Origin of the sequence: Psychromarinibacter halotolerans (assembly GCF_029168315.1) — a bacterium.
GTDB lineage: Bacteria > Pseudomonadota > Alphaproteobacteria > Rhodobacterales > Rhodobacteraceae > Psychromarinibacter > Psychromarinibacter halotolerans.
Genome location: NZ_JARGYD010000001.1, coordinates 733554 through 964239, shown reverse-complemented (window position 1 = coordinate 964239; position 230686 = coordinate 733554). Strand labels below are relative to the sequence as shown.

Genomic DNA, 230686 nt, shown 5'->3' with positions numbered 1-230686 from the left:
AACCGATCCTCGCATCCCGACAGGCCGAACGGCGCGAACAGGGGCGCGGTGCGGGCGCGCGCGGCGCGGCGCGACTGCCCGCGCATCTCCAGCCCAAGCCCCGCGTTCTCGGCCACGGTCAACCACGGGAACAGCGCGTCCTGCTGCGGCTGATAGGCCAGCGCGGCATCCGGCGCGTTCAGCGGGGCGCCGTCGCGGGTGGCCGTGCCGCGCGCTTCGAGCGCCGGATCAAGGATGCCCGCCAGCCATTTGATCACGGACGTTTTTCCGCAACCGGACGGGCCGATCAGGCAGGTGATCCCGTCGGGGGCGACCGTCAGCGACAGCGCGTCGATCAGGACCGCGTCGCCGGCGCGGATGGTCAGGTCGTCAATCCGCAGCATCGGCGCCTCCGCGAAACCGGCGGGCCGTCAAGCGGTCGGCCAAGTGCAACGCGCCCAGCAGGCACAGCGTCAACACCGCCGACACCACCACGCCCGCCAGCACAAGGTCGGCGCGGAAGTTGTTCTTGGCGGTCAGGATGTAGATGCCGATCCCGCGCCGCGCGCCCGCGTATTCCGCGAAGATCGTCGCGACGATGGCATAGGTTGCCGAGATACGAAGCCCCGCGAAGAACGAGGGGCGCGCGACCGGCAGGATCACCCGCCGGAACACGCGCCCCGGTCCGGCGCCCATCGAGGTCAGCAGATCCACATAGGCGCGGGGCGCACGGGCGTAGCCCGACAGCAGGCTGACGAGGATCGGGAAGAAGGTGACAAGGATCACCAGCAGCACTTTCGGCAGCAGTCCGAACCCGAACCACAGGATCATCAGCGGCGCCAGCGCCACCAGCGGCACCGTCTGGCTGGCCACCAGCAGCGGCATCAGCCCGCGCCGAAGCCACGGCACGAAGTGCAGCGCGACCGAGGCCGCGCAGGCGAAGCTCACCGAAAGCGTGAACCCCAGCGCGGCGACGGCGATGGTGCTGACCGCGTGGCGCAGGATCTCGGCCCGTTCCACGACCAATGCGCGCATCACACCGCTGGGCGGTGGCAGCACCAGCGGCGACACCTGCGCAAGGCGGCAATAGGTCTCCCACGCGGCCAGCAGAAGGACCGCGAAGACAAGGGCGGGCGGGATACGCGTAACGGCGGACATGACGGCTCCGGGCGCGCGGACACCGTGGGGCGCCGCGCGGTGCAGGGCAGGGATCAGCGCAGGCTGGGCGAGTTGGCCGAAGCGGTCAGGTCGATGGTGACGTGACCCTCTGCCGGTCCGAAGCGCAAAAAGGCTTGCCGGACCGTCTCGAACACCGCGCCGGCGTCGCCGCGCAGCCGGGTGCAGAAGTTCTTGGACCTCAGGAAGGTGCCGGACGCCTTCAGGAAGTCGATGCAGCCATAGATCTCGTCCATGTGCCGGTCCTGACCCAGCACGTACAACGAGAACTGCACGTCGATGCCCACACCCGTGACCGGCGCATCGGCCACCGCCGCGCGCGCCTCGGCCTGCCGCTGGTCAAGCGGCTGGTGCTGCGCGCGGGTCAGCGTCTCGCACCGGCAGCTGGGGTCGTCGGGCTCGCCGGGGCAACCGCGCGACAGGGTGACGTGCATCGTCACGTGCTCGGGCCGCCGGGCGGCGGCGGCAAACAGGTCGCGGATCGCGTCCAGCAGCGGACCGGGAGCGCCGACCATCAGGGTCGACATGTCGTCCGTTTCGATCCGCAGATCGTTTCTGTAGGGATCCAGACCTTTCAGCCCGGTGAGGATGACATCCACGAAATCGGACGTCATCGGATAAAGAGACACTTGCGCGCCAATGAACATAAGACCCTCGCTCCGCTGGCATGACCCAGATCAGCTGTGAAGGGTTCGCGCGTCGTCGCGCATCTCAGCCCCGCTCGGGGCACCCCTGGTGATGTGCGCGCAGGCTGTTCGATCGCACGGAGATTGTCAACGACCCCTCGTGGATCGGTCATGCCCCCCCCATTGTCCGGGCGTGGTCCGCGCCGTCCGCAACGATGTTCTTAACGTCGCAACCGGAGCTTGAGTTGTGAACGAGCGTGGGTTACAGTTTTCGAGAACCGAGGTTCATATATGAGAACTTGCCGGAAGGAGGAGTCTGGCGATGGCTCGGAACATTCTTTGGATCATGGCGGACGAGCTTCGTGCGTCATCGCTTGGCTGCTATGCGGGCGACGCTGGCAGTCCCGGCTGGGACCGTGCGGCGACCCCGCACATCGACGCATTGGCGGCGGGTGGCGTTCGGTTTTCGCGGCACTGGTGCAACTCACCGGCCTGCGTGCCGTCGCGCTGTTCCATGCTAACCGCGCAGCCGCCCGAGCGGACGGGGATCTATTCGAACGAAGGCGCGTGGAAAAGCTATCCGGTCCCGAGGATCGCGCGGACCTTTCCCGAACATTTCGCAGACATGGGTTATCGCACGGCGAACATCGGCAAGGCGCACCTGCCGTCCGGATACGCGGCGTGGCAAGACAGCGATACACGCGGCAGCGGGATGAACATTTTCGCGCAAGCCGTTGGCAGCGAAGCGTTACAGGCCATCGTGCCGCGTGGGATTCCGTCGCCGGTCGGCGGGCGGTTCCCGGATGACGTGGCCTATCCGCCCGAGGCGGTGACAGACGCGGCGCTGCGCTGGCTCAATGCGGCACCGGCAAGGGACGGGCCTTTCCTGCTGCGGGTGTCGTACCTTCAGCCGCACACCCCGGTGCTTCCCCCCGACAGTTACAGGGCCCGCTACCACGCGGCGGATTTTCCCGGACACGACCTGCCCGCGGGCACCCCAAGCCGGTACGAGACGCTGTTCGCCGAGGCGGTCGGCGGGCCAGAGCTGAGCCAGGCGCAGATGCAGCAGGCCCAGGCAGATTACGCCGCGCTGGTGACATGGCTGGACGATCAGGTCGGCCGGTTGATCGGGGCGCTGGATGAGGCGGGGCTGGGATCGGACACCGTGGTGGTGCTGAACGCGGATCACGGGGCGTCGCTGGGCGAGGGCGGCTTGCTGGCCAAGGTGGTCCACGCGCCGCAGTCTCAGCGGATACCCCTGATCGTGCGTGCGCCGGGCCTGCCTGCGGGCACGGTGCGGAATGACGCGTCCGAGGCGCTGGACCTTGCGCGCACCCTGTCCGGGCTGGCGGGGATCGCGCCGGACCCGGAGTTCGCCGGGTGCGACCTGTTCGACGATCCGCCTGAGCGCGACGTGTTCTCGGTGATCGGGCAGGGGCACGCGGGTGCCGCGGCCTCTTCGGCGGCACAGGTCGGCGGCTGGCCGGATGGCCGGGGATGGCCCCGGCGCGCCTGCATTCGCAGCGGAAGGTGGCGGTTCGATATGAACGTCCGGCAGGACGGCGGCCACGTGCTTGCGGAAAACGAGGACCCCTTTCTGTGCGACACCGCAGCCGATCCGTTCGAGCGTTACAATCTGGCGGCCGACCCGGCCCATGCGGCGCGGGTCGCTCGGTTTCGCGGGATACTGCTGGACCGCGCGGCAGGTGCGCTGGAGCCGGCCTTCGTTCCGGCCTTTTCGGCAGAGGAGGTGGGCGAGTTCGCGCCACCGAAGATGTAGGGAAACGTCATGCAAAAATTGAAGGCGGCCGTGATCGGTGCCGGGTGGTTCGCGGCCTACAGCCACATTCCCACGCTCGCGGCGCGAGCCGAGGTGGAATTGGATGGCGTGTGCAGGCTGGGCGTCGATGATCTGGAACGGGTTCGGGACGCGTTCGGTTTCGCGTTCGCATCCGAGGATTACCACGAGGTTCTGGCGCGCAGGCCGGATGTTGTGATCGTCTCGTCGCCGCACAGGTTCCACTATGAACAGGCGCGGGCGGCGCTTGAAGGTGGCGCGCATGTGATGTGCGAGAAGCCGATGACGCTGGACCCGGACGAAGCCTGGGATCTTGTCGAGATCGCGCGGCGCAACGATCGGCACCTTCTGATCGCGAACTCCCACAACTACCTGCCGCATGTCGGCGCCCTTCGCGACCGTATCGCGGACGGTCTGATCGGCGAGATCGAACACGTGTCGTGCTCCTTCATCTCGGTCACGCGCGAGGTTTTTACCGGCGCAGCGGGGTTGAAGCGGTGGGACGAGGCGTTCTTCCGGCCGGACAGATCGACATGGCAGGACCCGCAGGGGGGTGGCGGCTTCGCCTATGGCCAGCTCAGCCATTCGCTTGCGCTGATGTTCTATCTGTCGGGGCTGGTACCGGACCGGGTGGCCGCGTTGACCCGCGTTGCAGAGGGTGTCGACATCGCGGACTCCGCCGTGCTGGGCTGCAAGGGGGGCGCGACGGTGTCCGTATCCGGCTCGGTCGCGATGCCACAAGGGGAACGCGCACTGATGCGTGTCTTCCTTGCCGGAAGCCTCGGGCTTGTCACGGCAGAGTTCGATCTGGACCGGTGCGACATCAAGCTGAACGACGGCACGCGCGAGACCCTGCCTTTGTCGGCCGGGGACTGGGCCGTCAACAGCGCTGCGCCGGTGGACGCACTTGTCGATCTTGCGCTGGGACGCGGCAGGAACCAGTCGGAAGGCGCCATTGGGGCGATGACGACGGCCACGATCCACGCGATGCTGGCGTCGGCGGACAAGGGCGGCGAGATGGTCGGGGTTGTGACCCGATGAGCTGGGAGGCGTTGACCGGAACGGGCTTCGTGCTGCGCCTTCGGCCCGGCATGGCCGGGGAGTACCGACGCCGCCATGCCGAGATCTGGCCAGACATGGCCAAGGCGCTGCGGGCGTCGGGGGTCGTGGTGTACGAAATCTTTCTTGATGAAGCCGGCGGGCAGGTGTTCGGCCACATGCTGCGCGACGGGCCGCCGCCAGAGACGGAGGATCCGGTGATCCTGCGCTGGCGCGCCTACATGGCCGATGTGCTGGAGATGGACGGCGACCAACCGCTGCGGGTGCCGGTGGAAAAGGTCTTCCGGCTGACCGCTGCGGGCGGTGCTGGGGGTCAGTCCAGTTCCAGCCCGTAATGCGGCGAATGCACCAAAGCCTCGATCTGCGCGCCGGCCATGTCCGGGTCGCTCAGGGCTGCAAGCTTGGCGTTCCCGGCGGTGTTGCCGATGCGGCGCGAGATGTCGAGGCTGGTCGCCGCAAGTTGGGACAGGATGTGCGTCAACGCCTTGCGAGAGACGCGGGTCATCGGCACCGAGACCGACAGCGACACCTCGGCGCGGCCCTCGTTGCCCGGAATCGGCACGGCGAGGCAGAACACGCCAGGTGTGTACTCCTGGTTGTCTACGGCGAAGCCGCGGCGGCGTGTGCGCTCAAGCTCTTCGGCAAGCGCGGACGGGTTCGACAGGGTGGTGTCGGTGTAGACGGGCAGCGTTTCGGACGGATACAGCCGCCCGAGCGCGTCGTCGTCCAGACCGGCAAGAAGCGCCTTTCCGACGCCGGTCGCATGGGCCTGAAGCCGCACCCCCGTTTCGGACAGAAGCCGCAGCGCGTGGGTGCTGTCCACGCGGGCGAGGTAGACGTTTTCCGTCCCGGACAGCCGCGCGAGCTGGGCGGTTTCGTTCACCTGCTGCACCAGCGCTTCCATCGCCTGACGCGCGACGTTGATGATGTCGTGCGAGCGCAGATAGGCCTCACCCGCCTCGAGCGTCCGGATGCCAAGCGTATAGCGGCGGCTGTCCTCGTCCAGCTCCAGATACTGGCGGCGGACAAGGACGTCGAGCAGGGCGTGCAGCGAACTTTTGGGGAATTTCAAAGTCTTGAGGAGATCCGTGAAGGTAATGCCATGTTCGGCGGGGATCGCCTGTTCAAGAATGTCCAGCACGCGCTCTGCGCTTTTCACCGACTTGGCCGGCGCCGGGGTTTCGGGGGTCGAGGGTGGCTTCGCCATGTGCGGTCTCCCTGCGTAAGGCGGGCGGCTTGACCGAATCCCGAATCGCGTGCATAGTTTTTGTGAACCTAGGTTTGCATATGTGAACTACACCGGACTGTCAAGAGTCCGGAGTTCGAAAGACCGGGTTCATGCAAATGGGAGGATAAGATGCAAAACGGTTCTACCGCGCGGGCGCGTGCCCGACGCGCAGTCTCGATGTACGGACTTGCCGCCGTGCTGTCGGCTGCAACGACGATGGCGACGGCCCAGGGGATACCGGATGTCCCCCGCAACCGAACGTTGATTTCGCAGGGTTGGGATTTCTACAACCAGGTCCCGTCGATCGACAACTTCAACCCGTATGCCGGCGTGCTTCTGCATATGCGGAACAACCTGCACTACACGGTTTACGAGTCGCTTTTCTACACCAACCACAACACGAACGAGAGGATCCCGTGGCTGGCGACCGGGATGGAGACCAGCGACGATTTCATGACCGTCACGGTCAACCTTCGCGAGGGGGTGAAGTGGTCGGACGGCGAAGCGTTCGACGCCGACGACGTGGTCTATTCGCTGAACATGCTTAAGGCGGAATCGCCGGGAATGCTGTTCTCGTCGGCCATCGACGAATGGGTCGAAAGCGCCGAGGCGGTGGACCCGCTGACGGTGACGATCACGCTCAAGAAACCCGGACCTCGCTGGGCGCAGGACACCTTGGCGACCGGACAGGCTTCGCGCTTCGTGGTTGTCCCGGAACATATCTGGGCAGACACCGACGCCAGCGAGTTCGCGAACTTCGACCTAGAGGCCGGCTTGCCCGTCGGTACCGGACCCTACCGGTTGGTCGCGTCCAATTCGTCGGCCCTGACCTTTGACCGGCGTGAAAGCTGGTGGGCGGTCGAAACAGGCTTTGTCGAAGAGATGCCGAAGGTAGAGCGCATCGTCTACGTCCCCGGCACGCAAGAGGCGATGCCTCAGCTGTTCGCGTCCAACCAGATCGACATGGGCAGGTCGATCCAGCCCGGCGCCTACGAGGCGATCCGTTTTCAGAACCCGGCGCTGGTGTCGTGGAACGAAGAGGGGCCGGTCTGGGGCGCGCCCGACGGCTGCACCTATGCTCTGCGCTTCAACAACCAGGTGACGCCGTTCGACGACGCAAACCTTCGCCGCGCGATCAACTATGCCATCGACCGCGATCAGATCGTCAACCTTGCCTACGAAGGCAGCGTGCTGAAGGCCATGATGCCGCTCAGCTCCTACTCCGGCATGCTCGAATACGTCGACAAGATCGCCGAGTCCGTCGATCTTGAGGCACTGGACAACCCCAGCGTCGAGAAGGTGGCCGAGCACATGGAGGCCGGTGGCTACGTCAAGGGCGACAACGGCATGTGGGCGAACGCGGACGGCAGCCCGCTTCAGCTTGAGCTTGCGGTCGCGCAGGGTGACCCGATCGGGCCGGTCCTGTCGCAACAGTTCAAGCAGGCCGGGTTCGATGCCTTGTTCAAGGTGATGCAGCTGACTGCCAAGAACGAGGCCTACATCGCCGGGAACTACCAGATGGACGTCGGCCCGCATTGTGGCGCGCTGTACGATCCGTGGCAGACCCTCGAACACTTCCACTCGAAGTATTCGGCGCCGGCGGGCGAAAGCATCAAGAACAACCGTGCGCCGACCCGCTACGAGAACCCCGAACTGGACGCGCTTCTGGACCAGATGGAGGCGCTTCAGCCGTCGCCCGATGATCCCGAGTACATGGAGCTTGTGCGTCAAGCTGCCGAGATCTTCGTGTCGGAACTCCCCGAGATCAGCTTGGCCGAGGAACTGCACACGCTCGTGTTCAACTCGACCTACTGGACCGGATATCCGAACGCGGAAGATCCCTACATCGCGCCTTACCTGCCGTGGGCCGGTTTCGAGCTGGTGATCCTGAACCTCGAACCGACGCAGTAAACGCATCCGTATCGCAGACCGGGCGCCGGACACCGGCGCCCGGAGCGACAGGCAAGATTGGATAACGAATATGGAAGCTCTGGTCTGGGAAGGCCCCAGGAGCATGACGCTCCGCGAGTGGCCCGATCCCGTGCCCGCCGAGGGCGAGGTGCTGATCGACGTGGCCTATGTGGGTATCTGCGGTTCTGAACTGGGCGGATACCTTGGGCACAACGCGTTGCGGGTGCCGCCGCTGGTGATGGGACACGAATTCTCTGGAACGGTCACGGCGGTCGGGCAGGGCACGCAGACGGACCTGAAGCCGGGTGACCGGGTGACGTGCAACCCGATGGTCCCTTGCGGCGACTGCGAGTTCTGCGACGAGGGCGCGCCGCATCTGTGCGCACGACGGTCGCTGATCGGCGCGCACCGTCCCGGTGCTTTTGCGGCGCAGGTCGCGGCGCCAGCGCGGGCAACCTACCACATCGGCGAAGGCGTCTCGATGCAGGATGGCGCGATGGTCGAACCCTTCGCCGTCGGCATCCGTATCGGCCGCATTGCGGGCGATGTGGCGGGGCGCTCGGTGCTGGTGATCGGGGCAGGGCCCATCGGGCTGCTGGCGATACAGGTCCTGCGCAATCAGGGCGCCGCCAAGGTGTACTGCGCCGACCTCGACCCGGACCGGCTGGAGATGGCGCGCAGCTTCGGTGCCGAGGTGATCGACCCGAACGCCGCCGACACTGTCAAGACGGTGCGCGATGGAACCGGTGGATCCGGCGTTGCTCTGACCGTGGATGCCGTGGGTTCGGCGCAGACGCGGGCGCAGGCGGTGGCGGCCACGCGGTCCGGCGGCACGGTGCTGCTGTCCGGGCTGCACGCCGAAGCCAGCGACTTTCCCGCGTCCGAGGTCATCCGCCGCGAGATCGTGGTGAAAGGCGCCTTCTGCTACACCGCCGAGGATTTCGCCGATGCGCTGGCGGCGGTCGCGGACGGAAGCCTGTCGCTGGGCGACTGGGTGGTCGAGGCGCCGCTGGGTGACGGTGGCAAGTGGTTCGACCGTCTGGTGGATAACCCCGGCAACGTGTCCAAGGTCCTTCTTGTCCCGGGGCGGTCGGAATGAAGATCGCGCGTATCGAAGCCTTCCCGATCCAGTCGGACATGAAGGGAGCCCTGTACAAGGGCGATGGCACCGAGGGGCGGCGCCCGCCCTGGACGAAAGGGGCAGAGGTCGCTGGTCCCATGTCGGGCTATGCGCGGTTCAAGAAACTGCGGTCGACATGGCGTTATGACGGCGCGGTCGGCTGCCTTGTCACCGCCGAGGACGGCACGACCGGCTTTGGGATGACACGCTACGACCTGCCGGTCATTCACCTCGTCAACGACCACTTCGCTCCGCTTCTGGTGGGCGAGGACTGTATGGCGATCGAACGTCTGTGGGACATGATGGTGCGCATGGCATCACCCTATGGCGTCGCGGGCATCCCCAGCTATGCGATCTCGGCGGTCGACCTTGCGCTTTGGGACCTCAAGGGCAAGCTGCTGGGCCAGCCCGTCTATGCGCTGGCCGGCGGGCCGGTACGGGATGACCTGTTCGTCTACGCCACCGGAAACGATACCGACTGGCACATGGAGCTTGGCTTTCGCGGAACCAAGCTGGCCTGTCCCTATGGTCTGTTCGACGGGCTGGACGGGCTGGCCCGGAACGAGGCGCTAGTGGCCGAGCGGCGCGAGATGGTCGGGCCTGACGTCGAGCTGATGCTGGATTGCTGGATGGCTTTCGACGTCGAGTTCGCGGTCCGGCTTTCCGAGCGGCTGAAGCCCTACGGCCTGCGCTGGATCGAGGATTGCCTGCTGCCCGAGAACGCCGAGGCGCATGACGAACTCCGCCGAAGGCTGCCCGGCCAGACTCTGGCGACCGGCGAACACTGGTATGCACTGCAAAGCTTCGCGACCGCCTGCACGCGACGGATGGCCGACATCCTGCAGCCCGACATCTGCTGGGCCGGTGGATTCACCGGCTGTCGCAAGATCGCCCAACTGGCCGAGGCGCACGGATTGGAGGTCTGCCTGCACGCGGGCGCGAATACGCCCTATGGCCAGCACCTGTCGGTGACGTCTCCGGCGATCCGCTGGGCCGAGTATTTCGTCGGCGGCGCGCCGGGCGTGCCGCTGGAGGAAAACCGCGTGTTTCCCACGATGCCGGTTCCTGTCGGCGGGCGTATCGCGCCGTCGGATGCGCCGGGCTTTGGGCTGGAGATGACGGATGCCCTTTTGGAAAGCATGAGGCGCTAGCATGTACCTCGATTATGTCGCCCGACGCTTCGGCGTCATGCTTTTGGTGATCTTTCTGGCGGTCACCATCAACTTCATCCTGCCGCGCCTGATGCCGGGCGACCCGATCGAAAGCCAGCTGAGCCAGCTTCTGGCGCAGGGGGGCGGTTCGGTCGGGGATGTCGAGGCGATGGTGGCGGCCTACCGCGAAAGGTTCGGTCTCGACCAGTCGTTCCTGCATCAGTACCTCAGCTATTGGGGTGCGCTGTTCCGGCTGGATCTTGGGTTCTCGCTGGCGAACTACCCCGAACGCGTCGGGCCGGCGATCCTTGCGGGCCTACCGTGGACGCTGGGCCTGTTGGGCTTCGCCACGCTGGTGTCGTTCCTGATCGGCACGCGACTGGGCGGCCTGATCGCGTGGCCAAGGGCCAGCCGTTATTGGCAGGGCGTTGGGTCAGTGGTGCTTTTGATGTCGTCGGTGCCGTACTTCCTGATCGGAATGATCCTGCTGTACGTGTTCGCCGTTGTTCTGCGGGTGCTGCCGGCCGGGGGCGGGCTGCCCTATGGCATCAATCCGGGGCTCGACTGGGCCACGGTCAAAGGCATCGTCCTGCATGGCACGCTGCCCGCGCTGTCGATCATCCTTGCAGAGACCGGCGCGTGGGCGGTGGGAATGCGCGGAATGCTGGTGTCGGCGCTTGGCGACGACCATATCGCGCTGGCCGAGGCCAAGGGCCTGAAGGACAGCCGTATTTTCCGCCGCTACGGAATGCGCTCGGCGATGCTGCCGCAACTGACCAAGCTAGCGCTGACGATGGGGCACATCGTGTCGGGCGCCATCCTTGTCGAGGTCATCTTCTCGTATCCCGGCATCGGGTTCCGCCTGTATCAAGCCATCCAGTCCAAGGACTATTTCATGATCCAGGGGATCGTGCTTGTCCTGTCGATCTCGCTGGCCGTTGCCACCTTTATCCTCGACATGATCTATCCGCTGATCGACCCGAGGATCTCGTCCCGGAGGAATGCGTGATGAGCCTGCGGTCTTCGCTTCACTGGGGCATCGGCATTCTTGGCGCGATCCTTCTGGTCGCCCTTGTGGGGCCGCTTGTCGCCGACCGCAGCCTTTCGCAGGTCGGGGCCGTCATCCCGCGCCAGCCGCCCTCGGCCGACTATTGGCTGGGGACGGATGCGCAGGGACGCGAGATGATCTCGGTCCTGATCTACGGCCTGCCGCAGACGCTCAAGATCGGGGTTCTGGCCGGGTTGATCTCGCTGGGGGTTGGGACGTTCCTTGGGCTACTGTCGGGCTTCGTCGGGGGCTGGCTGGACGCCACGATCCGCACGGCGTCGGACGTGATGATGACGATCCCGGGCATCGCCGTGATGGTTTTGGTCGCGGCCAACGTAAGGGTGATGACGGTCGAGATCATGGCCGTGATCGTCGCCGCGCTCAGCTGGATGATCGCAACCCGCACGATACGGGCGCAAACCCTGTCGGTCCGCGAGCGCGGTTATGTCCAGATCGCCCGCCTGAACGGTCAGTCGGGTCTGAAGCTGGTGTTCGTCGAGGTCCTGCCGAACCTGTTGCCCTTCATCGCCGCTAGCTTCGTGATGACGGTCAGTCAGGCAATGATGGCCACGATCGGGCTAGAGGCGCTTGGCCTTGGTCCGCAGAACGAGCTGACGCTGGGCATGACGATCTACTGGGCCCAGTTCTACGCCGCCATCGTGCGCGGCATGTGGTGGTGGTGGCTGCCGCCGATCCTTGTGTTGTCGCTGATCTTCGTGGGGCTGATGCTGACCTCGATCGGTCTGGACAGTCGGGTGAACAAGAGACTGGCGAGGGGCTGATGCTGCTGGATATTCAAAACATGAGCGTGCGCTACGGCACCCCGAAGGGTCCGGCCTACGCGGTGAACGACCTGACCATTTCGCTTCGCGAGGGCGGACGCCTGGGGCTGGTCGGGGAAAGCGGGTCGGGGAAGTCGACCACGATCCTTGCGCTGATGCGGCTGCTGCGCGGCGGCGAGGTCAAGGCGGACGGGATCACGCTATCCGGCCGCGACCTAGTCTCGCTGGGCGAGGGGGCCTACCGATCGCTGCGCTTCGCGGACATGTCGATGGTGCCGCAGGGGGCGATGTCGTCCCTGAACCCGGTGCTTCGGATTTCCGAGCAGATGGGCGACATCTTCGATGATCACGGCATCCGGCACACCCGTCCCGAACGGCGTGCGGTGCTTGGCGACCTGTTGCAGCGCGTGGGACTGCCCGCATCGGTGCAGGACCGCTATCCGCACGAGCTGTCGGGCGGGATGAAACAGCGGGTTTGCATCGCGATGGCGATCGCGCTGGGACCGAAGCTGATCCTTGCGGACGAACCGACATCGGCGCTGGACGTCATGGTGCAAAAACAGGTTCTGGCCACGCTGGGGCGGGTTCAGCGCGAGCTGGGTGCCGGCATCGTATTGATCGGCCACGACATGGCGTTGATGGCGCATTTCGTCGAGGGTCTCGGCGTCATGTATGCCGGACGGCTGGTCGAAACGGGCCCCGTCCGCCGCCTGTTCGAGGCGCCGCGGCATCCCTACACGCGGATGCTCATCGACTCGCTACCGTCTTTCGAGCGCCGCGGTGTGTTCAAGGGCATCCCCGGCGTCGGTCCCTCGCTTCTGAGCCGGGTCGAGGGCTGCCCGTTCCACCCACGTTGCTCCATGGCGGTCGACACATGCCGCCAGTCCCTGCCGCAGCCGCGGGCGGTGGACCCGGAAGAACCGGCGCATCTGGCGGCGTGCCACCGCGCGGAGGAGGTGCGATGACGGGAACGATCGAGGCGAGAGGCGTGGATGTGGTGTTCACGTCCGGCATTGGCGGCCGGGTTCGCAAAGCGGCCCTAAGCGACGTGTCGCTTTCCGTCGGAGGCGCGCAGCCGTCGATCACCGCCGTGGTCGGCGAAAGCGGCAGCGGCAAGACGACGCTGACGCGGCTGCTGCTTGGCTTTCAGTCCGCCACCTCGGGCGAGGTGTTGTATAACGGCCAGCCCATGAATGCGCTTTCCGGAAGCGATCTCAGGACGTTCCGGCGTGACGTTCAGGCAATCTTTCAGGATCCGTTCGAGGCCTTCAATCCGTTTTATAAGGTGGAACATCCGCTTGTGACGCCGTTGCGGACGTTCGGGCTGGCGCGGTCGCGGGACGAGGCGTTGCACCTTGTCGAGCAGGCGATGGAGACCGTCGGCCTACGCCCGCAGGAAACCATCGGAAAGTACCCGCACCAGCTGTCGGGCGGACAGCGCCAGCGGATCATGATCGCGCGGTCGCTGGCGCTGCGGCCGTCGGTGATCCTTGCGGACGAGCCGGTCAGCATGGTGGATGCCTCGCTGCGGTCGACCATCCTCGAGATGCTGTGGAAGCTGAACCGAGACCAAGGCATCGCGCTGATCTACGTGACGCACGATCTGACCACCGCCTATCAGGTGGCCGAAACCATCCTTGTTCTTTACGGCGGCCAGATCATGGAGATCGGCGCGGCGGAAGAGGTCATCCACCGTCCGCGCCACCCCTATACCCGTGCGCTGATCGACGCGGTGCCATCCCCGGACCCCTCGGTCGACTGGAACCTTGGCGACGGCACCGACATCGGCGACACCCACAACCTTCCCGACGGCGGGTGCCCGTTCGCACCCCGTTGCGCCAGCGCGCACGACCGGTGCCGAGCCGAGCGGCCCCCGCTGTTCGATACCGATCCGCTTCGGGCCTCGGCCTGCTGGCTGGACGAAACGGATGCGCACACCACGGGGGCCGAGATCCAGCGCCGCGCGGCAGAGGCTCGTGCGGCGGTGGCGGCCGAATGATCGTCGATGCGCACTGCCACGTCTGGCGCCGCTGGCCCTACGAGCCGCCGGTGCCGGACCCGGACACCCGGGCGGGCGTGGATCAGCTTGTGTGGCACATGGACCGGAACGGCGTCGATCATGCGGTGGTGATCGCGGCGGCAATCGGTGACAATCTGGACAACGCCGCCGACGCCTTTGCCGCGGCGGCGGCGCATCCCGGTCGGCTGACGGTGTTTCCCGATCTCGAATGCCGCTGGTCGCCCACGTTCCGCACGCCGGGAGCGGTGGACCGCTTGCGTGCGGCGCTGGATCGTTGGGACATGCGCGGGTTTACCACCTACCTGACCGAAGAAGAGGATGGCGACTGGCTGAGGGGGGACGACGCCGGGCCGTTCTTCGCCCTTGCGGAACAGCGGGGACTGATCGCCAGCCTGTCGCTGACGCCGCATCACCTTGACGCCTGCGCGACGCTGGCACGCCGCCATCCCGGCCTGACCATCCTGTTGCACCACCACTGCCACTTCGGCCCCCGCAGCGCGACCACGCTGAAGGACCGCCCGCTGGCCCATGCGATCGCGTCGTGCGGCAACGTGTTCGTCAAGCTGTCGGGGCAGGGCAACGTGGCCGGCGCGGACGAGGAATACCCCTATCCCGACCTCGACTGGCTGCGCGCGATGATGGTCGAGCTGTTTCCCGGCCGTGTCGTCTGGGGGTCGGATTTCCCGGTGTCTTCCCGGCACACGACATACCGCCAAAGCATGAACGCCGTGCTGCGCCATACCCCGCTGACCTCGGCGGGACGCGAGGCGGCGATGGGTGGGACGATGGCGCGCCTGCTTGGGCTGTCGCAAGGCTGATCAGGGGATCTCCAACTCGCGCACCAGATCGGCGTCCAGCGCGACGCCCAGCCCCGGAGCCGAGGAAACGGGCAGGGTTCCGTCCTCGACCATCAGTCCACAGCGCACGAGCCCATCAAAATGGGGGCTTTCGTCGAACTGCACCTCGAGGGTCAGGAAATTGGCCAGCGTGGCGGACACCGCGACGCTGGCCGCGTGGCACACCGGCCCGGTCGGGTTATGGGGCGCGACGTGCTGACCGGCCGTCGCGGCAAGCTCCGCTACCGCGCGCGTCGTTCCGAGGCCGCCGATGTACTTCACGTCGGGCATCAACACGTCATAATGCCCGCCCTCGATATGGGGCCGCATCTCGGCAAGGTTCAGGCACCCCTCCAGACCCGCCATTCGCACCCCGCGTCGCGCGGCCTCTTGCTTGAGCGCGCGCAGGACGCGGTTGTGCGCGGGCGCCTCCGGCACCGGGCATTCCAGCCAGAACAGTTCCATCTCTGCGGCGGCCGCCAGCACGCGGAATGCCGTCGGCTCGTCAAACCGCCAGTGACAGTCCACCAGCACCCGCGCGCCGTCGTCCATCTCGGCGCAGACTGCCGCGATACAGTCCAGTCCAGCCGCGACCCGTCCGCCCTCGGTCATCCGGTCGCCGTCGCCCACGCCGTCGAAGGGGGCGATTTTCACATGGGTGAAACCCGCGTCGCGCGCCAGCCGGGCCGAGTCCGCAAAGCCCTCGGGGGTCCGGTCCCGCGTACGACGGTTGATGTTGGCGTAGGCCGCAACCCTGTCGCGCCGCGCGCCGCCCAGAAGGGCTGTAACGGGCTGGCCCAACCGGTGCCCCTGCGCGTCCCACAGCGCCTGCTCCGTGGCGCTGGCGACCGCGTTCTGAAGCAGTCCGCCTTGTGGCGGCTCGGACAGCACCGGGACGTTGTTCGGCAGCGCGGGCTTGCCGCGCAGACGCTCGGCAAGCGAATTGGCGTGCGCCTTCAGGACTGCCCCTCCGCCGTTGACCGAAGCCTCGCCGATCCCGGTCACGCCATCCGAGCAAACAAGTTCGATAAAGGTCCACTCCGTCTTGTCGCTGATGCGAAGGACCCGGCAACGCAGGTCCGCGATGGTGGCAACGGTCATGGATTCTCCTCCCTCATGATCTTTCGTCCCGTGCGCCAGCGTCGCTGTCCGCCAGTGCATCTTCAATGGGCTCCCGCCATTGGTCCAGACAATTTTCTAGACATTTGAAATTGGTTGGACCAGTCTCCAGCCCCAGGGAGCGAGAAATCAGGGAGGAACCAAGATGTTCACGCGCCAAATTGGCTATGCGACCCGCGCCTGCGTGGCGGCGGCACTGTTGGGAACCGTTTCGACCGGGGCGGCTGTGCTGCCAGCCGGCGCACAGGAGTTTCCGACCGAACCCATCGAGATCATCGTGCCGTTCAAGCCGGGCGGGCGCACCGACGCCGTCGCGCGGCTTCTGGCCGAGAAGATTCAGGAGAACGGCTGGCTGTCGCAACCCATGGCCATCGTGAACGCCGATGGCGGGGCGGGGGCGAACGCCGTCAACCGGATGCGTCGCGCCGAGACCGACGGGCACACGATCGTCCACTGGCACCATCAGTCGCTGATCGCGATGGCGATGGACCTTGGCGACTTCGGCCTCGACGACTTCAAGTCCATCGGCTTCACCGGCGGGGGAAGCCCCTTGTGGGCGGTGCGCGCCGATTCCGAGTTCCAGACCTTCGAGGACCTCGTGACCTACCTCAAGGACAACCCGCGCGGTTTGGTCGAGGCCGTGGGGATTGGCAGCATTCCGCATTTCGTCGGCGCCATGCTGGCGAAGGAAGCCGGGTTCGAGACCCGCTATGTCACCGCCAACAGCGGAGCCGACCGGCTGAGGATGCTGCTGGGGGGCACGGCCGACATCGCGCTGTTCGCGGCGTCGGAATACACCGCGCAGGGCGAGGGACTGCGGGCGCTGGTCTATTTCGGGCCGGAGCGTCTGCCCAGCCTGCCGGACGTGCCGACGGCGCGGGAACTGGGGTATGACGTGGCATGGGCCAACCCGAACTGGTGGCTTGCGCCCGCCGACACGCCGGATGCGGCTGTGGCCGAACTCGCCTCGGCGCTGGAGAAGGCGATCGCTGACCCCGAGATCCAGACGTGGTTCGCCGAGAACACGCTACAGCCCTACTGGACGCCGGGCGATGCGGCGATGGCCGAGTCCGAAAAGCTGCTGGAGCAGCTCGAAGCGGTGGCCGCCACCATCCAGTAGCCCAAAGGCGCGGCGCGGGGGCATAACGCCGCCGCGCCGCCGTCCGCACCAGTTCGAAAGGCCCATCTGATGACCTCTGCCCGCAAAACCGCCCTAGGCGATCTTGCGCTGTGCGCTGCGGTCGCGGCTGGCGCGGCGGTTCTGCTGATCGGGGCCGCCGGTCTGCCGCCGCCGCGCTTCGATCCGCTTGGCTCGGCCGCGCTGCCGCGTGGACTGGCGGTGATCATGCTGGCCTTCGCGGCCTGGATCGCCCTGGGCGCCGTCCGCCGGCTGGCGCGGCCCGGCATGGCCGAGACACCGCCCGCCGACCTCGACACGGCGACGACAACAGAGACCACGGCGAACCCCTTGCGCGGGGTCATCGTGTTCGCGGCCCTTGTCGCCTTCGTGGCCGCGCTGGACATCTTCCGGCTGCCGCTGGTGGTTGCCGCGACGGGGTTCATGGTGATCACCGGCCTCGTGATTGCCGGACCCAGCCTGCGCAGCGGCGTGATCTACGGCCTGTTCGGCTTTGCCCTGTCCGCGCTGCTGACGTGGGTGATGTCCTCGTTCCTTTACGTGAGTTTCGGCTGACCCATGATTGCCGCATTCGACGCCCTGTTCACCCTGTCCAACCTCGTGCTTCTGTGCGCGGGGGTCGGGCTGGGCATCGTGGTCGGGGCCATCCCCGGTCTTACCGCGACGATGTTGATCGCGCTGACCCTGCCGCTGACCTTCCACATGGAACCGGTCAGCGCCATTACGCTGCTGATCGGCGAGTACGTCGGCGGGATCTCGGGCGGGCTGATCACGTCCATTCTGCTGCGAATGCCCGGCACGCCGGCGTCCATCGTGACCACTTTCGACGGCTATCCGATGACGCTGAACAATCAGGCGGAACGCGCGCTAGCCCTTGGGATCGCCGCGTCGGTCGCCGGTGGCATCATCTCGTGGATGTTCCTTGCGGGCATGTCGCCGGCGCTGGCGCGCTTCGCCTTGCAGTTCGGGCCGTGGGAATACTTCACGCTTGTGCTGATGGCGCTGGTCATGCTGGCTGTTCTGGCGCAGGGGTCGCTGGCCAAGGGACTTTTGGGCGCGGCGTTGGGCATGGCCTTTGCGCTGCCGGGGATCGACAGTTCGACGGGGCAGTCCCGCCTGACGTTCGGACAAAGCGAGCTGTTGGGCGGGTTCGGCCTGTTGCCGGTGCTGATCGGCGCCTTCGCCATCAGCCAAGTGCTGCGTGACGTCTCGCGGCCATCCGACATGGGCCGGATGCGTCTGCCGGACCGCAGGCTACCCTTGTACCGCGGCGACGTGGCGCGTCACGGGCCGAACGCGCTGCGGTCCTCGGTGATCGGTACGTGGATCGGACTGCTGCCCGGCATCGGCGGCAATATCGCGGCCCTTGTGTCCTACAGCACCGCCAAACAGGTCTCGCACCAGCCCGAGCAGTTCGGCAAGGGGCACGAGCCCGGTGTGGTGGCCGCAGAGGCCGCCAACAACGCTTCGATCGGCGGGGCGCTTATCCCGCTGATCACGATGGGGATTCCCGGCAGCGTCACCGAGGCGATCCTGATCGGCGCGCTGACCATTCACAACCTTCAGCCCGGTCCGCTGCTGTTCCAGAACTCGCCGGAGATCGCCTATGGCATCATCGCCGCTTACCTTGTGGCGAACGTGGTCATGATGCTGGTGATGTGGGGGGCGGTCCGGTGGATCGCGCAGGTCGTGCGATTGCCGCAGGCGGGGCTTCTGGGCGCAATCCTCGTGTTCTGCGTGGTGGGATCCTATGCCATCAACTCGAACTTCACCGATGTCTGGGTGATGATCGCCTTCGGGGTCATCGGACTGGGGCTGGAGGCGGCGAAGGTGCCCTTGGGGCCGTTCGTGATCGGCTTCGTGCTAAGCCCCATCGCGGAAGAACAGCTTCGCGCGTCGCTGATGATGACGGACGGCGACGTGACGCAGATCCTGTATCGTCCGTGGGCGATGGCCTTCCTCGTCGTCTCCGTGCTGACGGTCTTCTGGCCGGCGCTTGCATCGCGTATGGGCGCACGGTCACGCGAAAAGAAGGAAGCCCGACAATGAGCCCCCTCGACCTGCCCGGCGGCGGGCGCCTGTATATGCGGATCGCCCAGAAACTGGCCGACGATATCGCTGCGGGCCGATACCGTACCGGCGAACGCCTGCCGCCCGAACGCGACCTTGCCGTCAGCCTTCAGGTCAGCCGCACCACCGTGCGCGAGGCGCTGCTGGCGCTGGAAATCATGCGCCAGATCGAGATCCGCACCGGCGCAGGCGTGTTCGTCCTGCCCGAGGCCATGCGCGAGCCCGTGCCCGCCCGGCAGGTCGCCACGGGCGAGACCGGCCCGTGGGAACAGCTCGAGGCGCGGCGCGCGATCGAGGGACAGGTCGCCTATCTTGCCGCCGAGCGCGCGGACGAGGCGCAGATCGCGGAGATGGAGCGCCTGATCGACGAGTCCGAGGCAGCGCTGGACGACGTCCCGCGGTTCGACGCGGTCGATGCGGAATTCCATGCCGCCATCGCGCGGGCCGCCGGGAACGCCCTGCTGGAAGAATACGTCGCCCACCTGTGGTCCATGCGCGGCGGCCCGATGTGGGCGCGCTGGTACGATCAGACCCGCACCATCCAGAACCGCCGCCGCAGCGTCGAGGATCACCGCGCCATCCTGCGCGCCATCATCCGACAGCGCCCCGATGCCGCGATGACCGCGATGAAGTCGCACCTCGACGTGCTGGCCGAGCGGTTCCACGCCCTGAACCTCTGACCGTGACCTACTGACGACCCGAAAGACAACCGAGGAGCCTTCCGTGACCCAGCGACCCGATATCGTCATGATCGTGACCGACCAGCAGAGATACGACACGATCCGCGCGTTGGGCGCGTCGCACATGGACACGCCCAACATCGACCGCCTTGCGGAAACCGGGGTGTCCTTCTCCGAGTGCCACGTGACAGCGCCGTCCTGCGTGCCGTGCCGGGCGAGCCTGTTCACCGGGTATTATCCCCACACCAACGGGGTGGTGGCGAACGGACAGCCTTGGAACCGTACATGGGTCTCGGATCTTGCGGCGGCGGGGTATCACTGTGTGAACATCGGGAAGATGCACACCATCCCCTACGACGCCAAGGCGGGTTTCCATGAACGCTATGTGGTCGAGAACAAGGACCGCTTCATGGAGGGGCGCTGGTTCTTCGACGAATGGGACAAGGCGCTTGCGGCGCACGGGCTGAAGAAGCAGCAGCGGGTGGAATACCGCAAGCGCGACGATTACCGCGACCGACTGGGGGCCTTTACCTGGGACCTGCCGCCGCAGCTTCAGTCAGACAATTTCGTGGGCGGTATGGCACGGTGGTGGCTTGAGACGAAGCCGGTGAAAGAGCCGCTTTTCATGGTCATCGGCTTTCCCGGGCCGCACCCGCCCTATGACCCGACGCCGGAAATCGCAGAGAAGTACATGGCCCGCGACGTGCCCTTGCCCGAGGTGACAGAGGCCGAGATGCAGGCGCTGCACCCGGTGTTCAAGGAAAAACGCAGGCACGACGTCGAGGTGGACCACGATTCCGTGGCGTGGAAGCTTGATCCGACGCGGGAAGAACTGCACCGAATGCGCGCCTACTACTATGCCAACGTCGAGATGATCGACCGCGAGGTCGGTGCGATCATGGACACGCTGGAGGCGCGGGGGAACCTGGACAACACCATCGTCATCTTCACGTCCGACCACGGCGATTGTCTGGGCGATCACGGGCTGATCCAGAAGTGGGCGCCCTACGACGAGGTAACGCGCGTGCCTCTGATCGTCAGCGCGCCAGGGTGGTTCGAGGGCGGGCGCTCCGTGGATGCGCTGGTGCAGTTCTTCGATCTGGGGCCCACGATCCTGGAATGGGCCGGGGTCACGCCGGATGCGACATTCGAGGCGCAATCGCTGAACCCGGCGCTGGAGGGCGCGCCGTTCGAGGGGCGCAGCCACGTGTTCTGCGAACAGGGCGGCGACGTGAACCTGACGGGGGCCGAGTACCTGACGATGGTGCGGTCGCGCACCCACAAGCTGGTGCACTTCAAGGGGATGGAACAGGGACAGCTGTTCGATCTGCAGGCCGACCCGCGAGAGACGGATGATCGGTGGGACGACCCCGCGTGTGCCGGGGTGCGTGCCGATCTGATGGGAGTCCTGATGAACTGGCATATCGACAGTGCGGTGCATACCAAAAACGCACGGCGACGGATCGTCTCGCACGGCGGGCCGGACAACATACAGGACGGGGGCTGACGGGTCAGTCGTAGGCGACCCGGAAGCCCACGTTACTGGCCGAGGTGTCCGCGTCTACCCCGGATCGCGCCGCGATCCTGTAGCGATAGCAATAGCTTATGTGACACAGGAACGAGCCGCCCTTCAGCACCTTCTGCGTCTGACGCCGGGCCACGAGGTTGCGCGCCTTGGCGGCCTTCGCAAGCGAACGCACCTGATAGCTGTCGGCGGTCCATTCCCACACGTTGCCAGCCATGTTGAACAACCCCGAGGGCGTCGGCGCGAAAGACTGCGCGGGTGCGGTGCCGTAATAGCCGTCGGCGCAGGTGTTGTGGGTGGGAAAGCGGCCCTGCCAGATGTTGCACAGGTCGCCGGCCTCGTCGGGCTCTGCGTCGCCCCAAGGGAACCGCTTCGGCGCGGCTCCGTCGCGGGCGGCGTGCTCCCATTCGGCCTCGGTCGGCAGGCGGCCCCCGGCCCAGCGGGCGAAGGCCTGCGCATCGGCCCAGCCGACGTGGGTGACCGGATGGTCCTCGCGCCCCGACAGGTCAGAGCCGGGGCCTTCGGGCTGTTGCCAGGTTGCGCCGTCGACCCGGATCCACCAGGGCGTCTGGTCCGAGGCGAGCATCTGCGCGGCACGATCCGGCGCCATCAGGCCGCCGAACACGGCTGACCACCCGTACCGTTCCGCATCCGTGACATGACCGGTGGCCTGCACGAAGGCGGCAAAGCGGTCGTTGGTCACCGTCAGCGGATCAAGCCGAAACGGTGCCAGCCGGACCTTTCGCACGGGGGACTCGCCATCGCCGGGGATCTCGGCGCGGTCGGTGCCGACGTGACTGCGGCCGCCCTCGAACCGGACCGGATCAGGCCGTCCCGTATCGCCTTCGCGCGTGTCGAAGGTCGTGGCTTGGCGGGGCGGGGCGGCGTCGGGGCGCCCTGAGGGACAGCAGCTCATTCGGGGTCGGCCATGCGTAGCATCCGGATCGCGGCGCAGGCGGCGCCGAACCCGTTGCCTGTGTTCACCACGGTCAGCCCGGCGGCGCAAGTCGCCAGCGCCGAGGACAGTGCCGCCGCCCCGTCGCGCGCGACCCCGTAGCCCACGGGCGAGGGCACGGCGATCACCGGCGCGCGCACCAGACCGGTCAGAACCGAGAACAGTGCCCCCTCCATCCCGGCGACCGCGATCAGGACGCGGTGCGACCGTATCTCGTCCAGTCGCTCCATAAGCCGCCACAGCCCCGCGACCCCCACGTCCGAAATCACCGGGCCCGCGTAGCCGTGGAAGGCTAGGGTGCGCGATGCCTCGCGGGCGATGCCGATGTCCGAGCTGCCGGCGGTGACGATGCAGGCGCCGGCCCGAGTGTCGGATGATGGCGGGCCAAGGATGGCCGTGCCGCTTTCGCGGTCGAGATCGACGCCCGGACGGTCCAACACGGTTAAATGGTGTTCCGAAATACGGGTCAGCAGCAGACGTCGGCCGTGGTCGAGAGCTTTGTCGACGATGGCAGCGACGATGTCGGGGGACTTGCCCTCGCAAAGCACGGCCTCGGCGGTTCCGGTGCGTGCCTCGCGGTCCCAGTCCATGACCACCCGGCTCACGCTGTCCCCCGCAGGAAGGCCGCGCCTTGGCGGTACGGTCGCGCCCCCAGAAACGCCCGGTCCGATGCATCGCACAACCGCTGCGCCAGCGTCGCGGCCCGCGTGGCCCCGGGGCCTTCGTCCCCGTCGAGTTCAAGTACGACGCCGCCGTGGGTGACGCGGCAGCGCACGACCGTTGCGGCGCCCAGCAGGCGACGAACGCCGCTTTCGACCGCATCGACAAAGGCAAGGTCAGCTGCCTCGACGCGGATGTCGGTCTCGATCCGGCTGGCAAGACAGGGTTGCGCGGGCAGGCGGTGCAGGTCGCCCAGACCCAGCGCACGGGCCAGGCCGTAGACATCGTCCTTGCCGATCCGCGCCTCGACATAGGGATGGACGACCCCTTGTTCCTTTGCCGCTGTCAGGCCGGGGCGAAAGTCACCGAGGTCGTCGAGGTTGGTGCCGGACATCACCGCGCCGTCGCACAAGTCGCGGATCGTCTTGTACAGGTTCTGCTTGCAGAAATAGCAGCGGTTCACCGGATTTTCCCGGTATCGGGGGTCGCCGAACTCTCCGGCGTCCACGATCCGCAACCGCCAGCCCGAGGCGGCCGCGTGGCGGCGGACACGGGCGGTCGCCTCGGCGGGAACCGCCGCCGAGATGGCGTGGATCATCACCGTACCGCCGATGCCGTGCGCCACATGCGCAAGCGTCATGCTGTCCACGCCGCCGCTGACGGCGACCGCTATGCGATCATGCCGCGACAGGACTGTTCGAAGCCGCGCGAGCGCGCTCATTCGCCGTCCTCCTCCTCCGTCCTTCTGGCCAGCCTACGCCGTTCGGCAAGGCTGTCCACCCCGGCAAGGTCATCGCTTTCCGCCTTGCGCGTGACCGAGCCTCCGGGGCGCGTCACGGCCTTCCGCCGCAGTCCACCAACCACGTCGCCACTGCGAGGCAACAGGATCCTGCGTTCGTCGTGCAGGCGCAGGCCAATCGTCGAGGTCAGCGTGAAACATGCCTCTGCCACCGCGTCACCAGATCCGGGCGTGACCAGCAGGCGCAGGCGGGTGGCGGTTCTGCCTTTCTTGCCGATCACGGAATGCGTGGTCAGGTCGAGGACGCCTCCGGTCCCGCGCAGGCGGTCGGTGGCAAAGGCGATTTCCTCGGCGGTCATGTCGTCGATGTCGAACTCCACGACCGTCACGCGGTCGGTGCCGGGTGTCCCGTGATTGGCGTGTTCGATGGCCAGCACGGACAGAATGTTGGGCCGGTCCGGCAAGGTCCGGCTGCCCGCGCCGCGACCGATGGCCGATAGCGTCCCCGCCGGACGTGGCGACAGGCCAAGTCGGTTGACGATGTACCGCGCGATGCAGGCGCCCGTGGGCGTGACCCTTTCTCCGGCCAGACCGTCGTCGTGCACCGGAAGTCCGGCCAGAAGCGCGGCGGTCGCGGGGGCGGGGACGGGCAGGGTTCCGTGCTGCGTAACGACGGTGCCGCCGCCCAGCGGCAGGGGGTCCATGCTCCACCCGGCGCCATCCAGCCCGGACAGGATCGCCGCCGCCGCCGTCAGGTCGGCAAGCGTGTCCCAGTCGGCGATCTCGTGAAAGTGGACGCGGTCCGTCGGGCATCCGTGCACCGAGGCTTCGGCCTCGGCCAGCAGGCGCAGAAGCGCGGCGGCGGTGTCGCGTACCGCGTCCGGCAATCCCGCCCCCGCGATCAGCGCGTCCAAGTCGGGATAATGCATCGGCGCCCGCGCCGGGTGCGCGGCGACCTCGAACCTATGCGCGGACAGGCCGCCCGATACCACCGGCATCAGCGCGGCCCCCGGATGATCCGCCGGAAGGACCGCCGCCACCGCAGCCAGCACGCCGTCCCGCATGTCCGGGAAAGCGGAGAGCATCGCGGCGGCAAACATGTCACCCGCCAGCCCGCCAAGCGGTGTCAGGTGAACGTGACGCGTCATATCGAGGGACCCAGACGGCTGATCGCCTCTGCGCATTCGTCCAGCGTTTCGGCGCAGGTCGGCGCACCCTCGGCCACGCGGATGACCAGCTCCAGCAAGGGCGCCACGAGGTCGGCGCGCGTTACTGCCCCCGCGAATGCCGCCGAGGCGTCGAAGTCGATCTGCCGTGGCACGCGTCGGGCGGTGTCGGGGTTGGCGGTCACCTTGATCGTGGGGGCGATGGCGCTTCCGTAGGGGTTGCCGTGGCCGGTGGTGAAAAAGGCGATCTGCGCCCCGGCGGCGACCATCGACGACAGGGACTCGGGCGACAGGGTCGGCGTGTCCATCAGGTACAGCCCCGGTCCCGCCTCGGGCGGTCGTCCCTGTTCCAGTGCGCCGACGATCGGGCCTGTCCCACCCTTCGATACCGCGCCCAGCGATTTTTCCTCAAGCGTGGTCAGTCCGCCCGCGTGGTTCTGCGGGCCGGGATTACCCAGCGCCACGTCGTGCCCGGCGGTCCGCGCAATGCGGTGCCGCTCCGCCACCAGCGCACGCAGGGTGTCGGCGATGCGCGGGTCGGCGCAGCGGCGGTAAAGGCTGTCCTCGGCACCCGTCCATTCCAGCGTTTCGCTGAACACCGCCCGTCCGCCCGCCTTGCCGATGGCGTCGGCCACGTCGCCGACAAGGGGGTTCGCCATGATGCCAGAGGACGCGTCCGAGTGGCCGCATTCCATCGCAAGGAACAGGTCGGTGACCGGGCAGGGGACGCGGGGTTGCCGGTCCAGCGCGGCGCCAAGGGCGCGTCCGGCCTGCGTTGCGGCGGCAAGCATCGCCTCGGCATCCTCGTCCTCTTCCTGCAACGAGAAACCGGCGCAGGGCCGGTTCGTTGCCTCGATCGCGTCCTGATACTGCGTGCGCATCGCGGCATCGGCAGCCAGCACGATCACCGCGCCCGTGTTCGGGTGTGTGCCGAACGCCGTGAGCATGCGGGCGTGAAAGGCCTTGTCCTCTCCGACTTGTCCGCGCCCGTAGTCGGTGGAGATCAGCACAGCATGGGGCAAGGCCGCGCCAAGCTTGCGGGCCTGCGGTGCGTTGAGCCCGCAGACCGACAGGATCAACAGATGATTGCGCACACCTGCGGGACCGGTAGTGCGCGCATAGCCGAGAAACTCTGCCGGAAGCCCGGTCATGAGGTTTCACCTGCCTCGAGGAATCCGCGAAGGTTGTGCAGGTGGACATGGTCGCCCTCGGCGATGTCCTTGGTCGCGCGTCCGATCGGCACGCCGTATTTCGTGACGACGTCGCCGGCGGCGATGGCGCGGCGGGCGATCTTGTGACCCAGCGGCGTGTCCGCGGTCAGCGTTGGCCCCGCGCCTGAGGCTGTCATCGGTGCCTCGCCGGCCTGGTGTGCGCGCAGCAGGCACAGCACGCTGTCGCCGGGGTCAAGGATCACGGCCCCAAGGGTCATCGAGCCACCTGGCCTTCGGTATGCGACACCATCCGGTCCGACGCACCCGCGACGTCGGGGTCGTATCCCAGCCCCGGCCGGTCCAAGACGGGAAACGCGCCATCTTCCAGCGACAGGCCGCGCCCCGAGAAATGGTCGAGCAGCGGGTTTTCCGAACTGTCGACCTCCAGAAGCCCGTCGCCGCCCACGGCGGCCAGAAGATGCGCCGAGGCGATCAGTCCGACGCCGCCGCCCAGGAAATGCGGGCAATAGGTCAGCCCGGCCGCCAGCGCCTCGCGCGCGACCGAGGCACCGCCTGACAGGCCGCCCCACTTGCAGATGTCCGGCTGGATGAAGCCGTAGGCACCCGACGCGATGCCCTCGGCGAACTGGTGGCGGGTGCCGAAGTTCTCGCCCCCTGCCAGCGGAATGCCCGAGGCCTGCGCGACGCGCGACCAGTCGGACAGGGGATCGTCGGCGGGGATCGGTTCTTCCAGCCACGTCATGCCAAGCGGGACGATCCGGTCCAGCCGCGCGATGGCGGTGTCTGCGTCCCACGCCTGATTGGCGTCGCACATCATCGTCTCGCCTTCGCGCAGCTGCGCCGCGGCAGCCTTCAGCTCGGCCAGACCGTCGTCCTTGCCGAAGCCGATGCGTTGCTTGAAGCGGCGGTATCCCTTGGCGCGCATCCGCTCGAACTGCGCTTCGAACTTGTCGGGGCTTATGCCGCTGGCATAGGCCGGCACCGGACGCGCGGTGCCGCCCAGCAGAACGGCCAGCGGCACGCCCTGACGCCGCGCCCTCAGGTCGTGCAGCGCGATATCGGCTGCCCCCGCGATCTGCGACACGGGTCCGGGCTCGCCTGCCTGGATCGCCAGCCGTCGAAGCCGGGTGGTGATCACGTCGAAGGGCGCGGGCTCTTCGCCGGTCAGGCCGCGCAGGGCAGCGGGCAGGATGTTGCCCGCAAGGCGCGCGCGGTGAAAGTCGCCGTCCGGCGGAAAGTTGCACCAGATTTCGCCCCAGCCCGCAGCCCCGTCGGCATCTTCGACCCGGATCAGCAGCGCGGGACGGGCCACCATCGGGCCCATGACGGTGGTGACCGGGGCGGCCAGCGGGTGGCGGAAATGAAAGACCTCGACCCTGGTAATCTGCGCGCTCATCGGGTTTTTCACTCCTCGTCCAGTTTGTTCATGTCGGGTGTCATCGGCCAGATGTGCGTGCTGGCGGGCCGCGTCTTCGCCGCCCACGCCGCCAGCACGTCCTTGCGGTCCCGGCGGATCTTCATCTGGCGGTCGATCTCTTCGGGGTTCCAGCCGTCCAGAAGCCGGGCGGTCATGCGGGACAGACGGTCCGCATGGGTCGGGTCAGCGGCAAGATCGGTCTGTTCGGCCGGGTCGGTTTGCAAATCGAACAACAAGGGCGGCTCGCCCCAGTAATAATGCAGCTTCCACCGTCCCTGCCGCAGCATCCTGTGCCGCACGGCACGCCCGCCGGTCCAAGCGGGCACGGTGTCGGTGCAGTATTCGCAGAACGCGGTGTCGTCCCACGCGTCGTCGTCGCCGCACAGGACCGACCACAGGCTGCGGCCATCGGCATGGGGCAGGGGCGTTCCCCCCATCGCTTCGATCATCGTCTGCGAAAGATCGATCAGACTGCACACGCGGTCGCAGGTCGTGCCGGGCGCGAGCCGCCCGGGAAGGGCCGCGATCACCGGCACCTTGGCGGAGTCGTCGAACAGCGTGTGCTTCCACCATAGTCCCCGGTCGCCCACATGGTCGCCGTGGTCCGAGGCGTAGGCAACCAGCGTATCGTCCTCGAGCCCCAGCGCACGCAGCCGGTCCAGGATACGGCCGATCATCTCGTCCATCGCCGAAACCAGCCCCCAGTAGGCGGCGCGGGCAAGGCGCGACTTCTCGTCCGGGACGGTGTCGATACCCCGATTGTGGCGCCACCACGCGATCCACGGGTGTTCCGTTCTGGCAGGCGCCGGGGGGATCTCGGGCGGCGGCAGCACGGACAGGTAGTGGTCGATCCACTTCCGCGCGACGACATAGGGCGCATGTGGCAGCATCAGTCCGACCGTCAGGCAGAACGGGCGTCCCTCGGCGGCGATCCGGTCCAGCGCGGACAGCGCCGCCTCTGTTACGTCGCGGTCCTTGAGTTCGTAGGCGGCCTGACCCGCGCCGCAGGCGTCCACGCTTTCGGGGCAGGGCTCGTTCGTGTTGTTCAGCGCGCCCATGTCGTGGCGCGGGATGCCGGCCCAGTTCGGGGAATGCTCGCCCACCTCGCGCCGGACGTAGCCGTGCATCTGGTCGGGGCCCATCGCGTGCATCCGCCCGATCAGCTCGGGCCGGTGGCCGGCGGCGCCCAGCGCGTGCAGCCATGTCGGGATGTCGGACGCAAGGTGGTCGTCGTTGGTCCAGCACTGCTGGCTGGAAGGGTAGCGCGCGGTCAGCATCGACATGCGGCTGGGCACGCAGATCGGCGAGGCGCAGTAGGCGTTGGTCAGCCGCACGCCCCGCGCTGCCAGCGCGTCCAGCGCAGGCGTCTGCACATGGGCGTCGCCGTAGCAGCCGGTGATACGCTGGGCGTGCTGGTCCGAGAACAGGAACAGCAGGTTCTTCGCGGTGGCGGTCATGGATCGAGCCTTTCGACCAGCCGCCCCTCCGCGTCGAAGGTCATCGGCGCGGGCGGATCCTCGGACAGGATTAGATCGCGGGCGCGCAGCTCTTCGGCCAGCACGTCGGTGACGGCCATCTCTTCAAGGTGCAGGGTCGACCGGATCTGGCAGATGCGTGGTTCGCCGCTGGCCCAGCACGTCGCCACAAGCGCGCGCAGCACCGCGCGTTCGTCCGGCAGCACCACGGGAATCCGCGCCTTCTCGATCACCGTGGCGGTCACGGCGTTCATGTAGATCGCTTTCAGGTCCAGCTCCTCGATCAGCGCCTTCGGGGCGAAGTCCGCCACGCCCACGCCCATGCCGTTGCCGGCGGTCTTCTCGGTCATCCCCAGCACGGCAATCTTGTGGACGAACGGGGTTTCGGGGTTGTCGACGCCCCGGATGTCGGTGCGCCCGCAGACAGCAGGATCCATCCCGGCGCCCGAGATGTCCTTGCCCACCCGTTCCACGATCAGCCCGTCGAGCTGGTCGAACGGCATCCGCGCCATCGCCCCCTTCGAGACCTGCAACAGCCGCGCGTCGGTGTCGTAAAACTCCGCCGGGGCCACAGCCTCGATCAGGGCGATCCGCTCGGCCGCGTTCTCGACGATGGCCAGCCCCGCCGACAGCGGGGCGCGCTCGACGATCCGCGCGGCCAGCCGGGGCAGGGTCCGCGCCAGCCCCTGCGGGCCGATCATGTGTACGGTGCGCGCGCCCTGCTGCTTGCCCAGCCCGACGGCAAGCATCTTGGTCAGGCCGCTTTCGACAGGGCGCGGAAAGCTGGTGTGTGCCTTGACCCTGTTGATCACCAGAACCCCATCGGCCGCGGCGGCGTTGGCGTCGAAATGACAGGTGAAGCCGCCCTCGATCTCGCCGTAGCGGGCGGTGTCCATCGTGGCGCGGACCGGGCAGCCCATGCTTGCCTCGGTGATGCCCAGCTTGGCCAGAACCGCGGCCTGACCCTCGGCGGTGCCGCCCCCGTGCGAGCCCATGCCGGGCACGATGAACGGCGCGAAGCCCCGCGACCGGAGCCATCCGACCGCCGCGCCCGCGACGACGTCGATGTCCGCGATCCCGCGACTGCCGACCGCGACCGCGACCGACGCGCCGGGCCCGAGGGCGAACAGCCCCGCCGCCCCGTCCAGCGCGGCGCGCACCGCCGCCGCCGGATCGTCCAGCGGCGGAATGTCCGGCTGGCGCACGCGCACCCGCCGCATCCGGGGAAGCTTTATCCCGTCGAGGTGCGGCAGAACGATGTCGGGGAAGCTTGGTGCATGATCAGGCATTGGACACTCTCCTGCCGCGCGGCGTCACCGTGGCGGCCCAGGCGTTCACATGACGAAGCACCAGATCGGCCTGAAGCTCTGCGACCTCGGGCTTGCCGAACAGGTTGTCGAACTCGCCGGGATCGGTCTGAAGGTCGAACAGCTCTCCGATGTCGTGGCTGTGGTACAGGACCAGCTTCCACCGTCCGTCGAAGGTCATCGTCGCCTGCGTGCGGTCCGGGACCGGGCTGTAGCCAACGGAATCGTTAAAATCGCAGATCACAAGGTCCTTGTGCCGGTCCGGGGGCGCGGCCCCGGTGGCGATGGGCAGCAGGGATTGGCCCTGCATCCGGTCGGGGACCGGAAGGTCCGCCGCCTCTAGGATCGTGGGGGCAAGATCGACCAGTTCCGCCAGCCCGTCCGCCCGAAGTCCCGCGCGCACATGGCCCGGCCAAGACAATATCAGGGGGACATGCGTCAGCCCCTCGAAGAACCTGCATCCCTTGTACAGAAGCCCGTGGTCGCCCAGCAGCTCGCCGTGATCCGAGGTGAAAATGACCAGCGTGTCCTGCGCCTGACCCGAGGCGTCCACGGCGTCGAGAATTTGGCCGACCATCGTGTCGATCAGTTCGACCATCGCATAGTACGCGGCCTTGACCTTGCGCCCGTCATAGCTGTCGGGCGGTCGGTAGCCGCGTTCCGACTGGCTTGCATAATCCTCTTGCCCGGTGTCTTCGGCCAGCGGGTTGGCGGCGGTCACGGTCTGCGACCGGACGCGCGCGAACTGGGGCTGCCGGTCAAGGTCCGAGGGGCGGAACAGGGGCGGCGGCAGGCTGGCGGGATCGTACCTGTCGAGATAGCTTTGGGGCGGATCGAAAGGCGGGTGCGGATCGTAGGGATTGACGCTCAGCAGCCACGGTTCCGTGCGCGGCTCGCGAATGAAGCGCGCGGCCATCTCAGCGCACCATGTCGTCTGGTGCAGCTCTTCGGGGACGCCCGCGCCGATGAAACCGCGCTGGGTGTCGAACAGCGCATCGGGATCGACGCCTTTCTCGTCGCGCAGCCAATGGTGATAGGCGTTGTGGGCATCCGCCTCGCCGGTCATCGGGTTGTGCGACCATTGGTAAAACCGATAGCCGTCGTCCGGGCGCACCTCGTGCCGGGTGGCGGTCGAGAGGTGCAGCTTGCCGACAAGGCCGCAGTCATAGCCTGCCTCTGCGAACAGCTTGGTCACCAGCACCTCGTCGGGAGGAAAGCTTTCGACGCCGTTGCGGTAGACCCTGTGCGCCGCCGGATAGCGTCCGGTCAGGAAGCTGGCGCGCGAGGGCGTGCAGACCGGGTTCTGCGTATAAGTCCGGCGAAAGGACGTTCCCTGCGCGACCAGCCGGTCGAGGTTGGGTGTGTTGATGTGGGGATTGCCAAGCGCATGGATGGTGTCGAACCGCATCTGATCCGCACAGATCCACAGGATGTTGGGCCGCCGGGTCACGGGGCCGTCTCCAGGCCGAAGCGCGCATACAACTCGGGCGGCGCGTCGTGGCGGCGCATCTCGGTGACGATCGCGCCGGTCAGCCGCGCCTCGGTGTCGGAGTCCGTGACCGCAGTGGTCTGGCCGGGATCGGTGGACAGGTCGTACAGCACGGTGTCCGTGTCGGCGAAACCACCGCCCTGCATCGGCGGCCGTTTGGCATCCGGCAGGGCGGGCACCTTCAGGACCGGCACGCCTGTGAAGTCGAAGCCGGGGTGCAGTTCGGCCCGCGAGAGTTCCGCGGCGGCGAAGGGCCGTGTCGAGTGTTGCGGCATCAGCGTATATTCGAACAGGGGTGCGGTCTCCATCTCGGGGGGATAGCGGAAATAGGTGTGGCGGCCGTCCGTGGCGTTGATCGCGCCGCCGAATATCCCGTACAGGGCCACCGCCCGGCCCGAAGACGCGTCCGTCGCGCAGGGCACGAGCGACCGGCCGACCATCGCGGGGGGGCGCGGCAGGCCGTGCAGGTCCAGCAGGGTCGCCGCGATGTCGATGTTCTGCGACAGTGCATCGCTGCGCCCGGCCGCCACGCCGGGCAGACAGACGACAAGCGGGATATTGGCGATCTCGTTGTAGAACGGCGCACGGTTCTTGCCCCACCAGTCGTGCTCGCCCAGCAGGAAGCCATGGTCGGTGGTCACGATCAGCGCGGTGTCGTCCCACGCACCCGTGTCGTCCATCCAGTCCAGCAGACGCCCGAGTTGATCGTCGCACAGCGCGACGAGCGCGGCATAGTTGGCGCGCATCTCCGCCATCTCGGCGTCAGAGTCGCCGTCGGTCCGGCGGTAGCGGGGCCAGTCCAGAACCGGCCCGTTGTAGCCGGTGGCGAAGCGGTCGCGGTATTCCTGCGGGGCGTGGAATGGCTCGTGCGGGTCGAAGGTCTCAAGCTGCAGGTGCCAGTCCGGCGACGCGGCGTTGCGGTCTAGGAAGGACAAGGCGCTGTCGAAGCATCTCACGCAAGGGAATTCGGGCGTCTCGCGGATCAGGTCGCGGTTCAGCGCCCCCTGCAGCCGGTAGCCCGACCGCGTGTCGTCGACCTGTTCGGCATGGTACTGCGCGCGATACTGGTCCACCGGGGGCCGGACGACCGCGTTCCACGGGTCCGCCTCTTGCCCGCGAATGAAGTCCCAGCTGGTGAATTCGGTGTGATAGGTCGCGCCGCCGGTCTCGAAATAGTGGTAATGGTCCGTGACAAGGTGGGCATGGATGCCCGCGGACTGCATGTCCCCGGTGACGGTGCGGTCGAACGGCTCCAGCGGTCCCCAGCTTCGATGCAGGAAATTCAGACGCCCCGTCTGCATGTCGCGCCGAGCGGGCATGCAGGGCATCGAGCCGACATAGTGCCGGTCGAACACCATGCCGCGCGCCGCGAGCCGGTCGAAGTTCGGCGTCGGAACCGGCCCGCCGTAACACGACAGCGCGCGCCGGTTCAGAGAGTCGAACAGGACAAGGATCGACTTCACGACGCGTTCGCCTCTGCCCGCTTGCGGCGGCGCCAGTCGCTGTAGAATGGCCAGACCAGCAGCACGACCGCCGCGATGGTGAACGCCAGCGAGAACGGCCGCGTGAACACCGGGCTGATGTCGCCCGCCGTCATCATAAGACCGCTGCGCAGTTTCTGTTCGGCCAGCGGCGCCAGCACGAAGCCGATGACGAACGGCCCCAGCGGGATCTTCGCCTTTTCCAGAAGAAAGCCCAGCCCGCCGAACATCAGCATCACCCAGACGTCGAACATGTTGTTGTTCAGCGAATAGGATCCGATGACACAGAACATCATGACCACCGGCAGCACGAAGCTGCGGGGCAGGTAGATCAGCCCGGCGATATAACGCACCGACGAGGACATCACGACGAACATCAGGATGTTGGCCAACAGGCACGCCGCGATCATGCCCCACACGATGTCGCCGTTGGTCAGGAACAGCGTCGGTCCCGGCTGGATCGAGTGGATGGTCAGCGCCCCGATCAGGATGGCGTCGATGACGCTGCCGGGAATGCCCATTGCGATCAGGGGGATCAGCGCGCCGCCGACGGTGGCGTTGTTGGCCGCCTCGGAGGCGACGATGCCCTCTTCCGATCCCTTGCCGAACTCTTCAGGCGTGTGTGACACGTTCTTCGCGGTGGTATAGGCAACCACCGATCCGATTGACGCACCAATGCCGGGAAGGATGCCGATCCATGTGCCGATGACCGACGAGCGGATCATGTTGACCCCGTGGCGGCGGTAATCCTTCAACTTTAGCCAGACGCCGTCGGTGCGCACCTCGGTCCGCTGGGGCACGCTGTGCAGGTCCAAAGCGTCCTTTATGATCTGGCTGACCGCGAAGGTCCCCACCAGCACCGGCAGCAGCTGCAGGCCCCCGTTCAACTGGTACCAGTCGAAAGTCAGCCGCGGCATCCCGATCGCCGGATCGACGCCCGGCATCGACACCAGCATTCCCAGCAGGCCAGAGATCAGACCCTTGGCCAGCGATCCCTCGCTGACCGAGGCAATCAGGACCATCGCCATCATGATCAGGGTGAAATATTCAAACGGACCGAACCGGGTGGCAAGGATCGACAGCGGTTGCGTGATCGTCACCAGCACCGCCCAGCTGATCAGCCCTCCGACGAATGACGCGGATATGCCTAGCCCCAGCGCGCGGCCGGGCCGCCCGCTTCGGGCCATGGGGTAGCCGTCGAAGGTCGTCATGACGGCGGCAGGTGTGCCGGGCATCCGCATCAGCGTCGCGGTGATCAGCCCGCCGCTGATTGCGCCGACATACATCGATACCAGCAGCACGATCGCGTTGAACGGCTCCATGTAGAACGTCAGTGGCAGGGTCAGCGCGATCAGCATCGCGCCAGTCAGGCCGGGTATGGCACCGACCGCGATGCCAAGCGTGGTGCCGATGAACAGCATCAGAAGCGGGACAGGCGACAGGATGCCGCCGATGGCCGTGAACAGAGCGCCGAGATCCATCTCAGTTCCTCATGTTGGCAGATCGACGATGAAGACCTTCGTAAACAGGTACTCGGTCCCGAAGCTCATGACCGCGGCGACGATGGCAGCGGGCAGGGCGCGTTTCAGGGACAGGTTCTCGAGGGTCCAGATCGTCAGAAACAGGAAGGCGAAGGTCACAAGGCCGAAGGGAAGGACCTTGTAGTGCAGCAGCCCCGCGTAGATCAGCGTACCGCCCGCGATGATCAGCGCACCGGCGGGTGAGCCGCCAGTGAACTCGGCCCGGAAGTCGGCGGCCAGTCCGCCGCCATTGCGTACCTTGCCGACCGCGCGCGCGATCACGAAAAGGCAGCACAGAATGATGACGATCGCGGTGTACATCGGCACGGGGCCAGAGCCGAGCGGCTCGAACGAGCCGGGGGGAAGCTGGGCGGCCTCGTACCAGAACACCGCGCAGACCGCGATGATAAGGCAGGAGACCCCGATCTCCGCGATGGGACGGTGGTCCATGGGTCTATCCCTGATGAAAGCTGTGGGGGCGGGCACAGACGCCCGGCCGTGACCGGCCGGGCGTCCGCGGTCCTATTTCTGCTTGGCCAGTTCCGCGATCGGCTCGATCGCGTCCCATGTCGTCTGCAGGTCCGCAGCGACATCCTCGCCGCGCAGGAACACGTTCGCGAAGCCTTTGTCCTCGTTGAACTTCTTGTAGGCGTCGCTGGCCGCGGCAGTCTCGAGCGCGTCGGCAAAGCTGCTGACGACCTCGTCCGGCGTGTCCTTGGGTGCGAAGATCCACGACTTGATGCAGAACTCGACGTCATAGCCCAGTTCCTTCATCGTCGGGATCTCGGCCAGCCCTTCGAACCGCTCGGCGCCGGTATAGGCCAGCGGCTTGATCTGCGAATCGGGGTTCTCGCTGCCGTCGGGCATCAGGGTAAAGTTGATCACCTCGGCGCCGGACAGCACCGTCGTGTTCGTCTGGGCGCCGGTCAGAGCCGTGAAGTTTGCGGTGCCGCCGCCGATCTGCACGAAGCGGAACTTCGCCCCCGGCTCGGCCTCTTGGATCATCAGGCCGGCAAGGTGGTTGATCGCGCCAAGGTTCGCCCCGAAGATCAGCGTGTCAGGCTCTGCCTTGGCCTTCGCCAGCAGTTCCTCCATCGAGTTGATGCCGCTGTCCTTGCGGACCATGGGCATCACGCAGAATTCGCCCGTTGCCGCCACAGGCTTGTAGTCGCGCCACCCGAAGTCCAGCGCGCCGGTGCCCTCGCCGCCCATCAGGGCGATGTGGATCAGCAGGAATTCATACCCGTCGGGCGCGGCCTCCATGACCCTCCGCGATCCGATCGAGAAATGGCCGCCGACGTTCACGATGGTCACCGGCTGCGGCAGAAGGTTGCCCTCCTGTATGGCATTGGCAAGCGTGCGCCCGACCTGGTCCGAGGTTCCCCCGGCCTGAAACGGCACCACCAGTTTGATTGGCTTGTTGGGCCACGCATCCTGCGCGCCGGCAGATCCGGTCACCGCCAGCAAGGCAGCGACGGCTAGTCCTGCAAGTGTCTTCATCAGTTCCTCCCTGAGTAACACTATAAGTTTTAGCTTATGTTATTGTATTTTTTTGTATAATCACGTTATGCTAATGTCTTTTATCAGGCAACAAGAATCTCTGGAGACGGCGCATGTCCTTTACGCACCCCAATGTCCTTCTGGTGACGGTCGACCAGTGGCCGGGCCACCTGATCAGCCTTGGCGGGCGGGCGGACATCGATACGCCGACGCTTGATCAGCTTGCGCGGAACGGGATCCTGTATCCCAACGCCTACTCGGAATGTCCGATCTGCATTCCGGCCCGCCGCAGCATGATGACAGGCACCGACCCGCGCACGCACGGCGACCGCGTGTTCCAGCCGGACTTGCCGCGGGCCGACCTTCCCTACATCGCGCAGGTCTTCCGCGATGCCGGGTATCAGACGGGCGCGGTCGGCAAGTTGCACGTCTACCCGCCGCGCGACCGGATCGGGTTCGACGAGGTCGTGTCGATGGAGGAGGGGCGCCCGCAACTTGGTGGACCGGACGACTGGGAACTCTGGCTTTCGGATCACGGGATGGCGGGGCTGGGCCACGCGCATGCCATGTCGAACAACGGCTACGAACACCGTCCGTGGCACCTTCCGGAAGAGGCGCATCCGACCGTGTGGCTGGCGCGGCAGATGTGCCGCATGATCGCCCGCCGCGATCCGACGCGCCCGGCATTCTGGCACCTGTCGTTCAATGCGCCGCATCCGCCAATCGTGCCGCTGGCTTCCTATCTGGCGATGTATGCGGACCGGGACATGCAACCGGCCCTGCGCGGCGACTGGAGCGATGCCGAGTTGCCCCCGGCGCTGCAGCGTGCGCGGACGGCGTGGCCTGAGCTTTCCGACGACAGGCTGGCGGCGATGAAGCGGGCGTTTCATGCGCAGTGCACGCTGATCGACCACCAGTTGCGCCTTGTCATCGGGATGCTGCGCGAACACCTGCTGCTGGACGATACCGCGATCCTGTTCACCAGCGATCACGGCGACATGCTGGGCGACCACGGCCTGTGGGCGAAGCGGCTGATGTACGACGGATCGGCGCGGGTGCCGATGATCCTGATGGGGCCCGCCGGGGACAACCGGCTGACGGTGGGCGGCACCGATGACCGGCTTGTCGGGATGCAGGACATCATGCCGACGCTGCTGGACCTTGCGGGCATCGACTGCCCCGGCACCGTCACGGGTCGTTCCATGCTGGCCGAGGATCGGCGCGAGGTCCTGTATTGCGAATCCGGCGAGGGAGGGGCCGCGACGCGCATGGTCACGGACGGGCGGTGGAAACTGATCTGGTATCCCGAAGGGAACGCGGTGCAGATGTTCGACTTGCGGGACGATCCGGGTGAATGCGACGACCTCGCGCAAGACGCGGACCACGCCGGGACACGCGCCCGGCTGACCAGCCAGCTTGTCCGCCACCTTTACGGTGAGGATCTGGACGCGGTCACGGACGGCGTGCTGACCGGACGCCCAGCCATGCCCGTCACGCCGCGGGCGAACCGGGGGCTGTCGGGCCAGCGTGGCGTACACCTGCCGCAGCCGCCCGCCGACGATCCGTCCAAGGTCGTCGGCGCGCCTTAAGCGGGCGGGTCGGGCGGCTTATTCGCGGGCGAGGATCTCGGCCACCACGCGCTCTGTCTCTTCGATCAGCGCCTGTGCCGACGGCAGCAGCGGCCTGTCCTTGCGCCAGGTCACGCCGCCCTCGCGGATCGGCAGTTCGTCCGCCAGAGCGACCGGCTCCATGTCGTGGTAGGCGTTGCAATGGGTCTGCGATAGGAACCCCAGGAACGGCCCGTTGCGCAGGATGTTGATCATCGCGCGGACCGAGTTCGTCTCGATGTGCGGGCGAGGGGGCTCCAGCCCGACCTGCGCGAAGATGCGGCGCATCAGCTGGCGTCCGAAGGTTTCATCGCCCGTCATGGTCCAGCGTTCGCGGCCAAGCTCGGCTAGGGTTTTGGGCGCCCCCTTGTGGATCGGGTGGTCGATATGCGCGACGACACGCATCGCGTCGCGGACCATGATCTTCGTTTCGTAGTCGCCCGAGAAATAGATGTCGCTGACCGAAGCGAAGAACATGTCGATCTCGCCGCTGTCGAGCTTGGCGCGCAACTGGTCGTTCAGGGTCACGGTCATCTCGATGCGCAGCTCGGGATTGCGGTCCTCGAGGCGGCAGACGGCGATGGGGAGGATTTCGTGAATCCAGTCCGGGCCGCATCCGAACCGCAGCATGCCGCCGGTCCCGGTCTTCATCGCCTGAAGCTTCTCGGTGAAATCGGTGGCATTGCGGTCAAGCGAGCGGGCGTAGTCCGCAACCAACTCGCCATAGGGCGTGATCCCCAGCGGGCGCGTGGATCGGTCGAGCACTTGAACGCCCAGCTGACGCTCCAGCTTTGCGATGGCCTGTGTCAGCGCGGGCTGCGAGATGCCCAAGATCTCGGCGGCGGCTGTCAGGTTGCGGGTGGCGCAGACGGCAAGGAATTGGTTCAGGCCGGTATATGTCTTCACGGGGCCCCCTAAGGCGCGTGTTGGGTGCGTGGCGGTTTCCGCGCCTGAGCGCGCCCCGATGGTATCCACATTCGCTGCCGGTTGCACGGCCAAGGCGCACAGGACCCCTTGTGCATCGTTCCGGCAATGCCGTGTTGTGTCTTCGGCGTGCGGCCCGGCCAACATGACGGGCAGGCGCGGCTTGGACGGCGGTGAAATGCCGGTTGCCAAGTCACCAAGGGTCACCTAGGGTCCGGCCCACGCAGCTTGCGCCCCATGATGGCCGAAGCCGCGTCCAACCGGTGACCGGGCCCCTCTGGCGGAAGTGGCGGCGCTTTCGTGATGTCGGCACCAGTTTTGTTCCAGCCGCCTGGATAAACCTTCGCATGACACAGGGAAATCGCCCGCAGGGCACGACCGCAGCAGGCGCTGCGGGGCAACGCTCGATGTTTTCGTACCTCAAATGGGCCTTCGTGGTCACCGTCGCCGGCCTTGCGCTTGGCGCCTTTCTTGGCTGGCAGACCACCGGCACCGTGGCCGGGATGGGCTCGATCCTTTTCATCTGCGCCGTTCTGGCGGTGCTGGAAATCTCGTTGTCCTTCGACAACGCCATCGTCAACGCCAACAAGCTGAAAACCATGCGGCCCGAGTGGCAGCGCCGGTTCCTGACATGGGGCATCCTGATCGCCGTGTTCGGGATGCGGATCATCTTCCCGCTGCTGATCGTGGTGATCGCCGCGAAGATCGGCCCGTGGCAGGCCATCGTACTGGCCGCCGGTCAGCCCGAGGAATACGCCCGCATCATGCACGAGGCGCATCTGCCTATCGCGGCCTTTGGCGGCACCTTCCTGATGATGGTCGGCCTGTCGTTCTTCTTCGACCATGAAAAGGACGTGCATTGGGTGCGCTGGCTGGAAACCCGCATGACAAAATACGCGACCATCCGGGGCGTCGAGGTGGCCATCGCGCTGCTGTTCGTGATGGGCTTTTCCAGCCTGCTGGACGGGGAGGAACGCAACGTGTTCTTCAGCGCCGCGATCTGGGGTCTGCTGACCTTCCTGCTGGTCGAGGTGCTGGGCGGCCTGCTGGACAGCACGCAAGAGGCGCAGAACACCGCGGTGCGGGGCGGGCTTGGTGCGTTTCTGTATCTCGAGGTACTGGATGCGTCGTTCAGCTTCGACGGGGTGATCGGGGCGTTCGCGCTCAGCCAGAACCTGTTCGTCATCGCCATCGGCCTTGGCATCGGCGCGATGTACGTGCGGTCGATGACCATCATGCTGGTCGAGAACGGGACGCTGGCGGAATACCGGTTCCTGGAACACGGGGCGTTCTACGCGATCTTCACGTTGTCGATCATCATGTTCGCGCAGTCGCAGGTCCACATCCCCGAAGTCATCACCGGCCTTGGCGGCGCGGCGATGATCGGCGTGGCCCTGTGGTCGTCGATCCGCTTCAACCGCAAGGAACAGGCCGAGGCGTCAGAGACGCCGTTGGCCGAGGAATCGGCGCCAGAGCCCGCGCCCGCGCACTGATCTGATCGGGACCGGCGCAGCAGTGGTGCCGGTCCCGTCTTCGCTTAGGGGCGCGTGCCGCCCAGTTCTTCCGAAACCTGCCGTGCCAGTGCGGTGATCGCGGGTGCGACCGGGCCGTCCGGCGACAGGTCCAGCCGCGCACTCAGACCCAGCGCCGTCACGGCAGCGGCCAGCGCGCCGCCGCTATCGAACACCGGCGCCGACACCCCGAAAAACCCTTCGTGCATCCGGCTTTCGGTGACAGCGTAGCCCTGTTCGCGGATGCCGGGCAGGGTTTCGCGCACGCGGTTCAGCGTGCCGGGGGCGATGTCTTCCTCGGCGGTGACGATGTCCGCCCATGCGGGTTCCGGCAGGTGCGCCAGAAAGACCCGCCCGGTCGAGGTTGTCAGCATCGGCAACACGAACCCCAGCCGGATCGAGATCGGCACCGGCTGCGCGCCGTCGTGGCGGTAGACGATGGTCGGCCCCTTGTTGGCCCAGACCGACAGGCTGATCGACGTGCCGGCCGCGGCGGCGGTGTCGTCGACGTGGCGGCGCAGGATGTCGATCACGTCGGTCTGGTTGATCGCGGCCACCCCGATCCGGATCGCGGCCGGTCCCAGCGCATAGCGCGCCGTCACCGGATCCTGCCGGACCAGCCCCAGCCGCATGTAGCTGGCAAGGTACAGATGCGCCTTGCTGGGCGGCATGTCCGCCGCTGCCGCAAGGTCTTTCAGCGGCAGGCGGCCCCGGCTGTCGGCCAGCGCCTGAAGCAGGCGGAACCCCACCTCGACCGATTGAATGCCGCGCCTTTGCGTGTCGGTGCCGTCGGGCATGGGGTCTCCTGTCCGTGTGTTGTTGCGATTGTATAATGTGCAAGCAGATTATATCAAATACGAAACCAAGGGGGGAAGCATGGTGAAAGTCCTGATTGCAGGCGCCGGGATCGGCGGTCTTGTTGCCGCGCTGGCATTGCAGCGCAAAGGCGTTGCTGTCGAGGTCTACGAGCAGGCGCCAGACCTGCTGCCGCTCGGGGCGGGTGTTCAGATCTCGGCCAACGGAACGCGCGTCTTGCAGGCGCTGGGGCTGGAGCCCGCGTTGCAGCCGACGCTGTGCGAGGCGGCGGGCAAGGAGGTCCGCATGTGGAATACCGGGCAGACGTGGCCGCTGTTCGATCTCGGAGCGGATTCGGTGCGCCGGTTTGGCGCACCCTACTGGATGATGCACCGGGGCGATTTGCACATGGCGCTGGCGCGTGCGGTCCGGGGGAACGACCCGGATTCCATCCGGCTGGACCACCGCGCCACCGGCGTTAGTCAGGACGCGGACGGCGTGACGCTGCACACGTCGAAGGGCGAGGCGCGGGGGGGCGTGCTGATCGGCGCGGATGGCGTGCACTCTGCGATCCGCGACACGCTGTTCGGCTCTCCCAAGGCGCGGTTCACCGGCCTGATGGCGTGGCGGGGTTTGGCGCCGATGGACCGTCTGCCAAAGGAGCTGCGCCGCCCGGTCGGCACCAACTGGGTCGGCCCCGGCGGCCATGTCATCACCTATCCGCTGCGGGGCGGCGAGATCCTGAACTTTGTCGGGGTCGTTGAGAACGCCGAATGGCGCAGCGAGTCGTGGACCGACGCCGGGACCGTGTCCGAGGCGCAGGCCGATTTCCCGGGCTGGCACCCGGTGATCCACGAGATGATCGCGGCGCTCGACAAGCCGATGCGTTGGGCGCTGGTTCAGCGCGATCCGCTGCCCGAGTGGACGCGCGGCCGCGTCAGCCTGCTGGGCGACGCGTGCCACCCGACGCTGCCGTTCCTTGCGCAGGGCGCGGTGATGGCGATCGAGGATGGCTATGTGCTGGCGGACTGCCTTGCCGCCGCGCCCGACGCGCCGGGGCAGGCGTTGCAGCGGTATGAAAGGCTTCGGATCGACCGGACCACCGCCATCGTGAACGGCGCGTCAGAGAACACGGGCCGGTTTCACAACGCCGCTTTGAACGATCCCGAACAGGCCGTGGCCTATGTCGAAACCCAGTGGGCGCCCGAGAAGGTCCGCCAGCGGTACGACTGGCTGTTCGACTATGACGCGACCGGCATCGCCGCGGGCGAGCCCGCAGAATAGTCGCGCGGTCGGGATTGCGCAAAATCTCATAATGTGGGACACAGGTGCATGTTAACGCTTCGCGGTGGGCATCCTACAGCCGGACCGGAGCGATGATTGGGAGGAACGACATGACATTGAAATCGACCCTTGCGGGGATTCTCGTTGCCGGTTCGCTTGCGGGCGCGCTGGCTGGCGGCGCGCAGGCGCAGACCCTCGGCATTGGCACGATGGGGCAGGGCACCAGCGGCTATTCGATGGGCTCTGCCATCGCCAAGGTGCTGGCCGACAACGGCGTGAACGCGCTGGTCCAGCCCTCTGCGGGCACCAGCGCCTATCTGCCGCTGATCGACATGGGAGAGCTGGATCTGGGCATCGCCAACGCGATCGAGGTCGCCGAGGCGATGACCGGCACCGGCGTGTTTGAGGGCAAGCAGCTGGCCAACATTGCGCCCGCCGCGCGGCTGTACCCGTTCCATGTCGGCGTGTTCGTGCGCGACGACAGCGGGATCGAGACCATCGCTGACCTTGCGGGCAAGTCGGTCACCTATGGCTACACCAGCCAGGTGACGATCAACCGCGTGGTGGATGCGATCCTTGCCTCGGCTGAACTGAGCGAAGCCGACGTGACCCCGGTCATGGTGCCGAACGTGGTGCGTGGCGCCGAGGATTTCGCCGCTGGCCGCGCCGACGGTGCGTTCTTCGCCATCGGGTCCGGCAAGGTGACCGAGACCGACGCCGCCGTGGGCGGCCTGCACTTCGTTCCGGTCCCCGACGACGAGGCGTCCGTCGCCCGCCTGCAAGAGATCGTGCCGCAGGCCTATGTCACGACCATCGAGCCCGCCGACAACCGCACCGGCGTGGACGAGGCGATGCCGGTGATGGCCTATGACTACATGCTGGTTGTCGGCGCGCATGTGCCGGACGAGACGGTCGGCGAAATCGTCACCATCCTGCGCGACAACGCCGACGTGCTGGCCGAGTCCTTCGGCGGCTTCCGGGGCATGGATCCGGACGACATGATCGTCGACATCGACGTGCCCTATCACCCGGGTGCCGTCGCCGCGCTTGGCGACAACTGATCCGCGGACATCGGGCGGGTGCTTCGGTCTCCGCCCTGTTTCGCTCGGAGCTTGCAGATGACTGATACCCCGACTTCTCCGGCGCTGCGGACGGCTGCGCATATCCTTGGCGGCGTGATGATGCTGTGCGCGGTGGCGTTCGCGCTGGACGTGCCGCGCCAGCTTGGCGTCGCGCTGTACACGGAACAGTACCTTGCCGCCGTGCTTGGCCTTGGGCTGGCGATGGCCTTCCTGATCGCGCCGCGCTTTCGGGGGGCGCTTGCGGTCCTCGACCCGCTGCTGGCGGCTGTCGCGCTGGTTGCGGCCGGATATGTCGCTTGGACCTATCCGGTTCTGGTGAACGAATTGGTCTACAAGCCGCTGGATGGCTTGGTCGTGGCGCTGGTGCTGGCGGGGCTGGCCGTCGAAGCCGTGCGGCGCATGACCGGGCCGGGGCTGACGATCATCGTCGGGGTGTTCATCCTGTACGGTTTGTTCGGGCACCTGTTGCCCTTCGGCATGTCGCGACAGATCCAGTGGGACCGGCTGGCGATCTATGTCGCGATGGACACGAACGGCATGATGGGTCTGCCGCTGATGGTGACCTCTGTCGTGGTGATGACCTTCGTGCTGATGGGGCAGGTGCTGACCCGGTCGGGCGGGGGCGAGTTTTTCAACGACCTCGCGCTGTCCTTGGTGGGCCGCACGCGCGGCGGTGCCGCGAAGATCGCCGTGGTGTCGTCTTTCCTGTTCGGCAGCGTGTCCGGCAGCGCGGTCGCGAACGTCGCGGCGTCGGGCGTGGTGACGCTGCCGCTGATGCGGCGCGCGGGCTACAAGCCGCACCTCGCAGCCTCGATCGAGGCGCTGGCCTCGACCGGCGGGCAGCTTGCGCCGCCGATCATGGGCGCGGCGGCCTTCCTGATGGCCGAGTTCTTGCAGATCCCCTATGGCACGGTGGTGCTGGCGGCGATCATCCCCTCGGCGCTGTTCTACCTTGCGATCTTTTTCTACGTCGACAACCACGCCGCCGCGACCGGCCTGCGTCTGCCCGAGGATGTCGAGATCCGGCCGCTGCTGCATGTCCTGAAAGACGGCTGGCAGTTCGTCGCGCCCTTCGTGGTGCTGATCGGCGGGCTGTTCGTGCTGAACTGGCGGCCCGAGATGGCGGCGCTGGCGGCGGCCGCGCTGCTGGCGGTGCTGGCGCTGATCCTGCCGTATCGCGGCAAGCGCGCGACGATCCCGGAACTGGCCTTCTCGCTGCCCCGCGCCGGTGTCGCGATGATCGAGATCGTAGTGATCTCGGCGGCCGCTGGCATCGTGATCGGCGTGCTGAACCTGTCGGGCCTGTCGTTCTCGCTGACGCTGTCGCTGGTGTCGATGGCCGAGGGCAGCCTGTTCCTGCTGTTGCTGCTTGCGGGCGGCGTCAGCGTGGTGCTGGGTATGGGGATGCCGACGGTGGGCGTCTATGTTCTGCTGGCCAGCCTGATCGGCCCGGCGCTGACGCAGGCGGGCATCAACCCGATCGCGGCGCACATGTTCCTGCTGTACTTCGGGATGCTGTCGATGATCACGCCGCCGGTGGCGCTGGCCAGCTTCACCGCCGCTTCAATGGCCGGGGCGGACTGGATGAAAACCGGCTTCACCGCCGTGCGGATCGGCTGGGTCGCCTACCTCATCCCGTTCGTCATGGTGTTCGAGCCGGGGCTGGTGATGCAGGCCGACACGATCACGGTCGTGTGGCAGGCCGCTGGCGCGCTGGCCGGGGTCTATTTCGCCACCGGGGCGATCTTCGGCTACCTGCGGCGTCCGTTGTCGATGCCGATGCGGATCTTCCTGATGGCGTGCGCACTGGTTGCGATTCTGCCGATCGAGATCGCCGGGCTGGGGCACGTGGTCAATGTGGTTGCAATTCTGGCCGGAGCGGCAACACTTCTGCTTCCCTTCCAGATGCGCAATTCCCAAACGGAGCCCTGATGAAACCTGCCTCCAGCCTCGAGCGTCTTTTGTCGGTCCTGCAACTGTTTACGGAAGACCGGCTGGAGTGGACGCCCGAAGCGATGATGGAGCGGCTGGGCTATGCCCGCCCGACACTGTACCGCTATCTCAAGACCCTGTCCGAGGCGGGGCTGCTGGCGTCGCACCCGCACGCGGGCTACACGCTGGGGCCGAAGATCGTCGAGATGGACTATCTTCTGCGCCTGTCCGATCCGCTGATCCTTGCGACGCACCCGGTGCTCGAGGATCTGGCCGTGACGTTTCCCGGCACCGCGCTTCTGGTGCGCTGGTACGGGGACCGGATGCTGTGCGTAGACGCGGTCAACCATCAGCCCGAACCGCTGTCGAGCTATCCGCGCGGTCGCCCGATGCCGATGGGGCGCGGCGCGATTGCCCGCGCGATCCTTGCCTTCCTTCCCAAGCCGCAGGCGCTGTCGATCATCGAGACGCACTTGCCCGAATGGCAGGCTCTGGGGCTGGGCGACACCGCCGAGACCGTACACGGCGCGATGCGGCAGGTGCGGCGCGACGGTTATTCGATGGCGTTTGGAGAAGTCACTCCCGGCGTCGTCGGCACCGCCGCCCCCGTGTTCGATCAGGCGCGCAGTCCCGTCGGGGCCCTGTGCCTGACGTTGCGCGAAACCGACACCGACGCCGACATCCGCGCGCGGCTGGCGGACCGCGTCCTTGACGGCGCCGCCGACATCAGTGCGCGGCTGGCGATGCGGACGGTGTCCGGGGACGCGGAAATCGCGAAGTGGTCAAATCTCACATTGCGAGATAACTTGTAAGTTGCGGACCCCGCAGGCATAAAGGGTGCACGGATAACGCGGGGAGGATTCCAGTGGAACGCGCAGAGCATCAGGACGTAATCGTGGTCGGCGGCGGGCCGGTCGGCATGGGGCTGGCCATCGACCTCGCGCAGCGCGGGATGCGCGTTCTGGTTCTTGAGAAATACCCCAGCCCTCAGCTGATCCCCAAGGGCCAGAACCTGACCCAGCGCACGATGGAACACTTCCGTGCGTGGAACGCCGAGGACGAACTGCGCGCCGCCAAGACGGTGCCCGCATCCTTCGGGATCGGCGGGATGACCGCCTATGGCACGCTGCTGGGCAAGTACCACTATGACTGGCTGAAGCGCGAACTCGTCCGTGATTTCTATGCCGCCGACAACGAACGCCTGCCGCAGTACCAGACCGAGGCCGTGCTGCGCGCCCGCGCGGCGGACCTGCCGAACATTCGCCTGCTGGCCGGGTACGAGGCCGAGGATGTGACCGAGGACGACAGCGGTGTCACCGTCACCGCCCGCCGCCGCGAGGACGGCGGCACCGACAGCTTCCGCGCCGCGTGGTGCGTCGGCGCCGACGGCAGCCGCTCGGTTGTCCGCGAGGCCGCGAAGCTGGGGCAGACCGTGTTCGACCACGACCGCACGATGGTGCTTTTGGTGTTCCAGTCCGACAAGCTGCATCAGCGGCTGATGGAAAAGCATCCCGGCAAGTCGTTCCTGAACGTGCTGCACCCGGACCTGAAAGGCTATTGGCTGTTCTTCGGCCGCGTCGATCTGGAGGGCGAGTTCTTCTTTCACGCGCCGATCCCGGCGGATGCCGACCCCGAGACTTTCGACTTCCACGACTACGTGCAAAAGGCGGTGGGAGAGCCCATCGACATGGAAATCCGCCATCGCGGCTTCTGGGATTGCCGCGTGGCGATCGCGGAAAGCTATGGCCGGGGCAGGGTGTTCATCGCGGGCGACGCCGCGCACAACCATCCGCCCTATGGCGGCTATGGCATCAACACCGGCTTCGAGGACGCGCGCAATCTGGGCTGGAAGCTGGCCGCCGTTCACGACGGCTGGGCGGGGCCGGAGTTGCTGGCCTCGTACGACCTTGAACGCCGTCCGGTGTTCTGGTCGACGGCCAAGGACTATATCGAGAAGGCGATCGAGACCGACCGCGACTTTCTTGCGGCCTACAACCCGGACACCGACCTTGCGGCCTTTGAAGAGGCATGGAACGGGCGGGGATCGAATGCCTCGGCGGATGTCGACGCGTTCCAGCCGAACTATCGCGGCTCGCCGGTTGTTGACGGCGCGCGGGACGGCACCGCCGACGCGGTGTTCCCGCACAGCTTCGAGGCACGGCCCGGCTTCCACCTTGCCCCCCGCGAGTTGTCGGACGGCAAGACGCTGTTCGACCTGCAAGACGGCGGGTTCAGCCTGATCGCGCTGGGGCGCGAGGCCGATGCCGACGCGTTCCGCACGGCGGCGGCACAGGCGGGCATTCCGTTGCAGGTGATGACGGCCGACCCCGAAGGGCAGGCGCGCGACTACGGTGCGGCGCTGGTGCTGGTGCGGCCCGACTGCTTTGTGTCGTGGGTGGGCGACAGCGCCGATCTTGCGACGGCCACGGATGCGCTTGCCACAAGCTGTGGCGCTGCGGCGCCAGCCGAAGCGCAGGGCCTGAGGCGCGCCGCGTCCTGACCCAGGCACCCAACGTAGCCAACCGGCCATAAAAACGGGGAGCCCGAAGGCTCCCCGTTGTCGTCTGCTCGTTTCTTGCCGTCAGTAGTCGTCGCCGTGGCCGTTTCCGTCCTGCCACGGCTTCACGAGGTTGCCAAAGCGGGTGAACTGCGCCTCGAAGCTTAGTTCCACGGTGCCGATGGGGCCGTGACGCTGTTTGCCGATGATCACCTCGGCCTTGGCGTGCAAGCGGCTCATGCGTTCCTGCCACGCGGCCATCTCTTCCAGCTTGTCGTCGGACGGCTTTTCGCGTTCGACGTAGTATTCTTCGCGGAACACGAACATCACGACGTCGGCGTCCTGCTCGATCGAGCCCGATTCCCGAAGGTCCGACAGCTGCGGGCGCTTGTCCTCGCGGCTTTCGACCTGACGCGACAGCTGCGACAGGGCGATGACCGGGACGTTCAGTTCCTTGGCGATGGCCTTGAGACCCATCGAGATTTCCGCGATCTCCTGCACCCGGTTGTCGGACTGACCGCGCACAAGCTGCAGGTAGTCGACGATGATCACGTCCAGCCCGTGCGTCCGCTTCAACCGGCGGCAGCGCGCCGCAAGCTGGCTGATCGGGATGGCGGGCGTGTCGTCGATGTACAGCGGGCAGGCTTCCAGCGACTTGGCAGCCTCGACGAAGCGGCGGAATTCGCCCTCGGTCATGTCACCCTGCCGGATCTGGTGCGACGAGATTTCCGACGCTTCGGCAAGAATACGGGCGGCCAGCTGTTCGGCCGACATTTCGAGCGAGAAGAACCCGACGACACCGCCGTCGATGGTGCCCTCGCTGCCGTCCGGCAGCAGGCCCTTCTTGTACGCCTTGGCCACGTTGAACGCGATGTTGGTCGCCAGCGAGGTTTTCCCCATCGAGGGACGACCGGCAAGGATCAGAAGGTCGGACTTGTGCAGGCCGCCCAGCTTCTTGTCCATGTCGATCAGGCCGGTCGACACACCGGCCAGCCCGCCTTCGCGTTGGTAGGCCGCGTTGGCCACGTTCACGGCGTCGGTGACGGCGCGCAGGAACGACTGGAACCCGCGTTCGGCCTGACCCTGTTCGGCAAGCGAATACAGCGACTGTTCCGCCTCGGTGATCTGTTCGCGCGGCTCGGACGCCACGTCGACCTTCTTCGCCTTGGCCGCGATGTCCTGACCCAGCCGGATCAGTTCGCGCCGGATGGCGAGGTCGTAGATCATCTGGGCATAGTCGCGCACCGCGAAGGTCGAGATCGCGGCACCGGCCAGACGCACGAGATACGCGCCGCCGCCCAGTTCCTTCAGGCCCTCGTCGTCTTCAAGAAACGCCTTCAGCGTTACCGGCGAGGCCAGCGCGTTCTTGGCGATGCGCGCGGCGGCGACCTCGAAGATGCGCTGGTGCACGGGGTCGTAGAAATGCTGCGGCTTCACGATCGAGCTGACCTTGTCGAACGATTCGTTGTTCGTCAGGATCGCGCCCAGAAGCTGCTGCTCGGCCTCGATGTTGTGCGGAAGAGCCTCGGCCTGCTCGGTGCCGTTGTCGGACTCGTTCTCCGTCTGCCGGATGGCAGTTATCTCGTTCATTCCTCACCTCTGTCCCGTCGGTTCGGCTCTCATAGCCCAGCCGGACGGTCCGTCCTATCTGGAAAAATGCGGGGATAACCCGGTTGGTAACCCGCCGCCTTGCTGCCTCAGAGGTCGCGTGATTCCAGATCTGGCAAGACCCGCCCGCGTTGTACCCACATATAGACCATCAACCCGATTCTGTGGAGGATCTTTTCACAGCCCGTCCACAGACACGCCGGCGGACGTCCGCCGGGCTGTGATTACTTGTTCGCGGCCTGCCACTTGCGGGGCTGGGTCAGGAAGGCTTCGACCTCGGACAGGGTCTCTTTGTCGAAGGCTTCGACCTGCCGGGCGTGGGCCAGCACGTCCCACCAGGTGCACAGGCTGTGCAGCGTGATGCCGTGGTCGCCCAGCGTCTGCATCGTTTCCGAGAAGATGCCATAGTAGAAGATCACCGCCGTGTGCGCGCAGGTGGCGCCGGTGTCGCGGATCGCATCGACGAAGGACAGCTTGCTGCCGCCGTCGGTGGTCAGGTCCTCGACCAGCAGCACGCGCTGGCCCTCGGTCATCACGCCTTCGATCCGCGCGTTGCGGCCGTAGCCCTTGGGCTTCTTGCGCACGTAGGTCATCGGCAGGCCAAGCCGCTCGGCGACCATCGCGCCGAAGGGGATGCCCGCCGTCTCGCCGCCCGCGACGTTGTCGAACGCCTCGAACCCGGCCTCGCGCATCACGGTGACTGCAAGAAAGTCCATCAGGGTGGCGCGCACCCGCGGGTAAGAGATGATCTTGCGGCAATCGACATAGGTCGGCCCCTTGAGGCCGGACGCATAGGTGAACGGCTCGCGCGCGTTGAAATCCACCGCGCCGATCTCCAGCAGCATTTGCGCTGACAGACGGGCGATTTCCTCCTTGGAGGGGAACGAGGTGGGGATCATCGGAGGCGGCCTTTCTTGAAGATCAGGGTATTACGCGACGGACCAGTGCAGCGGGAAACCGGGGTCGAACACGGTCACCGGCCCTGCGCCGGTTTCGATCTTGGCGGGATAGTTCACGGCATCGCCCTTGGTCAGCGTCACCGTGGCGTCGTTCACCGGCAGGCCGTAGAATGCGGGGCCGTTCAGCGAGGTGAACGCCTCTAGCTGGTCCAGCGCGTCCGCTTTCTCGAACACTTCGGCCAGCACCGACAGGGTGTTGGTCGCGGTGAAGCAGCCCGCGCAGCCGCAGGCGTGTTCCTTCAGCGCGTCGATGTGCGGCGCGCTGTCGGTGCCAAGGAAGAACGGGCCCTTGCCGCTGGTGGCCGCCTCGACCAGCGCCACGCGATGTTCTTCGCGCTTGGCCACCGGAAGGCAGTAATAGTGCGGCTTGATCCCGCCCACGAGGATGTGGTTGCGGTTGATGACAAGGTGGTGCGTCGTGATCGTCGCGCCCATGTCGTCCTGCGATTTGACGTAGTCGACGCCGTTCTTGGTGGTGATGTGCTCCATCACCACGCGCAGGCCGGGGGTGGACTTGCGGATCGGGTCCAGCACGCGGTCGATGAACACCGCCTCGCGGTCGAAGATGTCGATCTCGGGCGTCGTGACCTCGCCGTGGGTGCACAGCGGCAGACCGATCTCGGCCATCGCTTCCAGCACGCCGCGCACCTTGTCGAAGTCCGTCACGCCGCTGGCGGAATTCGTCGTGGCCCCGGCCGGGTACAGCTTGACCGCCTTGATCAGCCCGCTTTTCGCGGCCGCGACCACGTCCGCGGGATCGGTCGCCTCGGTCAGATACAGCGTCATCAACGGCTCGAACTTCATGCCGTCGGGCAGGCCGGCAAGGATGCGGTCGCGGTAGGCGGCGGCATCGTCCCCCGTGACCACCGGGGGCACGAGGTTCGGCATGATGATGGCACGGGCGAAATGACGGGCGGTTTCGGGCAGCACGCCCTCCAGCATCGCGCCATCGCGCAGGTGCAGGTGCCAGTCGTCGGGGCGGCGGATCGTCAGGCTTTCGGTCATGCGCGAGGCCATAGCGCAAAGCCACAGGTTGCGCCATCCGAAACACGCCTTCACGGCAGGGCTTCACAAACCGCTCCGGGTTTGGGCAATCTGCGTCTGAAATCAGCCCGCTCCACCGGGTGGGCCCGGCAAGGTGTCGGGGCGCGCGGGGGGCGATTGCGGGCGGTGACGCCGCCGCCTAAGCCTTCGAAGCCAAAGACAGAACGCCGGATGTACGACGAAACACTTTCCGCACCGCAGATGCAGCGCGCCAAAGGCCGGGCGACGGTGTCCTTTGTCATGGGCAAGGGCAGGGCGCGGCTGAAGGACCTGCATCAGTCCGGCTCGGCCAAGGCGATGCTGCCGCGCGTGCATTCCGAAACCCCCGAGGTGGTGTTCCTGAACACCGCGGGCGGGCTGACCGGCGGCGACGACATGCGGTTCTCGCTTGAGGTGGGGGCAGGGTGCCGGGTGACGGCGACGACCCAGACCGCCGAGCGCGCCTATGCCGCGTCGGCCGGTCACGCGACGCTGGATGTCGATATCCGCGCGGGCGCGGGGGCCCACGTCGACTGGCTGCCGCAAGAGACGATCCTTTTCGAACGCTCGGCCCTACACCGCCGGACCCGCATCGCGCTGGACCGTGACGCCGCCTGCCTGACGGTCGAAACGCTGGTGCTGGGCCGCGCGGCGATGGGCGAGACCCTGACGACGCTGGACGTGACCGACCGGCGCGAGGTGACGCGCGACGGCGTGCCGGTGCTGCTGGAACCGCTGCGCCTGACCGACGCCGCGCTGGCGCGGGGCCATGCGCCGGGCGTGCTGGGCGGTGCGCGGGCGATGGCGACGGTTGCGCTTGTCGCGCCGGGGGCCGAGGATGCGCTGGACCGGGTGCGCGCTGTGCTGGACGCCGACGGCGTCGAGGCCGCCGCCAGCGGCTGGGACGGCAAGTGCGTTGTGCGCGCGCTGGCCCATGACGGATTTCCCCTGCGCCGGTTGGTGGCGCAGGTGCTTATGACCCTGAGACCGGGGCCCTTGCCCCGCGTCTGGCAGATTTGACGGAGGACACATGAACCTGACGCCGCGGGAAAAGGACAAGCTGCTGGTATCGCTTGCAGCGATGGTGGCACGGGGCAGGCTGGAACGGGGGGTGAAGCTGAACCACCCCGAGGCCATCGCCCTGATCACCGATTACGTCGTCGAGGGCGCGCGCGATGGCCGCTCGGTGGCGGACTTGATGCAGGCGGGTGCCCACGTCATCAGCGCCGATCAGTGCATGGACGGGATCGCCGAGATGATCCACGACGTGCAGGTCGAAGCCACATTCCCGGACGGCACGAAACTGGTGACTGTCCACCACCCGATCCGCTAGGCTGCGGGCCATGATCATTACCTTCATCCTTGGGATGCTTGCGCTGGCCTTCGTGGACAAGGCCGAACCGCACGTGAAGCGCGGCTTGGAAAACGTGTTCATGGCCGAGATCCGGCTGTCGCGCGGCCAGTTGCGGCTGGCGACGGTGCTGGCGACGCTGCTGGGGGCCGCCATCGTGGCAGAGCTGCTGGCGGACGGCGAGGCCATCCCGCTGTTGCTGGGCGCCTGCGTCGGGCTGGTGCTGCCGAAGCTGACGGGCCGGTCGTGGCCCGGTCCGAAGGATTGAAGACCCGTTCAATGACGATATCCCATGCAGGAGACTTCGCATGATCCCAGGTGAAATCATGACCGCCGAGGGCGAGATCACCCTAAACGCGGGGGCCGAGGCCGTCACGCTGACGGTGTCCAACACCGGCGACCGGCCGGTTCAGGTCGGAAGCCACTATCATTTCGCCGAGACCAACAGCGCGTTGGACTTCGACCGCGACGCGGCGAAGGGGCTGCGGCTGGACATTGCCGCCGGCACCGCCGTGCGGTTCGAGCCGGGCCAGACCCGCGAGGTGAACCTTGTTCCCTTCGGCGGCAAGCGCGAGGTCTACGGCTTCAACCAGAAGGTCATGGGCAAGCTGTAATCCGCCTGCGGGGGACAGCCATGCAAGGGGCGGACTCGGCGCGCGGCGCGGTCCGCCCTATGTATCATGTTAGGGAGGCGTCCATGAGAAAAGGCGGCGCCATGTCGAGCCAGACCAAGACCACACCCATCCTTACCGGAAACAGCGTCTGATGTTTCCCGATCCCGGCCGCGTGCTTGGCCTTTGGATCAGCGTCCTTGCGATGACCGCCGAGGCGCAGTCCGTCATGACGATGCGGATGATGGGCATGGCGGGGCTGTGGCCCGTGCCGCGCTCGGAAGCGAACCGCATGGTGATCGAGAAGGTCGAGGCGTGGAACGACCTTGTCCGCGCTGGCACGGTCACCGCCTTCGGGTCGCCGCTGGACGCGATGGAGGCGGCGGTGAAGCCCTATCGCCGCCGCACCCGCGCGAATGCCCGCCGTCTTGGCAGGATGCCCGCAAAAGGGCGCTGAACGGGGCGGCGCGTTCATGGCCGTCGGGTTCGTGTTGACATTCCACCGGGTAGCCGTCTGTCTTTGCTGGGACTTTCCGGGTGTGCCTTTCTGCGCCCCGGACCCAGTGGAAGGACCCCCCGATGAGCGAACGTACTGGAATGGACCGGCAAATGTCGTTGGATGACGTGTCGGATCTCGACGCCCTGTTCGAGCGGCGCGGCAAGGCGGCGCAAGAGGGGTTGGACGCATTCGAGGTGCGGCGCGCGGTGCCTTATGGCGACGGTCCTGGCGAGACGCTGAACATCTTCCCCGCCGGCAAGGACGCGCCCGTGATGGTGTTCATCCACGGCGGGTTCTGGCGGTCGCTGGATGCCGATCTGTTCAGCTTCCTTGCGCCCGGCTTCGTGCCGTTCGGCGTCTGCCTTGTGGTGATCGACTATCCGCTGATCCCCTCGGTGCGGCTGGCGGACATCGTCGCGTCGTGCCAGCGGGCCGTGAGCTGGGTCTGCGATAACATCGCGGATCACGGTGGTGACCCGGATCGGGTCCATATTTCGGGCAACTCTGCCGGCGGGCACCTTGTGGCCGAGCTTGCCAGCCGTCCCGGCGCCGAGCGGATCCGCGGCGGCACCGCGATCAGCGGCCTGTACGACCTTGCGCCGGTGGTCCAGTCGTTCCAGAACGACGACCTGCAACTGACCGCGGACGAGGTGGCGAATTACTCTCCGCTGCTTCGGCCGCTGGATATTCGGATGCCGATGATCGTCACCGTGGGCGGGGACGAAACGCAAGAGTTCCTGCGCCAGACCGACGATTTCGCGGACCGGATCGGCGTCGTGTCGTACCATGCGCCGGGAACCAACCACATCACCGTGCTGCTTGACGCGCTGGCGTCGCCCGAAGACCGCCTGAACCGGCTGGTGCGGGCGCAGATGGGGCTTCCGGCGGACTGACGCGCGCCTCTGTAAAGCTGTAAGAGTCACCCGGAATGCGGTGGTGCTGCGGTGCGGCAATCGTCGGCCGTGGTCGCCCGTGCCCGTGTGGGTTCCGCTAAAACTACATGATTACAAGTGTCTACGCAAAGACGTTCAGGCGCCTTTTCGGAGGCACCTAAAGCTATTGACGAAGCCTTGATCACATGATCAAGTGATCCGAACAACGGGGAAATAACGAGAGATACAAGATGGCTCCTGATCGCTGGACGATCCGGACCGGCTCCAAGTACGAAGAGCTGGCGGGTTATTCGCGTGCCGTGGTGGACGGGGAATGGATTTTCGTCTCGGGGACCGCGGGGTTCGATCCGGATACCGGGCTGTTCCCGGATGATCCGGCGGAACAGGCGCGGTGTTCTCTGAGTCAGATCGAGGACGCGCTGTCCAAGGCCGGGGCCGGCCTGTCGGACATCGTGCGCGTCCGCGTGTACCTGTCCAGCGCGGACCATGTCGTTCCGGCCTCGAAAGTGCTGGGCGAGGCTTTGGCCGCCACCAAGCCGACGAACACCACGATCATCTGCGGCTTCGCCGACCCGGAAATACAGGTCGAGATCGAGGTCACGGCCATGAAGCGCAGCCTTGCGACGTCGGGCGGAGCGGTCTGATGGCGGCACCGCTTCTGACCGTCACCGATGCCGTCAAGACCTTCGGACAGATGCGCGCCGTGGATGGCGCGTCGTTCGAGGTGGCCGAAGGCTCGATCACCGGGCTGATCGGTCCCAACGGCGCTGGCAAGTCGACCCTGTTCGGCGCCGTTGCGGGCGAGACCACGCTGACCTCGGGCCGGGTGACCTTCGCGGGCGAAGAGATCGCCGAGCGGTCCGCGACCGAGATTTACGCGCGCGGCCTGAGCCGCACGTTCCAGATCCCGCGCCCGTTTCCGAAAATGACCGTGCTTGAGAACGTGATGCTGGCCGCGACGGACCAGTTGGGCGAACGGTTCTGGAACACGTGGTTCCGCCCCGGCGCCGTCGCGCGGCAGGAACGCGAAATCCGCGACCGCGCGCACGAGGTGATCGCGTTCTGCAACCTGACAGCCGTTGAACGGAACCTCGCCGGTGCGATCTCGGGCGGGCAGAAGAAGCTGCTGGAACTGGCGCGGGTGCTGATGTCGGACCCGAAGCTGATCCTGCTGGACGAACCCGCCGCAGGCGTGAACCCCGCGCTGCTGGACACGCTGGTCGAGAAGATCGTCGAGTTGAACACGCGCGGAAAGACCTTCCTGATCATCGAGCACAACATGGACATGGTGATGTCGCTGTGTGACCCGATCATCGTTCTGGCGCAGGGCAAGGTGATCTGCGCGGGCGCGCCCGAAGAGGTCGCCGGAAACCGCGCCGTGATCGACGCCTACCTTGGCGAGGTGGTGGCATGACCGCACCGATCCTGAAGGTCGAGGGTCTGACCGCCGGTTACCAGCCGGGCCTGCCGATCATCCGCGACGTCACGATGCACGTGACCACCGGCGAGCTTGTGACGATCATCGGCCCGAACGGCGCCGGAAAGTCCACGCTTATCAAAGCGGTCGCCGGGCTTCTTCATGTCGAGGGTGGGAAGGTCGAGCTTGCGGGCTCGGACATCACCCGGATCGACACGCACCGAATGGCGGATGCCGCGCTGGCCTATGTGCCGCAGACCGACAACATCTTTGCGTCGCTGACCGTGGACGAGAACCTGAGGCTGGGCGCGCAGGCGCTGTCGAAGGCCACCGCCCGCGAACGGGTGGAAGAGGCCTATCAAAAGTTCCCCGACCTGCGGCGTTTCGCGAAAAAGAAGGCGGGCGTCCTGTCGGGTGGCCAGCGGCAGATGCTGGCGGTCGGACGCGCGCTGCTGACCCATCCCGAGATCGTCATGCTGGACGAACCCAGCGCGGGCCTGTCGCCCAAGATGGTCGACGACGTGTTCGCCCAATTGGTCGCGCTGCGGGCGGCGGGCGTCTCGATCCTGATGGTCGAGCAGAACGCAAAGGCGGCGATGCGCATCTCGGACCGGACCTACGTGCTGGCCGAGGGCGAGAACCGGCTGGACGGGCCCTCGGCGGCCCTGCTGGAGGACCCCGAGGTCACCCAGATCTACCTTGGAAGAGCGGGAAGAAAACAATGATGGCGCAGGCTTTGGCCGATGGTCTGCTGACCGGGGCAATCTATGCCCTTGGTGCGATCGGGCTGACCTTGACGATGGGGATTCTGAGGTTTGCGAACTTCGCCCATGCCGAGATGATGACGTGGGGCGCCTACATGGCGCTGGGGGTTCTGACCGTATTCGGCCTGCCGTCCGCGCCGCTGGGGCCGCTGACCTTCGGTTGGCCGCTGATCGGGGCGACGGTAATCGCCATCGGTCTGACCATCGCGCTGGCGCTGCTGATCGACAAGCTGATCTTCGCGCGCCTGCGGGGCCGGGTGAACCACCTGACGCTGGTCTTCGCGTCCTTCGGCGTCGCCCTGCTGATCCGCAACCTGATCAGCCTGATCTTCGGGGGCGAGGCGACCTATTACACGAACACGCTGCAAATGGCGATCCTGCTGGCCCCGGGGCTGCGGGTGATGCCGGATCAGGTGTTCATCTTCGTGATGTCGCTGGTGCTGGTCGTCGCGGTGCAACTGTTCCTGCAGAAAACCCGGCTTGGTCTTGCGATGCGCGCGGTGTCGGAAAGCCCGACGCTGGCCGAGATCAACGGCATCGCCCTGTCGCGTGTCGTGCGCTGGGTCTGGATCCTTGGCGGCGCGCTCGCGGCCGTAGCGGGCGTCCTGTACGGTGTGTCCGTTCAGTTGCGCCCCGAGTTCGGGTTCCAACTGCTGCTGCCGCTGTTCGCCGCCGCCATCGTCGGCGGGGTCGGCAACGTGGTGGGTGCGGTTCTGGGTGGCTTCCTGATCGGCATCGTCGAGTCCTTCTCGGTCCTCGTGATCCCGGCGGGGTACAAGCTGGCGATGCCGTTCATCGTGATGCTTCTGGTGCTGTACGTGCGCCCGACCGGCCTGTTCGCCGGCACCTCGGGAGGTAAGTGATGATCGGTATCGGACTTTACATCGTCTTCTTCCTGACCGTGGTGTCGATCTACGCCATCATCGTCATGGGGCTGAACCTGCAGTGGGGCTATACCGGACTGTTCAACGCGGGCGTGGTGGGCTTCTTCGCCATCGGCGCCTACGGCACGGCAGTGCTGTCGGGGCCGGACAACGCGCGGCTGATCGGCGGGTTCGAACTGCCGTACCTGTTCGGGGTGATCGGAGGCATCCTTCTGGCCGCGCTGGCGGGGCTGATCGTGGCGCTGGCCACGCTGAAGCTGCGCGAGGAATACCTTGCCATCGCGACCTTCGGCGTCTCGATCTCGATCCAACTGGTCGCGCTGAACTTCTCGTCGCTGACCGGCGGCGCCAACGGTCTTGTCGGCCTGCCGCGCCCGTTCCGCGATCTGTTCACGGAAACAAGCGTCTACAACGTGTTCTTCCTGTGCATGGTGCTGGTGGTGGCGGCGGTGGTCTATGTCGCGCTGGAACGCGCGGTGCGGTCCCCGTGGGGCCGCGTGCTGCGTGCGATCCGCGAGGACGTGACGGCGGCCCGGTCGCTGGGCAAGAACCCGACGATGATCCGGCTTCAGTCCTTCGTGCTGGGCTCTGCCATCATGGGACTGGCCGGGGGGCTGTACGTGGGCTTCATCGGCTATGTCAGCCCGATCGACTTCCTGCCGATCCTGACGTTCCAGATCTGGGCGATGCTGATCGTCGGCGGCTCGGGCAACAACCGGGGTGCGGTGCTGGGTTGCCTGATCGTCTGGGGCCTGTGGACCGCCAGCGGCTATGTGATCTCGAACCTCGTGCCGCCGGTCTTCCAGTCGCGGGCCGGGTCGCTTCAGGCGATGCTGATCGGCACGGTCATCGTGCTGACGCTGCTGTTCCGGCCGCGCGGCCTGATCGGCGAGGAAGACGTGATTTCGGCCCATGCCGCAGAGACCGGCAGCGCGGGCCAAACGGAAGGCGCCATCGAAAAGGGCTGATGGCGCCAAAGAAGAAACCGGAAATGCCCAACTGGTCCAACAAAAGGGAAACGTTATGAAAAAGACAACATCCACGCTTGCCGCCGCTGCGCTGGCCGTGTCGGGCGGCGCTTTTGCCACCTCGGCCGCGGCGCAGGACAGCGATTGCTCGTACCCGATCGGCGCGGTTCTGTCGCTGTCGGGCTCGATGGCTGCCATCGGTGGCGCCATCGGTGACGCCGGCCAACTGGCCGTCGATCACATGAACGAAGCTGGCGGCCTGTTGGGCTGCACCGCCGAGTACCGCCTGCGCGACGACCAAGGCCAGCCGAACGTCGGCATCGACGCCGCGATGTCGCTGGTGTCGGTCGAGGGGGCCGAGGTGCTGCTGGGCGCGATCCAGTCCGGCATCACCATGCCCGTCCTGACCTCTGTCGCGGTGCCGGAAGAAGTCACCCAGATCAGCTGCTGCTCCAGCGCGCCGAACTTCACCGAACTGGCCGCCGCCGGCGACACCAACGGCTTCTGGTTCCGCACCCTGCCGACCGTGCGTCCGCAGGGCTACGTCATGGCCGACATCGCCCGCGAAAGCGGATACGAGAACGTGGCGATCATCTATGTGAACTCGGACTACGGCGTCGCCATGACCGAGGCCTTCAACGAGGCGTTCACCGCAGCGGGCGGCACCATCACCAACATGGTCGCCTATAACCAGGAACAGGCTTCGTACCGCGCCGAGGTTTCGACCGCGCTGCAAGGCGAGCCGGACGCGCTGTTCCTCGTGGCCTTCCCGGCGGACGGCGCCACCGCCATGCGCGAGTGGCTGTCCTTCGGCGGCACCCAGAACCTTCTGCTGAGCAACGCGCTGCGCGCCAGCGAGTTCGTCGAGGCAGTCGGCGCCGAGTACCTGACGAATGCCGTGGGCATCGACAACGCCCAGTTCGACGGCCCGTCGGTCGACGCGTTCAACGCCAGCTGGGAAGAAAAGTACGGCTCGGCCCCCGAAGGCCCCGGTCTGCACACCATGTACGACGCCGCTGCCGTGGCGCTGTTGGCCGCGCAAAAGGCCGGTGTCTATGAAGGCCCCGCGATCCGTGACGCGGTCCGCGAGATCACCGGCGGCGACGGCGAAGTGATCAACCCCGGCCCCGAGGGCTTTGCCCGCGCCATCGACGTGCTGGCCGAGGGCGGCGACATCACCTACGTCGGCGCGACCGGCCCGATCGAGTTCGACGAGTACGGCGACGTGTCCGGTCCCTACCTGATCTGGGGCATCTCGGAAGAGGGTGAACTGACCGAGGTCGACACCTGGAACGTCGAGCGCGTCAACGAACTGATGGCTGGCCAGTAGGCCGGTCACAGTCCGGCGCGGGGGCTGATCCCTGCGCCGGACGATCCCAAAGAATTCCCTGACATGCTGATCCTTTCTGCCGATGACGTCCGCCGCGCGGTGTCGCCCGCGCTGGCGTTCGATGCCGTGCGCGACGCGTTCCTGCGGCTGTCGCGCGACCAGATCGGCACCTTCCCGCGCCACCAGCTGTCCGCCGGTCCGAGGCGAGCGCTGATGGGTGTCATGCCGGTCGCGGACCTGTCCGAAGACGGGTCTTGGGCCATGAAGGTGGTGCTGGTCGGCCCGGACAACCGCTCACACGGGCTGGACAGCCACCAAGGGTTCGTCATGTTGGCGGACGGCCGCACTGGCCAGCCGCTTGCGATGATCGACGCCACCAGCGTCACCGCGCTGCGCACCGCCGCCGCCAGCGCCGTGGCCACGGTCGCGCTTGCCAACCCGGACCCGACCCGCATCGCGATCCTCGGCGGCGGCACGCAGGCCCGCAGCCATGTCGCCGCGCTTCGGTCGCTGTACCCGTCTGCGGTCTTCACCCTTTGGGCGCGGTCGAACGCGTCGGCGCTGGCTGCCGAACTTGCCTTGTTCAAGGCGGATACGGTCCGCGAGGCGACCCTTGGCGCGGACATCGTCTGCACCGTCACCGGCGCCTACGAGCCGATCCTTGCGGTGCGCGATATTTGCCCCGGCACCCATGTGAACGCCGTCGGCGCCAGCCGCCCGACCGCCCGCGAAATCGCGGGCGATCTTGTCGCGGCGTCCCGGCTAATCCTCGACTCGGCCGCGCAGGCGGAAACCGAGTGCGGAGAGCTGCTGCTGGCGCGATCCGAGGGCGCCGTGGCGGCGGACCATGCAGGCACCCAGTTGCAGGACGTGATCGCCGGCCACGCGCCCGGGCGCGGCGCCGCGACGGACATCACGCTGTTCAAGTCACTGGGCATCGCGGCGCAGGACCTTGCCGTGGGGCAAGCGGCGCTGGCCAGTGCGCGCGCACTTGGGCTGGGGACAGAGGTCGACCTTTAAGATCCGTCCCGCCGGTCGTCACGCGGGGCGAGACCCGGCGCCGATCCTTCTGCTAGGCTTGCCGCAAGTCGGCGGTTCGCACCGCCGGGACCGGCAGAGGGAGGAGCCTGTTCTTGGATTTCACCATTTCACCGCGCGTCGAGGATTTTCGCGCGCGTATCGCCCGCTTCGTCGAGGACGAGATCCTGCCGGTCGAGGCCGATCGCGCAAACTATGATGCCCACGACAACATCGCCGCCGGACCGCTGGAACGGCTGCGGCAGAAGGCCCGCTCGGAAGGCCTGTGGTGCCTGCAACTGAAGAAAGAGACCGGCGGGCAGGAACTGGGCCGCGTGGGCATGGCGGTCTGTTACGAAGAAATGCAACGGTCGATCTTCGGGCCGGTGGTGTTCAACTCGGCAGCGCCCGACGATGGCAACATGATGGTGCTGGAGGCGGCGGGCACGCCCGAGCAAAAGGAACGCTGGCTGGCGCCCATCGTGGCGGGACAGGTCCGGTCGTCCTTTGCGATGACGGAACCGCATCCCGGCGGCGGCTCTGACCCGTCGATGATCGGCACCACGGCGCGGCGGGACGGCGGCGGTTATGTCATCGACGGCCAGAAGTGGTTCATCACCGGCGCGGGCGATGCGCAGCATTTCATCCTTGTGGCCAAAACCTCGGACGATGCCCGCAAGGGGCTGACCGCCTTCCTGTTCGACGCGGACCAGCCCGGCTGGTCGATCCGGCGGCGGATTCCGATCATGGGGCCCGAGGAACACGGCGGCCACTGCGAACTGGACTTCGACGGGCTGGAGGTCGGCGCCGAGAATGTGCTGCTGAACGAGGGCGACGGGCTGAAGGTCACGCAGATGCGGCTGGGCGTGGCGCGGCTGACCCATTGCATGCGCTGGCTGGGCCTGTCGAAGAAATGCGTCGAGATCGCAACCGAGTACGCCCAGCGGCGCGAGGGGTTCGGGCAGAAACTGATCGAGCGGGAAAGTATCCGCATGATGTTCGGCGATCTTGCGATGCAGATCGAAATGGGGCGCCTGCTGGTGATGAAAGCGGCGTGGGCGCTGGATCAGGGCTCGTTTGCCCGCAAAGAGGTGTCGATGGCCAAGATCCACGTCGCCAACCTGCTGCACCGGGCCGCCGATACGGCGATCCAGATCAACGGCGCGCGCGGCTATTCCGCCGACACGCCGCTGGAATGGATCTACCGCTATGCCCGGCAGGCGCGGCTGGTCGACGGCGCGGACGAGGTGCACAAGATGGTGCTGGAACGCACGCTGACCGCCGAAGGCCGCGATTTCTGGTCGTGGGACGTGGCGCAGGGATGAGCGGCAGCCTTGATTTCGACAAGGCGGCGCTTGGCCGGTATCTGGACGCGGCGTTCGGGGCAGGGCGGCTAGAGGTCGAAAGGATCTCGGGCGGGCAGTCGAACCCGACCTATTTCGTCAATCACGGCACTGCGCGGATGGTCCTGCGTAAGAAACCCGTGGGCCCGATCCTGCCCGGCGCCCATGCCATCGAACGCGAATACCGGGTTCTGGGGGCGCTGCACCCCGCCGGTGTTCCCGTCGCCCGCCCGATCCTGATCGAAGAGGATGACGGGGTGCTGGGCACGCCGTTCTACCTGATGGAACGGGTCGAGGGCCGCGTGTTCGAGGATTGCGCGCTGCCGGACCTGCCTGTCGCCGAACGGCGCGGGATCTGGATGGGGCTGGCGGATGCACTGGCCCGGATGCACGCAGTCCGGCCCGCCGAGGTCGGGTTGGAGGATTACGGCAAGCCCGGCAACTATTTCGGACGCCAACTGGCCCGGTGGACCCGGCAATGGCACGAGTCCGACAGCGAACCGATCCCCCAGATCGACCGGCTGGTCGAGTGGCTGCCCGAAAACATGCCCGAGGATGACGGCATGGTCCGGCTGGCGCATGGCGATTTCCGGATGGGCAACATGCTGTTCCACCCGACCGAGCCGCGCGTCGTCGCCATCCTAGACTGGGAGCTATCCACGCTGGGGCACCCGCTAGCGGATGTCGGGTTCTGCGCGATGCCGTGGCATTCCGCGCCCGACGAATACGGCGGGCTGCTGGGGCTGGACCTTGCGGCAGAGGGCATCCCGACGCAGGCAGAGTTCGTCGCCCGCTATCGCGCCGGGGCGCCGGACGTCGCGCCGCTGCTGCCGTTCCACGAGGTCTTCGCGCTGTTCCGCTTCGCGGTCATCTTCGTGGGCATCGCCGACCGCGCCCGTGCCGGCAGCGCCGCCGGCGAGGATGCCGACCGGCTAGCGCCCTTGGCGCGGCGCTTTGCGGTGCGGGCGCTGGAGATCGTCGAGGGCGGCGGCCACCACGTCTAGCGGTCCGGTCCGCGAACCGGCGGGGCGCCATCCCGTCCGGCGGGTGCGATCCTTGTCTCTTGCCTTGAATATCGGTTTGGTATACTGCCGCATACAGAATTTTGCCGCCGCGGACCGGGCGCGTTTGCCGCCCGGTGCTCCAGCCCAGTCCAACACTGACTCGTAGGGATCGCCATGAGCTTGTACGCCGAGTACCTGAACGAAATCGAAACGCGGAAAGGCGAGGGGCTGCACCCCAAGCCCATCGACGACGGCGCGCTGGTCGCCGAGCTGATCGCGCAGATCGAGGATGCGGACAACCCGCACCGCAAGGACTCGCTGGACTTCTTCATCTACAACACGCTGCCGGGCACCACGAGTGCTGCGGGCGTGAAGGCGGCGTTCCTGAAGAAGATCATCGTCGGCGACACGACGGTCCCGGAAATCACCCCGGCCTTCGCGTTCGAACTGCTGTCGCACATGAAAGGCGGCCCGTCGGTTGGCGTGCTGCTGGACCTTGCGCTGGGGGACGACGCCGAGATCGCCAAGCAGGCGGCCGAGGTGCTGAAGACGCAGGTGTTCCTGTACGAGGCCGACACCGGCCGTCTGGCCGACGCCTACAAGGCGGGCAACCCGGTCGCCAAGGAGATCCTTGAAAGCTACGTGCAGGCCGAATTCTTCACCAAGCTGCCTGACGTCGAGGACGAGGTCGAGGTCGTGACCTACATCGCCGCCGAGGGCGATATCTCGACCGACCTGCTGTCGCCGGGCAATCAGGCGCACTCGCGGTCGGACCGTGAACTGCACGGCAAGTGCATGATCAACGAGGCGGCGCAGAAAGAGATCGAGGCGCTGAAGCTGCAGCACCCCGGCAAGCGCGTGATGCTGATCGCGGAAAAGGGCACGATGGGCGTCGGGTCCTCGCGGATGTCCGGCGTGAACAACGTGGCGCTGTGGACCGGCAAGAAGGCCAGCCCCTATGTGCCCTTCGTCAACATCGCCCCCGTCGTTGCGGGCACCAACGGCATTTCGCCGATCTTCCTGACCACCGTTGGCGTGACCGGCGGCATCGGTCTGGACCTGAAGAACTGGGTCAAGAAGGTCGACAGCGACGGCAAGCCGATCCTGAACAACGAAGGCAACCCGATCCTTGACCAGAAATACTCGGTCGAGACGGGCACCGTCCTGAAGATCGACACCAAGACCAAGACCCTGCGCAGCGAAGACGGCGAGGAACTGGCCGACGTGTCCTCTGCCTTCACGCCGCAGAAGGTCGAGTTCATGAAGGCCGGCGGGTCCTATGCCGTCGTCTTCGGCAAGATGCTGCAGACCTTCGCCGCCGAAACGCTGGGCGTCACCCCGCCTGCCGTCTTCGCGCCGTCGAAGGAAGTCAGCCACGAAGGGCAGGGCCTGACCGCGGTCGAGAAGATCTTCAACGCCAACGCCCGCGGCACCACGCCGGGCAAGACCCTGCACGCCGGTTCGGACGTGCGGGTGAAGGTGAACATCGTCGGCTCGCAGGACACCACCGGCCTGATGACCGCGCAGGAACTGGAGGCGATGGCCGCGACGATCATCTCGCCCAGCGTCGACGGGGCGTATCAGTCGGGCTGCCACACCGCGTCGGTCTGGGACAAGAAGGCGCAGGCCAACATTCCCAAGCTGATGTCCTTCATGAACACCTTCGGCCTGATCACCGCGCGGGATCCGAAGGACGGATACCACGCGATGACTGACGTCATCCACAAGGTGCTGAACGACATCACCGTCAGCGACTGGGACATCATCGTGGGTGGCGACAGCCACACCCGCATGTCCAAGGGCGTGGCCTTCGGCGCCGACTCGGGCACCGTGGCGCTGGCTCTGGCGACGGGCGAGGCGACCATGCCGATCCCGGACTCGGTAAAGGTGACGTTCAAGGGCACGATGGCGCCGCACATGGACTTCCGCGACGTGGTGCACGCCACCCAGATGCAGATGCTTCAGCAGCACGGCGACAACGTGTTCCAGGGCCGCGTGATCGAGGTGCACATCGGCACCCTGCTGGCGGACCAGGCCTTTACCTTCACCGACTGGACGGCCGAGATGAAGGCCAAGGCGTCGATCTGCATCTCGAACGACGAAACCCTGATCGGCTCGCTGGAGCTGGCCAAGGACCGCATCCAGGTGATGATCGACAAGGGCATGGACAACGCCGCCGGCACGCTGGCCGGTCTGGTCGCCAAGGCCGACAAGCGCATCGCCGAGATCAAGTCCGGCGAGAAGCCCGCGCTGATGCCCGATGACAACGCGAAGTACTTCGCCGAAGTGGTCGTCGACCTCGACCTGATCGACGAGCCGATGATCGCCGACCCGGACGTGAACAACGCCGACCCGTCGCGCCGCTATACCCATGACACCATCCGCCCCGTGTCCTTCTACGGCGGCGAGAAGAAGGTGGACCTTGGCTTCGTCGGCTCGTGCATGGTTCACAAGGGCGACATGAAGATCGTCGCGCAGATGCTCAAGAACCTTGAGAAAGCCAACGGCAAGGTCGAGTTCAACGCCCCGCTGGTCGTCGCCGCGCCGACCTACAACATCATCGACGAGCTGAAAGAGGAAGGCGACTGGGAGATCCTGCAGAAGTACTCGGGCTTCGAGTTCGACGACCTGTTCCCGAAGGCGCAGGCGCGGACCGAGTACGAGAACATCCTGTATCTGGAACGCCCCGGCTGTAACCTGTGCATGGGCAATCAGGAAAAGGCCGCGAAGGGCGACACCGTCCTTGCGACCTCGACCCGCCTGTTCCAGGGCCGCGTGGTGGAAGACAGCGCCGAGAAGAAGGGCGAGTCCCTGCTGGCCTCGACCCCGGTCGTGGTGTTGTCCGCCATCCTCGGCCGCACGCCCAGCTCGGACGAGTACAAGACCGCCGTGGAAGGCATCGACCTGACCAAGTTCGCCCCGCCCACCGCAGCCGCGGGCACCGGCCGGTCGGTGCATTTCTGACGGTCTGACGTCAGACGGTTGTTATGCGGAAGGGCCGCGCCGGAGTTCGGCGTGGCCCTTTTTGGTGGTGTGGGGGATCTGTCGTGGGTGGGGAACGGGTTTTGCTTGCGGCGCAGACGAGGCGGTTTGTCTAAAAGGGCGGAAAGCGGTCGTTCGCTGCGTTTAGTTCGAACGTCCGCTCTGCAGCGTCGAGTGGTCGTAGTCTCTCAGCGTGAGGAGGAGTCTATCACTGACCAATGAACAAGAGTTTGCCCGGTGAAAACGGCGAGGCAGGCCAAGGAAGCGTGAAAACTACTGGACCTGTCGATTGTATATCATAGAAGCTGGCATAGATTTCGCGACGCGTCGGTGGCTTGTCGTCCACTTGGTCTTAACTTGAGCTCCCCGAGCAATATGTGGTTCATCGAAGTCTAATCCTGCCGTGCAGGCATCCCCGCGTCGGCCATCGCACTGAGCCAGCGCTTGGCCATCCCTTCGGGTTTCCATGTTGACGGCGCAAACCGAATTTCAGACGTCAGGTCGTGATTGGGCCGGGCCCCCATGAATTCCGCCATTTCTTTCCTGGCCTCCTCCAATCGTCCAAGACAGATATAGAGGGCCGCCAGTGACTTGCGGGATGGGATCGGCGGGTTGGTCATCGCCTTCATTTCTTCCAGCCCCTTCTCGCAGTCGCCTTTCTGCCAATAGGCCGCTCCCAACTGCCATCGCAGCCAGTCGCCGTGCAGTGGATCGACCGCTTTGGCCGCCAGAAGCACCTCGATCGCGCGGTCGGTCTGCCCGGTGAATATCAACGGTTCGCTCATCGCGATAAGGACGATTGAATCCGACGGGTTTAGCTCGGCTGCACGTTGGTAGTGGATCAGCGCCTCGCGATTGTCGCCCTGCGCTGAAACAACCCGGGCCAACGTGTAGTGGGACATATAGTTGCCCGGCGCTATCCTGAGCGCTTTGCGGGCAAGACCTGCAGCCTCGGCGAGAGCGTCAATCTCGGGATCGGTCCAACCCTGGAAGGAGCCGTTCACAAGCATCAACGCGACCCCGATATACCCCCAAGGAGACTGCGGCTCCTCTCGCAGCGAGGTCTGTTCCAGCGCCATCGCACGTGTCCAGTTCTCGTGGTTGAACTGGGTCATGATCTGGCGGGCCTGCATTCCGCGCAGACGAGAATCTACGTCGCGGGACGCCGCCCGCCGCGGCAGGTCGTCCATGATCGCCTGCCCCAGAACAGAGGCGACCTGACGCACGATTTCGTCCTGGATCAGGAAAAGGTCCTCGATCCCTCGGTCGAATTGATCTGCATACAGGTGGTGTCCGTCATGGGCATCAATCAGCTGGATCGTCACCCGCAGGTTGTCTCCGTCGAACTGCTGACTTCCCTCCACTAGGTAATCCGCGCTCAGAACGTCGCCAATCTCGCGGATATCGCGTGCGCCGTCGCGAAACTGAAAGCTCGAGGTGCGGGCAATCACCTTGAACTGGGGAAACCGGGCCAGCTCTGTAATGATCCCCTCGCTGACCGCGTCGCTCAGATAGCCCTTGTGTGGCGCAGCGCTCAGATCGGCTAGAGGAAGAACGGCAACGACTTCGGGGCCGGGATCCTGCTTGGGCCAGGCGATCCAGACGAATGCGACGCACAGGACGACTGCAAGGCCGCTCCCCAGGATCACGAGCTGACGGAAGGGGCCGGTCTGACCTTGCGTCCTATCCTGTGATGTCTCGAAAAGGATCAGCCGATACCCTTTCCGCGGCACCGTCTGAAGGATGGCGCGGCCCTCGTCGCCAAGCGCCGCGCGGATTTCTGCGATGCACTGGACGAGGCTGTCGCTGCCGACCTGGCGGCCGCCCCAGACCTCTTGCGCGAACACCTCCTTGCCAACGGTTTGCCCCGGATTTTCCGCCAGCAGGCGCAGCACGTCGCGCGTTTGCGGACGCAGGTCCACAGCCTCACCCGAACGGTCCGACAGCGCGCCGGTCGAGACATCCAGTATAACATCTCCGTTTTTGAATTCGTAAATCTTCACGTGTCTTCGTTTGCCCTGCGCCGGTCCGGTGAGCTTCCTTTTCGACATTAAACGAATGCCGCGAACGGACCAAGCTTGCGGCATGTCCCCAACCCGGAGGTTCCCGATGAAATCCTATTTCGCACTGCCCTTGCTGGCCTTGGCGGCCACGGCCCATGCGCACGAGCCCATTGAGTGGCAGGGATCAGAGGTTCAGGTCATCCTTGAAAAGGACGACTCTAACGGAGAGATGGGCATGTTCACCGTCCGCTTTTCTGGTCCCGGCGGACCGCCGCGGCACGTCCATGCGGACGCGGGCGAGGCGCTGTTGGTGCTCGAGGGCGAGGCAGAGTTCCTGAACGACGGCGACCGTATCATCGTGAAAGAGGGAGAGGCGGCATATGTCCCGAAGGGGGCCGAACACACGTTCCGCGTTTTAGGAGAATCTGGCGGCAAATTGCTGGTCGTCGTCGCGCCTGGAGGCTTCGAAGGGTTCTTTGACGCCTCCAAGCACGTGAAGATGCCGGAAGGAATGGACGAGATGAAAAAGATTTCCGAAAGTTTTGGCCAGACGTTTACGGGCCCGCCGCTCGAGGCCGAGTAATCGGATGCCAAGGGTATTAATGGCCATAGGCCTTGTGCTGGGTGTGCATGCTTCAGGATCGGCTTCGGCTGCGCCCTGCGACGAGATCGCGATCCTCTCTATGGAAAGCCGCGCGCCCCTGCCGACGGACACCGGGTCGGACCTTGTTGTCTGCGAATGGCGAACTGTCGATGACTGGGCGCCACCCCAGGCGTGCGGCAATCAGGGGTTCGAAGTCGTCGGCTGGGGCTCGGTTCCCTCGGGAGTGACGTTCAAGCGCCTGAATACAGCATACGAGTCCAACTGGACCCCGATCCAGACCGACGGCAATGACCCGGACCAGCCGGAGTGGAGCAGCGAGACACTATTGAAGGACTCTGTTGCGAACCGTTGTTTTGCTGGCTGGTGCGAACCGAAGACTTACCGACTGCGCACGGTCGAACCTGTGCCGGAAGGTGTCTGTGCGCAACGGGTCGAATTACGGGTTCGGATGACTGCGGAAAAGGAGTAGCGCGGGAAATCCGCGACCTTCGCTCATCTAGCCGAAGGTGATTGAGAACAAACCGCAAGCAATTCGACGCGGACCCTGGCGAAGACTTAAGGTAAATAAGATCGGTCATTCGCAGGGACTGACGGGAACGGCAGCATTGGGCCGAAAGCACAGCACGCTCCCCCAACCCCACACCACATTTCGCCACCATCCACCCACGCCTCACAACATCCGCCACCTCGCACCCCAACCCGCATCGTCACGTGACTGGTACAAAACCGTCACGTCGGTGAAGTCTTCCCCGTCTACCACCCCTGCCAACGAGAAAACGAATGGGCAGAGCGGTGACGGATCGTGCAATCTTCCTGTCGGATTTCCATCTGGGCACCCGGGGGTGCCGGGCTCGGCTTCTGGTTCAGTTCCTGAAGCGGCACGACGCCGAGACGATCTATCTGGTCGGCGACATCTTCGACGGATGGCGGCTGCAGCGGGGCTGGCACTGGCCCGAAAGCCATAACGACGTGGTGCAGGCCCTGTTGCGAAAGGCGCAGCGGGGCACGCGGGTGGTGCTGATCCCCGGCAACCACGACGAGGTGATGCGCAACTATTACGGCATCCATTTCGGCGGGATCGAGGTCAAGGCGCACGACACCCATGTCACCGCCACCGGGAAACGCTATTTCGTGACCCACGGCGACCAGTTCGACGCGGTGGTGAAGAACGCCCGCTGGCTCGCCTATCTTGGGGACAGCGCCTATGCCACGCTGATCTGGCTGAACCCCAAGATCAACGCGATCCGCCGGCTGTGGTCTCCGCGCTACTGGTCGCTGTCGAAGTGGAGCAAGCAGCAGGTCAAGCAGGCGGTCAACTTCATCTGCAAGTTCGAAGAGGCGCTGGCCGAAGACGCGCGGCAGAAGGGCCATGACGGCGTGATCTGCGGCCACATCCACCACGCCTGCATCCGCGACATCGGCGACATCCACTATGTGAACACCGGCGACTGGGTCGAAAGCTGCACCGCCGTCATCGAAGGCGAGGACGGCGCCTTGCGGCTGGTCGACTGGGAAGCCCGGATCAGCCGCGACCGGATGCTGGACCGCCGCGCCCGCAGACGCGCCCGTGCGGCGGCGATCCAATCCCCCGAGCAACAGGACGCATCATGAGCGACACCACAGGCAACATCATCGGCGAGGCCGTCTATCAGAACCGGTCGTTCTCGGTCGGGACCCTGTCGGAACGCGCCTTCGCGCGCCTGTTCCGCGGGCTGGTCTATCCGCAGATCTGGGAGGACCCGGACTGCGACATGCAGGCGCTTGGGCTGACGGACAGCGACCACGTGGTCTGCATCGCGTCGGGGGGGTGCAACGTGATGTCCTACCTGACGGCGTCTCCGGCAAGCATCACGGCGGTGGACCTGTCGCCGTGGCATGTCGAACTGAACCGGCTGAAGCTGCGCGCGGCGCAGGTGCTGCCGGACCACGCCGCGTTCTACAGCCTGTTCGGCCACGCCGACCGGCCCGGCAACGTGGATCTGCTGGACCGCTACGTGCTGCCGCGCATGGACGTCGAGGCGCGGGGCTTCTGGAACGAAAGCGTCCGCTTCCGGGCGCGCAAGTCGATGTTCGCGCGGGGGTTCTATCGTTTCGGCGTGCTGGGCGCTTTCCTTGGCGCGGTGCATGTCGTCGCCCGTCTGGGCGGTGTCCGGTTCGACCGGCTGCTGGCCGCCAAGACGCTGGGCGAACAGCGCGTCTTCTTCGATGCCGAGATCGCGCCGCTGTTCCGGTCGCGGCTGGTGCGCTTCGCCGCGCGCCGGCGCGCGTCGCTGTTCGGTCTGGGCATCCCGCCGGCGCAGTACGACAAGCTGGCCGCAGATGCCGGGGGCGACATCCTGCCGGTGCTGACCGAACGGGCGCGCAAGCTGTTCTGCGACTTCCCGATCTCAGAGAATTACTTTGCATGGCAGGCCGCGACCCGTGCCTACCGCCCCGACGGCACCGGCCCGGTGCCACCCTATCTTGAGCCGCGCCATTTCCATGCCGTGCGCGAGGGGGCGGGCCGGGTCACTGTGCTGAACCGCTCTGTCACCGACGTGCTGGCCGGGGCGCCCGCCGCGTCGAAGTCGGTCTATATCCTGCTCGACGCGCAGGACTGGATGACCGATGCGCAACTGACCGCCCTGTGGGACCAGATCACCCGGACTGCCATGCCCGGCGCGCGGGTGCTGTTCCGCACCGGCGGCACCGACGACATCCTGCCGGGGCGGGTGCCGCCCGCGATCCTGAACCGCTGGCAGTACGATATCGCCGCGTCCTCCCGCGCCTTTGCCACCGACCGCTCGGCGATCTACGGCGGCGTTCACTTGTATCGCCTGCGGGGCTGACGTCATGACCGATGCTGCATCCCACGGCCAGCTGATGGACGATGTCTATCGTTACCAGCGGCTGTTCTACGACATCACGCGCAAGCATTACCTGCTGGGCCGCGACCACCTGATCGACGCGATGGACGTGCGTCCCGGCGACCGCGTGCTTGAGGTCGCGTGCGGCACCGGACGCAACCTTGCGGCCATCGGGCGACGCTATCCCGGTGCAGGTCTGTGCGGGTTGGATATCTCGGAGCAGATGCTGATCTCGGCCCGCCGCAAGCTGGACGGGCGGGCGTGGCTGGCGCAGGGCGACGCCTGCGCGTTCGATCCGTTCGAGATGTTCGGCACGCGCCGGTTCGACCACATCGTGTTCTCGTACAGCCTGTCGATGATCCCCGACTGGGAGGGCGCGCTGGCAGAGGCGCTGCGCCACCTTGCGCCCGGGGGCACGCTGCATGTCGTGGACTTCGGCGATCAGGCGGGGCTGCCGGCGTGGTTCAAGCGAATGTTGCGCGCGTGGCTGGCGCGGTTCCACGTCGCACCGCGCGATACGCTGCCAGATGTGCTGACCGATCTGGCCGGTGACAGTCGCGTGGCGCGGGTGGAACACCTTCGGCGCGGCTATGCGACGTACGCCTGCGTGCAGCGGCGTGGCTGACGGCGCATCGCCGGACATCATTGAATTTCAATCACCTGTCCGGCAGTTCGGCGATCAGGGCGGTATGCGCTTTCAGGAATTTTGGTTGATTAATGATCGTGTTAATCCATCGGAGGTAGAGATTAGACACTTCGGCAGTCACCGCTTTTCGCCCTTAGGTGATTCCCTGTCCCCGGCGTCATTCGCAATCACAGAAAGGTTAACGCAATCATAACGCGTGACCCCGCGGCGATAATTGAAAGTTTCCGCGCGTAACTTGCTGATCTGAAATGCATTTGTGATTTCGTTGACAGGTTTAAAGAACGACGCGTAAAATTTAACTGAATTGCGATCATGTCAGTCGCCTTGTGATCCTTACGACCTTCAGGTCATTGGTTCCAAAGTGGAAACGGCGACAGGCAAGTATTTTAATGACGTTAGCCGGCGTGGGGCCGTGCTTGCGATGTATCGAATGGCTCTTCTGGGGGGTAGAGGCATGAAAATCTCCGACATACCGGACGGCTGATCCGCGCACGACTACGTGCCGCGATTTCGATCCTTGTTTTTGACCTACCGCCGAAAGCTTTGACTTCGGCGAAGTATTACGGCTGCTTGCCTGGAGTGTAAAATGGCTTTCAATAATCCTTCGATCACCTTTGGTACGACTGGGCTCCAGGGAGAATCCTCGAATAACCCCACGGCGCTGGACACAAGCAAAACCGGAGCGCCGGTGCTGTATGTCACGCAGCAGGACGGCAATATCTACCGCTACGAGATCGAGCGTCAGGACGACACGAACGGGGACGGAACCGACGAGTTCGTGGTCTCGGACACCACCCTGATCGACCTGATCCCCCAGACGATCCAGAACTACAACGACGACGGCACCCTGAACACGACGCAGCAACGGCAGGTGACCGGCATCGTCGTGACCAAGGACGACGACGGCAACGACGTGCTGTACGTGTCGTCCTCGGACTGGCGCATCGCGGTCGGCAACGACTCGGGGCTCGATACGAACTCGGGGCAGATCCACAAGATCGTGGTCGACCCGGATGGGAACGTTCTGTCCAGCGTCGCGATCCTGCGCGGCCTGCCGCGGTCGGAAGAAAACCACTCGACCAACGGTCTCGACATCTCGATCGACCCGGCCACCGGGGACGAAATCCTGTGGATCGCGCAGGGCGGCAACACCAACAAGGGCGCGCCGGGCAACAACTTTGCCGGCACGGTGGATTACGCGCTGTCTGGCACGATCCTGAAGGTCAACCTGACCGAGATGGAGAACTATGACATCCGTACCGACGCCAATGGCGATCTGTACGTGCTGGACCTGCCGACGCTGGACGACCCGACGCGGGACAACGTCGATCTGGTGAACGACCTCGGGCTCGATCCGTCCGAAATTCCCGAAAACTTCTCGATCGACCAAGGCCCCCTCGGACAAGAGGGCAACCCCGATTTCGCGGGTGGCCACAACGGTCTGAACATGGCGAAGATCACCGAGCAGGTGCTGGTCAGCGTCGGCGGCGAACTGACCTTCGTCGACAACCCGCTGGCGGTGCATTCGCCCGGATTCCGCAACCAGTACGACGTGCTGGTGACCGAGGAGAACGAGGTCTTTACGTGGGACAACGGCCCCAACGGCGGCTGGGGCGGCCAGCCGCTGTCGCAGGAAGATGGCCAGATCGTCGACGACTGGACCAGCGAATTTGCGACCAACCAGTTCAACGAAGGCGGCTCTGACGGCTTCGGCGACCAGCTGCACTACCTGGGCGAAACCACCGACGCCTACGGGCCGTATGGCGGCGACGCCAACCCGATCCGCGCCGCGCACGAGGCGATACAGGCGGCGTTCAACCCCGATGGCACCTACACCGGCGCCACCAGCAGTGATCCTGTTATCGCTAATGGTGTCGAGCTGTTCGCGAACGAGGCCGAGGCGCGCGCGTATCTTGCCAGCCTGCTGATCATCTACGAAGAGCAGGGCGACGGGAACTGGGTCGACGTGACCTCGGACACCGGGCTGCCGGCCGATTTCTTCGATGTGGTCAACGGTTACCTGTGGGCGCACCCGGGCAGTTCCTTGTCCGACCCCACCGCGTATTACGACGGCAGCAGCGTCATGGACGGCACGGCCTATTCGCCGGAAAGCCAGCTGCTGAACCAGAACAACGACGGCTCGCTGAAGACGGTGAACGCGTCCACCAACGGTCTGGCCGAGTATACGGCGACCTTCTTCGGCGGCGCGCTGGACGGCGCAATCATCGCCGCGTCCTTTGACGGAAACCTGTATTTCGAAAAGCCGATCGACACCGACGGCGACGGCCGCACAGACGCCGTAGAAAGCCTTGGCACCATCGGCGGCTTCGGATCGCAGCCGCTGGGCGTCACCGCGCTTGGCGATGACGGTTTCTCGTCCGAGGTGCTGATCGACGCCGACGGCGACGGGGTCGACGACTTCGCCGGGCTGATCTTTGCCGCGACCTATGGCGCGAACGACATCACCGTGTTCCAGCCCGGCGGCACGCCCGCCGATCCCAGCACCGACCTCGATCTCGACGGCGTCAACAACACGCTCGACAGCCACGTCGGCGACCCGGACAACGGGCTTGGGGTGCGCGTCGGCGCGGATGAGACCGCGCTGTGGCACTTCGAGCTGAACAACCCCGAAACGACTCCGACCGGCGCGATCCCGGATGGCAACAGCATCGCGGGTGACATCGGCATCAACGCCGTCTGGCGCAATGGCACCGACGTGCAGGTCGCGCCTCCGGGAGAGTTCGCGCTGTACGACGCGGGCGTCTGGAACCTTGGCGGCGCCTCGACCGTGGTCAGCATCGACGCGGCCAACAGCGGGTCCGCAGAGGGCGCGGCCAACGATCAGGGCGACGTGCTGGGCATCGGCTTTGCGGTGCAGAACGACGTGGGCGCGATCTCGATCCTGTCGGAAGGCAAGAACATCTTCGGCTATTCGCTGAACGACGGAAAGACTTGGGACGGCGGCGAGAAATACGGCCTTGTGGTCGGCCCCGGCAACCAGTCGACCTTCGTGCAGGCCGCCGTTGTCGTGCGCGACGTCGATGGGACGCCGACCTTCGGGGTCGAGCTTCTGGTGGAAGAGAACGACACGAACTCCAGCGTGTTCGTGGAAATTCCTGGGATCGAGGCGCCGGTGTCGGGGCTGGGCGACCCGAACATGCAGATCGCCATCGACCTTGACCTGACGCCGGGTTCGGCCACCGCGATTGCGCGGGCCCGCTATGTCACCGACGGTGCCTATACCGAGTGGGTCGAGACGCCCGCCATCGCCATTCCGCAGGACGTGATCAGCGCGATCCGGGGCACCTATCAGAACGGCGCGCAGACCACCGGCGCCTTCGTCGGCCTGCTGGCCACTACGGAAGAGGGCGACGACAGCTTCGGCGCCGACTGGGACCTCGTCGAGATCACCGGCACGCCGCTGACCTATGCCGAGGGCGAGATCCTGTACCGCTGGAACGCGGGCGATACCGATGTCGGCGCGATCGACGATGGCCCGGATTGGGTCCAGTCCGGTGCGGTCGTCACCGGCGCCTCGGCGCCCAGCACGCAGAACGGTTCGCAGAACGGGCTTGATCCGTCGGCGCCGTCGGACTCGACCCCGCTCGACCTTTATACCAACGAATATTACGGCACCGACCCAAGCGTGCCCTTCGGGCTGGAATTCGGCGATGGCGCGCTGCCGGACGGCTACTATGCGGTTCGCCTGTTCATGGCCAACGGCTTTGACGGCACCAGCGCGATCGGCCAGCGGGTGTTCGACGTGTCGGTCGAAGAGGCGCTGTTCCTCGATGACATCGATCTGGTGGCAGAGTTCGGCCACAAGGTCGGCGGCATGTTCGAGTGGATCGGCTATGTCAGCGATGGCACCATCGACATCGACTTCTCCCACGTGACCGAAAACCCGCTGATCAACGCGGTCGAGATCGTGGCGCTGGACACCACGCCCGGCGGGCCCGGCATCTCGGTCGTGCCCACGGCGGTGGCCGAGGGCGACAGCGGCACCACCGGCGTTTCGGTGACCGTGCAATCGTCCGAGGTCGTGCCGTCCGGCGAAACGGTGTTCTTCGACCTCGAAATCCGCGGCGCCACCAACGGCGCGACGCCCGAGGTGGACTTCACTGTCCCGGGCGCGGTGTTCAATGAATCGACCGGCACCTACAGCCTGTCGGGCGAGATCGCCGGCAACTCGGCTGATTTCACCTTCGCCATCGACATTATCGGCGACACAGATGCCGAGTTCAGCGAGAACATCGAAGTCGCGCTGGTTTCGGTCAGCGGGGCAGGGTCCTACATCGCCACGCCGGTGACGCCGGTCACCATCCTGAACGACGATGGCCCGGTCGACGGCGTCATCCTGTACCGCGTCAACGCGGGCGGCCCGACCGTGGCGGCCACCGACGGCGGCCCGGACTGGACCGGCGATACCGACTCTGAGAACTCCAGCTTCCTGACCAACCCCGGTTCCAACAACGATTACCCGTCCGACGGGGTCGCCACCGGGCCGATCGACCTGACCGACGTCGCAGGCTATGGCGCGCCGGAAGCGGTCTACGGGATCGAACGGTGGGATGCCGTGGACGATCCGTCGGGCGAGATGGCGTATTCCTTCGACGTGCCCGCGGGCACAGAGGTCGAGATCCGTCTGCTGCTGGCTGAGAACTTCGCCGAACTGGCCGACACGGACGCCAGCGGCGACCCGACCGGCGACCGCGTGTTCAGCGTCAGCGTCGACGGCACCGTTCCGTCCGCCTTCCAGGACATCGACCAGTACGCGCTGGCCGGTGCGTTCAACAAGGCCGCCGTGGTGACCCATACCGTGGTCAGCGACGGCACCATCAACCTTGAATTCCTGCACGGGATCGAGAACCCGGCGATCAAGGGGATCGAGATCGTCGCCGTCGGCGGCTCGCCGTTCTCGCTTGTCAGCGTCGGCGACCCGGTTTCGGCCACGGTCGAGGAAACCGGCGACACCGGCTTTACCACGCTGGTCTTCCCGGTGACTTTTGACACCCCGCCGTCGTCCTATGTCGAGGTCGAGTATTCGGTCGACATCAACGGCACGGTCACCTCCGGCCTGACCCAGTCGCTTGCCATCGGTGACGGCGAGATCACCGTGCAGGTGCCGAACGACGCGCTGGACAACGGCGACGACGCGGTCACCGTCACGCTGACCTCGGTGGTCAGCGGCCCGGCGGTCATCGACGGCACCACCGCGTCCGCCACCGTGACCGAGGACGACATTGCGCCCATCGTGGCGGCGGTGAACGTCGGTGGTCCGGCCCTGACGCAGGACGGCATCGACTTCGAAGCGGACAGCTATGCCGACAACGGCACCGTGTTCGAGGATGGTTTGGGCGGAACCCCGGACCAGCCGGTCTTCGACGGCACCGTGTACGAGACCGAACGCTTCGGCGGCGCGCCGGGGACAGAACCCTTGTCCTTCTCGATCCCGGTCGATCCCGGCAGCTACACCATCGAGTTGTACTTCGCCGAGATCTATCAGGACGGCACCGCCATCGGCGGCCGGGTGTTCGACGTCTACGTCGAGGGCCAACTGGTCGTCGCCAACCTCGACATCCTTGCCGAGACGGGGGGCGACATCAATCAGCCGGTGGTGATCCAGCTGCCGGACACGTTCTCGCCGGACCAGTTCGACGAACTGGACAAACTGGACATCACGCTGGAGGCCAGCGCCGACAACGCCAAGCTGTCGGCCATCGTCGTCCGCGAGGCGCCGCAACCCACCGGAGGTGCGGCGACGCTGGCCGTCACGGTGGACAGCAACGACGTCCAGATTTCGAACTTCGGCGGTGACTCGTTCGTGCTGACCAACACCGGCACCAAGAAGATCGTGCAGCTGGACATCGACGTGACCGATGCCCTGTATCCCGACAGCGTGTTCGACCCCTTCGGGCTGGCCGGCGACACCATCGCCAAGCAGCTTGAGATCAACAGCGACAGCGGCACGGGCGTCAATGCGCCGACCTCGGCGGCCTACATCGGCGCCGGCGGCATCGACGGCTTCGAGGGTCTGCGCCTGACCTTCGACACTGCCACCAATGGCGGGTTCGAACCGGGCGACACGGTCGGTTTCTCGGTCGACATGGACCCGAATTCGATTGCCGGGGCCGAAAAGGGCACGCTCGACAGCGGCGCCGATCCCTCCTGGGACATCGGCGGCGTCTCGGGCGCCGAACTGATCGGATCGACCTTCACCATCACTTTCGAGGATGGCACCACCGCCACAGGTCAGCTGATGGGGGCGAACAATCAGGGCGGCAGCCTTGGCCTTGCCTCGCAGGACAGCCCGGACCTTGGCGTTACGCTGCAGGTCAACGGCCTTGATGCGGGCGATGTTGGCACCTACGCCGACGGCGGTCCCACGGTCACCATTCAGGGCGAAGCGGGTCAGACCGCGCGGATCGTCCTGACCAAGGGCATCATCCAGCCGGTCGAGAACAACTTCACCGGCACCTACGGCGACCAGCTGGACGCCCAGCTTGCCGCGCTAGAGGCGTCGGACTTCCCGGCCAACAACGCGGCCGAGTTCCAGACCGTCGACATCCTGCTGGACGGCACGGTGCAGGACATCACCACGATGTTCGACTTCACGCAGGTGCCGGGCTACGACCTTCCGTTCAACGAAGCGCAGCTTCCGCTCGGCTTCGTCGCGGCGGTCATCGACCCGGCCAACGACGACCTGCCGCTGGGTCCTGTGTCCGCTCCGGTCTACCTGACCTACAGCGAGAACGCGGCCCCGGCCATCGACGCGATCCCCGCGATCGTGATCACCGAAGGCGAGGACGCGACATTCGCCATCGTCGCGACGGATGCCGAGGGCGACACGATCACGCTGTCGGTCGAAGTGACCGACGACTCCGACGGAACGCCCGTCGATCCGGCCAGCTACAGCTTCACCGACAACGGTGACGGCACCGGCAGCTTCGCGTGGACGACGGGAGAGCCGGATGACGGCACCTATTCGATCGAAGTGACCGCAAGCGACGGCACGTCCACGACCACGCAGGTTGTGCCGCTGACCGTGAACGAGGATGTTCCGCCGCAGCCGGGCGACGTGCTGTACCGCGTCAACGCCGGCGGCGTGAACCAGGTTGCGTCGGACGGCGGGCCGGACTGGACCGCGGACACCGACGCGCAGAACTCGCCGTATCTGGTGAACCAAGGCTCGAACAACATCTACACGACCGGTGCGTCCGTCGATATCTCGGGTCTCGCGGAGTACGGGATCACCGATGCGGTGATGGGGATCGAGCGGTACGACACCACCGGCGATCTGAACGGTGAAATGTCGTATTCCTTCGACGTTCCCGAAGGCACCGAGGTCGAGCTGCGCATCTACGTGGCCGAGCTTTACACCGGGCTTTTCGACGCAGACGGCAGCGGGGATCCGACCGGCGACCGCGTGTTCGACGTCAGCGTCGATGGCTCGGTCCCGGCGGAACTGGCCAACATCGACCCCTATGGCCTTGGCGGCGGCTTCAACGTCGGCTCGGTCGTGACCTACACGCTCGTCAGCGATGGCACGGTCGACGTGTCCTTCCTGCACGACGTCGAGAACCCGGCGGTCAAGGCGATCGAACTGGTCGTCGCGGGCGAGCCGGACACGGCCGCTCCGGTGGCTGAACTGGTCGCGCCGGACGTCACGACGCCGGAAAGCACTTATCAGTTCGAGGTCACCTTCGACGACGAAACCGGCATCGACGTGTCGACGCTGGACAGCCTCGACGTCACGGTGACGGGCGCCGGAGGCAGCTTTGTCGCCGCAGCCACGCTGGTCGGGGTGGACGTCAGCGCCGATGGCGCGCCGCGCACCGCGACCTACGAAATCACGCCGCCGGGCGGGTTCTGGGTGCCCGAGGACAATGGCACCTACACCATCACCCTGAACGACGGCGAGGTCGCGGACCTGCTGGGCAACGCGATGCCCGAACAACAGCTTGGCAGCTTCACCGTGGACGTCGAGCCGCTGGATCAGGTCGAGGGCGGATCGCTTCTGGTCGAGATCACCCCGGGCACCGGGCTGGACTCGTCGACCTTCGCGGGCAGCAGCTTCATCCTGACCAACGAAAGCGCGCCGGGCGTGCAGATCGCGTCGGTGACCTTCAACCTGCAGGGCGCGATCCTGCCCGAGATCGTGTTCGACCCGACCGGGTCGGGCGGCGACGCCACCGCGTCTCCGTTCACGCCGAACTCGGGGGCTGCGGTCACGGGGCTGGTGGTGCCGTCCGATCCGTCGTCCGATCCGTTCTCGGATCCGCGCAACGGCGGGTATGACACGCTGACCATCGACTTCACCGACTTCAACCCGGGCGAACAGTTCACCTTCACGACGGACATCGACCCGAACAACATCCAAGGCGTCGAGGGGGCCGGCAACGCGGGCTCTGTCTCGGGGTACGAACTGATCGGTTCGACCGTGACCGTCACCTTCACCGACGGGGTCAGCACCGAAGTGTCGCTGGCCAGCCTGTTCGACGAAAGCGTCGTGACCGGCGGACCCGGCTCGCTGGGCGGATCGGCGGCGCGGATCACCACGGACGACCCGGTTACGACGCCGACGCTGACCATCGTCGATGCGTCGGGCGACACCGTCCCGTCGCTGTATGGCGACCAGATCGAGCTGACCTCGTCCGACTTCACCGTTCTGGTGACGGGCGAGCCCAACGGCACGGTCGAACTGCTGCAAGCCGACACGCGGTTGTATATCGCCAGCGGCGACGCGCCGTTCGGTGTGACCCAGGCCGAACTGCCGTACCATTCCAACGAGGCGATGAGCGGCAAGGTCCTGACCACCGTTCAGCTTGACGCCTCGGGGCAGGCGCAGGTGCCGCTGTCGCTGCTGAAGACGCTCAGCGGCAACGGCACGCCGGACGGCGGGGTCAACTCGATCATCGCCGTGTCGGTCGATGGCACGGGCAACATCAGCCTTGCCTCGCCGCCGCTGATGGTTCGTCAGGATACCGAACTGGTCTACGACGTTCCCGGCGTGACCGAGTTCAACGGCACCAATGGCGACGTGGAAGAGATCCCGCACAGCGACATCTACGAGATCCCGGCGGGCACCATCGCCTTCTCGTTCATCGCGGCGGACACCAACGGCCCGCAGGGCCTGTTCGTGAAGGACGCCAGCTACTTCGTGGGCGGCGGCAACCACTTTGCCCTTTACCTTGACGGCGGCACGCTGGTCGCGCGCTTCCAGGACGGGTCGACCTCGGCGATCATGGAATTCCCGGGCATCGTCGCGGGGCAGGAATACGAGGTCGCGGCCACCTTCGGTCCCGATGGCGTGGAACTGTGGGTCGACGGCAACCTTGTGGGCGACAGCCCGCTGGTGATGGATTGGACGCAGAACGTCGAATACATCCAGTGGGGCGGCCGTGGCTGGGGCAGCCAAAGCGGACAGCCGGGCTTCGACGCGCCGTTCGAAGGCATCATCGCGGACAAGCAGATCTACGCCGGCGTTCTGGACGCGGCCAAGATCGCTTCGCTTGCCGGGTCGTCCTCGGCGTCGAACACCGATCCGGTGGCGAATGACGACGCCGTCGTCACCGACGAGGATACGCCGATCACCATCGACCTTGTCGCGAATGACACCGACGCCGACGGCGACACCCTGACGGTGTCCGGTATCCTAGGCCAGCCGAGCAACGGCAGCGCCGTGCTCGAGGCGGACGGGTCGGTCACCTACACGCCGGATGCCGACTTCTCGGGCACCGACAGCTTCACGGTGACGGTCACCGACGGGCTGGGCGGGACCGATACCTCGACGGTCAATGTCACGGTGAACCCGATCAATGACGGGCCGACCGCGACGGACGATACGACGAACGCGATCGTCGGTACGCCGGTCGAGATCGACGTCCTTGCCAACGATACCGATCCGGACGGCGACACGCTGACGCTTGTGTCGGCGACGGACGGCAGCAGCGGCACCACCGTGATCCTGGATGGCAAGGTGACCTACACCCCGAACGCGGGCTTCATCGGAACCGACAGCTTCAGCTACATCGTGCAGGATCCGTCCGGCGAAACCTCGGAAGCGACGGTCGAGGTCATCGTGACGGCCGAGCCGAATGCAGAGCCGGTGGCGGTGGATGACACCATCACGGTGGCCGAAGACGGCTTCATCGCGTTCCAGCCGGGCGACAACGACACCGATGCCAACGGCGATACGGTAATCGCGTCCAGCATCGCGTCGGGACCGTCGAACGGGATTGCGCGTGTCTTGGAAGACGGCCGCGTCACCTACACGCCCGATGCCGACTTCAACGGCACCGACAGCTTCGAGGTCACGGTGACGGACGGGCAGGGCGGCTTCGACACCTCGACCGTCACGGTCGACGTGACGCCCGAGAACGATGCGCCGGTCGCCAGCGACGACAGCGCCTCGACCATCACGGGGCAGCCGGTGGTCATCGACGTGTTCGGCAACGACACGGACGTCGATGGCGACCCGCTTAGCATCGCCAGCCTGACCGATCCGTCGCAAGGCACGGTGACCGTCAACGCCAACGGCACGCTGACCTACACGCCTGATGCCGGGGCCACCGGGCAGGACACGTTCGACTACACCATCACGGACGGTGAATTCACCAGCACCGCGACGGTCACGGTCAACATCCAGTCCTTCCCGGCGCCGATCTACGAAGAGACTGGCGACCAGTCCTTCAACGGTGCGAACAACGGCGTGATCCAACTGCCCCACGACTCGATCTACGAGATCGAACAGGGCACCATCGCCTTCAGCTTCGAGGCGGCGGACACCAACGGGGCGCAGGGCCTGTTCGTGAAGGACGCATCCGGCTATGTCGGCGGCGGCAACCACTTCGCGATGTTCCTTGAGGGATCGAACCTTGTGGTTCGCTTCCAGGACGGGTCCAGCGAAAGCACCCTGACGATCCCCGGTATCGTCGCCGGACAGGAATACGACGTCGCGGTGACCTTCGGGCCGGACGGCGGCAGCGTGTTCCTTGACGGGGCCGAGGTCGCCTTCACGCCGCTGGTGATGGATTGGACGCAGAACGTCGAATACATCCAGTGGGGCGGACGCGGCTGGGCCAGCGCCAGCGGTCAGCCGGGCTTCGACGCTCCGTTCCAAGGCACCATCACGGATCGGCGCATCTTCGATGCCGAGCTGACCCAGAACCAGATCGACCAGCTGTTCACGGACGGCCCGGTCAACGGCGATCCGGTCGCGGTGGACGACACGCTGACGGTGTCCGAGGACGGAACCGCCAGCCTGTTCCCGCTGAACAACGACATCGACCCCGAAGGCGATGCGATGTTCGTCGACTCGGTCGTCGGCGGCCCGTCCAACGGCACCGTGGTCATCGGCGCCGGGGGCGAGGTGTTCTATACGCCGGATGCGGATTTCTTCGGCTCCGACAGCTTCACGCTGCGGATCGAGGACAGCTTCGGCGGGTCTGACACCTCGGTCGTCAACGTGGACGTTACGCCGGTGGCGGACGATCCGGTCGCGGTGGACGATGATGCCGCGACACTCACCGAGCAGGCGGTCGTGGTCGATGTGCTGGGCAACGACTTCGACGTCGACGGCGACAGCCTGGACGTCACGTCGGTCGGGACCGCGTCGAACGGCACCGTGGTGCTGAACGCCGACGACACGATCACCTACACGCCGGACGCCGGGTTCAACGGGGTCGACGAGTTCGTCTACACCGTGGCCGACGGCACCGGCGGAGAGGACACGGCGACGGTGTCGGTCAACGTGAGCGAAACGCCGGTGGTGCCGGACCCGATCTTTGCACAGCTCGGGACGGTCAACTACTCCGGCTCGTTCGGCGACGTCGACCAGTACGCGCACTCCACCGCGTTCTCGATCCCCGAGGGCACCATCGCCTTCTCGTTCGTGGCTGACAATCCGGGGGCCAAAGGTGGCCTCGTGGTCAAGGACGCATCGGGCTACGCGGGCGGCGGCAATCACTTTGCCTCGTACCTCGAGAACGGCGACCTCAAGCTGCGGGTTCAGGATGGCTCCAGCGAGTACATCATGACCTTCGACGACATCGTCGCGGGGCAGGAGTACGAGGTGGCGGTGACCTTCGGACCGGAAGGCATTCTTGCCTATGTCGACGGCGAGGTGATCGGGTCGAACGCCAGCTTCGAGATGGACTGGACCGCCAACCAGGAATACCTGCAGATCGGCGGTCTGGGCTGGGCCTCGGCCTCTGGTGCGCCGGGCTTCACCGATCCGTTCGATGGCCGCATCGCCGATGTCGAGATCTTCGACACGGCTCTGGACAGCGACCAGATCCAGATCCTGGCCGACACGTCGTCCTTCGACCTCGTCTGACGACGGCACATCGAAACAGGGGCAGCGGGCGGAAACGTCCGCTGCCTTTTCGTTTGGAAGGCGGGGCGGTGAACGACGGGTGCGCCGGACCTACAGCGCGGCCGCGCGAGATCTTAGGCCCGGGTCTGCCGCAACCAGCGCCACCACAGCCCGTGCCAGTTCGCTGCCATCGTCGGCGATGCGGATCGTGGTGCGGGGCAGCTTCGGCAGGCCAAGGCCGGTGGGCGCCGCGACCAGATCGCGATCCGCCAGCGACAGGGGCAGCGCTGCAACGGCAAGATCGGCCCGAACCGCCGCAACCTGACCCATCGACGTGTCGCTGGAATAAGCGACCCGGTGGGCGCGGTCCGCCGTCTGCAGGGCGGTCAGCGCCGCATCGCGCCACGCGCATCCGATCTCTGCCACCGCGATGGGAAGCGGCGTGCGCTCGGCCGCGCGTCCGCCGTCCAGCACCAGCCACTCCAGCGGCTCCGAGAACAGCGCGCGCGACGGGATGGCCGGTGGCCCGACATCGTTGAATAGGGCCAGATTGACGTCGCCATCGGTGATCCCCTTAAGCACGCTGTCGCTTGTCCCAAGCCGGACATCGACCTGAAGGTTCGGGTGCGCCTCTGCCAGACGGCGCAACAGACCCGGCACAAGCGAGACGCCAAGGTCGTGCGGGGCGGACAGGGCAAGGCGGCCAGCCAGTGCCGAGGTCTGGAACAGCGCGAAGGTCTCGTCGTTCAGGCCAAGCAGGCGGCGCGCCTGTCCCAGCAACGTCTCGCCTTGCGCCGTCAAGGCAAGGTTGCGCGCGTCGCGGTCCAGCAGCCGCGCGCCAAGAACCTCTTCCAGCTTGGCGATCTGTAGGCTCACGGCAGAGGGCGATTTGTGAACCCGCGCCGCCGCGCGCCGGAACGATCCGGTTTCACAGATCGCCACGAAGCTGCGCAGCCCGTCAAGGTTGAGGGTCCGGTTTGGCGCCTCTGGCCGGTCTGCTCCGTTCTGTGTTTCGATATCCTGTATCATTGGGTCAGATCATATCGTTTTTCTGCACATGCTCCAGCTTTTATCTAGCGGTCGTATCGGATGGAAAGGGCATGTCGATGTCGGTGCGGACAAGTTTGGCGGGGCTGGGTTGGGCGATCACGGCGATTACGATCTGGTCGGGGTCGCTGGTGATGCTGCGGCTTGGCGTGACGACCAGCCTGAACGCCTATGACCTGACCATGCTGCGGTTCGGGGTGGCGGCGGTGATTTTGGCACCCGTCGCCCTGCGGCATGGGGCCGGAACCGACAAGTTGGGCACAGCCGGGGGCGGAGCGATGGTGGTCGCGTTCGGGGCGCCCTATGTGCTGCTGATCGCCCTAGCGATGAAGACTGCCCCCGCGGCCGCAGCGGGCGCGCTGAACCCGGGGGTGATGGCCGTCGTGTCGGTCGTGCTGGGCCGGGTCGTCCTTGGCGACGCCGTCGGCGGCCCTCGAAGCGTCGGGCTTGCCGTGACGGCCTTCGGGATCGTCCTGTTCACCCATGCCGGCGGCGCCGTGACGACGGGCCACCTGATCCTGATCGCGACCGGCGTCCTTTGGGCCGGATATGCCCTGATCGTCCGTCGCGCGGCGGTTCCAGCCCTGAACGCCACAGCCATCGTCGCCGTGGGATCGGCGGTGGTCTATCTGCCCGTCTATGTCGTGGCGCTGCCCAAGCAGATTGGCGCGGCGCCCCTGACGGACATCCTTGTGCAAGCTGGGTTTCAGGGCGTTCTGGTCAGTGTCGTTGCGATCTACGCGTTCAATCGCTCTGCCGAAGTGCTGGGGCCGGTGGCGGGCGCCAGCCTGCCGGCGCTTATCCCGGTGGCGACACTGGGCCTTGGCGTCGTGGTGCTAGGCGAACCGGCCGGACGCGGCGAGGTCGCCTCGGCGATACTGCTCACCGCCGGGCTGGTGATGATCCTCGTCGGTCGGCCCGGTCGGCGGGCCGGAACACCAATGACCCAACATTTCGGAGTAAAGTAGGATGCCTAACGCAAAGAGGTTTCACCATGACGGCGCGCAAATCGGCTATCGCGACAGCGGAGAGGGCAGGCCGGTCGTCTTCGTGCATGGAACCGGCGGCGATGGAGAGGCGAATTTCGGCGGGATGGTGCCGCATCTGCCGGGAAGGCGCGTTCTGCGGCCGGACTATGCGGGGTCGGGGCTGACCCAGGATGCGACAGAGGCGCTCACGCTGGATGGGCTTGTCGCGCAGATCGTCGCCGCGGCGGACCACGCCGACATCGACACCTTCGATCTGGTTGGTTTCTCGCTGGGCGCGGCGGTTGCGACACGACTGGCCGCGCGTCATCCGGGCCGGGTCCGCAAGCTTGTCCTGATCGGCGGCTTTGTCACCGGGTCCGATCCTCGGTCGCGACTGCAATTCCAGCATTGGGCGCATCTGGCCCGCGCCGATCCCGATGCGCTGGCCCGGCTTATGATCCTGACCGGGTTTAGCCACGATTTCCTGTCCGGCTTGGGGGATCTCGACGCGATCGTCCGCGATATGGTCGACGGCAGCAATTGGCACGGGGTCGCACGGCAGGCAGAATTAGATCTGCGCGTGGACATTTCCGACGACCTTCGCTTGGTGAAGGCCCCAACGCTTGTTCTTGCCAACCGTTACGACCAGATGGTCGACCCGGCTGCGTCGGAAACCATCGCGGATGCCATCGAAGGCGCCGACCTGCGCTGGATCGAGGGGCCGCACCTCGCCTTGATGGAAAAGCCTTCCGTTATCGGGGCGCTGTTACATGACTATCTGAAGGCTTAGACCGCACGGCTAAAGCTGCCGCTGGCTGGGTCCACACCGGAACCTGACCCACTGGACCCGCCGTCGTTATCCATCTGTCACGCCGAACTCGTCGATCCCGGCCAAGGCGCCGGACCCGCGAACGGCGTCAAGGAACGCGGTCTGCACCCGTTTCGCAGGCTCGTTAGCGCGGTACAGGGCGCAGACGGAAACGCGCTGCGCTGGGTACAGGGGGCGGTATTCCAGCTTATAGCGGTGCCCGGCGTGTGCGGTCAGGGAATCCACCAGCGTCGGGCCGATCCCGGCCTCGGCGAGCAGGCAGGCCAGCGAGGTATAGCGCACCTCGGCGATCGCGTTCTCGCGCAGTGTGGCGTTCAGGAAGCTGTCCTGCAGGATCAGGTTCAGCTTGGACGCGGGCTCGAACAGGACAAGCGGATAGCTGGCAAGATCGGCGGCGGTGACGGCCAGCTTCTCGGACAGGGGATGCCCGGGCGGGAAGGCGCAGACCATCTGCGCCAGCGCCAGTTCCTCGCGCACAAGGCCGGGGCGCTGGGGCGGGTTCAGGGCAAAGCCGATGTCGGCGCGTCGGGTTTCCAGCGACTCGAACAGCCCGTCGATCCGGCGCGAGTCGAGATTGATGCGGACCTCGGGGCGGGTGCCCACGAAATCGCGGATCACCGGCGGCATCAGCGCGTTGGCGACCGGCGGGGTGCAGACGATCCGCAGCGTCCCCATCGAGTTGGTCTTACGGCTGTCCAACCGCTGCGCAAAGACGTTGTACAACTCGAAAATCGCCTCGCTGTCGCGGAAGATCTCTTCGGCGTCAGGGGTGGGGACAAGCCGCTTGCCGACCCGGTCGAACAGGTCGAAGCCGATCTGCGATTCCATCTGCCGGATTGCGTTGGACACGGCAGGCTGCGAGACGCGAAGTGCCTCGGCGGCGGCTTGCGTCGTCCGAGAGCGCATGACCTCACGGAAGGTCTCCAGTTGTCGAAATGTTAGCAATTCGTCCGGGCCTCCTGCCGAATTCTGCGGCAATATAATGTGAAGTTATCAACGGCATTCAATTATTAATCAACGGTGATATTGCCGCATGAAATCTGCCGTGCTGACCTGCGGGCACTGGTCCTCACTCGGCCGGTGCATCGCAGGTCACGCCGTATCAAGATTTCCGATTGTCCGCTGATGCCCACGCCCGAGCGTAACGTCACAAGGAGCGATCCAATGAAAATTGCTACGAATTTCACGGCCCTTGCCGTGGCCGGCCTGATGGCGGGCACCGCCTCTGCCGAGGTCCTGCGCTGGTCCTCGCAGGGGGACATCGTCACCCTCGACCCCTATGCGCACACCGAAAGCTTCACCTCCAGCGTCCTGCACCACATCTACGAGCCGCTGGTGCGGCGGTCGAAGACGCTGGCGATCGAGCCCGCGCTGGCCACCGAATGGGAAATCATCGACCCGACCCGCTGGCGGTTCACCCTGCGCGAGGGCGTGACCTTCCACAACGGCAACGACTTCACGGCCGATGACGTGGTGGCCTCGGTCGAGCGGATGCTGCACCCGGATTCGCGGGCGCGCGGCAACCTGTCGGCGGTCACCGGCATCGAGAAGGTCGACGACTATACCGTCGATTTCCTGATGGCCGGGGCCTATCCGCTGCTGCTGAACGACCTGTCCGGCATCTTCATCATGGACAAGGAATGGATGGAGGAGCACGACGCGCTCGAGCCGGGCAACATCGCCACGGGGAAGACCTCTTACGCGTCGACCAATGCCAACGGCACCGGGCCGTTCTCGCTGGACAGCTACGCCCCGGACGTCGGCACCGTCATGTCGGTCTTTGAGGGCTGGTGGGACGAGCCCGAGCATAACCTGACCGGCATCGAATTCCGTCCGATCACCTCGGACGCGACGCGTGTCGCGGCGCTGATGTCGGGCGAGTTGGACATGATCGCGCCGGTTCCGCTGCAGGACATCGACCGGCTCGAGGCCGCGCCGGGCTTCAGCGTGGAACAGGAACCCGCGCTGCGCCTGATCTTCCTTGGCCTGAACTACCGCGACGAACTGCTGGGCATGCCCGGCGAGCCGAACCCGCTGCTGGACGTGAATGTCCGCAAGGCGCTGTGGCACGCCATCAACCACGAAGGTCTGCGCGAGCGGGTGATGCGCGGCAACTCGCGCACCGTCGGCAGCATGGTTGCGCCGCCGGTTCCCGGCTATGACGAGGCAAGCGACGTGCCGCTGGAGTTCGATCCCGAACTGGCCAAGTCGATGCTGGCCGACGCTGGGTACGAGGACGGCTTCAGCGTCAAGCTGGACTGCCCGAACGACCGCTACATCAACGACGAAGCGATCTGCGTCGCGGTCAAGGCGATGTGGGAACAGGTCGGCCTGAGCGTGGACCTGAACACCGAAAGTCGCGCCACCTACTTCCCGAAAGCCACCAACGGCGAGACGGACATCTACATGCTGGGCTGGGCCACGCTTCCCGCGATGGACACCTGGAGCGTTATCCGCGCGCTGCTGGCGACGCAGGACGACACGCTGGGCGGCAACAACTACAACGGTTTGTCCGACGCCCGGATCGACGAGATCGCCGCGCAGGTGGCCGTCGAACTGGACGAGGAAACCCGTCTGTCGCTGATGGCCGAGGCGCTGCAGATCACGCATGACGAAGCCTATTACATCCCGCTGCACCAGCAGCCGGTTGCGATGGCCCTGCGGGACGGTGTGTCGGTTCCGCAGTTTGCGGACGAGTACATCCGTCTGTGGTTCTCGACGATCGAAGAGTAAGCCAAGATGGTCCGGATGCTTCTTTCCCGATTGGTGCAGGCGGTGCTTGTCATGCTCGCCGTCACCGCTCTGTCCTTCGCGATGTTCCGCTTTGTCGGGGATCCGGTGCAGATGATGTCGCGGGAGGAAGCATCCGTCGAAGAGCGCGAGGCGCTGCGAGAGCGGCTGGGGCTTAACGACGCGATCATCGTGCAATACGGCCGGTTTCTCGGCCGTGTTGCGACCGGCGACATGGGGGTCAGCTTCCGCAACCAGCGCGACGTGGGCGAACTGATCGCCGAACGCGCGCCGGCCACGCTGGAACTGGTCCTTGTCGCCACCATCCTTTCCCTATTGGTCGGCATCCCGGCGGGCGTGCTGTGTGCATTGCGCCCGAACGGCATCCTGTCGCGGCTGGTGCAGTCCGGATCACTGATCGGGATCTCGGTGCCCACCTTTGTGACCGGGACGCTGCTGATCCTTGTGTTCTCGGTCACGTTGCGATGGCTGCCCTCTTTCGGACGCGGAGAGACCGTTGACCTTGGCTGGTGGACGACCGGGTTTCTAACCTCATCCGGGCGCGCCGCGCTGGTGCTGCCCTCGGTCACGCTGGGGCTGTATTCCATGACCCTGATCATGCGGCTCATCCGGTCCGAGATGATCGACATCCTGTCGACCGACTATGTCCGCTTTGCCCGCGCGCGGGGGCTTCCCGCGCGGCACATTCATTTCCGGCTGGCGCTGAAGAACGCGCTGATGCCGGTGATCACCGTCACCGGCCTGCAGGTCGGCTCGCTGATCGCCTTCGCGATCGTGACCGAGACGATCTTCCAGTGGCCCGGGTTGGGGCTGCTGTTCATGCAGGCGGTGATCTTCGTCGATATCCCGGTGATGACCGCCTACCTGCTGCTGGTCGCCGCCGTGTTCGTCGTCATCAACACGCTGGTGGATCTGACCTATGCGGTCGTCGATCCCCGGCTTCGGACGCGGGGGGCCTAGTATGGCAAGCGCCGTGAAACGCCTGACCCGCGTGATGCCGCCCTATGTCATCGCGGCCGCGACGGTGGGCCTGCTGATCATCCTTGCCGCGGTCTTCGCGCCGTGGATCGCGCCGCAGGATCCGACCTCGACCATGAGCTTCAACCTGATGGACAGCGAACTGCCGCCCGTCTGGATCGACGGCGGCGACCCGCGCTATCTGCTGGGCACCGACAACCAAGGCCGCGACCTGCTGTCGGTGATCCTGTACGGGACCCGCATCTCGGTGATGATCGGGGCAGGGGCGGTGCTGCTGGCCGCGACCGTGGGCGTGTCGCTGGGCCTGATTGCTGGCTACTTCGGCGGCTGGATCGAAACCATCGTGATGCGCATCGCGGACGTCTTCCTGTCGCTGCCGACGATCCTTCTGGCGCTGTTGGTGGCGGGCATCGCGCGCGCGGTCATTCCCGACGCCGACAGCGTGTTCTGGGCGCCGATCATCCTGATCGTGGCCATCGGCATCAACGAGTGGGTGCAATACGCCCGCACCACCCGCGCCTCGACGATGGTCGAAGCATCGCGGGACTATGTCCGCGCGGTGCGCATCATGGGCCTGCCGAACCGCCGCATCCTGTTTCGCCATATCCTGCCCAACATCGTCGGGCCGGTGCTGGTGATCTCGACCATCAACCTTGCCGCCGCCGTGCTGACCGAGGCGACACTGTCCTTCCTCGGGGTCGGCATGCCGCCGGACTATCCGTCGCTAGGCACCCTGATCCGCATCGGCAACGAGTTCGCCTTCTCGGGCATCTGGTGGATCACGCTGTTCCCGGCGATCACGCTGGTGGTGCTGGTGCTGGCGGTAAACATCACCGGCGACTGGCTGCGCGACCGCTTCAATCCCAAGCTCGAGGGCAAATCATGACCGAGGCGCTGCAGATCGAAGGGCTGCGGGTCGAGTATCCCCGTGGCGACGACACGGTGATGGCGGCGGTCGATGGGCTGTCGCTGTCCATCGGCCCGGGCGAGATTCACGCGCTGGTCGGGGAATCCGGGGCGGGCAAGTCGACCGTCGGCAACTGCATCATGGGCCTTCTGGACCCGCCGGGGCGCATCGCCTCGGGGTCGATCCGGATCGCGGGGCGTGCGCTGAACACGGCGACGGGCCGCGTCGACGGGCTGCGGCCCGGTCGTGATATCGGCGCGATCTTCCAGGACCCGATGACCGCGCTGAACCCGTTGTTCACCATCGGGCAGCAACTGTCCGAAGGGATGCGCCACCACCTGAAGATCGGCAAGGCCGAGGCACGGGCGAAGGCGCTGGAGCTTTTGCGCTCGGTCGAGATCCCCGAGCCCGAGAAACGGCTGGACCAGTATCCGCACCAGCTGTCCGGCGGGCAGCGTCAGCGCGTGGTGATCGCCTCGGCCCTGTCGTGCGACCCGGACCTGCTGGTCGCGGACGAACCGACCACCGCGCTGGACGTCAGCGTGCAGGCGACGATCCTTGACCTGCTGCGGGATCTGGCCAGCCGCCGCAAGCTGGGCGTGCTGCTGATCACGCACAACATGGGCGTCGTGGCGCAGATCGCGGATCACGTCACCATCATGCGCCACGGCCAGACCGTCGAAAGCGGCCCGTCCCGGCAGGTGCTGGGCCGCCCTTCGGCCGACTATGCCAAGGCTCTGATCGGGGCGGTGCCCCGGCTGGACCGCAAGCTGCACCGCTTCCCGGTGATCGAGGCGCAGCACGAGGGCGAAGCCGCCGCGCAGGAACAGATCGCGGCGCGCGTGAAGCGGACCGTGCCGGAAGGGACCGAACTGCTGTCGGTCGAGAACGTCGGCATCACCTATGGCGGCGGCTTTCTTGGCGGTCCGGGGTTCAAGGCGGTCGAAGGCGCAAGCTTTGCCGTCAAACGCGGCGAGATTTTCGGCATCGTCGGCGAATCCGGCAGCGGCAAGTCCACGCTGGCCACGGCCATCGCCGGGCTGTTGCCGGTGTCCGAGGGCCGGATGCGGTTCCGGGGCGAGCCCTTGCGCGTCCGCCGGCCGATCCCGGTGCGCCGCGCGATCCAGATGATCTTTCAGGATCCGTATTCCTCGCTGAACCCCCGGATGCGCACCGGCGCCGCGATCCACGAGCCGCTGGATTTCTACGACACCGGCGACGGCACCACGCCCGAAACGCTGGTCGAGGCCGTGGGCCTGCCGCGCGACGCGGCGGCGCGGTATCCGCACGCCTTTTCGGGCGGTCAGCGGCAGCGCATCTCGATTGCGCGGGCGCTGGCGGGGCAGCCGGACCTGCTGATCTGCGACGAGCCGACCAGCGCGCTGGACGTCAGCGTGCAGGCGCGGGTGCTGAACCTGCTGAAGGATCTGCGCGACCGCACCGGGCTGACCATGCTGTTCATCAGCCACGACCTCAGCGTCGTGCGCCAGATGTGCGACCGCATCGCCGTCATGAAATCGGGCCGCATCGTCGAGCTCGAAGACGCCGAAACCCTCTTCACCCGGCCGCGCGATCCCTACACGCGCGACCTGCTTTCTCTCATCCCGACACTGGACGGCCTTGCCGCCGCGCCGCAACCTGCAGGAGCACCCCTTGGCTGACCTGATCATCACCAACACAATCGTCGTCACCGTCGATCCCGAGCGCCGCGTCCTGTTCGACGCCGCCATCGCGATCAAGGGCGACCGTATCGCCGACATCGGCCCCAGCGCCGAGATCGAGGCGAAGTATGCCGGTGTGAAAACCATCGACGGCGCCGGAAAGATGGTGCTTCCCGGTCTGGTCGACGTTCACGCCCACGCGGGCCACGGTCTGATCAAGACGCTGGCCTCGGGTGACAGCGCCAAGTGGTTCGACGCCTGCAAGGTCGCCTATACCACCGCCTCGACGCCCGAGTTCTGGCACGCCGAGGCGCAGCTTGCCGCGTTAGAGCGGGTGCGCTTCGGCGTCACCACCGGCGTGTCGCTGCTGGGCGGCGGCGATTCCATCATGCGCACCGATGATCCGGATTATGGCGACGCCCATTGCGACGGCGTGGTCGAGGTCGGCACCCGGTCCATCGTGGCCGTGGGAACCACGCGCCCGCCGCACCCGCTGACCTACGCCCGCTGGGACGGCGACAGCAAGACCGAGTTCCCGGTCGATTTCGACCGCCAGCTTGCGACCTCGGAAGACCTGATCAAACGCCGCCACGGCTCGGAAGGTCGCCGGATCAACTTTGCCCTGCTGACGCCGACGCTGCGCGCCGAACACGTCGACACGCTGGGCGAGGCCACGCTGGAAGAGGCCCGCAAGCAAGCGCAGATCGTGTCCGGCAAGGCGCGCGAGTACGGCATCGTCTTCACGCAGGACGGCCACCGCAACGGGTCGGTCGCCTATGCGCACGAGATGGGCATCCTTGGCCCCGAGGCGCTGTTGTCGCATTCCACCGACCTGACGGACGAGGAAATCGCGATCTGTGCCGAAACCGACACCAAGATCGCGCACAACCCGTCGGCCATCGCATCGGTCTTCGGACGTTGCCCGGCGCCGGAACTGATGGCGGCGGGCGTGACCGTGGGGCTGGGCTCTGACGCCACCGCGCCGGACCGGTCCGGCGACATGTTCCGCCACATGCAGCAGCTGATGCACTATCACCGCCGCCACTTCCGCGACCCGTCGTGGATCCCGCCCGGAAAGGCGCTGGAAATGTGCACCATCGACGGCGCCAAGGCGCTGGGGATGGAGGACGACATCGGCTCGCTCGAGGTGGGCAAGAAGGCCGACATGATCCTTCTCGACCTGCGCCGCCCGCACATCTACCCGGCCAACATGCACGTCAGCCACGTCATCAACTTCGCCAACGGCAACGACGTCGACACGGTGATCTGCGACGGCAAGGTGCTGATGGAAGGACGCTCGGTGTCCTCGGTCGATGAGGACAGCGTGCTGGACGCGGCGCAGCGCGAGACGGACCTGATGCTGAAGCGCGGCGGGTTCGAGCACCTGACCGAGATCCCAGACAGCTTCTGGGACAGCCTTCAGATGAACAGCAAGGCGTCCTGACGCCTGCACGCGGCCCCGGCGCCGGGGCCGCGATCCGACCCTGCCTTGGACCAAGGAAACGTGATGCGAGAGATTGTCGTCGGGGCCGCCCAGATGGGTCCGAACCAGAAATCCGACACCCGCGAGGCTGTCGTGGCGCGGATGCTGTCCCTGCTGGATCAGGCGCGGGACAGGGGCTGTACGCTGCTGGTCTATCCCGAGCTTGCCCTGACCACCTTCTTTCCGCGCTGGTACATGGAAGACCAAGCCGAGGTCGATACGTGGTTCGAGTCCGAGATGCCCAATGCCGCCACCGCGCCTCTGTTTCAGCGCGCCCGCGACTACGGCATCGCGATCAGTTTCGGCTATGCCGAGAAGACCCCGGAAGGGCAGTATTTCAACACCCAGATCCTGACCGACCGCGAGGCGAACATCATCGGCAAGTACCGCAAGGTGCATCTGCCGGGCCATTCCGAATACGACACCGAACGCGCCTTCCAGCATCTTGAGAAACGCTATTTCGAGCCCGGTGACCTTGGGTTTCCGGTCTGGCGCACGCAGGACGCGCTGGTCGGCATGGCCGTCTGCAACGACCGCCGCTGGCCCGAGACGTATCGCGTCATGGGGCTTCAGGGGGTGGAACTGATCGTGCTGGGTTACAACACGCCGTCGGTGAACAGCCAGATGAGCAAGGAAGGGCTGGCGGAACGCCTGTACCATTCCGAGCTGTCGATGACCTCGGGCGCATACCAGAACGCGACATGGGTGGTCGGCGTCGCCAAGTGCGGCGACGAGGACGGGCACCCGCTGATGGCCGGGTCGATGATCGTCGATCCCAACGGCTTCGTCGTGGCGCGGGCCGAAACGGAAGGCGACGAACTGATCACCCACGCCTGCGACATGGACCTGTCGGTGTTCGGCAAGGAAACGATCTTCGACTTCGACCGGCACCGCCGGATCGAGCATTATGGCCTGATCACCTCGCAGACCGGGGTGGTGCGGCCCGAGTAGGCCCTTGCGCCGCCGCGCATGCGTGACTGAGGAGAACACGATGGCAGACCTGATCCACCGCGAAACCAAGGGTGTCTTCGTGATCGCGGCAACCCCGTTCGCCGACGACGGGGCGCTTGACCTCGACAGCACCGACCGGCTGGTTGATTTCTACCTCGACAAGGGCGCAAGCGGCCTGACGATCCTTGGCATCATGGGCGAGGCGCCCAAGCTGTCGTCCGAGGAATCGCAGGCCTTCGTGCAGCGCGTCATGGGGCGGGTGGCAGGACGTGTGCCGGTGATTGTCGGGGTCTCGGCGGCGGGCTTGGACCCGATGCGCCGGCTGGCCCATACCTCGATGGAGGCGGGCGCGGCGGGCGTCATGGTCGCCCCGACGCAGGGGCTTGGCCCCGAGGACCGTCTGCGCGGCTACTTCGCGGCGGTCTGCGACGCGCTGGGGCCGGACATTCCGATCTGCCTGCAGGACTATCCGCAGACGTCGGGTGTGAAGTTCTCGGTCGAGATCATCGTCGGGCTGACCCGCGATCACAGCCAGATCGTCATGCTGAAACACGAAGACTGGCCCGGCCTGACCAAGCTGTCGCGCGTCCGGGCCGAGACCGGCACCGGCGCCGTGCCGCGCATGTCGATCCTGACCGGCAACAGCGCCCTGTTCCTGCCGCAAGAGATGCAGCGCGGCGCCGACGGGGCGATGACCGGCTTTGCCTACCCCGAAATGATGGTGCAGGTGGTGGACCTGTCGCTTGCGGGCGACCACGACCGGGCCGAGGACATCTTCGACGCCTACCTGCCACTGGTGCGGTATGAACAGCAGCTTGGGCTTGGCCTTGCGATCCGCAAGGAAACCCTGCTGCGGCGCGGGGCCATCGCGTCGGCGAAGGTGCGGGCGCCGGGGCCGTCGATGTCCGCGACCGACAAGGAAGAACTCACCCGGCTGGTGACCCGGCTGGAGAAACGACTGAAGGAGCTTGGCTGATGGATCTTGGCCTGAAGGGAAAACGCGCGCTTGTGATGTCCTCGTCGCGGGGGCTGGGCCTTGGCATCGCCGAGGCGCTGGCCGCCGAGGGCGCGGATGTCCTGCTGACCGGGCGCAGCGCCGAGGCGCTGGCCGTCAATGTCGACACGATCAACGCGCGCGGGGCGGGCAGGGCGCATAGCTTCGCCGCCGACCTGTCCGACCCCGACAGCGCCAGCGCGCTGTTGTCCGCCGCGGCCGAGATGCTGGGCGGCGTCGATATCCTTGTCGCCAACACCGGCGGCCCGCCTCCGGGGCGGATGGCCGATGCCGACCTGTCGGTGATGGCGGCGCAGTTCGACACGATGGTGCTGCGCGTCATGCAGATCGCCGCCGGCGTGGTGCCGGGGATGCGTGAACGGGGCTGGGGCCGGATCGTCACCGTGGCCTCGTCGGGCGTGGTACAGCCGATCCCGAATATCGGCCTGTCGAACGTCCTGCGCTCGGCGCTGGTGGGCTGGTCCAAGTCGATGTCCAACGACCTTGCCGCCGACGGCATCACCGTCAACATGGTCCTTCCGGGCCGCATCCACACGTCCCGCGTCGACGAACTGGACGGCGCCGCCGCGAAGAAATCCGGCAAGACGGTCGAGGAAGTCGCCGAAGCCTCGCGCGCGACGATCCCCGCCGGGCGCTACGGCACGGTGCAGGAATTCGCGAATGTCGCCACGTTCCTTGCCAGCGACGCGGCCAGCTATGTCACCGGCGGCATGATCCGGGTCGACGGCGGTCTTGTGAAAGGAGTCTGAGCATGGATCTTGTGATTACCGGCGGCACCGTCGCCACCGCCTCGGACACCTTCCGCGCCGACGTTGGCATCAAGGACGGCAAGATCGCCGCGCTGGGGATGGGCCTGACCGGGGACCGCACCATCGACGCCACGGGGCGGCTGGTGCTGCCCGGCGGGATCGAGGCGCACTGCCACATCGCGCAGGAAAGCGCGACCGGGGGCATGACGGCGGACGATTACCGCACCGGATCCATTTCGGCGGCGTTCGGCGGCAACTCTAGCTTCGTGCCCTTCGCCGCCCAGCATCGCGGCATGGGCGTGACCGAGACGCTGGATCTGTACGACAGCCGCGCGCAGGGCGCGTCGGTGATCGACTATGGCTATCACCTGATCATCGCCGACCCGACCGAGAAAGCGCTGACCGAGGAATTGCCGCAGGCCTTCGCGCGCGGCGTGACCTCGTTCAAGGTCTTCATGACCTACGACCTGATGAAGATCGACGACTCGCAGTTCCTCGATATCCTGTCGGTCGCACGCGAGCACGGTGCGCTGACGATGGTGCACGCCGAGAACTCTGGCATCATCAAATGGGTCAGCGACCGGCTGATGGCGGGCGGACACACGCAGCCGCGCTATCACGCGGTCAGCCACCCGGCGGTGGCCGAGGCCGAGGCGATCAACCGCGCGATCACGCTGGCGCGCTTTCTCGACGCGGCGTTGCTGATCGTGCACGTCTCGACCCCCGAGGGCGCCGAGATCGTCGCCAAGGCACGGCTGGAAGGCGCGAAGATCTTCGGCGAGACCTGCCCGCAGTACCTGTTCCTGACCCGCGACGACCTTGACCGTCCGGGCATGGAAGGCGCCAAGTTCATGTGCTCGCCCCCGGTGCGCGACGCAGCCACGCAGGATGCGCTGTGGCGGCATTTGCAGGCCGGCACGTTCAGCGTGTTCTCATCCGACCACGCGCCGTATCGCTATGACGAGACGGGCAAGCTGGCGAACGGCCCCGACGCGCCGTTCAAGAAGATCGCCAACGGGATGCCCGGCATCGCGCTGCGCCTGCCGCTGCTGTTTTCCGAGGGCGTGAACAAGGGCCGCATCACGCTGAACCAGTTCGTGGCGCTTGGCGCTGCGAACGCGGCGAAGCTGTACGGCATGGCGGGCCGCAAGGGCACCATCGCCATTGGCGCCGACGCCGACATCGCGATCTGGGACCCGGAGGAAACCCGCGCGGTGCGGGTCGAGGACATGCACGACGCGATGGACTACAACCCGTTCGAGGGCACCGAGCTGACCGGCTGGCCGGTCACCGTTCTGTCGCGCGGCGATCTGGTCATCGACGAGGGCAAGCTTGTCGCGGAACCGGGCCGGGGGCAGTTCATCAAGCGAGAAAAGCCCGACTTCACCGGCCATCCCGGCAGCGTTGCGCCGGAATTGGACCCCGCCCGCAACTTCGGCGCCGAGCTTTTGCCGTGACGGGCGCGGGGCCGGTTGTCGTCATCAACCCGAACTCGAACACGCGGGTGACAGAGCTGATCTCGGCGGAACTCGACGCGTTCCGCCACCCCGGCGGGCCAGAGGTCGAATGCCTGACGATGGCCGAAGGCCCCTTCGGGATCGAGAACCGCCTGCATGTGGAACAGGTCACGCTGCCGCTGGCGCGGTTGGTCGAAAGCCGCACGGATGCCTCGGCCTTCGTGATCGCCTGCTATTCGGACCCGGGGCTAGAGGTCTGCCGCACCATGACCGCCGCGCCGGTGTTCGGTATCCAAGAGGCGGGCATCCTGACCGCGCTGGCGCGCGCCGATATGTTCGGGGTGCTGGCGCTGTCCGAGGGGTCCGCCGGGCGGCAGCGGCCCAATCACCGGCGCATGGGCGTGGCGGTACGCTGTGCCGGGATCGCGGGGCTGAACATCTCGGTCGAGCAAAGCGCCGAAGATCCCGCGACCTTCGGCAAGCTGGTCACCCATGGCAGCGCATTGAAAGCGCAAGGCGCCGGGGCGCTGATCCTTGGCTGCGCGGGCATGGCGCGGCACCGCAAGGCGCTGGCTGCCGAGTTGGGGCTCGTGGTGATCGACCCGACGCAGGCCGCCGTTGCGATGGCGCTGGGGGCCGTGGCCAGCGACGGTTCCTGACCCGTCAGGCGCCGGTGCCCATCCCGCGCTGATACCCAAGCCCCATCGCCGCGCGCCGCAGGATGTCCAGCACCCGGTTCCGGGTCGCCGGGTCGTCCATCGCGTTGACCGATGCGGTGGTTCCAAGCGCGGCGGGCACGCCGCCGATCTGTCCCACCGGCACCGCCAGCGCACTGGCGCCCATCTCGAACTCGTTCTCGACGTGGCAATGGCCGTTCGCCGCCGTCTCGCGGATGCGCGCGCGCAGTTCGGTGGGGTCGGTTTCGGTGCGGTCGGTGTACCGTTGCAGGTCGATCCCCGCCAGCCGCGCGTCCAGCGCATCGGGGGCCAGTTGAGCCAGCAGCATCCGGCCGATGGCCGTGGGCGCAAGGGGCAGGGTGCTTCCCGCCGAGAACCCGAAGGACACCCGCGCCGAAGAGGTGGCCGAGCGGGCCACGTACAACGCGCGCGGGCCGTCCAGCACCGCCAGCGCGATCTCTCCGTCCAGTTCCTCGGCGAAGCGGTCAAGGATCGGCTGCACCGCGCGGCCATAGTCGTGGCTGGTCAGATAGCCCGCGCCGATCGCCAGCGCCTTCGCCGTCAGTTCCAGCGCGCGCCCGTTCTGTACCAGATACCCGCAGTCGATCAGCGTCAGACACAGCCGACGCGCGGTTGCCCTGTCGAAGTCGCACAGCCGCGCGACGTCGGCCATCGTCATGCCGCGCTGGCCGCTCTCGAAGCATTCAAGAACGCGAAGCCCCTTCGCGAAGGTCGAGGCGTTTTCACGGGTGCTCACGTTGACAACTCCGAAGCTGCGTTGGTATGTTTCATTAAACGACAATATGTTCGAATAACGCACGACCAACAGGAAATCAACCCGCATGACCGAGACCGCGCAGCCCCTTGTGTCTGACTATGACGGCAACCCGGAGGCCTGGGTCGAGATTGCCAGCAGTGCCGATCTCGACATTCCGCGTCCGGTCATTCCGGTGACGATCAACGGCACGCGGCTGGTGCTGTTTCGCGACGACGAAGGCGAACTGGGCCTGATCGGTCGCAACTGCCCGCATCGCGGGGCGGACCTGTGTTACGGGCGACTAGAAGACAACGGGCTGCGCTGCCCGTTCCACGGCTGGCACTTCGACCGGACCGGCCAATGCGTGGAACAACCGGCCGAACCGGAAGGTTCGCAGATGTACAAGGCGATCAAGGTGCCTATGGTACCCGTGATCGAAACCGATGGCCGCATTTTTGCGCGCATCGGCACCGCCTGACCCAACGCCCAAGCAAAGGACCAGTCACATGATCAGCCAGCAACTGAACGACCAGATCACGCGCGTGGGCCCGGGCAGCGATGCGGGCGCCGTGTTGCGGCGGTATTGGCAGCCGGCGGCGCTGACCGACGAATTGCAGCGCGGCCTGCCGCTGGCGGTGAACCTGCTGGGCGAACGGCTAGCGCTGGTGAAGGGCGCCGACGGCGAGCTGGTGCTGGCCACCCGCGATGCCTTGGCAGACGAGGCGCCCAGCTTCAGCCCCGACGCCGACGACATCGTGCTGACCGAAGGCGGCGCATCCTATCCGGCGGTTGAACGCAATGGCATCGTCTTCGCCTACATGGGCCCCGGCGCCGCGCCGGCCTTCCCGGACTTTGACTGCTTCCGCGCGCCCGACAGCCATGTCTTCGCCTTCAAGGGCCTGTGGGAATGCAACTGGCTTCAGGCGCTGGAAATCGGCATCGACCCGGCGCACGCCTCGTTTCTGCACCGCTTCCTTGAGGACGAAGATCCCGACGACAGCTACGGCAAGCAGTTCCGCGACCGTGCGGCGCACACCAACATGCCGATGACGCAGGTCCTTCGCGAATACCCGCGCCCCGAGATCCGGGTCGAGGAAACCGACTACGGCCTGAAGATCATCGCCCTGCGCCACATGGAGAACGAGCTGACCCACGTGCGCGTGACCAACCAGATCTTCCCCGGAGCGATCTGCATCCCGATGTCGCGCGAGATGACGATCACCCAGTGGCATGTCCCGATCGATGACGAGACCTGCTATTGGTACTCGATGTTCACCAGCTTCCAGAACCCGGTGAACAAGGACCTGATGCGCGAACAACGGCTGAAGGAACACCGTCTGCCGGACTACGCGCCGCTGAAGAACAAGTCGAACGACTACCACTACAACCCGGAAGAGCAGGCGAACCTGACCTATACGGGCATGGGGCTGGACATCAACGTCCACGACCAGTGGGCGGTCGAGGGCATGGGCGCGATCCAGGACCGGACGCAGGAACACCTTGGCCGCAGCGACGTGGCGATCATCCGCTATCGCCGGATGCTGCGGAAGATGATCGCGGCGCTTGGCGAAGACGGCGGCGACGACGCGCTTCCGATGCGCGACGAGGCGGCGGCGTCGATCAAGGGGCCGCTGTCGAACGACGCCATCGCGACCACCGACGAATGGGAAACCGCAAGCCACGCCGCCGACATGGAACGGCGCGCGGCCTGCCCGTGGGACGCGACGGTCTGATCCGCAGATGAGCGACACACCGAAAGACATCATCGGCCGGGGCAAGCTGGCCGCGTCGGGGCTGCTGTCGGACGACGCCGTCGCCCGCGCGGCCGAACTTGTGACCCGTTGCGAGGCCGAGGGCATCGAGACGGTGCGCCTGATGTTTCCCGACCAGCACGGTATCCTGCGCGGCAAGACGGTCGCCGCCCGCACGCTGGCCTCGGCCTTCGCGTCGGGCATCGGCGTGCCGTCCACGCTGCTGCTGAAGGATACCTCGCACCGCACCGTGTTCGACGTGTGGTCGGGCGCGGCAGAGGTCGACGGGCTGGGCTTTCAGGGCGCCAGCGATGTGCTGCTGGTGCCGGACCCGGACGCGTTCCACCTGCTCAGCTGGTCGCCGCACTCTGCCATCCTGCTGTGCGACGTGGTGCAGCGGTCCGGCGCGCCGGTTCATTTCGCCTCGCGCACCGTGTTGCGGACGGCGACTGAAAAGCTGGCCGAGGCGGGCTTTGCCGCGACGATGGGGCTGGAGGTGGAGTTTCAGGTCTATCAGCGCGTCGACGACGGGCTGGACCATGCGCAGGCCACCATGCCCGGCGCGCCGGTCACGACGCGCAACACCTCGCAGGGCTACCAGTACCTGACCGAGACCCGCTATGCCGAGGCAGAGGACCTGCTGGACGAGCTGCGCCGCGCCGCCGAGGTGATGGGGCTGGCCCCCCGTTCGATGGAAATCGAGATGGGGCCCAGCCAGTACGAGTTCACCTTCGACGCCTCGGACCCGATGGGTCAGGCCGACCGCATGGTTCTGTTCCGGACGCTGGTGAAAGAGGTCTGCCAGCGGCGCGGGCTGCACGGCAGCTTCATGGCCAAACCCAAGCTGCCGAACGCCTCTGCGAACGGCTGGCACATTCACCAGTCGCTGCAAACGCTTGAGGGGGCGAATGTTTTCGTCTCTGACGCCGATGGCGTGCCGACGGCCGAGGCCAGCGCGTGGATTGCCGGGCTGCTGGACAATGCCGCCGCCGCCTGCCTGATGACGACGCCGACGGTGAACGGCTACAAGCGGTACGCGCCGTTCCAGCTTGCCCCGAACCGCATCCAATGGGGCACCGACAACCGGGGCGCGATGATCCGTGCGCTGTTGTTCGCGGGCGACCCCGCCAGCCGGATTGAGAACCGCGCGCCAGACACCACGGCGAATCCGTACTATGCGCTGGCCGCGCAGATCCTGTCGGGCCTTGACGGTCTGACGCGCGGGGCCAAGGCGCCGCCCGCGACCGACAAGCCGTATGAAGGCGCCGACAAGCTGCCGCCCAGCCTGATCGCCGCCATCGAGACTTTCGAGACCAGCACGCTGTTCCGGCAGGCGCTGGGGGACGGGTTCGTGAGCTATCTGGCCCATCTCAAGCGGGCCGAGTGGGACCGCTATCTGATGACCGTTTCCGAGTGGGAACAGGCCGAATACTTCAACCTTTTCTGAGCAATGGAAGTCAAAGCTCAGAAATCGGTTCCGGTGTCCGGCGACTTGTTCGAGGACACGATGGACGGCTATTTCCCGTTCCGCGAAAGCGTGCGCCAGATGATGGCGCGCAACGGTTTCGCGGCGGCGTGGATCTCGCTTGCGCACGCCCCGATGATGGATCTGCCCGATGTTGCCGCCGACGCCCCGGTGCCGCTGCGGCTGCGGCCAGAGGCGGCGGGTACGATCCGCAGCATGGCGGTGATCGCGGTGGCGTCGGTTAAGGGTCTGCGCCTGCGCGGTGCAGCGCGGTGGTCGTGGCTTGGGCCGCGACAGGGCGCGGACGAGACGTTCGATCCGGCGTGGCGGTTGGCCGAGCCGGTGTTCGTGCGCGGGATCGGTCTGTTGCCCCTGCGCGGTGACGATGAAGCCATCGAGACCGAAGGCTTCGGGCGGATCGCCAGTGCCCATGCGGACAGTCCCGTTCGGCTGTGCCAAGGCGACCTGCCACAGACAGATGCCCGGCTTTGGGGTGTCGATGCCCAGGACGCGATTGTCCGCGAGGATTTGCTGCCGCGCCCCGGACTGTACGGCGCCCGGCCCGGCGGCGATGGCGGCGCGCGCGAGGTCCTTGCCGTCAGCCTGACGGACCCGAACCGCGCCGCGCTGGCCGAGCGGATCGCGCAAGACCGCTGATCACGCGATGGTCTGCGCGCCTTCGGGCGGGTTGGCGATGGCGAAGTCCCGGAACGCCTGCGCCGCCGGTGACAGCGCGTGGTCCTTGCGCTGGTACAGCAGGAACCGGCGCGGGGCCGGGTAATCGGCCAGTTCCCGAAACGCCACGTTGAACAGCGGCGCAAAGGCGACGGCATAGGCCGGAGCGGCGGTGGCATAGTGGCCGTCCCGAAGGATCGACAGCGCGGTGATCAGGCTGCGGACGCGGATGTCGCGCCCGTGGTCGCGGTCGGGGGCCTGAAGGATGGTCCGCTGCATCAGCCCGCCGAATTCGTCCGAGTAGTGAATCCACGTCATCCGCGCAACGTCGCGCGACCGAAAGTCCGCTGCGGTGGCAAGATCGGACTCCGCCGGAAGGGCGATATGAATCGGCACCTGCCAGATCGGGGTCGCCTGTATCTCGGGGCCGACGGTGCGTTCCGGGCCGATGCCGATCTCGGCGTCGTTCTGCGCGACCGACGGCGCGACGCGGTCGGTCACGGTGTCCGCGATCTCGACCCGGACGTCGGGATGCGCGCCGCGAAACCGCCGCAGCGCCTTCGGCAGCCACGCGGCGGCAAGGATCTGGGGCAGGGCACAGCGCAGCTTGCCGCGCCGCAGGTCGTTCAGCCCGCGCGCCGCGTCCGCGACCTCGGCCAGTTCGGTCATCGCGCGGGTCAGGCCGGGCCGCGCCTCGGCCCCGAATTCGGTCAGCGCAACGCCGCGCCCGGTGCGCACGAACAGCGGCAGGCCCAGGGCGTCCTCCATCTGCCGGATCAACATGCTGACGGCGGATTGGGTCAGGTTCAGCCGTTCAGCGGCTGTGGTGAAGCTTCCGCTTTCGGCGGCGGCTTGGAAGGCGCGGATTTGCTTGAGCGTGACGGACATAAGAGAACCTGATGGATCAAGAAAATCTATTCGTTTGTCTTGTGGCTGACCCTCCCCGATAGTCAAGCGAAAGACAAAGGGGCCCCATGCATATTGGAATAGTCGGAACCGGGATCGTGGGCGTCGCCACCGCTGGGTGGCTGCAACGGGACGGCCACACGGTGACGTTCTTCGATCCGGCCGAGGCGGGAACGCAAACCTCGTTCGGCAACGCGGGGTCGTTGTCGCCCAGTGCGGTGCTGCCCGTGGGAATGCCCGGCATGTGGAAGCGCGTGCCGAAATGGCTGCTGGACCCCGACGGCCCGCTGGTGATCCGAACCCAGTACCTGCCCACGGTGCTTCCGTGGCTGATGCGGTTTCTGGGCCACATGTCTGAGTCCGAGGTGACCCGGATCGCCACCGCGATGCGGGGCCTGCTGAACCCGGTGTTCGACTGCTACATGCCGCTGTTGCAGCGCGCGGGCGCTTCGTCGCTGGTGCGGCGCAACGGGTGCCTGTACGTCTATTCCTCGCGCGAGTCCGCCAAGCGGTGGACCTTCGGCACGCAGCTGCGCCGCGATCTGGGGGTCGAGATGCAGCCGGTCGAAGGCGAGGCCCTGTTCGAGCTTGAACCGGACCTGCGCGGCAGCTTCGAATTCGGCCAGTTCGCACCGGAAAACGGGTCCACCCCCGATCCCGAGGCGCTGGTGAAGGCGATCTACGGTCAGGCGATCACCGACGGCGCGGCCCACCTGCGCAACCGCGTCACCGGGTTCCGCGCAGCGGATGGGGTGATCGACGGCGTGACGCTGGACAACGGCGAGACCGTCGGCGTCGACGGCGTCGTGGTGGCGGCGGGCGCGTGGTCCGGGACGCTGGCCAAGGAACTGGGCGCCAAGGTGCCGCTGGAAAGCCAGCGCGGCTATCACGTCACCATCGCGGACCCCGGGATCTCGTTGAACCGCAACGTGATGGCGGTGGAACAGAACATCATGGTGAACCCCATGTCGATGGGGCTGCGGCTGGCCGGCACGGTCGAGTTCGCGGGGCTGAAGGCCGCGCCTAACTATGCCCGCGCCGAGGCGCTGCTGGGCGTGGGCCGCAAGGTGTTCCCGAAGCTGCGCGCAGACACCTACACGCCGTGGATGGGGCATCGCCCCTGTATGCCGGATTCGATGCCGGTGATCGATCGCGCCCCGAAGTACGAGAACGCGTGGCTGGGCTTCGGCCACGGCCATGTCGGCATGTGCGGTGGGGCCACGACCGGGCGCGAGATCGCCCACCTTGTTGCAGGGCGACCGCCCGAGGTCGACCTGCACCCGTTCCGCGCCACCCGCTTCGGGCGCGCGGCCTGAAGACAATAAAGACATAAACAGAACCAACAGGAGAAACGATACCATGAAGACGCTCATCAAAGGTTTCGCCCTTGCGGCAATGACGCTGACCGCGCCGATGGCGCTGGCACAGGGCTTCCCCGAAAAGCCGATCACCATCGTGGTTCCCTTCCCGCCGGGCGGGTCGACCGACCTTCTGGCCCGCCAGATCGGCGAACAGATCTCCGAGACGCTGGGGCAGCCCGTGGTGGTCGAGAACCGTGGCGGCGCCGGCGGCACCGTGGGTGCGCATTACGTCACGCAGGCCGAGGCAGACGGCTACACCCTGCTGATGGGCGTCACCGGCTCGAACGCGATCAGCGCCGTGCTGCGTGACGATCTTCCCTATAGCCCGACCGAGGATTTCGATCCGGTCAGCATCGTCATCTCTTCGCCGCTGGTTCTGGTCGTCCAGTCAGACAGCGACTTCGAAAGCGTTCAGGACGTGATCGATTTCGCATCGGAGAACCCCGAGACCTTCACTCACGGAACCCCCGGCGTGGGCACTTCGATGCACATGGCCGCGGAGCTTTTCGGTCTCGAATCCGGCACGACGCTTCTGCACGTCCCGTACTCGGGCAGTGCCGACGCGTTGAAGGATCTACTGGGCGGCCAGATTGACTCGATGTTCGGCGACATCCTCGTGACCTCGGAGCACGTCAAGGCGGGCACGTTGCGTCCCCTGGCGGTGACCGGCACGCAGGAACACTTCCTGCTGGAAGGCATCCCGACGATGGCCGAGGCGGGGCTGGAAGATTACTCTGCCTTCTCGTGGCAGGGTCTGTTCGCGCCCGCGGGGACCCCGACCGAGGTTCTGGATACCCTCTACGGTGCCGTCAGCGACGCGATCGCGACCGACGAGCTTCAGGCGATCTTCACCGAACGCGGGTTCCTTGTCGAAGGCATGACGCCCGCGGACTCGAAGGCGTTCATCGCGGGCGAGGTCGAGAAGTGGGGCCGCGTCGTCGACGCCGCCGGACTGAAGCAGTAACGGCCGGAGACCGCCAATGGCGCGCGAAACAGGCACCTTGCTTCGCAGCCTGATGGCTGGTGCGGTGGTGGCGGCGTTCGGCGCGTTCGTCGCCGCCATCGCACTGACCTATCCGCTGGGGTCCGCCTTTCGGCCAGGCCCCGGCTTCGTTCCGCTGGGGATCGGCGTGCTGCTGATCGTGCTAGGCGTCATCGTCGCGGTCGAGGACGCGCGCGCAGGCGGTGCCCCATCTGACGAGACCGCGACCGACGAGGCCGTCCCGGTCTGGCGCCCGATGGTCGCCACAGTGGCGGGGGTCCTTGTGTTCGCGCTGCTTCTTGATCGCGTGGGCTATGTCCCGGCATCGATCCTGCTGGTGTTGATCGTGGCGCGGGGCGAACGCGGCCGGAACTGGCTGATCGACATCGCCATCGCGGCTTTCATGGCGGTGTTTGGCACCATCGTGTTCATCTGGGGCCTCGGGCTGCCGATCGATCCAATCGTGGGACTGTGATGGAAATTCTTCAGGGGCTTGGCCTTGGCCTGCAGACGGCATTGGGACCGTCGGCACTGCTGTTCTGTTTCATCGGCGTCACGGTGGGCACCATCGTCGGCGTGCTGCCCGGCGTGGGCGCACTGGCCGCGATCTCGCTGGCGCTGCCGCTGACCTATTACATCGACCCGACCGAGGCGCTGATCATGCTGGCGGGGATCTTCTACGGGGCGCAGTACGGCGGCTCGACCGCCTCGATCCTGCTGAATCTGCCGGGCACCGCGACGGCGGCGATCACCTGTCTGGACGGGCACCCGCTGGCCAAGCAGGGCAAGGCGCCGCTGGCGTTGTTCGTGACCGCGATCAACAGCTTCATCGGGTCGTCCTTTGCCATCGTCATGCTGATGTTCTTCGCGCCGCTGGTGGCGCGGGTCGCGCTGAACTTCGGGTCGGCCGAGTATTTCGCGGTGATGCTGCTGGGGCTGATCGCCGCCTCGACCCTGACCGTGGGATCGCCGTTCAAGGCGCTGGCGATGGTCGCCTTCGGCATCGCGCTGGGGCTGGTCGGCACCGACGTGAACACCGGGCAGTTCCGCTACAACTTCGGCCTGCTGCCGTTGGCCGATGGGTTCAGCCTTGTCGCGCTGGCGATGGGGTTGTTCGGCGTGGCCGAGATCATCGCCAACATCGGCCAGCCGCCGGGCACCCTGCACAAGTTGGGGCGGGTGCGGTTCAAGGACATGCTGCCAGACCGCAAGCAATGGCGCGAGATCTGGCCGCCGACGCTGCGTGGGTCGGTCGTTGGATCTTTCGTCGGCGCGCTGCCGGGGACGGGGCCGGGGATCGCCTCGCTGATGTCCTATGCCGCCGAGAAACGCATCTCGCGCACCCCCGAGAAGTTCGGCAATGGCGCGCTGGAGGGCCTGTCGGCGCCAGAGGCCGCCAACAATGCCAGCGTGCAGGCCGCGTTCATCCCGACGCTCAGCCTTGGTATTCCGGGCGATGCGGTGGTCGCGGTGCTGATGGGCGCGATGATGCTGCACGGGATCACGCCGGGGCCGAACCTGATCAACGACCAGCCGACGATGTTCTGGGGCCTGATCATGAGCTTCTGGGTCGGCAACATCATCCTGCTGGTGCTGAACATCCCGCTGATCGGGCTGTGGGTGAAGCTGCTGAGCATTCCCTACCACATCCTGTACCCCTGCATCTTCGTGTTCATCTGCCTTGGCGTCTATTCGTCCGACAACTCGACCTTCGACATCTTCGTGGTGCTGGCGTTCGGGGTGATCGGTTATGGCATGCGGCGGTATGGCTTCCCGGCCACCCCGGTGCTGCTGGGCTTCATCCTTGGCCCATTGCTAGAGGAACACTTCCGCCGGGCGATGCTGCTGGCGCGGGGCGACCCGATGGTGTTCCTCGAACGTCCGATCAGCGCGGTGTTTCTGTGCGCCTCGGCGCTGCTGCTGGCCTCGGCCTTCTGGCCGCGCGGGCGGAAAAGCAAGGCTCGGGCGGCGGCCGACAGCGGCGTCGATCCCTGATCCGGCGGGAAACCTAGACGCCCGCGCCGCCCAGCAGGGCGGCGTTGCGCATCAGGCAGGCAACGGTCACCGGGCCGACCCCGTCCGGGACGTGGGTCAGCCAGGCGGCGTGCCCTTCGACCTTGCCTGCGTCGATGTCCCCGACCAGCCGCTCGCCTTGCCGGGTAATGCCGATGTCGATGCCGACGGCGCCCTCGCGCAGGTGGTCGCGGCCCAGCAGTCCGGGATGGCCCACGGCAGAGAACACGATCTCGGCGTCGCGGGTTTCGGCGGCGAGGTCTCGGGTGGTGGCCTGCGCCACGCGCACGGTCGCCCCGGCAGCGATCAGCAACAGCGCCAGCGGGCGGCCCACCACGGGCGAGGCGCCGACCACGGTCGCGGTCTTGCCCGACAGCGGACCCACGATCGCCTTAGCCACGCGGAACGCGGCGTCGGCGGTTGGCGGCACGATCCCGGGGCGTCCCAGCGCCAGCGCCCCGGCGTGCAGCGGATGCAGTCCTTCGGGGTCGCGGTCGGGGCCGACACGGGCCGTGAGCGTGGCCGCGTCGATCCAGTCCGGCAGCGGGTGGATCGGCAGGACCGCACCCTGCGTCGCCTCCAGAAGGGTCCGAAGTTCGGCCAGGGTTGCGGGATAGTCCCGGACGGTGACGGGAAATCCGGCGCGGGGGGCAAAGCTTTCGATCCGTGCGGCATAGGCGGCGGCGGGCGGCGCCGAGGCATCGCGCAACACCAGCAGGCTGGCCCGCGCACAGGCCGGGTCGGCGCGCACGGCGCCAAGGATCTCGTCGGCAAGGGCGTCGCCCCGGAAGATCCGCGTCACAGGCTGGTGCCGATGTCGACCGCGCACTGGCGCAGCTCCGCGATCAGGGACGCGGGCATCGCGGCGGGGTCGAAGCGGTCGGTCGGGAAGAGGATCGACACCGCGCCCTCGATCAGGCCATTGGCGCGGAACACCGGGAAGGCGACGGAACTGACGCCGTCGATCAGCCCGTCCGCAAGGTAGGCAAAGCCGCGCCGGTGCACCTGTTGGATGGTCTCGTCCAGCGCCGGGGTGCGGTCCACGCCGTCTGGCCAGTCGTCCGGGCCGACATGGGCAAGGATCGCGTGCCCGGCGGCGGTGCTGGCCAGCGGGACATGGGTGCCGATCGCCACGCGGTTCAGCGTGAACGACCCCTTCACCTGCGCATGCGCGACATAGGTCGCATCGACACCGTCGCGCAGGGCGAAGGACACGTTCTCGGAAATCGATTCCGACGTGCGGCGCAGGATCGGCTGGATGATCTGCGCGATCCGGTGCCCGTCGGTGAACCCGCGCGCCAGCCGCAGCACGCCGACCGTCATCTCGAACCGCTGGCCGGTTTCGCGCAGGATGCCCATGTGCAGCAGGGTGCGCACCAGCCGCCGGGCGACCGACCGGTTCAGCCCGGTTTTGCGCGCGATCTCGGCAAGGGTCAGTTGGCGGTCGTCGCCATCGAAGGCCATCATGACCTGCAGACCCTTCCGGAAGGTCAGCGAGATTTCCGTCTCGGCAGTGCTGCCGGACTCGTCGCTTCCGGGTCCCGGTGTCGTTTCGAAACTGCTCAACAATACGCCATCCCAGCAAAAGTTCGGGCAGCTGCGCACCGGGGCGCCTGCCGCATTGGGCTGGAACAAAGGCATCCCGCGCGGGAAGTTGTCAAGCGCCCCGGGCAGGTCTTGACAGTCGGCGGCTGTCCCGCAGAATGATCAATAACGAACGCATGTTCCATTATCGAACGGATTGGGCCAGCCAGGATGCGGACCAGCACACAGGATGACAGCACGCGGAGCGCCGTGGCAAAGGCGCTGGCCGGGGGCGATCCCGTCGTGCTGGCCGGTGCCGTGTCGCCCATGGCGCTGTTGTCGGGAATCGAGGGCCACGCCGCATCGGGACGGGCGGCGGGGGGCATGTGTCAGGTCGACGTCGGCATCGCCGGTGGCCGCTTCCGCCGCGCCGCCGATCTGCCGGGGACCCGGCGCATCCTCGTGTCGGGCTGGTCGCTGTTGCCGGGGCTGACGGACGCGCATGTGCATCTCGACAAGACCTACACGGTGGCCGAGACGGGGCTGGCCGACGGCACGCTGATGGGCGCGATCCGGCTTCATGCCGAGGCGTCCGTGCGTTGGACGGCGGACGATCACGCCGCCCGCATGCGCCGCGCGGTGGCCGAGGCCGCCGCCGCTGGCACGCGGACGCTGCGCACCCATATCGACTGCCCGAGCCTGCCGGAAGAGATGCCGGGCTGGCAGGCCGCCGGGGCGGTCGCCGCCGAAGGCACGGTGACGCTGCAACGGTCCGCGCTGGGGGCGCTGAGCCGGGCGCAGGGGGCCGATTTCGCGGACCGCTGCCGCCAAGTCGCGCGGGCTGGCGGGGTTCTGGGTGCCTTCGTCGCACCGGGACTGGCCGACCGCGCGCTGTTCGAGGCGTTCCTTACCGGCGCCGAGGCGCATGGGCTGGATGTCGATTTCCACATAGACGAGGGGCTGCACCCCGGGCCCGCCTCGCTGCCGGTGCTGGCCGAGGCGGTGCTGAAGACCGGGTTCTCGGGGCGTGTGCTTGCGGGCCACGGCTGCGCGCTGTCGCTTCAGACCGAAGCCGAGCGTGACCGCGCGCTGGACCTGATCGCCACGGCGGGGATCGCCGTGGCGGCGTTGCCCCGCACGAACCTTTACCTGCAGGACCGGGCGCCCGGAACGACACCGCTGCGGCGTGGGATCACGCTGGTCCACGAAATGCGCGCGCGCGGCATCCCGGTATTGTTCGGCGCGGACAACGTGGCCGACGCTTACTATCCTTTCGGCAACTACGACCCGCTGCACCTGTTCGCCGAGGCGACGACCGCTGCCCATCTGGATCAGGACCTTGGGGTCTGGATCGATGCCATCGCCGGGGTTCCCGCCCGCGCGATGGGTCTGGACGGTGGCCGGATCGCCCCCGGCGCGCCGGCGGACGGCGTTCTGGTGCCCGCGTCCGACTGGCCCGGTTTGCTGACCGCGCCCGTGGATGGCCGGCTGGTGCTGCGGGATGGCGTGCCGCTGGGACGTGGGTTGGACCCCGTGGCCGTGACGCAAGGAGACATGGCATGACCGTTTCGGAAACCGACATCGAAGCCTGCAAGGCGGCGCTGCGGGCGGCGGACGTCCCGCTAGAGGATGCGCCCGGCCCGGTGCAGCGCAAAAGCCGCGATTTCTACTGGTACAGCCCGATCCTCAAGCGGCAGCTGGAAGAGGTGAAGGGCGACTTCATCGTCTCGCCCCGCACCGAGGCCGAGGTGCGCACGGTGCTGGCGACCTGCCACGCGCATGGCGTCCCCGTGACCGTGCGGGGCGGCGGCACCGGCAACTATGGCCAGTCGATGCCCCTGCGCGGCGGCTGCGTGCTGTCGACGGCGGATCTGAACGGGTTCGAGATCCATGACGGTCGGCTGGTGGCCGAGCCCGGCGCGATCCTGGCCGAGTTGGAAACCGCCTGCCGCGCCGAGGGGCAGGAGCTGCGGCTGTTCCCCTCGACCACCGCGACCGCCACCATCGGCGGCTTTATCGCGGGCGGGTCCAGCGGCGTCGGCGCGATCCGCTGGGGCGGGCTGCGCAACCCGGCCAACATCCTGAAGCTGCGCCTTCTGACGATGGAGGCCGAGCCGCGCGTGATCGAACTGGAAGGCCCCGAGGTCCACAAGGCCGCCCATGCCTACGGCGTGAACGGCGTCATCACCCGTCTGGAGGTGCCGATCGACCCGGCGTCGGATTGGATCGGGGTGCTGGTCGGTCTGCCGGACCTGTCCGAGGCGCTGCGCTTTGCGCTGGCGGCGGGCGGGCAGGGCGACATCCTGTGTCGCATGATCTCGGTCTTCGAGCCGGGCATCGCGGAACGCTATTTCCTGCGCCACCGCGCCTTCCTGACGGCGGGCGAGGGGCTGGTGGGGCTGTACGTATCGCAACAGACGCTGCCCGCGCTGGAAGCCTTCGTCGCCGCCGAAGGGGGCGCGATCCGGTATCGTGACGGTCAAAGCGAACAGCGCGTGCCGCCGCTGTATGAACTTGGCTGGAACCACACCACGCTGCGGGCGATGAAGGTCGATCCCGACACGACCTATCTGCAGATGATGTTCGGCGACTATCCGGTGGCTGAAACGCAGCGGCTGAAGGCCCGGTTCGGCGACGAACTGCGGCTGCATTTCGAACTGACGCGCATCATGGGGAAGGTGCGCGCCGTCGCGATGCCGCTGGTGAAATACACCGACGAAGCCCGGCTGGAAGAGCTTGTCTCGCTTCTGGAGGCCGAGGGTTTCACCGTCTTCAACCCGCACCGCGTCACGCTGGAAGAGGGCGGCATGAAAGCCCCCGATCTCGACCAGTTGGCGTTCAAGCGGGAAACGGACCCCCGGGGGCTGTTGAACCCCGGCAAGATGATCGCGTGGGAGGACCCGGACTGGAAGCCGGTGGCAGGGCGCACGTACCTGTTCGGAGAAACCGCCAAAGAGGGCGCGGAATGAAAGTACACGTAGTCTATGCCCACCCGCTGAAGACCAGCCTTGCGGCGCGTCTGCACGAAACGGTGGTGACCAACCTGACGGCGGCGGGGCACGAGGTGGACGACCTTGACCTTTATGCCGACGGCTTTAACCCGGTGCTGTCGCCCGAAGGGCGCAGCGATTACCACGAGGTTCCGAAGAACCGCGAACTTGTGGACGACTATGTCTCGCGGTTGCAGGCCTGCGAGGCGCTGGTGCTGTGCCACCCGGTCTGGAACTTCGGCTGGCCCGCGATCCTGAAGGGGTATTTCGACCGGGTGTTCCTGCCCGAAGTGTCGTTCGTGTTCCAGAAGAACCGGCTTGGCCCGGGGCTGACCAACATCCGCCGGTTGACCAGCGTGACGACTTATGGCTCCAAGCGGTGGCGGGCGATGGTTCTGGGCGATGCGCCGCGCAAGAACGGAACACGCTTCCTGCGCGCCGTGTGCCATCCAAGGGTGCGGGTGGACTACCACGCGCTTTACAATATCGACCGCGTCGGTCAGGCCGAGATCGACGGCTTCATCGACCGTGTCGGCCGCAAGATGCGGGAATACTAAGACGTGGAGGGCGCGATGACCCAATCCGTAACGGCCGAGACGCCCGCAGCCACCGGGCACCGGGGCGTCTATCGCCTGTCGCCGGACCGTGCGCCGGACCCGCGCCCCGTGGCGCTGCGGTTCGAAGACCTGTCGATGACCTATCCCGACGGGACTGAGGCGCTGACCGGCATCGACCTGTCCATCGCGGCGGGCGAGTTCGTGTCGATCATCGGCCCCTCTGGCTGCGGCAAGTCCACGCTGGCGCGCATCGCCTCGGGCCTGCTTCCGCAGACCGGCGGGCTGGTGCGGATCGACCGCGATCACCTTGCCTTCACCTTCCAAGAGGCGACGCTGCTGCCGTGGCGGCGGGTGCTGGGCAATGTCGAACTGATGATGGAACTGCGTGGCGTCCCGGCGGCCGAACGCAAGCGCAAGGCGCTGGAACAGCTGGACCTCGTCGGACTGACCGGGTTCGAGGACCGCTTCCCCCGTGCGCTGTCGGGCGGCATGAAGATGCGCGCCTCGCTGGCGCGGTCCTTTGCCTTGGACCCGACGGTCTTCCTGTTCGACGAACCGTTCGGAGCGCTGGACGAGATCAACCGCGAACGCCTGATCGAGGAACTGTCGGCGCTGCACCGCGCCAAGGGTTTCACCGGCTTCTTCATCACCCACTCGATCCCCGAGGCGGTCTATCTGTCCTCGCGCGTGGTGGTGATGGGCGCGCGGCCCGGGCGGATCGCGGCGGAATACGCCATCGACCTGCCGCAGCCCCGAAACGCCGACCTGCGCTTTGACCCCGCCTTCACCGAGGGCTGCGCCGAGATCTCGCATTGCCTGCGCGGGCTGATGCAGCCCGACGAGAGGACAAGCCAATGACCGACACCGCTTTGCCCCCGGCGCACAAACCGCGTCCCAACCCCAAGCCGCCGACCCCGGCGGCCAGCATCGTCATCGCGGTCCTGCCGCCGGTGATCCTAGGGCTTGCTTTGCTGGGCCTCTACGCGTGGACCCGCGCCGGTTTGCCGGACCACCGCCGGTTCCTGATGCCCAGCGGCACGGGCCTGTGGGAGATGGCGTTCTCGAAACCCGAAATCTGGGCCGAACTGGGCCAGCGGGCGCTGGTCACGATCTCGATCGCCGCCGCCGGCATGGCGTGTTCTATACCGATCGGCATCCTGCTGGGCGTGTTCATGTTCCGGATGCGCCTGCTGGAACGGGCGATCTTCCCGTACCTTGTCGCGCTGCAGTCGATCCCGATCCTGGCCATCATCCCGCTGATCCAAAGCGCGCTTGGCTTCGGCTTCCTGCCGAAGATGTTGATCGTCGCGATGTTCACCTTCTTCTCGATTCCCACGACGCTGCTGCTGGGCCTTAAAAGCCTTGATCGCGGGTTGATCGACCTGTTCCGCCTGTCGAACGCCAGCTGGTGGGTCACGCTGTGGAAGGCGGGCTTCCCCTCGGCGGCGCCCGCGCTGTTCGCGGGGCTTCGGATCTCGGCCGGGCTTGCCATCATCGGTGCCATCGTGTCCGAACTGTTCTTCCTCGCCGGTCCCGGCGGGCTGGGGCAGATGCTTATCAACTCCAAGATCGACTTCAAATATGAGGAAATGTACGCGGCGCTGATCGTATCGTCGCTGCTGTCGATCTCGGTTTACCTGTTCTTCCAGTTCCTCGGAAACCGCCTGTTCGCCGACTGGCACGGGCGGGTCTGAGCCACCTTCGACACCTACAACAAACGCACACAACAGAGAGGACCAGCCAGATGAAGACCAGCATGACGCTTGCCCTTGCCGCGGGCCTTGCCGCCGGGGCCGCCCACGCGGGCGAATTCGCCGAAACGAACTATACCACGCCGCTTGCCGACGTCTGTCCGAACCCGCTGATCCTTCAAAAGGACTGGCTGATGCAGGCCGAGCATGGCCCGATCATGCAGATGATCGGCGCGGGCGGCACGATGGAATCCGGCGTTTACAAGGGCCCGCTGGGGTCCACCGGCATCGAGCTTCAGATCCTCGAAGGCGGCGGCGGCATCGGCATGGGCGATGGCGAGACGGCCTATTCCTCGTTGTTCATGGGCAACTCGAAAGCCGGCGTGCTGCCGCACCTCGGCTATCAAGAGCTGGACAACGCCTTCATCTTCTCGGAACGGTTCCCGGTGGTCGGCGTCTTCGCACCGCTCGACGTGGCGCCCGCCGCGCTGATGTGGGACGAGGGGACCTATCCCGACGGCTTCAGCAGCATCGAGGATCTGCAAGCCTTCGCCGAAAGCGGCGAGGGAAAGATCTACATCTCCACGATCCAGCGGACCTACGGCAAGTTCCTTGTCGACTCCGGTGTGCCGGCGGACGTGTTCGTCGAAGGCTATCGGGGCGATCTTGAGAATTTCGTGGTGAACAACGGCACATGGCTGAACGCGGGCTTCATCACCAGCGAGGCCTACAAGCTGGCGAACGGGTCGAACTGGGGCAAGCCGATCGGCGGCACGACGCTGAACGATTTCGGCTATCCCAACTACACCGGCATGGTGTCCGTCGCGCAGTCGCGGATGGACGAACTGGCGCCCTGCCTTGAACAGCTGGTGCCGATCATGCAGCAGGCCGCCGTCGATTATGCCACCGACCCGACCGAGGTGAACGAGGTTATCGTCGCGTTCAACGAGGGCGGCTTCGCCACGACATGGTGGACCACCGCGCCGGACCTGATGGACTATGCCGCGACCACGATGGTCGAGGATGGCGTTATCGGTAACGGGTCGAACGACACCATCGGCGACTTCGACATGGAACGCGTGTCGACCATCCTCGAGATCGTCAAGCCGGGGCTGGACGAACGCGCCAATCCCGACGTGACAGCCGAGGACGTGGTGACCAACCGCTTCATCGACCCGTCCATTGGTCTCGAGTGATCGCGTGACCGCGATCCTTCTGGACGGAGACGTTCTTGCCCGCCGCCGGTTCGATGAACTGGCGGCGCGTGTCGTTTCGCTGGCAAAGCGCGGCGTCGTCCCTCGGCTGGCGACGGTGCTGGTCGGCGACAACCCGGCCAGCCAGTCCTACATCGGGCGCAAGCACGAGAACTGCGCAGAACTCGGCATGGCGTCGGACGATATCCGGCTGCGGGGCGACATTTCGGAGGACGCCTTGATCGCGCAGGTCGAGGCATTGAACGCCGATCCGCTGATCCACGGCGCGCTGGTACAGCTGCCGCTGCCCGCGCATCTGGACGAGGGCCGGGTGGGCGAGGCGGTGTCGCCCGCCAAGGACGTGGACGGGCTGCATCCGATGAACCTTGGCCGCCTGCTCGCCGGAACGCCGGGTTTGCTGCCCTGTACCCCCGCCGGGATCGAGGATCTGCTGCGCGCCCACGACGTGCCGCTGGCCGGGCGCCGGGTGGCGATCATCGGGCGCGGGATGCTGGTAGGGCGTCCGCTGGCGATGCTGCTGTCATTGCCCGGAACGGATGCCGAGGTGACGCTGCTGCACCGGCGCTCGCCGGATCTGGCAGAGGTCACGCGACAGGCTGACGTGGTCGTGTCCGCAGCCGGGCAGCCCGACCTTGTGACCGCCGACATGATCCGCCCCGGTGCGGCGGTGGTGGGCGTCGGGATCACCTATGTCGATGGCGGGATGGTGTCGGACATTGCCGACGAGGTCGCGCAGGTCGCGGGCCACATCACGCCGCGCCATGGCTCGGTCGGCGCGATGACCCGCGCGCATCTGCTGTCGAACCTTGTGCGGATTGCCGAGGCAGGCTGACCGCGCTGCTTCGTGTCAGCCGCTCGCTGGCGCATATGGTCTTGAGAGAGGGCAGCGCCGCCCCAGGGGGGCGGGTCGGCGCTGCCCGGCGGTGCCGCCGGGCGGGGCATTGCGGCGAAGTGCAGGGCGGATCGGTGAAGCCACCCCCGTAGGTTGTGCATCTCCGGGCCCGATCAGGGCCCGAAGATGCGCGACATCCGTGCCGCTGGTCTATGCCTTACTCGGTCGGCGGGCAGGTGTTCACCGGCGCGGCCTTGGCGATGGGGAAGCATTCCGCCCATTCCTCGGTGCGGGGCGGCCACGGCGTCAGGAACGCGGGGCTTTCTTCCAGCTGAAGCACACCGAGCGCCTGAAGGTCTTTCACGCGACCGTCGAGGTATTCCTTGATGATCGTGATCTTGCCGTCTTCGACGGTGGCGACCCACACGTCGTTCACAACCTGCTTCGCGCCGCGCTGGAACGCGCGGAACTGAAGCTCGACCGCGACGCGGCCTTCTTCAAGGTCGATGTAGAACGCGTCTTCCGGCATGTAGATCGACACGTCGGTGGCCATGCCGCAGAAGGTGTTCAGGTCTTCCAGCATCGTCGGCAGACCTTCATAGGCGGTTGTCGGGTACGAGAACTTGACGTTCTCCGCGACCGCGCCGGACATCGCGTCCGAGTTGCAGTCGGCCCAGGCCGTGGCCAGTTCGAAGATCAGCGTCTGCATCTCGCCGCGCGGCGAGTCCGCGGGCTCGACCTCGCCGGCGAAGAAAACGCCGGGGCGGACTTCTTCCTGCGCAAGCGCCGTGCCGGCGGCGAAGGTGGTGGACAGGGCGACGAGCGCGGCAGTGGTGGTGGCCTTGAACGTCATCGGTCTCAACTCCCATGTTGTTCGATTATCGAATGTTCGTGCGATAATTTGACATCCGCAGGGCCGTTTCTGTCAACGCGAAACGCCCGAAGGCCCGGTTGCGCCCCTACGGGTGCCTTCACAATACGCAGTTCCTGTCGCGACGGTAAGTTTGACGGCAATCGCGGGAAACGCGGCCTAGTCCGCCGCGCCGTAGCCCGCGCCGCCCGCGCTTTCGACCTCTAGCCGGTCGCCGGTGTTCAGCACCACGGCGGACCGCGCCGGAAGCTCTTCGACGCTGCCGTTGGCGCGCACCACGCGGGCCGCTGCGGGCCTTGGTGCGCCGCCGCCAAAGGCCCCGTCGGGCACGCGGGCGAAGCGTTCGCCCCGGATCGAGACAGAGATACCGTCGGCTAGCGCCTGATAGTCGCGCAGGATGCCGTCGCCGCCGGGATACTTGCCCGCGCCGCCAGAGCCGCGCCGCCGCTCGGCCCGCACAAGACGCACCGGCAGCACCGCTTCCAGCGCCTCGGCAGGGGTGTTGCGGGCGTTGCCCACGTCGGTCGAGATACCGGGCGCGCCGGGCCGGTCGGGCCCGCCACCGGCGCCGCCAGCGACGATCTCGGTCGCAAGGAATGGCGCTCCGTCCGGGTGCCGCCCGGAAAAGGCGATGACGTAGGCCATGCCGCAGTTCGCCGCCGGAAGCCCGTCGGGGGCCAGTTGCCCCAGCGCCTGCAGCACCGCCGAGGTGATCGAGCGCACCATGTTGGTCCGCGCGTTCACCGCCGCCGGAAGCGCCGCGTTCACCACGCTGGCGTGCGGCAAGGTCAGGTCCAGACGCCGCAGGATGCCGCCGTTGCGCGGCGCGTCGGGGCCCAGCAGGGTCAGCAGGGCGTAGAACACCGCCGACAGCGGGCCAGAGGCGACGCAGTTGATCGGGGCCTTCACCTGCGGGGATGATCCAGTGAAATCGGCGTGCAGCCGTCCCTTGGCCACGGTCAGGGACAGGTGGACCTCGGCCGGTCCGTGCCCCGGGTTCGGGTCCAGCCCGTCCGCGCCGGTGGCATGGGTGACGGGCAGGGCGGCCAGCCGCGTGACGACCGCCGCTTCGCCCGCGTCCAGCAGTCCGGCTACGGCGTCGAGAAACCCGTCGGTGCCCATCTCTGCCGCGATCCTTTGCAACCCGCGCGCCGCCTGCCGTCCGGCGGCGGCCTGCGCGTCGAGGTCGCCCAGCACCACGTCCGGCACGCGTGACGCCGCGCGGATCAGCGCTGTGGTTGCCGCCGTCAGGCGCCCGCCGGTGCCGGCGTGGATCGGCGGAAGGCGCAGGCCCTCTTGGTAGATCTCGGTCGCGTCGGGCGGCACCGACCCGGCGCGCATGCCGCCGATGTCCTGATGGTGCAGCAGGCTGGTGGCCAGCGCGATCACCCGGTCGCCGTCGAACACCGGCATCAGCAGCGCGATGTCGGGCAGGTGGGTGCCGCCGCCGAACGGGTCGTTGGTCAGGAACAGGTCGCCCTTGGCCATCGTGTCGACCGGAAAGGCCGCCGTCACCGCCGTGACGATCCCGGGCAGCGCGCCCAGCAGCAGCGGGATCGCGTTCGACATCGCCAGCAACTCGCCGTCGTGGGTGAACAGGGCCGAGGCGCAGTCGGCCCCCTCGCGCACCACCGGCGAGACCGAGGTGCGCATCAGGGTTTCCTGCATGGTCTGGGCCAGACCGTCGAGCCGAAGCTGAAGGTTTCGCTGTTGCGGTGTCATGCGCGGTTCTCCAGCAAATAGCCGGCCGCGGTCGGGCTAAGGCGCCAGCCCTGCGGCACCCAGATGCCGCCCGCGTCGGTCGCGACCAGGGCCGGGCCCTCGGTGGCGGCGGCGTCTGCGGTGGCGTCGCTTGCCGTGTCGGGCAGCCGGTCGCGGATGGCGGCGACGCGGCCAAGGTGGCCGGGGCCGGGTGGCTCGATCTCGTACCGGGCGGCGTAGGCGTCGCGCCATGCCTGCAGGATCTCGTCCGCGTCCGCTGGGGCGCGCGGCAGGTCCAGCGTCATCGGGTGCATCTCGGGGCGCGGCGCGATCGAGAGGCGGTACAGGTCGGGCGTGTCGCCAAGCGTCGACGCAAGTCCGGCAAACACCCCGGCGATGTCGGTTTCGGCAAGCAGGCGGTTCACGGCGGCAGAGGACTCTAGCCGCTCTGGCGCGTCGGCAAGGCCGGTGGCGCCTGCGGCAGCGGGGTGGCGCGGCAGGCGGACGCGGTTCAGACCCATCGCGCGGGCGATGTCGGCGGCCAGCAGCCCGCCGGTGCCGCCACAGACGACAAGGCCGGTTTGCACCGGATCGACGTTGCGTCGGGTGGCGAAGCGAATGGCCTCTTCCGCCAGCCGCGCGGCGACGGCGTCCAGCACCTTGCGGTCCGCAGGGGCCGAGGTGTCGCCCGGCAGGCGTCCGTCGGCGATCAGCAGCGCGTCCAGTGTCGGCGCGTCGTCCGCGTCAAGCCTCAGGCGCCCCGCGTCCAGCGCGACCGGAGAGGTGCCACCAAGCGCAAGACTTGCCATGTCCACAAGGTCGCGCCGCAGCGGGATGCCCGCGATCTGGCCCGGATCGGCCATCACCGGCGCGCCGTTCTGCACCAGCATCAGGTCGGCGCTGCGGGAACCGACGTCCAGCACAACCGCACCGCCGCCTGACGCGGTCAACGCGCCACGGGCGGCGGCGGCGGGGCCGCTGGCAAGCACGGACACAAGGTCGGCCAGCCCCTCGGTGCCCGCGCGGACCACGCCGCGCCCGTCGCCGAAGCTTAGCGCACCGGCAAAGCCCGCGTCGCGCAGGGCTGTTTCCATCGCCGCCAGCTCGGGGCGCGCGGTACAGCGCAGCCACGCGTCCATCACGGTGCCCACGGTGCGTTCGTATTCACGCGGGGCCGGGTCGATGGCGTGCGACAGGCTAAGCGACACGCCCGGCAGGGCGTCGGACAGGGCACGGGCCAGCGCCTGTTCGTGGGCCGGGGTGGCGTGGGCGAACAACAGGCAGACGGCGACGGCCTGCACACCCGCGTCGCGCAGGGCGGGCACGATGCGGTCCAGCGCGGACAGGTCCAGCGGCGCGGTTTCGGTCCCGTCGGGGCCGATCCGTCCGGGGATCTCGTGGATCGCGTCGCGCGGGGCAAGGAACAGCGGCGCGGCAGAGCGGGCGACGGGGGCGTAAAGATCCACGCGGTCCTGCCGGGCCAGTTCCAGCACGTCGCCGAAGCCCTGCGTGCAGATCAGCGCGACGGGTCCGGGCGTTTGCGCCAGCATCATGTTCAGCGGGCGGGTTGATGCGATGCGCACGTCGTCCAGCGCAGCGGGCGTCACGTCCAACGCGGCCAGCCCCGCCATCAGCGCCGCTACGGGATCGTCGCCCACGGGCTGTTTTGCAAGGCGGCGGCCTTCGGGGCCGGTCAGGCACAGGTCGGCAAAGCGCGCGCCGAAGTCGACCGCCAGCCGGGTCATGCGGCGGGCCAGTTGATCGAGACCGGCGCGGGCAGGTCGGCGAACACGGTGTCGGTCGGCCCGCCGGTGCGCCACATCCACGAGATGAACTGCGCAGGAAGATCCAGCGCGACGATGCCGTGGTGCCAGATGCCGGGGTGGTACAGGATCGCCTGATCCGGCTGTGCGACGAAGGCGGCGGGGGTCGAGTCCAGCCCCTCGGGCCAGACCACCACCAGCCAGCGCGCCGACTGCATTGGGGCGAACAGCTGCATGGAATGCGGGTGATGTTCCACCTTCGTGGCGACCAGCGGGGCGTCGGTGGCGGCGCATTCGTAGAACTCGACCGCGGCGGTTTCGGCGGCTGCCTCGTGGCGAAGCGCGGCCTCGGGCCGGCTTAGACGGACCGTGCCGTCCCGGATCGCCTTTACCGCGCCAAGGCCGGGTTGGACAACCTCGCCGAATGGCTTGAAAGTTTCAGGAACAAGGGGTTGGGATTCGATCTTCATGTCAGGTCTCAAGTTGCGGCCGGAAAACCGGGCTGGTGCGCCGCGATCTCGTCCAGCATCTCGGCAAAGGCGGTCGCGCAGGTTTCGACGATCACCTTGCCCGCCTCGGGGGTGGCGGCGGCGGCGTTGCCGGATGCGCCGTCGGGGGTCAGGTCGCGGGCGGTCCAGCCGGTGGTGATCGGGCCGATCAGCCGCAGATGCGTGTTCGCCTCGGCCACCGCGCGTGCGGCTGGGACGAAATCGGCGGCGGCGGACATGTCGACAAGGTCGGGCCGGACATGCAGCATCGCCGCGGTTTCCATGAAACCGGCGTGCACGTCGTCGGGGTACTTCAGCTCTGCCGGGACGCGGGGCATGCCGGGGGTCATCCACCCGGCGGCGACGGCGAACAGGCCATGCTCGATCCGCAGGCGGCGGCACGCGATCTGCAACGCGGGGATGTTTCCGCCGTGGCCGTTGATGAACACGATCCGCCGTATCCCGGCCTGCGCCACCGCGCGGCCGATGGCCATCAGTTGAATGACCAGTTCCTCGGGTTCGATCCAGACCGACCCGGCATAGTCGTGATGCTCGCGCGAGGCGGTCAGGTCGAGGGTCGGAAACTGCACCACCGTCGCGGTCTTCACCTGCGCCACGGCCTTGGTCGCCACCGCTTCGGACAGGAAGGTGTCGGTGCCCAGCGGCAGGTGCGGCCCGTGCTGTTCCGTGGCGCCGCAGGGCACCAGCGCCACCGCATCCGCCAGCGCGCCATCTGCAAAGTCGCGGTGTTTGAGGTCCTGCCAGAGCATGAGAAAAGTTCCATATGCGAACAATTGTGCGCCTATTGGTTCGCAGCCTCGCCGCCCCGAGTCAATACATGCCCGTGCAGCCCGCTTGTGGGCGGACCGCGCCTGCGCATAGTCTTCGGGGCATCGTCCGGGCAGGAGCCGCACCGCATGTCGTTTACGCTCAAGCAGTTGCGCTATTTCGTAGCGGTCGCCAACGCCGGGTCCGTCATCGGCGCGGCGCAGTCGCTGTCGATCTCGCAGTCGGCGGTGACCGAGGCGCTGAAGAACCTTGAAGCCGACCTTGGCGTGACCCTGTTCGACCGTCACGCGCGCGGGCTAACGATCACCCACAGCGGCCACCAGTTCCTGCGCCACGCGACCAAGATCCTGTCCGACGTGTCGGGCGCGCGGCGGGCCTTCAAGCGGCCGCCGGGGACGACTTCGGGGCGCCTGAACATCGGGGTGACCTCGCTGATGGCGGGCTACGTGATGTCGGACCTGCTGGCGCGGTATCGGCGGATGAACCCCTCGGTCGCCGTCTCGGCGCTGGAGGACAGCGGTGAATACCTTGAACACCTGCTGGTCGGCGGTGAACTGGACGTGGCGGTCATGGTGATCTCGAACCTGCGCGACCGGATGGCGCTGCAATCCGAGATTCTCGACGTGTCGGCCTTCCGCCTGTGGCTGCCGCTGGAACACAAGCTGGCGGGGCGCGAAAGCATCGGGCTGGACGACGTCGCGCGCGAACCGCTGATCATGCTGAACGTCGACGAGATGGAGGAGGAAGCGGTCAAGCTGCTGTCCGCCTTCGGTCAGCGCCCGCAAATCGCGTTTCGGACCCGCAGCGTCGAGGCGGTGCGCAGTTTGGTCGCCACCGGCGCCGGCGTGGCGCTGTTGCCGGATCTTGTCTATCGCCCGTGGTCGCTGGACGGCGACCGGATCGAAAGCCGAGACGTGTCGGGGGCGCTGCCCATCGTGCAGGTTGGCGTGGTGTGGCGGCGGGGCCTGCCGCTGTCGGCGGCGGTGCGCGATTTCATCTCGCTTGCTCGGATGGGGCAATCGGGCAAGCACCTGCGCCTTTGACAGGCCCGAGCTATCGGAATTTCCGAACGCATCTTTCTGAATATTGAATTTGCGAACGCAGAATGCCGCCCGCATAGTTTTCCTGTGACGGATGAAGCGCGCCCGGCAGGGCGGAAAAACCAAGGCTTCCGGATCACGCCCCGGCGTCCGCCGCCGAGGATCACACCAATTGTACTGGGCTGCCGAAGACACCCGGCCGCGCTTTGCTGCGCGGGCGCCGGACCGTCACGGCCACCCGCAGGGAGATCGCAATGAAGACGAATTTCATCACCGCCGTCGTGACCTCGATCGCCGCCGGTTCCGTCGCCACGGCGTCGCTGGCGCAGATGACCGAGATCGGCGAAGGCGAGGGCGCGCTGTCGATCGTCGCATGGGCCGGCTATGTCGAACGTGGCGAGACCGACCCCAACTTCGACTGGGTCACCGGGTTCGAGGAAGCGACAGGCTGCATGGTCTCGGTCAAGACGGCGAACACCTCGGACGAGATGGTCGCGCTGATGAACGAAGGCGGGTTCGACCTTGTGACCGCGTCGGGCGACGCATCGCTGCGGATGATCGCGGGGAACCGGGTTCAGCCGATCAACGTCGATCTCGTGCCGTCGTGGAGCACGGTGGACGACCGGCTGAAGGATGCGCCGTGGCACACGGTGGACGGCACCCACTATGGCGTGCCGTATATGTGGGGCCCGAACGTGCTGATGTACAACACCGAGGTCTTCGCCGAGGCGCCGACGTCGTGGAACGTGGTGTTCGAGGAAACCACGCTTGGCGACGGGGAAAGCAACGCGGGGCGGGTGCAGGCCTATGACGGCCCGATCCACATCGCAGACGCCGCGATGTACCTGATGTACCACCAGCCGGATCTGGGCATCACCGACCCCTACGAACTGACGCAGGACCAGTACAACGCGGCGCTTGACCTGCTGCGCGTCCAGCGCGGGCTGGTCAGCCGTTACTGGCATGATGCCTTCATCCAGATCGACGACTTCAAGAACGAAGGCATGGCCGCCTCGGGGTCTTGGCCGTTCCAGGTCAACCTGCTTCAGGCGGATGGCGTGCCGGTGGCCTCGGTCATCCCGCAGGAAGGCGCGACTGGCTGGGCCGATACCACCATGCTGCATGCGGATTCAGAGCATCCGAACTGCGCCTACATGTGGTTCGAGCACCAGTTGGCGTCCAACCTGCAATCGGACCTGTCGGTCTGGTTCGGCGCGGTGCCGTCGGTGCCTGCCGCCTGTTCCGACGGGCGTGGGATGCAGACGCAGGAAGGCTGCGACGCCAACGGGCTGGACCAGTTCGACAAGATCCGGTTCTGGAAGACCCCCGTCGCCAACTGCGAAAGCCAGGACGAATGCGTGCCCTATTACCGCTGGGTGTCCGACTATATCGGCGTGATCGGCGGCCGCTGATCGCCTGACCTCTCTCTCGTGTCGCCCTGCTTGCGTGGGGCGGCGCGGGCAAGGACCGGAATACTTTCATGTCAGCCGTGAATTTCGACCACGTCTCGCGCCACTTCGGCGAGGTGAAGGCGGTGGATGGCGTCAGCCTTGATATCCCCGAGGGCGAGTTCTTCGCCATGCTGGGGCCGTCGGGGTCGGGCAAAACTACCTGCCTGCGCTTGATCGCAGGGTTCGAGCGCCCGACCTCGGGCAAGATCGCCATCTTCGGCGAACAGGTGGCCGACCTGCCGCCCTACAAGCGGCACGTCAACACGGTGTTTCAGGACTATGCGCTGTTCCCGCACCTGAACGTCATCGACAACGTGGCTTATGGTCTGATGATCGCCGGGCAGGGGCGCAAGGCGCGTCATGCGGCGGCGGAGCAGGCTTTGGAGATGGTGCGGCTGTCGGGATATGGCACCCGCCGACCGTCCGAGCTGTCCGGCGGCCAGCGGCAGCGCGTGGCGTTGGCGCGGGCGCTGGTGAACAAGCCGCGCGTGCTGCTGCTGGACGAACCGCTGGGTGCGCTGGACCTGAAATTGCGCGAACAGATGCAAGAGGAGCTGAAGGGCCTGCAGCGCCAGCTGGGCATCACCTTCGTCTTCGTCACCCACGATCAGGGCGAGGCACTGTCGATGGCCGACCGCGTTGCCGTGTTCAACGAGGGCCGGATCATTCAGGTCGGTGCGCCCGAAGACATCTATTTCCGCCCCGAGGTGCCCTTCGTGGCCGATTTCGTGGGCTCGTCCAACGTGCTGCCCCCGGCGACGGTGGCGCGGCTGACCGGCCACGAGGTGACCGCGGCGATCCGGCCCGAGCGGGTGCGGCTGGCAGAGACCGGGCCGCTGACGGCGACCGTCACGGGGCTTAGTTTTCTTGGTCTCAGCACGCGCGTCTCGCTCATGGCGGACGGCACGCGGATGACGGCGCTGCTGCCGCAGGACGCGCCGCGCCCTGCGGTGGGCGATAAAGTCGCGCTGACATGGGCCGAGGGCGACCTGCACCTGATGCGGGGCAAGGCATGAGCGTCGTGTCCACCACCGATCTGCCGCGCCGTGACGGGGTCACAATGCGGCTGTCGGACACGCTGTGGCGGCGTCCGACGCTGCTGCTGGTGCTGCTGTTGCTGCCGCCGGTGCTGTGGCTGGGGATCATCTACCTTGGGTCGTTGTTCGCGCTGCTGCTGCAAAGCTTCTTCTCGATCGATCACTTCAGCGGGCTGATCAACTACGAGTTCACGCTGCGGACCTATGCCGAGCTGTTCACGCCCGCCAACTTCGACATCATCGTCCGGACCGTCACGATGGCGGCCTGCACCACGCTGGCTTCGGCGGTGATCGCGTTCCCCATCGCCTATTACGCCGCGCGCTATGCCAAGGGCCGGTGGCGGGCGGTGTTCTACCTTGGGATCATGATGCCGCTGTGGTCGAGCTATCTGGTGAAGATCTACGCGTGGAAGCTGATCCTTGCGAAGGAAGGCATCCTGACATGGGCGCTGGAGGGCCTGCACCTAAACTGGCTGCTGGACGCCTACCTGTCGCTGCCGGTGGTCGGGGGCAATTCCCTGTCGGTCAGCACGACGGGCACCTTCATCGTCTTCGTTTACGTCTGGATGCCGTTCATGATCCTGCCGACGCAGGCCGCGCTGGAACGGGTTCCGGCCTCGATGCTGGAAGCGTCGGGCGACCTTGGCGCGCGGCCCGGGCAGACCTTCCGGCACGTCCTGTTTCCCTTGGCCTTGCCGGGGATCGTGGCGGGGTCGATCTTTACCTTCTCGCTGACACTGGGCGACTACATCATCCCGCAGATCATCGGCACCTCAAGGCTGTTCATCGGGCAGGCGGTGTACCAGCATCAGGGCATCGCGGGGAACATCCCGCTGGCCGCCGCCTTCGCGGTAGTGCCCATCGTGATCATGGGGCTGTACCTGTACATCGCCCGGCGGATGGGGGCGTTCGATGCACTCTGACCGCGCCCCCCTTGGCCTGAAGATCGCCGCCGCCGCAGGGCTTTTGTTCCTGCACCTGCCGATCCTGCTGATCTTCGCCTATGCCTTTACGACCGAAGAGAAATCCTTTCAGTGGCCGCCGCCCGGCCTGACGCTGAAGTGGTTCGCGGTGACGTGGAACCGCCCCGACGTTTGGGAAGCGCTGGCGCTGTCGGTGAAGGTCGCCTCGATCTCGACGGTGATCGCGCTGATCCTAGGGTCGCTGTGCGCCGCCGCCGTCAGCCGCACGCGGTTCTTCGGGCGCGAGACGATCTCGCTTCTGGTGATCCTGCCCATCGCGCTGCCCGGCGTCGTGACCGGCATCGCGCTGCGGTCGGCGTTCTCGATCGCGGACATTCCGTTCAGCACATGGACCATCGTGCTGGGCCACGCGACCTTCTGCGTCGTCATCGTCTATAACAACGCCGTCGCCCGGTTCCGCCGCACCAGCGGCAGCCTTGTCGAGGCGTCGATGGATCTTGGCGCCAACCTGTTCCAGACGCTGCGCCACGTGATCCTGCCCAACATCGCCACGGCGCTGGTGGTCGGCGGGATGCTGGCCTTCGCGCTGAGCTTCGACGAGGTGATCGTGACCACATTCACCGCCGGACAGCAGCAGACCCTGCCGATCTGGATGCTTGAAGAACTGGTGCGCCCGCGCGAACGCCCGGTGACCAACGTGGTCGCGATGGTCGTCGTGCTTGTCACCATGCTGCCCATTCTGGGCGCCTATTATCTGACCCGCGGGACGGACACCGTCGCCGGACAGGGCAAGTAACGGAGGAAACCCATGCAGACCAAGATGCTGATCGGAGGCGCCCAGGAAGCGGGCACCGAGACCGAGGAACAGGTCCTGAACCCGCGCACCGGCGAGGTCATCGTGAAGATGCCCGAGGCCGATCTGGATCAGGTGAACCGCGCCGTCGCCGCCGCCCGCGCGGCCTTTGCGGGCTGGGCGCGCACCACGCCCGGTCACCGGTCCGGCCTGCTGCTGGCGCTGGCCGACGCCATCGAAGCCCGCGCCGAAGAGTTCGCCACGCTCGAGGCGCTGAACTGCGGCAAGCCGATCAACGAGGTCCGCAACGAAGAGGTGCCCGCCGTCGCCGACTGCTTCCGCTTCTTCGCGGGCGCGGTGCGCAACATGCACGGGCCCATCGCGGGCGAATACATGGAGGGGCACACCTCGATGATCCGGCGCGACCCGATTGGCGTCGTCGCGTCCATCGCGCCGTGGAACTATCCGATGATGATGATGGCGTGGAAACTGGCGCCGGCACTGGCGGGCGGCAACACGGTGGTGATGAAGCCGTCCGAACAGACGCCGCTGACCGCGCTGCTGATGGCCGAGATCATCGCGGGCATCTTCCCCGAAGGCGTGGTGAACGTGATCGTGGGGCAGGGCGCCAGCGTCGGCAACACGCTGATCAACCACCCAGAGGTCGACATGGTGTCGATCACGGGCGATGTGGCCACCGGCAAGAAAGTCCTTCAGGCGGCGTCGAAGTCTGTGAAGCGGACGCATCTGGAACTGGGCGGCAAGGCCCCGGTGATCGTGATGGACGACGCCGATCTGGGCCGTGTGGTCGAGGGGCTGCGCGCTTTCGGATATTACAACGCCGGGCAGGACTGCACTGCCGCCTGCCGGATCTATGCCGGGCCGAAGATCTACGACAACCTCGTCGCGGACCTGACCGGCGCGGTGTCGTCCATCGTTTACGACAACGCGGACGATACCCTGAACGAGATCCCGCCGCTGATCTCGCAGCGGCAGCGTGACCGCGTCGCCAGCTTCGTGCAGCGCGCGTCCGAATTGAAGCATATCGAGATCACGACCGGCGGCGATCTGCACGCGGGCAACGGGTTCTACTATCGCCCGACCGTCGTCGCGGGCGCGCTGCAACAGGACGAGATCGTCCAGCGCGAGGTGTTCGGCCCCGTGGTGTCGGTCACCCGGTTCGATGACGCCGACACCGCCGTCCAGTGGGCGAACGACAGCCAGTACGGCCTTGCCTCGTCGGTCTGGACCGGCGACATCGGCCGCGCTTTGGATATCTCGGCGCGGCTGCAATACGGCTGCACATGGGTGAACACGCATTTCATGCTGGTGAACGAGATGCCCCACGGCGGGCTGAAGCAGTCGGGCTACGGCAAGGACATGTCGATGTACGCGCTGGAAGATTACACCGTCGCCCGTCATGTGATGATCGCGCACTGACGTCGGTTCCGCCCTTGCGGCCGGCGGGCTGACGCGACAGCCTGCCGCCGGATGGAACGCGGGCCGGAACGGCCGCAGGGAACAGGACGGACGATATGGATCTGACGGGCAAGACGGCGCTGATCACCGGGGGCACGCACGGGCTGGGCGGGGCAATCGCATCTGGGCTGCACGCAGCCGGGGCGAAGGTGCTGATCACCGGCATCGAGGACGAGATGGGCGCGTCGCTGGCCGCAGAACTGGGCGAGGGCGCGGCCTATCAGCGGATGGACCTTGCCGAGGATGGCCAGATCGATACCGCGCTGGAGGTCTGCAAGGACCGCTTCGGCGGGCTGGACATCGTGGTTCACAACGCCTGTTCCTACCTCGACAACGGCATGGACACCACGCGCGAAGACTGGCTGACCTCGTTGAACATCAACGTCGTGGGCGCGGCGATGCTGATGCAGAAGGCGCGGCCCTATCTGACGGCGCCGGGCGGCGTGATCGTGTTCATGGGCAGCGTCTCGGCCAAGTCGGGCAACCACACGCGGGGCCCGTACTCTGTCAGCAAGGCAGCATTGATGCAGCTGACCAAGCTTGGCGCGGTCCAGCTTGGCACCAAGGGTATCCGCGTTCTCAGCGTTTCGCCGGGCTGGACATGGACCCCGCCGATGGAAGACATGACCGACGGCGACCGCGACCTTGCCGACAAGGCGGGCGCGCAGGTCAAGCTGCTGGGCCGGGTGGGCCGGATGACCGAGGTGTCGGACGCCGTGGTCTTCGCCTGCTCGGACGCCGCGTCGTGGATCACCGGCTGTGACATCCCGGTCGATGGCGGGTTCACCGCGCTGGGGCCGGATCGGGGCCTTGGCCCGCGCCACTGGTGCGCAGAGATCGGCAAAGCCGACTAGCAGGCCCTTGCCTCTGGCCAGGTTTGGCGCATCTGATGCACGCATGAGGCGAAGAACGGTTATCTCTGGCTTGGCGGCATTGGCAGTGGCACGGCCCGCGCTGGCGCAGGCGGATGCGTGGACCGCGTGGCGCGACCGCTTCGTCGCGCCCGACGGCCGCGTGATCGACGACGTCAACGACGGCATCAGCCATTCCGAGGGGCAGGCCTATGGCCTGATCCTTGCCGAGGCGTTCGGCGACCGCGAGACCTTCGACCGCATCGAAGGCTGGACCCGCGGACACATCGCCAACCGGCAGGACGCGCTGATGTCGTGGAAGTGGGATCCGTCGCGCGCCGACAGCATCCCCGACTGGCACAATGCCACCGACGGCGATCTGCTGCGGGCATGGGCCCTGCTTCGGGCGGCACGCAACCGGGGCTGGCCGGTCGACAGCGCGGTTCCGGCGGCGGTCACCCGCGATATCGTGGCGCTGTGCCTTGCGCCCGACCCGCGCCGCGCCGATGCACCGTTGCTGATGCCCGGCGCCGAGGCGGTTCGCCAAGCCGACAGGGTTCTGGTGAACCCGTCCTACTATCACCCCCGCGCGATGCGCGAGTTGGCTGCCGCCTTTGACGCCCCACAGCTTGCCCGCGCCGCCGATCATGGCGAGGCCCTGTTGGCGGAACTGGCCGCGACCGGGTTTCTGCCCGACTGGGTGGCCGTCACGCCAGATGGCTTCGAGGCGCCGCGCGATCACGACTATCGCTCGTCCTACGATGCGCTGCGGATACCGATCTATCTGGCGTGGTCCGGGCTGGCGGCGCATCCGGCGGTTGCCGGGATGGCAACGATGATGGCGCGCACGGACCAGCCGGATCACGTTGCCGTCCGGGTCGAGGCCGACGGGGCCGTGACGGCGATCAGTAACGCGCCGGGCTATCGGTTTATCGTAGACCTCGCCAAGGACAGGTTTGTGCCGTTTTCTGCGGGCGATCTGGCATCACAGTCGTATTTTCCCGCGACTCTTCAGATGCTTGCGCATGTTGCACATGCAGAAAGTCACGGCTGACCGCCCAAACCCTGCCACATTAAACAGTTAATGATTAACCACGATTCGGAAACGCCGAAGCAGAAGCTTGGTGCGGATCGCAGTGTCGTACCAAGTTCAGGGAAAAACCCATGAAATACGCTCGCCCCCTTATCGGACTTGTCGTCGTCCTTGTGGCCGTTTGGGTCATCGTGGGCGAACAGATGTCCGGCGCCAGTGCCGACGCCGTCGTCAACGCCCCGGTCGTGACCGTGCGGGCGGACGTGGCGGGGACGCTGGAACTGCCCGATCGGGCCTTTGGGTCGCGCGTCACCTCGGGAGAAGTGGTGGCGAACATCACCGATCAGCTGGTCGATACCGTCAGGTTGAACGATCTGGTGCTTGAATCGAAGCTTGCCGCCGCAGAGACGATCCGCCTGAACGCGAATCTCAAGGCGGCGCGGGACCTGCAGGCCGAATTGCTTCAGCGGGGCCGTGTCTTCAACGGCGAGCGGCTGGCCGAGCTCCGCTCGCGGCTGACCCATGCCCGGTTCCGGCTGGCGTATCTTGAAACCGGCGAGTTGCCGGACGACACCGAACTGCGGATCATCGACCTGATCGACGGCGCGCAGGACTGGCAGCCGGGCGAGCCGGTGGACAGCCCGCTGGTGCTGGACCAAGCACGTGAACAGGTCGAGATTCTGGAAATCGCGTTGCGCGCCGCCGAACGGGGCGTGTTCCTTGGCGATGGCTACAACGACAGCCCGAACTCTGTTCAGCGCGCGACCGAACTGGAATCCGTGATCTCTGAACTGGAAAGCGCGCTGCAAGAGGCCGAGGCACGCGAAAAGGCGATCAACGAACGGGTTGGCCGCGAGCGGGTTCGCGTCAACGCGCTGACCGGGGGCGAGATCACCGCCCCGATGAACGGGCTGTTCTGGGACGTCCTTCAGGGCGACGGCGTGACGGTGCAGCGGGGCGATCCGATCCTGCGGCTGATCGACTGCGACGCGACGATGGTGACCCTGTCGGTGACCGAGCGTATCTACAACACCCTGCGCGTGGGCCAGTCCGCGACGTTCCGGCTGTCGGGCTCGTCCGACCCGATGGATGGCACGATTGCGCGGCTTGCCGGGTCTGGCGCCGCCACGGTGTACGAGAACCTTGCGATTGCGCCCAGCCCGCGGCATCTCGAACGCTATGACGTGGCCCTGCTGGTGCCCGCGCTGGCCGCCAACCCCGAGACCCGCTGCATGATCGGCCAGACAGGACGGGCATTCTTCGACCGTCGTCCGCTTGACTGGTTCCGCGGCTGAACCGATGCAGTTCTTTCCGCATCTGGGCGAACTTGGGTCCAGCGCCGTTCACCTTGCGCTGATCGCCGGGATCACGGCGATCCTGCCGTCGTTCGTCGACCGCAACAACAACACCCACCGCGCCATCCTGTATTCGATCGCCGGTCTGCTGGCGCTGCGATACATCTGGTGGCGTGCCACCGATACGCTTGCACCTCCGGGGCTGACGCTGGATTTCGTGGCAAGTACGCTGCTGTTCACGCTGGAGCTTCTGGCCTTGGTCGGGTCGATCAGCGCCTTCGTCATCATGTCCCGCATCCGGCACCGCAGCGACGAGGTGGACGAGAACATCCACTGGTGGTGGGGGCAGGGAGAGCCGCGCGTCGCCATCCTGATTGCCACCTACAACGAGGAACTCGACGTTCTCGAACGTACCATCGTCGGGGCCAAGTCCCTGCGGCACCTCAACAAAGAGGTGATCGTGCTGGACGACAGCCGCCGCGACTGGCTGCGCGATTACTGCGCCGAGCAGGGTGTGCGTTACATGCGGCGGCCCGACAACAAGGGCGCGAAGGCCGGGAACATCAACCACGCTCTGGATCGGCTGGCCGAGGATCCGGTGCAGCCGGATTTCGTCGCGGTTCTGGATGCCGATTTCGTGCCGCATCGCGGGTTCCTGTCACGCACGCTGGCCCTGTTCCACGATCCGAAAGTCGGGCTGGTCCAGACGCCGCAGCACTTCTTCAACCCGGACCCGATCCAGCACAACCTTGGCCTTGTGCGGTCCTACCCGGACGAACAGCGGTTCTTTTTCGACTACCTTCAGCCGTCGCGCGACGCGTGGGGCATTGCGATCTGCTGCGGCACCTCGTCGATCTGCCGCTGGACCGCCCTGCGCGAGATCGGCGGGTTCAGCACCGAAAGCGTGACCGAGGATTTCATGGTCTCGATGGTTCTACAGAACCACGGGTACAAAACCGTCTACCTGGACGAGGCACTGACCGAAGGGCTCGCGCCCGAGGGGTTGAAGGAATACATCACCCAGCGCGCGCGCTGGTGCCTTGGACTGATGCAGATCGTGCGGTCGTCGCTGGGGCCGTTCCGCCGCAACAAGCTGAGCTGGCGCCATCGCTGGAGCACGATCGATTCCTTCCTGTACTGGAGCACGTCGTTCCTGTTCCGCATCTCGGCCATCGTGTTCCCGTTGATGTACTGGTTCTTCAACACCATCGTTGTCGATGCCCAGTTGACGGACGTTATCACCTACTTCGGCTGCTACTGGCTGTGGGTCGTGTTCACGATGAACTTCCTCAGTGGCGGCATCCTGCTTCCGGTGCTGCACGATGTCAGCCAGTTGATCGGGTCGATCCACATCTCGCGGGCCGCGATGGCGGGGATTTTCAAGCCGAAGGGGCACAAGTTCTCGGTCACGGCCAAGGGCGGCGACCGGTCTCGCATCGTTGTCCAGTGGGAACTGATGGCGCCGTTCCTTGTCGCCTTCGTGCTGACCCTCCTGGGCCTGACGCTTGGGATCTTCTCGGATAGCTTCGCCTATAACGACGCGGGCGACGGCAAATGGGTCATCGTGTTCTGGAGCATCTACAACCTGATCGTCCTTGGCGTGACCTGCCTTGCCTGTATCGAGTTGCCGCGCGTCGAGGTGCATGTCGCCGACAAGCCCGAGCGCGTGACCTTCCGCACCGAGGGCGCGGAGTGGTCGCTGTGGATCACCTCGCTGACGATGGACACCGTGCGTCTGCGGGGCGCCGTTGTCCCCGAAGGCGCGCGCGGCACGCTTGAGATCGAAGGCGTCCCCGGAGAGGTCTCCGCCTATGTCATCGCACCCACCGGCGACGGGGCGCGGGTGCAGCTGTTGCCGGACGAGGCGCAGCGCGAGGCGTTCTTCCTGCGGTTCTACACCGAAGGGAATGCGCCGGGTGTGGGCAATGTGCGGGGCGCGGCCCTTCTGGGCGATCTGATCGAGCGGTTCGCGATCACGTCCCGCTAGAGCCAGAGCGGCGGGCCTGAAGGCGTGACAGCGCCACGGACAGGGTCGCCGCCTCGCGGGTGGCACCGGTTTCGGGCGGATACACATCCTCGCCATCGGCCATGCGGCGGGCGGCGTCCGACAGGGCCGAGAACGGGCGCACGAAGATCCGCACGAACAGCACCGACAAAAGGGCCAGCGCAACCAGCGCCACGGCCAGCGCGACGCCCGCAGACCCCACCAGCGTGTTCAGGCCGGGCCGGAACGTGGTCGCGTCGATCCGCCCCGCAAGCCGCCAGCCAAAGCTGGGCAGGTCGCCATAGGACACCGTGGGGACCAGCGTCGAGAAATACTCCCGCCCGTCGGGCCAAGTCTCGCGGCCGCTGGACGCGGTGCCCGCGCGCGCGGCTGTCAGAAGGTCAAGCTCTCCGGCTGCGGGTGCGGTGTTCCCGGATGTCATCACCACGTCACCGGCGGCGTTGATCAGGTACAGGTCGATGCCCAGCATCCGGCCCGTCTCGGCCAGTGTCTGTTCCGCCCACGACGCGTCGATATGCATACCGACGACGCCCTGAACCTCGTTCTCGGCGTTGCGCACGGGCAGGGCGAGGTCGATGAACCGCAGCGGATCGCCCCCCTCGGGGCGGAGCATCCGCGCCAACAGCACCGCGTCGTGCACGTCACCGGCAAAACCCGACCGCAGGCCGTTGCGGAACCACGGGCGTTCGCTGACATCCGCGCCTACCAGCAGGTCGTCGGACGCTTCCAGCACCACGCCGTCCACGTCGGCGTAGCCGACCCAAGACATGCGCGAGCCGTCGCCCCGCACGCCTTCCAGCAGGTTGCCGATGTCCTCGCCTTCCAGTCCACCGGCAGCACGGGCGAGGAACCCGAGATCGACCCAATCCTCTGGCAGAAGCCGGGCAAAGCTTTCACCGGCCGCCTCGGTGCGCAGCCGGACGGCAAGGTCCAGCGCCTCGTCGATCACGGTCTCGGACCGGGACCAGAACACCGCCGACGCGGCCAGACCCAGCACAAGGACCGATGCACCGACGAACCCATAGGTGGCGGTTGCGAAGGACATGCGTCCGTCTCGCGTCGCGTCCGGCATGACGTGATCCTTCTCAGAAGGTGTTAAGCGCGAAGCCGATGAAGGCTTCCTGCGCCACGAACTTGTAGCCGCCGCGCAGATAGACCGGGCCGTCCCCGATCCGCTTGCTGACGGCCAGCGTCGTGGCGTCGTATTTCTCGCTGCCGCCCACGCTGAATTCAGCCGAGAAGCCCGATGTGCCAAAGCCGGTCTGCACCAGACCGAAGTAGTTGTTGTCGATGGTGCTGTACTCGGCCAGCACGAACAGCGACCCGAAGCTGGTCGGCATCCACCGCTCGAACACGACCCGCGCGCCCAACTCGCTAGAGGTGCCGTCGTCGTCGTCGACGCTGCGCGACACGCTGGGGCCGACGCGGAAGGTGCCGATGCCGTCGATCGGGAAGGCATAGGACACGCTGAAGGTCGTTGCGCTGCCGCTTTCGTATTCCGAGTAGTTGCCGTTGAAGCTGAACCGGTCGCGGGACACGGCGAACACGGCATCGGATGCTGTTTCCGACAGGTCGAACTGCAAGAACTCGCCATCGGCCCGCGCCGCGTCGGGCACGGACAGGACAAGTCCTATTGCCAGCGCGAAGCCGGACAGGGCGCGCCGGAAAGGGTTGACGAAAGCACTCATGACTCACCTCGGGGGGCCGCGTGTCGCGGCTTTGCAATCGCGGCAATTGTTAACGGCAGGCGCAGTTTTTTCAAGAAAGCGGTCAACCTTACGTGGCGATTGGCGGACGGTTGCAGCTTTCCGGCGACCCAACTTCGACCGGACCGTTCCGATAGGGGCAATCGCGGATCGACAGGCCAAGGCCGTGCGAAATTCCGACGCGACAGGGCCGGGGACGCGAGTATTCCGTCGCGACAGCTTGCGCCGCCGCGATGCGGATGTCCGCTGACTGTTACAAATCCGAAGCGAAGCTGTCACATCGCGCCGCTAGCCGTGCCGCCACGCTACAACTCTTTGCGAGGCACACATGTACAAATTTGCGACGGCGTCGGCGATGATCGCCCTGACCGCCACCTCCGCTCTGGCTCAGTCCGCCACCGAAATCTCTTGGTGGCACGGCATGGGCGGCCGCAACGGCGAGGTCATCAACGAGATCTCGCAGATGTTCAACGACCAGTCCGAGACCTGCAACCTGACGCCGGTTTCGCGCGGCACCTACGAAGAGGCGCTGTCGTCGGCCATCGCCGCCTTCCGGTCGGGCGAGCATCCGAACATCCTTCAGGTCTTCGACGCGGGCGCCGCGACCATCATCGCCGCCGAAGGTGCGACGATCCCGGCCGAGGAACTGATCCTTGCCGCCGGTGAAGAGTTCGACCGCGAAGCCTTCATTCCCGGCGTGCGCGGCTTCTACGCCGACAGCGACGGCAAGTTCATCGGCATGCCGTTCAACTCGTCGGCGCCGATCATGTACTACAACACCGAGGCTTTCGAAGCCGCCGGTGTCGAGCCGCCGAAGACCTGGGAAGAGTTCGAACAGATCGCGCCCGTGATCGTCGAAGCCGGTTACCTGCCGCTGACCGCGTCGCAGCTGACGTGGATGATGGTCGAGAACTTCAAGTCGCGGAACAACCAGGAATTCGCGACCAACAACAACGGCTATGACGGCGTCGACGGGACCGAGATAATCGTCAACGATGAAAACACCGTCATGATGTTCGAGAAGCTGAAAGAGTGGGCCGACGATGGCTACTTCGGCTTCTACGGCGCTGGCTGGGCCGACAACCTGAAGCCCTTCGAAGAAGGCGAATCCGCCATGTGGATCGGCTCGTCGGGTTCGTTCGGTGGCCTGCAGCAGTCCGCGTCCGCGCCGTTCTCGGCTGACTTCATGCCCTACTGGGATGCGATCGAAGGGGCTGGCACCCAGTCCTTCATCGGTGGCGCCGCGCTGTTCGCGATGGCTGGCAAATCGCCGGAAGAGAACGAATGCTCGGCCCAGTTCTTCACCTTCCTGACCTCGCCCGAGGTGCAGGTCTATTGGCACAAGAACACCGGCTACGTTCCGATCACCGAAGCCGCCTATGAGATGGCCAAGTCGGAAGGCTACTACGAAGAGCAGCCCGTTGCCGAAGTCGGCATCAAGCAGCTGCAACTGCCGTCGGGCGAGTGGACCGCCGGGTACCGCTTGGGCTTCTACCCGCAGATCCGCACCGTGATGGAACGCGAGTTCAACCGCATCTTCTCGGACGAGGTCGGCGTGCAGGACGCGTTCGACATCATCCAGGACGAGGCGAACGGCCTGCTTCAGCGGTTCGCCCGCACCAACGGCTGACGCCCGCATCACACGACACAGGCAAGCCCGGATCGCGGTCCGGGCTTGCCGCTTACCATCTGACCCGCTGGACCCACCGTGACCGACACCCCGATTGCCGACATGCCCGCCGCCGCCCGCCGCAGCCTTAGGGCGCGGCTGGCCGACTGGTACTTCGCCGAGACGCCGAACCCCGCCAAGCGGGTGCAGTTCTCGCGCCCGCTGACGCCTTGGCTGTTCCTTCTGCCGCAGCTCGCCATCGTGGCGATCTTCTTCTACTGGCCGTCGGTGCAGGCGGTGACGTCGTCGTTCTACATCGAGGATCCGTTCGGCTTTGGGTCCACCTTCGTGGGGTTCGAGAACTACACCGACGCCGTGTCGAACAGCCAGTACGCCAGCACCGCATGGTTCACGGCGCTGTTCTGCGTCGTGGTGACCGCGCTGTCGCTTGGGCTGGGGCTGCTGCTGGCGGTGAAGGCAGACAAGGTGATCCGGGGCGCCGAAAGCTACAAGACGCTTCTGATCTCGGTCTACGCCATCGCACCGCCGGTCGCGGGGCTGATCGGCATGATGTTCTTCGACATGCACATGGGGCCGTTCACCAAGCTGTTCGCCGCCTTCGGCCACGATCTGCGGGTCGGCATCGACTATTGGGACACCGCCTTCGCGCTGACGGTCATCGCCGTGTGGAAGCAGATCCCCTACAACTTCATCTTCTTCCTGTCCGGGCTGCAGTCTGTCCCGGTTTCCGTCCGCGAGGCGGCGCTGATCGACGCGCGCTCTGGCTGGCGCCGGTTCCGCGACATCATCCTGCCGCTGCTGGCGCCGACCGCGTTCTTTCTTCTGGTGATCAACATCACCTATACGATGTTCGATACCTTCTCGATCATCGATGTGATCGTGAAGGACAAGCCGGCGAACAACCCGATGACGCTGGTCTACAAGGTCTATCTGGACGGCTTCAAAGGCAACGACATCGGCGGATCGTCCGCCCAGTCGGTGATCCTGATGATCGTGGTGGCCGCGCTGACCGTCGTGCAGTTCCGCTTTCTCGAACGCCGCGTGCACTACGGGTGATCCGATGCAGAAAATCAAACTCTTCGACCACCTGATCCTGATCCTCGGCACGCTGTTCCTGTGTCTGCCGGTGTTCATGGCGCTGATGTCCTCGTCCCATACGGCGATCGACATTCATTCTAACGGCTTGTTCCTGACCCCCGGCAGCAATGCTGGCCCGACCTACACCAAGGTGCTGACCGCGCGTGGCGGCTTCACCGGAGACGTGACCGGCCTGCGGATGCTGATGAACTCGATGATCATGGGCATCGGCTTTGCGGTGGGCAAGATCGTGCTGTCGATGATGGCGGCCTATGCGCTGGTGTACTTCCGGTTCCGCTTCGCCACCGCGATCTTCTGGGCGATCTTCACCACGCTGCTGCTGCCGCTGGAAGTGCGGATCATGCCGTCCTATCAGGTGATGTCGACGCTGGGACTGCTGAACAGCTACACCGGCCTGATCGTGCCGCTGCTGGCCTCGGCCACCGGGACGTTCTTCTTCCGCCAGTTCTTCAAGTCGGTGCCGGACGAGCTGCTGGAAGCGGCGCGGATCGACGGCGCGGGCCCGGTGAAGTTCTTCATCGACATCCTTGTGCCGCTGTCGCGCACGATGATGGCGGCGATCTTCATCATCATGTTCATCTACGGCTGGAACCAGTACCTGTGGCCGCTACTGATGACCACGGACGAGACGTTCTACACGCTCATGCGTGGCATCAAGTCGATCCTGCAGGTGTGGGTCGGCAGCCAGATCCCCGATTACAACGAAGCCTTCGCCCTTGCGGTGCTTGCGATGATCCCGCCGGTGGCGGTGGTGGTCATCTTCCAGCGCATGTTCATCAAGGGCCTGACGGAAAGCGACAAGTGATGGCACATCTTTCTCTCACCAACGTGGGCAAGACTTATGCCGGCGGCGTCGACGCGGTGCGCGACGTGAATATCGAGATCGCGGATGGCGAGTTCATCGTGCTGGTCGGTCCTTCGGGCTGCGGCAAGTCCACGCTGCTGCGCATGGTGGCCGGTCTGGAAAGCGTGACGCATGGCGACGTGCGGATCGGCGAGCGCGTCGTCAACCGGCTGGACCCGGCCGACCGCGACATCGCGATGGTGTTCCAGAACTACGCCCTGTACCCGCACATGACGGTGCGGGACAACATGGCCTACGGGCTGAAGAACCGGGGAGAGTCCAAGGCCGCGATCGCCGAGCGCGTGGCCGAGGCGTCGCGGATGCTGGAACTGGACCCGTACCTTGACCGCAAGCCGCGTGCCTTGTCGGGTGGCCAGCGCCAGCGGGTCGCGATGGGCCGGGCCATCGTGCGCCAGCCCGCCGCGTTCCTGTTCGACGAACCGCTGTCGAACCTCGACGCCAAGCTGCGCGTGTCGATGCGGGGCGAGATCCGGCGGCTGCAGCGTCGGCTGGGCACGACGTCCTTGTATGTGACGCACGATCAGCTGGAAGCGATGACGCTGGCCGACCGGCTGGTGGTGCTGAACGGTGGCCGCGTGGAACAGATCGGCGCCCCGCTCGAGGTGTATCACTCCCCCGCGTCGGTTTTCGTGGCGTCCTTCATCGGCTCTCCGGCGATGAACCTGCTGGACGCGGTGGCAGACGGTGGCCGCGTGCTGGTCGACGGCCACGACATCGGTGCCGCCGCGACAGCCGCCGGTCCGATCACGCTTGGCCTGCGGCCCGAGGACCTGACGCTGTCCGCGACGGGTCTGCCGGTGGTGGTCGAGCATGTCGAGGAACTGGGCGCGCAGCGGATCATCCACGGCGCGGTCGCGGGGCAGTCCGTCGCCATCGCCGACAGCAGCACCGCCGAACTGGGCGAGACGGTGCATGTCGCCGTGGCGCCGGGCAAACTGCACCTGTTTTCCAAGGACACCGGTCGGCGCATCGACATGGCCCCGGCGCAGCACCAGAAGCTGGCCCAAGCAGTCTGAAACGGGGCGCGGGTGCGCCGCGCCCGCCGACCTGTCAGGCGTCGGCCAGAACGGCGGGGCGGCTGATCCGGGTAAAGCTGTCGCCACGGCTGTTGAACAGGTGCAGCGACGGCCCGTCGAACGCGATGCGATACAGGTCGCCCGCGCGCCAGAAGCGGTTCGCGCTGGCCTGTGCCATCATCACCAGCCCCTCGCTGGTGTTCAGCCGCAGCATCGCGTGGTCGCCGATGTTCTCGGCCACCTCGACGGTGCAAGGGATGCCGGGCCGGCTTGTGTCCGCGTCATCCGCGCGCAGCACATGCTCGGGCCGCACGCCGAAGGTGACGGCGTCGCCGATGGCGCTGTCCGCGTCCGGGCGCACCGGCACGTCCACGGTGCCCAGTCCGGCGACGTCGACCGTGATCGCGGCATCCGACAGCGCGGTGATCCGACCCTCCAGCAGGTTCATCTTGGGCGACCCGATGAACCCCGCGACGAAGACGTTTTGCGGCGTGTGGTACAGTTCCAGCGGGGTGCCGATCTGGCGGGCGACGCCAGAGTCCAGCACGACGATCCGGTCCGCCAGCGTCATCGCCTCGATCTGGTCATGGGTGACATAGGCCATCGTGGTGCCAAGGTCGGCGTGCAGCTTGGCCAGTTCCATCCGCATGTGGACCCGAAGAGCCGCGTCGAGGTTGGACAGCGGTTCGTCGAACAGGAACACCTCGGGGTCGCGCACGATGGCGCGACCGATGGCGACGCGCTGGCGCTGGCCGCCCGACAGCTGCGCGGGGCGGCGGTCCAGCAGGTGCTCGATGTGCAGGATGCCTGCGGCGTCCTCGACCTTGGCGGCGATCTCGGCCTTGGGACGGCGCGCGATCTTCAGACCGAAGCTCATGTTCTCGCGCACCGTCTTGTGCGGGTACAGCGCGTAGGACTGGAACACCATCGCGATGCCCCGTGCCTTGGCGGGGATGTCGTTGCACAGCCGGTCGCCGATCAGAAGCTCGCCGCCCGAGATTTCTTCCAGCCCGGCGATCATGCGCAGCAGGGTAGACTTGCCGCAGCCAGAGGGGCCGACGAACACGATGAACTCTCCGTCACGGACGTCTAGGTCGATGCCCTTGATCACCTCGACCGCGCCGTAGTTCTTGCGCACGTCCTTCAGCGTCAGCCCCGCCATGTGTCTTTCTCCTTCTGCGTCCGGGGCGGCCTAGGGCCGCGCGTCGAACACCCTGCCGTCTCCGGTCAGGTACTGATTTGAATAGGGATAGAAGTGTTTTTCATGCGGCATCCGGGGCGTCGCGTCATAGCGTGCGCGGAAGCTGTCCGGTTGCCAGAAGTCCCGCACGGTCTGCCGCAGCTCGTCGCGCAGCGCCGACGTCGCCGGGTCGCCGGACAGATCGGTCCATTCGTCCGGGTCGGCCGACAGGTCGTACAGCTCTTCGCTGCCGTCGAGGTACAGCGCGTATTTCCAGCGGTCGCGGCGCATCATGCAGCCCGCGTGATCGGGCTGTTTCAGAACGACGCTTTCGCAGAACAGATCGCGCTTTGGCAGGTCCTGTCCCGACAGCGCGGGCGACAGGTCGATGCCTTCGATGTCGTCGGGCGGCGTGACACCTGCGGCGGCGCACAGCGTCGGGAACAGGTCGATCAACCCGGCGGGCTGGTCAGACCGCAAGCCCGCCTGCGCCTGTCCGGGCCAACGGATGATCAGCGGCACGCGCGCGCTGTCCTCATAAAACAGCGTCTTTTGCCAAAGCCCGCGTTGCGCGGCCATCTCGCCGTGGTCCGAGCAATAGACCACCAGCGTGTCGCGCGACAGGTCGAGGTAATCCAGCACCTGCAGCAGCCGCCCCACGGCGTCGTCGATCCATTCGACACAGCCGTAATAGGCCGCCAGCGCCCGCAGGTTCACCTCGGCGTCGCCCCGGTGACCGGCGGTGCCGCTGGCGTTCGCGGCGGTTTGCACGAATGCAGGCGCGCGGTCCAGCCAGTCGGGATCGTGGTCGGGCAGGGCGATCTGCCCCGCGAAGCGGTCGTACAGCGCTGGGGGCGGGTTGATGGGGAAGTGCGGCTTGTCGAAATGCACCGCAAGGAAGAACGGCGCGTCGGGGCGTGCCACGTAGCCCTGCAGCCACTTGGTCGCCTCGGCCACGCAGATCTCGGTCTGGGTCATCGGCAGCGGGATGCCCGAAGGCCCCGCGTCCGCAAGGATGTCGCCTAACCCGCTTTCGTTGGCGTGCCGCCGTGGATCGGGCTGGTGCGCCTGGCCGTAGAGGTCGCCGTAGGGGCGTTGTTGAAAGCCCTGAAACTGCTCGCCGTTGAAGTGCGACTTGCCGATCAGGGCGGTGCGATAGCCGCCGTCCGACAGGCTGCGCGCAAGGGTCGGGCCGTTGGCGGGCAGGATGTGCTGGTTGTCGTAAATGCCGGTGGTCCGACCGTACTTGCCCGTGTGCAGGATGGACCGGCTGGGGACACACAGCGGGTTCTGGCAATAGGCCGCGTCGAACCGCACGCCTTCGGCCGCCAGCTGCATCAGGTGGGGCGTCTCGACCGGGGTGTCGGGATGATCGCCCATCGACCGCACCGAATGCTGGTCGGCCATCAGGAACAGGATGTTGGGACGTGTGCTCATCGCGGACCTCATGCCTTGACCGCGCCGCCAAGGCGCAGGCCGCCCCGTTGCAGCGGTTTCTGGACAAGGAAGTACACCAGCAGCGACGGCGCGGTGTAGATCAGCGCGAAGGCCGCAAGCTGGCCATAGACCGCTTCGCCGTACTCGCCGAAGAAGCTGAACAGCGACACCGCCATCGGGTAGTTGTCCCGCGATTGCAGCAGGATGAACGGCACGAAGAAGTTGCCCCAGTTCTCGATGAAGCTGAGGATGAAGATCGTCGCCAGCCCGGGCGCCAGAAGCGGCAGCATGATCGCCGTCACCCCGCGCAGGCGCGACGCGCCCTCGACCCAGGCGGCCTCTTCCAGATCGGTCGGGATCGCGTCCATGAAGCCCTTCATCAGCCAGATGGCAAAGGGCAGTTCCGACGCGGCGCGGAACACGATCACGCCCCACAGCGTGTCGACCATGCCGATGTGCACGAACATCACGTAGATCGGTACCATGATCGCGGTGACGGGCAGGGCGCTCGCGAAGACGATGACGTAGATATACTGCGTGCCGTACCGCAGCTTGTAGCGCGACAGCGGGTAGCCCGCGAACAGCGCCAGCACGACTACCACCGCCGACGTCCCGGCCGAGATGATCAGGCTGTTGATGAACGGCCGGATCGTCGTGTTCTCGGTCATGATCGAGCCGAAGTTTCCAAGGCTCCACTGCGCCGGCATCTTGATGGAAAGCGATGCGACAGGGTCGAAAGCGGCCAGCACGACCCAAACCATCGGGGCCAGAAAGGCAAGCGCCACGAAGCTGAGCGACACGTTGGCGGCGGCGCGGCTGCGCCCCTTGGCGGTGGACAGGTCAATCATGACGGGCGTTTCCCACGCGGAAGAGATAGACGTAGAACAGCGAGGCGACGACGCCGAAGGCCAGCAGCAGCACCGCGATGGCAGAGCCGTAGCCGATCAGACCGAAGTCATAGGCTTGGTTGTACATCAAGAGCGGCAGCGTCTCGGACGAGGTGCCGGGACCGCCGGCGGTGGTGATCCAGATCAGCCCGAACACGCCCAGCGTGCCCAGCGTGGTCAGCACCACGTTGATCGCGATGACGGGGCGGATGATCGGAAGGATCACGCCGAAAATCTTGTGGAACCGTCCCGCGCCGTCGATTTCGGCGGCTTCCAGAACCTCGTTCGGGACGTCCTGCAGGGCGGCGTTGTAGACCAGCATCGAGAAGGCACAGCCGCGCCAGATGTTGATCACGATGACGGCGGCCATCGGGTTGGTCAGCAGCCATGCCTGACTGCCCAGCCCCAGAAGGCCAAGGATCTGGTTCATCCCCGCGTCGTCGCCGCGCAGGAAGGTGTACCACAGGAACCCCGCGACCACCTCGGGCACGACCCAGGCCGTGATGACGATTGTGGACACGACATTCTGCACCAGCGTGGACGCCGCCTGACGGCCATAGGCGATCAGGAAGCCCACGACGTTCTGGCCGAACACCGACATTGCGACGAACACCGCCGTGCGGCCCAACGCCTCCCATGTGCGGGTGTCGGTGAACAGGTAGTAATAGTTCTCAAGCCCGATGAACTGCGGGTTGCGGGCGTTGGCGCCCGACAGCCCTTGGTTCGTAAGCGAGGCATAGACGGCCCACAGGATCGGGACGAGGAAGAACCCGAGGATCATCAGCGTGGCCGGAACCATCGGCAGGACACGAATCAACATGTTCAGAACAGGCGATCGGCGCCTTGCAGTAACGGTTCCGGCCATCTGGGTTTACTCGGCAGCCTTGACGTTGGACCGGCCCGCAAGGCGGGTCAGCTGGCTGTCGTACCGCTCCATCGCGTCCTGGACGCTGGCGCCGCCGACGGTGACCGCTTCCATCGTTTCCTGGATCAGCGACGACACCTGCGGGTAGATTTCCAGCGCCGGGCGGAAGTTGGTGACTTCGACCAGCGACGAGAAGAAGCCCGCCGTCGGGTTGGCATCAAGGAACGCGGGATCGGTGTTCACGTCTTCCCGCACGCCGACCGCGCCCGACAGGACGGAATACTGAAGGCTGCGGGTGTGATCCGCCACGGTGGTCAGGAAGTCGAAGGCGGCGTCCTTGTCATCGGCGTAGGTGGTCATCGCGATGGTCCAGCCGCCCGACATCGAGGTGAAGCCGTTGCCGCCGCCATCCTGCGTCGGGATCTTCGCCATGCCGATCACGTCGGTCCAGTCTTCCCACGGGGCAGAGCCCGTCTCGGCCCAGCGCGACCAGATCCAACTGCCGTCGATGAACATGCCGACCTCGTCGGACGGGGCGCGCTGTTCGACAAGGACGTGCTGGAAATTGCCGTCCTGCAGTTCGTTGTCCGAGGCAAGGTAGCCCGCCTCGTAGACGGTCTTCAGGAACGACAGCGTGTCGGCCATGCCCTTGGAGCCGGTGACCCACTTGCCGTCGGCGGGATCGTACAGGGTGGCGGGCAGGGCGCCCGGCGTTCCCGATAGCAGGTTCATCAGACCGCGCATGGTCGACGCCTCGCCACCGGCCTTGGTGACGTACAGGTTCAGCGGGATGGCGTCGGGGACGTTTTCTTTGATCTGGGCGGCGGCGTCGAGAATGTCCTGCCACGATTCCGGCTGCCAGTCGGCGGGAAGCCCGGCCTCGGTCAGCACGTTCTTGTTGTACCAGATCGCCTGCGTGTCGGTGCCCAGCGGGATCGCGTACAGCTTGCCGTCAACGAAGGACGTGCCGTTCTGCTTGGCGATGTCGACGAACTTGCTCCAGTCGTCCCATTCCGCCAGCCGGTCGTCCAGCGGTTCCAGATAGCCCGCCGCGGCGTCTGCCGTAACATAGAAGCCGTCTTCGTAGATCACGTCCGGCGCGGTCGAGTCCGACTGATTCATCAGCGAGACCTTGGTGTAGTAGTCGCGGGACGACGCGCTGATGGATTCGAGCACGACGTCGATGCCGGGGTGCGCGCTTTCGAACGCTTCCTCCGCCGATTCCATGACGGCGGTGACGAAGGACGAATCCCTGTAGACGACCCGCAATTCTCCGTCGGCGGCGTGCGCGACGCTGCCCAGTCCTGTGGCCAGCGCAAGTATGGCCGTGCCCGTGGTAAAGCCGATTTTCATTGCATCCTCCCTTGATGTACCTGCAATCGTTACCACAAGAAAGAGACCTGTCAATACTCCGCTTTGCGACCATATATCATTCTGCACCTGCACAATAATCGGGATCATTGGGGTGATTGTGCATTTGCCTTGACCAGATATGGGGCGCGTGTAACAACGATTGTGAAAACGTTGTCACAAGGTGGTCACCCCGTGAGAGATGATCTGATGGATGCTCCAGCCGCGCTTGCGGTCGACATTGGCGCGACGAAGCTTGCGGTCGGGCTTGTCGGTTCGGATGGGCGCGTTCAGCACCAAGAACGGGCGGCCTCGCCGCGGCGTGTGTCCGAAAGCCTTGCGCTGCTGGACACGCTGGCCAAACGCGCGCTGGACGTGGCCGAGGCACAGGGGCGCCCGGTGTCTGGGGTCGGAATCGCCTGTGGCGGGCCGCTTGATCTGGCGCGGGGGCTGGTACTTGCGCCGCCGAACCTGCCGGACTGGACCTGCGTGCCGATCCGCGACCGCATGGCCGACCTGTCGGGGGCTCCGGCCTACCTTCAGAACGACGCGGGCGCGGGCGCGATCGCCAGCTATCTTTGGGACAATCCCGACCACGCCGCGGACGTCACCTATGTCACGGTCTCGTCCGGCGTCGGGTGCGGTGTCATCCTCGACCGGGCGCTGATGACCGGCCATTCCGGCAACGGAAGCGAGCTGGGGCACATCCCGCTGATCTATGGCGGACGCCCCTGCAAATGCGGGCAGGCGGGCTGTGTCGAGGCCTATGTCTCGGGCACCTCTATCGGCGAACGGTACGCCGAGGCGCATGGCGGCCCGGCGGTGACGGCCCACGATATCGCTGATCGGGCGGCGCAGGGCGACAACAGCGCCCGCGCGCACTGGATCGAGTCGATGCAGATGCTCAACCGGGTGATCCGCGCGGCGGTCGACCTGTTCGATCCGGCGCTGGTCTGCCTTGGCGGCGGGGTCACGGATGCGGATGCCGCCCTGCTGGCCCCGGCGCTGGATTTCGGCGGAACCGGCGGCATGTCCGACGCGGTCGGGCGCGGCCTGTCGGTCCGGCGCACCGGCTTCGGCCGGGATTCTGGCGTCGTCTCGGCCGCTGCGGTGGCGTGGAACGAGATCGGCGCGGCGGACGGTCGGCGCGTCGCGCTGCGGCAGGAGGTCTGAACCATGGGCGATACCCTGATGCGGGACGAGATCGAGGCGCATTTCCACATGGCCGACGCCATGCGCGCCGAGGTGGCGGGGATAGAAAAGATCGCCGCCGCGATCTGGGACAGCCTGTCGGGCGACGGGCGGCTATACGCCTTCGGCAACGGCGGCAGCGCGTCCGAGGCGTTGCATTTCACCGGCGAACTCGTGGGCCGCTACAAGGCGGAACGCGCGCCGCTGGCGGCGCTGGCGCTGCCGGCGGACGTGGCGGCGCTGACCTGCATCGGCAACGACTATGCCTTCGACGAGGTGTTCGCCCGGCAGCTTCGGGCCCACGCGCGCCCCGGTGACATCGCGGTGGGCTTCACCACCAGCGGCCGCTCGGCCAACGTGGTCAAGGGGCTCGACGCGGCGCGCGCCGCGGGCGCGGCCACCGTCCTGTTCACCGGCGAAGCCGGGCGCGACGCTGCGCAGCGGGCGGACCACGCCTTCATCTCGCCCAGCACCACCACCGCGCGGATTCAAGAGATGCACCAGCTTGCGATGCATCTGATCTGCGCGCGCATCGACCAATTCGCCACACAACTCTCTACGGAGGCCTGACGACATGTCCGCTGACGATCCCCGATTCGACCGTATCTACATGGTCGGTCACGCGCATCTTGACCCCGTCTGGCTGTGGCGCTGGACCGAAGGGTATCAGGAAGCCCGCGCGACCCTGCACGCGGCGGTCAAGCTGCTGGCCGAGAACCCGGACTATGTCTTCACCTTCGAACAGATGGCCGTGGTGGACTGGATCCGCGAATCCGACCCCGCGCTGTTCGCACAGCTTCAGGATCTGGTCGCCGCCGGTCGCATCGCGATGGTGGGCGGCTGGTGGGTCGAGCCCGACTGCAACCTGCCGTCGCTAGAGGCTTTCGTGCGGCACGGTCTGCTGGGGCAGCGATACCTGCTGGAGCATTTCGGCGGCATCGCGGGCGTCGGGCTGAACGCCGATCCGTTCGGCCATTCCGTGGTGCTGCCGCAGATCCTGCAGGGGCACCGCATCGACGGCTACTGCTTCCTGCGGCCCGGCCCGGAAGAGACCGAGATGCCGCACACGGTCTTCGAGTGGGAAGGCTTCGGCGATGCGCGCGTGCTGGCCTACCGCATCCCGCACCAGTATTGCTCGACCGCCGAGGCGGTGGACGAACACCTGAACGCGGCGGTGGACGGCATCGCGCCCAGCGTGACGGGCGAGGCGATGGTGTTCTACGGCGTGGGCAACCACGGCGGCGGCCCGACCCGGCGCAATCTTGAAAGCATCGCGCGGATCGACGCCTCGGGCGCGCAGGGGCAACTGACCATGTCCGGCCCCGACCGCTATCTTAAATCGGTCCGCGATGGCGGCGTCGAGGTGCCCGGCTGGACCGGCGAACTGCAACGCCACGCCGCCGGGTGCTACGCCGCGCATTCCGGGATCAAGGCGATGAACGTCCGCGCCGAAGCGGCGCTGGTCGAGGCGGAACGCTACGCCACGCTGGCCGCGCGACGCGGGGCGATGACCTATCCGGGTTCCGCGCTGACCGACGCTTGGAAAACGCTGCTGTTCAACCAGTTCCACGACATCCTGCCGGGAAGCTCGCTGCGCGTTTGCTACGAGGACGCCGCGCAACAAATCGGCGGCGCGATGGACGTGGCCGACCGGGTCGTGAACCTTGCGATGCAGACCACGGCTCGCGATATCTCGATCCCCGAGGACGAGACGACGCAGCCCGTGCTGGTGTTCAACCCGCATCCGCACCCGGTCGAGGTGACGGCAGAGGTCGAAGTGTCCTTCCTGCCCGGCGAATGGGCCCTGACGGATGAAGAAGGCAACCCCGTCGAATGGCAGCGCATCCGCGCCGATGCCACGCTGCGCGAGGCGGACATTTTCCGTGATCGCCTGCGCGGCCGCATCGCCTTCCGCGCCGCGCTTCCGGCGCTGGGGCACAAGCTGTACCGGCTGCGGCAGGTTCCGGCGCGTCCCGAGGTGGCGCCCGATGGCGTGCGGGCACAGGGCCTGACGCTTGAGAACGCGCATTTGCGGGTGACGATCGACCCGGACACCGGCTGGTTGTCGGAACTGGTGACGCTGGCCGACGGTCAGAACTTTGCCCCGCCCGCCGGTGCGCGGCACACAGTGGTGTCAGAGGACACGTCCGACACTTGGGGCCACAGGGTCGAAACCTACGTCGGCCCGGGCCAAGCGTTCGAGGTCGAAGAGGTGGTGCTGGTCGACAAGGGCCCGGTGCGCGCCACGGTCAAGGTCATCTCGCGCCTTGGCGCGTCGACGCTGACCGAGTTCTTCGTGCTGGACGCAGGGGCGACGTCGCTGGAAATCCGCTGCGAGCTTGACTGGCACGAGAAGATGTCGGTGCTGAAGCTGCGCTATCCGTCTGCCATCCAATCGGAGTCTGCGCTGTACCAGATGCAGCACGGCGCGTTGGAACGGCCCGCCGATGCCAAAGAGTATCCGGGCCAGCGGTGGGTCAGCGTCGCGGACGGCGACCGCCGCCTGACGGTGCTGAACGATGCGAAATACGCCTATGATTGCGCCGGCGGCGATATCGGCATCACCGCCGCGCGCAGCCCGGTTTACGCATGGCACGACCCGCGCGAACTGCGCGAGGGAGAGCATTACCACTATCAGGATCAGGGCCGTCAGCATTTCACCGTGCGGCTTCTGCCGCAGTCGGGGGGCGACATGGCCGGGGCGCACAGGCTGGCCGACCTGATGACCGCGCCCCCCCGGGTGATGATGGAAAGCTTCCACGATGGACCCTTGGCGGCGGAAGGCAGCGGGATCTCTGGCCTTGATGACGCGCCCGCGATCCGGCTGACGGCGATCAAGGCGTGGGAAGACGACACCGAGGCCACCGTCCTGCGCTTTGCCAACGACACGGACGCGCCGGCCTCGGCGGATCTGACCCTGCATTTCCTTGGCGGGCAGACGCTGGCCGTCGCGCTGAACCCGCTGGAGATCGGAACGTGGGTCGTGCCGGCCTCTGGCGCGCCGTTCCGGGTGGACCTGCTGGAATTTCCGCCGGATCACCCGCTGCCGCGCCTGTCGGACGGGGTGTGACCATGACCCGTACCCCCGAAATCTGGCCGCCGCTTGTGACGCCGTTCGATGCGCGCGGACAGGTCGATCACGACGCGCTTGCCGATCTTGTCGCCTTCAACATCCGCGCCGGTGTCACGGGCCTTTTGGTCACCGGACTGTCAGCGGAACCCTTCGTCCTGTCCGAAGCCGAGAGGCTGGCCATCCTGCGCACCTGCGTCACGGCGGCTGCGGGACAGATCCGGCTGGCGGCGGCGGTCTATCCCGAAGGCCCCGACGACTGGGCGCGGGTGATCGACATCGCGCATGGGGCAGGGGCGGACACCGCCGTTCTGCTGACCGCGCATCTTGCGCCGCAAGACGCGGATGACGCCGCCGTGTGTGCCGCGCTGGACCGGATCGTTGTCGACACCACCGGCGATCTCGGCCTGTACGAAGCGCCGCGCCCGTTCAAGCGGCTGCTCTCGGACGACGTCTTCGCCCATGCCGCGCAGTCCGGTCGGTTCGTGTTCCATAAAGACACCTGCCTTGACCTGGACCGGATCGGGCGCCGCGTCGCGCTGGCCGCCGGAACGCCGCTGACGCTGCTGAACGCCGAAATGGCGTCGTTTCGGGCATCGTTCGCGCTGGGGGCGGGCGGGTTCTGCGGGCTGATGGCCAACATCCACCCTCGCGCGCTGCCTCTGGCCGCGACCGAGGCGGACGACACCCTGTCGTTGCTGCTGGCGGCGACCGACGCGGCGCTGGAAAAGAACTATCCCGCGTCGGCCAAGCTGCTGCTGGCCGAACGCGAGGGGCTGGGGCTGAACAGCCACGCCCGCACGCTGGAACGCGGCACGACGTCGGGCGATTGCACCAGCCTGTTTGCCGCAGACACGTTGATCCGGCGGCATCTGGCCGCTATCGAGGCCGGAACAACGCGGAGTACGGGTCAGCTTGTCGGATAAACGGGTACGGATCGGGGATATCTCGAAGGAGCTTGGGTTATCGAGTTCCACCGTCTCTCGCGCCCTGTCGGGCAAGGGATACGTCGCGGCAGAGGTGAAGGCGCGGGTCGTCGAGGCCGCGCGCCGCATGGGATACGTTCCAGACCTGACCGCCCGCAACCTGCGCCGCCGGTCCAGCACGCAGGTGGGGCTGGTCGTGTCCAGCCTGCTTGACCCGTTCTATGCCCAGCTTGCCACCGGCTTCCAAAGCGTCGCCCGCCGTCGCGGCTATGAGGTCGTGCTGATCATCGACGGTGCCGATCCGGGCGAGGAGAAAGCCGCCGTCGAGTCGCTTCTGGCGATGGGCGTTGGCGGGATCGCGATGACGCCCGTGTCGGACGAGGCGCTGGCGCGGGTCGAAGACTATGGCATCTGCACTCTGCAACTCGACCGTTCGGTCAGCAGCCGCTACTCGCTGATCGGCGGCGACAACCGGGCGGGCGGGGTGATCGCGACAGAGCATCTGCTGTCCAACGGCCACCGCGACATCGCGGTGTTGGTCGATCACGACCGCTGGACCACAGGCTTCGAGCGGATCGCGGGCTGGCGCGACGCCTTCACCCGCGCGGGGCTGACCCCGCCCGAGGACCTGTGCGTCAAGCTCGGCGACACCCGCGAGGATATCGAGACCGCCCTGCGGACCGTGGTGCCCCGGCTGGTCAAGCAGGGTGTCACCGCCATCTTCGCCGCGAACAGCCAAGTCGCGCAGCTTTTGTACACCGCGCTTCAGGATCAGGGGCTGTCGGTGCCCGACGATGTCTCGCTTGTCGCCTATGACGACGCGAACTGGACCGAGATGGTGCGCCCCGCGATCTCGGTCATCACGCAGCATGTCGACATGCTGGGCCAGACAGCGGCGGACCAACTGATCGGCATGATCGAGGCACCGAAGGCAGAGGCCCCCTCCGTGGGCGCCCCGGTGTCGCGCTTTCTTGTGCAGCCGACACTGGTCGAACGCGACAGCGTCCGCACGCTGACGCCCGACGGGTCCGCCTGACCTCGGATCGCGGGCGTCTTTACCCTTTGCCCCGGGCTGGGTATGGGCTGTATCCGACACATGACAACCGAACCGGCGAACCGAAAGGGTGATCCCCGCATGATGCGCGGCCCGAAGCTCGACAGTTACGATTTCGCGATCCTCCGCGCGCTTCAGGTCAATGGCCGGATGCCCAAGACCGCGTTGGCCGAGGCGGTGAACCTGTCGCCGACGCCCTGCTGGGAACGCCTGAAAAAGCTGGAACAGGCCGGGTTCATCACCGGCTACCGGGCGATGGTCGACATTCGAAAGATCGCCCCGGTGACCGAGGTCATGGTCGAGATCACGCTTGCGAACCACAAGGCCGACGCGTTCCGCCGGTTCGAGGACGCGATCCGCGACCGCGACGAGGTTCGCGGCTGTTGGGCGCTGGGGGGCGGGGTCGACTACATGCTGCATCTCGTGGTCGGCGACATCGACGGGTACCAGCGCCTGATGGACGAACTGCTGGACGGCGCGATCGGGATTGACCGCTATTTCGGGTATGTCGTGACCAAGCAGGTCAAGGACGTGCCGAACCCCATTCCAGACCTCTGACCGAGGATTCCTCGGGTTGGCCCGGATAGACAGAGAGATCCTCTGCCGGACCGGTGCATAACAGAGCCACTTTCTGCCAAGGCGCGGGTAATCTTGCGGCATCTGCAATGCCCCAAGGAAGGCCGCACGCCATGAGACAGGACCGCATCGTGACCGGTGTCACGCTCGACGACCCCAAGCTCTTTCGCAGCTTTTCGTATATCGACGGCCGCTGGACCGGCGCCTCTGACGCCGAGACGCTGCCGGTGAAGAACCCCGCCGACGGAACCGTGGTCGGCGAGATCGCCAGCCTGTCCGCGGACGAAGGCCGTGTCGCGGTGGATGCCGCGCAAAAGGCGTTCGCCGCGTGGTCGCTGATGCTGCCGCAGGACCGCTCGGCCATCCTGCGCCGCTGGTTCGACCTGATGCTGGCGCACAAGGAAGACCTTGCCCGCATCATGGTCGCCGAACAGGGCAAACCGATTTCCGAGGCGCGGGGCGAGATCGACTATGCCGCCAGCTTCGTCGAATATTACGCCGAAGAGGCAAAGCGCCCCGACGTCGAAAGCGTCACCAGCCACCTGCCGGACGCCGAGGTCGAGCTGTGGCTGGAGCCCGTGGGCGTCGTCGCGCTGATCACGCCGTGGAACTTCCCCAGTGCCATGCTGACCCGCAAGGCCGCCGCGGCGCTTGCGGCGGGCTGCACCGTGGTCGCGCATCCGTCGGCCGAGACGCCGTATTCCGCGACAGCGCTGATGGAACTGGCCGAGCGGGCAGGGGTGCCTGCCGGGGTGTTCAACCTTGTCACCGGCGACGCGCCCACCATCGTGCCGGCATGGACCTCGGACACCCGTGTTCGCGCGCTGTCGTTCACCGGCTCGACCGAGGTCGGGCGCCTGCTGTACCGCGACAGCGCGGCGACGGTGAAGAAACTGGTCATGGAACTGGGCGGCCACGCGCCGGTCATCGTCTTCGCGGATTCCGATCTGGACGCCGCCGTGACCGAGACGATGAAGGCCAAGTGGGCGACTTCGGGGCAGGACTGCCTTGGCGCGAACCGGATCTACGTGGAACGGTCCGTCTATGACGCCTTCTGCGCCAAGTTCACCGAGGCCAGCGCCGCCCTGACCGTCGGGCGCGGCATGGACGACCCGGACATCGGTCCGCTGATGAACGAGAACGCCGTCGCCAAGCAAGAGGCCCACGTAGCCGACGCGCTGAAGCGCGGCGCAAAGCTGGCCTGTGGCGGCAAGCGGCACGCGCTGGGGCCGCTGTTCTTTGAGCCGACCGTGCTGACCGATGTGCCCGAAGACGCCCTGATCCTGCGCGAGGAAACCTTCGGCCCGGTGGCCGCCCTTGTGCCCTTCGACACCGAGGAAGAGGTGGTGACCCGCGCCAACGACACCGAGTACGGGCTGGTGGCCTATGTCCACAGCCTGAACCCGCGCCGCATCTACCGGCTTAGCCGCGCGCTGCAATTCGGTATGGTCGCGGTCAACCGCACCAAGGTCACCGGCGCGCCGATCCCGTTCGGCGGCGCCAAGCAGTCCGGGCTGGGGCGCGAAGGCGCGCGGCTGGGGATGCAGGAATTCATGGAACTGAAATACGTCTGCCGCGACTGGAGCTGACGACAAGATGAAGGACGACACCATGCTGAAGAACGACCAGCTTGAAAGCTGGGACCGCGAGAACTTCTTCCACCCCTCGACCCACCTGGCCGAGTTCGCGCGGGGCAACGTGCCGCAGCGCGTCGTGACGGGCGGCAAGGGCTGCCACATCGAGGATCGCGACGGCAACCGCCTGTTGGACGCGTTCGCGGGGCTTTACTGCGTCAACGTCGGCTATGGCCGCCCCGAGATCGCCGAGGCCATCGCCGAGCAGGCGAAAGAGATCGCCTATTACCACGCCTATGTCGGCCACGGCACCGAGGCGTCGATCACGCTGGCCAAGATGGTTCTGGACCGCGCGCCGTCGAACATGTCGAAGGTCTACTTCGGCCTGTCCGGGTCGGATGCGAACGAGACCAACATCAAGCTGGTCTGGTACTACAACAACATCCTCGACCGGCCCGAGAAGAAGAAGATCATCTCGCGCTGGCGCGGCTATCACGGCTCGGGCCTGATGACCGGCTCGCTGACCGGGCTTGCGGCATTCCAGCAGAAGTTCGACCTGCCGCTGGACCGCGTGATCCACACCGAGGCGCCGTACTACTTCCGCCGCGACGACCTTTCGATGTCCGAGGCCGAGTTCGTGGCCCACTGCGCGTCCGAGCTTGAGGCGCTGATCGAGCGCGAGGGCGCCGACACCATCGCCGCGATGATCGGGGAACCCGCGCTGGGGACCGGGGGTCTTGTGCCGCCGCCCGCCGGGTACTGGCAGGCGATCCAGGAGGTTCTGGACAAGCACGACATCCTGCTGATCGCGGACGAGGTCGTCACCGGCTTCGGGCGTCTGGGCACCATGTTCGGGTCCGAGCACTACGGCATCCGGCCCGACGTCATCACCATCGCCAAGGGCCTGACCTCGGCCTATGCGCCGCTGTCCGGCTCGATCCTGTCCGACAAGGTCTGGAAGGTGCTGGAAGAGGGCACCGACAAATTCGGCCCCATCGGCCACGGCTGGACCTATTCGGCGCACCCCATCGGCGCGGCGGCCGGGGTGGCGAACCTGCGGCTGCTGGACGAGCTGAACCTTGTGTCGAACGCCGGATCGGTGGGCGCGCATTTCAAGGCGGCGCTGACCGACGCGCTTGGCGATCACCCGAACGTCGGCGACATCCGGGGCGAGGGCCTGCTGTGCGCGGTCGAGTTCGTCGAGAACCGCGATGGCCGCGTTTTCTTCGACCCGGCCCGGACCATGGGTGCCAAGGTGAACGCGGCGCTGCTGGCGCGTGGCGTGATCTCGCGCGCGATGCCGCAGGGCGACATCCTTGGCTTCGCGCCGCCGTTCTGCCTGACCGAGTCCGAGGCGGAAGAGATCGCGTCGAAACTGAAGGACGCGGTGGCCGAGGTTCTCGGCTGACGGACCTTGCGATCACGAACATGACGGAACGGCCGGGGACCAAATCCCCGGCCGTTTCGCGTTCCGGCCCGCTTTACTTCCGCGCGCCGCTTCGACAGTGTCCCCGGCAAATCAGGACACACCAATGACACGCAAGATCATCATCGACACCGACCCCGGCCAAGACGACGCCGTGGCCATCCTGCTGGCTCTGGCCAGCCCCGAGGACATCGAGGTTCTGGGCATCACCGCCGTCGCGGGCAACGTGCCGCTGGCGCTGACCTCGAAGAACGCCCGCATCGTCTGCGAAGTCGCGGGCAAGCCCGACACCCGCGTCTACGAAGGCTGCGACCGCCCGATGGCGCGCGAGCTTGTGACGGCGGAATACGTCCACGGCAAGACCGGCCTTGACGGGATTCAGCTGCCGGACCCGACCATGCCGGTGCAGGACACCCACGCCGTCGATTACATCATCGAGACGCTGCGCGCCGAGCCCGCCGGAACGGTCACGCTGTGCCCGCTGGGGCCGCTGACCAACATCGGCACCGCATTCCAGAAGGCGCCCGACATCAAGGAAAAGGTGCAAGAGATCGTCCTGATGGGCGGCGCCTATTTCGAGGTGGGCAACGTCACGCCCGCCGCCGAATTCAACATCTACGTCGACCCGGAAGCAGCGGATATCGTTCTGAAATCGGGCGTTCCGATCACGATCATGCCGCTGGACGTGTCGCACAAGGCCCTGACCACGCGCCCCCGGATCGAGGCGTTCCGCGCCATCGGGCGCGTGGGCGAGATCGTGGCAAGCTGGACCGATTTCTTCGAACGCTTCGACATGGAGAAATACGGCTCGCAAGGCGGTCCGCTGCACGACCCGACGGTGATCGCCTATCTGCTGAAGCCCGAGTTGTTCAGCGGGCGTCACATCAACGTCGAGATCGAACTGCAGTCCGACCTGACGCGGGGCATGACCGTCGCCGACTGGTGGCGCGTCACCGACCGGGCGCCCAACGCGACCTTCATGGGCGACATCGACGCTGACGGCTTCTTTGCGCTGCTGACCGAACGTCTGGCCCGGTTGTGAGCGCCAAGCTTCATCTTGCCGCCGAGGATGACCTCGACCGCCTGCTGCCGCTGGTTGCGGCCTACCATGCGTTCGAGGGCATCGCGGGGGATGACGACACCCGCCGCGCCGCGCTGACGCCGCTGCTGGCCGGATCGCCGTTGGGCGCGGTCTGGCTGATCGGGCTGCGGCGGGCGCCGGTGGGCTACATCGCGCTTAGCTTCGGCTGGTCCATCGAGTTCGGCGGCATGGACGGGATCATCGACGAGTTCTTCATCCGCGAGAACGTGCGCGGTCGCGGTATGGGGACAGAAGTACTAATGGCGCTGATGCCGCAGCTTGCGCAGGCCGGACTGAAAGCTCTGCACCTAGAGGCGGACCCGGCAAACGAGCCCGCCCTCAGGCTGTACCAGCGGCGCGGCTTCAAGGTGCGGGATGGCTATCACTTCCTGACCTGGCGGCCCTGACCCCTTCCCACGCCGCGCTTCGCACCCTAGATCTGGCGCATGACCCTGCACGTTCCCTTCGACAACAGCTATGGCCGGTTGCCTGACCGGTTCTATTCGCGCCTTGCGCCGACCCCGGTCTCTGAACCCGGCCTGATCCAGGTGAACGACGCGCTGGCGGCCGAGCTTGGGCTGGACCCGCAGGCCTTGCGGTCCCCCGAGGGCGTGGCCGCGCTGGCGGGCAATGCGGTCCCCGACGGTGCCGATCCGCTGGCGCAGGTCTATGCCGGGCACCAGTTCGGCGGCTGGAACCCGCAACTGGGCGACGGACGTGCGATCCTGCTGGGGGAAGTCATAGATACCAATGGGGTACGACGCGATCTTCAGCTGAAGGGTGCAGGTCCGACGCCGTATTCCCGGATGGGCGATGGCCGTGCGTGGCTGGGTCCGGTCCTGCGCGAATACATCGTGTCAGAGGCGATGCATGCCCTCGGCATCCCGACCACGCGGGCGTTGGCGGCCGTCACCACCGGCGATCCGGTGATCCGCAACGGCGCGCTTCCCGGCGCGGTGCTGACCCGCGTCGCTAGCAGCCACGTGCGCGTCGGCACCTTCCAGTATTTCGCCGCGCGCGGCGATCTCGAGGCGTTGCAAGCACTCACCGATTACGTGATCGAGCGCCACTATCCCGAGGCGGGCGATGCGCTGGGGCTGCTGAACGCCGTCACCGCACGGCAGGCGCGGCTGGTGGCGCAGTGGCTGGGCGTCGGCTTTATCCACGGGGTGATGAACACCGACAATTCCAGCGTCGCGGGCGAGACGATCGACTATGGTCCCTGCGCCTTCATGGATGCGTACCATCCCGGCAAAGTGTTCAGCTCGATTGATCAGTACGGCCGCTATGCCTATGCGAAGCAACCGGAAATCGCGGTTTGGAACATGGCGCAACTGGCCACCGCGATCCTGCCGCTGATCGACCCGGACCAGAATACCGCCATCGAAAAGGCGACCGAGGCGGTGAACCGGTTCCCCGACATCTATCAGGACGCGTGGATCGCGACCTTCGGCGCCAAACTGGGCCTGGCGGACGCAACGGCAGAAGACGTGCCGCTGATCGAGGCGCTGCTGACGCTGATGACGGAACAGGGCGCCGATTTCACGCGCACCTTCCGGGGCCTGTCGGAAGACAGCGCCCGGGCCGAGTTCTCTGATCCTTCGGGGTTCGACGACTGGGCCACCCGGTGGGCAGCCCGGCGTCCGTCGGACTGGCAGGACCGGGCCCGCGCCGCGAACCCGGCGGTGATCGCGCGGAACCACCGCGTCGAACAGGCGATTTCCGCAGCTGTGGCAGGCGACTACGCGCCGTTCCTGACACTGAACGAAGCGCTTGCGACCCCGTTCCGGCTGTCGCCCGATCACGCGCATCTCGCCGAAGCGCCGGGTCCCGAGGAAGAAGTCCGCCAGACCTTCTGCGGCACCTGACCGCGCACCGCGCCTTTTGCAATGCGGCGTCGGTGTGCCTAGATGATAACGTGATACCGAACCGCAAGGAGCCGTCCGACGTGCGGATTGCCAGCTACAATATTCGGAAGTGTCTTGGTCTCGACCGCCGCCGCGACCCCGGTCGCACCTTGTCGGTGATCAACGGGCTGGATGCCGATATCGTCGTCCTGCAAGAGGCCGACAAACGGCTGGGCGCGCGTCCGGCGGCGCTTCCGCATGATATGCTGGAACACGAGACGGATTTCGTTCCCGTGCACTTCGCCCGCAACGATGTGTCGTTGGGCTGGCACGGCAACGCGATCCTGCTGCGGCGCGGGCTGGTGCCCACGGCGATTGACCACCTTGACCTGCCGGGAACCGAACCGCGTGGCGCGGTGGCGGTCGAGATCGGCGACGTGCGCATCGTGGGGGTTCACCTTGGCTTGTTGCGCAGCGACCGGCGGCGGCAATTGGCGCGTATCGCGGACAAGTTCCACGACGACCGGCCCACGGTGATCCTTGGCGACTTCAACGAATGGCGCGCCCGCACCGGGCTAGAGGCGTTGGACGGCCGCTTTCGCGTTCACACCCCGGGCCGCAGTTTCCATGCCGCGCGCCCCGTCGCGGCATTGGACCGGATCGCGCTGAGCGATGGGCTGGAGCTTCGCGATGCCGGGGTCGAACAGGCGCGTCCGGCCCGCAGCGCGTCGGATCACTTGCCGGTTTGGGCCGACATCGACGTGGTCCGGGGCGGGCGGTTGACCAGCACCAGCCCCGCCGCCACCAGCGCCAGCGCCACCCACAGGGCATAGCCCACCGTTTCGCCCAGCAGCAGCCAGCCGAAGAACACCCCGACCACGGGCGACAGGAAGCTGAACGAGGTGACGCCCGACGCCGGGTAGATCTTCATCAGCCACATCCACAGCAGGAACCCCGCCGACACCAGCAGAATCTGGAATCCAAGCGCGGCGGCGGTGATGCCGTCGAAGTCGCGGATCGCCGGGCCGAAGAAGGCGGCGAAGGCGAACAGCACGGGGACAGAGACCGCGATCTGCCAAGTCAGCTGCTGCGCCGGAGGCACGCGCGAGAAGGGCGAGACCTTGGTCAGCAGGGCGATCAGCGCCCACAAAAGTGACGCGGCCAGCGCCAGCAGGTCGCCCGCCAGCCCCGCCTCGCCGCCGCTGCCGCGCGACAGGATCGCGACGGCGACCCCAGCCATCGCCAAGGCCAGCCCCGCCGCCTTGCGCGGCGACAGGCGGTCGCCGGGGACAAGGATATGCGCCAGCAACGCCAGCCAGACCGGCATCCCGTAGAAAATGACCGAGGTGCGGGCGACCGAGGTCAGGTCCAGCGCAAGGAAGAGGCATACGAATTCAACGGCGAAGACGACGCCCATCAGCGCGCACCACGGGCGCGCGGCGGGCTCGACGTACAGCGACTGGCCGCGCAGGCGAATCCAGGCCAGCAGGATCGGCAGCGCCAGAAGCGACCGCAACGCGGCGGCGAAGACCGGCTGCAGACCATCGTTGGCGACCTTGACCACGACCTGATTGAAGCCAAGCGCGACGGCGAAGCAGATCAATGTCACCGCCCCGAAGGCGTCGATGTGGTCTTTGCGCTGCATGGTATCCTCCTCGGTGCCGCCGCACCGGATCGGCAGGGCGGACAGCGGCGCCAAAGGATCGTAAATCGGCGGCGGGGGCAAGCCTACCGCGGCGCGATCCCGTTGCCGCCATCCGGCGGGTCGCGACTTTTCGCGGAAAATTATGTGCGCTCGGATGGCGCCCGCGCCGCACTTCGCCTAAGACGAGCCGGCACGAGGAGCATGACGTGACCGACACCATCCTGCAACGCTGCGAGGCCAAGGGCCTGCGCATGACCGGCCAGCGCCGGGTGATCGCGCAGGTGCTTCAGGACTCCGACGACCACCCCGACGTTGAGGCGCTGTACACCCGCGCCAGCGCGGCGGACCCGCGAATCTCGTTGGCCACCGTGTACCGCACGGTGAAGCTGTTCGAAGAGGCGGGCATCGTCGAGAAGCTGGAATTCGGCGACGGTCGCGCCCGCTATGAAGACGCGGACCGCGATCACCACGATCACCTGATCGACATCCATTCCGGCGAAGTGATCGAGTTCTGCGATCCCGAGATCGAGGCGTTGCAGGCGAAGATCGCCGAGAAGCTGGGCTTTGAGTTGCGGGGTCACCGGCTGGAACTGTACGGCGTTCCGAAGAAGCCCCGTCAATGAGCATACAATCCCGCCCGGATGCCCCGGGCTTTGAAACGTCCGGTTCGACTCGCGGCATTGGCCTTATGGTGCTTGCGATGGCGCTGCTGGCCGTGTCGGACATGTTCATCAAGCTTGCCGGGGGCAGCCAGCCGCCGGGACAGGTGATGTTTCTGCTGTCGCTGGGCGGCACCGCGTTCTTCCTTCTGATGGCGCGGATGCAGCGCGCGCGGGTCTGGGACCGGCGGTTCTGGCACCCCACGGTAATGCGCCGCAACGTGTTCGAGATCGTGGCCGCCTTCGGGCTGGTGATCGGCCTGACCTATGCGCCGCTGTCGCTGGTGGCGGCGCTGCTGCAAACCACGCCGCTGATCGTGACCGTGGGCGCCGCGCTGATCCTGAAGGAACCCGTCGGCCCGCGCCGCTGGGCCGCCGTGCTGGTCGGGCTGGGCGGCATGCTTTTGGTGGTGCGGCCGTGGTCGGCATCCTTTGCGCCCTCGGTGATCTTCGTGCTGATCGCGGTGGTCGCGCTGGCGTTTCGCGACCTTTACACCCGGCTGTGCCCGCCCGAGGTGCCGTCGATCACCCTGTCGACATGGGGCTTCGCCGCGACCATTCCCTTCGGCATCCTGACGATGGTCCTGATGGGGGAAACGCCGGTGGTCAGCGGCATCGGTCTTGTGCATGTCGCGGGGGCGGTCGTGGTGACGACCACGGGCTATTACGCGCTGACCTCGGCGATGCGCGCGGCGCCGGTCGCGGTGGTCGCGCCGTTCCGATATGCCCGGCTGGTCTTTACCACCGGGCTGGGCATCCTTGTTTTCGCGGAACAGCCAGACACGCTGACCTATGTCGGATCGGCGATCATCCTTGCGGCGGGGCTGTACACCTTCCTGCGCGAACGCAAGCTGGCGCAGCGGCGCTAGCGGACCGGCAGGGCGTCAGCCTTTTTCCTCGGCCTTCGCGGCGTCCCATAGGGCGTCCATCTCTTCCAGCGTCGACTCCTCGGGGCGCTTGCCCTGTTCGGCCAGCCGCGCCTCGATCCGGGCGAAGCGCCGGGTGAACTTGGCGTTGGCGGCCCGCAGCGCCGCCTCGGGGTCGACGTCGAGGTGCCGGGCAAGGTTGGCGGCGACGAACAGGAAGTCGCCCATCTCTTCCTCGACCTCGGCCTGCGTCAGCGTCTCTCGCGCCTCGGCCAGTTCGTGGGCCTCTTCGGTCAGCTTGTCGAGAACCTGACCGATGTCGGGCCAGTCGAAGCCCACCCGCGCGGCGCGCTTTTGCAGCTTCAGCGCCCGCAGCAGCGCCGGCAGACCGATGGCGACGTCATCCAGCACACCCTTGGCGCCCTTCGCGGCGCGCTCGGCGGCCTTCACGGTTTCCCAGTTCTCGGTCTGCGCCTCGGGGCTGTCGATGCCGGTCTGGCTGCCGAACACATGCGGGTGACGTGCGACCATCTTGTCCGACATGGTGTCCGCGACCTCGTGGAAGTCGAACAGCCCGCGCTCCGACGCCATCTGCGCGTGAAACACCGACTGGAACAGCAGGTCGCCCAGTTCGCCCTTCAGCTCGCCCCACGCCTCGCGCTCGATCGCGTCCGCGACCTCGTAGGCTTCCTCGATGGTGTAGGGGGCGATGGTGGCGAAGTCCTGTTCGATGTCCCACGGGCATCCCGTTTCGGGATCGCGCAGGCGGCGCATGATCTCAAGCAGGCGGGGCAGGCCGCCATTCGGATCGTGCACCAGCGTGTCGCTGTCTTTCGCCATTGTCGCCCCCGCGTATTTCTGGAATCGTCGCCGCCGTTATCCGATAGCCGAGACGGGAGAGTCCACATGGCCATCGTCAATCGCATTGGCGACTTCGCCGAAGAAATGAAAGAGTGGCGCCGCTGGCTGCACCGTCATCCCGAGCTAGAGTTCGCCTGCCATGGCACCGCGGCCTTTGTCGCCGAGAAACTGAAAGCCTTCGGCGTGGACGAGATCCACGAAGGCATAGCGACCAGTGGCGTCGTCGCGATCATCAAAGGGCAGGGGAACACCGGTGACGGTGGGCCCGTCATCGGCCTGCGCGCCGACATGGATGCGCTGCCGATGTCCGAGGAAACCGGGCTGGACTATGCGTCCGAAGTGCCCGGCGCGATGCACGCTTGCGGCCATGACGGCCACACCACGATGCTGCTGGGCGCCGCCAAGTACCTTGCCGAGACGCGGAATTTCCGGGGCCGCGTGGCGCTGATCTTTCAGCCGGCCGAGGAACAGGGCGGCGGCGGCGGCGCGATGGTGGACGAAGGCGTGATGGACCGGTTCGGCATCGGGCAGGTCTTTGCCCTGCACTGCGCGCCGCATTACCCGCTGAACACCTTCCACACCACGCCGGGGCCGCTGATGGCGGCGGTGGACGATTTCGTCGTGACGGTCACGGGCCGAGGCGGCCATGCGGCGATGCCCCAGGAAGCGGTCGACCCGATCCCGGCGGTGGCCGCGATGGTGCAGGCGGCCCAGACTATCGTCACCCGCAACACCGACCCGATGAAAAGCCTTGTCATCTCGATCACCCAGATCCACGCGGGCAGCGCCCACAACGTGATCCCCGAGGTGGCAACCTTCGCGGGCACCATCCGCAGCTTTGACCCAGAGGTGCGGCAGGGCACGGTGGCGCGGTTCCGCGACCAACTGGCCGGGATCGCGGGGGGCTATGGCGTGACCGCCGACCTGAAGCTGATCGAAGGCTATCCGCCGACGATCAACACCGCCGACGAGACCGCCTTTGCCGCCGGTGTCGCCGCCGAGGTCGTCGGCGAGGCGGCGGTGGACACGGACGCCGCGGCCGAGATGGGGGCCGAGGACTTCTCGTTCATGCTGGAAGCCCGGCCGGGGTCGTACTTGTTCCTTGGGCAGGGGGAGGGACCGCTGGTTCATCACCCGAAATTCGATTTCAATGACGAGATCGCGCCGGTCGGCGCCTCGTTCTTCGCGCGGCTTGTCGAGCGCGCGCAACCGGTGGAGTGACCGATGGGACTTGAAGACGCAAAGACGCACGCCGACCGCGCGGTGACCGCTGAAGGATTCCGGGGGCATTCGTTCGAGAACACCTTTTCCGGCGCGCCATCCTTCCTGCGACGCAAGTATTCCAAGGACCTGACCGGGGTCGACGTCGCCGTGACGGGGATTCCCTTCGATCAGGCGGTGACCAACCGGCCCGGCACGCGGCTGGGCCCGCGCGCGATCCGCGAGGCGAGCGCCCTGCAGTCGCCCGACGCGCCCTATGGCTGGGGCTTCGACATCATGGAAGAGTTCGCCATCGCGGACTATGGCGACATGCCGTTCGACTATGCCGCCCCGGCCACCATCCCGCAGGTGATCGAGGCGCACGCCGAGACGATCCTGTCGCAGGGCGCTGCGATGGTGACGCTGGGCGGCGACCACTCGATCTCGCTGCCGATCCTGCGCGCTCATGTGAAACGCCACGGGCCGCTGGCGCTGGTGCAGTTCGACGCCCACACCGACACGTGGGCGGATTACGAACCGGCACGGTTCGATCACGGCACCGGGTTCTACAAGGCGGTGAAGGAAGGGTTGATCGACGTGGACCGCTCGGTTCAGATCGGCATCCGCACCGACAACCCCGACACCTTGGGCATCACCGTGATCGACGCGCCAGAGGTGCATCGTGCGGGCCCGGCGGCGGTGGCCGCACAGGTGCTGGACGTGGTGGGCGACGCGAAGGTGTATCTGTCCTTCGACATCGACTGTCTTGATCCGGCGTTCGCGCCGGGCACCGGCACGCCGGTTTGGGGCGGTCTGTCCAGCGCGCAGGCGGCGGCGATCCTGCGGGGCATCGCGGGGGTGAACCTTGTTGGCGGCGATGTGGTCGAGGTTTCGCCCCCCTTCGATCCGGCAGGCATCACGGCGGTGGCCGGGGCGCATGTCGCGACCGAGATCCTGTGCCTGTGGGGCTGGACGCGTCGGGGCTGACGTCAAAGGCGCGGGGCGCTTGCCTCTACGGGGCGGAAAGCTACCCTGATCCCCATGAAAGCAACCCTTGCCCTTATCGTCCTGCTGCTGGCCGCGGCCATGGCCTATGTCCGGCTTGCGCCCAGCGACCCTGACGTCTGGCACGTTGACCCGCTGAAGGCGCCGGACCCCGGCGACGGCGGTGTGCGACTGTTGCCGGACGACAGCAAGCTTTACGCGTTGCCTCCAGCCTCGCTTCTGGCCGCGTTCGACCGGGTCGCCCGCGAGGAACCGCGCACCGACCGGCTGGCCGGCAGTGTCGAGGATGGGCAGATCACCTATGTCGCGCGGTCGCTGGTCTGGGGGTTCCCGGACTACATCACCGTTACCGCCGTACCCGAGGGCGACGGCGCCCGGCTGGCGGTTTATTCCCGCCTGCGCTTCGGGCGGGGCGACATGGGCGTGAACCGCAAGCGGCTAGACCGGTGGCTGCATCGTCTTGATGCGGTCATACAGTGACACTCCGGGGCAGCCGTCCTGTATGCGCCGCCATGTCGGGTTGTTCAGCGACATGTCGCACCGCGCCATCCACGTATCGCAGCCTGCGGTGATGCAGATGACATCGCCCAGTTCCTTCCGCGCGCCGTGGTCGTCGGTGCAATAGTATTCGACCCCCGGCAGCGGCTCGTAACCGCGGAAGGCGTCCTGCGCCGTGGCCAGACCCGGCGCCAGAAGTAGCAGGGCGAGTGCGCGATACATGACCCTACGGTAACCCATCGCGTGCCATCTGGCGAGATGCGGCGTATCTTGACGCGCACGCGGCTTTCGGCGACATGCCTGACATGGTTCCTATGGAAAAACTGGCCCAGATCCGGGAGCGTTTCGAGTATGTCGAGGCGCGCATGTCCGCGGGGTCGGGCGACATCGCCGCGCTTGGGCGCGAATATGCCGAGTTGAAGCCGGTGGTCGAGCAGATCGCCGACTATCGCCAGCTTTTGGATGACATCTCCGAAGCCGAAGAGATGCTGGCCGATCCCGAGATGAAGGCCTTGGCCGAGGACGAGCTTCCCGAGCTTCGCGCACGGCTGCCCGAGGTCGAGCAGGCGCTGCGCGTGGCGCTGTTGCCGAAGGACAGCGCCGACGAACGGCCCGCCATCCTTGAAATCCGCCCCGGCACCGGCGGCGAGGAAGCCGCGCTGTTCGCGGGCGACTTGCTGCGGATGTACCAGCGGTACGCCGAGGACAAGGGTTGGCGGTTCGAGATCATCGAACTGCAGGAAACCGAGCTGGGCGGCATCAAGGAACTGGTGGCCAACATTCAGGGGCAGGGCGTCTTCGCCCGGCTGAAATACGAAAGCGGAGTGCACCGGGTCCAGCGGGTTCCGGCCACGGAATCGGGCGGGCGTATCCATACCTCGGCCGCCACGGTGGCGGTGCTGCCCGAGGCGCAGGACGTCGATATCCGGATCGATCCCGGCGACATCCGCATCGACACGATGCGCGCATCGGGCGCGGGTGGGCAGCACGTGAACACCACCGATTCCGCGGTGCGGATCACCCACATTCCCACCGGGATCGTCGTCACCAGTTCCGAGAAGTCCCAGCACCGCAACCGCGAGATCGCGATGAACGTGCTGCGCGCGCGGCTGTTCGACGCCGAACGCCAGCGGATCGACAGCGAACGCGCCAGCGACCGCAAAAGCCAGGTGGGGTCGGGCGACCGTTCGGAACGCATCCGCACCTACAACTTCCCGCAGGGCCGGATGACCGACCACCGGATCGGCCTGACGCTGTACAAGCTGGATCAGGTGATGCAGGGCGATCTGGACGAGACGGTCGATGCGCTGATCGCCGACGATCAGGCCGCGAAGCTGGCCGAGATGGAGGCGTGAGCCCCACGGCACGCGACCTGCTGGCCGACGGCATCGCGCGGCTGCGCGATGCGCGTATCGACACGCCCGAACGCGACGTGCGGGCCCTGCTGGCCGGGGCGATGGGCATTCCGCGCGACCGGCTGTCGCTAGAGCTTTCGTCGGATGTGCCCGAGGCGCAGGAAAAGACCTTTCGCCAGATGCTTGCGCAGCGATCTTCACGCAAACCCGTTGCGAAGATACTGGGCCGGCGGTTGTTCTGGGATCGGTGGTTCGAGGTCACCGCAGACACGCTGGACCCGCGCCCCGAGACCGAGACGCTGATCGCGCTGGCGCTAGAGCGCCCGTTCACGAAACTGCTGGATCTTGGCACCGGCACCGGATGTATCGCGGTCACGCTGCTGGCCGAACGGCCCGGCGCGCAGGGCGTGGCAACCGACGTCTCAACGCCCGCGCTGGCAGTGGCGGCGCGCAACGCCGCCGCCCACGGTGTGGCGGAACGGCTGGATCTGCGCGTCAGCGACTGGTTTGCGAATGTCGACGGCACCTTCGACCTGATCGTGTCCAACCCGCCCTATATCGCCTTGGACGAAATGCCGAATCTGGCCCCGGAAGTCCGCGACCACGACCCGGAGGGCGCGTTGACGGACCACGGCGACGGGCTGTCGGCCTATCGCACCATTGCCGCCTCTGCGCCCTTGTTTCTAACGCCCGGCGGGCGGCTTCTGGTGGAGATCGGGGCGTCTCAGGGACCCGCCGTCGCCGAAATATTCGAGGCCGCGGGCCTTGACGGAGTGTCGATCGGGACCGATCTTGATGGCAGGCACCGTGTCGTATCGGCCCACAGCAAGGGTCAGGACGCCACATAGGTGCGGAATCCGGCCGACATTTACCGGATCTTGCGACTTTTGGCTTGTCATACGTGGAATCCCGTGCTTACTCGGGAACCAAGCGGGCGGTGGGACGCCATTAAGGCTCCCCCTCGCCGACAAGCCTAAAAAATCGTCAGGCCCTTGGGAAAGACCCACCGCGAAAGGCGCGGCGCGGCCAGGCAGAGCCAGAACAATCAGGCTGGAAATAGAGACAGTATGAGATCGTCCAAGTCACGCTCGCGCAACAAGCAGCGCAACAGGTCCGTTGGCAACATCGTCAACCGGGTGTTCGACAGCTCGGGCCCCGAAGGCAAGGTGCGCGGCACGCCGCAGCAGATCATCGACAAGTACAACCAGCTTGCCCGCGATGCGCAACTTTCCGGTGACCGTGTGGCCACCGAGAACTTTCAGCAGCACGCCGAGCACTACACCCGGATGCTGGCAGAGGCGCAGCGCGAGCAGGACCAGAAGCGCGAGCAGCAGGACCAGCAGCAGCGCGACCGGCAGCAAAACAACAATAATAACAACAGCAATAACAATAATAGTAACAACAACCGCAACGACCAGCAGCCGCAGGGCGACGACAACGGTCAGTCCGCTTCCGGCCGTGATCAGCAGCAACCGCAGGCGGAACAGCCGCAGCCGCAGCAGAAACCGTCGCGTAGCCGTTCGCGGTCGAAACCGGCGCCCGAGGCCGAGGCTGCGAAGCCGTCGGATGCGGACAATGGCGACGTGATCGATTTCGGCAACGACGGCGACAGCGGTCTTGTCGAGACGCCGGAAAGCAAGCCCGAGCCGAAACCCGCCCGCAAGCCTCGTGCCCGCAAGCCGAAGGCAAGCGAAGCGACCGAGGACGGCAGCGGAGAGACGTCTTCCGACGCGACGGCGGCCGAGTAAGGCCGTCCTGCGACGCGCTGCGGCGGCCTAAAGCCGCCAGTCGGTATCTCAGTCGGGCGCGATGTCGCGCCACCCGTGCAACAGGCGCTTTTCCGGTAAGGTGAAGCGAAAGGCGTTGCCGCCTGCGCCCCCGGGCTGGTCCCGGACGCGGTCGATGGTTTCGCCCAGCACATGACACAGCAGCAGCGCGCCGACGCCGCCATGCGCGACGATCAGCGGGCATTTGGCGCCCGTGGCGCTGACCCGCTCGACAGCCCCCACGATCCGCGTTTGCGCAGCCCGCGCGGTTTCCCAGCCTCGAAAGCTTTCGTCCGGCCGCGCGAAGAAGGCGTCAGCCGCGGCCTCGAACTGGTCTTTCGGCATGAAGCCGGTGGCGGATCGGTCGTTTTCCCCCAGCGCCGGGTCCTGTTGGATGGGTAACCCCAGAACATCGGCATAGATCTCGGCGGCGTCGATGGCTTTACGCTCGGAGCTGCACCAGATTGCGTCATGCCCCGTGTCCAACGCCCGCGCATGGCGGGCGTGCCGGTCCGCGCCGCGTTCGGTCAGGCCCCATTCGGTCACGTCCACCGCCGGATCAATGCGCACGTCGGCGTGGGTGACGAACAGGACCTCTGTCATCGGGCAGCTACGGCGCGGGCCAGTGCGCAGAAACGGTCGAGCCCGACCTGTTCGGCGCGCTCGGTGGGTTCGATCCCGGCGGCAAGCAGGCGGTCTTCGATGTCCGGTGTCAGACCTTTCAGGCTGGCGCGCAGCATCTTGCGCCGCTGGTTGAACGCGGCGGCGGTGACCCGTTGCAGCACGTCGGCGTCCGCAGGAAAGCGGGGCTCGGGCAGGGCGGTCAGGTGAACCACCGCCGACCGGATCTTTGGCGGCGGGGTGAACGCCTCGGGCGGCAGTTCCATCGCGATCCGCGCATCACAGCGCCACTGGGACAGCACGGCCAGCCGCCCATAGGCTTTCGACCCGGGCTGCGCCACGATCCGCTGGGCGACTTCCTTCTGGAACATCAGCGTCAGGCTTTGCCAATAGGGCGGCCACTCTGGCGGAGTCAGCCAGCGGACCAGAAGTTCCGTACCCACGTTATAGGGCAGGTTGGCCGCAACGCGGATCGGCGGCGTCAGATGGTCCAGCGGGTCGACCTTCAGCGCGTCGCCCTCGATTACCTGAAGCCGGCCCGGATAGGCCTCGGCGATCTCGGCCAGCGCGGGCAGGCAACGGGCGTCCTTTTCCACCGCCAGCACGCGGCGCGCGCCCGAGGCCAGAAGGCCACGGGTCAAGCCGCCGGGTCCGGGACCGATTTCCAGCACGTCGCAATCCGACAGGTCGCCCGCCGTGCGGGCGATCTTGGCGGTCAGGTTCAGGTCCAGCAGAAAGTTCTGGCCCAGCGACTTCTTGGCGCGCAGGTCATGCGTGTTGATGACCTCGCGCAGGGGCGGCAGGCTGTCGATGGCGCTCATGTCGTGGCCGCCCGTGCCGCCGACATGCGATGCGCCATGCGCAGCGCCTCGATCAGGCTGGTGGGGTTGGCGATGCCCTGACCGGCGATGTCGAACGCGGTCCCGTGATCGGGCGAGGTGCGGATGAACGGCAGGCCAAGCGTGACGTTCACGCCCCGGTCGAAGTCCAGCGTCTTGATCGGGATCAGCGCCTGATCGTGGTACATCGCCACGCAGGCGTCATAGCGGGCGCGGGCGGCGGCGTGGAACAGCGTGTCGGCGGGGTGCGGGCCGGTCAGGGTCAGCCCCTCGGCCTTCAGCTTCTCCAGCACCGGGGCGATCAGGGTGGCGTCCTCGAACCCCATCGCGCCGCCTTCACCAGCGTGGGGATTCAGCCCGGCCACCGCGATGCGCGGCGCGTCCAGACCGAAATCCCGCCGCAAGCCGGCGTAGGTGATCCGCAGGGTGTCTTCCAGCAACTCGGCGGTCAGCGCCTTGGGCACGTCCGCAATGGCGATGTGGATCGTCGTGGGCACCACCCGTAGCTGGTCAGAGGCGAGCATCATCACAACACGCTTCACCCCGGCCAGCGCGGCAAGGTATTCCGTGTGGCCGGGATAGGCGAAGCCCGCCCCGTCGATCAGCGCCTTCTTGTGGATCGGGCTGGTGCAGACCGCTGCCGCCGCGCCGGACCGGGCCAGATCCACCGCCCGCGCGATCACGTCAATGACGCCCTGCGCGTGGGCCGGGTTCGGGGTGCCGGGGGTCACGGGGCCATCGAACGGGTGCGGCAGCACCGGCATCGCGGTGGCGAAAACGCTTGCGGCGTCGGACGGGTCGGCGATCACGGCCACCGGCGCGCCCTGCGGCAGGTGCGCCGGGTCGCCGATCCAGAAGAACGGTTCGTCCCCGGTCCGCAGCGCCTGCCATGCGGCAATAGCGATCTCGGGTCCGATCCCGGCCGGTTCGCCCACCGTCAGGGCGACGGGGGCGGTCATTGTTCGACGATGTAGGCGTCGGCGCGCAGTTGGGACATGTACCCGTCGGCGTAGGACGCAAGACGCTGGTTGATCAGCTGCTCGCGGATCTGGTCGCGGTCGATTTCCTCCACCGCCGACGACGTGCGGCTGCACAGCATCAGGAAGACCAGTGCCTGACCGTCCGCCGTGGTCAGCGCGGTCGAGACTTCGCCACGGTCCAGCTTGGCCAGTTCGATGGCGACGTCACCGGCGATCTGTTCGACCGGCAGGGTGTCGCGCAGCAGGCGCTCGGGCGGCTGGCCCTTGGCGATGCCGTACAGGTCGTCACAGGTGTCCACTTCGTTCTCGATCCGGCGGGCTTCGGCCAGCGTCGACTCGGTCCGGCCGCCAGGGATGAAGTAGCGCGCGAACTCGATCGCGGCGGGCGCTTCGGTCGGCGCGCCGGTTTCCTCGATCGCACGCAGCTGGAACAGGGCGATGGCGTTGGGCACCGGGATCGGCGCGGTCACTTGCCCGGGTGCCAGCCCAAGGATCTGCGACCGCAGCGGGGCGGGAAGCTGCGACAGCGGCATCCAGTCCTGCCGACCGCCGACGTCACGCGACGGCGCAGCCGAATACTGTCGCGCGGCTGCGGCAAAGCCGCCGATCGTGGTGATCCGCGAGATTTCAGAGGCGCGGCGCATCGCGGCGGCCTCGGCCTCGGGGGTGTTGGCGGGCAGGAAGATCTCGGACAGCAGGACGCGCACGCCAGAGGTGCCGCCCGTGCCCGCCGTCGCGACGGCGCGGTCGATCTCGGCCTCTGTCACCTGCGCCTGCGGGCCGAACTGCGCCCGCACCACGCCGCGCCAAAGCACACCGGCGCGGACAAAGTCGTAAACGGTCTCGCTGTCGACACCTTCCTGCGCCATCGCGTTCAGGAACTCTTCCGCCGACAGGTTTGCCCGGGCGGCGAACTCGCTGACCCCGGCCTCAAGCTGTTCCTGGCTGGCGGTGACGCCAAGGCGTTCGGCGGCGTCCAGTTGCAGGCGTTCGTTGATCAGCGTCTCATAGGCCTGTTCCGCCGGATCGCCGGGGGCGCGCAGGATCTCGTAGAACCGGGTGCGCTGGTTCAGCTCGTACACGGTGACGACGCGGTCGTTCACCTTCACGATCGGCGCGAAGGGGTTCTGCGCTTGCGCGGCGGGCGCACCCAGCAGGCTCAGCAGGCATGTGACCGCGATCAGCGTCACGGTCAGGAGGCGGGGCATCGGCATGGTCGGTCTTCCGTCTGCTCTGTCTTTCGGGGGGCCTTCCGCGCGGCGGGACAGGCCGCGTCAGCCCTTCACTTCGGTACAGGTGCGGGCGTAGGGGCGCCCGTCCTGGCCGAAGCCGGCAAGCGCCACGGTCAGCCCCACATCCGTTGCGGGCTCCACATTAGTCGAGGACGTGAACTTACGCGAGAGGGAAAGCGCCACCGAAACGCACTCGTTCCGATAGGCCAGCCCGACGTTCGCCTCGGCGGGGCTGTTGGATACGAAATCATAGCTGTAGCCCAGATTCCCGGTCCAGTGGCGGTCGAATTCATAGCCAAGCGCCATTGTCCATTCGGACACGTCGTCGGTCCGGCCCTCGGACGCGGCGGCCTCGACCCAGATGTACGAGGTCGTGGCAGTCACCTTGCGCCCGAACCAGACCAGCCGCGATTCCGACTTGGTGAAATCCAGCGTGTCGTCGAACAGCGACCTGTTGGTCAGGCTCAGCCGGTCCGAGATTTCGACCCGCGAGGCGACCAGCCAGTCCGAGGTGGCGCCTTCCAGCCCCGAGGCGCCGCCGAAGACGCCTGGATCCTCGGTGCGGAACACACGGCCCATCGACAGGGCGTATTCGCGGCCCGTCGGGGTGAAATGGGTCCACGCGAAGCCCACCGTGGCGCGCAGCCCGGTCTCGCGGGCGTCGTGGCCGGGAAAGCGGCTAAGCGCCAGCAGGTTGCCCTCGTCGAATTCCACAAGCGAGCTGTCCTCGACCGGGACCGCGTCGCCGTAGCTTTCCGACCATGCCAGCTGCACCACCGGCTGCACGATGTCACGACCGCCATTGGCGGCGGTGCGGCCCATCGGCCAGCGCAGCTCGGCGGCGGCGGCGGGGGTCAGGCGGTACAGGCGGTTGTCGTACCCGTCGTCCTGCCCGACGATGTAGAAGTCGCTTGCCACGCCAAGATCGGCGCGGGCGATCATCCCGTTGGGCAGCAGCCAGTCGCGGAACCAGCCCAACTGGACCGTGCTGCGCAGCACGTCGCGCGACAGGCATTCCGCGTCCGTCAGCCCGGCATCGGTACAGGCCGCTTCCAGATCGGCGGACACGCTTTCGGCCTCTCGTTCGTAGCCCTGCACGTCGAAGGCCAGCGTCGCCTGTCCGCCCAGCACGCGCGGCAGGCGGCGGATATAGGTGCCTCGGATCAGGTTGGTGGCCAGCGTTTCCTCGATCGGGACCTCGCTGTCGCGCAGGGTGCGCAGCGTCTCGATCCCGGCCGAGATGTATTCGTTGCGGCGGGTTCGGGTGATCTCGACCCCGTTCGACAGGCGGTCCGCGTCGGAATAGTCGTAGGTTTCCAGATAGGCGTTGTCCGACACCAGCTCGATATCGAACCGCAGCGTGAAGTCGCCCGGCAGGTTGGCGCGTCCGCGACCGAACAGGTAGGCGCGCGTTTCGTCCTGCAAGATGTCGTCGCGCGACACCGCGCCGTTCAGGACGATGTCGCCCCAGCGGAAGGCCCGGCGGAACCGCGCTTCGACGGTTTTCGTCGCCTCGGACACGAAGGGCGCGAAGGTCAGGTCGGCGTGGTCGCCCAGCGTCACGAAATAAGGCACGCGCACCCCGAACCCAAGCTGCGAGTTCTGCCGCAGCGTGGGGATCAGGAAGCCAGTCGCGCGGCGCAGCGTCGGGTCGGGCAGGCGCATCCGGGGCAGCCACAGAACGGGGATGCCCGCGACCTCGAAGGTGGCGTTGTCGAAGTACAGCTGGCGTTCTTCCTGGTCGTGGACCACACGCTCGGCGCGGATCTGCCACAGCGGGACGGGGTTCGACGCGCAGACCTGACAGGACGAGGCGACAGCCTTGTACAGCTGGGTATAGCGTCCCTCGACCCGTTCCAGCTCGGCCGCGGCGACCTGCATCTGCTCTTCCAGCACCACGCGCGCGCCGCGCATGATGCCGTCCTTCAGATCGCCCGACAATTCCGCGAAAGTGGCGGTCACCACCTGTCCGCTGGATTCGATCAGGGTGATCGGGCCGAAGATCTGCAACTCGTCGGCGGTTTCGTCGTAGACCAGCCGCTCGGCCAGCAGGCGCTGCCCCTCGAAGAAGATCTCGACATTGCCCGACGCCTGCACGGTGTCCGCTCCGTTGAACGAGACATTGTCCGCGATTAGCGTCGCCATTTGCGCCTGAGCGGTCTGCAACGGCTGGACCATGAACCATCCGGCCAGCAGAAGGCCGGCAATCGGGCGTCCGAGGCGGCGGAAGTTGCGGCGCATCATCCGTCCTCCAGGTTCAGCAGGATGCCCATCGACAGGATCACCGCGGCCACCGGAACCGTCCAGGCCGCAAGACCGACGGGCAGCTGACCGCTGTTCCCGAGGATTTGCGCGAAATTCCGCAGGAAGTAAATCGCGAAGCCCAGCCCGATCGACAGCAGCACCATCAGCCCGGTGCGCCCGAACCGCGTGTGCCGCATGGTGAACCCGGCGGCCACCAGCACCATCGCCGCCAGCATGACCGGCAGCGCCAGTTCCATCTGAAGCCAGACCCGATGGCTGCGGGCCGAGAACCCGGCGCGTTCAAGCTGGCTGATATAGCCCGGCAATTCCCAGATCGGCACGCTGGCCGGGGTGCCGAAGCTGTCCTGTATCTGCTCTGACGTCAGGTCGGACCGGATCGTCATGGTCTCGTGCGTTTCGGCATCGCGTTCCGGGTTGTCGCTGTCGACAAGGTCCCAGACCTTCGCCTCGGTGACGTTCCACGATCCGGGCGTCAGCGCGGCGCTGGCGGCCTCGATCCGCTGCCGGGGCAGGCCGTCCCGGTCGAAGCCAAGGAATGTCACGCCGAAGAGAACAGTGCCTTCAAGGTTGGCGCGGTCGGCGTGGATTACGGTCTGGCCCTCGGGGCCGCCCTGACGCAGCCACAGCCCTTCTTGGCTGACCGACAGCACCGAGGCATCGTCGCCCGATAGCCGACCGGCGAGGATCTCGTACTGCTTCTGGGTCGAGGCGACGATCGGGTTGAACACGGCGACCGCGACGGCGCCGATCAGCAGGGCGACCGTGACAGGCGCCAGCAGGCTGCGGATCGCCGACCGGCCCGAGGCGCGGGTGATGACCATCTCGGAACTGCGGGCCAGCGACAGGAACAGGGTCAGCGTCGCGAGGATCACGATCAGCGGCAGAATTGTGTACAGGCCCGCGGGCATGTTCAGCAGGGTCAGCTGGACGATCTGAACGAAGCCGACCGAGCCCGCCTCGAACTGGCGCACCTGTTCGACCATGTCGATCAGGAAATACAGCCCGATGAATACGCCCAGCACCAGCATGAACGACGTCAGGAAGCGGCGCGCGATGTAGAAATGCAGGATCATGCCGCGACTCCGGTGGTTTCCGCCGCCCGGTCGCGGCGGATAAACAGGCCGGGCCGGGCGCTGATCCACAACAGCGCAAAGGTCAGGGTAAAGCCGATCAGCGCCGCGCCATAGGTCAGCGGCCACAGCGACGGGTCGCCGCGCGCCATGTCCGCGAAGGTGTTGTCGATGATCTTGACCACCACGATCGCGATCACCGCGCCAAGGATCTGCCGCCAGCGCCCGAAGCGCGAGAAGTTGCCGACCAGCATCGCCGCGAAGCCGACCAGCGCGGCAGCGACGGCCAGCAGCGCCTGCGATATCCGGCCATGCCCCTCATAGATCATCTGTCCCGCCGAGCGCCGGGTCTCGGCCTCCAGCGCGGGGGTCGGGTTCAGAAGTTCCAGCGTGCTCAGTTCCTTGATGCCGCGCTCGCCCGGCGTCAGCGCCCCGATGAAACTGCCGATGTCATAGGACAGGTCCGTAAAGCTGGTGGTCGCAAGCCGCCCGCTTTCCACGTTCAGCGCCTGTGCCATGCCGTCGAACATCACCAGCTTGGGGCCGGTGTCGGACCGCAGCAGCAGCGCCCGGCTGGCGGTGTAAGTGACGTGTTCCCGCCCGCCGCTGCGGTCAGACAGGAAGACGTCGCGCAATTCGCCGTCGACCGTGATCTCGCGGATGTAGAAGGTGATCCCGTCAGTGGGATGCAGGAACTGCCCCTCGCTGAGAAGGCGCGCGGTGATATTCTCGGAAATCTCGGCCTGCCGCTGTTCCAGCCGCGTGATCGACAGCGGCACCAGCAGGTGGGTCAGCACCGACAGCAGCACGCCGACGATCAGCCCATAGGCAAGAACCGGCCGCATCATGCGATAGGGCGAAAACCCGGTGGCCTGAACCACGACAAGTTCGCTTTCCGACGACAGCCGGTTCGCCACATAGACAGAGGCCGCGAAGACCGCGATCGGCAGGACGATGCGGATCACGTTCGGCAGCGACAGGGCGGTGAACTCGAAAAAAACGCTGGCGGACTGGCCGTTGGCGATCAGCTGGTCGAACAGCACAACCGCGCGGTTCACCCAGTACACAAGCACCAGAACCAGCGCGAAGAAGCCGAACAGCATCAAAAGCTGCGACAGGATATATCTGTCAAATCGTGCCAACCGTTCCGACCGCCGTACTGCCCTGTTTGGGTTTTTCCGGGCATCTTAATGCAGTTGCGGGGGCGGGAAAACTGATAACTGGTCAATGGTGGGTGCGGGGGATAGGTAAGGGGGACCCCTACCAGGAGACCCAAGAATGACTGCCCCGATTTCCCTTGAAGTCACCGCCCTCGATCTTGACGCGCTTGCCGGTTTCGAAGGCCGCGTCGTGCTGTTTTGCGAGCCCGACGGCAAGCTGTCGCAGATCGCGCGTCGGGTGAACCGCCTGACCAAGGGCGCGCTGGAGCGGTTTCTGGAATCGAAGGCGTTCGAGACGCTGAAAGAGGGCGACGGCGCCGATCTTGCGTTCCCCGTCGGCATGGCCGCCGACGCGGTGCAGGTGGTGAAGCTGTCGCGCCGGGCCGACGCATCGGTCGCACGCAAAGCCGGGGCCGCGATCGGCAAGGCGAAGGGCCACAAGGCGCTGCTGCTGGCCGCGGGCAACCTCAAGCCGGTTGAAGACGTGATGCTTGGGGTGGCGCTGCGCGTCTACGACTTCACCGACCACACGACGAAGGACGCCGAGACCGAAGGCGCCGTGACCGTGATGGCGTCGAAGCCCGAGGACGTCTCGGCCGAGTCGGTGTCCGCGCTGGCCGAGGGCGTGTTCTTCACCCGCGATCTGGTGAACGAGCCGTCGAACATCCTGACCACGACCGAATTCGCCAGCCGCCTGGAGGGTCTGAAGGACCTTGGCGTCGAAGTCGAGGTGCTGGAAGAGGACGAACTGGAAAAGCTTGGCATGCGCACGCTGCTGGCCGTGGGGCAGGGCAGCGAAAGCCCGTCCAAGGTCGTCGTCATGCAATGGAAGGGCGGCGCGGATGAAGCACCCTTCGCGCTGGTCGGCAAGGGCGTCGTGTTCGACACCGGCGGCATCAGCCTGAAGCCCGCCGGCGGCATGGAAGACATGACGATGGACATGGGCGGCGCAGGCGTCGTGTCGGGGGTGATGAAGACGCTGGCACTGCGCAAGGCGAAGGCCAACGTCGTGGGTCTTGTCGGGCTGGTCGAGAACATGCCCGACGGTCGCGCCCAGCGTCCCGGCGACGTGGTGAAGTCCATGAAGGGCGACACGGTCGAGGTGATCAACACCGACGCCGAAGGCCGGCTCGTGCTGTGCGATGTCATGTGGTACGCGCAGGACCGGTTCAAGCCGACCGGCATGATCGACCTTGCGACGCTGACCGGCGCGATCATCATCGGCCTCGGCCACGAGATGGCGGGCGTCTTCTCGAACGAGGACGGGATCGCCGACGCCTTCCTAAAGGCCGCGAAGGTCGAGGGCGAAGGCGCATGGCGGATGCCGCTGGCCCCGGCCTATGACAGGCAGCTGAAGTCGCGCGTAGCGGACATGAAGAACGTCGGCGGACGGCCAGCCGGCTCCATCACCGCGGCCCAGTTCCTGCAGCGGTTCGTCAAGGACGAAACCCCTTGGATTCACCTCGACATCGCGGGTGTGGCCAGCGTCGCGGCGGGAACCGAATTCTCGCCCAAGGGCGCGACGGGCTGGGGCGTTCTGGCGCTGAACCGGCTGATCGCCGACGGTTACGAGAAGTAAACCGCGCGCTGTAACGCACTGACAGGACAGCCGGATGGGCGCCGCCTATTTCTACCACCTGACCCGCGCCCCGCTAGAGGCGACGCTGCCCACGCTCTTGGACCGCGCGCGCCAGCAGGGCTGGCGTGTGGCGGTGCGGGGCCGGTCGAAGGACCGGATGGTCTGGCTGGACGACAAGCTGTGGCTGGGGGCCGAAGAGGGCTTCCTGCCACATGGGCTTGCCGGCGGGCCGTTCGACAAGGACCAGCCGGTCTTGCTGACGACGGGCGCCGACACACCCAACGGCGCCGCCTGCCTGATGGCGGTGGACGGCGCCGACGTGACGCCGGACGAGGTCAAGGCGCTGGAACGCGTGTGCATCCTGTTCGACGGGAACGACGACATGGCGGTGCAGACGGCGCGCGACCAGTGGCGGGCGCTGACCGGCGCTGGCTGCGCCGCGCAGTACTGGAGCCAGGAAGACGGGCCGTGGTCGAAGAAGGCGGAAAGCGGCGGAAGCTGACAGGGTCTTCTGGAAGACCCTACCGCGCATGAATTTCTAGAAATTCATGCAGTCCACGATCTTCTAGAAGATCGTGTTTCTGGACGCTTAGCAGATGATCTTCACCGGTTTCGGGCAGCAGGCGATCACCAACTGGTCGCTGCATTCGATCATGTGGAAACCGCGCCGCCGCACCTCAAGCTCCAGCGTTGCAACGCCGATTTCGCGTTCCACGTCGGCCAGACGTCTTCGCACCACCGCCGCCGCTTTGGGCGGCGCGGCTGCGAAAGATCTGGTCCAACCAGTCCTGTCCGATGGGGTTTTCGACGATCCGGTCCCGCATGACCGCATCGTCGCATGGTTTTGGTTAACATCAACTTCCTCAGCCCTTGGAAATCCGTCAGCCAGGTCGAATGGGAAACCCTGACATGGATCGATTAGTACAACACCGAACGCCTGCACAGCGCCATCGGATATGTCACGCCAAAAGAGAAAGAGGAGGAATTCTTCGCAGACTTGAGCGCCGGTGAGAAAGCGGCATAACTATTGAACCAGAAACTCTCCGGTAAACCCGGGGCGGTTCAAACCGTCATTGCGGTATATCTAGTCGGAGCGTGTGGAATTAGCTCATAGGGGGCATTGACGAGAACTCCACTGGAGTTGAGATATTTTGCTCGCCTTCTTCGTTTGCACCCAAAGCCTCATTTTCTAGGTAATCCTGAATTTCCTCAAAATTTATGGTGAAATCATTCATCTGCCGTACTCCTCATGTAAAATCTGATGCAGTTTTCAGCGGCAAAAGCAATTGGACCAAAAGCGATAGCAAAATAAACAAGAGGAAATGCTCTCGTGTGAATAAATCTTTCGGGATCGTATAATCCTATGTAACAGAGAAAAAGATGTATCATGCCATAGCCAAGCATTCTTATGCATCTCGCTTTTTCACTAAACAATTTTTTGCCTCATGTTCAATCCGTGCTTGCAAAGCCGCAAAGGATGAATGCTAATCCGATATTTCCCAAGTATTTTGGTCTTGTGGTGATGCTGGCGAATTTTGCCGTTGTTTTTAAGCCCGGCGTTCGCCGCGTCTGCTTTGGTGGCGGCTTCGAGGTCCTTGCAGGCGTTCTCGCGAAGATTTCCGGCGATGTGGACCCAACTTGGCGTGTTCAAGACACAGTTGTCGAGCCGCATTTGTCTCGATTTCGTTGTGCTGGCCGTCATGCAGGCCTCGGCGGTGGCTTGAGGGCACGGATGGCGGCGAGGATTTGTCCGAAGATGTTTCGCGACACGGCAACCTCTGCCAGTTGGAAGGTTATCTTGCGGGCATGGCGCACAACCCGTGCCCCGATCTTGATCAAGCGGCTCTGGATGCTGGTGAGCGACCAGTCGGCAATCTCTTCGGGTAAGTCGGCACGCTTGAGGAAGCTCCCAATGTTGTAAGCCAGCGCATGAAGCTGAAGTCTGACCTCGTGGTCGCGGAACCGCTTGCAGGATAGTCGCGTCCAATTGATCGTGTATTTGCCTTCCTTGATGTGTTGTTCCGCTGTGCCGCGCTGATTGTAGAAACGGATGACCCAGTCCGGCTCCATCGGCAAGTTGGTGACGACGAAGCCCACGCGGGGGAACAGATCGCCGGGGTGCCATTCGGCCTTGGCTATGACGCGACGCGCTTTGTTCCATGATTGCGCCTGATACTCGAAGTCATGGTAGAACCGGCGAACGTAGTTGGGTGGGCGGCCTACGGGGCGCTTCAGCAGATGTGAGACAGCATCTTGCAGGACGGCGTTGCCCTTGAGGCGGATGGTGTAGAAGTAGCTCTCCGCCTCCAGCATCTCGTAAAGCTCAGGAATGGCGAAGGCCGCGTCAGCGCGGAAGAACCGCATCAGGTCGCGGCTCCGATACCGCACTATGACTGGGGCCAGAGCGTCCTTCCACCCATCAGCGCTGTGCACGTTGCCTTTTCGCAGGACGCAGCGCTTGAGATCGCTGAACTGGTTGAACACGAAGAGGGGATGATAGCACTTGCAGCCAAAGTGACCATTCCATGCCGTGCCTTCCTGATCGCCATAGGTGGGGCTGACGGAGCTGTCCATATCCAGAGTGATCCACTTGGGCGGTTGCGTATCATGCATCGCATCGACCCACTGCCCGGGCAGGTCGGCCAAAGCCGCACGGTTATGAGCGGGAGCAAGAATGTCGGTCTCAAACCGCGCCATTTGGCTGGTCGAAGCGGCTTGGTCATTTACAGCCCGCCCGCCGACGATCTGGCGCATCACTGGATCACGGGAAAGTCGGTCCGCATCGTTGACATCAGGATATGCCGCTAGCCGCCCGAATGGGGACTGGCGCATCAGACCGACAAGTGAGTGCACTCCGTTCTTGCCTGTCCGCGTGTCCCGCAACGAACGCCCAGCCAGATCATGCAGGCCCAAGGTCTCGTCCAACTCACGAAACAGGAGCAAACCGCCGTCAGAACTGATCTTGGAGCCGTGGAATTCCAGTCGCACCCGAGGGTCAAAATCCAGCCGAAAACCGCCATCAGAACCCGCACCCATAGGGTGATCTAACCTTGCAGCCTCCAAAGGCATTTAACCCGGTGCAGTACAACATGAAAAGACACGCCAAAGAAGATAGATCGCTCAGCTACCTGGGAAATGTGGGGTTAAGCGATGCTTAACCGCTGTTTAACCAGCCCGGCGCCGTCCGCCCCGGCGACCGCCCCGGCCGCCACCCGCGGATTGGGCCGCTTTCGACGCCTCGACGAAGCTTTCGCCGCCGTCGACCGCGTCCAGCACGCGGCTGAACCGGATCCATTCGCCGCCGTTCGGGTCGTTGTTCATCAGGAAGTTCGCGGCGCGGATCGCTTCCATCTCGACCGAGCGGACAGGGTTCATGATCGCAGAGGTCATGCCAGCGCAGATCGCCATCGGCAGGAAGGCCGCGTTGATCCCGTGCCGGTGCGGCAGCCCGAACGAGATGTTGGACGCGCCGCAGGTGGTGTTCACGCCCAGTTCGTCGCGCAGGCGGCGGACAAGGGTAAACACCTGCTGCCCCGCCGATCCCATCGCGCCCACCGGCATTACCAGCGGGTCGACCACGATGTCATGCGCCGGAATGCCGTAATCGGCGGCGCGTTCGACAATCTTCTTCGCCACCGCGAAGCGCACGTCGGGATCTTCCGAAATGCCGGTGTCGTCGTTCGAGATCGCCACCACCGGCACGTTGTATTTCTTGACCAGCGGCAGGACGAGTTCCATCCGCTCTTCCTCGCCGGTGACCGAGTTCAACAGCGGACGCCCTTCCGCCGTTTCCAGCCCGTTCTCCAGCGCGCCGGGGACCGAACTGTCGATGCACAGCGGCACGTCCACCAGCGCCTGCACCTTTTCGACCAGCTGCTTCATCAGCATCGGCTCGACGAAGTTGTTGTCGGCATAGCGCGGATCTTCGGCCATCTTGTTGGTGAAGACCGCACCCGAGTTCACGTCCAGCACCATCGCCCCGCAGGCGACCTGTTCCAGCGCGTCCTTCTCGACGGTCGAAAAATCGCCCGCTTCAAGTTCCGCTGCCAGCTTCTTGCGGCCCGTGGGGTTGATGCGTTCCCCGATCACGCAGAACGGCTCGTCAAAGCCGATGGTGACGGTCTTGGTCTTCGACTCGATGACGGTACGGGTCATGACAGTGCTCCGGTTTCAAGGCCCAGAAGGGGAAACAGCCCGGGATCCTCGTAATCGCGGATCGCGTGGCGGGCCCCGGCGGCGCGCAGCGCATCCGGGGAAAGCGAGGTGGTCAGGCCGATGACGGTGCACCCGGCCGCGGCGGCGGCGGTGACACCCGCGCCGCTGTCTTCGAACGCGATGGCCTGCGCCGGATCGGCACCGGCCTTGGCGGCAGCATCAAGGTAAACGTCGGGGTAGGGCTTGCCGCGCGCGACTTCCTCTGCGGCGACGACGACAGGGAACCGGTCGCGCAGGCCAACCGCGCGCAGCATCGCCTCGGCGTTCTGGCGCGGGGCGTTGGTGGCCACGGCCACCGGAAGGCCCGCGGCGGCGATCCGGTCCAAAAGGCGTTCCGTCCCCGGCGTGGGCGCGATGCTGGTGCGGTCCAGAACCTCGCGGAACCGGGCCTCTTTCTCGTCGTCCATCGCGACGGCGTCGCAGCCGGGCAACAGTTCGGCGAAGATCTCGGCGCTGTTCCGGCCCAAAATCCGGGACGTGTAAAAGGCGTGGTCGACCTCGACCCCGGCGGGACGCAGCATGTCGGCGAAGATCGCCATATGCAGCGGATCGCTGTTCAGCAGCGTGCCGTCCAGGTCGAACAAAAATCCTGATGGCATCAGTGCGCCGCCGTCGCGGCGCCATTGGTGCCGGCCCTGTTGTTGGCGTATTCGGCGCAGGTCTTGATGCCGCCCAGCGGGAAGAAATGCACCTGTTCGATGCCAAAGCCGGGGTTCGCCGCCTTGTGGGCCGCCAGACCGGCCAGAACGTCGTCGGGTTCGTAGGGCAGGACCAGCTTGGTCACGTCCATCGCGCGCTTTTGCAGCACCTTCAGCGAGGGGCCGACACCGCAGGCGATGGCGAACTTGATCAGCGTCTGCAGCTTCGCGGGACCGGCGATGCCGATGTGGACGGGCAGGGCGATGCCTTCCGCCTGAAGCCGTTCGACCCACGCGATGATCGGGTCGGCTTCGAACGCGAATTGGGTGGCGATGGCCATCTGCGCGTCGGTGCGTTCGGAAAACGCCTGCTTCCAGCGCAGCGCCTCTGACACGTTGGCGTCGGACCCGTCCGGGTCGATGTCCTTGTTGCCCTCGGGGTGACCGGCGACATGCAGCCGCTTGAAGCCCGCCTTGTCGAACAGCCCGGTTTCCAGAAGCTGCATCGACGAATGGAAATCGCCGTGCGGCTCTGTCACGCCGCCGGCCAGCATAAGCGCCTGATCGACACCGGCCTCGCCCTGATAGCGCGCGATCCAGTCGGCCAGCGTCGTCTTGTCCTTGATGATCCGCGCCGGGAAGTGCGGCATCACCGGGAACCCGTCCGCGGCCAGCCGTTTTGCCGTGGCAACCATATCCTCGATCGGGGTGCCTTCGATATGGGCGATGTAGACGCGTGTGCCTTGGGGAAGCAGCGCCTTGAAATCCTCGACCTTCTCGGCGGTGCGGGGCATGACCTCGATGGAATAGCCCTGCAGGAAATCACGAACCTCGGGGCCCGCGGTGCGCGGCTCGGAGTCCTTCCTGCGGAATTTCAGCAATGCCATCACGGCCCTCCCTAGCGATTTCGGGCTCATGCCCATCCATCATTCTCGATCAGGCCCCTCAACCGGCCATCATCGTATTCGGCGTCCAGCCGCGCGGCTTCGTCGCGCGCGGCCTCGTCGTCGGGCGCGTCGATCTCGTACGGATCGCCCTTGCGCCACTCTGCAAGATAGGCGTCCGAGTCCCGAGCGCCAACCTTCATCGCCGCCCGGTCGATCGCCTGCTCGAAGCGTTCGGGCAAAGCGGCCTTCGCGCCGCGGCGGCCCTTGCCGGCGATCACCTGCGCGGGGATGTCCCGCCAGTAGACAATGGTGATACGGGCCATGCTCGATTCCCCCGGCTTGGAGTCGCTTCTACGCGTCAGCCTGACCCGAACGACGACGGATTTCGACATTCGATGCGCGCGATGCGACGAATGTCTGAATAGCTATCCCATTGGTGGACGTCGGGAAAGCACGGGACCGTTAAAATGTCCTCACGACAAACGTGAACACAAGGGGCCGCTTTTCCTTGCTACTCGCGGGGTTGCCTCCTACTCTTGAAGCCAACCAGAGTTGGAGGGCGGTAAGATGGCGCCCAAGCGTCCTGCCGGTGGTGGGGGCGCGCTCCCGGGGCCCGTCCCGGTCGAGCCACCTGCACCGGCGCGCCCGGATCCGGCGGAGCTGTACGCCGCGCTGGATCTCGGGACGAACAGTTGCAGAATGCTGATTGCCCAGCCAAAGGGCAGCCAGTTTCACGTTGTAGACAGCTTTTCCAAGTCCGTGCAGCTTGGTGCCGGGCTGGAACGGTCGGGCCGGTTGTCGCGCGCCTCGATGGCGCGGACGGTGCACGCGTTGAAAATCTGCAAGCGAAAGCTGGTCAAGCATGACGTCCGCCGGATGCGGCTGGTCGCGACAGAGGCGTGCCGCCGCGCGACCAACGCGGCCGAGTTCATGTCCTACATCCGCAACGAGGCGGGGCTGGCGCTAGAGATCATCGAGCCCGAGGAAGAAGCCCGGCTTGCCGTGGTAAGCTGCGCGCCCTTGGTGTCCACCAAGACCGAACAACTGCTGGTGGTCGATATCGGTGGCGGGTCGACGGAACTTGTCTGGATCGACCTGACGCAGGTGCCGCGCCACGACCGGCCCCGCGCGATCATGCGTCTGCACAGCGGGTTCAAACCGACGGAAAGCCCGTTCGCCCACGCGAAGGTGGTCGATTGGATCTCGGTGCCGCTGGGCGTCGCGACGCTGCGGGACCAATTCCACGACGTCGACGACGACGCGGCGCGATATGCGCTGATGAGCTGGTTCTTCGAGGAAAAGCTGATCGATTTCTCGCCCTACGAGCAGATCCAGCAGAAGGAAGGGTTCCAGATCATCGGAACCTCCGGCACCGTGACCACCGTCGCGGCCAGTCACCTTGGACTGAAGCGGTACGACCGCAACAAGGTCGACGGGCTTCGGATGACATCTGACCAGATCGAGAAGGTGATCCGCGACTACCTGTCGCTTGGCCCGGCCGGGCGCCGCGCCGATCCCCGGATCGGCCGTGACCGGCATGCGCTGATCATGTCGGGCGCCGCGATCCTGCAGGCTTTGCTGCGCGTCTGGCCCACCGACCGGCTATCGGTCGCGGACCGGGGCCTGCGCGAGGGTCTGCTGTACGCGCAGATGTCCCGCGACGGCGTGCTGGAGGACGGCGCGTACTAGGCGCGCCGCCCCCCGGGTGTTTTGCCTTAGAAAATCAGGTCGCCTTCGGCCGTGTCCAGCACCACGAACAGCAGCTCGCCGTCGTGGTATATCTCGGCATCGGCACCGTTCTGGGCGGTCGTCACCGATCCGGTCACGTTGAGCAGGGCGATCACATCGCCCTCGGCGGCATCGTAGTCGGTGATCGTGTCGACCCCGGTGCCCGCATGAGCGACGTTGAATTGGAAGGTGTCGGCGTTGGCGCCGCCGGTCAGTTCGTCGCTGCCACGTCCGCCATCCAGCGTGTCGTTGCCCTTGTCGCCGAACAGGTCGTCGCCGCCGTTGCCACCGGACAGTTCGTCGGCAGCGCCGCCGCCCTTCAGCGTGTCACTGCCGGAAGAGCCGTTCAGCGTGTCCTGGCCTTGGTTCCCAAGCAGCTCGTCGCCTTTGCCGCGGCCGTTCAGGATATCGTCGCCAGATTGTCCGACGATCAGGTTCGAGATGCCGGGCACGCCGGACAGCGCGTCATCCTCGGGCGTGCCGACGATCTTGTGCTGAATTTCGGCACCGAATTCGTCCAGCAAAGTCACGGACGCCGGCGATCCGCCGACGAAGTCGGTCGCGTTCAGCAGGTCGGACGCCGATAGGCCGCCACAGACCGAACCTTGGATCGTCGCCATCAGCACGCCGTCGACGTACAGTTCCACGTCTCCGTCGCTGGTTTCCTGCAAAACGAACTGTTGCCCGCCGACGTTTTTGATCTGCAGGGCATCATCGAAGGTCATGCGGCGCAGTTGGCGTTCGATGTCGAAATCTTCGATCAGCGAGAAGCTTTGGCCGACCAGCGCCGCGTTGATGACGAACGTATCATCCCCGTTGCCGCCGTTCAGCGTGTTGTCGCCCTTGTCGCCGCTTAGCGAGTCGCGTCCGTTGCCGCCCTTGAGGTAATCGTTGCCGGCGCCGCCGTACATTTCGTCGTGCCCATTGGCACCGAACACCGTGTCGTCGCCCTTGCCGCCAAGCAGAGGGTCGCTTTTTCCCCGGCCGATAATCTTGTCGTTACCGTCGTTACCGGCGATGGAATTCTCTTCGCCCGCGACGCCGCGCAGCACTTCGTCCGTGCCGTCACCACTAATATTGGCCATGTTGTACCCCCTTAAATCCTTGTCACTTATTAACTGGGTTTGAACTCAGAATCCGAAAGAACCACGGGGAATACCGGTTTGGCGACAATAAAATTCAATGTTTTCAATTAATTAATTTAAGTTAACTGGTGGCGAAGTTCTACCTTAGCGAGAAGTATTAACGGGCGATTGGGAAGTCTTGTTTCAAGTCGGCCGCCGCTGCAATTCCAGATTGAAAAATGACATTAAAATATATGTTAATTGGAGCATGGGCCGAACGGTTCACGTTCCGGCACTGTCCGCGCGGGAATGGCGTGCGGCGGGTGGACGACACGGCGCAGGTTGGCGCATTGTCTGATTTTTCCGAATCGGTCCGGCTTGCGCGGGACCAAATGCAGGGGACACGGCGTGGCAGGCAAGAACACATCGGGCCGCGGGCAGCGGGACCTTCGGGTCAAGGTGAAGACGGCGCGTGGGCGCAAGCTGTCCTCGACCCGTTGGCTGGAACGCCAGTTGAATGATCCTTACGTGAAACGCGCGCAGGCCGAGGGGTATCGCGGGCGCGCGGCGTTCAAGATCCTCGAGCTTGACGACAAGTACCGCTTTCTCGTGCCCGGCGCCCGCGTCGTGGACCTTGGCTGTGCCCCCGGCGGCTGGTGTCAGGTCGCGGTAAAGCGGGTAAACGCGCTTGGCGAGAAATCCGGCAAGGCGGTGGGCAGCGTGCTGGGCATCGACCTGCAAGAGGTCGAACCCGTTCCCGGCGCCGAGATCCACGTGCTGGATTTCATGGAAGACGACGCCGACCAGAAGGTGAAGGACTGGCTGGGCGGCCCGGCGGACGTCGTGATGTCGGACATGGCGGCCTCTGCCTCGGGGCACAAGCAGACCGACCACCTGCGCATCGTCGCCCTGTGCGAGGCGGCGGCGGAACTGGCGTTCGACGTTCTGGAACCGGGCGGCACCTTCGTCGCGAAGGTGCTGGCGGGCGGGGCCGAGGGCAGCCTGCAGACGCTTCTGAAGCAGCGGTTCGACAAGGTTGCGAACGTGAAACCGCCCGCAAGCCGGTCGGATTCGTCCGAGAAGTTCGTGGTCGCCACCGGCTTCCGAGGCTGAAACAATCGAAGATTAAGCCCTTACGGTGCCGGAATATTGTTTCGGGGCGGGCGTCAGTGCGGTCCAATTCCGGCGGTCGCGTGGCATGCCCAATGTTCGATCTGGCTCATCTGTGACCCGGTTGCCGCGAAGCGGCGCCGAAACGCCCGTTCTGGCGCGGAATCGCGTTCGTTATCGAATTAATTGAAGGGCTTGCCGCAGTCCGGAGTTGACCAGAATCGCCGGTCTGGGGATGTTCATGCCGGGCGTGCGTTTCCCCCAACCACGGATTTGCGATTGCCCGAAAGTCCGGATCGTCCTCGGTCGAGGCCGGTCGATTTGCTACCGCCCGAAAGGCAGTGCAGGGGCTAGAGTGGGTAAAGGAGTTGAGAATGAACTATATCAAAATCATGCTGGCGGGTCTGCTTTTCGCGACCATTATGCCGTCGCTCGCGTCGGCCGATACGCTGTTCTGGACGATCGACAACGACTATAGCCGTACGGTCAGCGTCGAGTTCTACAGCCAGGACCGCAACCACGTTTGGCCGGGCAACGGTCAGGTCTACGTGATCGACCCGAACGAGGGCGATGCGACCTTCAACCTGTCGTGTAACTACAACGAACTGATCTGCTACGGCGCGTGGGTGCGCGGCTCGTCGCAGACCTATTGGGGCGTTGGCCCGAACGACAGCTACAATTGCTCGAACTGTTGCGCCCGCTGCGGGTTGGGCAACGTAGAGCCGATACAACTATTGCCATGACCGCGTAACGCGTCGCGCAAGGTGTTGTGAGACACGCCGCCCGGTCCGAACAGGCCGGGCGGTTTCCGTTTGGACGCGTGTTTGGTCGGCGTCAGCGCGTCTAGCGTTCCAGAACCAGCATGTTGTCCGCGATCTCGATCCGTTCGAACCGCCGCAGGTAGGCCATGCCCAGTAGCGAGGTGTTCATCTCGCCCTCGTTCACCCAGACGGTGATGTTGCGGTCGGTGATGCCGCCGACGGACAGTTCGCCGACGGTGGTCTGCGCGGTGCCGACGATGCCGTTGGCGGTTCCCGCGCGCCCGGAATAGACAAGGCCGTCGGGGTCGATGCCGACCCGTTCGGCATCCTGCCGCGACATCACGATGTCGGTGGCGCCGGTATCGACCACGAACAGCACCTGCTGCCCGTTCACCCGCGCGGTCAGGTAGTAATGACCATCGCGCGCCTGCGGCACCTCGATCCGGCCGGCTTCGGCGAAGACGGACTGCTGCGGAAGGATGTCGCCGCGGATGTCCTGCCACAGCCCGACGGCGGCGATCACGCCGACGAAGATCAGCGCCCACTGGATCATGTTGCGCAGCATCTGCCCCATGTTCTGGCGGTTGTGGAAGACGTAGGATGCAATCAGCGCGCCGCCCAGCAGGACGAGGTAGGTCAGACTGCCGAAGCTGTTGGGGTCCATGCGGGTTCCTTTCCCGTCAGAAGATAGGCACCCGCGACGCCCGTGTCAGCCTGTGGGGTCGTGCGGATCACGCGACTGTCAGCGCGGACGGGTATAGTGCGGCTTAGGGGCCGTAGCCCGCGCCCCGGATGCCGTCGAGCACGAACTGCACCGACAGCGCCGCCAGCAGCATCCCCAGCAGGCGGGTGACAACGTTGATCCCCGTGGGACCCAGCGCGCGTTCCATCAGCCCGGCGGCCAGCCACAACAGCAGGCAGATCGCGACGACCGCGATCATCACGAGGTGTACGGCGACCACCCAGCTCCACGAGGCGCCGGTCTGGCCCGCCAGCAGGATCATCGTCGCCATCGCCCCGGGTCCCGCCGTCAGCGGCACGGCAAGCGGAAAGATCGACGGGTCGTCGCCGGGATCGTCGTCTTCGTGGGTCTTGTCCTGCCGCCGCTTGGTGCGGCGTTCGAACAGCATGTCGAGCGCGGTCAGGAACAGCAGCACGCCGCCCGCGATGCGGAAGGCGGGCATCGAGATCCCGATGAACGACAGGATCTTTTCCCCGAACAGGCCGAACACCGTCAGCAGCGCAATGGCGGTCACGGCGGCGCGCAGCGCGATGGTCCGCCGTTTGCGGGCCGACATGCCCTGGGTCAGCGCCACGAACAACGGCGCCATGCCGATCGGGTCGATCACCACGAACAGGGTGACGAAGGCGGTGATAAGAAGGGCCGGGTCCATATGTCTGTGTTTAGACGATGCGGCGGGTAAATCCAGCCTTCGCGCGCGGTCGGGTCAGAACGACGCCGGGCAGGGGGCTCTGCCCCCCGCGCCTGCGGCGTGTCCCCCGAGGTATTTCAAAAGAGAAGAAGCGGCTGTCAGACGCGCGTTTCGGCGGCTTCGAGGCTTTCCTGAGCGGACAGCCAAAGACCTTCGGCGCGGCTGAGGCCGTCCATGACCTCGGCGTATTTCTTTTGCCAGACTTCCATTTCGCCGACCTTCTCGGGCTCGTACAGGGCGGGGTCGGCCAGCTTCGTCGCCAGCTTGTCGCGCATGTCGTTGAGCTTTTCGAGCCGCGCTTCGCATTTGCGGACCTCGGAACGCAGTTCGAGGATCTTCTCGCGCGAGGCGGGTTTGGGCTTGGCGGGCTTTGCCTTCGACGAGGCGGGCTTGTCCGACGACAGCAGCATCGCGCGGTAGGCTTCGAGATCCTGTTCGAAGGGCGCGACCGCGCCGTCCTTCACCAGCCACAGGCGGTCCGCCACAAGGCTGAGCAGGTGCATGTCGTGGCTGACGAGGATCACTGCGCCGGTGTAGGCGGTCAGCGCCTCGACCAGCGCCTCGCGGCTTTCGATGTCGAGGTGGTTGGTCGGTTCGTCGAGGATCAGCAGGTGCGGCGCATCCAGCGTGGCCAGCATCAGCGACAGGCGCGCCTTCTGGCCGCCCGAGAGGCGGCCGACCTCGGTCTCGGCCTGCGGGGCAAGGCCGAAGCCGCCGAGGCGGGCGCGGTGCTTGGTGGGAAGCTCGTCCGGCAGCATCCGGCGCAGGTGGTCGAGCGGTGTCTCCTCGACCCGCAATTCGTCGACCTGATGCTGGGCGAAGAAGCCGATGCGCAGCTTGCGCGCCTTGGTGATGCGGCCCGCCTGCGGTTCCAGCCGGTCGGACAGCAGCTTGGCCAGCGTCGACTTGCCCTGACCGTTGCGGCCCAGAAGCGCGATGCGGTCGTCCTGGTCGATGCGCAGGGTCATCCGCGACAGCACCGTGCGGTTGCCGTAGCCCACCGCCACGCCTTCCATGTTGATGATCGGCGGCGACAGTTCCTCGGGCTCGGGGAAGGTGAACTTGCGCAGCGCCGCTTCCTGCGGCGTCGAGATCAGCTGGATCTTGTCGATCATCTTCAGCCGGCTTTGCGCCTGCACGGCCTTCGACGCCTTGGCGCGGAAGCGGTCCACGAAGCTTTGCAGGTGGGCGATCCGGGCCTTGGCCTTGGCGTTTTCGGCCTCGGCCTGCGCGATCCGGGCGGCGCGCTGTTCGGCGAAGTCGTCGTAGGCGACGGTGTAATACGTCAGCTTGCGGTCTTCGAGGTGCAGGATGTTGTCCACCGCGCGGTTCAGAAGGCCGCGGTCGTGGCTGATCACCAGCACCGTGTGCGGGTAGCGCGCAAGGTAGCTTTCCAGCCACAGCGCGCCTTCGAGGTCGAGGTAGTTGGTCGGTTCGTCCAGCAGCAGCAGGTCGGGGGCCGAGAACAGCACCGCCGCCAGCGCCACGCGCATCCGCCAGCCGCCCGAGAAGGCAGAGCAGGGCATCTGCTGTTCGGCATCCGAAAAGCCAAGGCCCTTGAGGATCGAGGCGGCGCGCGCCTCGGCGGACCATGCGTCGATGTCGGCGAGCCGGGTCTGCACCTCGGCGATGCGGTTCGGGTCGGTGGCGGTTTCCGCCTCGGCCATCAGGGCGGTGCGTTCGACGTCCGCCTCCAGCACGGTGTCGATCAGCGACACCTCGGACCCCGGCACCTCTTGCGCGACGCCGCCGATGCGGGCGCGCGACGGCAGCGAGATGTCGCCGCCTTCCAGCGCCAGTTCGCCCCGGATGATGCGGAACAGCGTGGACTTGCCCGCGCCGTTGCGCCCCACAAGCCCGACCTTGTGGCCGGTGGGAATGGTGGCGGAGGCGCCTTCGAACAGGGGCTTGCCTTCGATGGCGTAAGAGATGTCGTTGATCCGTAGCATGGGGCGGGGGATGCGGCGCGGCGCGGCGCTTGTCAATGGCGCGCAGCGCGCCTTAGGGTTCGGGCAAGCCCGGAGGTCCCCCATGCGCCTGTTTTCCGCCGTTCTGCTTGTTGCAGCGACACCGCTTGCCGCGCAGGAGGATCCGTTGCCGGACCTGCCGTTCCAGTCCGGCGAGGGCGAGGTGTTCTGTGTTATCGTCACGGGCGAGCGCAACCACGTCCGGTGCGACCTGTACGGCGGCACGCTGACCTTTGCGGACCCGCCCGAAGACTGCGGCGAGGGCTGGGGCTATGCGTTCGAGGTGGGGATCACCGGCAGCGGCAAGGTGCTGTGCGCCGACGACAGCGTCATCGACGAGTCTATCCAGGTGATGGAGCCGGGCTATAGCCATTCGCGGGGCGGGGTGGCCTGTTTCTCGGAAGAGGGCGGCATGACCTGCCTGAACGCCGAGAACCTCGGCTTCACCCTGCGGCAGGACGAACAGGTGCTGTACTGACGGGCGCCGGGCGTCTGGACCCTGCCGTTCCGTCATGAAACTGCCACGCGGACATGCAATGGACGCCGCATCCAGAACGGGCGGCGGGGCTTTGCAAAGACGAATCTCCGTGCTAACCGGCCCGCAATGAAGTTTTCAGGGCCGGGCAGCCGTTGTCCGGTTCTTTAGCAAGGAGACACCAAATGGCCATCGAGCGTACGCTGTCGATCATCAAGCCCGACGCCACCAACCGCAACCTGACCGGCAAGATCAATGCCAAGTTCGAGGAAGCGGGCCTGCGCATCGTCGCGCAGAAGCGGATGCACCTGACGAAAGAGCAGGCCGGCAAGTTCTATGCCGTCCACGCCGAGCGTCCGTTCTACGACGAACTGTGCGAGTTCATGGCGTCCGCTCCGGTCGTCGTGCAAGTTCTGGAAGGCGAAGGCGCCATCGCGAAGAATCGTGAAGTCATGGGTGCGACCAACCCGGCCGACGCCGAGGCTGGCACCATCCGCGCCGAGTTCGCCGAGTCGGTCGGCGAAAACTCGGTCCACGGTTCGGACGCCCCCGAAACCGCTGCGGAAGAGATCGCATTCTTCTTCGCCGGTCTCGAAATCGTCGGGTAAGACTTTTCCGCAACACGCGGATCGAAGGGCCGTCCCGATGGGGCGGCCCTTTTGTTTGTGAGGTAGGGCGGCGGGTGCCGGACCGCTTAGTTGCGCGTCTTTGCGTAGTCTTCGATCAGCCCGGGGATGTCGTCGCCGGTCGGGAAATCGTCGAACCCGTGCGGGGCGCCGAGCCGGGCGAACGGCATCGCGTCGGACAGCTTCGTTTCCATGAACGGAACCTCGGTGGGCGGGGCGTCCAGCATCGGAGTGCGCACGTTCACAAGGAAATCGACGCCCTGCGGCTGGGTGAAAACCCACGACAGGCACTTCGCGCAATGCATGTGGCGATGGCCGGTGCCAAGCCCGCCGCGCACCGCCTCGCCGCCGGTCACGCGAAACCCCTCGGCCGGGGTCATGACCGTAAGCGAGAATGCGCTTCCGGTCATGCGCTGGCAATCGCGGCAGTGGCAGGCGGACGTGGCGAAGGGCGGCGCGGTGATCTCGAAGGTCAGCGCGCCGCATTGGCAGCGACCGGTGGCGGGCAGGGTGATCTCTGGCATGGTGGGCCTCCTTGTCAGGCGCACCATCGCAGGATGCCCCACCGGATCAAGTCACGCGTTGAAGTGACGCCGTAGCAGCGCGACGTTCTTGCGGTTCGCCTTGAAGGCAACGTCGAACAGGTCGCCCACAAGCGGGACCAGACCGACCAGCCAGTCGACGCCGATGTTCACGCCCATCCGGGCCAGCACGTGGTTCGGGACACCCATCTGCTGGGCGCGGTACGCGATGTAGCCTGCCGGGGCCAAGGCGACGGTATCGCCGATGCCGGGGATCAGGCCGAGGATCGAATCCAGACCGACGCGGACGCCGACGATCGGAAGCCGGAACATCGTGTCCATCCGGTTGGCGATGGCTTCAAGCTGATCCAATTCACGGGTCAGGTCGCGCCCGGTTGTGTCGGGCGTTACGGGAGGGGGCATATTCGTGGTTTGCGTGCTCATAAGCCTGTAACGCGGCGGAAGCCGCATCGGTTCCGGTCAGATGCGCACGCCGACCTCGTCCAGGGCAGCGGCAAGCGCCGCGCTGTGGTCGGTGGCGACGTTGGCCTTCAGGGCATCGAAGCGGACGCGCAGGGCGTCTTTCTCTGCGCCGGTGCAATCGTTCCAAGGCCGCCCTTGCAGGCCCATCACCAGCGCGTAGTAGCCGATGAAATGCGGTTTCGTGCCGTTGGCGAGAAGCCGGCGATAGGCTTCGTCGGGCCCTAGTGCGCGCACATCCTCTGCGGTCGCCATTCCGGCGCGCGCGAAGGCGCGGTCAGAGGCGGGGCCAAGGTTGCGGATGCTTGAGACAGGGTCGGACATGGTCCCAGTATAAAGCGGACCGCCGGTTTCGCCCAGCGGTGTTCGCGGCAGCCTTGGCGTGATTGACCGGTGTGTCAGCTTAAATGCTGGCCCAGTCGTTGTAACGCACGGTGTCTTCCGCGTTTTCGACCGGGCGGAACAGGCGCTTGTCCGGGTTCGGCTGCGGCTGTGTATGCGGGGTCTGTTCGCTACGGGTCTCCGGACCTTGATCCGGCGCAGGGCTTTGCTTGGTGGACATGGTTCGCTCTCCTCACTCCGCGGCGGTGGATCCGACCGCGTTGCTCCCTGCGGAAAAGCTTAGGCCCACAGGGGGCTTTTTTCCCAATGCAGCACCGGTATTGGGCGGCGCGGGGGCGGAAATGGGGCGAGACTATGGCGATTGTGTCCTCAGACGTTTCAATACGCGTCGAATCCCGCAGTTTGCCGGGCAGGGAGCGTCGGCGGTCGAGGCGGGCGAAGAGGCAGCCAAGTATGGTGGAATTGCCGTTCGGGACGGTTAATACCCCGGGGTTAAAGGGCATTCGCATGCGGTTTCGACGCGGTCGTATCGGTTCTGCGCTGGAAACGATTCGCTTCGGGGTCGGCGAATTGCTCGCAAAGGTTGCAAATTAACCTTTTCGCGCAATCCTGTGGATAGGTTCGAATTTGTTTACCCGGCGTGGCCAATCCATATGGCTCTTTCCGTAGCGTTTCAGCGGGCTACAACTCAAAACGGCTTGACCTCAAAACGATTTCAGTCTGGTATGGCAATTAGGACACTCCCGGGACACTCATGCCTCTAACATTCGCTATATGCTTGTTTTTCGTCGCAGGGCTGGGCGAAGTGCTCCGCCGCGGCGACTTCGGCATGAGCCCCCTCGCGTCGGTCGCGGTGCTGGCGGCAGCGATGTGTCTCTTTGCGCTGGCCATTCTGCGGCGCGATGCGATCCACCTGATTCGTAGTCCGGGACGTGCGCTTTACACTGAGGATAACCTTGGCTGGTCTTGGCAACGAACCATCGCCTTGGCGTTCTTCGTGCCGTTCCTGTGGGGGATTTCAGCAGCTTGCGCGTCGATCTTCACGTCTTACGTCGTGGTCGTGCCTGCCATGCCCAAGCTGGCCTCAGCGCTTGCCATTCAGGTGCTGATCTTCGCCTTGCCGCAGGATCTGTTCTTTCGTGAAGCCGTTCTGAAGGTGTTCCACCACAACCTGACGCTGGCCTTCGCTGCTTCGGCCATCGCCGTGACTTTGTTCAATCTTCCGCACGGGATGCCCACCGCGGTCATCGCTGCGGGCACCGCGACGGCGTTCATGGCGCTGCGGGTGGCGGGGATGAACATCTTCGTCGTGGCGCTGGCGCATGGGGCGACCAACGTGCTGTTCGGCCGCGTCCTGCTGGCCGAAATCAGCGCCGATGCGCTTTGGCTTTATGCAATTGTCTTCGCCGGGGCGCACCTGCTGTTCGCGGCGCTGCTCATGCTGATCAGACAACCTGTACGGTCGCTGATGACCCAGCGCGCCAGCTGACGGCAAACCGCAAAACCACCGCAAAATTTTTTCTTTGAGCCCCGCGCCGCCGGGGTCATACTCTGTCGCAAGCCAGGTCGCGCCATCGACCGTGGCGCGGCGCGCAGAACGGCGGAGGCGGACAGGGCTTGCAGATCAGGTTGTTGGGAGACGTGCGCCTGACCGCGCCCGACGGGTCCGAGGTCCGGATCCCGTCCCGCCGCAGCCAAGCCCTGTTGGCCTTCCTTGTCCTGTCCTCTGGTCGATCGTTGCTGCGAACCGTCGTGGCCGAGGTTCTGTGGCCCGACAGCGCCGCCGAACAGGCCCGCGCCAGCTTGCGGCAGGAACTGGCCGTCTTGCGCAAGGCATTGCGGCTTGCCGGGCTGGACCCGATTGAGGCCGGGAAGGACCGCATTCGCTGGACCGGCGCCGCGCCGCTGGCCGACGTGACCGAATTGGAACGGCGCAGCGCGGCGGGCAGTCTGGGCGATCTGCGGCAGGCGGCGGCAATCTGCGGCGGGCTGTTCATGCAGGGGTTTTCGCTGCGGTCCGAGGCATTCATGGACTGGCTGGAAGCGGAACGCACCCGACTGCGGACGCTGGCCCTGACCGCGCTGCAGGAACAGCTGCGCGCCAGCGAAGAAGCGGGCGACGCGGGGCGGATCGCGCTGGCGGCCGAACAGCTGCTGATCATCGACCCGGTGCGCGAGGCGGCGCATCGAAGTCTGATCCGCGCCTACGCCGCCCTTGGGCGCCGTTCGGACGCGCTGCGCCAGTTCGAAACCTGCCGCGCGGTCCTGAACCGTGAAACCGGCGCCGTACCCGCCGCCGAGACAGAGGCGCTGGCCGCCCGTATCCGCGCGTCCGACCCCTTGCCAGAGCCGGTGCGCACGCCTTCGGCCCGCGACGGCGCGGCGGTGCTGGTGGTGCATCTGCCAGAGATCGCCGGACTGGACGCCACTACCGATCCCGAGATGCTGGCCGGTGTGCAGGCGCAGTTCGCAGCGTTGGCTCAGCGGACCGTGACCGGGTTGGAAGGCCGCCTGATGCCCGGCGTCGGCGACCGGATCGTGGCGCTGTTCACCGGCGGCCCCGAGGCCGAGATCCGCGCGGCGCTTGCGGGGCTGATGCTGACCGACGAACCCTTGCCGATCGAGGGCGGGATGCTGCGCCCGGCGGGCGGGCTGTCGTCGGGGCTGGTGGCGCTGGACGCCGGGTCGGGCCGGGTGGCGGGGCGTTCGTTGCAGGCGGCGGTACAGGTGGCGCACCGCGCCGCACCGGGCGAACTGCGCGCCGACCTTTCCATGCGCGAGGTGCTGGCCGAGGATTACAGCCTGACCGAAGTCGCGGGCACGTTGCGGGTGGTCCCGCCCGACGTTCCGGCGGCGCGCCCGGAACCGGCGGCGACACCCACGCGCCGCGAAGAGCCGCAAGGTCCAGCGGCCGAAGCGCAGTGGCAGGATTGGCGCGCCGCGATGCGCCGTGGCGATCTGCGCACTGCCGCTTCCATTGCGGACCGAACCGCCGCGTTGCGGGCAGAGGCGGGCGAGGTCGGGCAGGTGATGACCGGCGTCACCCGGCTGTTCCGGGGGCGCGTGGGCGCGGCCGAGGCGGTCCTGACCCACACCGAGGCGTTGTACACCCTGCCGGACCTGTTCGGGATCGATCCGGGTCTGTTCGGGCGCTGCCTGCACGCGTGGCTGCTGTGCCTGCGCGGTGCGCCGGGCCGTGCGGGCGAGGCGTTGCGCCGCGCGGTGTCCGAGGCCCGTGGCGCCGGGCACCCGGAAACGCTGATGGCCTGTTTGACGGTCGCGGCGCTGATGCAGGACACGCTGGGCGAAGCCGCCGCCGCCGAAAGCGCGGCGCGCGCGGCCCATGACGCCGCGGCGGACTGGCCCGACTGGCAGGCCTTTGCGCTTGGTCTTCTGGGGCGGGCGCGCGACCGGCTGGGAGACGCCGCTGGCGCCGGGCAGGTGTCAGAGGCGCTCGCCGTCTATCGGTCCAGCGGCGCGGCGCTGGGGGTGCCGTTCTTCCACGTCTGGCTGGCCGAGGCGCATCTAGAGGTCGGCGATGCGTCTGAGGCGCTGCTACAGGCGGACGAGGGGCTGTCGCACGGCGCGTCCACCGGCGTGCTGGTGGTGGAACCGGAACTGCTGCGGCTACAGGCGCTGGCGCTGGTGCGTCAGGGGCGCGGCGGCGAAGGTCAGGCAGAGGCCGGGTTCGTCGCGGCGATGGAATCCGCGCGCCGTGCGGGCAGCGGCTTGTTCCGCCTGCGGACCGCCGTCAGCTATGCCGGGCACCTGCGCCGCGAAGGCCGGGTCCGGGATGCGATCCGGCGGTTGGAAGAGGGCCTTGCCGCCGTCGAGCCGGGCGGTCCGCCGACCGCCGACCTGAAAGCCGCGCAGGCCCTGCGTCAGCGGCTGGCGATGGACTGAACCGGCGTCGTCAGGCGGGCGCGGGTGCGTTCAGCTTGTCGAGGACGATGTTGCCGTCCTCCATCCGGATCAGGCGGTCGCATTTGTCGAAACAGTGCTCGTCATGGGTCACCGCGATCACAAGGTGGCCCTTCTTGGCCAGCCGGGGCACCAGCACGTCGTAGAAGAACGCCCGCCGAACCGGGTCCTGATCGGCGGCGAACTCGTCCAGCACGATGATCGGGCGTTCCTCTGCCAGCGCGATGGACAACGCGAGCCGCCGCATCTGGCCGGTGGACAGCGACAGGGACGAGAATGCGTCGCCCTCGATCGAGACGCCTTGCGACAGGCCCAGCTCGTCGATGTGCTGTTGCAGGCGGGTGCGTTCGTCGGCGGTCAGGCCGTACAGCTGGCGGAACAGGTAGAATTCCGAGAAGACGGCGGTGAACAGGCCGCGATAATCGCCAACGGTGTCGCGGGTCACAGGCTTGCCGTCCAGCAGGATCTGGCCGCCGTCGGGATGGCGCAGGCCGGTCAGGATCTGCATGAACGTGGATTTGCCCATGCCGTTGCCGCCGGTTATGAACACCGACTGGCCGGGTTCCAGCACAAGGTCGATGGGCCCCAGCGTGAAGCTGTCCTCGGCCTTGGTGCCGTGCGCCTTGGACGGGCGCCGCAGGGTGGCGGTGATGCCCTTCAGTTCCAGCTTGTCGAAGGTCGGGCGGCTGTCCTGCGCGGCGCGGACGGCCTCGGTCTCGGGGTTGGCGTCCAGTTCGGCCAGAACCTCGTTCATCTGCTCGTAGGCGACCGAGGCGCGGGCGAAGCCGGGCAGGCCGGACACGACGGCCTCGATGGGGCCGAAGGTGAACAGCACTACGGTCAGCACTTGCAGCGTCACGACGCTGTCGGCATCTGTGACCAGCGGCAGCAGCGTCACGATGGACACAAGCAGCACCGCCAGCGAGGCCGAGGCCGCGATGCCCGAATAGCTGAAGATCCGCTCTGCCGCGATGGTGCGGTCGCGGGTCTCGTCCACGACGTGATCGACGCGGGTCGCCAAGTCGATGCGCCGCGCCTGCCGCAGGCGCAGTTCCTTGTAGCCGCGCAGCAGGTCGTTCATCGCGTCGTAGAATTCCGCCCGCGAGGTGTTGGCGCGTTTCAGAAGCGACCGCGCCGGGCGCTCGGCCAGCAGGAAGGCCAGCACGCCCAGCGACAGCGACACGATGCTGGCGACGACAGCAGGCCAGCTTTCCAGAGCCATGTAGCCGAAGCAGAAGATCAGCAGCAGCACCGCCTGCAGCATGTCGGCCAGCCGCGTCATGGTGTTCGACACCATCAGCGTGTGGCCGGTCAGGGCGTTGTAGACATGACCGGGTTCGCGGGACTGGAAAAAGCTGACGTCCGCATTCAGCACCGCGTCCGATACCCGGTGCCGCAGCAGGTGGTTCACGTTCTCGACCAGCCGGATGCCCGTGACCCGTGCCCAGTGCGCCGTCACCAGCGATGTGACCACCGCGAACAGCAGCAAAACCAGCATCGGAAAATCAGGGCCACCCTGCGCCGCCGCCTGATTGACGGCATAGATCATCAGCGTCCGGCTGGCCGAGGCAAGAAACGCGTACAGCACGATGGGGCTTTTCAGGAACCGGCCCTCGCGGAACAGGAAGCCGATCAGGTCGCTGAGCTTGCCGAAGGCGGATTGGGACATCGGGGCTTTCGTATGGGCGGTTCGTCAGGCAGTGCGGTCAGGAACCATATCGCGCGGACGGGGTCAACGCGCGGTCGCCGTGTCGCCTGCGGGGGCCAGCGTCAGGGTCCGCCCGCCAAGATCGCGGAACGCACGCTGGCGGCAGGTCAGCACAAGGATCTGAAGGTCTCCGGCCTGCCGGTGCAGCGCGTCGAACATCCGCTCGATCCGGTCGTCGTCGGTGAAAACCAGCGCGTCGTCCAGGATCACGGGTGCATGGCGTCCGTCGCGGGCCAGCATCCGCGCGAAGGCCAGCCGCACCAGCAGGGCGATCTGTTCCTGCGTGCCGCCGGACAGCACCGTCAGCTTCTCTTCCTGCCCGTCGCGGGTCAGCGTCTCGGGCAGCAGGGTCTCGTGACCCCATTGCAGTTCGGCATCCGGCCACAGGATGTGAAGAAGCGGCTGCAACTCTTTGGCAATGGGCGCGAAATACCGTTCGCGCGCCTCTGTACGGGCGGTCTCCAACACCTGTTTCAGAAGGGTAAGAACCGCAACCTCGCGGTCAATGCGGCCAAGATGCGCGCGGGCGGCTTCCAACTGTTCGGTGGTTTCGGCCAGCCGTTCCTCGACCGCGTGGCCCGACCCGGCGGCGATCCGTTCGTCGAAGGTCGCGATCTCGGGCTTCAGGCGGGCAATGTCGGCGCGGGCCTGCGTGTCCACCGCCTGCGCGCGGGCAAGGCTGGCGGCGGCGGCGTCAAGGTCGGGGGCGGTGCGGCGCTGTTCGGCCAGCGTCGCGTCTGCCTGTTCCAGCGCGTCGGCGGCGGTGGCGCGGGCGGCGGTCAGCGCCTCGTCGCTGGCGTCGCCCAGCTTTGCCAGCGACTCTTTCGCACGGCGCAATCGGTCGGCAGCGGCGGTGCGCGCGGTATCGCTGCGGGTCGCTTCCGCGCGGGCGTCCGACAACGCCTCGGCGGCGGCGTCGCGGGCGGACTGGGCCGCGATGCGGGCGTCGGCAGCCTGCGACAGTGCGGCGTCGGCCTCGGCCGGATCGGGCGCGTCGTCCTGGGCGTCGGCCTCGGGGATCGCGGCCAGCGCGGCCTGCAGCGCGTCCAGCCCGTCCGGCGCCAGCGAGGCATAGACCGCGCGGGCCTCGCCGTGCTGGCGGGTGGCTTCGGCGCGTGCTTCGGCGGCGGTGCGGGCAGCGTCGAGATCGGGCAGGGCGCGGGCGTCCAGCGCCTGCCGCAAGGCCCGCTGCGCCGTCTCGACCGAGGCATCGTCGCCGGACCCGGCGCCGGGCTGGATGTCGAGCCGCCCGATGCCGTCGAGCGTCAGAACCGTCGCACCGACGACCGCAAGCGGGGTGGCGTCGTCCAGCGGCTGGCCCTCGCGGCGGACGCGGCCTTCGGCGCCGGGATCGTAGCTGACGGTGACCTGCGGGGCCTGCGCGGCGCGGGCGGCTTCGGCCAGTGCGACGGCGCGCGCCTTGTCCTCTAGCTCGCGCAGCGCGGCGGCGTCGGGCCCGGTCTTGGCGGCGGCGCTTGCGGTTTCCATCCGGGCGCGGGCCTCTTGCGCCTGCGCGATCCGCGCGGCCAGCTCGGCCCGGCGGGCCGCGCCGTCGCGGGCGGCCTGCTGCTGCCGTGCGCGGCGGGCGGTGGCGTCGGCCTGCGCCTCGGCGGCCTGTGCGGCCTCTAGCGCGCGGGCGGCCTCTGCTGCGCGTGTGCGAGCCGTTTCGTGCGCGGCCTTGGCCTGCGTCGCGGTCGCCTCGGCGGCGTCGAATTGTGTCTGCGCCTCTGTCCGGTCGGCATGGATGGCGCGGAACCGGTCCAACGCGTCCTGTGCTGCGGTCAGTGCCAGCCGCGCGGCGTCGCGGGCGCGGGTGGCCTCGTCGACCTGCTGGCCGTACCGTTCCGCCGCGCGATGGGCCGCCGTCGCGGCGTCCAGCCGGGCAACGCGGGCGGCCACCGCCTCGGGGTCTTCAAGGTCCTGCAACGCGCGCCGGGCGCGGCGCCTGCGGTCCAGCGCATCGTGCAGCGCCTCTGCGGTGTCGGTCAGGCGGGCAAGCTCGCCTTCCAGCCGCGCGACCTCGTCCTGCGCCTCTTTCCACGGACCGTTGGCCTTGGGGCGGCCGGTGTTGGTGGCGTAAAGGTCCAGCTCGGCGTCGCACCGCTTCAGCGCGGTGTCCATCCGCTGCCCGCCGGTCATCGCCTCGACCTCGCCGGTGACCGAAGACAGCAGGTCGCGCCGGGCTTCCAGCGCGGTTTCTTCCTCTTTCCGGCTGGGCGCGGTCAGGCCGGTCGCGCCCTGTCGCACCCAGACCAGACCGGACGGATCGCCCGCGCCGCCGCCCAGAAGCTTGGCGATCCACGTCTCGGCCTGATCGGCCTGCGCCACCAGCGTGCCGTTGCGGGTGACGGTGGCGATGGGCTTGGACAGCCACTGCTTGGTGATGGCAAGAACGCCCTCGTCGGTCTCGACCTCGACCGTGACGCGGGGCGCGCCACCGGCGTGGGGGCGCAGCGCGGTGACGTCCCGGTCGCGCGAGCCGTGGGGCTTGAAGAACAGCGCCTGTATCGCGTCGAACAGGGTGGATTTGCCGTGCTCGTTCGGCTCGCACAGCACGTTCAACCCGTCGCCGATCCCGTCCACGCGGACCGGGTCGGTGAAACGGCGGACGTTTTCCAGCGTGATGGCGCGCAGCTTCATGCGGTGTCCTTCACGTAGGCATACAGCCGCGACAGGGCGGCGGCGGCGATGTCGCGGTCATCCTGCGACAGCGTGTCGGATTCCGCATCGGCGCGCAGCCGGTCGGCGGCCAGCCGCAGGGCGCCGCCACGGTCGATCTCGTCAAGATCGGCGGTCTCGTAGGTGGTGCCAAGCGCGGTCGTCACCAGCTCGAACACCGCAAAGTCGGGCGCGGCGTCGGCGGCGGCAGACTTGAGCGCCGCCTGTTCCGGCAGACCGGCCCAACCGCTTGCCCGAACCCGAAGCAGCATGTCGCCACGTCCGCTAACCGGCAGCAGGTCAGCCAGCGCGGCGGCGGCGTCCTGCCCGGAGTGCAGCGGCAATTCAGCTTCGGACCACAGGAAGGCGCCCGTGTCTACCTCGGTAATCCCGACCTCGGCAATCTCGGGCGTGCCGGACTGGGAAACAGGCAGGGAAACGGACAGGCAGACCCCGCGCCGGCCATGCTTGAACCGGTCCTGTTCCGGCGTGCCGGAATAGTGAGTGCGGTCCCCGACGGCCATCCGCCCGTGCCAGTCGCCAAGCGCAAGATAGCCAAGCCCGGCGGAACGGTCACGGTCTGGCGGGATATGCGCGCCGCTGTCGGTGAAGTCGGTGACGCCGCCGTGCGCCAGACCCAGCCGCACCGCGCCTTCGGGCGAGGGCATGTCGACCAGCGCGGCGGACAGGTCGGTGCCGGGATTGCGGAAGGTCACTGGCGCGGGCAGCAGCGTGACGTCCGGCGCCAACTGGACCGGCGCGGCCTGCGTCAGGGCATGGACGTTGGCGGGGGCGGCGCGCGCGATCTCTTGCCACAGGGGTTCGGCGTCGCGCAGGTTGTCGTGGTTGCCCGGCAGCAGCCACCACTGCAGGTCAGGGTCGTCGCCCATCGCGGCCAGTGCCCGCCGGATCACCTGCGTCGAGGGCGTCGCGGTGTCGAAGGTATCTCCGGCCAGCAGGATATGGCTTGCCCCGGTGTCGCGCGCTGCGGCGGCCAGCCGAGCGATCGCACCGTGCCGCGCCTCCATCAGGCGGCCGCGCGTGTTGGTGTCGGGCAGTTCGGGGATATTTGCGAACCGCCGACCAAGGTGCAGGTCGGAGCTATGGATGAAGCGCATAAGGCAGGACAGTGGATTGCGTGGGCTTGGACGTGGCGCACAGCGTCGCGGGATCGGGGCGCGAAGTCAAACGCTTCCCGGCGGCAGCCGATGTGTCACAGGAAGGGCAGCAACCAGTCCGCGAAGAACACCAGCAGCGCCGTGATCGAGGCGACGCGGATGAACCGATACGCCCGGTCGGCGCGCAGCTTTTCCGCCGGGCTGGCGAAATGCGGGATCGACACCACCGGGCGCAGGCCAAGCTCTCGGTCCATCTGCTCGGCGGTGTGGATCGTGGGGCGGTTGCGGTCGACCAGCAGCAGGGCGCAGGCCGCGAAGATCACGGCAAGCTTGGGTCCGTGAAGCAGGTAGGCGGTCACGATCAACGCTACTGCCGCCAGCGCGAAGCGGCGGCGGCGAAGCATGAGCAGAAGTTGGCGAACAGAGTGGAGGGGGGGCATGGTGTGGGGTGTCGGTCCTATGGCCCTTCGGCCGCGCGGTTCAGGACGACCCCCAACAACGGGGCGCGGTCGGACAGCCTTCGCTCGCACTCGGCGATCTGGCGGCTTGTGGTGTGCGCGCCGTCCGCGACCAGCAGGACGCCGTCCACCATCGGCAGGACAAGCCGTGTGGTGTCGTCGCGCAGCAGCGGGGGCAGGTCGATCAGGGTGATGTCGGGGGACAGCGTGTTCTGGATGCCGTCCAGCACGTCCCACATCGCGTCGCCCTGCATCAGCGCCGAGGCGTTGGCAACCGGGCGGTCGTTCAGCCCCAGCGCCAGCGTTTCGCCGATGCGGAACAGGTGTTTCTCGGGCGGGTGCGCGCCGGTCAGCATGTCTTCCAAGGCACCGGCGCCGCGGATGTCGAACGCCTTGGCCAGCCCCGGACGCGGCAGGTTCAGGTCAAGGGCAAGGGTACGGAAGGCGCTGATCCGCGACAGGCTGAGCGCAAGGTTGGCGGTCGCGAAGGTGCTGCCACAGTCGGGCGTCGGCGCGATCACCGCGATGCGGGCTATCCGGTTGCCGGGCAACGACCGCAGCAGATGGCCGCGCAGATGCTCGAACGCAAGGGCGGCGGGATCGGACGGGCGGCAGCTGATCAGCCGGACGCGGGCCTTGGGGCCGTAGCTGGGGCTGCGGGCCAGCCGCCGCAGGCGCGACCACGCGGGTGGCGGCGACGGATCGGTGAGCGCGGGAAAAGACCCCGGCAGCGCGGGGTCGGTCCGCGGCACGCCTCCGGGCGGGCGGGCGCCGTCGCCGGCAGTGCCGGTCCGGTCGCCGCGAGGATCGAGACGGGAAACGAGTGTCCGTATCATGGCGTCCTCAGGCCCCGGGCGCGGCCTGTCTGGCGGCGGACGCACGGGCCGCCGGTTCGGGCCGCCGCACGGGCGCGGATGCCGGAAGGGTGGTCAATAGCCCGTCCCTTTCACGACGACACCGACGGTCTTGAAGATCAGCCCCATGTCGACGCGCGCCGAACAGGTCCGGTCGTATTCGATGTCGGCGCGAGACCGGCTGTCGAAGTCGCTTTCGTTGCGTTCCATCACCTGCCACACGCCGGTCAGGCCTGGGCGGTGCGCCATGTAGGGTGCGGTGTCGCCGTATTTCTCGACCTGATCCGGCATCATCGGACGCGGGCCGACGATGCTCATGTCGCCGCGCAGCACGTTCAGGATCTGCGGCAGTTCGTCCAGCGAACTGCGGCGCAGGAACATCCCGGCGCGGGTGATGCGCGGGTCGTTCTTCAGCTTCTGGCAGCGGTCCCATTCGGCCCGCATCGCCGGGTCGGCCGCAAGGCAGGCTTCCAGCTTTTCCTCGGCGTTGGCGACCATCGTGCGGAATTTCAGCATCTTGAAGGCCCGGCCGTGCTGACCGACGCGCTCTTGCACATAGATGATCCGGCCGCCGCCCCGGGCGATCATGATCGCGCCCAACAGCAGCAGGGGCACGGTGAAGGGCAGCGTGAGCATCACGAAGGCCAGATCCAGCAGCCGCTTGCCACGGGCGCGGTAGAACGACGTCGGGCGCGGTGCGTTGGCGGGGGCTTTCGGCGTGTTGGCAGAGGTCGCGGGTGCGGTGCCCGCCGTGGTGGCGGGGCGCGCGCCGTGATCCTTACGCGACCGGACGACGGCGCCAGCGGTCGTGTCCGGGCGAAGGCGCGGCTTCCCCATCCGGGGCTCGCCCATGCTCATGACTGCAGAAAAATCAGCAGCGTCGGCTTCGACCTCGGTCAAATCCCTCATAGCCGTCCCCCAAGAACCCCGTTTACCCCAATCCAGCGAAAGACAATCGACGCGGTGGCGCAGTACCCCCCAGCAAGCTGCAGCACGCCGTGAAAATGCCTTGATGTTGCCAATATTAGGGCGAGACCGTGGCGGCGTTAATCGCGCAGACGAGAATTGATCGTGTTTCATGCCAAGTTCCTGAAAATAGAACCTATTCGGATTGTCCGCTGTCTGGGGCCTGTTGCAGCGGGTGAAACAGAGCGCGGCAGACGTGAGGATTGGTGCCGAAAGGGAACCTGAGGGCCTATTCGAGCCATGATTCGTGCGGCGGAATCTCGCCACAAATCGCTGATCGAGCCGAAAGGTCTTGGTCGGGCCCGCCACCGGCGCTGACGGTCGCAGCCGCGACGCCAAGCGTGCCGTGGCCCAAAGCGATGCGCTGGCGCGGGGAGGCTTGGCGCGTGCCTGCGCCGTTGGGCTGTGGGCTGGAATTGCTGCGGCGTGAAGACGGCCACCTGCGTTGGTCGCCGCCGTGTGGCTGGACCTTTATCGACATCCGTCGACCCCCCATCATCTAATAAAGTTAAAGCCTTACCGTCCCCGGCTAAACCGTCGGGGCCAAGCGGCTGGTGAAATCAATGTGGGCAGACCTTCGCAGTCGCGGCACCGCTGGTGCAAGGTGAAATCGAAGGGTGGTAATGTATTCCTGACCGCCCGGTCAACGACCCGCGGCGGCGTCCAGATCGTGGCCCGGATCGACGGAAACCTGAATTTCAAGCCATTTGACAAGGACTTGCAGGGCGGGGCGCGGGGTGCCCTGCGGCCAGACAAGGTAATAGCGCCCGGCCGCCTCGGTGTCGGCTTCGGCGGCGCGCACCAGCCGGTTCCGCGCGATCTCGGCCCGGGCCATGTAGTCGGGCAGCAGCGCCACGCCGAATCCCAGCGCCGCCGCTTCGGCCATGGTGGCGAACTGGTCGAACAGCATCCCGCGCAGTCCGTCCGCCCGTGTGTCCTGCGCGGCGAACCATTCCTCCCATCCCGAGGGGCGGCTTTCGAGGTGCAGCAGGGGCAGGTCCAGCAGCGCCTCGGGCGTGGCCGGGCCCGGAAGAAGGCCGGGGGCGCAGACCGGGACGACACGTTCGCGCGACAGTTCCAGGTAATTGACGCCGTGCCAGTCGCGCTGCCCGAAGTGGATCGCGGCGTCGAACGGTTCGCGGTCGAACTCGAAGGGGGCAAGCCGGGTCGACAGGTTCACCGTGATCTCGGGATGATCCCCGGCGAACGCGCGCAGGCGCGGCGCCAGCCAGTGCATCCCGAAGGCGGGCAGGATCGCCAGGTTCAGGCTGCCGCCCGACGGGTTCGCGCGCAGTTTCAACGACGCGCGGGACAGGCCCCGCAGGCTGTCGCGCACGGCCTGCGCATAGTCCTGTCCGGCCGGGGTCACCGCCATGCCGTGCCGTTCGCGCCGGAACAGCGGCACGCCAAGCTGGCCTTCCAGCACCTTGAGCTGGCGGCTGACGGCGGAATGGGTCAGCGACAGTTCCTCGGCGGCGGTTGTGGCGCTGCCCAGCCGCTCGACGGCCTCGAACGCCAGCAGCGAACTCATGGAGGGCAGGAAACGGCGCGGCGCGATCATGTGAGTTTTTGTCCAGTCCGGTCGAGTTATTGTCGTTATGCACCCGCCGGGCGAAGCGTTAAAGAGAGCATGACATGCGACCACCCCGCGCGCGTCGTCGCACGGGGGAGAAGACTGGAGAGATACGACATGCACAGCTTCGAAGACCTGAAGAAGGCCGGCCTGCGCGATGACGAGCTGACGGGCGGCACGCTGACCGTGAAAAGCCCGATCGACGGCGCCGAAATCGCCAAGGTGCACCAGACGCCCGCCTCGGACATGCCTGCGGTGATCGACCGCGCGCAGGAAGCCTTCGCCGCTTGGCGCAAGGTGCCCGCGCCCGAACGGGGCGAACTGGTGCGGCTGTTCGGCGAAGAGCTGCGCAAGGCGAAGGACGAACTGGGCGCCATCGTGACGCTGGAGGCGGGCAAGATCGTGTCCGAGGGGCTGGGCGAGGTGCAGGAGATGATCGACATCTGCGACTTCGCCGTCGGTCTTTCGCGGCAGCTGTACGGCCTGACCATCGCGTCCGAACGGCCCGGACACCGCATGGCTGAGACGTGGCACCCGATGGGACCGGTTGGCGTGATCACTGCGTTCAACTTTCCCGTTGCGCCCTGGGCGTGGAACGCGGCGCTGGCGCTGGTTTGCGGCGATCCAGTGATTTGGAAACCGTCCGAGAAAACGCCGCTGACCGCGATGGCCTGCCTGAAGATCTTCGCCCGCGCCGCCGACCGGTTCGGCAAGGCGCCCGAGGGGCTGGTGCAGCTGGCCATCGGCGGCCCCGAGATCGGCGAGGCGCTGGTGAACGCGCGCGAGGTTCCGGTGATCTCTGCCACCGGCTCGACCCGGATGGGAGAGATCGTGGGACCGAAAGTGGCGGCGCGGTTCGGGCGCTGTATCCTGGAACTTGGTGGCAACAACGCGATGATCGTGGCGCCGTCGGCGGATCTGGACATGGCGATCCGCGCCATCGTGTTCTCGGCTGTCGGGACCGCCGGGCAGCGCTGCACCTCGCTGCGGCGGCTGATCGTGCACGAAAGCATCCGGGCCGAGTTGGTGGAGAAGCTGGCGAAGGCCTATGCCTCGTTGCCCATCGGCGACCCGCGCGACAGCGCAACGCTGGTGGGTCCGCTGATCGACGAAGGCGCGCAGGCGGCGATGATGACGGCGCTGGAGGCCGCGAAGGCCGAGGGCGGCACCGTCCACGGCGGCGCGGTGGCCGAGGGGGTCGCGGGCGGGGCCTATGTCACCCCGGCCATCGTCGACATGCCGACGCAGACCGACACCGTGCGGGCCGAGACCTTTGCGCCGATCCTTTATGTGCTGGGCTATTCCGAACTGGACGAGGCCATCGCGATCCAGAACGACGTGCCGCAAGGGCTGTCGTCGTGCATCTTCACCCTAAACGTCCGCGAGGCGGAGACCTTCCTGTCTGCCGTTGGGTCGGACTGCGGCATCGCCAACGTCAACATCGGCCCCTCGGGCGCCGAGATCGGCGGGGCGTTCGGCGGAGAGAAAGCCACCGGCGGCGGGCGTGAAAGCGGGTCGGATGCGTGGAAGGGCTATATGCGGCGCCAGACCAGCACCGTGAACTACTCGGCCGAGCTGCCGCTGGCGCAGGGCGTCAAGTTTGACATCTAAGCCCGGCAACCTGTGGGACGCGACCTGCGCCGAAACGGTGCAGGCGCCGACGCTGACACAGGATGCGACGGTCGACCTTGCGGTGATCGGCGGCGGGTTCACCGGTTGCAGCGCCGCGCTGGAAGCGGCTGCGTCGGGCGCCTCGGTCTGCCTGCTGGAAGCCGAGCGGATCGGCCACGGCGGGTCCGGGCGCAACGTGGGGCTGGTGAACGCCGGGTTATGGCTGCCACCGGACGAGATCGTCGCCCTGATGGGAGACGCGCCCGCAACCCGGCTGATGGACGCGTTGGGCGCTGGACCGGCCACGGTGTTCGAGATGGTGCGCAGGCATGGCATCGCGTGCGAGGCGGTGCAGAACGGCACGCTGCATTGCGCCCATTCGGACAAGGGGCTGGATGACCTGCGCAACCGCGTGCGGCAGGGCAACCGCATCGGCGCGCCGGTGCGGCTGCTGGACGCCGCCGAGGCGCGGGCCCGTGTCGGCACCGACACCATTCACGGCGCGTTGCTGGATCCCCGCGCGGGCACGGTACAGCCGCTGGCGTATTGCCGGGGGCTGGCGCGGGCGGCCGCCGAGGCGGGCGCACGGCTTCACGCGCAAAGCCCGGTGACGGCTCTGCGGCGCGAGGGCGGGACATGGGTGCTGACGGCGAACGGTCACAGCGTTCGTGCGGCGAAGCTGCTGCTGGCGACCAACGCCTATCACCTTGGGATCGACGATCCCTTCCGCCCTCAGGTCGCGATTGTCGGTTTCTCGCAATACGCCACCGCACCGCTGGATGCGGACCTGCGGGCGCAGATCCTTCCCGGCGGGGAAGGGTGTTGGGACACGACGCTGGTGATGAACTCGTTCCGGGTCGACGCTGCCGGGCGGCTGATCGTCGGGGCGATGGGCAATCGGGGGGCGCCGTCGGGGCCGATCCATGATGCCTTTGCCCGCAAGCTGCTGGCGCGGTTGTTCCCGCAGACCAAGGGTCGCGACGTGCGGTTCGAGCATGCGTGGCACGGGCGTATCGGCATGACGTCGGACCATATCCCGAAGGTGGTGGCCTTCGGGCCGGATGCCTACGCGGTCTTCGGCTACTCGGGGCGCGGCATCGCGCCGGGCACGGTGTTCGGCACCGCCACTGCGCGGGCCTTGCTGGACGGCACCCCCGAGGCGCTTCCGCTAGCGCCGGTGGAGCGGTACGCCGAACGGTTCACGCGCGTGCGGTCGGTCTATTACGAGGCGGGCGCCGCGCTGGACCACGCGCGGCGGTTGGTCTGAGAGGTCATCCCTTCGGTCCGCCCACGGTCCAGCGATCCGCGAAATGCTTCAGCGCGATGGTGTTGTTGCGGTTGTGGCCTTCGCCCGGTACCCGGTTCACCAGCCCCAGCCGCGTGCTTTGCAGCAGCTTGGCCTGCGCTTTCGGCACGAAGCTTAGCGACGGTGCGGGCAGAACCCGGATCGGCACGTTGCACAGGGCCGAGGATCGCACGTCGTCCACGTATCGCGTCTCTGCCGGGTCCTGCGAGAAATCCGCCAGCCGCGCGGCGTCGAAGAACCGGGGCCGGACGAGATAGCTCATCACGCCCTGGAAGATGTCTACCGGGCGTGGTTTGCGCAGTCGGCTGGCGCGGATCGGGGCAGGCGGCTGCATGAACAGGTTCGACCGGATCGTCGTCATCCGGTCGGTCAGGTCTGCGGGCGCGATCCAGCCGGACATCGTGTGCACGACGCCGGGGTCGCGGACGGCCGCCCTTTCATAGCAGGCGATCAGCCAGCGGGGATAGATGCGGTCGTCGTCCACCACCAAAAGTAGCGTGTCCGGTGCTTCGGCCTGCACCGACGGGATCAGCTTGGTGCCGGGGCCAAGGTCGGCGCAGCGGCGGATTTCCAGCGATCTGAGGGACGCGAGGCTGTCGGGGATGGTATAGGCGACCTGCTCGCGCGTGCTGAACTCTGGCACGTTCAGCACGATCCGGGCGGGCGGTCGCGATTGGTCCAGAAGGCTTTTCAGCGTGGGCTCCAGCAGCCCGATACGGCTGGGCGTCGTCGTCAGCGTGACCACGATGTCCGATCGGTCGGCGGCAGCGGCCCAGCGGGCATCCAGCCGATGCAGCGGCGTGCGGCCCAGCTTCCATTCGCGATACAGATCGGCGGGCAGCCACTCGCCCTCGAACAGGTGGTGGATCCAGATGCCGGCGGCGGCCATCAGGACAAGGGCAAGGGGCAGGGCGATCCACAGGCTCATGCTGCCCTATTGCGACGGCTGGCCCAGCCGCGCAAGACGGTCCTGAAGTTCCCTGTGAAGCGTTGCCCGTTCGTCCGGGCTTAGGAAGGCGCCCAGTTCCACCGTGCGGCCCGCGCCGGTCAGGGTCAGGTAGTTTTCGACCGGGCCGTTGTCCTCGTGGATCTCGACGCGAATCCAGTATGGGTTCGCCTCCCACGTGCGGTCCGGTTTGCCGATGTCGCGCCGGATCAGCGTGATCCGCTCGGGCCACAGCGCCAGCGTCTCGGTCCGCTCGACCGCATCGCGGGAGTTTCGGCGCATCAGCGTCCACGTCAGGGCCAGCGCCCCCATGACGAAAGGCAACAGCCCCCACAGAACCGGCGAGCCGATGACCGAGAACAGCGGCACCAGCACCATCAGGAAGGTGATGCCGAAGAAGGTGACAAAGCCCTCGGGCGACAGCGAGCGATGCGGCCAAAGTTCCAGCGTGCACACCGGGGCGGGGTCCGGCGACGTAGCGGTGTCTGGGCCGGTGGGCGCGTGTGTCCAGCGGTAAGGCATGGGATCGTGTCTAAGCGGTTCCGTCGCGTCGGGCCAGTGGTCAAGATGGCGCTGGCTTAGGCTTCTGGGTCTGGCGGGTCCTGCGGGTCATCGTCGCGCAGGCGTTGGATGATGCCGAAGACACCCAGCGCAAGAAAGCCGCCCGCCGCGATCAGGGCGAACATAAGCGCCGTGACCGCCAGTTCGTTCGCGCGGTCGGACAGGGCGTTGTAGTCGGCGTATTGGCGTGGAAACGTCATGCCAGTCATCTTCGCGCTGATGTACAGAGGCACCAGCACGAAAACATGGCTCGCGTAGACGCACAGGGCCGACAGCCCCGGCCGGACCAACGCCTGCAGGCGTGCCAGCCCCAGATAGATCGCGCCCGCCGCAAGAAACATCAGCGCAAGGCTGATCACGTATCGGCCGTACAGGACAGATTGATAGTCGCGGGGCGCCATCCCGATGGCCCCATTCTGGACGGGCGGCAACGTCATATAGGTGGCAATCGCCGTCCCCAGCCACGCCACAGCGACGGCGGCCACAAGCCAGCCAGCCCATCGGCCCCTGGGGGCGAAAAGCGCGGGCAGCGGAAGCAGCCCGAGGGTGATGGCGAGGACGGCGGTCATGGTAGGCGGATGATAAAACTATGCTTGGTAACGAATGCACTGGCGAGGGTTCGGTGGGTCAGGTTGCCGAGGTAGCGCAGGCGTAGGACCGATCCAGTCACAATCTTGGTGAGTGCGGGTGGATGATCGAACGGTAGCCGAACCCCGCGCGCCTCATGTTCCCGATGTGGTTCACCTTGTTCGGAGCGGCTCGCATGATCCCAAGGCGTCTCGTTCTGTGCTCGAGGCTTCGATCAGGCGGGTTTGGGGCGGTTGGAAGTCCGCCTCGGATTGGGCGAGCGGTTCCTTCGGTTGCTCGCGGATGGCCGCAAATGCGCTGCGGGCCGGGAGGCTTGAAAAAGACAAGCCCCGTCCACGGGGGGCGGGGCTTGCCGAAGTGTTATGTCGAGGCGTGCCTCAGTGGGCGTGGCCCTTGTCCCATTCGGACTGCTTGGGCAGCGTCTCGAACGTGTGCTCGGGCGGCGGGCTGGGCAGGGTCCATTCCAGCGTATCCGCGTACTCGTTCCAGTAGTTCGCTTCCGAGACGCGCTTGCCGCGGGTCAGGGTGTAGAACACGATCCCGATGAAGAACACGAACGAGGCGAAGGACAGGAAGGCGCCCAGCGACGAGATCTTGTTCCAGTAGGCGAAGGCCTCGGGATAGTCGATGTAGCGGCGCGGCATGCCCTGACGGCCAAGGAAGTGCTGCGGGAAGAACGTCACGTTCGCACCGATGAACATCGCCCAGAAGTGCAGCTTGCCCGCCCATTCCGGGTACTGACGGCCCGACATCTTGCCGATGTAGTAGTACACGCCGGCGAAGATCCCGAACACGGCACCGATCGACATCACGTAGTGGAAGTGCGCAACGACGTAGTAGGTGTCGTGGTAGGCGCGGTCGACCGGGGCCTGCGACAGGACGATGCCCGTGACGCCGCCCAGGGTGAACAGGAAGATGAAGCCGAAGGCGAACAGCATCGGCGTCTTGAACTCGATCGAGCCGCCCCACATCGTCGCGATCCACGAGAAGATCTTGATGCCGGTCGGCACCGCGATGACCATCGTGGCCAGCATGAAGTAGGACTGCTGCGTCAGCGACATACCCACGGTGTACATGTGGTGCGCCCAGACGACGAAGCCAAGCGCGCCGATCGCGATCATCGCCCAGACCATCGGCAGATAGCCGAAGACGGGCTTGCGCGAGAAGGTCGCGACGACGTGGCTGATGATGCCGAAGGCGGGCACGATCACGATGTACACTTCCGGATGGCCGAAGAACCAAAGGATGTGCTGGTACAGAACCGGGTCACCGCCGCCAGAGGCCGCAAAGAACGTGGTTCCGAAGTTCCGGTCGGTCAGCAGCATGGTGATGGCGCCAGCCAGAACGGGCAGGGCCAGCAGGATCAGCCACGCGGTGACGAAGATCGACCATGCGAACAGCGGCACCTTGAATAGGGTCATGCCCGGGGCACGCATGTTCAGGAAGGTGGTGATCATGTTGATCGCGCCAAGGATCGACGATGCGCCCGACAGGTGCACCGCGAAGATCGCGAGGTCGGTGGAATAGCCACCCTCGGTCGTCGACAGGGGCGGGTACAGCACCCAGCCAATGCCCGACCCCATCTGGTCGTTGCCGCCCGGCGACCACACCGACAGCACGGCCAGCGCCGCACCGGCCGTGAACAGCCAGTAGCTCAGGTTGTTCATCCGCGGGAACGCCATGTCCGGGGCACCGATCTGCAGCGGCATGAAATAGTTGCCGAAGCCGCCGAACAGGGCGGGAATGACCACGAAGAACATCATCAGGATGCCGTGACCCGTGATCATCACGTTCCACAGGTGGCCGTTCGGCGTACAGGTTTCGGACGCGTTCGCGAAGATCCGCGCGCCTTCCATGCACATGTGCTGCACACCGGGGTTCATGAGCTCGATACGCATGAACACGGTGAAAAGGACCGAGACAAAGCCAAGGGCTGCCGCGGTGAAAAGGTAGAGGATGCCGATGTCCTTGTGGTTCGTCGACATGAACCAGCGGACGAAGAAGGACCGGTTGTCCTCGTGTCCGTGGCCTTGGATGGCGGCGTCGGCCATGCGTGCCTCCTGGGTTCCCGATTGGTTGTTCTTGTCAATACGACCCGAGTCACCCCGGGATCGCGTCGATTGAATGTGTTTCTAGTCGGCACGCCCCCGCTCGGCAACGCCCGAAATTTGATCTGTGTCAATGTGACCGTGCCTGAATGTCGCATGCTGGTCGTCAAGAGGTGCCGTTTTGACGATGCCGATAGGGGAAGAGGGCCGCACAAGGCCCATGTGTACCTATGTTTTCGGCGATCGAGGGAACCACCGTGCGCTCGCTCTGGCGTCAGGAAATGGGCCATCCCCCGCGAAACGCCGGATATTTTGCAAGAGGTACAGGGGTCTTCGCCGGGCAAGCGGGGGATCGGGGCATTCAAAGGGGGAGGGAATTCCTGATGAGACTTCTTGCGCAATCTGCTGCAATCCTTGCGGTCGGTGCAGCTTCGCTGATGGCCGGTCCGCGCGACGCAGGCGCGACCACCGTGACGTGGTCGGGCAACAACCATCGCTACGATATCATCGAGGTGACGGGGATGACCTGGCATGACGCTTATCTTGCGGCCAAGACATTCTCGGCGAAATCGGCGCTTGTCAGCATAACCTCTGCCGCCGAGAATGCCTTTGTTATGGGGCTGCTGCTGTCGACCTCGGCGGATGCGACATGGCTTGGCGGCGTCCAGCACCCGCTTGCGCCCGCGCCGGATGCAGGTTGGTTCTGGGCCGATGGCGAGACATGGGACTACACGAATTGGGCGCTTGGCGAGCCGAACGACATCGTCCCCGGCGGCGAGTTCTTTCTTGAAATGAACCGGGCGGGCGAATGGAACGACATTGGCCCGAGCTATGCCGAGAAACGCGCCTATGTGGTCGAGACGGTGCCGCTTCCCGCAGGTATGGGCCTGTTGCTGTCGGCACTAGGTCTATTCGGCCTTCTGCGCCGGGCCGGCACACGGCGGGCCTGAAGTCGGCTAGTCCTCGACCAGCTCGTAGTGCCGGATTGTCCGCTCCTCGACCAGTTCGGCCTCTGCCGGATCGATGTGCGGGCTGGCATAGTCCTTACCCACGAAGGCCTTCAGGGCGTCGAGGTCGCGCCAGACCATCACAAAGCAGAACTCCCTCGGGGTGTCGGGATGCGGTGCGCCGGGCAGTACCTCGACAATGCCGTCGGTACCCTTCATCAGCGGGATCGCGGTTTCGTGGAAGAATGTGGCGAACTCTGCCTCTTTGCCGGGGCGGGTTCGGACCTGAAAGATGCGCATGATCACTGGACCGTCCTTTCGAATAAGCGGTCCTTGCCTGCGTCTCTGCCTTCACACGTACATGATACCACAAATTCGGACTGACAGGCGGTATGCTTTACAAAGACGAGCCGGACAATGACCTCCGGCACGCGAGCGCGGAAATGGGTCCTCGCAGGGGGTCGCACGATGATCGAGACCGGACTGGCTCTCGAACTGCTGGCTGCGCTGCACGGGAGGGAACCGAGGGCCCGACGGCTTCGCAGCGCCAAAAAAAGACGCCCGCGGCCAAAGGCCGGGGCGCCAGTCAAGGGACAGGGACAAGGGGCTAGGGCAGCCCCGTGCTGGCATGAATGGCTTTAACCGGCCACCGCGGCGAGAGGGACGATGAGAGCCATGCCGAACCCGACCATCGTCAAAAAGAGCATTTGAGCGTTCATTGGAAATCTCTCCTGCCTGTTCAATCTTACAACGTTATAAACTGCCGAAAGGTTTCATTAAAATTAATGGATTCCATACGGTCCGGAATTCCAGACCTGACAGGCTAAGTCGTGACGTAAGGGAAGTTATTCCCCGAACACGTCCTTGAACGTCGTCTTCAGCGCGACGTCTAGGTCATCCATCGTGACAGGCAGGCCAAGGTCGACAAGGCTGGTGACGCCGTGGCCCGTGATGCCGCAGGGGACGATGCCGTCGAAGTGGGACAACTCGGGCTCGACGTTGATGGATATTCCGTGGAAGCTGACCCATTTGCGCAGCCGGATACCGATGGCGGCGATCTTGTCCTCGCGCGGTGAACCGTCGGGCAGGGGCGGCTTTTCGGGGCGGGTGACCCAGACGCCGACACGGCCCTCGCGGATCTCGCCCTTCACGTTGAACCGGTCGAGGGTGGCGATTACCCATTCTTCCAGCTGCTGCACGAAACGGCGCACGTCGTGGCCCCGGCGTCCGACGTCCAGCATGACGTAGACGACGCGCTGGCCCGGCCCGTGATAGGTGTATTGCCCGCCGCGCCGGGTCTCGAACACGGGGAAGCGGTCGGGGTCGGTCAGGTCGGCGGGTTTGGCCGAGGTTCCGGCGGTGTACAGCGGCGGATGCTCGACCAGCCAGATCAGTTCCTCGGCGGTGCCTGCGGCAATTGCGGCAGCCCGCGTTTCCATTTTGGAAACAGCGTCTTCGTACCCTACGGGACCGTCAGAGGTGATCCATTCTACCATGAGGCGCATTCACCCGAAAAAAAGGCCAAAGTCCATAGGTCAGGTAATCAGGTATTGCACTGTAATGGCTGATCCGGCCAAAGATTTATGGTACACGAAAGCTATCCGAGTTGATTTCATTCCCAGGAGGGGTCCGAATGTTGATAAAGAAACTGATTGCCGTTGCTGCCATCGCGGCGACATTGGCCAGCCCGGCGCAACGCGCGGCGGCCGATGCGGGGGATGCGATCCTTGGCGCCATCGTCGGCGGGATCGTTACCGGCGTTGTCGTGAACGAAGCCAACAAGAACAAACCGCGCGGCGGCGGCACCGTCTATGTCGCGCGCCCTGACAGCCCGCAGCGCGCGGCGAACCGGGTGACGCAGAACGCGCTGAACTATTTCTCGTTCAACGCGGGCTACGCCGATGGCGTCTTCGGCGCACGGACCGCTGCGGCCGTCCGCGCCTATCAGGCGTTTCTGGGCTTTCCGCAGACCGGCAAGCTGACCGGCACGGAGCATGACATCTTGATCACCGCCTACAACCGCGGTCAGGCTGGCGGCTATGACGTGACGCAGATGGTCAGCACCGACCCGATGGGCACTCGCGCCCTGCTGGTGTCGCAGCGCAACCTTGTGCTTGGCCCGCCGCCGGGCTCGGGCTCTGTGTCCAGCACGCCGACTGTCGCGACGATGGATACCGACCTTGGCACCGTGACCGTGCCGGAAACCACCACGCCCGAAGTGGCCAGCAACGACACGCCGATGGGCCTGCCGCTGATTCCGGTTCCCACGGGCAAGGGCAACCTGGCCGAGTTCTGCTCGGGTTCTGACGTCACCGGCCCGCGCATCACGCTGGCGGCGATGACCGATCCGGTTCCCGCCCTGAACCAAGCGTTCTGCGGCGCCCGCGCCGAGGCGATCGAAGCCTCTGCCGCGCTTGCAAGCGGTGTGCAGGGTGTCAGCATGGCCGACATCGAAGCACAGTGCGACGCGCTGGGTCCGGTCGTCCAAAGCTACGTGTCGATGCTGAACGGCACCGACCGCGCTCAGGTCATCTCGGCCGTCGACACCTTCATCAACGACAGCGGCACGGATCGGGGTCAGCTGGCCTCGACCGCGCAGATCTGCCTTGGCGTCGGTTACAAGAAGGATGAGCTGAACGTCGCGCTTGGCTCGGCCCTGCTTCTGGTCGCGCTGGACGAGGCTGCCTATGGCGAACTGATGGGTCACCACCTGTACCACGGCTTCGGCGTGTCCGAGAATCAGAACCGTGGCGTCGACTGGCTGGTCTGGACCACGGACGAGCTGGAAGCGGGCGCGACCCCGGTGTTCGGCACCGTGGACGGCGTGCGCGGCGCGCTGGTGGACGAGGCTGTGTACCGCCTGAACGGCGGCGCCCCGAGCTCGGCCGCGAAGAACACGTCTTCGAAGGGCAAGCTGCCGGTGATCAACACCAACAACTGATCCTCTGATCGGTGAAACGACGGCCCGGACCGCCCCGCGCGGCCCGGGCTTTTTCATGCCTTTACGGCACGCTGCGCTTTTTGTTGTGCGGGGGCAAAATCGCTCTTCACATCGCCCGAAGCGTCGGTTAAACCCCCGCCACCAATTCAGAGTGCGGTCGTGGCGGAATTGGTAGACGCGCAGCGTTGAGGTCGCTGTGGGGTAACACCCGTGGAAGTTCGAGTCTTCTCGACCGCACCAAATTTTCCGGACAGGTAAATGGAATACCGCCCTTCGGGGCCGCGTTACGGCGTGTTCGCAGGGCCCGCCGGTTGGCGATCGTGGTCGTCCGGGAAACCTTGCCGCCGCTTGCCCAAGCCTCGATAGTCGGCATTGGGCGGACGAGGGGGCAGAGCCATGAAGATCATGTGTCTGAACAGCTGGGGCGGTAAGCTGCACGAGGCTTTGTTGCCTTACCTTGCCGAGACCGTGCCCGATATCCTTTGCCTGCAAGAGGTCACGCACAGACCCGCCTCGGACAAGGATTGGCTGACCTACCGCGATGGCGATCATGTCCTGCCGCAGCGGGCCAATCTGTTTCGCGATGTATCGGGGGCGCTGCCGGATCATGTGGCGGTGTTCTGCCCGGCCGCGCAGGGCACGCTTTGGGACGGGGACCGGGCGATCCCGTCGCAATGGGGGCTGGCGAGTTTCGTGCATCGCTCTTTGCCCATCATCGGGCAGGTGCAGGGCTTCGTTCACAAGGACTACGAACCCAACGGCTTTGGCGAGCACCCACGGTCCCGCAGCGCCCACGGAGTGCGCGTGTTCGACCACGGCGCGGGCCGGACCGTCAGCGTGACGCAGATGCATGGGCTGCGCGATCTGCGGGGCAAGATGGACACCCCGGACCGGGCCGCGCAGGCCCGCCGGTTCCTCGATCTGTCACGGCAGGTGTCCGGGCCAAACGATACGGTCGTGGCCTGCGGCGATTTCAACGTCGAGCCGGGAAGCGAGACGCTGGCAATCCTTGCCGATGCCGGCCTGACCGAACTGGTGACCGCGCGCGGGTTCGAGACGACCCGCACGTCGCATTACGCAAAGCCGGGCCGGTTCGCCGACTACATGCTGGTCAACCGTGAACAGGACGTTCGCGGCTTCGACGTGATCCGAGATCCCGAGGTCTCGGATCACTGTCCGCTGGTGCTGAGCCTGTAGGCGTGTCGCGCCCTTAGACCTCGACCTCGACCTTCCCGATGGGGTGCGAGCAGCACGCAAGGATGTAGCCGTCGGCGATGTCGTCGTCCGAGATGCCGCCGTTGTGGACCATGTGGACCTCGCCCGAGATCTTGCGGGTCTTGCAGGTGCCGCAGATCCCGAAGGTACAGCCCGAAGGGATGTTCAGGCCGCTGGCCCGCGCCGCGCCAAGGATGGTCTCGGTCTGCGGAACCTGCGCCGACACGCCGGAGGACGCGAAGATGATCTCGGCCAGTTCGTCCTCTTCCGGGACCACGTCGTCGAACGGGGCTTCCTGATCCGCGGTTTCGACCGGGGCCTGGAAGCTTTCCTGATGATAGCGGTCCATGTCATAGCCAAGACCCGCCAGCGCATCGCGGACCGCCTGCATGAACGGCTCGGGGCCGCAGCAGAACACTTCGCGCTCAAGATAGTCGGGTGCCATCAGGCCCAGCATCAGCTGGTTGAACATGCCCTGATAGCCGGTCCACGGGCGATAGCGGTCGGGTTCCTCGACCACCCAGCGCAAGTCGATGCCGGGCAGGCGGGACGCCATGTGTTCCAGCCGCTCGCGGAAGATGATCTCGGACGGGCGTTTGGCGCAGTTGATGAAGACGATATCCGGCTCTGCGCCGGCGTCGTACATGTAGGTGGTCATCGACATCAGCGGCGTGATGCCGGACCCGGCCGAGATGAACAGGTACTTCGGCGCCTCGTGGTTCATGTAGCTGAACAGGCCGGCCGGACCCATTGCCTTGATCCGCATTCCGGGTTCGAGGTGGTCTATCATCCAGCGCGCGCCGATGCTGCCGGGCTGCGCCTTGACCGTCACCGTCAGCGACATCGGCCGCGAGGGCGAGGACGAGATCGTGAAGGTGCGCCAAACCGGGCCGCCCGGAACCGGCAGTTCCAGCGTCAGGAACTGGCCCGGCTGGAAGTCGAACAGCGCGCCCGTGGGCGACTGGAACGTGAAGGTGCGGGTGTTAGGCACCTCGGGCAGGACCGAGGTGCATTCCAGCATCTCGCCATCTTTCCAGATCGCGGCGGCGGATACGCGGGCCAGCTGGTTCATCGGTCTACTCCGCCGCCAGCGACACGGGGTCCAACCGCGACGCCATCGTGGTGCGATACCAGTCGACGAACTGGATCACGCCGGATTCCTGACGTTCGGAATAGGGGCCGGGCTGATAGGCGGGCGAGTTGATGCCCTGCTGGTTGTCCTCGACGACCTGCCGGTCCTCGTCGTTGGTGGCGATCCAGACCTCGGTCAGGCGCTTCAGGTCATAGTCACGGCCCTCGACCGCGTCCTTGTGCACCAGCCACGTCGTCCGCACCTCGGTCTCGGTGGGCGACACCGGGGTCACGCGGAAGGTGATCGAGTGGTCGGGCAGGAAGTGGTTCCAGGTCGTCGGATAGTGGAACTTCAGCAGGGTGCCCGCATCGTCGAACGGCACGCGGCCCAGCTTCTTCGTCACCGCAGCGCCGCCGTCCATCGTGTAGCTTTTCACGCCGGGCTTCAGCGGCATCCGCGCGACGCGGTACTGCCCGCTGTCGGCAAGGTGGAAGGTGGACGGAATGCCCGCATCTTCCAGCTTCTTGAAGTGCGCGGCGATATGCGCGGGCGGCGGGCCGTCACCGACGCCGGACACATCCGGGTCGTCGGGATAGGTGCGGCATAGGGCAGGGTGGTTGCCGCCGCAGTGATAGCACTCGCGGTTGTTTTCCCACACCAGCTTCCAGTTGCCGTTCTCGATGATGGACGAGCTGTAAGCGACCTTCGCGTCCGTCAGGTCGTGCGGCGCAAGGTAGGGGCCGGCCAGCGCGGCGAAGGTGTCGAAGTCGGGCGGGTTATCGGACAGGCAGATATAGACCAGCCCGGCCAGCACGCGGCAGGCCACCGGCTTCAGCCCGTGCGCCGAGGCGTCGAAGTCGTCGCCCATGTCGCGGGCCCACAGCAGGCGGCCATCCAGTTCGTAGGTCCACTGGTGATAGGGGCAGACCAGCTTGGGCGAGTTGCCCTTGGCCGACTTGCACAGGACCGAGCCACGGTGGCGGCAGGTGTTGTGGAACGCCCGGATCTCGCCATCCGCGCCGCGGACAAGGATCACGCCGTAGGCGCCGACGCGGTGGGTGACATAGCTGCCCGACTTCTCAAGCTCGCAAGCCGGAATCGCGTACAGCCAGTCGCGGTAGAAGATCGTTTCCATGTCGGCGCGGAACAGGTCCGGGTCGGTGTAGAAGGGCTGTTCCAGCGCGTGACCGGGCGTGTGCCGGGCCAGCAGGTCGCGAAGCGTGTCCTGCATATGCCAATCTCCGCGGCCGCATGTCCCTGCGGCCCTTTGGTTCGTCGGGCGGGCGGGGCGCTGGGACTGCGCTCCGGGCCGCGCCCGTGGTTGTGACTCCGGCAGGGCTGGGGGCCCTGACTCCCCTCGTCCTATCAGCGCCGCGCCGCGGCGTTTGGCTTGAAAACGACAGAACCGGATACGGAACGGACATGCGCCGGAACCGCCGTGGCGGCAGCGGGTGGGCGATGGGATCAGGCGGTCTGAAACGGCGCGGAAACGGGCGTTTCGCGGACGCAGTCGCCGGTTCGCACCGAAGGACCGGCGCCGCCCGCAGGCCCCGCGCGGTGATCGTCGAGAATCATTTGCGACGCCTTTTCGCCCACCATGATCGCCGGGGCGTTGGTGTTTCCCGATGTAACCGTCGGAAAAATAGAGGCATCCGCGACCCGCAGGCCGTCGATGCCATGCACCCGCAACCGAGCGTCCACCACGTCGCGCACCGGGTCGGGGCCCATGCGGCAGGTGCTGACGGGGTGGAACACCGTGCCCGCGCGGGCGCGGATGTCGGCGATCATCTCGGCGTCGCTTTGGACCTGCGGACCGGGCAGGATCTCGGACTCGATCACCCGTTGCAGCGCGGGCGCGGCGGCGATGCGGCGCATGATCTGCGACGCCTCCAGCATTTCCTGCACATCGATGTCGGTGCCAAGATAGTTCGGATGGATCGCGGGCGGCGCCATCGGGTCGGGTGACCGGATTTCAAGGTGGCCCCGGCTGGTGGGTCGGGTGGGCTGCGCGCCCATCAGGAAGCCGGGGAAGGGATCGGGACTCATCAACGCGCGCTTGCCGGGGACCGCCTTGGTGTAGCTGACGGGCGAGAAGAACAGCTGCATGTTCGGTCGCGTCAGACCGGGCCGGCTGCGCACGAAGCCACCCGCCTGATTGACGCCCAGAGACAGGATACCCTTGCGGGTCAGCACATAGTGCAGCCCGTGCCGCAGCTTGCCATACCACGGGCCAAGCTGCTGGTTCAGCGTCGGCACCTTCGAGCGGTACAGAAAGTCGATGGCCAGATGGTCCTGCAGGTTGCGGCCAACGCCTTCGGCGGCGCGGACGACGTCGATCCCGTGGGCTTGCAGCAGGGCGCCGGGGCCGATGCCGGACAGTTGCAGAAGCTGCGGCGAGTTGATCGCACCGGCGGACACGATGACTTCGCGCCGGGCGCGGACCTCGTGCGTCGTGCCGCGCCTTATGTAACGGACGCCGGTGGCCCGCTTGCCGTCGAACAGGATGCGGGTGGTCATTGCCCGCGTCACCACCTTCAGGTTCGGACGCTTACGGGCCGGGCGGACATAGGCCCGCGCCGCCGACATGCGCATCCCTCCTTTCGCGGTGTTCTGGTAGGTTCCGACACCTTCCTGCGACGGACCGTTGAAGTCGGGGTTGCGGGGGAACTGGACCTCTTCGCCGGCGCGCAGGAAATCCTCGCACATCGGGTGCAGGTAGCGGTCCATCGTCGCGACATGGACCGGCCCGTCGCCGCCCCGGATGTCGCTGCCACCGCGGTCGTTGGTTTCGGACCGGCGGAAGAAGGGCAGCACGTCGTCCCAGCCCCAGCCGGGATTGCCCATCGCCTTCCAATCCTCGAAGTCGCCAGCCTGCCCGCGGATGTAGACCATCGCGTTGATCGAGCTGGACCCGCCCATGACCTTGCCGCGCGGCCAATAGCTGATGCGTCCGTCAAGGTTCGGTTCGGGTTCGGTGTGGTACATCCAGTTCACCGACCGGCGATAGAAGGTCTTGCCATAGCCGATCGGCATCCAGATCCAGAAGTTCAGGTCGCTGCCGCCCGCTTCCAGCAACAGCACGGAATAGCGGCCGTCCTCGGACAGCCGGTTCGCAAGGACGCATCCGGCGGAACCGGCGCCCACGATGATGAAGTCGTATTCGGACATCTGCCCTTGCCTGCCACGCCCTTGGGCCCGCCGAAGGGCGGGTTCGGCTGTCGACGCTAGCCGCACATTGGTCTGGTTGCGAGTGCCATTACGGAAATCGTGCAGGTCCATTCGCAACCGCGCGCGCTGTCGAACGGAAACCGGCGGGTCAATCCTGGTCCCGCCGTCCGCCGAACAGCTGTGCCAGCACCATCATCCCCGTGGTGACAAGGATCATGATGGTCGAGATCGCCGCGATGGTCGGGTCGATCTGGTCGCGCAGGGCGTTGAACATGTTCCGCGTCAGCGTCGGGTTGTCGCCGCCCGAGATGAACATCGCCACGACAACCTCGTCGAACGAAGTCAGGAACGATAGCAGCGCCGCCGTGACGACCGCAAAGCGGATCTGCGGCAGCGTGACGGTCAGGAACGCCTTCCAGCGTGGCGCGCCAAGGCTGCGCGCGGCGTCCTCCTGCGCCATGTCATAACTTTTCAGCGCCGCGCCGGTGACGATCACCACCAGCGGCAGCGCCAGCACCGTGTGCGCCATGACCAGCCCAGTCAGCGAATACAGCAGGTTCAGTTTGGCATAGGCATAGAACGCCCCGATCGCGACCAGCACCAGCGGCACCATCATCGGCGTCAGCATCAGCACGAACGCCGCGCGAACGAAGGCGATGCTGGAACAGTGCAGCCCGTAGGCCGCCAGCACGCCCACCGGGGTGGCCACCATCATCGTCAGCACCGCCGTTTTCAGTGAGGTCACAGTGGCACGCATCCATTCGTCGGAACTGAAATAGGTGTCGTACCAGCGGGTCGACCAGACCTCGGGCGGGAATTCCAGATACTGGCTGTCCGAGAAGGACATCGGGATCACGATCAGCGTCGGCGCCACCAGCAGCGCCATCACGATCACCGCGAAGATATACAGCCACAGCCGTTGGCCGTGGGTGACCTGCGTCTCGGTCGCGGGAGACCTCAGCCAGCGCATCAGTGTCCTCCTCCGGCGATCTGTTCCAGCCGCAAGAAGCGCGAGGCGACCCACAGGATCGCCACCGTCAGCACCAGCAGCACGACCCCCATCGCGCTGGCCGCGCCCCAGTTCACGAACATCTCGATGTTGGACACGATCTTCATCGACACCATGATCACCTTGCCACCGCCCAGCACCGCCGGGGTCACGAAGAAGCCAAGGCACAGGATGAAGACCATCAGCGACCCGGCGAACAGACCCGGCGCGGTCAGCGGGAAGAAGACGGTCCAGAACGCCCGCCGCGGGGTCGCGCCAAGGTTGGCGGCGGCCTTCATGAAATCGCGGTCCACCGCGCGCATGGCGCCGTACACCGGCAGGATCAGGAAAGGCAGCATGATATGCACCATCCCGATCAGGGTGCCGGTCATGTTGTGGACCATCTTCACCGGCTCGTCCCACAGCCCCAGCGAGATCGCCCAGCTGTTGATCAGCCCCTGCTTTTGCAGCAGCACCAGCCACGCGTAGGTCCGCACCAGAAGCGAGGTCCAGAATGGCAGCAGCACGGTGATCAGGCACAGGTTCGCGGCGCGGCCCGGCAGGCCGGCGATGAAATAGGCCAGCGGATAGCCGATCAGGATGCACAGGCCGGTGGTCAGGAAACTGACCTGAAAGGTGGTGATGAAGATCCGGACGTAGGATTTTCGGTTCACCATCCGCTCGTAGTTTTCCAGTGAAAACGTGCCGTCCGCGCCGATGAACGACACGTAGAACAGCCAGCCCACCGGGATCACGAGGATCACAAGGATCAGCAGGATCGCGGGCGAGGCCAGTCCGAACAGCCGCAGCCGTTCCAGCCGCGCGTCCCGGCGCAGCCCGGCCGCGTTGGCGCCGCCGGTGGACGGGGCGGGGCGGGACAGGGCGGCGTCGGCGGTGGCGACCATGCTCAGGCCTCCCGTCCGTCGATCAGCACGGTGTCTTCGGGCGCCACGCTAAGCGTCACGGTATCCCCGACCGATGGCATCGCCGACAGCTCGACGCCGCGCGTCGCGCCGCGCAGGGCGATGCGGTGGCCACCCGCCAGTTCGGCGTGCAGCAGAAAGGTGTCGCCCTGATAGACCACGTCGGTCGCCGTGGCGGAGAAGTTGTTGGCGCCGTCGCGGGCGCCATCGGGTGACAGCACGATCCGTTCGGGCCGCACCATCAGCAGCAGCTCTCGTGCGTCGGGAACCGCCATGTCGTGGCGCAGGGCGGTGTCGCCGAAATAGACCCGGTCGCCCTTGCGCTGCACCGGCAGAAAGGTGGATTCGCCAATGAAATCAGCTACAAAGCGGTTCGCGGGGCGTTCGTACAGGTCGCGGGGCGTGGCCAGTTGCATGATCCGCCCGTGGTTCACCACCGCGATGCGGTCGGACATGGTCAGCGCCTCGCGCTGGTCGTGGGTGACGTAGACCGTGGTCATGCCAAGCTGTTCGTGCAGGTGGCGCAATTCGATCTGCATCTGGTCGCGCAGCTTCTTGTCCAATGCCGACAGGGGTTCGTCCATCAGCAGGATCTGCGGCTCGAACACGATGGCGCGGGCCACCGCGACGCGCTGGCGCTGCCCGCCCGACAACTGATCGATCCGCCGGTTGCCGTAGCCGCCAAGCTGCACCGTTTCCAGCGCCCGTTCGACCCGTTCGGCGATCTCGGCCTTCGGGCGTTTGCGCAGCCGCAGCGGATAGCCGACGTTCCCGGCCACCGTCATATGGGGGAACAGCGCGTAGCTTTGGAACGTCATGCCGACATCGCGCAGATGCGGCGGGGTGCGGATCACCTCGCGGTCGCCGAAGCGCAGGCTGCCACAGTCGGGGCGGGTGAACCCGGCCAGCACCATCAACAGCGTCGTCTTGCCCGACCCCGAAGGCCCCAGAAGCGTCAGGAACTCGCCGCTGCGCACCTCAAGCGAGACATCGTCCAGCGCGTGGACGGGCCCGTAGGTCTTGGTGATGTTCCGAACCGAGATCGGCAACGCGTCGGTCGTGGCGGCAGGGCGGTCGGCAGTCAGTGCGGCGGTCAAGTCGGTCCCCTCGGGCTGCGGTGGGGCGGAACGGGCGCCAAAGCGCCCGCCCGCAGGGTATCAGAACCGGCGTTCCGGATCACTCGGTCAGCATTTCCGCGTACATCTCGGCGGCGATGGTTTCCCATTCGGCGTACCATTCCAGCGAGATCGGCAGCTGCATCGCGGCGTTCTCGGGGGACGACGGCAGCCCAGCGGCGACCTCGTCGGTGATCTCGCCGGTGTCGTAGGCCAGCTTGTTGGTCGGCCCGTAGGTGATGTATTTCGGCAGATCGTCCTGGTACTCGGGCTTCGAGATCTCGGCGAGGAATTCCATCGCGACGTCAAGGTTCGGCGCCCCTTTCGGGATCGCGAAGCAGTCGTAGTCCAGAAGCGCCTCGTTGAACGAATACATCACCGCGCCGCCGTCCTTGGCGGCGTTGTCGAAGCGGCCGTTCCACCCGGTGGTCATGTCGACCTCGCCGTCCTTCATCAGCTGCGCGTGCTGGGCGCCCGAGGACCAGAACACCTCGATATGCGGCTTCAATTCGCGGATCTTGTCCAGCGCGCGTTCGATGCCTTCTTCCGACGACAGCACCTCGTAGACCTCTTCGGGCGGAACCCCGTCGGCCAGCAGGGCCGGTTCCAGCGCGCCCGCGACCGAACCGCGATAGGCGCGGGTGCCGGGGAATTTCTCTACGTCCCAGAAATCGGCCCAGCTTTGCGGGCCGTCCTCGCCGTAGGTGTCGGTATTCCACGCATAAACGGTCGAGAACACGTCACCGCCGACGCAGTAGGGGCTGTAAAGCGTGGGATAGAAGTTCGACACGTCGATCACGTCATAGTCGAGCTCTTC

Annotated in this window: 209 protein-coding genes, 1 tRNA gene and 1 riboswitch (2 of these 211 only partly in view); of the genes, 121 read left to right on the top strand and 89 right to left on the bottom strand. The window is 66.4% G+C overall.

What is annotated here, in order from left to right:
- From P1K30_RS04525 to P1K30_RS04515, 3 genes are all read right to left on the bottom strand, one after another.
- On the bottom strand, positions 1-383 hold the 5' portion of the coding sequence (locus P1K30_RS04525) for an ABC transporter ATP-binding protein (protein WP_275631475.1). 358 nt of this gene lie to the left of the window's left edge; only the first 383 of its 741 coding nucleotides appear in the window; the start codon lies at positions 381-383; its stop codon lies off the left edge, out of view.
- Positions 370-1137 (bottom strand): ABC transporter permease, encoded by a 768-nt coding sequence (locus P1K30_RS04520; protein ID WP_275631474.1) that lies wholly within the window; start codon positions 1135-1137, stop codon positions 370-372. Before P1K30_RS04520 ends, P1K30_RS04525 begins: the two co-directional genes overlap by 14 nt.
- Positions 1138-1190: 53 nt before the next feature.
- The gene (locus P1K30_RS04515) at positions 1191-1802 is read right to left on the bottom strand and encodes a YkoF family thiamine/hydroxymethylpyrimidine-binding protein (protein ID WP_275631473.1); all 612 of its coding nucleotides are present in this window, start codon (positions 1800-1802) and stop codon (positions 1191-1193) included.
- Positions 1793-1899, bottom strand: a riboswitch (TPP riboswitch). (Overlaps the previous gene by 10 nt.)
- Before the next feature lie 204 nt (positions 1900-2103).
- Here P1K30_RS04515 and P1K30_RS04510 point away from each other — a divergent pair.
- From P1K30_RS04510 to P1K30_RS04500, 3 genes are read left to right on the top strand one after another with little or no spacing between them, the layout of a single operon-like run.
- Complete coding sequence (locus P1K30_RS04510) at positions 2104-3561, top strand: sulfatase family protein (RefSeq protein WP_275631472.1); 1458 nt, start codon at positions 2104-2106, stop codon at positions 3559-3561.
- A gap of 9 nt (positions 3562-3570) precedes the next feature.
- Positions 3571-4620: a Gfo/Idh/MocA family protein gene (locus tag P1K30_RS04505; protein ID WP_275631471.1), complete on the top strand. Its 1050-nt coding sequence runs from the start codon at positions 3571-3573 to the stop codon at positions 4618-4620.
- The gene (locus P1K30_RS04500; protein WP_275631470.1) at positions 4617-4973 is read left to right on the top strand and encodes an L-rhamnose mutarotase; all 357 of its coding nucleotides are present in this window, start codon (positions 4617-4619) and stop codon (positions 4971-4973) included. Before P1K30_RS04505 ends, P1K30_RS04500 begins: the two co-directional genes overlap by 4 nt.
- Here the strand turns inward: P1K30_RS04500 and P1K30_RS04495 are convergent.
- Positions 4952-5845 (bottom strand): IclR family transcriptional regulator, encoded by an 894-nt coding sequence (locus tag P1K30_RS04495; protein ID WP_275631469.1) that lies wholly within the window; start codon positions 5843-5845, stop codon positions 4952-4954. The genes P1K30_RS04500 and P1K30_RS04495 overlap by 22 nt on opposite strands.
- Before the next feature lie 150 nt (positions 5846-5995).
- On the opposite strand from P1K30_RS04495, the gene P1K30_RS04490 reads away from it, so the two are divergent.
- The 8 genes from P1K30_RS04490 to P1K30_RS04455 all read left to right on the top strand — a co-directional run bounded on the left by P1K30_RS04490 (position 5996) and on the right by P1K30_RS04455 (position 14716).
- Positions 5996-7777, top strand: a complete 1782-nt coding sequence (locus tag P1K30_RS04490; protein WP_275631468.1) for an ABC transporter substrate-binding protein — start codon at positions 5996-5998, stop codon at positions 7775-7777.
- A gap of 103 nt (positions 7778-7880) precedes the next feature.
- A complete protein-coding gene (locus P1K30_RS04485) occupies positions 7881-8876 on the top strand; it encodes a zinc-dependent alcohol dehydrogenase (protein WP_275631467.1) in 996 nt (331 codons plus the stop codon).
- Positions 8873-10048, top strand: coding sequence for an enolase C-terminal domain-like protein (locus P1K30_RS04480; protein WP_275631466.1), 1176 nt, complete (start codon positions 8873-8875; stop codon positions 10046-10048). Before P1K30_RS04485 ends, P1K30_RS04480 begins: the two co-directional genes overlap by 4 nt.
- Before the next feature lies 1 nt (position 10049).
- Positions 10050-11057, top strand: coding sequence for an ABC transporter permease (locus P1K30_RS04475; protein ID WP_275631465.1), 1008 nt, complete (start codon positions 10050-10052; stop codon positions 11055-11057).
- Positions 11057-11878, top strand: a complete 822-nt coding sequence (locus P1K30_RS04470) for an ABC transporter permease (RefSeq protein WP_275631464.1) — start codon at positions 11057-11059, stop codon at positions 11876-11878. The genes P1K30_RS04475 and P1K30_RS04470 overlap by 1 nt, the downstream gene beginning before the upstream one ends.
- Positions 11878-12843, top strand: a complete 966-nt coding sequence (locus tag P1K30_RS04465) for an ABC transporter ATP-binding protein (protein WP_275631463.1) — start codon at positions 11878-11880, stop codon at positions 12841-12843. The genes P1K30_RS04470 and P1K30_RS04465 overlap by 1 nt, the downstream gene beginning before the upstream one ends.
- Positions 12840-13877 carry an ABC transporter ATP-binding protein gene (locus P1K30_RS04460; protein WP_275631462.1) on the top strand — a complete coding sequence of 346 codons (1038 nt, stop codon included), beginning with the start codon at positions 12840-12842 and terminating at the stop codon, positions 13875-13877. The genes P1K30_RS04465 and P1K30_RS04460 overlap by 4 nt, the downstream gene beginning before the upstream one ends.
- Positions 13874-14716 (top strand): amidohydrolase family protein, encoded by an 843-nt coding sequence (locus P1K30_RS04455; protein ID WP_275631461.1) that lies wholly within the window; start codon positions 13874-13876, stop codon positions 14714-14716. Before P1K30_RS04460 ends, P1K30_RS04455 begins: the two co-directional genes overlap by 4 nt.
- On the opposite strand, the gene P1K30_RS04450 is transcribed toward P1K30_RS04455, so the two are convergent.
- Positions 14717-15835, bottom strand: coding sequence for a mandelate racemase/muconate lactonizing enzyme family protein (locus P1K30_RS04450; protein ID WP_275631460.1), 1119 nt, complete (start codon positions 15833-15835; stop codon positions 14717-14719). It abuts the gene before it with no gap.
- A gap of 163 nt (positions 15836-15998) precedes the next feature.
- Here P1K30_RS04450 and P1K30_RS04445 point away from each other — a divergent pair, with 163 nt between their 5' ends.
- The 5 genes from P1K30_RS04445 to P1K30_RS04425 all read left to right on the top strand — a co-directional run bounded on the left by P1K30_RS04445 (position 15999) and on the right by P1K30_RS04425 (position 21248).
- Positions 15999-16973, top strand: coding sequence for a Bug family tripartite tricarboxylate transporter substrate binding protein (locus P1K30_RS04445; RefSeq protein ID WP_275631459.1), 975 nt, complete (start codon positions 15999-16001; stop codon positions 16971-16973).
- 69 nt (positions 16974-17042) lie between these two features.
- Positions 17043-17546: a hypothetical protein gene (locus P1K30_RS04440; RefSeq protein WP_275631458.1), complete on the top strand. Its 504-nt coding sequence runs from the start codon at positions 17043-17045 to the stop codon at positions 17544-17546.
- Positions 17547-17549: 3 nt separating this feature from the next.
- Positions 17550-19040 (top strand): tripartite tricarboxylate transporter permease, encoded by a 1491-nt coding sequence (locus tag P1K30_RS04435; RefSeq protein ID WP_275631457.1) that lies wholly within the window; start codon positions 17550-17552, stop codon positions 19038-19040.
- Positions 19037-19741, top strand: a complete 705-nt coding sequence (locus tag P1K30_RS04430; RefSeq protein ID WP_275631456.1) for a FadR/GntR family transcriptional regulator — start codon at positions 19037-19039, stop codon at positions 19739-19741. Before P1K30_RS04435 ends, P1K30_RS04430 begins: the two co-directional genes overlap by 4 nt.
- 43 nt (positions 19742-19784) lie before the next feature.
- The gene (locus P1K30_RS04425) at positions 19785-21248 is read left to right on the top strand and encodes a sulfatase family protein (RefSeq protein WP_275631455.1); all 1464 of its coding nucleotides are present in this window, start codon (positions 19785-19787) and stop codon (positions 21246-21248) included.
- A 4-nt stretch (positions 21249-21252) separates the two neighbouring features.
- Here P1K30_RS04425 and P1K30_RS04420 read toward each other — a convergent pair whose 3' ends face one another.
- The 14 genes from P1K30_RS04420 to P1K30_RS04355 form a co-directional block, all read right to left on the bottom strand.
- A complete protein-coding gene (locus P1K30_RS04420) occupies positions 21253-22182 on the bottom strand; it encodes a formylglycine-generating enzyme family protein (RefSeq protein WP_275631454.1) in 930 nt (309 codons plus the stop codon).
- Positions 22179-22826: a nickel pincer cofactor biosynthesis protein LarB gene (gene larB / locus P1K30_RS04415; protein ID WP_275631453.1), complete on the bottom strand. Its 648-nt coding sequence runs from the start codon at positions 22824-22826 to the stop codon at positions 22179-22181. The genes P1K30_RS04420 and larB overlap by 4 nt, the downstream gene beginning before the upstream one ends.
- Positions 22823-23602 (bottom strand): ATP-dependent sacrificial sulfur transferase LarE, encoded by a 780-nt coding sequence (gene larE, locus P1K30_RS04410; protein ID WP_275631452.1) that lies wholly within the window; start codon positions 23600-23602, stop codon positions 22823-22825. The genes larB and larE overlap by 4 nt, the downstream gene beginning before the upstream one ends.
- Positions 23599-24768: a nickel pincer cofactor biosynthesis protein LarC gene (larC, locus tag P1K30_RS04405; protein ID WP_275631451.1), complete on the bottom strand. Its 1170-nt coding sequence runs from the start codon at positions 24766-24768 to the stop codon at positions 23599-23601. The genes larE and larC overlap by 4 nt, the downstream gene beginning before the upstream one ends.
- A complete protein-coding gene (locus P1K30_RS04400; RefSeq protein WP_275631450.1) occupies positions 24765-25937 on the bottom strand; it encodes a UxaA family hydrolase in 1173 nt (390 codons plus the stop codon). Before P1K30_RS04400 ends, larC begins: the two co-directional genes overlap by 4 nt.
- A complete protein-coding gene (locus P1K30_RS04395; RefSeq protein ID WP_275631449.1) occupies positions 25934-26215 on the bottom strand; it encodes a UxaA family hydrolase in 282 nt (93 codons plus the stop codon). The genes P1K30_RS04400 and P1K30_RS04395 overlap by 4 nt, the downstream gene beginning before the upstream one ends.
- Entirely contained in the window at positions 26212-27354 is a 1143-nt protein-coding gene (locus P1K30_RS04390) for a mandelate racemase/muconate lactonizing enzyme family protein (protein ID WP_275631448.1), read from the bottom strand. The genes P1K30_RS04395 and P1K30_RS04390 overlap by 4 nt, the downstream gene beginning before the upstream one ends.
- A gap of 8 nt (positions 27355-27362) precedes the next feature.
- Positions 27363-28832 (bottom strand): sulfatase family protein, encoded by a 1470-nt coding sequence (locus P1K30_RS04385; protein ID WP_275631447.1) that lies wholly within the window; start codon positions 28830-28832, stop codon positions 27363-27365.
- Entirely contained in the window at positions 28829-30139 is a 1311-nt protein-coding gene (locus P1K30_RS04380; protein WP_275631446.1) for a nickel pincer cofactor-dependent isomerase, group 22, read from the bottom strand. The genes P1K30_RS04385 and P1K30_RS04380 overlap by 4 nt, the downstream gene beginning before the upstream one ends.
- Positions 30132-31607 (bottom strand): sulfatase family protein, encoded by a 1476-nt coding sequence (locus tag P1K30_RS04375; protein ID WP_275631445.1) that lies wholly within the window; start codon positions 31605-31607, stop codon positions 30132-30134. The genes P1K30_RS04380 and P1K30_RS04375 overlap by 8 nt, the downstream gene beginning before the upstream one ends.
- Complete coding sequence (locus tag P1K30_RS04370) at positions 31604-33109, bottom strand: sulfatase (protein ID WP_275631444.1); 1506 nt, start codon at positions 33107-33109, stop codon at positions 31604-31606. Before P1K30_RS04370 ends, P1K30_RS04375 begins: the two co-directional genes overlap by 4 nt.
- Complete coding sequence (locus tag P1K30_RS04365) at positions 33106-34608, bottom strand: tripartite tricarboxylate transporter permease (protein ID WP_275631443.1); 1503 nt, start codon at positions 34606-34608, stop codon at positions 33106-33108. The genes P1K30_RS04370 and P1K30_RS04365 overlap by 4 nt, the downstream gene beginning before the upstream one ends.
- Positions 34609-34617: 9 nt before the next feature.
- Positions 34618-35097: a tripartite tricarboxylate transporter TctB family protein gene (locus P1K30_RS04360; protein WP_275631442.1), complete on the bottom strand. Its 480-nt coding sequence runs from the start codon at positions 35095-35097 to the stop codon at positions 34618-34620.
- A 72-nt stretch (positions 35098-35169) separates the two neighbouring features.
- Complete coding sequence (locus P1K30_RS04355; protein ID WP_275631441.1) at positions 35170-36147, bottom strand: tripartite tricarboxylate transporter substrate binding protein; 978 nt, start codon at positions 36145-36147, stop codon at positions 35170-35172.
- 113 nt (positions 36148-36260) lie between these two features.
- On the opposite strand from P1K30_RS04355, the gene P1K30_RS04350 reads away from it, so the two are divergent.
- A complete protein-coding gene (locus P1K30_RS04350) occupies positions 36261-37736 on the top strand; it encodes a sulfatase-like hydrolase/transferase (protein WP_275631440.1) in 1476 nt (491 codons plus the stop codon).
- An 18-nt stretch (positions 37737-37754) separates the two neighbouring features.
- Here P1K30_RS04350 and P1K30_RS04345 read toward each other — a convergent pair whose 3' ends face one another.
- On the bottom strand, positions 37755-38660 hold the full coding sequence (locus tag P1K30_RS04345; RefSeq protein ID WP_275631439.1) for a LysR family transcriptional regulator: 906 nt from the start codon (positions 38658-38660) through the stop codon (positions 37755-37757).
- Positions 38661-39025: 365 nt separating this feature from the next.
- On the opposite strand from P1K30_RS04345, the gene P1K30_RS04340 reads away from it, so the two are divergent.
- Positions 39026-40171, top strand: a complete 1146-nt coding sequence (locus tag P1K30_RS04340; RefSeq protein WP_275631438.1) for a DUF475 domain-containing protein — start codon at positions 39026-39028, stop codon at positions 40169-40171.
- A gap of 44 nt (positions 40172-40215) precedes the next feature.
- Here the strand turns inward: P1K30_RS04340 and P1K30_RS04335 are convergent, their stop codons facing one another.
- On the bottom strand, positions 40216-40986 hold the full coding sequence (locus tag P1K30_RS04335; RefSeq protein ID WP_275631437.1) for an IclR family transcriptional regulator: 771 nt from the start codon (positions 40984-40986) through the stop codon (positions 40216-40218).
- Positions 40987-41065: 79 nt separating this feature from the next.
- Here P1K30_RS04335 and P1K30_RS04330 point away from each other — a divergent pair, with 79 nt between their 5' ends.
- From P1K30_RS04330 to P1K30_RS04310, 5 genes are all read left to right on the top strand, one after another.
- On the top strand, positions 41066-42268 hold the full coding sequence (locus tag P1K30_RS04330; RefSeq protein ID WP_275631436.1) for an FAD-dependent monooxygenase: 1203 nt from the start codon (positions 41066-41068) through the stop codon (positions 42266-42268).
- A 110-nt stretch (positions 42269-42378) separates the two neighbouring features.
- The gene (locus tag P1K30_RS04325; RefSeq protein WP_275631435.1) at positions 42379-43329 is read left to right on the top strand and encodes a TAXI family TRAP transporter solute-binding subunit; all 951 of its coding nucleotides are present in this window, start codon (positions 42379-42381) and stop codon (positions 43327-43329) included.
- A gap of 57 nt (positions 43330-43386) precedes the next feature.
- Positions 43387-45282: a TRAP transporter permease gene (locus tag P1K30_RS04320; RefSeq protein ID WP_275631434.1), complete on the top strand. Its 1896-nt coding sequence runs from the start codon at positions 43387-43389 to the stop codon at positions 45280-45282.
- Positions 45282-46094: an IclR family transcriptional regulator gene (locus P1K30_RS04315; protein ID WP_275631433.1), complete on the top strand. Its 813-nt coding sequence runs from the start codon at positions 45282-45284 to the stop codon at positions 46092-46094. The genes P1K30_RS04320 and P1K30_RS04315 overlap by 1 nt, the downstream gene beginning before the upstream one ends.
- A gap of 53 nt (positions 46095-46147) precedes the next feature.
- Entirely contained in the window at positions 46148-47782 is a 1635-nt protein-coding gene (locus P1K30_RS04310) for an FAD-dependent oxidoreductase (RefSeq protein ID WP_275631432.1), read from the top strand.
- Between the two features lie 81 nt (positions 47783-47863).
- Here P1K30_RS04310 and P1K30_RS04305 read toward each other — a convergent pair whose 3' ends face one another.
- From P1K30_RS04305 to pyrC, 3 genes are all read right to left on the bottom strand, one after another.
- Positions 47864-49369, bottom strand: a complete 1506-nt coding sequence (locus P1K30_RS04305) for a replicative DNA helicase (protein WP_275631431.1) — start codon at positions 49367-49369, stop codon at positions 47864-47866.
- A gap of 242 nt (positions 49370-49611) precedes the next feature.
- Positions 49612-50286, bottom strand: coding sequence for an orotate phosphoribosyltransferase (locus P1K30_RS04300; RefSeq protein ID WP_275631430.1), 675 nt, complete (start codon positions 50284-50286; stop codon positions 49612-49614).
- A gap of 30 nt (positions 50287-50316) precedes the next feature.
- Positions 50317-51351 carry a dihydroorotase gene (pyrC, locus tag P1K30_RS04295; RefSeq protein WP_275631429.1) on the bottom strand — a complete coding sequence of 345 codons (1035 nt, stop codon included), beginning with the start codon at positions 51349-51351 and terminating at the stop codon, positions 50317-50319.
- A gap of 210 nt (positions 51352-51561) precedes the next feature.
- Here pyrC and P1K30_RS04290 point away from each other — a divergent pair, with 210 nt between their 5' ends.
- From P1K30_RS04290 to P1K30_RS04215, 16 genes are all read left to right on the top strand, one after another.
- Positions 51562-52389 carry an urease accessory protein UreD gene (locus tag P1K30_RS04290; RefSeq protein WP_275631428.1) on the top strand — a complete coding sequence of 276 codons (828 nt, stop codon included), beginning with the start codon at positions 51562-51564 and terminating at the stop codon, positions 52387-52389.
- Between the two features lie 10 nt (positions 52390-52399).
- Positions 52400-52702 carry an urease subunit gamma gene (locus P1K30_RS04285; protein WP_275631427.1) on the top strand — a complete coding sequence of 101 codons (303 nt, stop codon included), beginning with the start codon at positions 52400-52402 and terminating at the stop codon, positions 52700-52702.
- Positions 52703-52712: 10 nt separating this feature from the next.
- On the top strand, positions 52713-52988 hold the full coding sequence (locus P1K30_RS04280) for a hypothetical protein (protein WP_275631426.1): 276 nt from the start codon (positions 52713-52715) through the stop codon (positions 52986-52988).
- A 40-nt stretch (positions 52989-53028) separates the two neighbouring features.
- Positions 53029-53334 carry an urease subunit beta gene (locus P1K30_RS04275; RefSeq protein WP_275631425.1) on the top strand — a complete coding sequence of 102 codons (306 nt, stop codon included), beginning with the start codon at positions 53029-53031 and terminating at the stop codon, positions 53332-53334.
- 151 nt (positions 53335-53485) lie between these two features.
- Entirely contained in the window at positions 53486-53788 is a 303-nt protein-coding gene (locus tag P1K30_RS04270; RefSeq protein ID WP_275631424.1) for an antibiotic ABC transporter, read from the top strand.
- 122 nt (positions 53789-53910) lie between these two features.
- Positions 53911-54723 carry an alpha/beta hydrolase gene (locus tag P1K30_RS04265; protein ID WP_275631423.1) on the top strand — a complete coding sequence of 271 codons (813 nt, stop codon included), beginning with the start codon at positions 53911-53913 and terminating at the stop codon, positions 54721-54723.
- Positions 54724-54953: 230 nt separating this feature from the next.
- Positions 54954-55367 carry a RidA family protein gene (locus P1K30_RS04260; RefSeq protein ID WP_275631422.1) on the top strand — a complete coding sequence of 138 codons (414 nt, stop codon included), beginning with the start codon at positions 54954-54956 and terminating at the stop codon, positions 55365-55367.
- Positions 55367-56137 (top strand): ABC transporter ATP-binding protein, encoded by a 771-nt coding sequence (locus P1K30_RS04255; RefSeq protein ID WP_275631421.1) that lies wholly within the window; start codon positions 55367-55369, stop codon positions 56135-56137. The genes P1K30_RS04260 and P1K30_RS04255 overlap by 1 nt, the downstream gene beginning before the upstream one ends.
- On the top strand, positions 56134-56865 hold the full coding sequence (locus P1K30_RS04250; RefSeq protein ID WP_275631420.1) for an ABC transporter ATP-binding protein: 732 nt from the start codon (positions 56134-56136) through the stop codon (positions 56863-56865). The genes P1K30_RS04255 and P1K30_RS04250 overlap by 4 nt, the downstream gene beginning before the upstream one ends.
- Complete coding sequence (locus P1K30_RS04245; protein ID WP_275631419.1) at positions 56865-57767, top strand: branched-chain amino acid ABC transporter permease; 903 nt, start codon at positions 56865-56867, stop codon at positions 57765-57767. Before P1K30_RS04250 ends, P1K30_RS04245 begins: the two co-directional genes overlap by 1 nt.
- A complete protein-coding gene (locus P1K30_RS04240; RefSeq protein ID WP_275631418.1) occupies positions 57767-58756 on the top strand; it encodes a branched-chain amino acid ABC transporter permease in 990 nt (329 codons plus the stop codon). Before P1K30_RS04245 ends, P1K30_RS04240 begins: the two co-directional genes overlap by 1 nt.
- Positions 58757-58811: 55 nt before the next feature.
- Complete coding sequence (locus tag P1K30_RS04235) at positions 58812-60086, top strand: ABC transporter substrate-binding protein (protein WP_275631417.1); 1275 nt, start codon at positions 58812-58814, stop codon at positions 60084-60086.
- 63 nt (positions 60087-60149) lie between these two features.
- Positions 60150-61106: an ornithine cyclodeaminase family protein gene (locus tag P1K30_RS04230; protein ID WP_275631416.1), complete on the top strand. Its 957-nt coding sequence runs from the start codon at positions 60150-60152 to the stop codon at positions 61104-61106.
- A gap of 113 nt (positions 61107-61219) precedes the next feature.
- Positions 61220-62428 carry an acyl-CoA dehydrogenase family protein gene (locus P1K30_RS04225; protein ID WP_275631415.1) on the top strand — a complete coding sequence of 403 codons (1209 nt, stop codon included), beginning with the start codon at positions 61220-61222 and terminating at the stop codon, positions 62426-62428.
- The gene (locus P1K30_RS04220) at positions 62425-63450 is read left to right on the top strand and encodes a phosphotransferase family protein (protein WP_275631414.1); all 1026 of its coding nucleotides are present in this window, start codon (positions 62425-62427) and stop codon (positions 63448-63450) included. The genes P1K30_RS04225 and P1K30_RS04220 overlap by 4 nt, the downstream gene beginning before the upstream one ends.
- A gap of 174 nt (positions 63451-63624) precedes the next feature.
- A complete protein-coding gene (locus P1K30_RS04215; protein ID WP_275631413.1) occupies positions 63625-66414 on the top strand; it encodes a bifunctional aconitate hydratase 2/2-methylisocitrate dehydratase in 2790 nt (929 codons plus the stop codon).
- A 410-nt stretch (positions 66415-66824) separates the two neighbouring features.
- Here the strand turns inward: P1K30_RS04215 and P1K30_RS04210 are convergent, their stop codons facing one another.
- Entirely contained in the window at positions 66825-68483 is a 1659-nt protein-coding gene (locus tag P1K30_RS04210) for a winged helix-turn-helix domain-containing tetratricopeptide repeat protein (protein ID WP_275631412.1), read from the bottom strand.
- A 58-nt stretch (positions 68484-68541) separates the two neighbouring features.
- On the opposite strand from P1K30_RS04210, the gene P1K30_RS04205 reads away from it, so the two are divergent.
- The 6 genes from P1K30_RS04205 (at position 68542) to P1K30_RS04180 (ending at position 84868) form a co-directional block, all read left to right on the top strand.
- Positions 68542-69018, top strand: coding sequence for a cupin domain-containing protein (locus P1K30_RS04205; RefSeq protein WP_275631411.1), 477 nt, complete (start codon positions 68542-68544; stop codon positions 69016-69018).
- A gap of 19 nt (positions 69019-69037) precedes the next feature.
- On the top strand, positions 69038-69508 hold the full coding sequence (locus P1K30_RS04200) for a hypothetical protein (RefSeq protein ID WP_275631410.1): 471 nt from the start codon (positions 69038-69040) through the stop codon (positions 69506-69508).
- Positions 69509-69831: 323 nt separating this feature from the next.
- A complete protein-coding gene (locus P1K30_RS04195) occupies positions 69832-70650 on the top strand; it encodes a UDP-2,3-diacylglucosamine diphosphatase (RefSeq protein ID WP_275631409.1) in 819 nt (272 codons plus the stop codon).
- On the top strand, positions 70647-71867 hold the full coding sequence (locus tag P1K30_RS04190) for a BtaA family protein (RefSeq protein ID WP_275631408.1): 1221 nt from the start codon (positions 70647-70649) through the stop codon (positions 71865-71867). Before P1K30_RS04195 ends, P1K30_RS04190 begins: the two co-directional genes overlap by 4 nt.
- A gap of 4 nt (positions 71868-71871) precedes the next feature.
- Positions 71872-72510, top strand: coding sequence for a class I SAM-dependent methyltransferase (locus P1K30_RS04185; protein WP_275631407.1), 639 nt, complete (start codon positions 71872-71874; stop codon positions 72508-72510).
- A 709-nt stretch (positions 72511-73219) separates the two neighbouring features.
- The gene (locus P1K30_RS04180) at positions 73220-84868 is read left to right on the top strand and encodes an Ig-like domain-containing protein (protein WP_275631406.1); all 11649 of its coding nucleotides are present in this window, start codon (positions 73220-73222) and stop codon (positions 84866-84868) included.
- Between the two features lie 90 nt (positions 84869-84958).
- On the opposite strand, the gene P1K30_RS04175 is transcribed toward P1K30_RS04180, so the two are convergent.
- The gene (locus P1K30_RS04175) at positions 84959-85876 is read right to left on the bottom strand and encodes a LysR family transcriptional regulator (protein WP_275631405.1); all 918 of its coding nucleotides are present in this window, start codon (positions 85874-85876) and stop codon (positions 84959-84961) included.
- A 71-nt stretch (positions 85877-85947) separates the two neighbouring features.
- Here P1K30_RS04175 and P1K30_RS04170 point away from each other — a divergent pair, with 71 nt between their 5' ends.
- Entirely contained in the window at positions 85948-86862 is a 915-nt protein-coding gene (locus P1K30_RS04170; protein ID WP_275631404.1) for a DMT family transporter, read from the top strand.
- 1 nt (position 86863) lies between these two features.
- Entirely contained in the window at positions 86864-87652 is a 789-nt protein-coding gene (locus P1K30_RS04165; RefSeq protein ID WP_275631403.1) for an alpha/beta fold hydrolase, read from the top strand.
- A 66-nt stretch (positions 87653-87718) separates the two neighbouring features.
- On the opposite strand, the gene P1K30_RS04160 is transcribed toward P1K30_RS04165, so the two are convergent.
- Positions 87719-88636 carry a LysR family transcriptional regulator gene (locus tag P1K30_RS04160; RefSeq protein ID WP_275631402.1) on the bottom strand — a complete coding sequence of 306 codons (918 nt, stop codon included), beginning with the start codon at positions 88634-88636 and terminating at the stop codon, positions 87719-87721.
- 219 nt (positions 88637-88855) lie between these two features.
- Between P1K30_RS04160 and P1K30_RS04155 the strand changes: the two genes are divergently transcribed.
- The 10 genes from P1K30_RS04155 to P1K30_RS04110 all read left to right on the top strand — a co-directional run bounded on the left by P1K30_RS04155 (position 88856) and on the right by P1K30_RS04110 (position 100302).
- Positions 88856-90424, top strand: a complete 1569-nt coding sequence (locus tag P1K30_RS04155; protein WP_275631401.1) for an ABC transporter substrate-binding protein — start codon at positions 88856-88858, stop codon at positions 90422-90424.
- A gap of 6 nt (positions 90425-90430) precedes the next feature.
- Positions 90431-91402 (top strand): ABC transporter permease, encoded by a 972-nt coding sequence (locus P1K30_RS04150; protein ID WP_275631400.1) that lies wholly within the window; start codon positions 90431-90433, stop codon positions 91400-91402.
- Between the two features lies 1 nt (position 91403).
- On the top strand, positions 91404-92306 hold the full coding sequence (locus tag P1K30_RS04145; protein WP_275631399.1) for an ABC transporter permease: 903 nt from the start codon (positions 91404-91406) through the stop codon (positions 92304-92306).
- Complete coding sequence (locus P1K30_RS04140; RefSeq protein ID WP_275631398.1) at positions 92303-93988, top strand: dipeptide ABC transporter ATP-binding protein; 1686 nt, start codon at positions 92303-92305, stop codon at positions 93986-93988. The genes P1K30_RS04145 and P1K30_RS04140 overlap by 4 nt, the downstream gene beginning before the upstream one ends.
- Positions 93981-95432: an amidohydrolase family protein gene (locus P1K30_RS04135; RefSeq protein ID WP_275631397.1), complete on the top strand. Its 1452-nt coding sequence runs from the start codon at positions 93981-93983 to the stop codon at positions 95430-95432. The genes P1K30_RS04140 and P1K30_RS04135 overlap by 8 nt, the downstream gene beginning before the upstream one ends.
- A gap of 63 nt (positions 95433-95495) precedes the next feature.
- A complete protein-coding gene (locus P1K30_RS04130; protein ID WP_275631396.1) occupies positions 95496-96422 on the top strand; it encodes an N-carbamoyl-D-amino-acid hydrolase in 927 nt (308 codons plus the stop codon).
- Positions 96423-96462: 40 nt separating this feature from the next.
- Positions 96463-97398: a dihydrodipicolinate synthase family protein gene (locus P1K30_RS04125; protein ID WP_275631395.1), complete on the top strand. Its 936-nt coding sequence runs from the start codon at positions 96463-96465 to the stop codon at positions 97396-97398.
- Positions 97398-98186, top strand: coding sequence for an SDR family oxidoreductase (locus P1K30_RS04120; protein ID WP_275631394.1), 789 nt, complete (start codon positions 97398-97400; stop codon positions 98184-98186). Before P1K30_RS04125 ends, P1K30_RS04120 begins: the two co-directional genes overlap by 1 nt.
- On the top strand, positions 98183-99643 hold the full coding sequence (gene hydA / locus P1K30_RS04115) for a dihydropyrimidinase (RefSeq protein ID WP_275631569.1): 1461 nt from the start codon (positions 98183-98185) through the stop codon (positions 99641-99643). Before P1K30_RS04120 ends, hydA begins: the two co-directional genes overlap by 4 nt.
- A complete protein-coding gene (locus tag P1K30_RS04110; RefSeq protein ID WP_275631393.1) occupies positions 99640-100302 on the top strand; it encodes an aspartate/glutamate racemase family protein in 663 nt (220 codons plus the stop codon). Before hydA ends, P1K30_RS04110 begins: the two co-directional genes overlap by 4 nt.
- A gap of 4 nt (positions 100303-100306) precedes the next feature.
- Here P1K30_RS04110 and P1K30_RS04105 read toward each other — a convergent pair whose 3' ends face one another.
- Positions 100307-101077, bottom strand: coding sequence for an IclR family transcriptional regulator domain-containing protein (locus tag P1K30_RS04105; RefSeq protein ID WP_275631392.1), 771 nt, complete (start codon positions 101075-101077; stop codon positions 100307-100309).
- Between the two features lie 85 nt (positions 101078-101162).
- Between P1K30_RS04105 and P1K30_RS04100 the strand changes: the two genes are divergently transcribed.
- Genes P1K30_RS04100 through P1K30_RS04085 form a run of 4 tightly spaced genes read left to right on the top strand, consistent with a single transcriptional unit; the run spans position 101163 to position 104950 of the window.
- Positions 101163-101555, top strand: coding sequence for a Rieske 2Fe-2S domain-containing protein (locus P1K30_RS04100; protein WP_275631391.1), 393 nt, complete (start codon positions 101163-101165; stop codon positions 101553-101555).
- A 28-nt stretch (positions 101556-101583) separates the two neighbouring features.
- Entirely contained in the window at positions 101584-102810 is a 1227-nt protein-coding gene (locus P1K30_RS04095; protein ID WP_275631390.1) for an aromatic ring-hydroxylating oxygenase subunit alpha, read from the top strand.
- A 7-nt stretch (positions 102811-102817) separates the two neighbouring features.
- A complete protein-coding gene (locus P1K30_RS04090; RefSeq protein WP_275631389.1) occupies positions 102818-104275 on the top strand; it encodes a glutamine synthetase family protein in 1458 nt (485 codons plus the stop codon).
- A gap of 3 nt (positions 104276-104278) precedes the next feature.
- The gene (locus P1K30_RS04085) at positions 104279-104950 is read left to right on the top strand and encodes a hypothetical protein (RefSeq protein ID WP_275631388.1); all 672 of its coding nucleotides are present in this window, start codon (positions 104279-104281) and stop codon (positions 104948-104950) included.
- Here P1K30_RS04085 and P1K30_RS04080 read toward each other — a convergent pair whose 3' ends face one another.
- Positions 104951-105856 (bottom strand): LysR family transcriptional regulator, encoded by a 906-nt coding sequence (locus P1K30_RS04080; protein WP_275631387.1) that lies wholly within the window; start codon positions 105854-105856, stop codon positions 104951-104953.
- An 86-nt stretch (positions 105857-105942) separates the two neighbouring features.
- Between P1K30_RS04080 and P1K30_RS04075 the strand changes: the two genes are divergently transcribed.
- From P1K30_RS04075 to P1K30_RS04060, 4 genes are read left to right on the top strand one after another with little or no spacing between them, the layout of a single operon-like run.
- On the top strand, positions 105943-107190 hold the full coding sequence (locus P1K30_RS04075; RefSeq protein ID WP_275631386.1) for an NAD(P)/FAD-dependent oxidoreductase: 1248 nt from the start codon (positions 105943-105945) through the stop codon (positions 107188-107190).
- A 43-nt stretch (positions 107191-107233) separates the two neighbouring features.
- The gene (locus tag P1K30_RS04070; RefSeq protein ID WP_275631385.1) at positions 107234-108199 is read left to right on the top strand and encodes a Bug family tripartite tricarboxylate transporter substrate binding protein; all 966 of its coding nucleotides are present in this window, start codon (positions 107234-107236) and stop codon (positions 108197-108199) included.
- A gap of 16 nt (positions 108200-108215) precedes the next feature.
- Positions 108216-108692, top strand: a complete 477-nt coding sequence (locus P1K30_RS04065; RefSeq protein WP_275631384.1) for a tripartite tricarboxylate transporter TctB family protein — start codon at positions 108216-108218, stop codon at positions 108690-108692.
- Positions 108692-110212 (top strand): tripartite tricarboxylate transporter permease, encoded by a 1521-nt coding sequence (locus P1K30_RS04060; protein WP_275631383.1) that lies wholly within the window; start codon positions 108692-108694, stop codon positions 110210-110212. The genes P1K30_RS04065 and P1K30_RS04060 overlap by 1 nt, the downstream gene beginning before the upstream one ends.
- A gap of 13 nt (positions 110213-110225) precedes the next feature.
- On the opposite strand, the gene P1K30_RS04055 is transcribed toward P1K30_RS04060, so the two are convergent.
- Positions 110226-111032 (bottom strand): bifunctional 5,10-methylenetetrahydrofolate dehydrogenase/5,10-methenyltetrahydrofolate cyclohydrolase, encoded by an 807-nt coding sequence (locus tag P1K30_RS04055; RefSeq protein WP_275631382.1) that lies wholly within the window; start codon positions 111030-111032, stop codon positions 110226-110228.
- On the bottom strand, positions 111029-111796 hold the full coding sequence (locus tag P1K30_RS04050) for an IclR family transcriptional regulator (RefSeq protein ID WP_275631381.1): 768 nt from the start codon (positions 111794-111796) through the stop codon (positions 111029-111031). Before P1K30_RS04050 ends, P1K30_RS04055 begins: the two co-directional genes overlap by 4 nt.
- Before the next feature lie 189 nt (positions 111797-111985).
- Between P1K30_RS04050 and P1K30_RS04045 the strand changes: the two genes are divergently transcribed.
- From P1K30_RS04045 to P1K30_RS04015, 7 genes are read left to right on the top strand one after another with little or no spacing between them, the layout of a single operon-like run.
- Positions 111986-113317, top strand: coding sequence for an amidohydrolase family protein (locus P1K30_RS04045; protein WP_275631380.1), 1332 nt, complete (start codon positions 111986-111988; stop codon positions 113315-113317).
- Complete coding sequence (locus P1K30_RS04040; RefSeq protein ID WP_275631379.1) at positions 113314-114723, top strand: FAD-binding oxidoreductase; 1410 nt, start codon at positions 113314-113316, stop codon at positions 114721-114723. Before P1K30_RS04045 ends, P1K30_RS04040 begins: the two co-directional genes overlap by 4 nt.
- On the top strand, positions 114720-115301 hold the full coding sequence (locus P1K30_RS04035; RefSeq protein WP_275631378.1) for an NAD(P)H-dependent oxidoreductase: 582 nt from the start codon (positions 114720-114722) through the stop codon (positions 115299-115301). Before P1K30_RS04040 ends, P1K30_RS04035 begins: the two co-directional genes overlap by 4 nt.
- A 15-nt stretch (positions 115302-115316) precedes the next feature.
- A complete protein-coding gene (locus tag P1K30_RS04030; RefSeq protein WP_275631377.1) occupies positions 115317-116159 on the top strand; it encodes an ABC transporter ATP-binding protein in 843 nt (280 codons plus the stop codon).
- The gene (locus tag P1K30_RS04025; RefSeq protein WP_275631376.1) at positions 116156-116995 is read left to right on the top strand and encodes an ABC transporter permease; all 840 of its coding nucleotides are present in this window, start codon (positions 116156-116158) and stop codon (positions 116993-116995) included. The genes P1K30_RS04030 and P1K30_RS04025 overlap by 4 nt, the downstream gene beginning before the upstream one ends.
- A 50-nt stretch (positions 116996-117045) precedes the next feature.
- A complete protein-coding gene (locus P1K30_RS04020) occupies positions 117046-118188 on the top strand; it encodes a hypothetical protein (protein ID WP_275631375.1) in 1143 nt (380 codons plus the stop codon).
- A 4-nt stretch (positions 118189-118192) separates the two neighbouring features.
- Positions 118193-119038: a bifunctional 5,10-methylenetetrahydrofolate dehydrogenase/5,10-methenyltetrahydrofolate cyclohydrolase gene (locus P1K30_RS04015; protein ID WP_275631374.1), complete on the top strand. Its 846-nt coding sequence runs from the start codon at positions 118193-118195 to the stop codon at positions 119036-119038.
- 217 nt (positions 119039-119255) lie between these two features.
- Here the strand turns inward: P1K30_RS04015 and P1K30_RS04010 are convergent, their stop codons facing one another.
- The 5 genes from P1K30_RS04010 to P1K30_RS03990 form a co-directional block, all read right to left on the bottom strand.
- Positions 119256-119891 carry a nuclear transport factor 2-like protein gene (locus tag P1K30_RS04010; RefSeq protein ID WP_275631373.1) on the bottom strand — a complete coding sequence of 212 codons (636 nt, stop codon included), beginning with the start codon at positions 119889-119891 and terminating at the stop codon, positions 119256-119258.
- Positions 119892-120068: 177 nt separating this feature from the next.
- Positions 120069-121631 carry a hydantoinase B/oxoprolinase family protein gene (locus P1K30_RS04005; protein ID WP_275631372.1) on the bottom strand — a complete coding sequence of 521 codons (1563 nt, stop codon included), beginning with the start codon at positions 121629-121631 and terminating at the stop codon, positions 120069-120071.
- A complete protein-coding gene (locus tag P1K30_RS04000; protein WP_275631371.1) occupies positions 121628-123355 on the bottom strand; it encodes a hydantoinase/oxoprolinase N-terminal domain-containing protein in 1728 nt (575 codons plus the stop codon). Before P1K30_RS04000 ends, P1K30_RS04005 begins: the two co-directional genes overlap by 4 nt.
- A complete protein-coding gene (locus P1K30_RS03995) occupies positions 123352-123843 on the bottom strand; it encodes an ureidoglycolate lyase (RefSeq protein ID WP_275631370.1) in 492 nt (163 codons plus the stop codon). The genes P1K30_RS04000 and P1K30_RS03995 overlap by 4 nt, the downstream gene beginning before the upstream one ends.
- A gap of 8 nt (positions 123844-123851) precedes the next feature.
- Complete coding sequence (locus P1K30_RS03990; RefSeq protein WP_275631369.1) at positions 123852-124631, bottom strand: creatininase family protein; 780 nt, start codon at positions 124629-124631, stop codon at positions 123852-123854.
- A gap of 147 nt (positions 124632-124778) precedes the next feature.
- Between P1K30_RS03990 and P1K30_RS03985 the strand changes: the two genes are divergently transcribed.
- From P1K30_RS03985 to P1K30_RS03940, 10 genes are all read left to right on the top strand, one after another.
- The gene (locus P1K30_RS03985; protein WP_275631368.1) at positions 124779-125693 is read left to right on the top strand and encodes a LysR family transcriptional regulator; all 915 of its coding nucleotides are present in this window, start codon (positions 124779-124781) and stop codon (positions 125691-125693) included.
- A gap of 251 nt (positions 125694-125944) precedes the next feature.
- Positions 125945-127102, top strand: a complete 1158-nt coding sequence (locus P1K30_RS03980) for an ABC transporter substrate-binding protein (protein ID WP_275631367.1) — start codon at positions 125945-125947, stop codon at positions 127100-127102.
- A gap of 68 nt (positions 127103-127170) precedes the next feature.
- Complete coding sequence (locus P1K30_RS03975) at positions 127171-128157, top strand: ABC transporter ATP-binding protein (protein WP_275631366.1); 987 nt, start codon at positions 127171-127173, stop codon at positions 128155-128157.
- Positions 128154-129101, top strand: coding sequence for an ABC transporter permease (locus P1K30_RS03970; protein ID WP_275631365.1), 948 nt, complete (start codon positions 128154-128156; stop codon positions 129099-129101). The genes P1K30_RS03975 and P1K30_RS03970 overlap by 4 nt, the downstream gene beginning before the upstream one ends.
- The gene (locus tag P1K30_RS03965) at positions 129091-129897 is read left to right on the top strand and encodes an ABC transporter permease (protein ID WP_275631364.1); all 807 of its coding nucleotides are present in this window, start codon (positions 129091-129093) and stop codon (positions 129895-129897) included. Before P1K30_RS03970 ends, P1K30_RS03965 begins: the two co-directional genes overlap by 11 nt.
- A 12-nt stretch (positions 129898-129909) precedes the next feature.
- Positions 129910-131334 (top strand): gamma-aminobutyraldehyde dehydrogenase, encoded by a 1425-nt coding sequence (locus tag P1K30_RS03960; RefSeq protein WP_275631363.1) that lies wholly within the window; start codon positions 129910-129912, stop codon positions 131332-131334.
- Positions 131335-131429: 95 nt separating this feature from the next.
- Positions 131430-132227, top strand: a complete 798-nt coding sequence (locus P1K30_RS03955; protein ID WP_275631362.1) for an SDR family oxidoreductase — start codon at positions 131430-131432, stop codon at positions 132225-132227.
- Positions 132228-132270: 43 nt separating this feature from the next.
- Positions 132271-133278, top strand: coding sequence for a family 8 glycosyl hydrolase (locus P1K30_RS03950; RefSeq protein ID WP_275631361.1), 1008 nt, complete (start codon positions 132271-132273; stop codon positions 133276-133278).
- Positions 133279-133388: 110 nt separating this feature from the next.
- Positions 133389-134552 carry an HlyD family secretion protein gene (locus tag P1K30_RS03945; RefSeq protein WP_275631360.1) on the top strand — a complete coding sequence of 388 codons (1164 nt, stop codon included), beginning with the start codon at positions 133389-133391 and terminating at the stop codon, positions 134550-134552.
- Between the two features lie 4 nt (positions 134553-134556).
- On the top strand, positions 134557-136539 hold the full coding sequence (locus P1K30_RS03940) for a glycosyltransferase (RefSeq protein ID WP_275631359.1): 1983 nt from the start codon (positions 134557-134559) through the stop codon (positions 136537-136539).
- On the opposite strand, the gene P1K30_RS03935 is transcribed toward P1K30_RS03940, so the two are convergent.
- Together P1K30_RS03935 and P1K30_RS03930 are read right to left on the bottom strand one after the other, a co-directional pair.
- A complete protein-coding gene (locus P1K30_RS03935) occupies positions 136526-137602 on the bottom strand; it encodes a cache domain-containing protein (protein ID WP_275631358.1) in 1077 nt (358 codons plus the stop codon). The two genes, P1K30_RS03940 and P1K30_RS03935, sit on opposite strands and share 14 nt — an antisense overlap.
- Before the next feature lie 40 nt (positions 137603-137642).
- Complete coding sequence (locus P1K30_RS03930; RefSeq protein WP_275631357.1) at positions 137643-138245, bottom strand: hypothetical protein; 603 nt, start codon at positions 138243-138245, stop codon at positions 137643-137645.
- A 346-nt stretch (positions 138246-138591) separates the two neighbouring features.
- Between P1K30_RS03930 and P1K30_RS03925 the strand changes: the two genes are divergently transcribed.
- From P1K30_RS03925 to P1K30_RS03910, 4 genes are all read left to right on the top strand, one after another.
- A complete protein-coding gene (locus tag P1K30_RS03925; protein WP_275631356.1) occupies positions 138592-139893 on the top strand; it encodes an extracellular solute-binding protein in 1302 nt (433 codons plus the stop codon).
- A 102-nt stretch (positions 139894-139995) separates the two neighbouring features.
- Positions 139996-140949, top strand: coding sequence for an ABC transporter permease subunit (locus P1K30_RS03920; RefSeq protein WP_379562033.1), 954 nt, complete (start codon positions 139996-139998; stop codon positions 140947-140949).
- A gap of 4 nt (positions 140950-140953) precedes the next feature.
- Positions 140954-141796: a sn-glycerol-3-phosphate ABC transporter permease UgpE gene (gene ugpE, locus P1K30_RS03915; RefSeq protein ID WP_275631354.1), complete on the top strand. Its 843-nt coding sequence runs from the start codon at positions 140954-140956 to the stop codon at positions 141794-141796.
- Complete coding sequence (locus tag P1K30_RS03910; protein ID WP_275631353.1) at positions 141796-142872, top strand: sn-glycerol-3-phosphate import ATP-binding protein UgpC; 1077 nt, start codon at positions 141796-141798, stop codon at positions 142870-142872. The genes ugpE and P1K30_RS03910 overlap by 1 nt, the downstream gene beginning before the upstream one ends.
- A 34-nt stretch (positions 142873-142906) precedes the next feature.
- Here the strand turns inward: P1K30_RS03910 and P1K30_RS03905 are convergent, their stop codons facing one another.
- From P1K30_RS03905 to P1K30_RS03885, 5 genes are read right to left on the bottom strand one after another with little or no spacing between them, the layout of a single operon-like run.
- On the bottom strand, positions 142907-144034 hold the full coding sequence (locus P1K30_RS03905; RefSeq protein ID WP_275631352.1) for an ABC transporter ATP-binding protein: 1128 nt from the start codon (positions 144032-144034) through the stop codon (positions 142907-142909).
- A gap of 30 nt (positions 144035-144064) precedes the next feature.
- On the bottom strand, positions 144065-145489 hold the full coding sequence (locus tag P1K30_RS03900; RefSeq protein ID WP_275631351.1) for a sulfatase-like hydrolase/transferase: 1425 nt from the start codon (positions 145487-145489) through the stop codon (positions 144065-144067).
- An 8-nt stretch (positions 145490-145497) separates the two neighbouring features.
- A complete protein-coding gene (locus tag P1K30_RS03895; protein ID WP_275631350.1) occupies positions 145498-146337 on the bottom strand; it encodes a carbohydrate ABC transporter permease in 840 nt (279 codons plus the stop codon).
- Complete coding sequence (locus P1K30_RS03890) at positions 146330-147196, bottom strand: carbohydrate ABC transporter permease (protein ID WP_275631349.1); 867 nt, start codon at positions 147194-147196, stop codon at positions 146330-146332. Before P1K30_RS03890 ends, P1K30_RS03895 begins: the two co-directional genes overlap by 8 nt.
- 51 nt (positions 147197-147247) lie before the next feature.
- Positions 147248-148594 (bottom strand): extracellular solute-binding protein, encoded by a 1347-nt coding sequence (locus tag P1K30_RS03885; protein ID WP_275631348.1) that lies wholly within the window; start codon positions 148592-148594, stop codon positions 147248-147250.
- A 207-nt stretch (positions 148595-148801) separates the two neighbouring features.
- On the opposite strand from P1K30_RS03885, the gene P1K30_RS03880 reads away from it, so the two are divergent.
- The 12 genes from P1K30_RS03880 to P1K30_RS03825 all read left to right on the top strand — a co-directional run bounded on the left by P1K30_RS03880 (position 148802) and on the right by P1K30_RS03825 (position 162169).
- Entirely contained in the window at positions 148802-149764 is a 963-nt protein-coding gene (locus P1K30_RS03880) for an ROK family protein (protein ID WP_275631347.1), read from the top strand.
- 3 nt (positions 149765-149767) lie between these two features.
- Positions 149768-150352: a D-sedoheptulose-7-phosphate isomerase gene (locus P1K30_RS03875; RefSeq protein WP_275631346.1), complete on the top strand. Its 585-nt coding sequence runs from the start codon at positions 149768-149770 to the stop codon at positions 150350-150352.
- Positions 150353-150356: 4 nt separating this feature from the next.
- Entirely contained in the window at positions 150357-152852 is a 2496-nt protein-coding gene (locus P1K30_RS03870; protein ID WP_275631345.1) for an alpha-mannosidase, read from the top strand.
- Positions 152853-152854: 2 nt separating this feature from the next.
- Positions 152855-153778: a dihydrodipicolinate synthase family protein gene (locus P1K30_RS03865; RefSeq protein ID WP_275631344.1), complete on the top strand. Its 924-nt coding sequence runs from the start codon at positions 152855-152857 to the stop codon at positions 153776-153778.
- Complete coding sequence (locus P1K30_RS03860) at positions 153768-154814, top strand: LacI family DNA-binding transcriptional regulator (RefSeq protein ID WP_275631343.1); 1047 nt, start codon at positions 153768-153770, stop codon at positions 154812-154814. The genes P1K30_RS03865 and P1K30_RS03860 overlap by 11 nt, the downstream gene beginning before the upstream one ends.
- A gap of 60 nt (positions 154815-154874) precedes the next feature.
- On the top strand, positions 154875-155390 hold the full coding sequence (locus P1K30_RS03855; protein ID WP_275631342.1) for an Lrp/AsnC family transcriptional regulator: 516 nt from the start codon (positions 154875-154877) through the stop codon (positions 155388-155390).
- A 131-nt stretch (positions 155391-155521) separates the two neighbouring features.
- Positions 155522-156997, top strand: coding sequence for an NAD-dependent succinate-semialdehyde dehydrogenase (locus tag P1K30_RS03850; RefSeq protein WP_275631341.1), 1476 nt, complete (start codon positions 155522-155524; stop codon positions 156995-156997).
- 22 nt (positions 156998-157019) lie between these two features.
- The gene (locus P1K30_RS03845; RefSeq protein WP_275631568.1) at positions 157020-158390 is read left to right on the top strand and encodes an aspartate aminotransferase family protein; all 1371 of its coding nucleotides are present in this window, start codon (positions 157020-157022) and stop codon (positions 158388-158390) included.
- 124 nt (positions 158391-158514) lie between these two features.
- Positions 158515-159450: a nucleoside hydrolase gene (locus tag P1K30_RS03840; RefSeq protein WP_275631340.1), complete on the top strand. Its 936-nt coding sequence runs from the start codon at positions 158515-158517 to the stop codon at positions 159448-159450.
- Positions 159447-159896, top strand: a complete 450-nt coding sequence (locus tag P1K30_RS03835) for a GNAT family N-acetyltransferase (protein ID WP_275631339.1) — start codon at positions 159447-159449, stop codon at positions 159894-159896. Before P1K30_RS03840 ends, P1K30_RS03835 begins: the two co-directional genes overlap by 4 nt.
- 39 nt (positions 159897-159935) lie before the next feature.
- Complete coding sequence (locus tag P1K30_RS03830) at positions 159936-161357, top strand: protein adenylyltransferase SelO (RefSeq protein ID WP_275631338.1); 1422 nt, start codon at positions 159936-159938, stop codon at positions 161355-161357.
- 50 nt (positions 161358-161407) lie between these two features.
- Entirely contained in the window at positions 161408-162169 is a 762-nt protein-coding gene (locus P1K30_RS03825; RefSeq protein ID WP_275631337.1) for an endonuclease/exonuclease/phosphatase family protein, read from the top strand.
- Here P1K30_RS03825 and P1K30_RS03820 read toward each other — a convergent pair.
- Positions 162070-162981: a DMT family transporter gene (locus tag P1K30_RS03820; protein ID WP_275631336.1), complete on the bottom strand. Its 912-nt coding sequence runs from the start codon at positions 162979-162981 to the stop codon at positions 162070-162072. The two genes, P1K30_RS03825 and P1K30_RS03820, sit on opposite strands and share 100 nt — an antisense overlap.
- Before the next feature lie 206 nt (positions 162982-163187).
- Between P1K30_RS03820 and P1K30_RS03815 the strand changes: the two genes are divergently transcribed.
- Positions 163188-163604 carry a Fur family transcriptional regulator gene (locus P1K30_RS03815; protein WP_275631335.1) on the top strand — a complete coding sequence of 139 codons (417 nt, stop codon included), beginning with the start codon at positions 163188-163190 and terminating at the stop codon, positions 163602-163604.
- Positions 163601-164509 carry a DMT family transporter gene (locus P1K30_RS03810; RefSeq protein ID WP_275631334.1) on the top strand — a complete coding sequence of 303 codons (909 nt, stop codon included), beginning with the start codon at positions 163601-163603 and terminating at the stop codon, positions 164507-164509. The genes P1K30_RS03815 and P1K30_RS03810 overlap by 4 nt, the downstream gene beginning before the upstream one ends.
- A gap of 15 nt (positions 164510-164524) precedes the next feature.
- On the opposite strand, the gene mazG is transcribed toward P1K30_RS03810, so the two are convergent.
- Positions 164525-165346 (bottom strand): nucleoside triphosphate pyrophosphohydrolase, encoded by an 822-nt coding sequence (mazG, locus tag P1K30_RS03805; RefSeq protein ID WP_275631333.1) that lies wholly within the window; start codon positions 165344-165346, stop codon positions 164525-164527.
- Positions 165347-165412: 66 nt separating this feature from the next.
- Between mazG and P1K30_RS03800 the strand changes: the two genes are divergently transcribed.
- From P1K30_RS03800 to P1K30_RS03790, 3 genes are read left to right on the top strand one after another with little or no spacing between them, the layout of a single operon-like run.
- Positions 165413-166588: a M20 aminoacylase family protein gene (locus P1K30_RS03800; RefSeq protein ID WP_275631332.1), complete on the top strand. Its 1176-nt coding sequence runs from the start codon at positions 165413-165415 to the stop codon at positions 166586-166588.
- A 3-nt stretch (positions 166589-166591) separates the two neighbouring features.
- Complete coding sequence (gene speB / locus P1K30_RS03795; RefSeq protein WP_275631331.1) at positions 166592-167554, top strand: agmatinase; 963 nt, start codon at positions 166592-166594, stop codon at positions 167552-167554.
- A gap of 54 nt (positions 167555-167608) precedes the next feature.
- Entirely contained in the window at positions 167609-168052 is a 444-nt protein-coding gene (locus P1K30_RS03790) for a DUF1499 domain-containing protein (RefSeq protein WP_275631330.1), read from the top strand.
- On the opposite strand, the gene P1K30_RS03785 is transcribed toward P1K30_RS03790, so the two are convergent.
- Complete coding sequence (locus P1K30_RS03785; protein WP_275631329.1) at positions 168011-168292, bottom strand: hypothetical protein; 282 nt, start codon at positions 168290-168292, stop codon at positions 168011-168013. The two genes, P1K30_RS03790 and P1K30_RS03785, sit on opposite strands and share 42 nt — an antisense overlap.
- Positions 168293-168375: 83 nt before the next feature.
- Between P1K30_RS03785 and prfA the strand changes: the two genes are divergently transcribed.
- From prfA to P1K30_RS03770, 3 genes are all read left to right on the top strand, one after another.
- Positions 168376-169425, top strand: coding sequence for a peptide chain release factor 1 (gene prfA / locus P1K30_RS03780; protein WP_275631328.1), 1050 nt, complete (start codon positions 168376-168378; stop codon positions 169423-169425).
- Positions 169422-170273: a peptide chain release factor N(5)-glutamine methyltransferase gene (gene prmC / locus P1K30_RS03775; RefSeq protein WP_379561110.1), complete on the top strand. Its 852-nt coding sequence runs from the start codon at positions 169422-169424 to the stop codon at positions 170271-170273. Before prfA ends, prmC begins: the two co-directional genes overlap by 4 nt.
- A gap of 219 nt (positions 170274-170492) precedes the next feature.
- Entirely contained in the window at positions 170493-171173 is a 681-nt protein-coding gene (locus P1K30_RS03770; protein ID WP_275631327.1) for a DUF4167 domain-containing protein, read from the top strand.
- A 48-nt stretch (positions 171174-171221) separates the two neighbouring features.
- Here P1K30_RS03770 and P1K30_RS03765 read toward each other — a convergent pair whose 3' ends face one another.
- The 7 genes from P1K30_RS03765 to lptF all read right to left on the bottom strand — a co-directional run bounded on the left by P1K30_RS03765 (position 171222) and on the right by lptF (position 179340).
- The gene (locus tag P1K30_RS03765; protein WP_275631326.1) at positions 171222-171794 is read right to left on the bottom strand and encodes a histidine phosphatase family protein; all 573 of its coding nucleotides are present in this window, start codon (positions 171792-171794) and stop codon (positions 171222-171224) included.
- Entirely contained in the window at positions 171791-172633 is an 843-nt protein-coding gene (gene rsmA / locus P1K30_RS03760; RefSeq protein WP_275631325.1) for a 16S rRNA (adenine(1518)-N(6)/adenine(1519)-N(6))-dimethyltransferase RsmA, read from the bottom strand. The genes P1K30_RS03765 and rsmA overlap by 4 nt, the downstream gene beginning before the upstream one ends.
- Entirely contained in the window at positions 172630-173610 is a 981-nt protein-coding gene (gene pdxA, locus P1K30_RS03755; RefSeq protein ID WP_275631324.1) for a 4-hydroxythreonine-4-phosphate dehydrogenase PdxA, read from the bottom strand. Before pdxA ends, rsmA begins: the two co-directional genes overlap by 4 nt.
- Positions 173607-174839, bottom strand: a complete 1233-nt coding sequence (locus P1K30_RS03750; RefSeq protein WP_275631323.1) for a peptidylprolyl isomerase — start codon at positions 174837-174839, stop codon at positions 173607-173609. The genes pdxA and P1K30_RS03750 overlap by 4 nt, the downstream gene beginning before the upstream one ends.
- A 66-nt stretch (positions 174840-174905) precedes the next feature.
- Entirely contained in the window at positions 174906-177104 is a 2199-nt protein-coding gene (locus P1K30_RS03745; protein WP_275631322.1) for an LPS-assembly protein LptD, read from the bottom strand.
- Positions 177104-178201: an LPS export ABC transporter permease LptG gene (gene lptG / locus P1K30_RS03740; protein ID WP_275631321.1), complete on the bottom strand. Its 1098-nt coding sequence runs from the start codon at positions 178199-178201 to the stop codon at positions 177104-177106. Before lptG ends, P1K30_RS03745 begins: the two co-directional genes overlap by 1 nt.
- Positions 178198-179340 (bottom strand): LPS export ABC transporter permease LptF, encoded by a 1143-nt coding sequence (gene lptF, locus P1K30_RS03735; protein WP_275631320.1) that lies wholly within the window; start codon positions 179338-179340, stop codon positions 178198-178200. The genes lptG and lptF overlap by 4 nt, the downstream gene beginning before the upstream one ends.
- 136 nt (positions 179341-179476) lie before the next feature.
- On the opposite strand from lptF, the gene P1K30_RS03730 reads away from it, so the two are divergent.
- Positions 179477-180937 (top strand): leucyl aminopeptidase, encoded by a 1461-nt coding sequence (locus P1K30_RS03730; protein ID WP_275631319.1) that lies wholly within the window; start codon positions 179477-179479, stop codon positions 180935-180937.
- Positions 180938-180971: 34 nt separating this feature from the next.
- On the top strand, positions 180972-181439 hold the full coding sequence (locus P1K30_RS03725; protein ID WP_275631318.1) for a DNA polymerase III subunit chi: 468 nt from the start codon (positions 180972-180974) through the stop codon (positions 181437-181439).
- An 87-nt stretch (positions 181440-181526) separates the two neighbouring features.
- Here the strand turns inward: P1K30_RS03725 and P1K30_RS03720 are convergent, their stop codons facing one another.
- The 8 genes from P1K30_RS03720 to P1K30_RS03685 all read right to left on the bottom strand — a co-directional run bounded on the left by P1K30_RS03720 (position 181527) and on the right by P1K30_RS03685 (position 187000).
- Positions 181527-181673: a hypothetical protein gene (locus tag P1K30_RS03720; RefSeq protein WP_275631317.1), complete on the bottom strand. Its 147-nt coding sequence runs from the start codon at positions 181671-181673 to the stop codon at positions 181527-181529.
- A 367-nt stretch (positions 181674-182040) separates the two neighbouring features.
- On the bottom strand, positions 182041-182172 hold the full coding sequence (locus tag P1K30_RS03715; protein WP_275631316.1) for a hypothetical protein: 132 nt from the start codon (positions 182170-182172) through the stop codon (positions 182041-182043).
- Positions 182173-182363: 191 nt separating this feature from the next.
- Positions 182364-182639: a hypothetical protein gene (locus P1K30_RS03710; RefSeq protein WP_275631315.1), complete on the bottom strand. Its 276-nt coding sequence runs from the start codon at positions 182637-182639 to the stop codon at positions 182364-182366.
- Complete coding sequence (locus P1K30_RS03705; RefSeq protein WP_275631314.1) at positions 182636-184006, bottom strand: IS1380 family transposase; 1371 nt, start codon at positions 184004-184006, stop codon at positions 182636-182638. The genes P1K30_RS03710 and P1K30_RS03705 overlap by 4 nt, the downstream gene beginning before the upstream one ends.
- A gap of 96 nt (positions 184007-184102) precedes the next feature.
- Positions 184103-185092, bottom strand: coding sequence for a methyltetrahydrofolate cobalamin methyltransferase (locus P1K30_RS03700; RefSeq protein ID WP_275631313.1), 990 nt, complete (start codon positions 185090-185092; stop codon positions 184103-184105).
- A complete protein-coding gene (locus P1K30_RS03695; protein ID WP_275631312.1) occupies positions 185089-185751 on the bottom strand; it encodes an HAD family hydrolase in 663 nt (220 codons plus the stop codon). The genes P1K30_RS03700 and P1K30_RS03695 overlap by 4 nt, the downstream gene beginning before the upstream one ends.
- On the bottom strand, positions 185751-186677 hold the full coding sequence (locus P1K30_RS03690) for a methylenetetrahydrofolate reductase (RefSeq protein ID WP_275631311.1): 927 nt from the start codon (positions 186675-186677) through the stop codon (positions 185751-185753). The genes P1K30_RS03695 and P1K30_RS03690 overlap by 1 nt, the downstream gene beginning before the upstream one ends.
- Positions 186678-186703: 26 nt before the next feature.
- Positions 186704-187000, bottom strand: a complete 297-nt coding sequence (locus P1K30_RS03685) for a virulence factor (RefSeq protein WP_275631310.1) — start codon at positions 186998-187000, stop codon at positions 186704-186706.
- A gap of 244 nt (positions 187001-187244) precedes the next feature.
- On the opposite strand from P1K30_RS03685, the gene P1K30_RS03680 reads away from it, so the two are divergent.
- Entirely contained in the window at positions 187245-188366 is a 1122-nt protein-coding gene (locus P1K30_RS03680) for a Ppx/GppA phosphatase family protein (protein ID WP_275631309.1), read from the top strand.
- 26 nt (positions 188367-188392) lie between these two features.
- On the opposite strand, the gene P1K30_RS03675 is transcribed toward P1K30_RS03680, so the two are convergent.
- On the bottom strand, positions 188393-189490 hold the full coding sequence (locus P1K30_RS03675) for a calcium-binding protein (RefSeq protein WP_275631308.1): 1098 nt from the start codon (positions 189488-189490) through the stop codon (positions 188393-188395).
- Positions 189491-189877: 387 nt separating this feature from the next.
- Here P1K30_RS03675 and P1K30_RS03670 point away from each other — a divergent pair, with 387 nt between their 5' ends.
- Both P1K30_RS03670 and P1K30_RS03665 read left to right on the top strand, forming a co-directional pair.
- Positions 189878-190582, top strand: coding sequence for an RlmE family RNA methyltransferase (locus P1K30_RS03670; protein WP_275631307.1), 705 nt, complete (start codon positions 189878-189880; stop codon positions 190580-190582).
- Positions 190583-190953: 371 nt separating this feature from the next.
- The gene (locus P1K30_RS03665; RefSeq protein ID WP_275631306.1) at positions 190954-191322 is read left to right on the top strand and encodes a hypothetical protein; all 369 of its coding nucleotides are present in this window, start codon (positions 190954-190956) and stop codon (positions 191320-191322) included.
- Between the two features lie 100 nt (positions 191323-191422).
- On the opposite strand, the gene P1K30_RS03660 is transcribed toward P1K30_RS03665, so the two are convergent.
- The 3 genes from P1K30_RS03660 to P1K30_RS03650 form a co-directional block, all read right to left on the bottom strand.
- Entirely contained in the window at positions 191423-192004 is a 582-nt protein-coding gene (locus P1K30_RS03660) for a retropepsin-like aspartic protease family protein (protein ID WP_275631305.1), read from the bottom strand.
- A gap of 103 nt (positions 192005-192107) precedes the next feature.
- On the bottom strand, positions 192108-192734 hold the full coding sequence (locus P1K30_RS03655) for a MarC family protein (RefSeq protein WP_275631304.1): 627 nt from the start codon (positions 192732-192734) through the stop codon (positions 192108-192110).
- Between the two features lie 137 nt (positions 192735-192871).
- Complete coding sequence (locus P1K30_RS03650; RefSeq protein WP_275631303.1) at positions 192872-194722, bottom strand: ABC-F family ATP-binding cassette domain-containing protein; 1851 nt, start codon at positions 194720-194722, stop codon at positions 192872-192874.
- A gap of 82 nt (positions 194723-194804) precedes the next feature.
- On the opposite strand from P1K30_RS03650, the gene P1K30_RS03645 reads away from it, so the two are divergent.
- On the top strand, positions 194805-195218 hold the full coding sequence (locus P1K30_RS03645) for a hypothetical protein (RefSeq protein WP_275631302.1): 414 nt from the start codon (positions 194805-194807) through the stop codon (positions 195216-195218).
- Between the two features lie 182 nt (positions 195219-195400).
- Complete coding sequence (gene ndk, locus P1K30_RS03640; RefSeq protein ID WP_275631301.1) at positions 195401-195823, top strand: nucleoside-diphosphate kinase; 423 nt, start codon at positions 195401-195403, stop codon at positions 195821-195823.
- Between the two features lie 86 nt (positions 195824-195909).
- Here the strand turns inward: ndk and P1K30_RS03635 are convergent, their stop codons facing one another.
- From P1K30_RS03635 to P1K30_RS03620, 4 genes are all read right to left on the bottom strand, one after another.
- The gene (locus P1K30_RS03635; protein ID WP_275631300.1) at positions 195910-196365 is read right to left on the bottom strand and encodes a GFA family protein; all 456 of its coding nucleotides are present in this window, start codon (positions 196363-196365) and stop codon (positions 195910-195912) included.
- Positions 196366-196416: 51 nt separating this feature from the next.
- Positions 196417-196785 (bottom strand): DUF4112 domain-containing protein, encoded by a 369-nt coding sequence (locus P1K30_RS03630; RefSeq protein WP_275631299.1) that lies wholly within the window; start codon positions 196783-196785, stop codon positions 196417-196419.
- Positions 196786-196842: 57 nt separating this feature from the next.
- Positions 196843-197166: a TfoX/Sxy family DNA transformation protein gene (locus tag P1K30_RS03625; RefSeq protein ID WP_275631298.1), complete on the bottom strand. Its 324-nt coding sequence runs from the start codon at positions 197164-197166 to the stop codon at positions 196843-196845.
- Positions 197167-197245: 79 nt separating this feature from the next.
- Entirely contained in the window at positions 197246-197404 is a 159-nt protein-coding gene (locus P1K30_RS03620; RefSeq protein ID WP_275631297.1) for a hypothetical protein, read from the bottom strand.
- A gap of 609 nt (positions 197405-198013) precedes the next feature.
- On the opposite strand from P1K30_RS03620, the gene P1K30_RS03615 reads away from it, so the two are divergent.
- Both P1K30_RS03615 and P1K30_RS03610 read left to right on the top strand, forming a co-directional pair.
- Positions 198014-198673 carry a CPBP family glutamic-type intramembrane protease gene (locus tag P1K30_RS03615; protein ID WP_275631296.1) on the top strand — a complete coding sequence of 220 codons (660 nt, stop codon included), beginning with the start codon at positions 198014-198016 and terminating at the stop codon, positions 198671-198673.
- A 128-nt stretch (positions 198674-198801) separates the two neighbouring features.
- Complete coding sequence (locus P1K30_RS03610; protein ID WP_275631295.1) at positions 198802-201087, top strand: AfsR/SARP family transcriptional regulator; 2286 nt, start codon at positions 198802-198804, stop codon at positions 201085-201087.
- 10 nt (positions 201088-201097) lie between these two features.
- On the opposite strand, the gene P1K30_RS03605 is transcribed toward P1K30_RS03610, so the two are convergent.
- The 7 genes from P1K30_RS03605 to P1K30_RS03575 form a co-directional block, all read right to left on the bottom strand.
- Positions 201098-202774 carry a cyclic peptide export ABC transporter gene (locus tag P1K30_RS03605; protein WP_275631294.1) on the bottom strand — a complete coding sequence of 559 codons (1677 nt, stop codon included), beginning with the start codon at positions 202772-202774 and terminating at the stop codon, positions 201098-201100.
- Between the two features lie 63 nt (positions 202775-202837).
- On the bottom strand, positions 202838-205453 hold the full coding sequence (locus tag P1K30_RS03600; RefSeq protein WP_275631293.1) for an AAA family ATPase: 2616 nt from the start codon (positions 205451-205453) through the stop codon (positions 202838-202840).
- Complete coding sequence (locus P1K30_RS03595) at positions 205450-206589, bottom strand: metallophosphoesterase family protein (protein ID WP_275631292.1); 1140 nt, start codon at positions 206587-206589, stop codon at positions 205450-205452. The genes P1K30_RS03600 and P1K30_RS03595 overlap by 4 nt, the downstream gene beginning before the upstream one ends.
- Before the next feature lie 95 nt (positions 206590-206684).
- Positions 206685-206993 (bottom strand): hypothetical protein, encoded by a 309-nt coding sequence (locus tag P1K30_RS03590; protein ID WP_275631291.1) that lies wholly within the window; start codon positions 206991-206993, stop codon positions 206685-206687.
- A gap of 53 nt (positions 206994-207046) precedes the next feature.
- Positions 207047-207883, bottom strand: a complete 837-nt coding sequence (locus P1K30_RS03585) for a CpsD/CapB family tyrosine-protein kinase (protein WP_275631290.1) — start codon at positions 207881-207883, stop codon at positions 207047-207049.
- A gap of 93 nt (positions 207884-207976) precedes the next feature.
- A complete protein-coding gene (locus tag P1K30_RS03580) occupies positions 207977-208810 on the bottom strand; it encodes a sugar transferase (RefSeq protein WP_275631289.1) in 834 nt (277 codons plus the stop codon).
- Positions 208811-209510: 700 nt separating this feature from the next.
- Positions 209511-210428 carry a LysR family transcriptional regulator gene (locus P1K30_RS03575; RefSeq protein ID WP_275631288.1) on the bottom strand — a complete coding sequence of 306 codons (918 nt, stop codon included), beginning with the start codon at positions 210426-210428 and terminating at the stop codon, positions 209511-209513.
- A gap of 129 nt (positions 210429-210557) precedes the next feature.
- Here P1K30_RS03575 and amaB point away from each other — a divergent pair, with 129 nt between their 5' ends.
- Both amaB and P1K30_RS03565 read left to right on the top strand, forming a co-directional pair.
- Positions 210558-212051, top strand: a complete 1494-nt coding sequence (gene amaB, locus P1K30_RS03570) for an L-piperidine-6-carboxylate dehydrogenase (RefSeq protein ID WP_275631287.1) — start codon at positions 210558-210560, stop codon at positions 212049-212051.
- Positions 212041-213318 carry an NAD(P)/FAD-dependent oxidoreductase gene (locus P1K30_RS03565; RefSeq protein ID WP_275631286.1) on the top strand — a complete coding sequence of 426 codons (1278 nt, stop codon included), beginning with the start codon at positions 212041-212043 and terminating at the stop codon, positions 213316-213318. Before amaB ends, P1K30_RS03565 begins: the two co-directional genes overlap by 11 nt.
- A gap of 4 nt (positions 213319-213322) precedes the next feature.
- Here P1K30_RS03565 and P1K30_RS03560 read toward each other — a convergent pair whose 3' ends face one another.
- The 4 genes from P1K30_RS03560 to P1K30_RS03545 all read right to left on the bottom strand — a co-directional run bounded on the left by P1K30_RS03560 (position 213323) and on the right by P1K30_RS03545 (position 217503).
- The gene (locus tag P1K30_RS03560) at positions 213323-214285 is read right to left on the bottom strand and encodes a hypothetical protein (protein ID WP_275631285.1); all 963 of its coding nucleotides are present in this window, start codon (positions 214283-214285) and stop codon (positions 213323-213325) included.
- 6 nt (positions 214286-214291) lie between these two features.
- The gene (locus tag P1K30_RS03555) at positions 214292-214825 is read right to left on the bottom strand and encodes a DUF2244 domain-containing protein (RefSeq protein WP_275631284.1); all 534 of its coding nucleotides are present in this window, start codon (positions 214823-214825) and stop codon (positions 214292-214294) included.
- Positions 214826-214881: 56 nt separating this feature from the next.
- Entirely contained in the window at positions 214882-215433 is a 552-nt protein-coding gene (locus P1K30_RS03550) for a hypothetical protein (protein ID WP_275631283.1), read from the bottom strand.
- A 396-nt stretch (positions 215434-215829) separates the two neighbouring features.
- Entirely contained in the window at positions 215830-217503 is a 1674-nt protein-coding gene (locus P1K30_RS03545) for a cytochrome c oxidase subunit I (RefSeq protein ID WP_275631282.1), read from the bottom strand.
- Positions 217504-217883: 380 nt separating this feature from the next.
- Between P1K30_RS03545 and P1K30_RS03540 the strand changes: the two genes are divergently transcribed.
- Positions 217884-218450: a lectin-like protein gene (locus P1K30_RS03540; protein WP_275631281.1), complete on the top strand. Its 567-nt coding sequence runs from the start codon at positions 217884-217886 to the stop codon at positions 218448-218450.
- A gap of 6 nt (positions 218451-218456) precedes the next feature.
- On the opposite strand, the gene P1K30_RS03535 is transcribed toward P1K30_RS03540, so the two are convergent.
- Positions 218457-218753 (bottom strand): antibiotic biosynthesis monooxygenase family protein, encoded by a 297-nt coding sequence (locus P1K30_RS03535; RefSeq protein ID WP_275631280.1) that lies wholly within the window; start codon positions 218751-218753, stop codon positions 218457-218459.
- Positions 218754-219292: 539 nt separating this feature from the next.
- Positions 219293-219943 carry a lipoyl(octanoyl) transferase LipB gene (gene lipB, locus P1K30_RS03530; RefSeq protein WP_275631566.1) on the bottom strand — a complete coding sequence of 217 codons (651 nt, stop codon included), beginning with the start codon at positions 219941-219943 and terminating at the stop codon, positions 219293-219295.
- A gap of 137 nt (positions 219944-220080) precedes the next feature.
- Between lipB and P1K30_RS03525 the strand changes: the two genes are divergently transcribed.
- The 3 genes from P1K30_RS03525 to P1K30_RS03515 all read left to right on the top strand — a co-directional run bounded on the left by P1K30_RS03525 (position 220081) and on the right by P1K30_RS03515 (position 222585).
- Positions 220081-221388 carry a peptidoglycan-binding domain-containing protein gene (locus P1K30_RS03525; RefSeq protein ID WP_275631279.1) on the top strand — a complete coding sequence of 436 codons (1308 nt, stop codon included), beginning with the start codon at positions 220081-220083 and terminating at the stop codon, positions 221386-221388.
- Between the two features lie 153 nt (positions 221389-221541).
- Positions 221542-221628, top strand: a tRNA-Leu gene (locus P1K30_RS03520).
- Between the two features lie 156 nt (positions 221629-221784).
- The gene (locus P1K30_RS03515) at positions 221785-222585 is read left to right on the top strand and encodes an endonuclease/exonuclease/phosphatase family protein (protein ID WP_275631278.1); all 801 of its coding nucleotides are present in this window, start codon (positions 221785-221787) and stop codon (positions 222583-222585) included.
- A gap of 13 nt (positions 222586-222598) precedes the next feature.
- Here P1K30_RS03515 and P1K30_RS03510 read toward each other — a convergent pair whose 3' ends face one another.
- The 7 genes from P1K30_RS03510 to P1K30_RS03480 all read right to left on the bottom strand — a co-directional run.
- Positions 222599-223675, bottom strand: coding sequence for an FAD-binding oxidoreductase (locus P1K30_RS03510; protein ID WP_275631277.1), 1077 nt, complete (start codon positions 223673-223675; stop codon positions 222599-222601).
- A gap of 4 nt (positions 223676-223679) precedes the next feature.
- Positions 223680-224906, bottom strand: coding sequence for an aromatic ring-hydroxylating oxygenase subunit alpha (locus P1K30_RS03505; protein ID WP_275631276.1), 1227 nt, complete (start codon positions 224904-224906; stop codon positions 223680-223682).
- 233 nt (positions 224907-225139) lie between these two features.
- A complete protein-coding gene (locus P1K30_RS03500) occupies positions 225140-226843 on the bottom strand; it encodes a GMC family oxidoreductase (protein ID WP_275631275.1) in 1704 nt (567 codons plus the stop codon).
- 148 nt (positions 226844-226991) lie between these two features.
- Positions 226992-227816, bottom strand: a complete 825-nt coding sequence (locus P1K30_RS03495; protein ID WP_275631565.1) for an ABC transporter permease — start codon at positions 227814-227816, stop codon at positions 226992-226994.
- The gene (locus tag P1K30_RS03490) at positions 227813-228736 is read right to left on the bottom strand and encodes an ABC transporter permease (RefSeq protein WP_275631274.1); all 924 of its coding nucleotides are present in this window, start codon (positions 228734-228736) and stop codon (positions 227813-227815) included. Before P1K30_RS03490 ends, P1K30_RS03495 begins: the two co-directional genes overlap by 4 nt.
- 2 nt (positions 228737-228738) lie before the next feature.
- Positions 228739-229851, bottom strand: coding sequence for an ABC transporter ATP-binding protein (locus P1K30_RS03485; RefSeq protein ID WP_275631273.1), 1113 nt, complete (start codon positions 229849-229851; stop codon positions 228739-228741).
- A 79-nt stretch (positions 229852-229930) separates the two neighbouring features.
- Positions 229931-230686, bottom strand: partial view of a polyamine ABC transporter substrate-binding protein gene (locus tag P1K30_RS03480; RefSeq protein ID WP_275631564.1) — the 3' portion only. It continues 285 nt past the right edge of the window; 756 of the gene's 1041 nt are visible here — the last part of the coding sequence; the start codon falls outside the window, past its right edge; its stop codon occupies positions 229931-229933.

Bases quoted from the DNA above. Each gene is read 5' to 3' on its own strand.
- P1K30_RS04520 (WP_275631474.1), bottom strand. From the start codon at position 1,137: ATGTCCGCCGTTACGCGTATCCCGCCCGCCCTTGTCTTCGCGGTCCTT.
- P1K30_RS04515 (WP_275631473.1), bottom strand. From the start codon at position 1,802: ATGTTCATTGGCGCGCAAGTGTCTCTTTATCCGATGACGTCCGATTTC.
- P1K30_RS04510 (WP_275631472.1), top strand. From the start codon at position 2,104: ATGGCTCGGAACATTCTTTGGATCATGGCGGACGAGCTTCGTGCGTCA.
- P1K30_RS04505 (WP_275631471.1), top strand. From the start codon at position 3,571: ATGCAAAAATTGAAGGCGGCCGTGATCGGTGCCGGGTGGTTCGCGGCC.
- P1K30_RS04500 (WP_275631470.1), top strand. From the start codon at position 4,617: ATGAGCTGGGAGGCGTTGACCGGAACGGGCTTCGTGCTGCGCCTTCGG.
- P1K30_RS04495 (WP_275631469.1), bottom strand. From the start codon at position 5,845: ATGGCGAAGCCACCCTCGACCCCCGAAACCCCGGCGCCGGCCAAGTCG.
- P1K30_RS04490 (WP_275631468.1), top strand. From the start codon at position 5,996: ATGCAAAACGGTTCTACCGCGCGGGCGCGTGCCCGACGCGCAGTCTCG.
- P1K30_RS04485 (WP_275631467.1), top strand. From the start codon at position 7,881: ATGACGCTCCGCGAGTGGCCCGATCCCGTGCCCGCCGAGGGCGAGGTG.
- P1K30_RS04480 (WP_275631466.1), top strand. From the start codon at position 8,873: ATGAAGATCGCGCGTATCGAAGCCTTCCCGATCCAGTCGGACATGAAG.
- P1K30_RS04475 (WP_275631465.1), top strand. From the start codon at position 10,050: ATGTACCTCGATTATGTCGCCCGACGCTTCGGCGTCATGCTTTTGGTG.
- P1K30_RS04470 (WP_275631464.1), top strand. From the start codon at position 11,057: ATGAGCCTGCGGTCTTCGCTTCACTGGGGCATCGGCATTCTTGGCGCG.
- P1K30_RS04465 (WP_275631463.1), top strand. From the start codon at position 11,878: ATGCTGCTGGATATTCAAAACATGAGCGTGCGCTACGGCACCCCGAAG.
- P1K30_RS04460 (WP_275631462.1), top strand. From the start codon at position 12,840: ATGACGGGAACGATCGAGGCGAGAGGCGTGGATGTGGTGTTCACGTCC.
- P1K30_RS04455 (WP_275631461.1), top strand. From the start codon at position 13,874: ATGATCGTCGATGCGCACTGCCACGTCTGGCGCCGCTGGCCCTACGAG.
- P1K30_RS04450 (WP_275631460.1), bottom strand. From the start codon at position 15,835: ATGACCGTTGCCACCATCGCGGACCTGCGTTGCCGGGTCCTTCGCATC.
- P1K30_RS04445 (WP_275631459.1), top strand. From the start codon at position 15,999: ATGTTCACGCGCCAAATTGGCTATGCGACCCGCGCCTGCGTGGCGGCG.
- P1K30_RS04440 (WP_275631458.1), top strand. From the start codon at position 17,043: ATGACCTCTGCCCGCAAAACCGCCCTAGGCGATCTTGCGCTGTGCGCT.
- P1K30_RS04435 (WP_275631457.1), top strand. From the start codon at position 17,550: ATGATTGCCGCATTCGACGCCCTGTTCACCCTGTCCAACCTCGTGCTT.
- P1K30_RS04430 (WP_275631456.1), top strand. From the start codon at position 19,037: ATGAGCCCCCTCGACCTGCCCGGCGGCGGGCGCCTGTATATGCGGATC.
- P1K30_RS04420 (WP_275631454.1), bottom strand. From the start codon at position 22,182: ATGAGCTGCTGTCCCTCAGGGCGCCCCGACGCCGCCCCGCCCCGCCAA.
- larE (WP_275631452.1), bottom strand. From the start codon at position 23,602: ATGAGCGCGCTCGCGCGGCTTCGAACAGTCCTGTCGCGGCATGATCGC.
- larC (WP_275631451.1), bottom strand. From the start codon at position 24,768: ATGACGCGTCACGTTCACCTGACACCGCTTGGCGGGCTGGCGGGTGAC.
- P1K30_RS04400 (WP_275631450.1), bottom strand. From the start codon at position 25,937: ATGACCGGGCTTCCGGCAGAGTTTCTCGGCTATGCGCGCACTACCGGT.
- P1K30_RS04395 (WP_275631449.1), bottom strand. From the start codon at position 26,215: ATGACCCTTGGGGCCGTGATCCTTGACCCCGGCGACAGCGTGCTGTGC.
- P1K30_RS04390 (WP_275631448.1), bottom strand. From the start codon at position 27,354: ATGAGCGCGCAGATTACCAGGGTCGAGGTCTTTCATTTCCGCCACCCG.
- P1K30_RS04385 (WP_275631447.1), bottom strand. From the start codon at position 28,832: ATGACCGCCACCGCGAAGAACCTGCTGTTCCTGTTCTCGGACCAGCAC.
- P1K30_RS04380 (WP_275631446.1), bottom strand. From the start codon at position 30,139: ATGCCTGATCATGCACCAAGCTTCCCCGACATCGTTCTGCCGCACCTC.
- P1K30_RS04365 (WP_275631443.1), bottom strand. From the start codon at position 34,608: ATGGATCTCGGCGCTCTGTTCACGGCCATCGGCGGCATCCTGTCGCCT.
- P1K30_RS04360 (WP_275631442.1), bottom strand. From the start codon at position 35,097: ATGGACCACCGTCCCATCGCGGAGATCGGGGTCTCCTGCCTTATCATC.
- P1K30_RS04355 (WP_275631441.1), bottom strand. From the start codon at position 36,147: ATGAAGACACTTGCAGGACTAGCCGTCGCTGCCTTGCTGGCGGTGACC.
- P1K30_RS04350 (WP_275631440.1), top strand. From the start codon at position 36,261: ATGTCCTTTACGCACCCCAATGTCCTTCTGGTGACGGTCGACCAGTGG.
- P1K30_RS04340 (WP_275631438.1), top strand. From the start codon at position 39,026: ATGACACAGGGAAATCGCCCGCAGGGCACGACCGCAGCAGGCGCTGCG.
- P1K30_RS04335 (WP_275631437.1), bottom strand. From the start codon at position 40,986: ATGCCCGACGGCACCGACACGCAAAGGCGCGGCATTCAATCGGTCGAG.
- P1K30_RS04330 (WP_275631436.1), top strand. From the start codon at position 41,066: ATGGTGAAAGTCCTGATTGCAGGCGCCGGGATCGGCGGTCTTGTTGCC.
- P1K30_RS04325 (WP_275631435.1), top strand. From the start codon at position 42,379: ATGACATTGAAATCGACCCTTGCGGGGATTCTCGTTGCCGGTTCGCTT.
- P1K30_RS04320 (WP_275631434.1), top strand. From the start codon at position 43,387: ATGACTGATACCCCGACTTCTCCGGCGCTGCGGACGGCTGCGCATATC.
- P1K30_RS04315 (WP_275631433.1), top strand. From the start codon at position 45,282: ATGAAACCTGCCTCCAGCCTCGAGCGTCTTTTGTCGGTCCTGCAACTG.
- P1K30_RS04305 (WP_275631431.1), bottom strand. From the start codon at position 49,369: ATGAACGAGATAACTGCCATCCGGCAGACGGAGAACGAGTCCGACAAC.
- P1K30_RS04300 (WP_275631430.1), bottom strand. From the start codon at position 50,286: ATGATCCCCACCTCGTTCCCCTCCAAGGAGGAAATCGCCCGTCTGTCA.
- pyrC (WP_275631429.1), bottom strand. From the start codon at position 51,351: ATGACCGAAAGCCTGACGATCCGCCGCCCCGACGACTGGCACCTGCAC.
- P1K30_RS04290 (WP_275631428.1), top strand. From the start codon at position 51,562: ATGTACGACGAAACACTTTCCGCACCGCAGATGCAGCGCGCCAAAGGC.
- P1K30_RS04285 (WP_275631427.1), top strand. From the start codon at position 52,400: ATGAACCTGACGCCGCGGGAAAAGGACAAGCTGCTGGTATCGCTTGCA.
- P1K30_RS04280 (WP_275631426.1), top strand. From the start codon at position 52,713: ATGATCATTACCTTCATCCTTGGGATGCTTGCGCTGGCCTTCGTGGAC.
- P1K30_RS04275 (WP_275631425.1), top strand. From the start codon at position 53,029: ATGATCCCAGGTGAAATCATGACCGCCGAGGGCGAGATCACCCTAAAC.
- P1K30_RS04270 (WP_275631424.1), top strand. From the start codon at position 53,486: ATGTTTCCCGATCCCGGCCGCGTGCTTGGCCTTTGGATCAGCGTCCTT.
- P1K30_RS04265 (WP_275631423.1), top strand. From the start codon at position 53,911: ATGAGCGAACGTACTGGAATGGACCGGCAAATGTCGTTGGATGACGTG.
- P1K30_RS04260 (WP_275631422.1), top strand. From the start codon at position 54,954: ATGGCTCCTGATCGCTGGACGATCCGGACCGGCTCCAAGTACGAAGAG.
- P1K30_RS04255 (WP_275631421.1), top strand. From the start codon at position 55,367: ATGGCGGCACCGCTTCTGACCGTCACCGATGCCGTCAAGACCTTCGGA.
- P1K30_RS04250 (WP_275631420.1), top strand. From the start codon at position 56,134: ATGACCGCACCGATCCTGAAGGTCGAGGGTCTGACCGCCGGTTACCAG.
- P1K30_RS04245 (WP_275631419.1), top strand. From the start codon at position 56,865: ATGGCGCAGGCTTTGGCCGATGGTCTGCTGACCGGGGCAATCTATGCC.
- P1K30_RS04240 (WP_275631418.1), top strand. From the start codon at position 57,767: ATGATCGGTATCGGACTTTACATCGTCTTCTTCCTGACCGTGGTGTCG.
- P1K30_RS04235 (WP_275631417.1), top strand. From the start codon at position 58,812: ATGAAAAAGACAACATCCACGCTTGCCGCCGCTGCGCTGGCCGTGTCG.
- P1K30_RS04230 (WP_275631416.1), top strand. From the start codon at position 60,150: ATGCTGATCCTTTCTGCCGATGACGTCCGCCGCGCGGTGTCGCCCGCG.
- P1K30_RS04220 (WP_275631414.1), top strand. From the start codon at position 62,425: ATGAGCGGCAGCCTTGATTTCGACAAGGCGGCGCTTGGCCGGTATCTG.
- P1K30_RS04215 (WP_275631413.1), top strand. From the start codon at position 63,625: ATGAGCTTGTACGCCGAGTACCTGAACGAAATCGAAACGCGGAAAGGC.
- P1K30_RS04210 (WP_275631412.1), bottom strand. From the start codon at position 68,483: ATGTCGAAAAGGAAGCTCACCGGACCGGCGCAGGGCAAACGAAGACAC.
- P1K30_RS04205 (WP_275631411.1), top strand. From the start codon at position 68,542: ATGAAATCCTATTTCGCACTGCCCTTGCTGGCCTTGGCGGCCACGGCC.
- P1K30_RS04200 (WP_275631410.1), top strand. From the start codon at position 69,038: ATGGCCATAGGCCTTGTGCTGGGTGTGCATGCTTCAGGATCGGCTTCG.
- P1K30_RS04190 (WP_275631408.1), top strand. From the start codon at position 70,647: ATGAGCGACACCACAGGCAACATCATCGGCGAGGCCGTCTATCAGAAC.
- P1K30_RS04185 (WP_275631407.1), top strand. From the start codon at position 71,872: ATGACCGATGCTGCATCCCACGGCCAGCTGATGGACGATGTCTATCGT.
- P1K30_RS04175 (WP_275631405.1), bottom strand. From the start codon at position 85,876: ATGATACAGGATATCGAAACACAGAACGGAGCAGACCGGCCAGAGGCG.
- P1K30_RS04170 (WP_275631404.1), top strand. From the start codon at position 85,948: ATGTCGATGTCGGTGCGGACAAGTTTGGCGGGGCTGGGTTGGGCGATC.
- P1K30_RS04165 (WP_275631403.1), top strand. From the start codon at position 86,864: ATGCCTAACGCAAAGAGGTTTCACCATGACGGCGCGCAAATCGGCTAT.
- P1K30_RS04155 (WP_275631401.1), top strand. From the start codon at position 88,856: ATGAAAATTGCTACGAATTTCACGGCCCTTGCCGTGGCCGGCCTGATG.
- P1K30_RS04150 (WP_275631400.1), top strand. From the start codon at position 90,431: ATGGTCCGGATGCTTCTTTCCCGATTGGTGCAGGCGGTGCTTGTCATG.
- P1K30_RS04145 (WP_275631399.1), top strand. From the start codon at position 91,404: ATGGCAAGCGCCGTGAAACGCCTGACCCGCGTGATGCCGCCCTATGTC.
- P1K30_RS04140 (WP_275631398.1), top strand. From the start codon at position 92,303: ATGACCGAGGCGCTGCAGATCGAAGGGCTGCGGGTCGAGTATCCCCGT.
- P1K30_RS04130 (WP_275631396.1), top strand. From the start codon at position 95,496: ATGCGAGAGATTGTCGTCGGGGCCGCCCAGATGGGTCCGAACCAGAAA.
- P1K30_RS04125 (WP_275631395.1), top strand. From the start codon at position 96,463: ATGGCAGACCTGATCCACCGCGAAACCAAGGGTGTCTTCGTGATCGCG.
- P1K30_RS04120 (WP_275631394.1), top strand. From the start codon at position 97,398: ATGGATCTTGGCCTGAAGGGAAAACGCGCGCTTGTGATGTCCTCGTCG.
- P1K30_RS04100 (WP_275631391.1), top strand. From the start codon at position 101,163: ATGACCGAGACCGCGCAGCCCCTTGTGTCTGACTATGACGGCAACCCG.
- P1K30_RS04095 (WP_275631390.1), top strand. From the start codon at position 101,584: ATGATCAGCCAGCAACTGAACGACCAGATCACGCGCGTGGGCCCGGGC.
- P1K30_RS04090 (WP_275631389.1), top strand. From the start codon at position 102,818: ATGAGCGACACACCGAAAGACATCATCGGCCGGGGCAAGCTGGCCGCG.
- P1K30_RS04085 (WP_275631388.1), top strand. From the start codon at position 104,279: ATGGAAGTCAAAGCTCAGAAATCGGTTCCGGTGTCCGGCGACTTGTTC.
- P1K30_RS04080 (WP_275631387.1), bottom strand. From the start codon at position 105,856: ATGTCCGTCACGCTCAAGCAAATCCGCGCCTTCCAAGCCGCCGCCGAA.
- P1K30_RS04075 (WP_275631386.1), top strand. From the start codon at position 105,943: ATGCATATTGGAATAGTCGGAACCGGGATCGTGGGCGTCGCCACCGCT.
- P1K30_RS04070 (WP_275631385.1), top strand. From the start codon at position 107,234: ATGAAGACGCTCATCAAAGGTTTCGCCCTTGCGGCAATGACGCTGACC.
- P1K30_RS04065 (WP_275631384.1), top strand. From the start codon at position 108,216: ATGGCGCGCGAAACAGGCACCTTGCTTCGCAGCCTGATGGCTGGTGCG.
- P1K30_RS04060 (WP_275631383.1), top strand. From the start codon at position 108,692: ATGGAAATTCTTCAGGGGCTTGGCCTTGGCCTGCAGACGGCATTGGGA.
- P1K30_RS04045 (WP_275631380.1), top strand. From the start codon at position 111,986: ATGCGGACCAGCACACAGGATGACAGCACGCGGAGCGCCGTGGCAAAG.
- P1K30_RS04040 (WP_275631379.1), top strand. From the start codon at position 113,314: ATGACCGTTTCGGAAACCGACATCGAAGCCTGCAAGGCGGCGCTGCGG.
- P1K30_RS04035 (WP_275631378.1), top strand. From the start codon at position 114,720: ATGAAAGTACACGTAGTCTATGCCCACCCGCTGAAGACCAGCCTTGCG.
- P1K30_RS04030 (WP_275631377.1), top strand. From the start codon at position 115,317: ATGACCCAATCCGTAACGGCCGAGACGCCCGCAGCCACCGGGCACCGG.
- P1K30_RS04025 (WP_275631376.1), top strand. From the start codon at position 116,156: ATGACCGACACCGCTTTGCCCCCGGCGCACAAACCGCGTCCCAACCCC.
- P1K30_RS04020 (WP_275631375.1), top strand. From the start codon at position 117,046: ATGAAGACCAGCATGACGCTTGCCCTTGCCGCGGGCCTTGCCGCCGGG.
- P1K30_RS04010 (WP_275631373.1), bottom strand. From the start codon at position 119,891: ATGACGTTCAAGGCCACCACCACTGCCGCGCTCGTCGCCCTGTCCACC.
- P1K30_RS04005 (WP_275631372.1), bottom strand. From the start codon at position 121,631: ATGACACCGCAACAGCGAAACCTTCAGCTTCGGCTCGACGGTCTGGCC.
- P1K30_RS04000 (WP_275631371.1), bottom strand. From the start codon at position 123,355: ATGACCCGGCTGGCGGTCGACTTCGGCGCGCGCTTTGCCGACCTGTGC.
- P1K30_RS03995 (WP_275631370.1), bottom strand. From the start codon at position 123,843: ATGAAGATCGAATCCCAACCCCTTGTTCCTGAAACTTTCAAGCCATTC.
- P1K30_RS03990 (WP_275631369.1), bottom strand. From the start codon at position 124,631: ATGCTCTGGCAGGACCTCAAACACCGCGACTTTGCAGATGGCGCGCTG.
- P1K30_RS03985 (WP_275631368.1), top strand. From the start codon at position 124,779: ATGTCGTTTACGCTCAAGCAGTTGCGCTATTTCGTAGCGGTCGCCAAC.
- P1K30_RS03980 (WP_275631367.1), top strand. From the start codon at position 125,945: ATGAAGACGAATTTCATCACCGCCGTCGTGACCTCGATCGCCGCCGGT.
- P1K30_RS03975 (WP_275631366.1), top strand. From the start codon at position 127,171: ATGTCAGCCGTGAATTTCGACCACGTCTCGCGCCACTTCGGCGAGGTG.
- P1K30_RS03970 (WP_275631365.1), top strand. From the start codon at position 128,154: ATGAGCGTCGTGTCCACCACCGATCTGCCGCGCCGTGACGGGGTCACA.
- P1K30_RS03965 (WP_275631364.1), top strand. From the start codon at position 129,091: ATGCACTCTGACCGCGCCCCCCTTGGCCTGAAGATCGCCGCCGCCGCA.
- P1K30_RS03960 (WP_275631363.1), top strand. From the start codon at position 129,910: ATGCAGACCAAGATGCTGATCGGAGGCGCCCAGGAAGCGGGCACCGAG.
- P1K30_RS03955 (WP_275631362.1), top strand. From the start codon at position 131,430: ATGGATCTGACGGGCAAGACGGCGCTGATCACCGGGGGCACGCACGGG.
- P1K30_RS03950 (WP_275631361.1), top strand. From the start codon at position 132,271: ATGAGGCGAAGAACGGTTATCTCTGGCTTGGCGGCATTGGCAGTGGCA.
- P1K30_RS03945 (WP_275631360.1), top strand. From the start codon at position 133,389: ATGAAATACGCTCGCCCCCTTATCGGACTTGTCGTCGTCCTTGTGGCC.
- P1K30_RS03940 (WP_275631359.1), top strand. From the start codon at position 134,557: ATGCAGTTCTTTCCGCATCTGGGCGAACTTGGGTCCAGCGCCGTTCAC.
- P1K30_RS03935 (WP_275631358.1), bottom strand. From the start codon at position 137,602: ATGTCCTTCGCAACCGCCACCTATGGGTTCGTCGGTGCATCGGTCCTT.
- P1K30_RS03930 (WP_275631357.1), bottom strand. From the start codon at position 138,245: ATGAGTGCTTTCGTCAACCCTTTCCGGCGCGCCCTGTCCGGCTTCGCG.
- P1K30_RS03925 (WP_275631356.1), top strand. From the start codon at position 138,592: ATGTACAAATTTGCGACGGCGTCGGCGATGATCGCCCTGACCGCCACC.
- P1K30_RS03920 (WP_379562033.1), top strand. From the start codon at position 139,996: ATGCCCGCCGCCGCCCGCCGCAGCCTTAGGGCGCGGCTGGCCGACTGG.
- ugpE (WP_275631354.1), top strand. From the start codon at position 140,954: ATGCAGAAAATCAAACTCTTCGACCACCTGATCCTGATCCTCGGCACG.
- P1K30_RS03910 (WP_275631353.1), top strand. From the start codon at position 141,796: ATGGCACATCTTTCTCTCACCAACGTGGGCAAGACTTATGCCGGCGGC.
- P1K30_RS03905 (WP_275631352.1), bottom strand. From the start codon at position 144,034: ATGGCGGGGCTGACGCTGAAGGACGTGCGCAAGAACTACGGCGCGGTC.
- P1K30_RS03900 (WP_275631351.1), bottom strand. From the start codon at position 145,489: ATGAGCACACGTCCCAACATCCTGTTCCTGATGGCCGACCAGCATTCG.
- P1K30_RS03895 (WP_275631350.1), bottom strand. From the start codon at position 146,337: ATGATTGACCTGTCCACCGCCAAGGGGCGCAGCCGCGCCGCCGCCAAC.
- P1K30_RS03890 (WP_275631349.1), bottom strand. From the start codon at position 147,196: ATGTTGATTCGTGTCCTGCCGATGGTTCCGGCCACGCTGATGATCCTC.
- P1K30_RS03885 (WP_275631348.1), bottom strand. From the start codon at position 148,594: ATGAAAATCGGCTTTACCACGGGCACGGCCATACTTGCGCTGGCCACA.
- P1K30_RS03880 (WP_275631347.1), top strand. From the start codon at position 148,802: ATGGATGCTCCAGCCGCGCTTGCGGTCGACATTGGCGCGACGAAGCTT.
- P1K30_RS03875 (WP_275631346.1), top strand. From the start codon at position 149,768: ATGGGCGATACCCTGATGCGGGACGAGATCGAGGCGCATTTCCACATG.
- P1K30_RS03870 (WP_275631345.1), top strand. From the start codon at position 150,357: ATGTCCGCTGACGATCCCCGATTCGACCGTATCTACATGGTCGGTCAC.
- P1K30_RS03865 (WP_275631344.1), top strand. From the start codon at position 152,855: ATGACCCGTACCCCCGAAATCTGGCCGCCGCTTGTGACGCCGTTCGAT.
- P1K30_RS03855 (WP_275631342.1), top strand. From the start codon at position 154,875: ATGACAACCGAACCGGCGAACCGAAAGGGTGATCCCCGCATGATGCGC.
- P1K30_RS03850 (WP_275631341.1), top strand. From the start codon at position 155,522: ATGAGACAGGACCGCATCGTGACCGGTGTCACGCTCGACGACCCCAAG.
- P1K30_RS03845 (WP_275631568.1), top strand. From the start codon at position 157,020: ATGCTGAAGAACGACCAGCTTGAAAGCTGGGACCGCGAGAACTTCTTC.
- P1K30_RS03840 (WP_275631340.1), top strand. From the start codon at position 158,515: ATGACACGCAAGATCATCATCGACACCGACCCCGGCCAAGACGACGCC.
- P1K30_RS03830 (WP_275631338.1), top strand. From the start codon at position 159,936: ATGACCCTGCACGTTCCCTTCGACAACAGCTATGGCCGGTTGCCTGAC.
- P1K30_RS03820 (WP_275631336.1), bottom strand. From the start codon at position 162,981: ATGCAGCGCAAAGACCACATCGACGCCTTCGGGGCGGTGACATTGATC.
- P1K30_RS03810 (WP_275631334.1), top strand. From the start codon at position 163,601: ATGAGCATACAATCCCGCCCGGATGCCCCGGGCTTTGAAACGTCCGGT.
- mazG (WP_275631333.1), bottom strand. From the start codon at position 165,346: ATGGCGAAAGACAGCGACACGCTGGTGCACGATCCGAATGGCGGCCTG.
- P1K30_RS03800 (WP_275631332.1), top strand. From the start codon at position 165,413: ATGGCCATCGTCAATCGCATTGGCGACTTCGCCGAAGAAATGAAAGAG.
- speB (WP_275631331.1), top strand. From the start codon at position 166,592: ATGGGACTTGAAGACGCAAAGACGCACGCCGACCGCGCGGTGACCGCT.
- P1K30_RS03790 (WP_275631330.1), top strand. From the start codon at position 167,609: ATGAAAGCAACCCTTGCCCTTATCGTCCTGCTGCTGGCCGCGGCCATG.
- P1K30_RS03785 (WP_275631329.1), bottom strand. From the start codon at position 168,292: ATGTATCGCGCACTCGCCCTGCTACTTCTGGCGCCGGGTCTGGCCACG.
- prfA (WP_275631328.1), top strand. From the start codon at position 168,376: ATGGTTCCTATGGAAAAACTGGCCCAGATCCGGGAGCGTTTCGAGTAT.
- P1K30_RS03770 (WP_275631327.1), top strand. From the start codon at position 170,493: ATGAGATCGTCCAAGTCACGCTCGCGCAACAAGCAGCGCAACAGGTCC.
- P1K30_RS03765 (WP_275631326.1), bottom strand. From the start codon at position 171,794: ATGACAGAGGTCCTGTTCGTCACCCACGCCGACGTGCGCATTGATCCG.
- rsmA (WP_275631325.1), bottom strand. From the start codon at position 172,633: ATGAGCGCCATCGACAGCCTGCCGCCCCTGCGCGAGGTCATCAACACG.
- pdxA (WP_275631324.1), bottom strand. From the start codon at position 173,610: ATGACCGCCCCCGTCGCCCTGACGGTGGGCGAACCGGCCGGGATCGGA.
- P1K30_RS03750 (WP_275631323.1), bottom strand. From the start codon at position 174,839: ATGCCCCGCCTCCTGACCGTGACGCTGATCGCGGTCACATGCCTGCTG.
- P1K30_RS03745 (WP_275631322.1), bottom strand. From the start codon at position 177,104: ATGCGCCGCAACTTCCGCCGCCTCGGACGCCCGATTGCCGGCCTTCTG.
- lptG (WP_275631321.1), bottom strand. From the start codon at position 178,201: ATGATCCTGCATTTCTACATCGCGCGCCGCTTCCTGACGTCGTTCATG.
- P1K30_RS03730 (WP_275631319.1), top strand. From the start codon at position 179,477: ATGACTGCCCCGATTTCCCTTGAAGTCACCGCCCTCGATCTTGACGCG.
- P1K30_RS03725 (WP_275631318.1), top strand. From the start codon at position 180,972: ATGGGCGCCGCCTATTTCTACCACCTGACCCGCGCCCCGCTAGAGGCG.
- P1K30_RS03715 (WP_275631316.1), bottom strand. From the start codon at position 182,172: ATGAATGATTTCACCATAAATTTTGAGGAAATTCAGGATTACCTAGAA.
- P1K30_RS03710 (WP_275631315.1), bottom strand. From the start codon at position 182,639: ATGACGGCCAGCACAACGAAATCGAGACAAATGCGGCTCGACAACTGT.
- P1K30_RS03705 (WP_275631314.1), bottom strand. From the start codon at position 184,006: ATGCCTTTGGAGGCTGCAAGGTTAGATCACCCTATGGGTGCGGGTTCT.
- P1K30_RS03700 (WP_275631313.1), bottom strand. From the start codon at position 185,092: ATGACCCGTACCGTCATCGAGTCGAAGACCAAGACCGTCACCATCGGC.
- P1K30_RS03695 (WP_275631312.1), bottom strand. From the start codon at position 185,751: ATGCCATCAGGATTTTTGTTCGACCTGGACGGCACGCTGCTGAACAGC.
- P1K30_RS03690 (WP_275631311.1), bottom strand. From the start codon at position 186,677: ATGGCATTGCTGAAATTCCGCAGGAAGGACTCCGAGCCGCGCACCGCG.
- P1K30_RS03685 (WP_275631310.1), bottom strand. From the start codon at position 187,000: ATGGCCCGTATCACCATTGTCTACTGGCGGGACATCCCCGCGCAGGTG.
- P1K30_RS03680 (WP_275631309.1), top strand. From the start codon at position 187,245: ATGGCGCCCAAGCGTCCTGCCGGTGGTGGGGGCGCGCTCCCGGGGCCC.
- P1K30_RS03675 (WP_275631308.1), bottom strand. From the start codon at position 189,490: ATGGCCAATATTAGTGGTGACGGCACGGACGAAGTGCTGCGCGGCGTC.
- P1K30_RS03665 (WP_275631306.1), top strand. From the start codon at position 190,954: ATGAACTATATCAAAATCATGCTGGCGGGTCTGCTTTTCGCGACCATT.
- P1K30_RS03660 (WP_275631305.1), bottom strand. From the start codon at position 192,004: ATGGACCCCAACAGCTTCGGCAGTCTGACCTACCTCGTCCTGCTGGGC.
- P1K30_RS03655 (WP_275631304.1), bottom strand. From the start codon at position 192,734: ATGGACCCGGCCCTTCTTATCACCGCCTTCGTCACCCTGTTCGTGGTG.
- P1K30_RS03650 (WP_275631303.1), bottom strand. From the start codon at position 194,722: ATGCTACGGATCAACGACATCTCTTACGCCATCGAAGGCAAGCCCCTG.
- P1K30_RS03645 (WP_275631302.1), top strand. From the start codon at position 194,805: ATGCGCCTGTTTTCCGCCGTTCTGCTTGTTGCAGCGACACCGCTTGCC.
- ndk (WP_275631301.1), top strand. From the start codon at position 195,401: ATGGCCATCGAGCGTACGCTGTCGATCATCAAGCCCGACGCCACCAAC.
- P1K30_RS03635 (WP_275631300.1), bottom strand. From the start codon at position 196,365: ATGCCAGAGATCACCCTGCCCGCCACCGGTCGCTGCCAATGCGGCGCG.
- P1K30_RS03630 (WP_275631299.1), bottom strand. From the start codon at position 196,785: ATGCCCCCTCCCGTAACGCCCGACACAACCGGGCGCGACCTGACCCGT.
- P1K30_RS03625 (WP_275631298.1), bottom strand. From the start codon at position 197,166: ATGTCCGACCCTGTCTCAAGCATCCGCAACCTTGGCCCCGCCTCTGAC.
- P1K30_RS03620 (WP_275631297.1), bottom strand. From the start codon at position 197,404: ATGTCCACCAAGCAAAGCCCTGCGCCGGATCAAGGTCCGGAGACCCGT.
- P1K30_RS03615 (WP_275631296.1), top strand. From the start codon at position 198,014: ATGAGCCCCCTCGCGTCGGTCGCGGTGCTGGCGGCAGCGATGTGTCTC.
- P1K30_RS03605 (WP_275631294.1), bottom strand. From the start codon at position 202,774: ATGTCCCAATCCGCCTTCGGCAAGCTCAGCGACCTGATCGGCTTCCTG.
- P1K30_RS03600 (WP_275631293.1), bottom strand. From the start codon at position 205,453: ATGAAGCTGCGCGCCATCACGCTGGAAAACGTCCGCCGTTTCACCGAC.
- P1K30_RS03595 (WP_275631292.1), bottom strand. From the start codon at position 206,589: ATGCGCTTCATCCATAGCTCCGACCTGCACCTTGGTCGGCGGTTCGCA.
- P1K30_RS03590 (WP_275631291.1), bottom strand. From the start codon at position 206,993: ATGCTTCGCCGCCGCCGCTTCGCGCTGGCGGCAGTAGCGTTGATCGTG.
- P1K30_RS03585 (WP_275631290.1), bottom strand. From the start codon at position 207,883: ATGATACGGACACTCGTTTCCCGTCTCGATCCTCGCGGCGACCGGACC.
- P1K30_RS03580 (WP_275631289.1), bottom strand. From the start codon at position 208,810: ATGAGGGATTTGACCGAGGTCGAAGCCGACGCTGCTGATTTTTCTGCA.
- P1K30_RS03575 (WP_275631288.1), bottom strand. From the start codon at position 210,428: ATGATCGCGCCGCGCCGTTTCCTGCCCTCCATGAGTTCGCTGCTGGCG.
- amaB (WP_275631287.1), top strand. From the start codon at position 210,558: ATGCACAGCTTCGAAGACCTGAAGAAGGCCGGCCTGCGCGATGACGAG.
- P1K30_RS03560 (WP_275631285.1), bottom strand. From the start codon at position 214,285: ATGAGCCTGTGGATCGCCCTGCCCCTTGCCCTTGTCCTGATGGCCGCC.
- P1K30_RS03555 (WP_275631284.1), bottom strand. From the start codon at position 214,825: ATGCCTTACCGCTGGACACACGCGCCCACCGGCCCAGACACCGCTACG.
- P1K30_RS03550 (WP_275631283.1), bottom strand. From the start codon at position 215,433: ATGACCGCCGTCCTCGCCATCACCCTCGGGCTGCTTCCGCTGCCCGCG.
- P1K30_RS03545 (WP_275631282.1), bottom strand. From the start codon at position 217,503: ATGGCCGACGCCGCCATCCAAGGCCACGGACACGAGGACAACCGGTCC.
- P1K30_RS03540 (WP_275631281.1), top strand. From the start codon at position 217,884: ATGAGACTTCTTGCGCAATCTGCTGCAATCCTTGCGGTCGGTGCAGCT.
- lipB (WP_275631566.1), bottom strand. From the start codon at position 219,943: ATGGTAGAATGGATCACCTCTGACGGTCCCGTAGGGTACGAAGACGCT.
- P1K30_RS03525 (WP_275631279.1), top strand. From the start codon at position 220,081: ATGTTGATAAAGAAACTGATTGCCGTTGCTGCCATCGCGGCGACATTG.
- P1K30_RS03515 (WP_275631278.1), top strand. From the start codon at position 221,785: ATGAAGATCATGTGTCTGAACAGCTGGGGCGGTAAGCTGCACGAGGCT.
- P1K30_RS03510 (WP_275631277.1), bottom strand. From the start codon at position 223,675: ATGAACCAGCTGGCCCGCGTATCCGCCGCCGCGATCTGGAAAGATGGC.
- P1K30_RS03505 (WP_275631276.1), bottom strand. From the start codon at position 224,906: ATGCAGGACACGCTTCGCGACCTGCTGGCCCGGCACACGCCCGGTCAC.
- P1K30_RS03500 (WP_275631275.1), bottom strand. From the start codon at position 226,843: ATGTCCGAATACGACTTCATCATCGTGGGCGCCGGTTCCGCCGGATGC.
- P1K30_RS03490 (WP_275631274.1), bottom strand. From the start codon at position 228,736: ATGGTCGCCACCGCCGACGCCGCCCTGTCCCGCCCCGCCCCGTCCACC.